A 230,686-nucleotide genomic window follows, 5' to 3' on the forward strand; every position below is an offset into this window, starting at 1 on the left:
TCGACGAGGTTGCCGCGGCCCGCGACCGCTCCCGTACCGTCACCGTCGAGCAGCTGGGAGACCTTGCGGTCGGGCGACAGCCTCCAGTGGTTGTTCTCCGCGACGACCTGGGCGCCGGCCCGGGAGTTGAGGCTGTAGCTGTGCGCGTACCCCGCGCGCTCGGCCGTGTCGTAGAGGTTGTCGTACAGGTGGATCCTGCCCACCCGGGCGAGCGGGGCGCGCTGGACGACGCCGCGGAAGACGTTGTGGTGGAGCGTCACGCGCAGCTTGGTGTCCTTGTCGCTGCTGCCGATGAGCATCGTCTTGTCGTGGTTGTCGAACGTGTTGTACCCGACGGTGACCAGGTCGGAGGCGTTGGTGATGTCGAGGGCGCCGTCGTGGACCTGGTACTTCCGGCCGAAGTGGGACGGGCTAGCGGCGTCGTGGTGCGGGGAGTCGGAGAAGCTGTTGTGGTCGACCCACACGTGGGTGGCGCCGCGCAGGCTGACGGCGTCGTAGGCGGAGTTCCAGTTCCCGGTGGAGCCGTCGGTGGGGTCCCACTGCGGGAAGCAGTCCCGGACGTCGGTGAGGAGAAGGTTGCGGATGATCACGTTGTCGGCGTTCTTCAGCACCAGGCTGCCGCCGGTGATGCCCGCGCCGGTTCCGGGCACCCCGATGACGGTGGTCCGGGCCGGCACGGTGAACACCATGCGGGCGGCCTGCCGCGCCTGCGCCGCCCTGCGGGCGTTCTCCTGCGGGCCGGCCGGCAGCTTCGCCCGCCCCCAGGAGGAGGGGTCATACGCCCGGAGATAGGCGTCGAGGGAGTAGCCGGTGCCCGCGGCGTGGTCGGAGCACGTCAGCGGCGTGCCGCTGTCGTCGGTGTTCGCGTCGATCATCCCCTTGACCCGGATGATCCGCGGGGCCCCGGCCGGCCCGGCGGTCAGGGCCTTCGCCAGAGCGGCGCGCGTGGAGACGGTGAACACGCGGGAGGCGTCGGCGGCCCGTCCGCCGGTCGTGCCCGCGCCGCTCGCGGCCCAGCCGTCCCCGGCGGGCAGTGCGCCGTGGGCGAGGCCTGCGGGGGCGGCGGCGCCGGCGGTCACGATCAGCGGGACGGCGCCGAGACCGGCGGCGACCACCGTGGCCACTCCGGCCAGGGCGAGCCTTCGGCGGGCGGTGGGACGGCGGTGGGGGGAAGGGGACATCCGGGGTTGCTCCTCGGGGTGGGGTGCGCTGTTCCCCCTTCAGTTGCCGCCGGAGCCGGGAAGGTTGCCGCGCCCGAGCCGAAAGATCGAACGCGTCGCACTCCGCCGCGACGGCCGCCCGGCCGGGCGCGTACGGGAGCCGTTGCCCCGTGCAACGGCGGACGCCCGGGCCGCGGCCGGTGGGGCCGGGCCCGGGCGTCGTGATCACGACCCGGCTGACGGGATCAGACGAGGTCGAACCGGTCCAGGTTCATGACCTTGTCCCAGGCGGCGACGAAGTCCTTCACGAACTTCTCCTTCGCGTCGTCGCCCGCGTAGACCTCCGCGACCGCGCGCAGCTCCGAGTTCGACCCGAAGACGAGGTCGGCGCGGGTGCCGGTCCACTTGACCTCGTTCGTGGCCGAGTCGCGTCCCTCGAACGTGTTCGCGTCCTCGGACGTCGCCGTCCACGTCGTGCCCAGGTCGAGCAGGTTGACGAAGAAGTCGTTCGTCAGCGTTCCGGGCGTCTTGGTGAACGCGCCGTGGGCCGCCTGCTGGTGGTTGGCGCCCAGGACGCGCAGACCGCCCACGAGGACCGTCAGCTCGGGGGCGCTCAGCGTCAGCAGGTTCGCCCGGTCGAGCAGCAGGTACTCGGCCGGCAGCCGGTTGCCCTTCCCGAGGTAGTTGCGGAACCCGTCGGCGGTCGGCTCGAGCGCGGCGAAGGACTCCACGTCGGTCTGCTCCTGGGTGGCGTCCACGCGGCCCGCCGCGAACGGGACCCGTACGTCGAACCCGGCCTCCTTGGCGGCCCGCTCGACGGCGGCGCCGCCGGCGAGCACGATCAGGTCGGCGAGCGTGATCCGCTTGCCGCCCGTCTGGGCGCCGTTGAAGGACTCCTGGATCCCCTCCAGCGTGCGCAGCACCGCCGCGAGCTGGTCGGGCTCGTTGACCTCCCAGCCGCTCTGCGGCTGGAGGCGGACACGGGCGCCGTTGGCACCGCCGCGCTTGTCGCTGCCGCGGAAGGACGAGGCCGAGGCCCACGCGGCGGACACGAGCTGGGACACCGACAGGTCCGAGTCGAGGACCCGCTGCTTCAGGGCGGCGACGTCCGCGTCGGTGACGAGCTCGTGCGTCACCGCGGGGAGCGGGTCCTGCCACAGCAGCGTCTCGGCCGGGACCTCGGGGCCGAGGTAGCGGACGACCGGGCCCATGTCGCGGTGGGTCAGCTTGAACCAGGCGCGCGCGAAGGCGTCGGCGAACGCGGCGGGGTTCTCGTGGAAGCGACGCGAGATCTGCTCGTAGGCCGGGTCGATCCGGAGCGACAGGTCGGTCGTCAGCATCGTCGGCGCGTGCGTCTTGGCCGGGTCGTGGGCGTCGGGCACGGTACCCGCTCCGGCGCCGTTCTTCGGCCGCCACTGGTGCGCGCCGGCGGGGCTCTTGAACAGCTCCCACTCGTAGCCGAAGAGGATGTCGAAGAAGCTGTTGTCCCAGGTGATCGGCGTGTTCGTCCAGATGCCCTCGAGACCGCTGGTGATCGCGTCGGCGCCCTTGCCGGTGCCGTACGTGTTCTTCCAGCCGAAGCCCTGCTGCTCGATCGGGGCGGCCTCGGGGTCGTCGCCGACGTGGTCCGCGGGGCCCGCGCCGTGGGTCTTGCCGAAGGTGTGGCCGCCCGCGATCAGGGCGACGGTCTCCTCGTCGTTCATCGCCATCCGGCGGAACGTCTCACGGATGTCGCGGGCCGCGGCGAGCGGGTCCGGGGTGCCGTTGGGGCCCTCGGGGTTGACGTAGATGAGGCCCATCTGGACCGCGCCGAGGGGGCTCTCCAGGTCACGGTCCCCGGTGTAGCGCTCGTCGTCGAGCCAGGTGGTCTCGGGGCCCCAGTAGACGTCCTCGTCGGGCTCCCAGACGTCCGCGCGGCCGCCGGCGAAGCCGAAGGTCTCGAAGCCCATCTGCTCGAGCGCCACGTTGCCGGTGAGGATCATGAGGTCGGCCCACGAGAGGCTCTGGCCGTACTTCTTCTTGACCGGCCACAGCAGGCGCCGGGCCTTGTCGAGGTTGCCGTTGTCCGGCCAGCTGTTGAGGGGCGCGAAGCGCTGCTGCCCGGCTCCGGCGCCACCGCGGCCGTCACTGATGCGGTAGGTGCCCGCGCTGTGCCAAGCCATCCGGATCATGAACGGGCCGTAGTGGCCGAAGTCGGCCGGCCACCAGTCCTGCGAGGTGGTCAGCACCTCGGCTATGTCCTGCTTCACCGCGGGGAGGTCGAGGGTCTTGAACGCCGCGGCGTAGTCGAACTCCTCGCCGAGGGGATTGGCCACGGCGGGGTTCTTGGCGAGGATCTTCAGGTTGAGCCGCTCGGGCCACCACTGGCGGTTGCCGCCGCCCTGCGTCGGGTGCGGGGCGCGCTCGTGCGCGACCGGGCAGCCACCCCCGCCCTCCGTCTTCGCGTCTACGACGATTGCATCATGGTTCTCAGACATGGGAATCCTTCCGGACCAGGCGGATCACGGTGCTCAGGAAGTGCGTGCGGGGGAGTAGCTGGGGCGCCGTTCCGGCGTCGCGCGGCTCCTCGGCGGTGGTCCTTCACGGCTCTGTCTCCTGCCGCTCCGGAATCTTCCTGCCCCTTGGCTATCTACGGAACCGATCCTACGATGGACAGAGTCCAAGTCAAGAAGGACACCAATCCCATATTTCATCGGATCCCGGACGGGCACCGTAAGCTCCGGGATCCAGCCGAACCTGAATGGGTGAGCCGACATGAGTGACCTGCTGGAGCGACTGCGGGGGCGTGGCTGGCGGATGACGGCTCAGCGACGTGTCGTTGCGGAGGTCCTGGAAGGCGACCACGTACACCTCACGGCGGACGAGGTGCACGCGCTCGCGGTGCTGCGGCTGCCGGAGATCTCCCGGGCGACCGTCTACAACGCGCTGGGCGAGCTGGTCTCCCTCGGTGAGGTAGCGGAGGTCTCCACCGACGGCCGCGCGAAGCGCTACGACCCCAACGCCCACCACCCGCACGAACACCTCGTGTGTTCGCGCTGCGGGCTCATCCGCGACGTCCGCCCGACGGGCGACCCGCTGGCCGACCTGCCGGCCGAGGGGCGGTTCGGCTTCGCCGTGTCCGGGGCCGAGGTCACCTACCGCGGGCTGTGCCCGGCCTGCGTGTAGACGCCGCGACGACATCCCCGCGGGCCGGCGCTGCTCCGCGCCGGGCCTTCCCTCCGCGCCCGATCGCTCCTCCGCCGCGGGTCAGGAGACGGTGATGAACCGTGCGGTGCTCGGGACCCCCCGGGCGTCGAGGGCGAAGAGCATGTAGGTCCCCGGCAGGACCACGCCCGGGTCGGCGGGGAGGGACACGGTGTACGCCCCCGGTCCCGTCGCGGCGGACACGAGCGGGACCCGCCGCTGGTCGTTGTCGGTGGAGTGGGTGGCGGCCGCGGCCCGCATGAGGACGAACGACGCCACCGGCGCCTGGGTGCTCACCGCGAGCGACGTTCCCGGAGCGGCCCGGGAGGGCACACCGCCGGTGATCACCGGCCGCGGCTTCGGCGAGCCGTCCGCGTTCAGCAGGTACGGCGGGGTGAAGACGGCCCCGTCCGGGTGGTTGGTCGCGCAGTCGCCGCACAGGCCCCCGCCGCCGGAGAAGATCCGTCCGTCCGGCAGCAGGTTGGCCACGCTGTGGTAGTTGCGCGGTACGGCCATGGTGGCGAGCGGGGTGAAGGCGCCGGTCGACGGGTCCCACAGCTCGGGGGTCAGGACCGAGGTCGCGTCGCTGAACGGCACCGGGAAGGACTGTCCGCCGAAGACGGCCACCTTGCCGTCGGGCAGGACGACGCTGTTGCTGAACCCGCGGGCGTGCTCCATGTCCCCGGTGCGGGCGGACTGGACCTGGCCGCCGCCCGTGACGCTCACGGTGTAGGCGCGCGGGGTGGCGGGGGTCTTCTCGTAGGCGGGGGAGCCGCCCAGGGTGAGCAGCTTGCCGATGTCGTAGGAGACGCCGTTGCCCGTCATCGCGTCCGGGCTGTCGGCGCGCGGACCGGCTCCGGTGATGCTGCCCGCGCCGCTGGTGGAGATCAGGTTCATCTGCTTGCTCGGGCCGAACTGGAGCACCTTGCCCGCCGAAGTGGCGTACAGCCACATGTGGTTGTCGGCGCGGTAGGGCCCGGCCGGGTCGGCCGTCAGCGCCGGGGAGGCCGGGACGCCCGGCAGCGTCCGCCAGGTGCGGGTGTCCGGGGACCAGACCTCGCCGGCCTTGTCGCCCGCGGCGCCGCTCCAGGATCCGCCCAGGACGAAGGCCTCACCCGTGGAGAGGAGCGTCATGGCCTGGTATCCGCGGGCGATGTTCATGCTTGTGGTGGAGGACCACTGGTCGGTGGCCGGGTCGTAGATGCTCGCCTTCTCCGCGTTGCTGCCTCCGGTGACCAGTACGCGGCCGTCGGCCAGCATGGCTATGCCGGGACAGAACATGTCGTGGCCGGTGTTGTCGATGCGGCGCTGGGTGACCTTGCCCGTCTTCAGGTCCAGGATCGCGGTCTGGGTGTAGCCGTTGCTGCCGCCGAAGCGGTCGACCGCGTACGCCGACCAGGCCAGCAGCTTGTCGCCGGGCAGGGCGGCGGTGGCGACGGGAACCAGCGGGAAGCCGGTGATCCGGTCCCAGGCGCCGTGGGCGGCCGGGCTGGCAGGTCCGCTCAGGCGTATCTCCCCGGCGGAGGTCCACGGACCGCGTCCGCCGGCCTCGGTGGTCACCGTCAGGCGGACGAAGCGGGCGGTCTCGGCGCGGGTGAAGGTTGCGGTCTTGACCGTGTCGTCGTCCCGCCAGGTACCGGAGGCGACCGGCGGGCCGAAGGCGGAGCCGTCGGTGCTGGTGCTGACGGCGTACGTGCCGGCCCGGCCGTTGGGCCCGTCCGGCCGGGGGTGGTAGACGAGCGCGGACACGGCGGTCGTGCGGTGCATGTCGATGGTGATGCTGTGGGGCAGGGGGGTCGCGGTGCCGCTCCACCTGCTGTGCCAGATGGTGTTGGCGTCGCCGTCCAGGACGCGGGCCGCGCGGCCGTTCTCGCCCGTGGTCTCCTCGTCACTGGCCGTCGCCGTCCACCCGGTCCGGGCCAGGTCGACGGTGGCGGCCGGGGTGCCGGGGTCACCCAGCAGGTTGATCTCGGCCGCGGACGTCCAGGGCCCGCGGGCGCCCGCCTCGGTGAGGGCCGTCAGCCGGACGAAGCGGGCACCCTGCGGGGCGAACCCGAGCGTCTTGGTGCTGCCGTCGTCGGCGAGGGTGCCGGTGGCCACCGGGTTCCCCCAGCTCTGGCCGTCCGCGCTGACGCTGAGGGCGTACTCGCCGACGCGCCCGTTGGCCCCGTTCGCCCGGGGGCGGTAGACCAGGGCGGAGACGACGGCCGTGCGGTGCAGGTCGACGGTGATGCCGTGGGGCAGGGGGGCGGGGGAGCCGCTCCACTTGCTGTGCCAGATGGTGGCGGCGTCACCGTCGAGGACGTGGGCGGCGCGGCCGTTCTCGCCGGTGGTCTCCTCGTCGCTCGCCGTAGCCGTCCACCCGGTCCGGTCGAGAAGGGGAGCCGTCGGCTCCATGGCGTTCGCCGGGGCGATGCCGTGGTGCGGCGACTGCGACGCCGGCTGCCGCTCGAAGGGGGCGGGCGCGGGGACGGGCCGGGGCGCCGCGGCGGCGCGGCCTGCCGCGGCCTGGCTCGCGACCCCGAGCCACGGTGTCGCCCCGATCAGCAGGGAGCCGAGGCCGAAGGCGACGAGCAGATGGGAGCGCCGTAACGCACGGATGAAGGCAGGGGAGCGCCTGGACTGCAATCTGACCTCCTGGAACGGGCGGGCACGGCCCCGTAGAACATAGGTCAGAACGTCATGAACTCGCCCTAAGTGAACGAGAGTTGGCGTGAAACCGTGAGATCGGCCGATGAGGTCGCGACGGTGGGGTCGCGACGGCGGGGTCCCGCCGCTCCGCGGCCGGCCGGGCCGGCCGGGCCGGTCGCGGGAGGCCGCGGGGAGGATCCGCCGTCCACAGGTTCCGGCGGACGGCGCCGGGGTGTCGGCGGGTGCCGTTAGGCTTCGAGGATGGCCCTTCCGGACGCTTCCCCCGATACCTCCGATGCTCTGCAGGTGCTGCACCGCGTCTTCGGATACAGCTCTTTCCGCGGTGAGCAGCAGGAGATCATCGAGCAGGTCGTCGGCGGCGGCGACGCCCTCGTGCTCATGCCGACCGGCGGCGGGAAGTCGCTCTGCTACCAGATCCCGGCGCTCGTCAGGGACGGCACGGGCATCGTGATCTCACCGCTCATCGCGCTGATGCAGGACCAGGTGAACGCGCTCACCGCCCTCGGGGTGCGGGCCGGCTTCCTCAACTCGACGCAGGACCCGTACGAGCGGCAGGCCGTGGAGCAGGCCTTCCTCGCCGACGAGCTGGACCTGCTCTACCTGGCTCCCGAGCGGCTGCGCACCGAGAGCGCGCAGCGGCTGCTCGACCGGGGCAAGGTGTCGCTCTTCGCGATCGACGAGGCGCACTGCGTCGCCCAGTGGGGCCACGACTTCCGGCCCGACTACCTCGCCCTGTCCATGCTGCACGAGCGCTGGCCGAAGGTGCCGAGGATCGCGCTCACCGCGACGGCCACCGAGGCCACCCACGCGGAGATCGTGACGCGGCTCGGCCTGGAGGACGCCCGGCACTTCGTCGCCAGCTTCGACCGTCCGAACATCCAGTACCGCATCGCCCCGAAGAACAACCCGCTGAAGCAGCTGCTGGAGCTGATCCGCACCGAGCACGACGGGGACGCCGGAGTCGTCTACTGCCTCTCCAGGGCCTCGGTGGAGAAGACCGCGGCCTTCCTGGTGGAGCAGGGCATCGACGCCGTCGCCTACCACGCCGGGATGGACTCCCGCGCGCGAGCGGCGAACCAGGCGCGCTTCCTGCGGGAGGACGGGGTCGTGGTGGTCGCCACGATCGCCTTCGGCATGGGCATCGACAAGCCGGACGTGCGCTTCGTTGCACACCTCGACCTGCCGAAGTCGGTCGAGGGCTACTACCAGGAGACCGGCCGCGCCGGCCGCGACGGCGAGCCGGCCACGGCGTGGCTGGCCTACGGGCTGCAGGACGTGGTCCAGCAGCGCAAGCTCATCGAGGGCTCCGAGGGCGACGACGCCCGCCGCCGTTCGCTCGGCATGCACCTGGACGCCATGCTCGCCCTGTGCGAGACGGTCGACTGCCGCCGGACGCGCCTGCTCGCCTACTTCGGGCAGTCGGGCGAGCCGTGCGGCAACTGCGACACGTGTCTGGCGCCGGCCGAGTCCTGGGACGGGACGGTCGCGGCGCAGAAACTGCTGTCCACGGTGTGGAGGCTCGCGAACGAACGGCGCCAGAAGTTCGGCGCCGGCCAGATCGTCGACATCCTCCAGGGCAAGAAGACGGCCAAGGTCATCCAGTTCGACCACGACGGGCTCTCCGTGTTCGGCATCGGGGCGGACCTGAGCACCGCGGAGTGGCGCGGGGTCGTGCGCCAGCTCCTGGCGCAGCGGCTGCTGGCGGTGGAGGGCGACTACGGGACGCTCGTGCTGACGGAGGACAGCGCAGAGGTGCTGGGAGGCCGCCGCAGTGTCCAGATGCGCAAGGAGAAGGCGCCCGCCGCGCCGTCCCGGAAGGAGTCCGGATCGCGCTCCGGGAAGGCCGCCCGTGTGCCGGTCGACTTGCCCGCCGCGGCCGAGCCGGTCTTCCTGGCCCTCCGCTCCTGGCGGGCCGCGACGGCGCGCGAGCAGGGCGTACCGGCGTACGTCGTCTTCCACGACGCGACGCTGCGGGAGATCGCGACGCGGCTGCCCGCCACGGTGGAGGAACTGGGGACCATCGGCGGGGTCGGCGAGGCCAAGCTCACCAAGTACGCCCAGGGTGTCCTGGACACCCTGGCGCAGTGCGACACCCCCGAGCCCGCGGCCGAGACCACCGCTGAGCCCGCCGCCCTGCCGGCGGCCACCGCCACCGCTGCCCCTGCCGCCGGGTCCGCCCGGCCGGTCCCGGCCGGGCCCGCGACCGCCGCGGCGGCCGGGCCCCTGGCGGAGTCCGGGGCGCCGGACGAGGACGAGCCGCCGTACGACCTGGACGAGATGGCGCCCTGGGACGACTGGCAGTAGCGGCGCCACCGCGGCCGTCCGTCCCGGAACCCGCACCCCCGGACGGCTCCGGGGCTCGGGTGCGGGCGGCGCGGCCCGCGGGTGGCGCGGCCACGGGCCACGGGCCGCGGGTGGCGCGGTCAGACCCGGGTCGGCCGGGAGCCCGGCAGGTCCTCCGGCAGCAGCAGCCGCAGGTCCTCCAGGCCGGGGGCCGCCAACGACCCCAGGCGGCGGGCCTGTTGCGTCATCATCTCCTCCACCAGGCGGCGGCCCGTCCGCGCGTTGCCGAACGTACGGTCGCGCGGCAGCGCCGCCACGTATGCGTGCAGTGCCTCCACGGTGGGCGGCGGGCAGTCGTACCCCGAGTCGGACGCCTGCCCGGTGATGATCCCCACCAGCTCCTCGGCGGTGTAGTCCTCGAACTCGACCGTGCGGGTGAAGCGCGAGGTCAGCCCGGGGTTGGAGTCCAGGAAGCGGCGCATCTCGGCGGTGTACCCGGCGGCGATGACCACGATCTCGTCGCGGTGGTCCTCCATCAGCTTGAGCAGTGTCTCCACCGCCTCCCGGCCGAAGTCCGACGGTGATCCCTCCGGGGTCAGCGTGTACGCCTCGTCGATGAACAGCACACCGCCCAGGGCGCGTTCGAAGACCTCCTTGGTGAGCTGCGCGGTGTGGCCGACGTACCGGCCCACGAGGTCGGCGCGGGCCACCTCCACCAACTGGCCCTTCGGGAGCACACCGAGGGAGTGCAGGATGTCCGCGTACAGCCGGGCGACGGTGGTCTTGCCGGTACCGGGAGGGCCGGAGAACACCAGGTGCTGGCTGATCCTCGGGGCGGGCAGTCCGGCGGCCCGCCGCTGCCGGGCGGTGGCGAGCAGGTGCACCTGGTCGGTCACCGCCCGCTTCACCGCGGAGAGACCGATCATCCCCTCCAGCCGGCCGAGCAGTTCCTCGGAGCTGCCGGCCCCGCGCTCGGCGTCGCCCTGGTCGACGGCCACGTCCTCGGGCAGCAGCAGAGACAGATCGCTCTCGGCCGGGTCCCGCATCGAGCCCAGCCGGAAGGCCTGCCGGTCCACCATCTCCTCGAACACCCGGCGCGCCGCACGGCCGTTGCCGAATGCGGCGCCCCGCTCCATCCGGCCGTAGTGGCCGGCCAGGGCGTCCAGGGTGCTCGGGTCCAGCGTGTAGTGGTGGCCCTCGCACATCCGCTCGGTGATGGTGACCAGCTCCTCCACCGAGTAGTTCGCGAAGTCGATGGTGCGGGTGAACCGGGACGCCAGCCCGGGGTTGGAGTCCAGGAAGGCCGCCATCTCGTCGGTGTATCCGGCCGCGATGACCACCACCTCGTCGCGGTGGTCCTCCATGAGCTTGAGCAGCGTGTCGATGGCCTCCCGGCCGAAGTCGGCGCCGCCGCCCTTGCCGTCGGACAGCAGGGTGTACGCCTCGTCCAGGAACAGCACCCCGCCGAGGGCCTCCTTGAAGGCCTCGGTGGTCTTGATCGCCGTACCGCCGATGACCTGCGCGACCAGATCGGCCCGTGAGACCTCCACCAGATGGCCGGATCGCAGCACTCCCAGCTCGGTGAGGATGCCGCCGTACAGTCGGGCCACGGTGGTCTTGCCGGTGCCGGGCGGCCCGGAGAACACCAGGTGGCGGCTCATCGGCGGCATCGGCATGCCCAGCCGGGCCCGGCGCTGCGCGAGCTGGTTGAGGTTGACCAGGGTCCTTACCTGGTGCTTCACGTCGCCCAGGCCGATCAGCGACTCCAGCTCCTCCAGCGGACCCCGCGGAGCGGCGCGGGCCGGTCCGCGCGTGTCCCCGGGGCCGCCTGCGTCGGCGCCCCACGCGTCGGGCGCGCCGTTGCCCGCGCTGGTGAGGTTCTCGACGGTGAGCCGGTCACCGGCGCGGGTCTGCTTCAGGCCCGCGCCCCGGTTGTCGCGCACCGAGCAGCCGGTCGCGGTGACCGGCTCGGCGCTGTCCACCCGGATGCCGTCGCCGAGGCTGCCGACGGCCAGACAGGCGTCCAGCGCGAGCCGGGCGCCGTCGGAGGCCATCACGCCGTGCGCGCCCGAGTCGGTGATCTCCGTACGCAGGACCGCCAGTTCGCCGCCCTTGTCCACCCCGATGCCGGAAGCGCCGGAGGCGTGCACCCGGCAGTCCCGTACGGTGCCCAGCCCGTCCGCGCCGACCCGGATGCCCGCGTCCGCCGCGGCGCGGACGGCGCTGTCCCGCAGGTGCGGGTTGCCGCCCGCGGCGATCCGCACCCCGCACGCCCCGGCGCCGTCGATCTCGCAGTGCTCCAGCCGTCCGCGGCCGTCGTCCACGACCTCCACGCCGTGGCCGCGGGCCGAGGTGACGCGGACGTGCCGCAGCAGGGGGTTGCCGCCCCCGCGTATCAGGATCCCGGTACCGGCCGCGTCCACGACGTGCAGGCGGTCGAACTCGGCCACCGAATTGTCGTCCAGCACCACGGCGCCCTGCGGGTCGGCGCAGTCGCGCACGGTGGTGTCGGTCAGCGAGGGCGCGCTGGAGCCGATGACCCGGATCGCCGGACCGCCGGCCGTGTCGAACTCGCACTCCCGGTACACGCCGCGGGACCGCTCGGTGACGGCGAGGCCGTTCCCCTTGGTCCGCGAGGTGCGGCAGCGCACCAGTTCCGGGGCGGCGCCGGAGGCCACCACGATGCCCGGGCCGGCGGTGTCGCTGACCGTGACCTCCTCCAGCACCGGGCGGGAGTCGCTGGTCACGTACACGCCCACGGCCGCGCCGTGGATCCGGGTGCGCAGCACGCGGGTGGCGCTGCTGCCCTCGAGGGCCAGGGCGGGCTTCTCGGTACCGGTGATCTCGCAGTCCTCCACCAGCCCCTGCGCCTCGCCGTTGGCGAGCACCCCGTTGCCCCGGGCGTCGCGTATGCGGCAGTCGCGCACGGTGGTGCGGGCCTGCTCGCCGATGACGACGCCGGAGGTGCCGAGGTTCTCGATGACGCACCCGGACACCACCGTCCCGGTCGGCGCGGTGTCCACCACGCCCGCCCCGACCGGGTTGCTGACCCGGCAGTCCCGCATGGCGAGCGACCCGGACTCGCGGGCCAGCAGGGCCGTCCAGCCGGAGCCGACGACCGTGCAGCCTTCCAAGGCGACCTGGCCGCGCACGGCGTCCACCACCGGTACGTCCTCCGAGCCGCCGCGCAGCGTGAGGTCGCTCAGCATCACGGCGTCGGCGACCAGGGAGAGGGCACTGCCGCGGCGGGGGCAGATCTCGACGCTGCCGCGCTCGCCGTCGGCGACGATGGTGACCCGGTTGCGGACCGTCAGGTTCTCCGGGTAGCGGCCCGGGCGTACCCGGATCACCGCTCCGGTGCGGGCCTGTGCCAAGGCCTCACCGATGGTCCGGAACCCCTGCGGCTCCTCCGGGCTGACGGTGAGCAACTGCCGTGACACGCTGGTCCTCCTCGCTCCGGCGCCGTCTCCGCCCCCCACGGGGGCGTCGTATCGCACCGCTTGCAGGCTACGTGAGGGAGAGCGTGATCTACCAGGTGGAGCAGGGCAGTTCACGCCGCGTCATGGCGATGCGGTCCGAATGTCTCCCGCTGGACGCCACGTTGCCACCCGGTACGCACGGCCTAGGATGCGCGTCATGAGACACGCGCCCTTCCGTGGACCGGCGTCGGCGGCCGCACTGGCCGCGCTGCTGCTCTCCGCCGCCTGGCCGGTGCCCGCGCTGGCGGACTCCGATCCGGTCGCGCTGCCCGTGGTCCGCACCGTGCTGGAACCGGGCGAACCCTGCGCGGCGGCTTCGGGTCAGGTCGCCGAGGTGGAGCCCTGGCCGGTACGGGCGCTCGGGCTGGCCCGCGCCCGGCGGGTCTCCGAGGGCGCGGGGGTGACCGTCGCGGTGGTCGGCACCGGCGTGGGAGCCGGGGTTCCGGCGCTGGCCGGCCGGGTCCGCCACATCGGTCCGGCGGGGGCGGACTGCGTGGGCCACGGCAGCTTCGCCGCCGGACTGATCGCCGGGGCGCCGCTCCCCGGGGTGGGCGCGGTGGGCGTGGCGCCCGCGGCGAGCCTCCTGGCGGTACGGGGCACCGACGAGCGGGGCGCCGCCACCCCGGAGTCGCTGGCCGCGGCGATCCGCGCCGCCGCCGACGAGGGCGCCGGGGTGGTGTACGTCGCCTCGGCGCTGCCGGCCGGCGACACGGTGCTCACCGAGGCGGTCGCGTACGCCGCCGGGCGGGACGCCCTGGTCGTCGCCCCCTTCGCGCCCGACGCGCTCACCGACCCGGGCGGCGCGGCCCCGGCGCCCGTGCAGCCCTGGTACTGGCCGGCGGCCGCCCCGGCCGTGCTGTCCGTCATGGACTACGGCCCCGGCGGCGGCCGCCCGGACCGCGCGCCGACCGCCGTCGGCGCCGACCTGGCCGCCCCCGGGGACTCGGTGGTCGGCCCAGGCCCGCAGGGCGCGGGCCACTACCTGGGCTCGGGTTCCTCGCTGGCCGCCGCCCACGTGGCCGGGGCCGCGGCCCTGGTCCGCTCGCGCCACCCGGAGCTGACGGCGGCCGAGGTGCACGACCGGCTGATCGCGTCCGGCTACCCGGAGACACCGCCGCGGCTGGACCCGTACGCCGCCCTGACGGCCGTACTGACCGGCCCCGCCGGACCGGTCCCGCGCCCGGAGCCCGCCCGGGTGCCGGACCCGGCTCCCGCCGCCCCGCGGGAACGGGCCCTGGTCATCGCCGCGGCCGGAGGCGGACTGGTCCTGCTGGTGGCCGCCGCCGCGGTGGTCGTCCCCCGGGGCCGGGCCCGCCGGTGGCGGCCCCCGTCCCGGGACCCCGGGGGCGCGCCCGGCCCGGCCGCGCACTGACGGCGGACGGGCGGCGGACGGGCGGCGGACCGCTCTCAGGACTCCGGGTCCCCCACGAACGCGGTCTGGACCTGCACCGTGCGGCGCCGGGCGATGCGGGTGGCGCGTCCCGGCGGTAGGAGCCGGCCCTTCGTGTTGCCGAGGACGTAGCCCTCGGACGGCGGGCAGGAGAACAGCAGGGACGGGGTGTTGACCTCCTGGAGGCGCCGCATCAGCGCGTCGCTCATGCCGCGCCCGGCGCCGCTGGCGGAACGGGCGACGATCAGGTGCAGGCCGACTTCCCAGCCCAGTGCCAGATGGGCCAGCAGCGGTTCGAACGGCGGGTGCGCGGGGTTGGAGCCGACCATGTCGTAGTCGTCCACGAGGATGAACAGCCGCGGCCCCGACCACCAGTCGGCGAGCCGCATCCGCGCCGGGGCGATGTCGGGCCCCGGCACCCGGGTCCGGACCGCGCGGGCCGCGCCGTCCACCAGGTCCTTCAGCGCGTCGATGGAGACCGCGTGCCCGAGCCGGTAGGCGTCCGGGATCGCCTCGACCAGCTCGCGCCGGTAGTCCACCACCATGATCCGTGCCTCGGCCGGGGTGTACCGCTCCATGATCGCCCGTGCGGCGAGCCGCAGCAGGTTGGTCTTGCCGCTCTCGGTGTCCCCGACCGCGATCATGTGCGGGCTCTCGCTGAAGTCGTGCCACACGGTGGCCAGTTCGTCCTCCTCCAGCCCGAGTGGTATACGGAAATCACCCTCCGGGGCGGGAAGTCCGGCCACGGCCAGCTCGGTCGGCAGCATCCGCACCTGCGGGGCCGGCGGCCCGTTCCAGCTCTCCCGCACCGCCGCGACCAGCCCGGCCACGCCCTCCGCCAGGTCGTCGGTCCGCTCCCCGCCGTCGATGCGGGGCAGGGCCGTCAGATAGTGCAGCTTGCCCTCACGCGTCAGGCCCCGGCCGGGCACCCGGGGCACGGTCGCGGCCCGCCGGATGTCGATCTCGGAGTCCATCGAGTCGCCCATCCGCAGCTCCAGATGGGTACCCGCCTGGTCCCGCACCGCCGACGGCAGCTCCACCCAGCGCGCCGTGGTCACGATGAGGTGGACGCCGTAGCCCAGGCCCCGCGAGGCGATGGCGCTGAAGGTCGCGATGTGGCGGTCGTAGTCCTGCCGCACCGTGGACCAGCCGTCGATGACGAGGAACACGTCGCCGTGCTCCTCGGCCGGGAACTCGCCGGCCGCCCGGCGGCGCCGGTAGGTGGCCATGGAGTCGATGCCGTGCTCCAGGAAGAACTTCTCCCGGGCCGCGAGCAGCGCGGTCACCTCGGCGATGGTCCGGCCCACCCGCTCGCCGTCCATCCGCGCCGCGACACCGCTCATGTGCGGCAGCCCGGCCAGCCCGGACAGGGTGCCGCCGCCGAAGTCGAGGCAGTAGAACTGCACTTCGCGCGGCGTGTGGGTGAGGGCGAGGGAGGCCAGGATGGTCCGCACCATGGTGCTCTTGCCGCTCTGCGGGCCGCCGGCGACGGCGATGTGCCCGCCGACCCCGGACAGGTCGACGGTCAGCAGGTCGCGCAGCTGGTCGAAGGGCCGGTCCACGATGCCGATGGGCACCTTCAGCCGCCCCCGGTCCGGCGCGTCCGTGGTCAGCCCCCGCTCCGGGTCCGGCGTCAGCGGAGGCAGGATCTGGTCGAGCGTCGCCGGCAGGTCCAGCGGCGGCAGCCACACCTCGTGCGCCGGCGGTCCCGCCGCGAGCAGCCGCTCCACCGCCACCGACAGCAGCGAGTCGCCGCTCTCCTCCGCCTCCGGCTCGGGGGCCGGCAGGTCGGGAACCGCCCGCGGCACCACCCACCCGGTGCTCCACGGCACCGTGTGGCCGACGGCCCGGGCCTGACTGGCCCCACCCCGCCGGTGCCGGTAGGGCCCGGAGACGTACGCCGCCCGGAACCGGGTCAGCGCGTCCACCCCGGACTTGAGGAAACCACCGCCGGGCGCGGACGGCAGCTCGTAGGCGTCCGGCACGCCCAGCACCCCGCGGCTCTCCATCGCCGAGAACGTGCGCAGCCCGATCCGGTACGACAGGTGGCTCTCCAGCTGGTGCATCCGGCCCTCGTCCAGACGCTGCGAGGCCAGCAGCAGGTGCACGCCCAGGCTACGCCCCAGCCGGCCGATCATCACGAACAGCTCCATGAACTCACGGTGCGCCGCGAGGAGTTCGCTGAACTCGTCCACGATGACGAACAGGCTCGGCAGCGGCGCCAGCGGCGTCCCGGAGGCGCGGGCCTTCTCGTACTCCAGCGCCGAGGTGTAGTTCCCGGCCGCCCGCAAAAGCTCCTGGCGGCGGATCAGCTCCCCGTGCAGGGCGTCCTGCATGCGGGAGACCAGGGCCGCCTCGTCGGCGAGGTTGGTGATCACCGCCGAGGTGTGCGGCAGCTCGTCCAGGCCCAGGAAGGTGGCACCGCCCTTGAAGTCCACCAGGACGAAGTTCAGCGTCTCGGAGGAGTTGGTCAGCGCCAGCGCCAGCACCAGGGTGCGCAGCAGCTCGCTCTTGCCGGAGCCGGTGGCGCCGATCAGCATGCCGTGCGGGCCCGTGCCGCCCTGCGCGGACTCCTTGATGTCCAGTTCCACCGGCACGCCGTCCGCACCCACCCCGATGGGGACCCGCAGCCGGCTCGGCCCGGTGCCGCGCCGCCACAGCGCGGCGGGTTCGTGCCCGTACAGGTCATTGATGCCCAGCAGGGTCGTCAGCTCGACGTCGGTGGACAGCGGTTCGGAGCTGTCCGTCCCGATGCCCATCCGGTACGGGGCCAGCCGCTTGGCCAGCGCCGTGGCGCCGCGCGTACCGAAGGCGTCGGGGCGGCCCAGCGGCGCGACCTGTTCCTTGCGGTCCCGGTCGGTGCGCACCAGCCGGAAGTCGCCCTCCTCCACCTCGAAGCGCAGCGTCACCCGCCCCGGACGCCAGCTCAGCGCCCCGGACAGGTCCAGCACCACGGTGTTGCGCAGCCCCGGACCGTCCAGCCGGTGGCCGCCGGGGACCGTGCCGCCGTCCACCACGATCACCGTGAACGGCTCCTCCCGGCCGGGCAGCGCATCCGGGTCGAACGGCGGGCGTTCCAGGAACTCCGCGCCCAGCAGGTCCTCCAGCTCGCCGAGCGTGGAGCCGGTCATCCGGGCCGGTCCCGCCCCGTCGGTCTCCTGCGGATGCAGGTGGTGCGGCAGCCACTTGCCCCACTCCCACTCCGCCCGCCGCTCGTCGGACACGCACAGCGCGATCCACAGGTCGTCCGGGGAGTGGAAGGCGGCCAGCTGCGCGACGAGCGCCCGGGCCAGGGCGCGTATCTGCTCCTCGTCGCCGCGGAACAGCACCCGCGCCCAGGCCCGCAGGTAGATCGCGATCGGCTGGTCGGGCACGGTGGCGTACGCCCGGATGAAACTGCGCAGCGCGTGGGCGGCGAGCGGTTCCAGGTCCTCGACCGGACTGGTCGCCATCGGGTTCAGCCGCAGCCCCAGCTTCTGGTCGCCGACCGCCACCCGCACCTCGCCGAAGTCCGTGTCCTGCGGCCGCCGTTCCCACAGGCGCGTGGTGCCGACCACGGACCACAGCGCGGCGGGATCCGGATGCCGCCAGGCCAGCGCCCGCTGTTGGTCGATCACGGCGGCCCGCACCTTGCGCCGCGTCTGCCCGAGATAGCGCAGGTAGTCGCGGCGCTCGCCCTTCAGCCGCTGCTTGCGCTCGCTGTTGCGGCGCATGACCTGCCCCAGCATCATGGCCGCCGAGGCGATCACCATCATCCCCAGCGCCAGGTAGATGAAGCCGCTCCCGCCGGCCGCCCCGGGCCGGATGAACATCAGCATCATCGACACCGACATCAGCGCCATCGGCAGGTACGTCCACACCGCCGACGAGTCCGGGACCACCTCCGGAAGCACCGGCGGCTCCTGCAGGGTCAGTTCCCCGTCGGGCATCTCCGGGCCCCGCCTGCGGGCCGGCCTTCGGAACAGCACCACACTCACCGAACGGACTCCTTGCGCCGGGGGGCCGTGGGCACCACCGCCCTCACAGACCGCGAATACCTCGGACAGGTGAGTGATACTACGATCGTTCGTGCTGACCGCCCAAGGTCAAACGGGGTGCGACCGCGCCCTGTTGGCCTGTCGTTCGCACCCCGGAGAGGCGTGAGCCAGACCGATGAGTGACAACCAGGTGGCCGGGCTGTGCCGCCTGACGGTACGTGCCCCCGCCCGCACCGTCGACCTCGCCGTCCCCGCCGACGTACCGGTGGCCGACCTGCTGCCCGCCGTCCTCGGCTACGCCGGGGACGACCTGGAGGAGGCCGGCATCGACCACGGCGGCTGGGTGCTCCAGCGCCTGGGCGGCGAACCGCTGGACGAGGAGCGCACCCTCGAGTCCCTCGACCTGCGCGACGGCGAGACCCTCTACCTGCGCCCGCGCACCGAGGCCCTGCCCGAGGTGCACCTCGACGACCTGGTGGACGGCATCGCCACGGCGCTCCAGCGCCAGCCGTACGGCTGGACCCCCGCCGCCGCCCGCGCGCTGCTGCGCGCGCTGGCCGTCACCGCGCTCCTCGCCGGGCTGGTGGTCCTCGCCCTGCCGGGCGGCTCGGGCGCCACCCGGGCGGTCTGCGCCGCCGCGGCGGCGGTGCTGCTCCTCGCCGGGGCCGCGGCGGCCGCCCGCGCCGTCGGCGACGGGGGCGCGGGCGCCGCCCTGGGCCTCATGGCCGGCCCCTACCTGGCCCTGGCCGGATGGCTCCTGCCCGGCGGGGCCCTGACCGGCCCGCACGGCCAGGAGGCGCTGGGAGCCCGGCTGCTGGCCGCCTCCGCCGCCGGAGCCGGCGGCACGGTCCTGGCGCTGGCCGCGGTCGCCGCGTACGCCGCGCTGTTCCTGGCCCCCGCCGTCCTCGCGGCGTTCGGCGCGCTGACCGGCGCCGTGATGCTCGTCGCCGGGCTGCCGATCGGGGAGGCGGTCGCCGTGACGGCCCTCCTCGCTGTCCTCCTCGGCGCGTTCGTGCCCTCCCTCTCCTTCCGCATGTCGGGCCTGCGGATGCCGCCGCTGCCGACCAACGCCCAGCAGCTCCAGGAAGGCATCGAACCCCATCCGACGGCCGCGGTCACCGCCCGCTCGCTGCTCGCCGACGGCTGGATGAGCTCGCTGTACGGGGCGGTCGGACTGGTCTGCACCGGCTGCCTCACCGTGCTCGCCCACGAACCCGGACTCGCGCAGACCATCACCTCCGCGGTCCTCGCCCTGCTGCTCCTGCTCCACTCGGCCGGACTCGGCAACGTGTGGCAGCGGCTGTCGCTGGTGGTACCGGGCGTCTGGGGGCCCGTCCTGCTGGTGTGGGCCGCCGCCGGGTCCTACGCGCCGTCCGGCAGGCTGCTGCTCGTGGTGGGGCTGCTCGCCGTCGCCACCGCGACCGCCATCGCCTCGTGGACCGTGCCCGGCCGGCGGCTCGTGCCCTACTGGGGCCGTGCGGCGGAGCTGTTCCACTCGGCGGCGGCCATCGCCCTGCTGCCGCTGGTGCTGTGGGTGCTCGGCGTGTACGGGGCCCTGCGGTCCCTCAACGGCTGATCCGGGGGAGCGCCACAGTGCAGTCGAAACGCGACCAGGTCCAGGCCCACATGTTCGTCATGGGCCGGCTCACCTCCGCCATGCTCCGCGGCGATCCGGACGCCCCGGAGAGCCCGCAGGGCCGCACCAACCGCGGCATCGCCATCGGCGTGGTGATCGCCGTCCTGCTGTCGGCCGGCGCGTTCGTCCTCGGCCTGTTCAAGCCCGGCACCAAGGACTCCTGGCGGCAGCCCGGCACCCTCGTGGTCGCCAAGGAGACCGGCACGCGCTACCTCTTCCTGGAGGGCAGGCTGCGGCCCGTGCGCAACTACGCCTCCGCGCGGCTGCTCGTCGGCGCCGACCTCAAGGTCTCCTCCGTCGGAAGCCGCTCGCTCGCCGACACACCCCGCGGCGCACCCGTCGGCATCGCCGGCGCACCGGAGGCACTGCCCGCCGCCAACCGCCTGGACACCGGCCCCTGGCAGGTCTGCTCGGGAACCCCCGGCGGGCCCGCGACCACCGTCCTGGCGGTCGGCGCACCCGCAGCGGGCCGCGGACTGGGCACCGACGAGGCCCTTTTGGTGACCGGGCCGGACCAGGCCGAGTACGTGGTGTGGCGCGGCAGCAGGCTGCGCCTGGACGCCGGGACCCGGGCCGCGCAGGCACTGGGCTACGACGCCCAGCCCCGCACCCGGGTCTCCGCGGCCTTCCTCAACGCCCTGCCCGAGGGCCCCGACCTCACCCCGCCCGCCGTCCCCGGCCGCGGTGCGCCGGGCCCGCAGCTCGGCGGACGCGAGTCCCGCGTCGGCCAGGTCTTCCGGATCACCGTGCCCGGCGCGGCCGCGCGGTACTACCTGCTGCGCCAGGACGGCCTCGCCCCGCTCACCGCCACCGGCGCCGCCCTGGTACTGGGCGATCCGCAGACCCGTGTCACGGCGTACGGGGGCGCCGCCCCGGCCGCCGCCGACCTGGGCGCCGAAGCCCTCGACGGCCGCAGCGCCCCGCTGCCGGCCACGGGGCCGGCCGCCGATCTCCCCGAGGCGCCGCCCCGGGCGGTGGCGCCGGCGGCCGGCTCGACGGCGTGCGCCCGTATCGAATCGGCGAGCGCGGGCAGCCGGGTCAGCGTCGCGCTCGCCGCGGTGGACGGCCTCGGCCCCGCCGCGCAGCCCGCCCCCGAGGGCCTGACCCCGGCCTGTACGGCCGTCGAGCGGATCACGGTCCGGCCGGGCGGCGGGGCCCTGGTGCGCGCCCTGGGCGCCGGGGGCGGCGAACTAGGCTCCACGCTCTACCTGGTGACCGACAGCGGGATGAAGTACCGGGTCGCCGGCGGGGACGCGCTCACCGCCCTCGGCTACTCCCCGGGCCAGGCGCGGGGACTTCCCTCACCGCTGCTGGCGATGCTCCCGGCCGGACCGGACCTCAGCCCGCAGGCCGCCGCTGCGGGTCGCGGAAACACCACCGCCGCGGCCTGCCCGGCGGGGCCGTGACGGGAACACCGGCGAACCGAACCGGAGGAACGTGCGTGTATCCCGTGTAGGCGACACAAAAAACCGGCCCCGGGGCTTGGGACGCTGGATTCTCGACATGTGATCACTGAGAATGCAGCTGACGGACACGTTACGGATGACCACAACTCGGTTGTCCGACTGTCCGGTTGAGTAGGGTCGGCTGAACGACGGACATCCGCCGGCGCCCTCGGCGTGCGGGCGGACTCGGCGGTGACAACCACCAGGAGGTGCGGCACATGGCAGGCTTCCAGCAGTCACAGGAACAGGCCACCCGGAACGGCATCATGGCACTGGAGCAGGCGTTCACCGGCGTGCAGAACTGCCGGCAGGACGTGGAGAACATGAAGTTCAACCTGTCCTCCGGACTCAAGGGCTCCGACGGCAAGGCGTTCCAGGACCTGCTCAAGCTCTGGGACGACCAGGCGGAGGTCATCTCGCGCAACGTCCGGGACATGGTCGACACCCTCAACGAGACGCTGCGCACGCAGGGCCTCACCCAGGGATCCAACAACGAGAGCATCACGACGGCCTACAGCCAGTCGCAGTCGGTCTTCGACACGCTCAGCGGCTGATCCGTCCCTTCCCGGACCCGCGACTCCCGTCCCCTCCCCATCCAGTTGTGAGACGAGGCCCCACCATGAGCGACTTCACCGACGGTCACATCTACGTCGACTACCGGCACATGTCGAACGCGGCGGACGACATGGTCGCCCAGACAAAGGCGATCGCCGGCGTCCTGGCCAACCTGGAAGCCGAGCTCCAGGAGCTCAAGCAGACCTGGGAGGGTGAGGACCGCCAGGTCTACAACACCAAGCAGCAGGCGTGGGACCACGCCGTCGAAGAGATGAAGAACCTGCTGGCGAACCACTCCCGCCTGCTGACCGACGTCTCCGACAATTACCAGTACAGCGAGAAGTCCCTCACCCAGATGTGGGGAGACGTACGCATCGGCCGCTGACCCGGCCGCGGGAACCGCGACGACGGGCAGGGCCCGGCCCCGGACCCCGCGGGGCGCGCCCCGCGTGCGCCCCGCGGCCCCGCGGCGCGTCGGACGGGCAGCGGCGGCCGCCGGAGCGCGGGCGGGAACAAGAGCAGGTTCAGGATCAGGAGCGGGACATGGCGCAGAAACCCCCGGTCAACCTCGACAAGGCCTGGCTGGAGAACTTCCTCAACCACGACATCGCGGAGTTCATCGCCGAGATCAAGAAGATCATGGGCGACGGAACGGGGTCCGACAACACGGTCATACCGGCCCTCGAGGCCCTGCTGCCCGCGGGCGCCCACGGCGACTGGGCCCTGCCCGGCGCCCAACTGCCCCTCACCATCGGCGGGATGTCCAAGGACAGCGCCACCAACGGCCAGCACATCAACGAGGCGGTGGTCGAGCTCATCGGTGCCGTGACCACCATCCTCGACAACCAGAAGCTCCTCTTCGACGACATCGACGACAACCTGCGCACCAGCATCGAGACCCTCTTCAAGGCGCAGGGCGACAACCTGGCCAAGATCGAAGGGGACAAGTTCCTCGACATCTTCTCCGACGTCGACGAATCCCTCGGCGGCGGCGAAAAGGACGACTAGGGGTGTCGCCGGACTCGCCCCCGCAGTGCCCGTCTTTCGTCCGCCCGATCCTCCCGGAGCCCGACCGTGCGTGATGAGAACATCAAGCCGCTCACCGCGGACAACGACGCCTGGCACCAGGCCGTCAAACTCTTCACCGGCTACGACGCGCCCCTGCGGAACAAGCTCTTCGAGGAGCTCATCGGCAACGCGGGCATCCCCCAGATGAAGGTGGAGATCAGCAAGCAGTCGGCCGTCGACTACGTCGACCCGAACGACTTCAACTGGCGGGTGGAGAACGCCGGCTGGCGGATCGAGAACACCGACTTCGTCATCCCCTTCTACCTCACCGGCGGCGACAACCCCTCCAGCGGCGACCGGGTCTCCATGTACAAGGCCCGGATCACCCTGCTCGGCAACAAGGGCAGCGACGGCCCCCCGGCCGGCGGCGTCGTGGAGGGCGGGGAGTTCAAGAGCCAGTACGACAACCACCTGGGCCTGACGGGCGACGCGGCCGTGTGGACCACCCAGCCGCTCACCCAGTACAGCTACGGGACCGGCCGCGCCCTGGAGGCGCTGCTCAACGACCGCAACGGCACCCACGGCTTCCACTGGAACGGGAAGAACGTCGCCAACGACCAGGCCGTCACCCTCACCTCCTTCGACACGGCGGCGGCGTCCTTCGACCGGGCCGCCCAGTTCTTCGTCGACCGGCGCGACGCCGTGGAGGAGTGGGAGCAGCGGCTCGGTACGGAGCAGGACGACGCCTGGCGCGGCCAGGCCGCCGGCGTCTTCTGGAACCTGGTGCACACGCTCGGCAAGCAGTACGACGGCTACGCCAAGGACATGCGCCCCTCCGGCACCACCGGCTCCAGGCAGGGCGACGAACTGCGGCAGGCGAAGACGGACTTCCGCAACGCCGTCTCGACCCTCCAACGGAGCTGGGCCCGCTGGGAGCTCATGGAGGGCAACCCGCTGCGCTGGCTGCACGACCTGCTCGTGGAGGTCACGGACCACGTGTGGGAACGCAACATCAAGATGATCACGTACAAGGTGAGCAGCAACCGCTACGGAACCACCACCACGTACCACGCCATGTCCGGCTTCGACCAGACCGCCACCCGGTTCGGCAAGGGCGACAACTTCGGGCAGCTCGACGACCTCGACACCTGGAAGAAGGTGGGGGAGCGGGCGATCCAGCACTGGCAGGCCTCCGTCATCGAGAGCCTGGAGGTTCCCGCCAACGAGGCGATCCGGCAGGTCCACAACAGCTGGAGCACCAAGAACTTCGACCTCGGCTCCATCCGCACGCGCAGCAGCACCGACCTCACCAGCTCCTACAACGAGGACAAGAACGAGAAGAAGGAGGACGACGCCGAGAAGGTTGCGGCGGACGCCGCGAAGAAGCAGGAAGAGTTCATGGCCTGGCAGAAGGAACAGGCGGCCAAGGCGGAGGCCGAGGCCAAGCGCCGCGAGGAGGAGGCCAAGAAGGAGCAGGAGCGCCGGGAGAAGGAGGCCGACGAGAAAGAGGCCAAGGCCAAGGAGGAACAGGAGCGCAAGGAGAAGGAAGCGGAGGCCAAGGAGGCCGCGCTCCGGGCCGAGCAGGAGCGCAAGGAACAGGAGGCCAAGGCCGAGCAGGAGCGCAAGGAACAGGAGGCCAAGGCCGAGCAGGAGCGCCGGGAGAAGGAGGCCGGGGCGAAGGAGGAGCAGGCCAGGGCCGAGCAGGAGCGCAAGGAGGCCGAAGCCGAGGCGAAGGCGGGCGAGAAGGAGGCCGAAGCCGAGCAGCGGCAGGCCGAGGCGGAGGCCAAGGCGGAGCAGAAGGAAACCGAGCAGGAGGCCAAGCAGGCCGAGGCCGAGGCCAAGGCCGAGGAGAAGCAGCGGGAGCAGGAGGCCAAGCAGGAGGAGGCCCAGCGCAAGCAGGAAGAGGCCCGGCTGCGCCAGGAGCAGGTCCAGCTCGGCCAGTTCAACCAGTCCCGCACCGACCAGGAGCGCGCCCGCAAGGAGCAGGAGCAGAAGGAGGCCGAGGCCGAGGCGAAGGCCGCCGAGAAGGAGCGGGAGGCCGAGGCCAAGCAGGCGGAGGCGGAGGCCGAAGCCGAGCAGCGGCAGGCCGAGGCGGAGGCCAAGGCGGAGCAGAAGGAAGCCGAGCAGGAGGCCAAGCAGGCCGAGGCGGAGGCGAAGGCCGAGGAGCGGCAGCGCGAGCAGGAGGCCAAGCAGGAAGAGGCCCAGGCGAAGGCCGAGGCCGCCCAGCGGGAGCGGCAGGAGGAGCAGGGCAGGCTCCAGACCGAGCAGGAGCTGCGGCAGGAGCAGCTGCTCACCGAGCAGGAGAAGCGCGAGGCCGAGCAGCGTGCAGAGGTGGAGGCCCGCCAGGCGGAGGCCCAGGCCCGCCAGGAAGCCGCCGTCGAACAGGCCCGGGCGGCGCAGGAGCAAGCCCGCGGCCAACAGCTGCCGGGCGGCCCCGACCGGCCCGGCTCCGTGGAGCTTCCGGGCGGGCAGCTGAACCCGGGCGACCTGTCCTCGCTCATGCCCGGCCCGACGGGCGGGCCCGTCTACTCGGACAACGGCCTCACCCTGCCGGACGGCACCTCGACCACCATCGACGACAACGGCCGGATCGTCACCCACCACCCCGACGGCAGCACCGTCACCATCGACCCAGACCTCCACACCGCCACCGTCACCCGCCCCGACGGCACCACCGCCACCGGCCCGCTGAACATCGGCGACCGGCTTCCGCACCCCGACGGCAGCGTGTCCCACATCGGCGCCGACGGGCGGATCGTCACCGAGTACCCGGACGGCACGACCACCACCATCGACCCCGACACGGGCATCGGCATCACCACCCGCCCCGACGGTACGGTCACCAGCGGCCACCTGGGCGGCGACGGAACGCTGCCCGGAGGCTCCGGCCCCCACTCCTCGCTCCCCTCCGGCCACCGCCCGCCGTCCTACGAAGGCTCCCTGGGCTCGTACGAGGAGGAGCTGTACGACCACACCCCCTACGAGCCCTCGTTCGCGGGCAGTTCCTCCGGTCCCGGGCCGTCCTACGGCGCCCTCGGCGACGTGGGCACACCGCTCAACACCGGCTCGCTGCCCGGATCGGGATCCGGCTCCGGGGCCGGAGCCGGCGGCCCCGCGGGCCCCATGGGCGCGCCGATGGGCGGAATGGGCGGTCCCATGGGCGGGATGGGCGGCGGCGGCGGTGCCGGCGGCGGTTCGGGCACATCCGAACGCGTGCGCAACGTCATCGACGACGGCCGGGTGAACGGCGGTCCGCGCGGCGGACGCCCCCGCCCCGCAAGCCCCAGGGGCGGGCAGGACGAGAACGACGTACGGGTTTCCTCTCCCCGGGCCACGGCCACCGGCGGCGCCCCGTTCGCGCCGATGGGCGGCGGCGGACCCGGCCAGCAGCAGACGCAGAGCGGCGACCGCACCCGGGACGCGTGGGTGCAGGAGGAAGAGGACGTCTGGGGTACGGACGAGGGCGGCGCCCCCGCCGTGATCGGCCGATGACCACCGCCGCCCGGACCGTCCGCCGGAGCACCGGCCGGACCCTCCGCACGACCACCCGCCAGTCCATCCGCCAGTCCACCCGCCCGGGCGCCGGCCCGGCCGACCGGAGGTACCACCGGTGACCGAACCGATCGAGCAGCGCATCGCCAAGGCCATGGCGGAACTGGAGTCCGTCAAGGCCGCCGTGGCGCGCGCCGAGGAGCAACTGGCCGACGCCACGGCGACCGTACGCTCACGGGACCGCGCCGTGGAGGTCACGGTCGGCCCGCAGGGCGAGCTCGCCGGGCTCAAGTTCCTGGACGGCAAGCACCTTTCGATGAACGCCTCCCAGCTGGCCGCGTCGGTGATGGAGGCCGCCGGGCGCGGCCGGGCGCAGATGGCCCGGCAGGTCATGGAACTCTTCGACCCGCTCACCCGCTCCAGCGCCACGGTGCCGGAACTGAGCGGCGTCGACATCGACTGGGACCGCATCTTCGGCTCGGCCCTGCGCGACGAGGACGACGGGGGACGGGTGCGCCGCCCGGGCGACAGGCTGCGGGACGAGATCCTCGAGGACACGGACGACGGACACAGGGGAAGGGACCGGTCATGAGCGGTGTGTACGAGGCGAACCCGGAGGCGTTGCGGAGGGCCGTCGAGCGCATGCGGCGGCTGCCCGAGCTGGCGGAGGCGCTCGGCCGCGACTTCACCGCGGACGAGCGCAACTACACGCCGTGGCCCGGATGGACGGACGACTTCGCCCTCCAGGTCCGCCCGGTCTACGAGCGCAACAACGAGTACTGCCTCGGTACCGGCCGGGTGCTGTACGAAGCCCTCGACGGACTCGTGCAGGCCACGCTGGCGAACCTGACCAACATCGAGCGCACCCGGTCGGACTCCACCGAGCAGATCGCGGAGCACCAGCGCAGGACCCGCGACTCGGTCTTCGACGGCCCGGGATCCGGCGGCCGCCACTGAGGACGGCCGCCACTGAGGACGGCCGCCACTGAGGGCGGGCACCACGGAACGGACCGGTCCACGGGGGTGGGTCCACGGGTGAGCGGAGTGCTGGGTGCAGGAGATCAACTTTCCGGAGGACGTCCGGAAGATGCTCTGGATCCTCATCGGCGAGATGCCGTTGGAGGCTCGGGAGAACCTCGCGTACAACAGCCGTGAGCTTTATCTGAGGTTCGGCCGGGGCATCCGTGATCTCCGGCACGAGATCGAGCTCTCCGTCTCCGAGGCCTCCACCGCCCTTCCCGACGACGTGGCCGACCCGTACGTCCGGGCGCTGTCGCTGCTCACCGACGACGGGGGAGTGAACCACCTCGACTCGATGGTCGAGAAGCTGGACGAGATCGCCCTGGGCCAGATCGACCACTCGATGAGCATCCAGCAGGCGAAGTGGGAGATCATCGCCGAGATCATCGCCCTTCTCATCGAACTGGCGCTGCTGGCCGCGCTGGCCGCCATCACCGGCGGCACGTCCGTCTCCCAGATGATGCTGGCGCGGGCCAGGAGCCGGCTGGCCGTCCTGCTCATCGTGGACCGGCTGCTGCGCATGACCCACCTCGCGCCCACCCTCACCAGCGCCATCGAGGAGGCGCTGCAGGTCCTCGCCGTGCGGCTCGCCCAGATCGCCCTGAACCCGAACGACCGCAGGCCCGACGGGATCGACTGGGAGGACGTGGGGAAGGGGGCGGCCTTCGGCGCCCTCGCCGGAGGGTTCTCCAGCATCCTCAGCGGTGCCTTCGACCACGCGGGCAAGTGGTTCAAGAACACCTTCGACACCTTCGACGACTTCGCCGGGAAGAACCCGTTCACGACGAAGTTCCTCGACGGACTCAACGACCTCGCCGAGGCGTTCGTCGTCGGCGCGGTCAGCGAGTCGGCAGCCGAGGTCCTGGTCCAGGGCGCCTTCGAAGGCGTCTGGGAGTTCAAGTGGGAGACGTTCGTCGGCTCCGGTACCAGCTCCATGTTCGAGGTGATCGCCGACGGGGCCCTCGGCGGCGGCGGTCTGTGGCTGCACAAGTGGCTGATCGATTCGAGCGACTTCAACGACCTCAACGACACCGACCTCCGAGGGGGCCCGGACCCCCGGGGGTCCGGCGACTTCGACGGCCCGCCGCGCACCTCCCCGGTCCCGGTCCCCGCACCGGGCCCGGCCCCGCTCCTGACCTCCGTGCCGCGTGCGGTGCCGTCGGCGACGGCGGGCGACGACGTCCCGTTCAGCGACCTGCCGTCCACCGTGACCAGCCCGCTGCCGGTGCCACCCGCCCCGTTCCCGGTCGCGCCGGTGCCGCCTGCCGCCGGCGGGGTGCCCGCCGCGGTCGACGGCTCCGCCCGCGACGCCCGCTCCGACCCGGCCCGGCGGTCCTTCGACCCCGGCGCGCCGGTGCGGCCCGGCACCCCGGACCTGACGCCCCTCTCCCCGGTCCCGATCCCCGCACCGTTCCCCGCACCGCCCCTCGGTCTGCCGCCCGAGCTGCTGGTGGACCCGTCGTCCCCGTCCTCCCCCTCGTCGCCGTCGTCCCCGTCCTCGCTCCCGTCCCCACCGGCGGCGGCCGGGCGGACCGCCGACCCCGCCGGGCAGCGGGAGTTCTGGGCCGACGACCTGGCGGACCCGGCCGGCCTGCCCGGCGGGATCGGCGCTCTCCCCGACCCGCCCGCCGCCCTCCCCGGGAACACCGGCCAGGGCGCGTCCGGGCCCGCCGCGGGTACCGGCGCGCCCTCGTCCGGTACCGCGGCCCCCGCGGCCGGCGGCCGTCCGGCGGCGGTCGGTGCCGGACACGACGGCTCCCAGGAGGCCCCGGAGCGGGCCGTCTTCTGGGAGGAGGACGCCCAGGCGCCGGCCGAGGAGGCGCAGACCCCGGCCGAGGAGGCCCCGGTACGGACCGCCGGGCGCGAGCAGCCCACCGGTGCGGGCGCCGCCGGGTCCACCGTCGCCGGCCCGCCCGGCGCCGCCGCGCCGCCGCAGGCCGCCCCGGTCCCGGAGGCCGCCGTGCCCCGCCCGACGGCCTCCGCCGACGCCCCCGACGCGACCGGCCGGGTCCGGGGCTCCGCGCAGGAGACGCCCCCCGCGACCGGCGAGGACGCCCCGGAGCGGGAGGAGGCCCGGACGCCGGTCGCGTCCGGGCCCGAGGCCCCGCACACCGTCCCCGCGCCGCTGACCGGCAACCCGGCCTGGGAGGCCGCCCGGGCCGCCGTACCGCCCGTCACCCGTACGCACACCTGGACCGACGCGGCGCCGCCCCCCGTCCCCGCCGATCCGGCGCGGCCCGGGGCGGCGCCCGCGCCCGCCCGGTCGTCGTTCGAGGTCCGCCGCGTCGAGCACGACGGCGCGTGGGTCACCGACCTCACCGTCCGGATCGCGACCGGGCCGGACGGGCTGCCCGAGGACGCCTGGCAGCGCGTGCTCTCCGGCGTCGAGGAGTTCTTCAACGCGCCGGGCCACCGGCTGCCTGGCGGTGACCTGCTCCAGGTCACCGCCCGGCAGGTGGCGACCGCCCCGCACCCGGACGAACTCGTCGTCACCCCGGTCGACCGGGACCGGCCGATGACACGTACCGCGTGGTGGACCGACGCGGAACCCGCCGACTACGCCGCCCGCCTCGCCCTCGAACTCGGCCTGCCCGGCGACCTCCGTCCCGGAGACGACACCGCCCGCCGCACCGGTGGCGCGGACGGCCCGCCCGTGGACCCGGCCCGGCCCGCCGCGCCGGGACGCCCCCAAGCCGGCCTGGACAGAACCTCGTTGGAGGTGCTCGCCGAGCACATCGGCGATCCTGCCGCCGAGCCGCCCGCACCCCCGACGCCGATGACGACCACGTCGAGCGCACCCGCGCCGGACGCCGACGCGTCCGGGACCCCCGCCGTGGACGCCGCGCCCGCGCCCGCGGAGCGGGACGGTGGCGGCCCGCGGGACGCCAGCGGGGCCGCGGTGGTACCCGTACGGCCCGGGCAGTGGCGCCACCGGCGGCCGTCCGCTCCGGCGGCCCCGCTGCACCTGGACTGGTTCGACCCGGCGAGCGACCCCCTCGGCGAGCGGCGCGCTCCGGGCACCCTGCACGGCCTCACCACGCTGGTCCGCGCCCGGATCCGCCGCATCCAGGCCGATGACGGGCGCTGGGTGCGCGACGTCGCCCTGCACCTGCCGGTCCGGTTCGGGCCCGGCTTCGACCCCGCCGAGCTGCCCGCGTTCCAGGAGCGGATGCGCGCGCTGCTCGCCGTCCACGCCAACCACGGCCTGCGGCTGCCGGGTTCGGGCGACCAGCTGCACGTGGAGCTGGTGCTGACCCACGCCCCCGGGCACGCCGAGGCCGTGGAGCTGAGCCGCGGTGACGACCCGGGACGCAGCGATCAGTTGCACATCCGGCTCGGCGGCGGGCCCGAGCGCGACGACGCCGTGGCGCTGCACGAGATCCTGCACTACACGGGCCTGCGGGACCGGGCGCGCGATCCGCAATCGCTGTTCCGCCGGCTGCTCGCCGCCGGTGCCACCGGGGTGATGGCCGACCCCACCGCACTGCCCGCCACGGGGGCGATCACGGAGACGGACCTGCGGACCCTGGAATCGGCCCTGGACTCCGGCCCGGTGGTACGCGACCACCCGCTCACGCTGGGTACCCCCACGGCCCCTCCCGCCGAGCCCGACCCCGGCCCGCTGCCGCCGGACGAGCACGACGGCCGCTGGGATTCCAGCCGGGCCCCGCGCGACTGGAGCGCGCCGCTGTCCGCGTACGTCGCCGGCTACGGCACCGGCTACGACGGCAACGTCGGCCTCGTGCACGTCGAGCCGCTGTCCGACGCCGTCGTGGACGGCCTGCACCGGCAGATCCTCACCCGCCTGGGCATCCCGCTGACCGCACCCCAGGACCATCCCGTACGGGTACAGCTCCGGGAGCGGGCCAACGCCGTCGAGCTGGCCCGGCAGCTGCCCTACCTGCGCAGCAGCGGGCGCCGGTTCACCGTGACCCACGAGGGCCGGGAGCGCATGGTGGACGTGCGGCTCGGTCTGCGCGACCCCGTACGGTCCGGCCGTTACGGCGCGAACAGCGTGGAGGACCCCGAGGGCCGCGTCGAGCGGCGCGGACAGGGCAGCTCCGAGTCCTCGGGCTCCCAGAACTCGGGGAACGTCCGAACCGTCCCGGTGACCTGGTCCGGCTCGTTCGCCATCGACAGGCCCGGCCCGGTCAGCCGGCTGGACGGGGCGTTCGCGCTCACCCTGACCCACAACCAGTTCTCCGCGAGCACCACCGTCACCTCCGCGGTGCAGACGATGACCGCACAGCGCAGCAACGAGTTGTCGCAGCCGGTGGAGTTCGCCTCCGAGTGGCAGGCCGTGACCGACCGGCCGGAGCCCCCCGGCACGGGGAGCGCCGACGCGGACTGGGGGGACGCGCAGGCGCACGGGCCGGTCACCGTCTGGTTCCCGCAGCACCTCGCGGCGGAGCCCGCCGGACCGATGCCGGCCCCCGCCGGACTCGACGACCTCCCGGTGTGGGGCGTCGACACCGTCCACCAGCCCGCCCGGCTGCTGTCCGACGTCCGGCGCACCTTCCACGAGGACCTGTCGGACCTGTCGGACGCCTCCGCCGAGGAACTGGAGGCGTTCCTGTCCGAGCCGGTGCTGCGCGGCACCCTCCCCCTCCAGCGGGGCGGCGGCCTGTACTCACCGATCCTGCTGGACAGCCGGGGCAAGGCGATCGGCGTCTTCCGGCTGACCGCCGTGGTCGAACCCGATCCCGCCCCCACCCACCGCACGGTCGAGGGAAAGATCAACCTGGAGGCGCACGTCTCGCAGACCGTGAAGCTGGACAGCTCCGCCAAGTTCGCCAGCGGCGTCGCGGGTGACGGAAGCCTCGCCCCCGTCTTCACCTCCGACACGGCGCGCGGCCACCCCGACGCCTCCTCCGGCGTCCAGGGCAGCGTCGCCTTCAAGGGCGGCGCCAGGTGGCAGACCAGCTCCGGCCTCTCGTCCGGCGGTTCCGCCACCCTGGCGCACGCCGTCCGGAGCAACCGCAGCCACCTGCTCACCCCGGCGCGGGTCACCTACCGGGTCACCCTGGTCCGCGCCCGCGGCGGCAGTACGACGCACCGCGCCGGTCCCTGGGACGCGGGCCTGCGGATGCGCGTGCTGTCCCAGGCCGACGCGCTGGGCGTGGAACACGCCGTCGGCAAGGGGCCGCGTCAGCTCCCCGAGGACCTGGAGAACCTCGACGCGCTGGGCCTGTCGGCCGCCCCGCTGGCCGTCACCGGCGCCGAGCCGATGTTCCGGCGGGCCGAGGCGTGGCTGCGGGAGGAAGGGTTCCTGCCGCCGACCACGCGACCCCAGGCCCCCTACGTGGAGGACGAGGAGCGGGCGCAGGCCCAGCTCGCCAACCTGCGCCGCTTCGAGCAGGCCCGCTCCGAAGTGGGCCTGCGGGCCTCGGCCGACGCCCTCCTCGACGGCGGGATCCCCCTGTGGCTGGACCTGCCCCGGCGCACGGGAGGCACCCGCCGGGTCCAGCTGCGGCTGAGCGCCACCCGCGACACCGCCGCCGCGACCCGGCACCGGCGCACCCTGCCGGGCATCCAGGTCATGGGCATCTCCTCGTTCGGCGTCCCGGGCAACGAGTCCAGGAGCCAGGCCTACGGCTGGCAGGCCGGCTTCGGCGGCGGCCCCTCCGGCCCGGCCGGCGACCCGGCGTGGACGCTCGGCGGCTCGGGCGACTACACCTACAGCAGGCAGGGCGCCGACACGCTCACGGCCGGCTCCGGGAACAGCCAGGACCAGTTCTTCATCGGCAGCGGGCAGGACACCGAGGTCTTCGAGGTGCCCGCGCGGCTCGCGCTCGACCTGTACGAGGAGGACGCCCAGCCGAAGAAACGATTCGCCGACCCCGGTGACCCCGTCGGCCCGTCCGGTACCCCTCCCCGGCCTCCGGACGAGGAACGGCCGGTCGTCCACACCGTTCCCGGAGGCCTCACCCTCGCCGTCCCGCACCACCGCACCCAGCCCGCCGGCACCGCGCGCCCGCCGCGCGCCGGCCACCGGGTGCGCGCCGTCCGCCCGGCCGACCGGACGCGCCTGGCCATGACCGACGCGGCCGGGAACCCCGTACCGAACGTCGTGCGCCTCCCCGACGACGCGATCATGGACAGCCTCCAGGGTTCGGCCGCCCTCGTCGACGCCTTCGACCGGATCGTCACCGGCACGTACCCGGGGCACCCCCGGAAGGGCGCCCTCCACCAAGCGTGGGACGCCACCACCGGGTTCCTGTCGGACCTGGCGAACAAGGCCGCCGGCCTCTCCGACAACCTGGACGGCGCCGCCCCCACCGGCGAGAGCACCCCCTTCAGGGAGGCGCTGCGCTCAGCGCTCAGCACCGCCAACCTGGCCGCCCGCGCCCACCAGATCTTCAAGGGCGGCTACGTCGTCGAGGGCCTGACACTGCCCGGCCTCGGCGCCGACCACGAGTTCTCCATCGAGCTCCAGGGCTTCCTGCACGACCCGGAGAACCCGAACAGCGCGGCCCAGTACCTGGAGACCGACGTCGGAGCCACCGACACCACCGCGCACCAGACCGCGACCAGTGCCGGCCACCAGGTCGCCGGGGCGTTCAGCGCGGCGCAACGGCCTGCTCCGGCCCCCAACACGGCCGAGGGCGGCACGGGGAAGGCGGCCCGCGCGGTGAAGGACGACGCCCCGGCGCCGGAGGCGACCCCGCTGTTCAACCCGTCGGGCCGCCATGCCCTCACCCGCCGTACGGACCAGAGCAGCACCGTCACCTCCTCCACCGGGGTGACCCGCACCCCGACGGAAGGCGGTACGCAGCACCGCATCCGCGCCGGCGCGACCATCCTCCTCACCGTGCGCCACGGCCGCCGCAACCTGGTGGGCAACACCCTGGGCGTCACCACCGCCGAGACCGTCACCATCGCCGTCGAGATACCCCGGGGCGCCCAGTTCCTGATGAGCGACACGCAACTCAGCCGGGACGCCGAGTGGTTCCGGAGCGTCGGCTCGCTGACGCCGACCCCGCGCCCCGCCGCCGACCTGCCCCTGCCGGACCGGTTCGCCCGTACGCAGGAACTCGGGCTCGCCGGCGTCCTCTCCGTACGACAGCTCGCACCCGCTCCGAGCACGGCGGCCACGGGCACGGCCGCCACGGGCACGGCCGCCACGGGCGCGGCGGCCCCGGGCACGCCCGCCCCGCCCGTCCCTCCCGCGACCGGGCCCGTCGAGCGGCGCGACCGGCTGCGCACCGAACTGACCCGGCTGGTCGAGGCGGAGGCCCCCGGATCCACCACCCCGGGCCACTCGGCCTACCTGTCCGGCGTACGGACCCGGATCGCCGACCTCACCACGTCCACGGCCCTGCGCGCCCTGCCCGCCCGGGGACCCGGCCGCGCACAGCGCTTCCACTTCCTGCACGTCGCCAAGGGCGGCGCCCGGCTCGTCGAGGTGTCCCTCGAGGCCAAACCCCGGCAGGACACCACCGGGCTGCGCACCGTGCGCGGCCGCCGCGCCGGCGCCGGGGCCGGCCAGGAACAGGTGCACGCCCACGCACCGTCGAACACCTCCACCGGCACCACCACGACCCGCCAGAGCGCCACCACCTTCACCCCCAGCGCCCGCTACCCGCGCCCCGCCGACGACACGCGCACCGACCGCACCGGGCCCTCCTTCACGTACACCACCACCAGTTCCGACGCGGCGAAGAACTCCTCGACGGACGAGGACCGCTACTGGATGCGCACCGACAACGCGGCCGACTTCGAGGTGGAGTACGAGTACACGGCCTCGGTCCGCTCCGAACTGGTCACCGAATGGCCGCTCAACATCCCCGGCGGCATCGTCGAAGCCGGTGTGATCGGCTGGTCCGACGAGAACACGGGCTGGATGGAGTGGGCCCGGCGCACCCTGTTCGGCCGCCCCGCCCGCACCGCCACCGTGCCCGCCCTGGTCAGCCTGCGCTTCACCGGCAGCGAGGCCGCCGACCCCCCGGTGCCCGCCGACCCACTGGCGCCGAGCGTGTCGGCCACCGACCCGAGGACCGCGCCCGCCCCCGCCGGCGGCGGCCGCCGCATCGGCGACGGGGAGCGCCTCGAACCGAGCGGACCGGCCCCGGTGTTCCACTTCAACGCCTACCGGGAGCTCTCCCAGGCCCTCACCGACGTCGCCCCGGCCCTCGCGCCGGGCCTCGGCTCGACCGCGGTGTCGGAGTCGGCCGAGGCCGCCGCCGTACGCATCGGGGAACTCATCCAGGCGCGGCGCGTCGACGTGGACCTGCCCCGCGGCACCGGGATCACCTCCTCCATGCCCGGCTCCTACCCGGCCGAGGAGGATGCCGGAGCCCCGCCGGACCTGCGGATCGAGGTGCGCAACCCCCGGCGGATCACCGACGCCGGCGACGTCACCCTGGACCGACTGCGGCTGCCCGGCACCACCGCGTCCACCGCCCTCACGGCCGGCGGCGGCTCGAACACCACCCTGAACACGGCGCACACCGCGGACGCGCTGGGCCCCTCCAACCTGTTCGGCACCGGCATCCCCGTGCTCGCCCGGCAGCCCGTGACCCAGGGCCCCGGTACGGCGGTCACCGCGAGCCGGCGCGAATGGTTCAAGGTGGGCGGCACCGCCCTGCCCGCCGACGGCGGACGCGGCACCCGCAGCTACGAGACCATGGTCGACGTCCTGATCACCGTCAAGGGCCCCGGCGGCACCCGCTACGTCAGCGGCAGCGCCGAGACGAGGCTGTCCGAACGCGACGTGCTCGGCTACGGCGTCACCGACGCCCGTACCGACCCGCAGGTCTACGACCTCCGGTCCATGCTCGCCGGGCAGCCCGCCGCCGACCTGCGCGACTGGACCAGGCATCCCCTCGGCAACCTGCCCGCCGTGCTCGCCCGCGGACTGGCCCTGAACGAGGACGCGGCGCAGATCTGGCTCGCCCCCGGCCCCGACCCGGACGGCTCCCGACTCGCGCGCGCCCTCTACGCCGCCTCCCGCACCGCGGTCCTCGCCGCACGCCCCGTCGAGCTCGTCCTGCGGACGGACGACGGGCTCCAGCACTGGGAGTTCGCCGAGGACGGCTCCCTGGCCAGTACGGACGCGGCCACCGTCACCGCCTGGAACGCCCTGGCCGACACCATCACCGAGCACAGCGACGCCCACCGAGGGCAGTCCGTGGCCCGCCGTCAGGAGGCCGACCAGAGCGGCCCGCGCACCACCGCCGCCAACGACCTCGACGGGGCGCGGAAGGCGCTGGACACCGAACGGAAGGCCCACCTCCTGGCCGGCCGGCAGCTGCGGGACGCGGTCAAGGCCCACACGAAGGCGCGCACGGCGCTGGCCAACGGCAACAGGGCTGTCGTCCGCGAAGACGGCCGGGTGCGGCGGACGGAGCGGGACATCAGCGCCGTGGAACGGCGCCTGGCCGCCGCCGAGCGCGAGGAGCGGGCCCTGTCGGTCGAGGCCCGGGCCGCCGCCGCCGAGCTGCGGCACCTGGCCCGCCAGGTCCGGACACCGCAGCCGCCGCACACCGTGGCAGCCGTCCGGGCGCGGGAACAGGCCGCCCGGCAGGGCATCGTCCGGCTGCGCGGGCAGCAGGCGGGACTGCGTACCCGTCAGGCCCAGCTCGGAACCGCCCTGGCGACCGCCCGCACCGACGCGCGGACCGCCGCCCAGCGCCTGCCCGGCCTGGCCGGGCGCGTCGCGACCGCGCGCACCGACGAGGACAGCCGCCGCGGCGGGCTCGACACGGTCACCAAGCGCCGGGACACCGCCGCGGCGGTGCACGACGAGCGGCGCGACCAGCTGGACGCGGTGGACCTGGTCATCGACACCGCCCGCAAGGCGCAGGCCCGGGAGGCGGGCGTACAGACCGCCGCCGCCAAGCGCCTGCCCGGCCTCGCCCACACCCTCCGGGCGGCCCGCCGCACCGCGGGAGAGGGCCTGGTCGAGGTCCCGCGGTCCTCCGTGGCGTCGACCCCCGCCCGCGGTCCGCGCGCGGCCCTGGCCGCCCGGTCCACGGCGACCCCCGCGCCGAGGGTGGCCACGGCGGCGTCCTCGAAGGCGTCCAAGGGGAAGACCGGGGTGAAGTCCCCGGCGCAGGCCCAGGCCAAGGGCACGGTGGGAGGGAAGGGACCCGGCCTCGGGACGCCTCCGGGCACCGGCCTCGGGACCCCGCCCGGCACGGGCAGCGGCACCGTGGGGGCCCAGGGGCACGCCTCGCGCCGTCCGGCCGCGGGGAGTGCGCTGCGAACCCCCGCGAACGGCGAGTGCCTGCTGTACTCCTTCCTCGCAGGCGCGCCCCAACTGGTCCGCGACCGGCTGCCCGGGCTGGCCGCCACCGCCCCGGGCGTCTTCGCCTGGCTCTCCGACACCGCGGGAGTCCGCGCCGACGTGCACGCCCAGGCCACCGCCCTCTCGTACACCGGCGCACTGCCCCCGCACCCGCCGTCACAGGCGGCCGTCGCCGCCCTGCGCACCTTCATCGCGAACTACCTGCGGCAGACGGCCCACGCGAACCAGCTGCCGGACCAGGTCGTGCTGCAGCTGCGCGCCTCCGTCGCCGACGAGTTCGGCCGCCACCTGCGCCTTCCCACCACCAGCCGGGCCGACCTGCTTGCGCTCGCCCAGCGGTACGGCGTCGCCAACACCGCCGCCCTGACCGACAACGACCTGCGCGACGCACTGGAGACCGTCTACCTCATGAGCACCGCGCCGCCGAGCGCCGCCGAACTGCAAGGGCTGCTGACCGCGGTGGGGAACTGGGAGACCAGCTGGGCCTCCGACCACGGGGACGCCTTCCTTGTGCTGACGGCGCACGCCCTCGGACTCGCCGTCGATGTCGCCCAGCCCGACCAGTTCGGCGGGCCGCCCACCGTCTTCGACTGCTACGGACCCCCGGGCGGCCCCGTCGTCGAGGTTCACTACTCGCCGGCCCACCGGCACTACTGGGGCAGCGACGCGATCCCCGCCCCGGCCCCCGTGCCCGTCCCCCTCCCTGCCCCCGTGCTGAACCCCGCCCCGGTGCCCGCCGAGGCCTCCGTCACGGCTCCGGGCCCCGCCGAGGACGCGGAAGCGGTCGTCCACGTACCGGAGGCGGCAGCGCCGCCCGGCGCGGACGAGCTGGTGGCACGGCTGTCGCCACTGCCCGTACGGGAGTTGCTGGACGGGCTGCCGCTGCTGGACCAGCGGCACCGGCGGTGGCTGGCGGGCCGCGCGGACTTCGTGGCGGGGCTACGGGCGCGCCTCACGGCGGGCGAGTTCGCCGAGACGGCGGCGCGGCTGCTGGTGGTACTGGCGGACGGGACCGCCCGTCCCGCGTCGGTGCGCGCGGAGGTGTACGCGCAGGTGGCGCGGATGCTGCGGGACCCGGACACGGTGGTGCGGCTGCTGGGGTCGGGCGCCACGGTGATGGTGCTGCCGCAGGACCTGCCGCTGGGTTCGGTGAGCGCGTTCGCTCCCGCGCCCGGGACGGTCGACCACCGCCTCGCTCCCACGCGGGGGGCGACGGCGGGCAACGCGCTCGTGGCGGCGCTGCCGGAGGAGAACCTGCTGGGGGAGCGGTCCGGCGTCGGCCGGAACCTGGAGCAGGCCGAGGGGTACTCGTCGGCCACCCACGAGATGGCCCACCTGCTGCACCACGCCGCACTGACCGACGGCGACCGGTCCCTGATCCGCCGGAGGTACCTGCAGCTGCGTGACCGGGGGCCGGACGCCCCCTGGCCGGACGGCCCCCGCCGCCACGCCGACGGCACAGCGGGGGACAACTACGCGGCGACGAACGAGTGGGAGTTCTTCGCCCAGCTCAGCAACGCCCATCTCGGTACGAACCACGGCGACGACCCCCACACGCTGCGGCCGCGGAACAACGGGGCCGCGTGGGTCCGGGCCAACGAGCCCGTACTGCTGCCCCTGCTGGAGCGCTTGTACGGCCCCGACCCGGATGCGGTCCATCCGGCGGCGGCGAACCCGCTGGCGTCGACGGACGCGGAGAACGCCCGGTACGAGGCGTTCCGAGACTTCATGACCGGCGTGGCCGAGCCGCCCGGCCCCACCGCCCCGGAGGCGGTCGGGCCGGTGGGACCGCCGGTGGGGCCGGTTGTGCCAGACGGACCGGCCGGACCGGTCGGGCACCCCTTCGACGAGGCGTTGTTGTCGGCGCTGGGGTCGCGGGACGTGACCCGGCTGCTGGACCGGGACCGACCCGTCCCGGTGGCGGACCTCGCCGGTACGGGCCTGGTCCTCAGTGCCGGGCAGACCGCCCAAGCCGTACTGCTCGGGGGCTCGTTGACCGTCGGGGAGCTGGGCCTGACACCGCTCCAGCACCTGCGCCTGCTGCTGGGCGGTCCCGGCGGCGGCGAAGCGGTCGAGGCGGCGTGGGAGGCCGCCGCGCGGGCCCTGGGGATCGGGATCGCGGTCACCCTGCCCGACGGGCGGACGCGCGCCTTCGGTCCCGTCGGCGCGGCCGGAGGCGTACGACTGAACTTCGACGGCGCGGCGTACGTGGTCACAGGAGGCGCGTCATGACGGTCCCCCACCCCCGACCAGGAGCACCCATGGCGTTCAGATTCCCGACACCACGGTCAACTACCGTGATCATCACAACTGTTGGATCACACTGCCGGCCGAACGCCGTCCGGCCGGTCCGGATCGGAACCATGACGACAGCGATGACGATGACCAGCCACGGCGGCCGCACGGCGGCGACGGGCGGGGATCGCCGGTGATGCTCTGGAACCGGCGGAGGGACGAGCGCGCCGCGCCGGACTCCCCCGAGGAGTCCGCGGCCGGGGGGACGGGCTTCCTGATCGAGGAGTACGACCGCGTCCTGCTGCTCCGCCAGCCGTCCGACGAGCTGCTCGGACCCGGAGAGATCGCCGACCTGGTCCGGTCCGCGGAGGCGGACGCCCCCGGCACCTTCACCGTGGTCGCCGGCGCGGACGAGGAGTCAGCCGCCGCGCTGTGGCCCCGGCTCAGTGACCTGCTCGACGGGGTGGCCGAGGAGGGCGCCACCGCCGTCCGGCTCGTCATGTCCGGCTCCGGCTCCGGCGTCGGCGTCGGCTCCGGTGTCGCTTCCGGTGTCGGTTCCGGCTCCGGCTCCCGCGGCCGGTCGGTGGAGAGTCCCGCGGTGGCCCAGCGCATCGCCGACGCCTGGGAGCTGGAGGTCATCGCCCCGGACGGCACCGTGCTCTGCGTGCCCGGCGGCGGGCTCTTCGTCCACGGCCCGCCCGGGGGTGACCACGGCTGGTGGAGCTTCCGGCCGGGCGCCGCCCCCGTCCCGCTGGGACTCCGGCATCCGGCCCCCGCCTGGCGGCCCGGTCCAGGCCGCCTGCCCTCCCGTACCCGCGGCGGCTGCGTCGTCGAGGAGATACCGGCGGGCGTCCTCATCCGTTCCGGAGACGGCCCCGCGCTCCTGCCCGGCGACCTCTGCTACGCCGTACCGGTGGACAGCCAGGGCCCGTTGCTGGTGCTCGGCGTCCCGGACGGCGAGGACGTCGGCGCCGAGGACGTGTCCGACGTCGTCGCCGCCCTGCCCCAAGAGGCCCGGGCCGCGCTGCGCGTGGCCCCCGGCGGCCGACGGGACGTACTGGGCGCCGGGCAGTCAGCCGCCGACCTCGTGGGCGCCGGCGTCGTCGTCTACAGCGGCTTACCCCTCTTCGCCGAGACCGGCCCCGCGCCCGGTGAGGTCGTACGGTCCATGGTGATCGGCCGGGACGGGGCGCCGCGCTGGCAGCCGTTCGTCGACTCGGTGCTCTGCGCTCCCGGCGCATCGGAGCCGAGCCTGCTGCGGTGGAGCCCGCCGCTGCCCGGCGCGGGCGCGGCCGACCGGGGAGTGGTGCACCTGTCCGACCGCTGGCAGGTCGCGGTGAGCCGGGCGGGCCTGATGGTCGGCGGCCGAGACGACGCGGCGCAGCCCCTGGCGGCGCGCCCGGTGGACGCCGAGGGACCGGCGATCGAGGTGGGACGCCCGGGGGAGGAGCTGGACACCTCGCTCTGGCCGGCCCTGTCCGAGCTACTCGACTGGCTGGAGCCCGACCTGCGCCTCAGGGCCCGGTTGCACGTGCACGGCAAGGCCCTGGACGGGGGCCGGGAACTGCGCCGCCTGGCAGCCCGGCACGGTGTGCGCAGCGTGCGCTTCGCGTCCTTCGGCCGCCACGCCGAAGGTGCCCCCCGCCCCGGCGAGCCACAGGTGACCCCTCCCGGCACCCGGCCCGCACCGCTGCCCGTCGCGGCGCCGACGGCGCCGACGGCGCCGACGACGGTGGGCGCGAGCCCCGCGTCGGCGCCCGTGCCGCACCCGGTGGTCCCGGCCGCGTCCCCGGAGGCGTCCGCATCGGCTGGGGAGACGCCGGGCGCGGCCCTGGTGACGCACCGTCAGGCCGTTCAGCCGCACGGGCCGGACGGCAGCGCCCCCGCCCGCCGGGCAGCCGGACCGGTACCGGCCGCCCGTCCGGATCCCGTCGCGGCGCCTGGGCCGGCTCCGCTTCCGGCGGCCCGGCCGGGCCCTCTCGTCGAGCCGGCGCCGGACGTCCTTGCGGAGTCGGGCTCGGGCCCCGTTCCGGCGGCCGGGCCGGCTCCGCTTCCGGCGGTGGGTTCGGGTTCCCTCGCGGAGACCGGGGCGCATCCGCTTCCGGCCGCCCGGCCGGGCCCCGTTGCGGAGCCGGTGCCGGACGCGCTTGCGGCGTCGGGCTCGGGCCCCGTTGCGGCGGTCGGGCCGAAACCGCTCGCGGAGCCCGGGCCGGACCCGCTGCCCGCCGTACGGCCGGTGTCCCTCGCGGCTGTTGGACCGGAATCGCTCCCGGGCACCGGGACGGGGCGGGGGGCCGGGGCCGAGCCGTTCGCCCCGCCGAGCGCCCCGCGGCCCGTCGTCACCGCCACCTCCACCGTCACCGCTCCGGACCAGCCGGCAACCGGCGCCCCCGGGGGAAGGGCCCGGGTTCCGGCCGGGGCACTCGCCCCGGCCGCCGCTTCGGCGGCGTCCGCGACCGGCGGCCCGGCGGTCTCCGCCCCGGGCCGGGGCCGTTCCGCGGAGGTTCCGGGCCGGGGTGCGCCGGGGCCCGTGCCCTCACCGGTCCCGCCCGCCGCGGCGCCTTCCGTTCCCAGCCCGGAGCCGGAGCCGGAGCCGTACCCGGAGCCGGACCCGGCTCCCGATCCGGCCCCCGCCACGCGTCCGAGCAGCGGTCTGGAGAGCGGACCGCCGCTGACCACGGGGAGCGTGCCGGCCCCGCTTCCGGATCCGCTCCCCGAGCGCGCCGCCCCGGCGCGAAGGCCGGCCATCCCGCCGGCGTCGGCGGGCGAACCGCTGCCGCCGGTGCCCGTGCTGCCGGAGCACCGCAGCACCGAGGCCGAGCGGACGGCGTTCCGTACGCTCGCCGAAACGGTCTGGGAGCGCCATGCGGCAGCCGTGGCGCGCACGTTGACCCGGATGCCCGCACTCCGGGGCGCCGAGCAGGTGGCCGCTCGCGCCGACCTGGTGGCGCTGCTGCTCTACCTCGGCCCGTCGGACGGCCCGTTCGGCCACCGGGAGCTGGAGCGGGCCCTGCGCGCGGGGGGCGGCCGGCTCCTGCCGTACGCGGCCTGCGTCGCGTCGGCGCTCCGGCGCCTGCCGTCCTTCCGGGGACTGGCACTGCGCGGTGCGCTGCCCGACGCGGCGCCCGGCGCCGGAGCGGGCGACGCCGGACTGCCGCGGCCCGGAACCGTCCTGCGCGACCCGGCCGCCGTGAGCGCGCTGCCGTGCGGCGCGGCGGGCCCCGAGCCCGGCAGCGCCCGGTACGCGATCTGGTCGGTCACCGGCCGCCGCGTACGCCAGCTCGGCGCGGCGGGTTCGTCCGCCGCGCACGACGAGGTCGTCTTCGCCCCCGGCACCGCCTTCCGGGTGCTCGACGTGCGGACGGACGGCCCCGGGCCGCTCGTCCTGCTGCGTCAGCTGTCCGTGTCGGCGACCGCGCCGCCACCCGCCCGGTACGCGGAACCGGACGGCGAGGACCACGCGGTGCTCGCGCGTCTCGATGAGGCACTGCGCGGGCGCCCCGAAGCCCCGGCCGGCTTCGCCTGGCCCGAGCGGTGCGCGGGTCCGCTGGAAGGGGCCGGGCCGGAGGCCGGCTGAGCGGCCGCGCGGCCGCGGCCAACGGCTACCGGCTGCCGCGGCCGTCCCGACAGACCACCAAGACGCACCACCAGCCAGCACCCGACTGTTTGACCAAGGCAAGAGGAGTGCCAATGCCCCAGCAAGCAGGCGGCTCGCAGATGTCGAGCCCAGCCGTACGACTCGCGGCGGTCCTGCCCGCGGTACCGGGGGAACCCGGCTCCGCTCTCGGCCCGCGCGGATCCCGCACGGCGCAGCACCAGACGGCACCGCCGAGCCCGGCGGTCCACGAGCCCGAGGCGGCCCCCGCGGGGTCGGGGACCTCGCCGATCCGCGCCACCTCGCCCGTGGCGGAGGTGGCGGCCGTGCCGGCCACCGCGGCGCTGCCGGAGGTACGCGCCACCGCGCGGCCCGCCGCACGCACCGGCGGCGCGGTGGCGCGGGCCGCCGCCACCTGGCGCGGCGGCGGTGCCCCCGCCGCGCGGGGGGCGGTCGCCACGGAGCCGTACGCGCCGCCCACCGGCGCGGTCGCCGCCGCGAGGGCCGACGAGCCGCCCGGCGGGCGGCCCAACCGGCCGCTGCTGGCCGCGGCGGCGATAGCGGGGACCGTGCTCATCGGTACGCCGTTCCTGTTTCTCGGCCTCGGCAGTGACGAGGAGCGCAACCAGGCGGCGTCGGTCCGGGAGGTGCCCGTGGGCGGCACCGTCGTGGAGAACCTCGCGCCCAACGGCGGGCAGTCCGGGAACGACTACGCCACGGCCGCGCCGTCCCGCAAGCCCGTGCCGCAGGTCCGGCCGGTGCCTCAGCAGGACCGGCGGGCGGAGGGCGTCGAGCGTCCGGGGACCGGTCCGAACACGGGACCCGAGGAGGAGAAGAGGACCAGCGGGCGGACCGGCACCGACGCCGGGCCGGCCACCGGAGGGGACGCCGGGGCCGGGGAGGAGCCGCGGGCCACCGAAGAGCAGCCCGTGTCGCCGCGGGACACCGGGGCGGACAAGAAGGCCTTCGAGCAGGACGGGACCCCGGGGCAGGACAAGGCCCGGGAGCAGGCGGCCAAGGGCGTCGCTCCGAAGGAGGGCGCGGCCGCCGTCGCGCTCCAGGAGCAGGCCCCGGGGCAGGGGCACCGCTCCGCACCGGCGCAGGCCCTGACCCCGGCCCTGCTCCCCGCCGCGCCGGGGAAGGACCCGGCACCCGCCGCGCCCGCGGAGAAGAAGGAGGCGGAGCCGGAGAAGGCCGCTCCGGCGAAGGAGGCCGAAGCGCAGAAGCCCGCCCCGAAGGAGGCCAAGGCGGCCCCCGTGGAGGAGAAGGCGCCCGAGGCGGCGAAGCCCGCCCCGGAGAAGGAGACCGCGGCCGCACCCGTCACCAAGCCCGTCACCAAGCCGGTGGCCAAGCCCGCGGCCCGGGCCGGGGGCGCGCTGCCGCAGAGCGCGAACTTCGCCACGGTGCGCAACGTGCCGCTCAAGAACGCCATGACCGGCATGTGCGCCGACGTTCCGAACTACGGCAAGGGCACGGTGGACGGTCCGGTCAACCAGTTCACCTGCAACACGACGGCCGCGGACAACCAGCTGTGGGACCTCGTCGTGAGCCGACCCGGGGCCGGTCCCGGCGCTGCGGACCTGTTCACCATCCGCAACAGCAAGGACGGCCTCTGCCTGGACCTGCCGAACTACGCCGGACAGCCGGCCGGCACCGGTGTGTCCGAGTTCCACTGCCGCCCCACCAGCGCCGACAACCAGCTCTGGTACCTGGACAAGCGGTCGGACGGCAAGTTCTGGATCCGCAGCCACTCCAGCGCCGGCCGGTGCCTGGACGTGTCCGGGTACTACGGCAGCGGCGGCAAGGACGCCCGGCTGACGATCTTCGAGTGCAACAAGCGCGACGACCACGTGTGGTCCTTCTCCTGATGCGACTCCCGCCCCTGAGGGGCGGCTGACGCGAAGACCGTGCCCCGGGCGACCACCGCCCGGGGCACGGTCGCGTCCACGGCCCCGCCGCCCGCCGCCCCACCCCGCATCACCCGTCGCCGCCCCGGGGTCGATCCGGCCGGGTGGGAATCGTCACGGGGTGGGTGGGCTGAAGCCAGGGGAAAGGGGCCCGGAACACTTGCCCCGCCCCTCGCACGGAACCTCGCAAAAGAGAACGTCTCCGGCATTCCGTGTTCGGTGTTCGACCGCGCCCCGTCCTAGCATCGGCCCCGTCGACCCGGCCGGACCGGCCGGACGGGGAACAGGCCGGGCGGTGCGTGAGATGCGGGAGCTCGACTTCCCCGAGGACGTCCGGCGGATGCTGTGGATCCTGATCGGCGAGATGCCGGTCCAGGCCCGCGAGAACCTCGCCTACGAAAGCCGCGAGCTGTACCTGAGGTTCGGCAAGGGCATCAAGGACCTGCGCGACGAGATCCGGCTCTCCGTCGCGGAGGCGTCCACGGCCCTCCCCCAAGAGGTGGCGGACCGCTACGTCCAGGGCCTCTCGCTGCTCACCGACGACGGGGGAGTGGACCACCTGAACGCGATGGCCGACCGGCTCGACGACATCGCCCGGAGCCAGGTCGACCACTCCATGAACATCCAGCAGGCCAAGTGGGAGATCATCGCGGAGATCGTGATGCTCCTCCTCGAACTCGCCCTGCTGGCCGCCCTCGCCGCGATCACCGGCGGCACGTCCGTGTCGCAGATGGCGCTCGCCCGGGCCCGGAGCAGACTCGCCGTCCTGCTCGTGGTGGACCGGCTGCTGCGCATGACACATCTCGCCCCCAGCCTCACCGGGGCCGTCGAGGAGGCCCTGCAGACCCTCGCCGTGCGCCTCGCCCAGATCGCCCTGAACCCGGACGGCCGCCGACCGGACGGAATCGACTGGAGGGACGTCGGCAAGTCCGCCGCGTTCGGGGCGGTCGTCGGTCTGATCGGCGGTGCGCTCGGCGGAGCCGCCGACTACTTCCGGAACTGGTTCAAGCACGCCTTCGACGACTTCGACCGCTTCGCCAAGGACCATCCGAGGTTCACGACCCTGCTCGACGGGGTGAACGACGTGGCGGAGGCGTTCGTCGTCGGAGCGGTCAGCGAGTCCGCCGGCGAGACCCTGATCCAGGGCGCCTTCGAAGGCACCTGGGACTTCTCGTGGAGCACCTTCGTCGGTTCCGGCACCAGCTCGGCGCTCGAGACGGTCGCCGGGGGCGCCGTCGGCGGTGGCGCCCTCTGGCTCCACCACACGTACCTCCCGGACCCCGCCACCGCAGACCCATTCACCGTCAACCAGCTTACGGGGCGCGGCAGTTCGCGCGCTGGTGGCGGACCGGGCGCCTCGGGTCCCGCCGCCCCGCCGGTGCGCGTGCCGCCGCCGCTCCCCGTCGCCCTGCCCGTGCCTTCCGTGCCCCGGGCCACCGCCGGGTCCGACCCGGCGGTCACCGGACCGGCCGCGTCCCCGCCGCCCGCGTGGTCGCGCACCCCTCCGGCACCGGTGCCGGTGCCGATCGGCCCGCCCGCGCGCGTGCTCGCGGCGAGCGTCCCGGCGGTGTACGGGAGTTCCGGCCGCGAGTCCGCCGCAGACCCCGATGCCGATCCGGGCCGGGGCCCCGGTCCCGGCCCTGACCCGTACGCGGCCGGGAACACCCTGTTCGGGGCCACGGCTCCCGCCCCGGGCGCCTCGGTTCCGCCACCGGTCGCGCCGACCGCGGCTCCGGCCGGCGTGCCGGGCCAGCGGGCGCCCGGTCCGGGAACGTACGCCGACGCGACCGGCGACGACCGTCCGGACACGGCCGGGGAACACTCCGACAGCCCCTCCCGCACCGGCCTCCCCGACACCACCGACAGCACGGCACGGAGGCAGGTGCCCGCGGCCCCGGACAGCACGGCGGCGGACAGCACGGCGGCGGACGATAAGGCCCCGCACAGTACGGCCCCGCACAGTACGGCGGACGGCCCCGAGGCCGCCGTACCGACCGGTCCGGCAGCCTCCGGCGGCGCGCCCGACCGGGGCCACACGCCGGCCGGCACACCGCAGGCGCACGGCCGCGGCCTGCCGGAGCACGGATCGGCCGACGCCCCGGACACCGAGGCTCCGCCGGAGGCAGAGGCGGTGGAAGAGGCAGAGGCGGAGGCTGCGGACGGTCGTGTCGGCCCGCAGCACACAGGCGCCGAGTCGGCGCAGCGCAGCGCGGATCCCCGCACGGCGCCGGACCCGGCGAAGGCCGGACGGGACCGCGTCGCGCCCGAGCCCGGACCGGAGGACGGCCCGGGCCGGGACGCGCCGGGGCGGCCGGAGGCCGGGGACGGAGCCCAGGCGCCGGGGACCACCGCCGAACCCGCGCCCGCCACCGCCCCCTTGACCGGGAACGCGGCCTGGGAAGCCGCGCGCGCGGCCGTAGCACCGGTCACCCGCACGCACACCTGGGTCGACCCGGTGTCCGCCCCCGCCGATCCGGCGCGGCCGGGGGAGACGACCCAGTACGCCGTGCGGTCCCTGTTCGACGTCCGGCGGGTCGCCCACGACGGCGACTGGGTCACGGACCTCACCGTCCGGGTCGCCACCGGCCCGGCGGGCCTGCCGCCGCACGTCTGGGACGCGGTGCGCGACGGGGTGGAGGCGTACTTCAACGCACCGGGACACCGCCTGCCGGACGGCGACCGGCTCCATGTCACCGTCGAGCAGACGCCGGAGGACCCGCACCCCAACGGGCTCACCGTCACCCTGGCCGGCCGCGACCAGCCGATGACCCGTACGGTCTGGTGGGCGGACGCGGACCCGGTCGACTACGCCCACGAGATCGCGCACCAGCTCGGCCTTCGGGACGAGGCCCGGGGCGGCGACGAGGCCACCCGGCGGCCCGACATCCCCGGCAGCCTGCTCGGCGACTACACCCGGCCCGCCCCGGCCGGACTCCCGCAGGCAGGGCTGCGCGGCCGCCACCTGAGCCTCCTCGCCGCCCACGTCGGCGATCTCACCGATCCTCCCCCCGGCGCGCGCGGACCCGGTCCCGCCGCCGCGCGGCCGATCCGTACGGTCGGCGGCCCCCGGGGCGCCGAGCCGCGCGCGCCCCGCACGACGGAACCGGCCCAGGTGCCGGTGCCGACCGTGGCCGTTCCCGCCCCCGTTGTGCCGCTCGCCCCGCCCCCGCTCGCCCCGCCCCCGCCCGTACCGGTGGTGACGGCCTCCACTCCCACCGCCGCGGCCGACGGCCGCACCGGCACCGGAAACAGCCTGGACGGCACCCGCCCGCCCCGGCTGGAGCGGGGCGCCGCCGCCCCGGCGGCCCGGGGCGGGCGGCGGACCCGCTACGCGGACGGGAGCGGCATCCCCGCGTACGTCGACGACCTCGCCTCCCTGCTCGCGGAGGCCCCCGCCGACCTGATGGAGGAACTCCTCTCCCAGCCCGCCGCGTTCGGCCAGAGCAGCGTCGTCCTGCGCGGATCCGAACTGATCGCCGCCGAAGCCGAGAGCCTGCTGCGGGGCATCCCGTCCCTGCGGCCGAGGACGCCCGAGCCCGGCTCCCCGCCCGGTACCGGCCCGGTGGCGGACCTGCGCACGGCCCTGCGGCAGCGGCCCCGCGCCCTGATCGGCGGGCTGGCCCTCCCGTACACCAACACCGCCGGGGAGACCCGGGTGCTGCACGTCACCGCCCGCCACTACGGGAACTGGGAGCGGTTCGCCGACACGTACGGCACCCCCACCAAGATCGACACCATGGACCGCGCCACCGTTCAGGCCGGACGGAACAGCAGCGTGCAGTCCGCGACCCAACTGGGCCTGGGCGGACCGTTCCTCGGGCCGTCCTCCGCCGCCGCCTTCGGCGGCTTCGGACGGCTCGCCCTGCGCGGCGGCTTCAGCACCAAGGCGGGCTACGGCCAGATCGACCAGGCCACCGCGCAGGCGGAGACGCGTACCCTGGACGGCTCCCACGTCCACCTCGACGACCTCCACCTCACCCTCCGGGTCACGGACGCCGACGGCCGCCTCGTCACCGAACCGCCGCCGGCCGGGACCGCCGGCCCGGCCCGCGCCGCCCACACCGGTTTCGCCGTACGCGACGGACTGGCCCTGCGCCTGCCGGACAGCGCGGTGAAGCCGTCCCGGCCGGGCCGGATACCCCGCTCGATCGCCATGGACCACGACACCCAGTACCGGCTGGTGCGCACCGAGGGCTTCGGCCCCGTCAGCCGCATCCGGGACTGGGCCGCCGCCGAGATCGGCGCCGCCCCCGGCAGCAGCGCCCACCAGGAGCTGGACGCCTTCTTCTCCAGCGACTCCTTCCAACGCCACGCCCGGATGCTGGCCGCCGGACGGCTGGCCACGGCCCCCTTGTTCGCGGACGACCGCCGGCGCACCCCGCTCGGCGTCTTCGTGGTCGAGCGCGTGGTGCCCGTCCGCGCCACCCTCGTCACGGAGACCCCGGACGCCGAACTGCGCGACATCGCCACCTCCACCGTCCGCAACGACCGGTCCACGACCAAGGCCGTCAACTTCGGCATCGACGGCGTGCTCGGCCCGGCCTTCAACTTCCTCGACCTCGGCGGCGGAGCGCTCAACCTCCGCCTCCAGTTCGGGCCCGCCTTCCGCCACCTCTTCTCCGTCTCGCGCACCACCGCCTTCGGCGGCTTCGGCGGACTCAAGACCTCCGGCCAGGTCAAGGGCACCCCGACCGGCCTCTACCTGGTCCGCAAAACGGTGTACGTACGGCACGCCGGCAGCGGCTCCCCCGCCCGGCGCTTCCCCACCTGGAGCCTGGACCGGATGACCCGTACGGAGGCCCGCAGGCTCGCCGGCTGGGACGACGGGACGACCGTGCCGCTCCGCAACGGCCTGCCCGAGCCGCACGCCCCCGCCTACCTCACCCCCGACCGCCCGCCGACCCTCGGCATGCACCGCGTCGAGGAGTTCGCCCACGCCGACGGCCGCCGCACCCGCGCGACCGACGGACGCCCCAGCACCCTCCTGGACGCGTTCGCCGACACCGTCCTGACCGCCCTCGCCGACGCCCACCCGGGGCTGGTCGCCCCCCTGGACCGGCTCGCCCCGCCGGTCCGGCGCGGCCTGCTCGCCCGCGCCCGGGCCGTCACCCGGACCGCGGGCCCCCTCGACCGGGCGCGGCCCGCCCCCCACTGGGACGACGCCGACGCCTACCAGACCGCCCTGTCGAACACGCTGACGGTCCTCTCCGCCCTCTCCCACCTGAGCCTGGCCGCCGGGCTGGAGGCCCTGACCACCACCGGCATCTCCATCCGGCTCACCGATCCCGGCACCTTCGGCCAGGCCCACCGCTACGTCCGGGTGCACGGCGAACTGACCAATCGGCGCTACGAGGGCCGCCAGGACGACCTGAAACTGCGGCACAGCGCCCCGGGAGGCCAGCGGACGGACGGCCAGGAGAGCCGCAAGCGGGCCACGGGCGGCGGGGCGGACCTCCAACTCGCCTTCCGCGACCCGGATCCGGGAGCCGGCGAGTCGATCGGCGCCCCCGACAACGCCGGAGTGCTCTCCCTGGGCTGGCGTTCCGCGGTCCAGCACGACTCCGAGTCCGGCTACGGCTCCTCCGCCACCAACGAACCGATGTCGGTGAGCACCAAGCCCTCCCACCTCTACCGCTACGACCTCGCGCTCAGCGCGAGCCACGGCGGCTACTGGCGATTCCGCGGGCTGCTGCGTGGCGTCGCCACCCTCGGCCTGCTCGGCACCCAGCCGTTCGTCTTCCAGAGCCCGCGGACCCTGCTGATCGGCACCGCAGCGCACGGCGTGCCCGTCCGAGGCGGCCCGGTCACCGGGCAGGTCCTGATCAGCATTCCCGACCGGCACGCCCCGGCCGTCGACCCGCACCGCCCCGGCGCCCCCAACCCGTACCGGACCCCCGGCGGCCCGCCGGACACCACCGCCATGCCCCTGGCCCGGGCGCACGCCCTCGCCACCGGGAACCTCGCGGTGCCCGCCGGAACCGGTGACGGGGGCCGGGCGCCGCGGCGCGGCGACCGCCTCTTCCGGGACCTCCAGCACCACCCCTTCCTCACCGTCGCCGTCCTCGTCCCGCCCGGACTGACCGACGCCGTCACGGACGTCGTACGCACAGCCTCCGGCGGATCCTGGCAGTTCGCCCACGAGGGAGCCCCGGCCCGGGAGGCCGTCCTGCGCGCCTTCCAACCGCAGTACGCCACCGCCAACTTCGACCAGAGCTCCGGCCCGCTCGGCTTCGCCCTGGCCGGGCTGATGGGCAAACCGCCGTACGGCACCCTGTGGGGCACCTTCCGGCACTACACCGCGGTCCGCGGCGTCCACGCGCTCACCGGACCCGTCGAGATGGACACCGAGATGGTCCTCGGCAGCGCGACGCAGGCGACCGGCAAGACCGGGCGGAGCGTCACGCACTCCTTCGGCAGCCAGCTCACCTACGCCAAACCCCATACCAACGCCGGCGGGCCGCTGGGCACTTACGGGTTCGTCGTCAACCCCTGGTCCGAGAGCGCCCAGCACACCCTGACCCTCACCCGCAGCGTCGTCGCCGACCTCAACCTCAAGAGCTTCGGCCACCAGGTCCTCGTCACCGGCACGGTCGAGCACTGGGCGGTGATGGTCTCCACCATGCTCGGCACCACCGCCGCCCGGCTCCCCGGCGTCCCCGCCTCCTTCGCCGGCGCCGCCGGATCCGTCACCTCCGTGCCCGGCGGCTGGCTCGCCCACGTACCCGAGAAGAGCGCCCACCTGCTGGGGATCCTGGACGACGGCATGGGAGACGTGCCCCGCTACACCGGCACGGCCTGGTCCCCACAGCCCTGGACGCGCGGCAACACCTTCGGCACGTACCCCGTCAACACCCTGGACCCGACCGACGTGCTCAGCGCGTTCCAGACGAAGGTCCGCGCCCTCGGCCTCGACGAGGACGCCCAGGAGGACATCCGCCGGCAGGTGACCTCCCGCGTCCTGCGCGCCCTGCACCGCGAGGCGACCGGAACGGGAACGAGCCTCCCCTCCCGGGCCGGCGGCTGGGGCTGGGGCGCCGTACGGATCGGCAGCCGCCGGGCCCGCGTACGCGTGGAACTCCTCCCGGGCACGCCCGTCCTGCGGATGCTCGACCACGGGACCGAGCGGGAGGAGAACCGGCGGGCCGTCGAAACCCGCCAGGAGGGCGCCGAGTCCACCTCCGGCCGGGACATCGGCGTACTCGTCGGCGAAAGCGTCCACACCGGCGACCCCACCGCCGTCGCCGCCGGACCCTCCTACACCGAGACCGGGACCTCACGGCGCGCCGTCTCGACCGCCCGCTCCGTCTCCACCGGCACCACCTACCGGGCGGCGTCGACCGAACCGCACGCCGAGACCACCACCCCCTACCGGCTGCGCCTCACCCTGGAGTTCGACGACACCCCCGAACCCGCCGCCCCGGGCGCGGACGCCGGATCCGCCGCCCCGGGCACCGCGCTGCGCCGGTTCACCGGCAGACAGCGCATCACCGAGACCGGCGCCGTCGGCGACCTGCGCGAACACGTCCCGCTCAGCCTCATGGCCCCGGACCCCGACCCCGCCGACCCCGCACCCGACCCCCGGCTCGCCCCGCCCGACCTCACCGTCGCCACCCGGCCGCGCTCCGGACCGCGCCCCGGACTCCTCGGCCCCGACACCCTCCACGCGGACGGCACCGCCCGGCCGTTCACCTTCCCCGAGAACGGCTTCCACGTCCGCCGCATCGTCGGTCTGGAACACGTCCAGGAGGCCGGGCGGCGCGCCATCGCCGAGTCCTACGGGATCGACCTCACCGACCTGGACGCCCCCGGCGCCACCCCCGCACGCCGTACGGAACTGCTGCGCCGCGCCGCCGGAACCGCCCTCACCCGACCCGGCGGCGGAGCCGCGCAGACCCTGGAGGACGGCACCACCAACACCGCCCTGTCCACCTTCTACGACCAGGCCCTCGTCCCCGCCGGGTACGAGGTGCCCGGGCTCACCCACCGCGACCCGGCCGGCACCGACTCCGCCCGGCTCTCCCTGCACGCGAAACCCGACTTCTCCCGGGCGGTCCTGCTCACCGTCGCGGACGGCAAAAAGCTGGAAGTCCTGCGCGAGAGCGCCGAGGGCACCGGCACCTCCGTCAGCCACGAGCACACCCAGGACTCCGCGTTCGGCGGCGGCGTCGCGATCCGCACCGAGGACACCGGCCTCAACCAGCTCGCCGCGACCGCCACCGGCCCCTACGCCGCGGACGGCGACGGCGCCCCGGTCGGCGCGGAGCGGCTCTCCTCGCTCAACGTCAAACCCAAGACCGGCCGGGCCTTCCTGTTCGCCGTCCCCACCGACTGGCTGAGCGTCGCCGAAGTGCACCGCGGCATCAAGGACAGCGGCCTCGGCAGGTTCCTCGCCGGAGCCTTCGGCCACCCGCCGCGCGGCCCCAAGGCCGTCTCCTCCCAGACCTACGCGCTGGCCTGGATCCGCGACGACGTCGCCCGGGAACTCGGCCTGATCAACGACACCACCTTCCCCGCCCGGGTCTCCGCCGCCTGGGACGCCGTCGGCAAGGCGGCCAAGACGTGGACCGAGGCGGACCGGGCGTACTGGAAGAAGCGCCGCGCCTCGGCCGGACTGCGCGAAGCCCGGGAAGCCGCGCGCACGGCCCTCGGCCCGGCCCGCACCGCCGTCGAGGACACCACCCGCCGGCTCGCCCCCCTCCTGGACGCCGCCGAAGCCGCCGACACCGGCCTCGCCCGCGCCGAGGCCGACGTCGTACGGGACCGCGCCGCGGCGAGCCGGCTGGACGCCGCCGCCGACGCGCTGGACGCCGCCTCCGCCGCGGTGCGGCAGGCCCGGGCCGAGGTCGCCCGGGCCGAGCGCACCGCCCGGGCCACCGAGGACGCCGCCCGGGACACCGTGGCCGCCCTGCACGGCTGGGCCGCCCTGCCCGGCGACGGGCCCGACCCCGATGCCGTACGCCAGGCCGAGGCCGGCCTCACCACCGCCCGGCGCACCGCCGCAGCGCTCCGCTTCGCCGCGGGCCGGCGGATCGCCGCCGCCCGCGACCCGTACGACGCCGCCACCGTCGAACTCGCCGCCGCCGAACGGGACGCGCCCGCCGCCGCGGCGGGGGATTCCACGGGCTGGGGGACTCCCGCGACCCCCGCGGTGCCGGAGCCCCCGGGGGGCTCCGCCGCCACCGGGACCGCCGAGTACGTCACCGCGCCCTCCGGGACCGCCGAGTACACGGAGACTTCCGATCCCGGTGGGGTGCCCGGGCCGGGTGGGGAGTTCGGGCCGGGTGGGGTGTCCGAGCCGGGCGGGGTGTTCGGGCCGGGTGGGGTGTCCGAGCCGGGCGGGGTGTTCGGGCCGGGTGGGGTGCCCGAGTCCGGTGGGGCTTCCACGGCTGCGACGCCGGGGCTCCCCGTGTCCTCCGGGCCCGGTACCCGGTCCGTCGCGCGCCCCGGTTCCGGAACCGAACGGGCCCGGCGGACGGCCGGTGCCCTGCGTACCGGCGCCGACCGGCGGCTGACCGCCGCCGAGGCCCGGCGGAGCGCTGCCGCCCGCCGCCTCACCGGTCCCACCCGCGCGGATGCCGCCGCCCGCGCCGCCCTCGCCAGGGCGGCCGCCCGATCCACGGCGGCCGACGGCGCCTTCGACGCCCGCCGGGCCGAACTGGACGCCCTCGCCCGGGCGGCGGAGACCGCCGCCGCCGCACTCGGCCGGGTGCGCGCCGCCACCGACCGGCTCACCCGCTGGCACCAGCTCGCCGCCACCGCCGAAGGGCGCCGCCGCCTCGCGGGCCTCGCGGAACCGGCGCCGGTGACGTACACGCCCCCGTCCGGGCCCCCGCGAGCCGCCGAGCCGCCCCTGGCGCCGCGCTACACCCCGTCCGCCGACGGGGCCCGGCTGACCTCGCCCGACGGCGCCGCGTACACCGTGCACGAGGTGCCCCGGGACGGCGACGCCTTCTTCCACGCGCTCGCCGAGGGTCTGGCCAGGACGGCGCCCGAGCTCCTGGCCCGGCACGCGATCGACCCGGGCGACCCGCGGACCCCCCGGGCCCTGCGCCGGCTCATCGCCGCCCGCCTGACCGACCCCGCCGACGCCGACCTCCTCGCCGTCGTCGCCCCGGACGACACCGACGTCTTCACCGCCGCCGAGATCGACGCCACCGGGCCCGCCCCGGACCTCGCCGCCGGTACGCCCGGCCGCCGGGAGTTCGACCAGCTCGGCATCGTCCCGCACGCCGCCGCCCTGGACGACGGCGCCCGCGCCGCCCTCGCGACCGCCCAGCTGGAACGGCCCGGGGACGCCGACGACGAAGCCGGCTGGGACCACGCCGCCGCCGACCTCCTGCCCCTCCTCGCCGCCCGTACCTTCGGCATCGACGTGACCGTGGTGCGCGGCGACGGCACCTTCCAGACGTTCACGTCCCGGGCCTCAACGTCCCGGGCCTCAACGTCCCGGGCCTCAACGTCCCGGGCCTCAACGTCCCGGGCCTCAACGTCCCGGGCCTCAACGTCCCGGGCCTCAACGTCCCGGGCCTCCACGTCCCGGGCCTCCACGTCCCGGGCCTCAACGTCCCGGGCCTCAACGTCCCGGGCCTCCACGTCCCGGGCCTCCACGTCCCGGGCCTCAACGTCCCGGGCCTCAACGTCCCGGGCCTCCACGTCCCCGGCCTCCACGTCCCCGGCCTCCACCTCCCCGGCCTCCACGTCGCAGGCCTCCACACCCCCGGCCTCCACGTCGCAGGCGTCGACGCCCTCGGCATCCACACCCGCGGCCTCCGCCTCCCAGGCCCTCGCTCCCGGCCGCCGCGCGGGATCCCACCGCCTCCGCGGCCTCGTCGACGATCCGGAAGCCCCGGCTCCCCACGTCGTCCTGTTCCTGGACCACCGCCACTACCGTCTCGCCGTGGCGGACCCCGCCCGCCCCCTGCCGGTCCCGGCACCGCCGCTCGCCCCGCTGCCCGCCGCCCCGCTGCCCGCCGCCCCGCTGCCCGCCGTCGGGCCCGGTGCCGCCCCGCCCCTCCTCCCGGGCCCGGTGGACCGGCCCCTGAGCGAGCCGGAGGCCACCGGCACACCACCCGACCGGGGGGAGCCCTTGCCCGTACGGGGAACCGGTCACGGTTCCTTCGCGGAGGCGCTGCTCGCGGCGCTCGGCGACGGGAACGGGAACGGAGTACTGGACCGCCGCCGACAGGTCCCCGTGACCGAACTGGCGGGAACGGACGTGATTCTGACCGCCGGTCAGGCAGCCCACGCGGTGCTGCTCGGCGGCTCGCTGAGCGTCGAGGATCTGGGCCTCACCCCGCTCCAGCACCTCCGCTGGCTGCTGGCGGGCCCGGCCGACGTCGCCGCCGCCGCGGAGGTGCTCGGAATCGCCATCGAGGTCACGGCGCCAGGGCGCCGGCCCCACCGGTACGGATCCGGCCCCCGGGAACCCGTACGGCTGTACTACGACGGCCTGCGCTATTCCACCGCACCCCAACGGGGCTGATCACCACGTCTGTTGAGGGCCGCGAAGCCGGTCCCCGGCCCCCGGCGAAGGGACGCCGGGCGGCAGGGCGGCCTCCCGGAGCACCGCGACCGCGTGCAGGGTGCCACCGGTGCGGCCGGCCAGCAGGCCCCGGGGAGTGCGGACGCTCCACAGCGCGTCGGAGGACGGTTCGGCCCTGCCGGCGGGAAACGGACGCGTGATGTCGGTGATGTCCTGGATGACGACCACCCCGCCGGAGTTCACGGCGCTGTAGCAGCGTCCCACGGTAGCCGCAGCGGATGCGCCGACACCTCCCGCCCGGTAAAGGAAGGGGCTGGAAACCCCATGGCTTTCGCCAGGTCCCGCACGCCCGCGGGTCACGGCGTCGCGCGCCACGGCGAGCCTCGCGTGTCGGACGCGTGCACACCTCGTGAAGACGTTTGGCGGGCTTTTGGGGAAACGATGGCGGTCCTCGCCAGGATGAGCCCGTCCGCATCACCCACTGGTTGAAGGAGGTGTCCTGATGAAGAAGATCCAGGTACGCAAGGCCGGTCCGGTCCGCCTGACCTCGTCGGCTTGCAGCGTCTACACGAACCCCAACTGATCCCAGATCAGTTGAGCCCTGGCCGCTAGCACGTCAGGGCCACGGCGCCGTCGTGCCTGCGGGCAGCCCGAGGCGACTCAGGCTGCCGCCCGGTGCGACGGCGCCTCCCGGGGAGGCGGCCACCCCGCCCGCGCCGGGTCCGGACCGGAAGCCGAGGGAGACCACCCCATGCCGGAGCACGGCATCCGCAGCACGGCCGACACGCCGCTGCCGTTCCACACGCTGGTCTACCTGGAGGACGGCGAGGACGTCACCATCGGGCGGCCCGACACGGACTCCTACGCGATCTTCCCGGCCGACGGGGCCCACCTCGTGCGCCGCCTGGCGGACGGGGCCACACCGGCGCAGGCCTCCGACTGGTACGCCGCCGAGTACGGCGAGCAGGTCGACGTGGAGGACATCATCGGAGCCCTGCGCGAGCTGGGGTTCGTCCGCGAGGACGGCGAGGAGCCCGCGCAAGCGGAGCCCGTTCGCTGGCAGCGGCTCGGCCGCGCGCTGTTCTCGCCGCTCGCCTGGGTCTGCTACGCCCTCGTCGTGGCCTGGGCGCTGCTGCGCGTGATCCTCTCGCCGGACCTCGTACCGACGGCCGAGGACCTGCTGTTCAGCGACTACTACGCGGTGATCAGCCTCGTGCTGCTGGTCGCCGCCGTCCCCCTCATCGCCGTCCACGAGGCGTTCCACGCCCTGGCCGCACGACGTCTCGGAGTCCGCTCACGGACCCGGCTCTCGTACCGCTTCTACTTCCTGGTGGTCGAGACGGCACTGGACGGCCTGGTAGCCGTCGAGCGCAGGAAGCGCTACCTGCCGATCGTGGCCGGAATGGTCGCCGACTGCGTCCTCCTCGGCCTGCTCATCACGGTGGCGGACGTGTCCCGGGGCCCCGGTGGGGCCGAAACGGTCACCAGCCGGGTGTGCCTCGGGCTGGCGTTCGCCGCCCTGCTGCGCCTGCTGTGGCAGTTCTTCCTCTACCTCCGCACCGACGTCTACGTGCTGATCACCACCATGCTCGGCTGCGTGGACCTGCACACCACTTCCGTCCGCCTGCTGCGCAACCGGTTCCTGCGGTGGTGCGGGCGGACCGACCGGCTGGCCGACGAGTCCCAGTGGCACCCGGTGGACCGCCGGGCGGCACGCTGGTACTCCTGGCTCATCGTGGCCGGCTACACCGTCAGCCTCGGCACCTTCGTGCTCGCGCTCGCCCCGGTCTTCGTCCGGATGGTCTCCGGCGCGATCGACCGCTTCGGCGCCGGGGAGGGGTCGAGCTGGACCGAGCTCCTGGACTCCTCGGCCTTCCTCTTCCTGACCTTCGGCCAGATCGCCCTCACCCTCTGGATCGCCGCCAGGGAACGCGTCCGCGCCCGACGGTCCAGGACCCACCACGTCATCGACTGACGTGTGCCCCCCGTCGGCCCCGTGAAAGGTACGTTCATGACCGGCCACTACTGGATATCGGCTCCCCGGCGCCGTGAGCGCGACCGGCTGCGGGCCGGCCTCGGACTGCCTTCCCCGCTGACGGTGGTGGACGCGCACCGGCGCCTCCGGGGGCCCTACACGGCGGCCGGTGAGCTGCTGCGGCAGGTGGCGCCGGACGCGCTGCGCCGACAGCCGGAGCTGGCCGCCCGCCACTACATCGAACTCCAGGAGAGCACACCGGAGCTGGCGTCCCTGGTGCCGCCGAAGGAGAGGGCGCTGGAGCAGAACGCCAAGGCGCCGGGCGAGGCGACCAGGTACCCGGCCCGGCTGCACTCGCTGCGGGTCGCGCACGGCCTCGTGGACTTCCTGCTCGCCGCCCTGCCCGGCACCGGGGACGGTCCGCGCACCCTCGTGGTGGAGAACGTCCACCACGCGGACGTCACCGACCGGGAGTTCCTCGCCGCCGCGCTGCGGCGCATCCCCGCGGAGCTGCTCACCCTCGTCGTCGCCACCGACACGGACACCCTCGCCGACCCTCCCGGCATGCTGTCGGTCTCCCTCCCCTCGGAACTCGCGACGCGGACCACCCGCATCCACGGCCCGGGCACCGCGTCCGGCCCCGGGACCGACGGCGCGGACGACCGTACGCAGACGCCGCTCCAGGCGGCCGCCCGGTACGTCGAGGGGGAGTGCGTCCACGACGACCCCGCGCTGCACGCCGCGTACCGGGCGATCAGCGACGAGGAGCGCGCCGGCCTGCACGACCGCAGGGCCGCGGCACTGGCCTCCCGCGCGGAGGCGGAACCGTCCCTGAAGCTGGGCGCCCTGCCGTACCACCTGCTGCGGGGCAGCGACTCCGACGGCGCCGGCCTCGACGCCCTGAGGTGGGCCCAGGCCCGCTGCAAGTATTTCGGCTTCTACCACGCCGCGGCCGAGATGGGCGAGGAGGGCCGCCACCGGGCGGACCCCGTCACCCGCCCCGACCTCTGGTGGCCCTTCACCCGGGAGACGGGCGTGTGCCTGGCCGCCGCCGGGCGGCCGGAGGAGTCGGCCGCGGTACAGGAGGAGGCCCGGGCGGCGACCGCCATGCCCAAGCACCACATGAGCCTCGCCTACGAGACGGGCATGCTCTACGCCCGCCACTTCCCGCCCGAACTGCGCGACGACCGGCGGGCCAGGGCTTACGTCAACCAGGCCATCGCGATCTCGGACCTGCTGCCCGACCCCAAGGAACGCGCCTTCTACTCGGTGTTCAACCGCAACGGGCTCGCCCTGGTGGAGGTCAGGGCCGGCCGGCCCGACGAGGCGCTGCGGCTGCTCGACGAGGGGATCGAGCGGCTGGACCGCGAACTGGGCATCGGCGAGCGGACCTGGCACCGCGTGGGCCTGCGCTACAACCGGGCCCAGGTGAACGGCATGAGCGGCCGGCTGGAGGAGGCGCTCGCCGACTACGCCTCGATCATCGACGCGGACAGCGACTTCGCCGACCACTACTTCAACCGCGGCAGCATGCTGCGCCGTCTGGGCCGAGTCGAAGAGGCCATCGCGGACTACGAGAGGGCACTGGCCCTGGAGCCGCCCTTCCCCGAGGCGCATTACAACCGGGGCGAGGCCCTGTTGGAACTCGGCGACGCCGAGGGAGCACGGGCCGACTTCGACCGGACCCTGGAACTGGAGCCCGGACACCTGGAGGCGCTGCTCGCGCGCGCGGGCCTGCTGGCCGACCAGGGCGACGACCGGGCCGCACTGGAGGACGTGACGGCCGGACTGCGGCTCGACCCCGAACACCCGCACCTGCTCTGTCTGCGGGGACGCCTGTGGGGCGAGGAAGGCCGGACGGCCGAAGCGCGTGCTTCCCTGTCGGAGGCCCTGCGCCTCGACCCCGAGCTGGCCGAGGCGTGGGCGATCAAGGCCGAACTCGCCTTCCTGGAGGGGGACCTGGCCGGGGCGCTGGCCGACTTCGACCGTGCGGTGGACCTCGAGGGCCGGCCCGACTTCCGGTTCAACCGGGGTGTGGTGCACGAAGCGGCGGGCAGCTTCGAACGGGCCGTGGCCGACTTCGAGGCGGTCTTGGCCGTGACCGACGACTCCGAGGCGCGGAGCCGTCGGGAGACCTGCCTGCGCGCGGCCGAGCGCGCTCACGCGTAGGGGGCCGGGTGGACCTCCGACAGCAGGAGAAGCGGCAGGGCCGGGAACACGAACAGGACCGGGGCCAAGGCCAGGACCGGGACCAAGGCCAGGGCCAGGGCCGGGACCAAGGCCAGGGCCGGGACCTGGGTGGCCGAGGCCGTGGGGCCGGGCCGGCGGACGGGTTCACGGAGGCGATGTCACGGCTGGTGTCAGGGGTGGCGGTCGTCTCCGCCCGGCGGGACGACGGGCGGCCCTGCGGGCTGCTCGTGTCGTCCCTCTGCTCCTACAGCGCGTCCCCGCCCTCGATCCTGGTGGCGCTGGCCCGGAGTTCGCGTACCTGCCGGGAGCTCGCCGCGGGACCGGGCGCGCACTTCGGCGTCCACCTGCTGGCACGCACCCACTCCGCCCTGGCCCAGACCTTCGCGGGCAGCTCCGAGGACAAGTTCGCCGACGTGCTCTGGGAGTGGGACGGGCCGGTTCCCCGGCTGGCCGGCGTCCCGGTCTACGCGAAGTGCCGTACGGGCGTGCTGCTCCCGCACGGTGACCACGTGATCGTGGTGGGCGAGGTGGTCGACTGCGCGGTGGCGGAGGCCGAGCCCCTGGTGTACTTCCGCCGACGCCTCGACTGGAGTCTGGGCCCACCCGCACGCGGTCGTCCTCCCGCCGGCTGACCGGCCGCTGGGGCGGGGGCCGGTCGTGGCCGGGCCGATGGCCCGGGCACGGGCCCGTGCGGAGGCGGCCGTCCCGAGGCGTCAGCCGTCGAGCCCGGCCGGCCGGAGCACCACCGCGGGGCGGCAGCGGTCGTGCCGGGCGTTGTCCGGCCGGGCGCCGCTCAGCAGCGTCTGCTGCGCCGTGCGCAGGCCCGGTCCCGGTTCGATGCCGGTGTTCTCCACCACGGTGCGCCGGGCACGGGCGTAGGCGTTCAGCGCTTCGGCGCGGCGCCCCGCCGTGGCCAGGGCGAGCATCAACTGCTCGTGGAAGTCCTCGCGGAGGGGGTGGCGTGCGCAGAGCTCCTCCAGCTCGCCGACGACCTCGCGCGCCCTGCCCGTGCAGATGTCGGCGCCGATCCGGTCGTGCACCAGAGCCAGTCGTTCTTCCTCGAGCCGCACGGTGTAGTGCGCGGGAAGGCCCGCCTGCCCAAGTTCTCCGGGGGAGGTGCCCCGCCAGAGGGCGAGGGCTTGATGAAACGATTCTGCCGAGGTGGTGCAGTCTCCCGCGGCCCTCTGGTCCCGGCCGAGCCCGGCCAGCGCGCGGAACCGGTCGAGATCCAGGTCGCCCGGTCGTACGCGCAGCAGATAGCCGTTCCCGGCGGTGAGCAGCAGCGGATGCCGCCGGGCGTCGCCGCCGCCGCGGCTGTGCGCGGGGTCCAGGACGCGCCGCAGTCCCGACACGTACATCTGGACGGCGGCCACGGCCGACGGGGGCGGCCGGTCGTCCCAGAGCTCGCCGATCAGCGTGCAGATCGGGAAGCGCCGGTTGGCGTGGAGCAGGAGCAGTGTGAGCAGGGCGCGCCGCTTGAGGGACGTGGGCGTGCAGAGCACCCCCGCCCGATGGACCTCGAGGGGGCCCAGGATCCGGTACGTCGGCCCGTCCGCCGGCGCGGGCTCGCTCTCCGCGTCCCCGGGCCGGGCCGGCAGGCCGGGGACGGTCCCCGTACAGCCGGGTAAGGAAGGGTCTGCCGAGGATCTTTCCGTTCTGGCCAGCACTGATCTGCCACCCCCGCGTCACCGGCGCGCCCTCAGGCGCGCTGTCCTGTCGGTCGGCACGCGGTAGGGCCTACCGGCGCTCACGTCATGGATACGGGATCGAAGGAGAGAGTGTCATGGGCTCGAACAAGCCAAGTTCGGTACGGGCGGGGCGTCACCGGCGCGTCGTCCCCCCTTACCGCTCCCGCTCAAACTCAGCCAAACATCCGGTCACCCGGACCGACTCGGGACTTCGCCTTGGCAGCGGGCCGCCACGGGGTTAGCGTGCCTCGATCTCCTCCCGCTGAGCCCGTTCATCCTGACCGTCGAGCGATCCATCGACCTGCAGTGAGAGGAACTCCATGTCCGCACGTCGCATCGCGGCGGCGACGGCCACCCTGGCCGCCGCGGCACTCGTCTCCCCCCTCCTGTTCGCCGGGCCCGCCACAGCGGAGGCCGACGACCCGGGCCGGGCCGGCCGGGGCGACGCGCTGGCCGCGAAGCTCGTCAGGGAGTCGACGGCCAAGGACGCCTTCCGGCACCTGAAGACCTTCCAGGCGATAGCCGACTACAACGGCGGCACACGGGTGGCGAGTTCCAGGGGCCACGAGCAGTCGGCCGCCTACGTGGAAGGGGTCCTCAGAGCCGCCGGCTACCGGCTCTCCCGCCAGGAGTTCGACTTCGCCTACACCGACGACATCGCCGAGTCCCTGACCGTGCTCTCGCCCACCCCGCGCGACATCACCCTCCAGCTGATGGCCTACACCGCCAAGGGCCCCGAGGGCGGTGTGACCGCGGACGTGGCCGTCGTCCCCGTGGACGCCGACGCCACCCACGGCTGCGAGCCCACCGACTTCGCCGCGGGCGCCTTCACCGGCAGGATCGCACTGATCAAGCGCGGCGGCTGCTCCTTCGCCGTCAAGCAGGCCAACGCCCACGCCGCCGGCGCGCTCGGCGCCGTCGTGTACAACAACACCACGGGCAAGATCAACGGCACCATCGGCGACGCGGCCCTCGCGAAGATCCCCACCGGCGGCATCAGCCAGGAGGACGGCGAGACGCTGGCCGCCGAGGCCACCGCGGGCCCGGTCACGGTCACCCTCGACATCCACGAGCTTCGGGAGAACCGCAGGACCTTCAACGTGGTGGCGGAGACCCGCGGCGGCGACGCGGCCGACACCGTGTTCCTCGGTTCGCACCTGGACTCGCTCCACGACAGCCCGGGCATCAACGACAACGGCTCGGGCTCGGCCGGTCTCCTCCAGGTCGCGGTCAGGCTGGCCAAGTCCCAGGACAAGGTCGGGAACAAGGTCAAGTTCGCCTGGTGGTCGGCCGAGGAGTTCGGGGTGCTGGGCTCGCAGGCGTACCTCGCCTCCCTGCCGGAAGAGCAGCGGAAGCAGATCAGGCTCTACCTGAACTTCGACACGATCGCCTCCCCGAACGCCGCCTACTTCGTCCACGACGGCGACGACTCCGACGGCGTCGGCGCCGGCCCGGGCCCGGAGGGATCCGCCCAGCTGGAGAAGGGCATCACGGACTTCCTCGGCTCGAAGCGGATCCCGTACGAGGGCACCGACTTCACCGGCCTATCGGACTACGCCCCGTTCATCGCGGCGGGGATCCCCTCCGGCGGCACCTTCGCCGGGGCCGACGGCATCAAGACCGAGTCCCAGGCCGCCAGGTTCGGCGGCCTGGCGGGTGTCGCGTACGACGTGAACCACCACACGGCCGGCGACGACCTGACGAACATCGACATGCGGGCGCTCGACGTCAACATCGACGTCATCGCCGACGCGGTCGGCCACTACGCGCACGACCTCGGCCCGCTCACCCGACCCGCGAACACCGCTCGTACGGAGGGTGCCCGTACGGACGCCGCCCGGGACGGCGCCGACGGCGACGCGCCCGTGACGGGGTAGGCAGTCGACTCTCCTGACGTTCCATCCCCGCAGCGGGCCCGCATGGGGTCCGTGACCGGTCCGGCGGTCAAGGGCTGCCCGGCCTTCGTTCCGACAGCGAGGCCGGGGAGAAGAGGCCCGGGGGATGGGCAGGCCTACCTCAGACGACGGAGAGCAGGTCCACCACGAAGACGAGCGTGGATCCCGCCGGGATCAACGGCGAGGGGGACTGGTTGCCGTAGCCGAGGCGCGGGGGGACGATGATCTCGCGCCGGCCGCCGACCTTCATCCCCCTGAGTCCCCGGTCCCAGCCCTTGATGACCCTGCCGCCACCCACGGCGAACTTGAACGGCTGGCCCCGGTCCCAGGAGGCGTCGAACTCCGCTCCGGACTCGAAGGTGACCCCGACGTAGTGAACCCGGACCACCCTGCCCGGCTTCGCCTCGGGCCCGTCCCCGACGACGAGGTCCCGGATCGTCAGCTCCTCGGGAGCGTCACCCCCGGGAAGTTCGATCTCGGGCTTCGTCAGTTCACTCACATCAGCCTCATCACTCTCCGCCGGAAGCCCTCGTGCAGACCATCCGGGCGCATGGTCACTCCATGCGGCAGGTGATCACGCTACCGAGAACGCCGATCGACCGAAGAACATCAAACCCCACGGACCACGGCGCGGCGCCTTCCGAAGACGCTCAGAAGAACCCTAGCTTCTTCGGAGAGTAGGAGACGAGGAGGTTCTTCGTCTGCTGGTAGTGCTCCAGCATCATCTTGTGGGTCTCGCGGCCGATGCCGGACTGCTTGTAGCCGCCGAAGGCCGCGTGGGCCGGGTAGGCGTGGTAGCAGTTCGTCCAGACGCGTCCCGCCTGGATCGCCCGGCCCGCGCGGTAGGCCGTATTGACGTCGCGGGTCCACACTCCCGCGCCCAGGCCGTACGCCGTGTCGTTGGCGATCCGGATGGCGTCGTCGAAGTCCTGGAAGGACGTCACCGAGACCACCGGGCCGAAGATCTCCTCCTGGAAGATCCGCATGCGGTTGTCGCCCTCGAACACCGTCGGCTGGATGTAGTACCCACCCGACAGGTCGCCGCCGTGTGCGATGGGCTCTCCGCCCGTGAGGACCTTCGCGCCCTCCTGCCGGCCTATCTCCACGTACGACAGGATCTTCCGCAGCTGCTCCTGCGACGCCTGCGCGCCGATCATCGTGTCCGTGTCCAACGGGTGCCCCGGCACGATCAGTTCGGTGCGCGCGACGGCCGCGTCGAGGAAGTCCGCGTACCGGCCGCGCTCGATCAGGGCGCGCGAGGGGCTCGTGCACACCTCGCCCTGGTTGAGGGCGAACATGGTGAAGCCCTCGAGCGCCTTGTCGCGCAGTTCGTCGTCCGTCGTCCAGATGTCGTCGAAGAAGAGGTTGGGGCTCTTGCCGCCGAGTTCCAGCGTCACCGGCTTCAGGTGTTCCGCCGCGTACTGCATGATCAGCCGGCCCGTGGACGTCTCCCCGGTGAACGCGATCTTCGCCACGCGCGGGCTGGAGGCGAGCGGCTTGCCGGCCTCCTCGCCGAAGCCGTTGACGATGTTCACCACGCCCGGCGGCAGCAGGTCCGCGACCAGGCTCAGCCAGAAGTGGACGGAGGCCGGCGTCTGTTCGGCCGGTTTCAGCACCACCGTGTTCCCGGCCGCCAGCGCCGGTGCGAGCTTCCACACCGCCATCAGGATCGGGAAGTTCCACGGGATGATCTGGCCGACGACACCCAGCGGCTCGTGGAAGTGGTAAGCCACCGTGTCGTCGTCGATCTGGCTGAGCGCCCCCTCCTGCGCGCGCAGTGCTCCCGCGAAGTAGCGGAACTGGTCCACGGCCAGCGGGATGTCGGCCGCCAGGGTCTCCCGGACCGGCTTGCCGTTCTCCCAGGTCTCGGCGACGGCCAGGGCCTCCAGGTTCTGTTCCATCCGGTCCGCGACGCGCAGCAGGATCGTGGACCGCTCCGCGACGGAGGTGCGCCCCCAGGCAGGGGCGGCCGCGTGCGCCGCGTCCAGTGCCGCCTCGACGTCCTCGGCCGTTCCCCGCGCGACCTCCGTGAACGCCTCGCCGTTCACGGGGGAGGGGTTGGCGAAGTACCGGCCGCGGACCGGTTCGACGTACTCGCCGCCGATGAAGTGGCCGTAGCGGGACGCGTACGACATGAGCGCCCCTTCGGATCCGGGCGCAGCGTAACGGGCCATGGTGGCCTCTCTTGCCGGGCGCCGCCGCCGTCCGGCAGCGCTCGACAGGACGCTAGGGGCCCGCGGGTTGCGACCGGGTTGCACGTCCGCCACGGACCGCCTCCGGGCGTACGGGGCCCTGCCCCGGGCCCAGTTCGAGGTCCAGGGCGCGTACGCGGGCCAGCGCCGCCGCCCGCCGCCCGGGCGGCAGCGCGTACGCCAGGGCCCGCCAGGCCTCCGGGTCGTCCGCGCCCCAGGGGCTGCACACCCAGTCCGTCAGCAGCCCGGCGTCGGCCCGGGCGACGACCGCGGCCCGCGCCTGGTCCTCGATGCGCCGGCGCAGCCGGACGATGCCCGGCGCCGTGGAAGCGGGCAGCAGGGGGCCGGGGTACCGGTGCAGGGCGGCGGAGACGGCTCCGCCGGCCAGGTGCCGGGTCAGGGCGGTGAAGTCCGACGCCAGCGCAGCGGCCGTACGGTAGGGCCGCGACAGCGGTGCGCGGTCGCCCAGGACCCCGCGCAGCCGTGACATCTCGGCTCGCAACGTCACCGGTGACACGGACTCGTCCTCGTAGAGCGCGATCGTCAGTTCCTCGCCCGACAGGCCCTCCGGGTGGTGCGCCAGCAGGGCCATGATCTCGCTGTGCCGCCGGCTCAGCCGCACCGTGCGCCCCCCGGTGCCCAGCAGTGCCTCGTCCCGGCCGAGCGCGGTGAGCGTGTCCGCGGCGGCGGCCGGGTCCGGGGCGAGGAGGGCCAGCTGGGCCTCGGCCGCCCTGGCCACCGCACGCACGAAGGCGAGGGAGTGCGGGTGCGCGAGCCCGTCGCCCCCGGTGATGTCCACCGCACCCAGCACCCCGCCGGTCCGCGGGTCCCGCACCGGGGCCGCCGCACAGGTCCACGGGTGCACGCGACGGCTGAAGTGCTCCGCCCCGAAGACCTGTACGGGTTCGCCGACCGCGACCGCCGTGCCGGGCGCGTTGGTGCCCATCGCCGTCTCCGACCAGCGCGCCCCGGGGACGAAGCCGAGCCGCTCCGCCCGCCGTAGGGTGCCCGGCTCGCCCTCCACCCAGAGCAGGCTGCCCCGCGCGTCGCACACCGCCATCAGATGCGCCCCGTGCGCCGCGAAGGTTCCCACGAGGTCCCGGAACACCGGCATCACCCGCGCCAGCGGATGCTCCGCGCGGTACCGCCGCAGCTCCGCCTCCGCCAGTTCCACCCGGGGCGCGCACTCGGGGCTGACCCGGGCCCGGGCACACCGCCGCCACGACCTCGCGATCACCGCCCGGACCGGCGCCTCGACCCGGCCGTCCCGGGTGAACGCGGCGTGCGCGCGCCGCAGTTCCCGCGTGCGCTCGACGGGGTCGGCCCCGCCCGGCAGCGCCACCAACGGATCGCCCATGTCACCCTCCCCTGGTGTCGCGGTCCCCGGAGCGCCCCCATCGTCGTCCCGCTTTCCGGCCCCGACAAGCGGTACGTCGGCCAGCGCGCCGGCCGTAAGGGGCCGGGCGGTGCGACGGCACCCCTCAGGGGGCTTCCGGGGCCCCCGTCGCTCCCGCACCGGGCCCGGGCCCGGGTTCCGGGTCCGGGCCCGCCCACGCCCACGCCGAGGCCGGGTCGGGGGCCGACGGGCCCGTCGGGACCCAGTGGCCCGCCTCGCGGTGGTACGGCCACCAGCGGCCCTCCCGCCCCAGCCGGAGCTGGAGCCCGGCGTCCGCCGCCGTCCAGCGGGCGCGGACCCGGCGGAGCACCGGCGCTTGCGCGTCCGCCCAGGCCGTGGTGAGCGCCGCCCGGGCCCGGGCCAGCGCCGCCCGGTCCGGCGTCCAGTCGTCCTCCAGCGCCGCGAGGGCGGCTGCCCGGCCGAAGCCCCAGGCCCGTACGGCCAGTTCCATCGCGGCCCGGTCCCTGCCGAGAGCCGCCGCCAGACGGGACCTGACCCGGACGTCGCCGGCCTCGGCCGTGAGCCGTACGGCGTCTTCGACGGTCGTGAGCGGGGCCGTCGGGGCGCGCTCGGCGTGCCCGGGAGCCAGCGCACCCGCCAGCAGCCGGTACGCCTCGGCCGCGGCGGCCTGCGCCAGGAACTCCACCCCGTCCACGTCCAGCCCGGCCGGTTCGGCCTCCGTGTCCAGCGTCGGCGGCTGGCCCGGCGCCTCCGGCAGGGCGGGCGGTGCGGGCAGCGGGGCGGGGCCGCCCCGGGCAGCCCGGGCTTCGTGTGCGGCGTACGCCTCGGCGGCCGCGATGCCCGGCATGCCCCGCATGCCCGGACCGCCCCGGCCGCCGGCCGCGCGGGCGCCGGTGTCGGCGGGCGCCGGCTCGGAGTCCGCCCCGGAGGCCCCCTCGATGTCCGCCCCGGCGGTGCTGCGTTCCTCCAGCTCGTCCAGGAGCCCCCGCTCACCGCGGCCGCGCAGGAGCAGCAGCACGAAGGGGTCCTGGTCCAGCAGCCGGGCCACCTGGTAGCACAGCGCCGCCGTGTGCGGGCAGTGGTCCCATTCCCCGCAGTCACAGCGCGGGTCGAGGTCCCCGATTCCGGGCAGCAGCTCCGCCCCGGCCTCCGCCGCGTCCTCGGCCAGCTCCGGCGGCACGTCCCGGTCCAGGAGCGCCGCGATGTGCCCCGACTCGGCCGCCGCGAGCCCGAGCAGCCGGTCCCACTGCGCCTCCGTGAACTCCTGCACGAGCACGTCGGTGCGGTGCGCCGTCCCGTCCCGGTCGCGCACCACCGCGGTCAGCCCGCCCGGGCGCACCGAGACCGCCCCCACCGCGCCGGTGCGCGCGTACCGTCGGCCCTTCTTGACCTGCTCCCCGTCGAGCGCGCTGTGCTCCAGGGCGCGCAGCCAGGCAAGGCCCCACCAGGTGTGCGCGAAGCCGCGGCCGGGCGGGGTGGGCGGGAGCGCCGCAAAGGTCTTCTCGTACGGGTCCCCGCCGGTCATCCGTCACTCCCCGCGGCCGGGCGCAGGGCCACGAGCTCGGCCAGTTCGGCATCGGTCAGTTCGGTCAGCGCGCCCTCGCCGCCCGCGAGGACGGCGTCGGCGAGCGCGCGCTTGCGCTCCAGCATCTCGGCGATCCGGTCCTCGATCGTGCCCTCGGTGATGATCCGGTGGACTTGTACGGGCTGGGTCTGGCCGATCCGGTAGGCGCGGTCGGTGGCCTGTTCCTCGACGGCCGGGTTCCACCAGCGGTCGTAGTGGATGACGTGTCCGGCGCGGGTCAGGTTCAGGCCGGTGCCCGCCGCCTTGAGGGACAGCAGGAAGACCGGGACCTCGCCGTCCTGGAAGCGGTCGACGAGCTCCTCACGGCGCGGCACCGGCGTCCCGCCGTGCAGCAGCTGGGTGGCGATGCCGCGCGCGGCGAGGTGCTTCTCCAGGATCCGGGCCATGGCCACGTACTGGGTGAACACCAGGACCGAACCGCCCTCGGCGAGGATCGTGTCGAGCAGCTCGTCCAGGAGTTCCAGCTTGCCGGAGCGGCTCCCGGCAGGTGTGCCCGTGGTGCCCGGGGTGCTTGTGGTGCCCGTGGTGCCCGCGCCGGGCCGGTCCAGGAACTGGGAGGGGTGGTTGCAGATCTGCTTGAGGGAGGTGAGCAGCTTGACCACCAGGCCGCGCCGCTCCATCCCGTCCGCCTCCGCGATCGAGGCGAGCGTCTCGCGTACGACGGCCTCGTACAGCACGGTCTGCGCCGGACTCAGGGCAACGGCGTGGTCGGTCTCGGTCTTGGGCGGCAGTTCGGGCGCGATCCCGGGGTCGGACTTCTTGCGGCGCAGCAGGAACGGCCGTACGAGCGCGCCCAGTCGGGCGGCCGCCTGGGGATCGCGCCCGCTTTCGACGGGGTCGGCGTAGCGGGTGCGGAAGGTGCCGAGGCGGCCGAGGAGCCCGGGAGTCGTCCAGTCGAGGACGGCCCACAGTTCGGACAGGTTGTTCTCGACGGGCGTTCCGGTCAGGGCCACGCGGGCCGGAGACGGGATGGTGCGCAGGGCCCTGGCGGTGGAGGAGCGGGGGTTCTTGACGTGTTGCGCCTCGTCGGCGACGACCATGCCCCAGCGGGCGGCGGCGAGCGCGGCCGCGTCGAGGCGCATCGTGCCGTACGTGGTCAGCACGAACCCGCCGGTGACGCCGGCCAGGCTGCGGCCGGGGCCGTGGAAGCGGCGCACCGGGGTGCCCGGCGCGAACTTCTCGATCTCCCGCTGCCAGTTGCCCAGCAGGGAGGCCGGACACACCACCAGGGTCGGCCCGGCGGTGGCGCCGGCGGTGGCGGCCTGGTCTGGGGCGTTGCGGTGCAGATGGAGGGCGATGAGCGTGACGGTCTTGCCGAGGCCCATGTCGTCGGCCAGGCAGGCACCGAGGCCGAGCGAGGTCATCCGGGCCAGCCAGCGCAGGCCGCGCAGCTGGTAGTCCCGCAGGACGGCCCGCAGCTCCGGCGGCGCGTCGGGGCCCTCGGCCCGCGACGGGTCGGCGGTGAGCCGCGCCCGCAGCTGTTCGAGGGCGCCGGTGGCCTCGACCCCGACCCGCTTGCCGTCCAGGTCCGCCGACCCGGTGAGTACGGCCGCCAGCGCGTCCGCGACGGAGACCTTGCCGTCGCGCCGGGCGCGGGCCCGGCGGGCCTCGGCCGGATCGATGAGGACCCACCGGTCGCGCAGCCGGACCAGCGGGCGGCTGGCTTCGGCGAGCCGGTCGAGCTCGGCGGCGGTGAGGTCGCCCTGGCCGTCGAGCGCGTAGCGCCAGCCGAAGGAGAGCAGGGAGCCGGGGGAGAGCAGGCCGGAGGGTGCGGACAGGGGGGAGGCGGAGCCCGTGCGGCCGGTGGGCCCGGAGGGGTCGGCGGAGCCCGCGGGATCGGCGGACCCCGCGGGTTCCTGCGCTCCGAGGACGGCGCGGGCGGTGAGGGTACGGGCGAACCCGCGCGGCCAGTGGACCTGTACCCCGTCGGCGGCCAGGGCGCCGCAAGCCGCACCGAGCAGTTCCGCGACCTCCTCGTCGGCGAGCCCGACGGCGTCCGGCACGGCCGCGCCCAGCAGCGGGTCGAGCGGGGGCCACAGCCGCGCGGCGCGGCGCAGCGCGCGCAGGGCGTCCAACCGCGCGCGGGGCGGGAAGGCGGCCGCGGCGGCTCCCGAGCCGGCCCAGACGTCGGCGGCGTCGGCGACCAGGGCGGTGTCGGCCATGCTGTGCATCTGGAGGACGGCCCGGAAGGCGGCGCCGGCGAAGTCGGCCGGGTCGGAGGGGTCGCCCCCGTCGGAAGGGTCGCCCCCGTCGGAGGGGGCGCCGGAGGCCCCGACGAGTTCGATCCGCAGCGAGATCCGTACGCCCGCGTCGTGCCCGGCGGCCACCTCGGCGGCCCAGTCGCGCAGGCCCGGGTGTAGCCGGGGCTCCCGGGCGGCGTAGGCGGGCCCGCCCGCGGCGGAGGGCGCGGCGGGGGAGCGGGGCAAGGTGTCGGCCACGGCGTCGAGGAAGGCCCGCAGCAGGGTCTCCGGGGCCGGCAGCCGCGGCGGTCCGTCCGCGTTCAGGGGCACGCAGTGGGCCCCGGGGGGCATGGCGGCGGCGAGTTCCCGGACCGCTTCGAGATCCGCGGGCGCCAGCGGCCCGATCCGCCAGGCGTCGTGCCCCCCGGGACTCAGCCCGGGCAGGAGCTGCCCGCGGGCCGCGAAGCCCAGGGCCAGCAGCGCGGCGGCGCCCCAGAAGGCCGCGGCGGAGGGGTCGGAGCCTGACGCGGCGGCCCGCGCGCGGGTGAGCAGCGGCAGGGCCTCGCCGACGGGCAGGAGGAGCGCGGTCACGGAGCCGCGGCGCAGGTCGGGCGTGACGACGGTCAGCCCTTCGAGCCGGCCGAATCCGGCACCGGCGCCGACACCGGCACCGGCAACCGCGCCGACACCGGCACCCCCACCCGCACCCCCATCCGCACCGGCACCGGCACCGGCAACCGCGCCGCCCCCCGCACCCGTACCGGCGCCGACGCCGGCCCCCGCACCGGCTTCGGCCCGGGTGCGCGGAGCCTCACCATCCGGTTGCCAGAACGCGATCCGGCCTGCGCGTGACGGGTCGGCCGGAAGGAACACGGCGGAGCCGCGGAGGAGTTGACCGGGGCCGGAGATCTCAGGAAACACGCATTCTTCAAACTTGACTACTGAATGCAGGGTGGCCGAGAGTACCCCACCCCGGGCCCCTGAAGGCACTGGACGGGCCGTGACCCGGGTCACTTTTCGGCCGGTCTGCGTGTCGGGGAACGAGGGGTCGGGACGGCGCGTTGAGGGGGTAGTGGTCAACGACAGAAGGAGGTGTCCGCAGATGTCCACGAGCGGAAAGGTCGCGGTTGCCGGAGTCGTGGCAGCCATCGTGTTGTTCTGGGCGGTCGGGTTCTGGGCGGGACTGCTGGTCCTGATCGGTGTACCCGCTGCCGCCTACCTCCTGCTGGACTCCTCCCAGCGCCGTCGCCTCCGGGGTATATCCCGGAAGCAGATCGGCCGCTGACAACGGCCTCCACGCGTCTCCCGGCGGCAGGTACGGCGGTCCCGGGAGCCGCGGCGGTCACCCGTGCGGTGCCGCGCGACGCGAGCGCGTCCCGCCGGAGCAGGGGGAAGCGGGCGTGCCCCGGCGGCCGTCCGGCCCGCCGCCAAAGCCGCGGCCCGGTAGCGGTCGACCACCTGATCGGGATGGCCGCCGGCTCAGGCCGGGCGGACCGCGACGCGGTCCAGCGCCGCCAGCAGCTCCGGCAGATCCGGCCGCCCCTCCCGGGGGACCGCGAGCACCTCACCCGGCTCCTCGTCGAGCAGGACGAACGCCGCGCCGCCGGTCCGCGCCACCAGCGACCAGCCGGCCCCGTCCGCGCGCAGCGTCCGGGCCCCCTCGCCCGCGAACGAGGAACGCACGCGGCCGGGCGGCGGCGGGGTGCGGGTGTATCCCGCCGCCTCCTCCAGCGCCCGGGCCAGCCCCGGATGCTCCGCGGCGGCCACACCGCCGTCCGTCGCCACGCGCTCCTGCCAGTCCGGCCACTCCCGGGCGACCTGGTCCGCGCCCATCCGCCGCTGGACCGGCCCCCAGGTCTCGGCCGAGGGCGGCGCCAGCGGCACCCGCCCGGTGCCGTCCGCACCCTGCTCCGGGTCGTGCGGCGCGGGGATCCCTGGGGCCGCCACCGAGAGCTCCAGCGGCCAGCCCGCCAGCGAGACCACGATCGTCCGCTCGTCGGGGGACAGGTCGTACTCCATGCCGCAGTCCCAGGAGGCGATCGCAGCGGCCACCAGCGTGACGTCGTCCACGACGACCGTCCAGCGCGCGCCCTCCTCGTCCTGGCCGAGCACCAGCCCGTACCCGTCCCGGGCCGGCGCCACGCCCAGCAGGGAGCAGGCCTCGGGGAAGTCGTCACCCAGGATGCTCGGGAACTGCGCGGGGGTCATCAGTACGGCGGTCAGCACGTACAGCGAGCCGCCATCCTCGTCGTCGGACACGTGGCCTCCCGTTGGCACTCTCGATGGCGCACCCTAACCAGCGGGTAACCCGCCCGTCGAGAGCCTGCGGGTGACGATTTCCAAGGCCGCTACCTGCACGTAGAGTTGGGAACCCGCCACAGAAAGGGACATCCGGTGCAGCGTTACGACCGGCTGAGGGAAATCCTCCGGCTCGACCCCGATCGGGACTTCCTCGCCATCTACCGGCTCACCACCACCTACGAGTTCCCCTGGGACTTCACCAGAGCCCTCGAGCTCGCCCTCCTGCGCACCTACGCGGTCCCTTCCATCGGCCGTCTGCTGGCCGAGACCGCGGAGTTCACCGACCGGGCCCAGCGCCGCTACGACGACACCGCGCTGCTCCTCGACGCGGTCGTGGAGCACGGCTTCGAGAGCGACACCGCACGCACCGCGATCCGCCGCGTCAACCAGATGCACCGCAGCTACGACATCTCCGGCGACGACATGCGCTACGTCCTCTGCACGTTCGTGGTCGCCCCGGCGCGCTGGCTGGACGCGTACGGATGGCGCCCGCTGACCCACCACGAGCGCAGGGCATCGGCGAACTACTACGCCACCCTCGGCCGCCACATGGGCATCACGGACATCCCGGACTCCTTCGAGGGATTCGAGGCCACGCTGGACGCCTACGAGCGGGCCCACTTCGGCTGGGACGAAGGCGGCCGCAAGGTCGCCGACTCCACCATCGACCTGATGGCCTCCTGGTACCCGGCGCCCCTGGCCCCCGCATTGCGCGGCGCGAGCCTCGCCCTCCTGGACGAGCCGCTGCTGGACGCCTTCCGCTACGGGCGCCCCAACCCGGGCGTCCAGCGGCTGGTCCGCGGCGCCCTGCGACTGCGAGGCCGCGCCGTACGGCTGCTGCCGCCGCGCCGGACCCCGCACTACGCCCGGCAGAACCCGGAGATCAAGAGCTATCCCGGCGGCTACGACGTGGGCGAGCTCGGCACTTTTCCCGTGCCCGGCGCGGGCGGATGCCCCGTACCGCATCCCCGCCGGCCCGCCGGAGCCGAGGCCCAGCCTCCGGCGTGATCCGGGGTACGTCCGCGCGTCCCGGGCGCGGGGCCGACGTACAAGATCGTGCACAGGAGCGTTCGCCGGCCCGTGTCACCGGCTCGTTCCACCGGGCCGTTCCGCCGGCTCGTTCCGTCGGCTCGTTCCACGGGCCGTTCCGCGGCTCGGCTCATGCGCGGCGTACGGCCAGCATCAGGAAGCGGGCGCCCTCGTCGGCGTACGAGGTCATGTCCCAGCCCGAACCGGCCAGTAGCGGACGGAGGTTGGGCTCGGCCCGCATGTCCTGCGGGGTGAGTGCGCGGCCGTGGCGCGCGGCGAGGGCGGCCCGCCCGATCGGGTGGAAGAGCGCGAGCCGGCCGCCGGGGCGGACCACCCGGGCCAGCTCACGCAGGTTCGCCCCCGGATCCGGCAGGTGGGCGATGAGCCCGGCGGCGAACACCCCGTCCAGGGACCCGTCGCGCAGCGGCAGCCGGGCGACGTCCGCGAGCAGCAGCGCGCCCTCGGCCGCCCGGCCCGCGCGCTGCGCGGCGGCCAGCATCTGCGGGGTGAGGTCCGCGCCCAGCACGGTCCCGGCAGGCCCCACGGCCGCGCGCAGGGCGGGCAGGGCCCGACCGGTGCCGCAGCCCGCGTCCAGGACGCGGTCGCCCGGCCGCAGCCCGAATTCGGCCACGGCGGTCGCGAAGGCGGGCCCGTCCCCGGGGAACTTGCGGTCCCAGTCGGCGGCGCGCGCCCCGAAGAACTCCTGCACGTGTGTGTGGTCTTCGCTCATGCGCCCATGATCCCCCACCGGTGCCGACGCCGGGGCGTGCGGACCGTGTGCAAGGTGGCACGTGGCGTGATCGAAGACAAACGTATCTCTGTCATATTCCAGCAGTTCCAGCGGCTTTCGAAATGCGCCCCCTGTTCGCGCCCTCACCCGGACTAGCGTCCGTTGGCCATGGGACACCTGGACCACGCCGCCTACGGCTGGCTGACACCCGCGCTGTCATACGTGATGGCATCGATCGGCGCCGCCCTCGGCCTGCGCTGCACCGTCCGCGCGCTCGCCGCGACCGGCACCTCCCGCCGCAACTGGCTCCTCACCGCGGCCTCCGCCATCGGCACCGGCATCTGGACGATGCACTTCGTCGCGATGCTGGGCTTCGACGTCATCGGCACCGAGATCCACTACAACGTGCCGCTGACCATCCTCAGCCTCCTCGTGGCGATGGCGGTCGTCGGCGCCGGAATCTTCGCCGTCGGCTACGGCAGGAGCCCCCGCCGGGCCCTCGTCCTCGGAGGCCTCACCACCGGCGTCGGCGTCGCCAGCATGCACTACCTCGGCATGGCGGCTCTGCGCCTGCACGGCGAGATCTCCTACGACCCGCTCGCGGTCGGGCTCTCCGTCGCCATCGCCGTGGTCGCCGCCACCGCCGCGCTGTGGGCGGCGCTCCACATCAAGTCGCCGCTGGCCGTGGCCGGCGCCTCGCTCGTCATGGGGGCCGCCGTCAGCAGCATGCACTACACCGGGATGCTGGCCGTAGCCGTCCGGGTCACCCCCTCTGAAGCCGCGCTGCCCGGAGCCACCGCCACGCAGTTCATCTTCCCCCTCGCGGTCGGGCTCGGCTCCTACCTGTTCATCACCGCCGCGTTCGTCGCGCTCTCCCCGACCGCCGACGAACGTGCCGCCTCCGACTCCGCCCAGAACCTGGGCGAACGGGCCGTCGCGCACTGAGCGGGCCGGGGTCCCGTGGCACCGAGCGCCGCGGGACCCGTCCGGCCCGTCCCACCGCGGCACGCCGGCACCGCAACGCCCGACACCGCAGCACGCACCACCGCAGCACGCACCACCGCAGTACGCACCACGGCACCCGTAGGCACCGCAGTACGTACCACCGCACCCGTAGGCACCGCCCCGGAACGAGGAGCCCATGCGCACACCCCGCAGAAGACCGGAAGCAGCGGCGCAGCGGCTGCCCGCGCCCCCGGCCCGCGGCCGCCGGGCGCACGCCGGGCCCCCGGCGGAGGAGGCGGCGCTCCCCGAGGCCGCCCCGCGCAGCGGGCCCGGCCCGGCAACCCCGCACGGCGACCGCCCCCGGCTGCGTCCCCGTACCGTCCGCGCGAAGATCGTCTCGCTGCTGATGGTCCCGGTCGTCTCCCTCCTCGCCCTCTGGGCCTTCGCGACCGTCAGCACCGCCCAGGACATCGCCCGCCTCAGCCGCGTCCAGCGGATCGACGCCGAGATACGCACCCCCGTAGCCGCCGCCGTCACCGAGCTCCAGGCCGAGCGACGCATCGCCGTCCGCCTGCTCGCCGACCCCGCCGCCGACCAGCGGGCCGCCCTCGACCAGCAGGCCCGCCGCACCGACGGCGCCGTCCGGCGGCTGCGGCTCGGCGACCGGCACACCGTCGCCGACTCCGGCGGGCACCGCGCCGACATCGTGGCGCGCCTGGGCGGGTTCGTCACCGCCGCCGAGGCACTGGCGCCGGGCCGCGAGGACATCGCCGGCCGCCGCACCACCCCCGAAACCGCCTACCAGGTGTACACCCGGGCCGTCGACGCGGCCCTGGCCGTGGACGGGGCCCTGGCCGTGGACGGGGCCCTGGCCGTGGACGGGGCCCTCACCGGCGGGGAGGGCGCCGAACTGGGCCCCGACGCACGGGTCCTCCTCGAATTCGACCGGGCCGGGGAACTGCTGTCGCGGGAGGACGCGCTGTTCGCCCTGCCGGGCCAGCGCGACGCCGAAACGCTTCGGCAGCTGACCGGTGCCGTCGAGACCCGCCGTACCCTCACCGACTCCGCCGCCCGCGACCTCCCCGCCGGGCCGCGGGCCTCCTGGCAGGCCGTCGCCGCGAGCGCCGTCTACGCCGACCTCACCCGCGCCGAGGACCGCGCGCTGGCCGCCGGCACGGCCCGCGAGGCCCAGGGCGCGCCCGCCGGATGGGAGGCCGCCCACGCCTCGGTCGGCTCCTTGATGCGGGAGATCGGCGAAGCGGCGCGCGCCGCCGCGGCCGACCGCGCGGACCCGTTCGCCGAAGGAGCGCTCAGCGCGGCCGGGGCCGCCGTACTGCTCGGTCTCGCCGCCGTCGCCGCCTCGCTCGTCATCTCCGTCCGCATCGGGCGCGCGCTGGTCGTGGAACTCGTCTCGCTGCGCAACACGGCCCTGGAGATCGCGCGCCGCAAACTCCCGGACGCGATGGACCGGTTGCGTGCCGGCGAGGAGATCGACGTCGCCGCCGAGACCCCGCCCGGCACACCGGCCGGCGACGAGATCACCCAGGTCGGCGAGGCCCTGGCCACCGTCCACCGGGCCGCGCTCAGCGCCGCCGTAGAGCGGGCCGAACTCGCCAGCGGGGTCTCCGGGGTGTTCGTCAACCTCGCCCGCCGCAGCCAGGTCCTCGTGCACAAGCAGCTGACGCTGCTCGACTCCATGGAACGGCGCGCCGACGACCCCGGCGAGCTCGGCGACCTCTTCCGGCTCGACCACCTCACCACCCGGATGCGCCGGCACGCCGAAAGCCTGATCATCCTGTCGGGAGCCGCCCCGGGACGCGCCTGGCGCATGCCGATCCCCCTCACGAACGTCGTCCGGGCCGCGGTCTCCGAGATCGAGGACTACCCGCGGGTCGAGGTGCGCCAGCTCGCCGAGGCCGCCGTCGCCGGCGGCGCCGTCGCCGACCTCACCCACCTGCTCGCCGAACTCATCGAGAACGCCACCCAGTTCTCCCCGCCCCACACCAAGGTCCGCGTCAGCGGCGAGCCCGTCGGCGCCGGCTACGTCCTGGAGGTCGAGGACCGCGGCCTGGGCATGGGCCGCGGCTCCCTGAACGACGCCAACCGCCGCATCGAGCAGTCCGAGGCGCTCGACCTCTTCGACAGCGACCGGCTCGGACTGTTCGTGGTCAGCCGCCTCTCGGCCCGCCACGGGATCCGGGTCCACCTGCGCACCTCACCCTACGGAGGGACCACTGCCGTGGTGCTCCTGCCGAACTCCCTGCTCCAGGGCGCCCTCACGCCCGGCGCCCCCGCCCCGGAGCCCCAGGCGCCGCCAGCCGCCCGCTCCGCCGCGGAGCAGCCGTCCTCCGCCCCGTCCGTACGGGGGGACGCACGCGCCCCGGCCGTACGGGAGGCTCCGCGTGCCTCGGCCGTACGGGAGGAGCCGCGTGCGGCCGGGCTCCCCGACCGGAACCCCGGAGGGCCGGAGCAGCGCCCCGCCCCGGTGGCGTCGCTGCGGCCGCGCGCCCCCGGCGGCGCGGTCACCCGTACACCCGCGGCCACGGCGGGCGGGCCGCCCGCGGCCCGCGGCGTACCGGACGCCTCGGTGACGGACCTGCCGCGCCGCGTACGCCAGGCCAGCCTGGTCCCGCAGTTGCGCGAGGCCCCCGAGCCCGAGCCCGCGGCCGCCGCCCGCGGCCCCGAGGACCCGCCGGGCCGCAGCCCGGAACAGGCCCGGGACCGGATGGCGGCCTACCGGGACGGCTGGGCCCGGGGGTTCCGGGAGAACGCCTCCCACACAGCCAGTGAAGGAGAAGAACGATGATCGAACACCAGAGAACCGGCCTCGACGGGGCCCGCGGGCCGGGCGGGCTGGACTGGCTCCTGGACGACCTGGTGATGCGAGTCCGAGAGGTCAGGCACGCCGTCGTCCTGTCCAACGACGGGCTGGCGGTCGGCGCCTCGAGCGCGCTGAGCCGCGAGGACGCGGAGCACCTGGCCGCCGTGGCCTCCGGCTTCCACAGCCTCGCCAAGGGCGCGGGGCGGCACTTCCACGCCGGGGGCGTGCGCCAGACGATGGTGGAGATGGACGAGGGGTTCCTCTTCGTGGCGGCGGCGGGCGACGGCTCGTGTCTGGCCGTCCTCAGCGCCGGCGGCGCGGACATCGGCCTCATCGCCTACGAGATGGCCCGGCTGGTCAAGCGGGTCGGCGAGCACCTCCACACCCCGGTCCGGCTCGCGGCGCGCCCGCCGGCCGCCGGCTGAGGGCGGCGGTCCGGGACATGGACGGCCAGTGGTACGACGCCGACGCGGGCCCGCTGGTCCGCCCGTACGCCATGACCGGCGGACGTACGAAGCCGGGACCGCACGGGGTGCGCTTCGACCTGATCGCGCTGGTCGTCGTGGACCCGGAGGGAACCGACTCGGACACCGAGGCGCTCCTCGGCCCCGAACACCGGGCGCTGCTGCGGCTCTGCCGGTCCGAGACCCAGTCGGTGGCGGAGCTCGCGGCCGACGCCGACCTGCCCGTGGGAGTGGTGCGGGTCCTCCTCGGGGACCTGCTGGAGGGCGGGCACGTCAAGGTCAGCAGACCGGTGCCGCCGGCCCAGCTGCCGGACGAGCGGATTCTGCGTGAAGTCATCGAGGGATTGCGAGCGCTGTGATGGGACGACACGACGAGGGGCCCGCCGACCGGGTCCCGGACACGGATGCCGCCGACACCCGGGGCGCCGACACCGGGGCCGGGTACACCGGGGCCGCGGACTCCGGTGTCGCCGACACCGATCCCGGCGACGACGGGGAACTGGCCGCGCTGGCACTGAAGATCCTGGTGGCCGGCGGTTTCGGGGTCGGGAAGACCACGCTGGTGGGCGCCGTGAGCGAGATCCGTCCGCTGCGGACGGAGGAGGCACTGAGCGAGGCGGGCGAACTGGTCGACGACACGGGCGGGGTGGACCAGAAGACGACCACGACCGTGGCCATGGACTTCGGGCGGATCACCATTCGGTCCGGGCTGTCGCTGTACCTGTTCGGGACGCCGGGGCAGGACCGGTTCTGGTTCCTGTGGGACGAGCTGTCCCAGGGGGCCCTCGGCGCCGTGGTGCTCGCCGACACACGGCGGCTGGAGGACTGCTTCCCCGCGGTGGACTACTTCGAGCACCGGCGGATCCCGTTCGTCGTCGCCGTCAACTGCTTCTCGGACGCGCGGCGGTACGGGGCGCACGACGTGTCGCGGGCGCTGGACCTGAACCAGGGCACGCCGGTGCTGCTGTGCGACGCGCGGGACAAGGACTCGGGGAAGGAAGTGCTGATCAGGCTGGTCGAGTACGCGGGGCGGGTGCACACGGCCCGGCTGCTCGACTCGGTGGAGCCGCGGGCCGACTCGGTGTGAGCCGGCCCGCGGGGAGCGGCGGCGCCCACCACTGCGTCGGGCTGTCCGTCAGTCCGCGACCGCGGCGGTGGCGATGACCTTGTCGATCGTGACCCGGACGAGGAGCTCGCCGGGGACGGCGTTGCGCCGGCCGAAGGCCTCGGCGCGCTCCTCGCCCATGTAGCGGGCGCCGATCCTGGTCGCCCAGGTGAGCATCGCGTCCGGGTCGTCGGCGTGCTCGCTGATCTCGGCGCGGCCCTGGAGGATGACGTAGGAGAACGGCGGCCGGTCGTCGTCGACGCAGAGCGCGACCCGGCCGTCACGGGCCAGGTTCCGCCCCTTGACGGTGTCCTTGCCCGTGTTGAACACGAAGGAGTCGCCGTCGAGCACGAACCAGACGGGGGCGATGTGCGGACTGCCGTCCTCGCGGACGGTGGAGAGTTTGCCGGTACGGGTGGAATGAGAGGCGAACGCCCGCCATTCCTCTTGCGTCATCTTCTTCGCCATGGGGACATCCTCCTTGTCGGAAAGGCGCTGGTGGGGAAGGCTTGCGGCACGACTACGCGGGGGTGGGGCGCGGCCACGGCGGCGGCGCCCACGGGAGGGGCTCGAAATGGCACTGGACAAGCAGCTCGACTGGCTGCTGGACGACCTGACGCGCAGGGTCCAGCAGGTGCGGCACGCGGTGGTGCTGTCCAACGACGGCCTGGTGACGGGCGCGAGCGCGGGGCTGGCGCGGGAGGACGCGGAGCACCTGGCGGCCGTGGCGGCCGGTCTGCAGAGCCTGGCCAAGGGCTCGGGGCGGCACTTCCGCGCCGGGGAGGTCCGCCAGACGATGGTGGAGTACGACGAGGGCGTCCTGTTCGTCATGGCGGCGGGCGCGGGCAGCTGCCTGTGCGTGCTGAGCGCCGCCGAGTCCGACATCGGCCAGGTCGCCTACGAGATGACTCTGCTCGTCAACCGGGTGGGCGAGCACCTGGGGGTCGCGGAGCGGCGGTTGACCGGCGGCTGAGCCGCCCCCCCCGCCCCAGGGGGACTGTCGCCTCCGGAAGTTGTCCACAGGCATCGCGGAGTGTCGTCGCGCTGAGTTACGGTCTTCACACAGAGTAATCACCGCTCGTGGGGGAGGATCGTGATGATGCGCATGGGGACCGTACTTCGAAGCGATGTGGCGGAGCGTCCCGGCGTGGACGCCGCCGGGACCGTGGACGCCGCCGGGACCGTGGCCAAAGCCGGGACCGCGGCCAAAACCGTTGCCGTGGCCGCGGCCGTGGACCCGCCGGTGGACGGATGCGCGGGGGCGTCGGTGGGCGGGGTGCAGGCCGCCGGGGAACTGGGCCTGAGCCGGAGCGAGTTCGCCCGCGCCGTCCAGTTGGGGATCGTACGGGCGGGCCCGGCCGCCGGGGGCGCCGCGCGCTACGCCCGGACCGAGCTGGACCGGGTGCGGGCCGCCGAGGGGCCGCCGGCCGCCCTGCGCGGCCGGGTCGAAGCCGTGGCCGGGGCGGAGGCCGCGGCGGCGGTACTGGGAGTCGGCCCGAGCCGGTTCACCCGGCTCGCCCGGTGCGGGCACCTCATCCCGGTCGGCTACCGGATCAACCGCTACCGGGCGGTGGTCTGGCTCTACCTGGCCGGGGAACTGAGGGAGTTCGCGGCCCGAGAGCCGGGGGCGCTGCGCACCGCCGCGCCCCCGGCGGACCGGGAACTGATGGCGGCCAAAGCGGACCTGCGGCCGCGGAAGTGGCGCGGCCGGCACGTGGGGCTGCTGCTGAGAGGTACCGCGGACCCGTGGGAACAGGCAGCCGTGCTGGCCTCCGTACTGCCGGAGGACGTGGTGCGCGACGCCGTTCCCGATCCGGCGGAGCGCATCGTCCTCGCGGCCCTCGGCCCGCCCCCTCCGTACGGGCACCCGCGGACTCCTGTGGCCGCGGCCGTGGCGGAGCGGCTGCTGAGGGCCGAGGCGCCGGAGGAGGTCCACTGGTACCGCACCGGCCTGGACTCGGCCCTGGCCGGGGCCCGCGGTCAGTCGAAGCCGACGGGGGAGAGGGGGCCGACGTAGACCCAGGCACCGTCCTCCCGGGCGAAGGCGCTGTGCTCGTGCAGGGAACCGGCGTGCCGGCCCTCGCGGTAGTGCGCCCGGAACTCCACCGAGCCCTCCGTCTCGAACATTCCGCCGCGCTCGGTGGCCAGGATCTCCAGCCGGTCCCAGCGCTGTTCGGGGTCCAGGTCGAGGCGGCCGGGCCGGGTCGAGGGATGCCAGGAGCGCAGCAGGTACGCGGTGTCGCCGACGGCGAATGCGCTGAACCGGGAGCGCATCAGCCGTTCGGCGGTGGGGGCCTGCCCGGCGCCGGAGTGGAAGCGGCCGCAGCACTCCGGGTAGGCGGCGGACAGCCCGCAGGGGCAGGGGAGGGCCGGGGTGGGCATGGGCGTGCTCAGTTCTCGGGAGAGGCTTCGGAGACGGGGGAGGTCCGGGACGGCCGGGGCGGCCCAGCGGAGTACGGGCGGAAGAGGCCTTCCTGGACCACGGAGACCAGCAGCCGGCCCTCCACGTCGTAGATGCGGCCGCGGGCCAGGCCCCGGCCGCCGTGCGCGATGGGCGACTCCTGGTCGTACAGGAACCACTCGTCCGCCCGGAACGGCCGGTGGAACCACATGGCGTGGTCGAGGCTCGCCATGTCGAAACCGCGCATCCCCCACAGGGGCTCCACCGGGATGCGCACGGCGTCGAGGAGGGTCATGTCACTGGCGTAGGTGAGGGCGCAGGTGTGCACCAGCGGGTCGTCGCCCAGCGGGCCGACGGCGCGCATCCACACCGCGCTGCGCGGATCGGCGTCCTTGAGCTCCTCCGGAGTCCAGCGGAGCCGGTCCACGTACCGGATGTCGAAGGGCTGGCGGCGGGCCATCCGCTCCAGCGCCTCGGGCAGCGCACCCAGGTGCTCGCGGATCTCGTCCGCGACCTTCGGGAGCGTGTCCGGATGGGGGAAGTCGAGGCGGGGCGGCAGCTGGTGCTCGATGCCGCCCTCCTCCGGACGGTGGAAGGAGGCGGTGAGATTGAAGATCGTCTTGCCCTGCTGGACCGCGGTGACCCGGCGCGTGGTGAAGGACCGCCCGTCGCGCACCCGCTCCACCTGGTACACGATCGGCACCCCGGGAATGCCGGGGCGCAGGAAGTACGCGTGCAGCGAGTGGACCGGGCGGTCGCCCTCGGTGGTGCGCCCCGCGGCGACCAGCGCCTGGCCGGCGACCTGGCCGCCGAAGACCCGCTGGAGGGACTCCTGCGGGCTGGCGCCGCGGAAGATGTTGACCTCGATCTGCTCCAGGTCGAGCAGGTCGACGAGTCTCTCGGCGGGGTTCGTCATCAGGGGATCTCCACTGTCTGGTCCGGCGGGTCCGGCGGGGCTGAGGGGGCTGGCGGGAGGCTGTGGGCGGTCAGAGCTGGCCGAGTTCGCCCACCGAGGTGACGCGCAGGACCGCACGGCCCTCCTCGTCGGAGGCGGCGAGGTCGACCTCGGCGCTGATGCCCCAGCCGTGGTCCCCGTTGGGGTCCGCGAAGGTCTGGCGGACGCGCCACAGGCCGTGCGCCGCGTCCTCCTCGATCTGCAGGAGCTTGGGACCGCGCGCGTCCGGGCCGGTGCCCAGGTCGTCGTACTCGTCCCAGTACCCGTCCATGGCCTCGCCCCAGGCGTCGGCGTCCCAGCCGGACTCGGCGTCCAGCTCGCCCAGCACGTTGACGTGGTCCAGGGCGGCGAGCTCCACCCGGCGGAACATGGCGTTGCGGACCAGGACGCGGAAGGCGCGCGCGTTGGCGGTGACCGGCTTGACCTGGTCCGCCTTCTCCTGGGCCTGCTCCGCCGTCTCCACCTCCGGGTTCGCCAGCTGCTCCCATTCGTCCAGCAGGCTGGAGTCGACCTGGCGGACCAGCTCGCCGAGCCAGGCGATCAGGTCCTGGAGGTCCTCGGACTTCAGGTCGTCGGGGATGGTGTGGTCCAGCGCCTTGAACGCGCCGGCCAGGTAGCGCAGCACGATGCCCTCGGTGCGGGCCAGCTCGTAGAAGGACGTGAACTCGGTGAAGGTCATCGCGCGCTCGTACATGTCGCGGATGATCGACTTCGGGGAGACGGGGTGGTCGCGGACCCACGGGTGGCTCTTGGCGTACACGTCGTAGGCGTGGAAGAGGAGCTCTTCGAGCGGCTTGGGATAGGTGATGTCCTGGAGCCGCTCCATCCGCTCCTCGTACTCGACCCCGTCGGCCTTCATCTGGCCGATGGCCGTGCCGCGCTCCTTGTTCTGCTGCGCGGCGAGGATCTGGCGCGGGTCGTCGAGCGTGGACTCGACGACGGACACCATGTCCAGCGCGTAGGAAGGGGATTCCGGGTCCAGCAGGTCGAACGAGGCCAGCGCGAAGGTCGACAGCGGCTGGTTGAGCGCGAAGTCCTGCTGGAGGTCGACGGTGAGCCGGATGGTGCGGCCCTCCGCGTCGGGGGTGTCCAGCTTCTCGACGACCCCGCCGTCCAGCAGCGAGCGGTAGATCGCGATGGCCCTGCGGATGTGCCGCAGCTGGGCCTTGCGCGGTTCGTGGTTGTCCTCGAGGAGGTGGCGCATCGCCTTGAAGGCGTCGCCGGGCCGGGCGATGACCGACAGCAACATGATGTTGGTGACCTTGAAGCGCGAGGTCAGCGCCTCCGGGTCGGCGGCGATGAGCTTCTCGAAGGTGGTGTCCGACCAGGCGACGAAGCCCTCGGGGGCCTTCTTGCGCACCACCTTGCGGCGCTTCTTCGGGTCGTCGCCCGCCTTCGCGAGGGCCTTCTCGTTCTCGATGACGTGCTCGGGCGCCTGGGCGACCACGTAGCCCGCCGTGTCGAAGCCGGCCCGGCCGGCGCGGCCGGCGATCTGGTGGAACTCGCGGGCGCGCAGCGTCCGGACCCGGTTGCCGTCGTACTTGGTGAGGGCGGTGAAGAGCACGGTGCGGATGGGCACGTTGACGCCGACGCCGAGGGTGTCGGTACCGCAGATGACCTTCAGCAGACCGGCCTGGGCGAGCTTCTCCACCAGGCGCCGGTACTTGGGCAGCATGCCGGCGTGGTGCACGCCGATGCCGTGCCGGACGTAGCGGGAGAGGTTCTGGCCGAACTTGGTCGTGAAGCGGAAGTTGCCGATGAGCTCGGCAATCTTGTCCTTCTCCTCGCGGGTGCACATGTTGATGCTCATGAGCGACTGCGCCCGCTCGACCGCCTGGGCCTGGGTGAAGTGCACGATGTAGACCGGCGCCTGCCGGGTCTCCAACAGCTCGGTGATCGTGTCGGTGATCGGCGTGGTGACGTACTCGTACGACAGGGGGACCGGCCGGGTGGCGGAGCGGACCATCGAGGTCGGCCGCCCGGTGCGCCGGGTCAGGTCCTCCTCGAACCGCTTCATGTCGCCGAGGGTCGCCGACATCAGGATGAACTGCGCCTGCGGCAGCTCCAGCAGCGGGATCTGCCACGCCCAGCCGCGGTCCGGCTCGGCATAGAAGTGGAACTCGTCCATGACGACCTGGCCGATGTCGGCGTGCTTGCCGTCGCGCAGGGCGATGGAGGCGAGGACCTCGGCGGTACAGCAGATCACCGGGGCGTCCGAGTTCACGGAGGCGTCGCCGGTCAGCATGCCGACGTTCTCGGTGCCGAAGAGCTTGCACAGGTCGAAGAACTTCTCCGACACGAGCGCCTTGATGGGGGCCGTGTAGAAGGTCACCTTGTCCTGGGCCAGCGCCGTGAAGTGCGCGCCCGCCGCCACCAGGCTCTTGCCGGAGCCGGTCGGGGTGGAGAGGATCACGTTCGCGCCGGAGACGACCTCGATCAGCGCTTCCTCCTGTGCCGGGTACAGGGTGATGCCCTGGCCCTCCGCCCACGAGGAGAAAGCCTCGAAGAGGGCGTCGGGGTCGGCGTTCGGCGGGAGCTGATCAATGAGGGTCACACCCCCCATCTTGCCTGGCTTCACCCCGGATGCGGGAACCGGCGGACGGAAGGAAGATCGTCAACGGTACGCTGTGCCGTCGATGCGGGCCGATCGACACCGTCGACGGGGCCCGGCCACCACACCACCGGGGCGGGGAACGACCATGATGGGTCCGGCGCACTCACTGTCCGGCGCGGCCGCCTGGCTGGGGGTGGGAGCGGCGACAGCGGCCGCCGGACGTCCCATGCCGTGGCCGGTCCTCGTCGTCGGCGCGCTGATCTGCGCCGGAGCGGCGCTGGCCCCCGACCTCGACCACAAGTCCGCGACGATCTCGCGTGCCTTCGGCCCGCTCTCCCGGGGGCTGTGCGAGGTGGTCGACAAGATCTCCTACGGCGTCTACAAGGCCACCCGCTCCCCGAGGGACGCCCGCCGCACCGGCGGCCACCGCACCCTGACGCACACCTGGCTCTGGGCGGTCCTGATCGGCGCCGGCGGCTCCACGCTGGCCGTCACCACCGACCGCTGGGGGGTGCTGGCGCTCCTCTTCGTCCACCTGGTGCTGGCCGTCGAAGGCCTGCTCTGGCGGGCCGCGCGGATGTCCAGCGACATCCTCGTCTGGCTGCTCGGCGCCACCAGCGCGTGGATCCTGGCCGGCGTGCTCGACCAGCCCGGCAACGGCGCGGGCTGGCTGTTCGAAGCCCCGGGCCAGGAGTACCTGTGGCTCGGCCTGCCGATCATGCTCGGGGCGCTGGTCCACGACATCGGCGACGCCCTGACCGTGTCCGGCTGCCCCGTCCTGTGGCCGCTCCCGATCGCCGGCAAGCGCTGGTACCCGATCGGCCCGCCGAAGATGATGCGCTTCCGCGCGGGCAGCTGGGTGGAGCTCAAGGTCCTGATGCCGGTGTTCCTGCTGCTCGGCGGTTTCGGCGGCGCCTCCGCCCTCGGCTTCATCTGATCCGCCGCACCTGGCATCCCCGCACCACGTACCGGGCTCCGGCCCCCGCGGCCGCGGGGGCCGGAGCCCCGTACGCGCCGGCGCCCCCGCCCGGCCGCCGGTCCGGTCAGCCGTGCCAGGAGCGCCACAGCGACGCGTACGCGCCGTCGGCCGCCACCAGCTCGTCGTGGGAACCGAGTTCGCTGATCCGGCCGTCCTCGACCACCGCGATCACGTCCGCGTCGTGCGCGGTGTGCAACCGGTGCGCGATCGCGATGACCGTACGGCCCTCCAGCACCCGGGCCAGCGAGCGCTCCAGGTGCCGGGCCGCGCGCGGGTCCAGCAGCGAGGTGGCCTCGTCCAGGACCAGCGTGTGCGGATCGGCCAGCACCAGCCGGGCCAGCGCGACCTGCTGCGCCTGCGCCGGGGTCAGCGCCGTACCGCCGGAACCGACCTCGGTGTCCAGACCGGCCTCCAGGGCCCGTGCCCAGCCCTCCGCGTCCACCGCCTCCAGCGCCGACCAGAGCTCCGCGTCACCGGCGCCCGTACGCGCGAGGCGCAGGTTGTCCCGCAGCGAGCCCACGAACACGTGGTGCTCCTGGTTGACCAGCGCCACGTGCTCGCGCACCCGCTCCGCCGGCATCCGCGACAACCGGGCCCCTCCGAGGGTGACCTCGCCGGTCCGGGGCGCGTAGATCCCCGCCAGCAGCCGCCCCAGCGTGGACTTGCCCGCGCCCGAGGGGCCGACCAGCGCCATCCGGGTCCCCGGCGGCACGGCCATCGAGACCTGGTGCAGCACGTCCACGCCCTCCCGGTAGCCGAAGTGCACCTCGTCCGCGCGGACGGCGCGGCCCTCCGGGGCGACGGCCGCGTCACCCGCGTCCGGCTCGATCTCCCGCACGCCCACCAGCCGGGCCAGGGACACCTGCGCGATCTGCAGTTCGTCGTACCAGCGCAGGATCAGCCCGATCGGGTCGACCATCATCTGCGCCAGCAGCGCCCCCGTGGTCATCTGCCCCACCGAGATCCAGCCCCGCAGCACGCAGTAGCCGCCGACCAGCAGCACCGAGCCGAGGATCGTCATATAGGTGACGTTGACGACGGGGAAGAGGACCGTCCGCAGGAACAGCGTGTACCGCTCCCAGGCCGTCCACTCCTTGATCCGCCGCTCGGACAGCGAGATCCGGCCCTGTCCCAGGCGGTGCGCCTCGACCGTCCGGCCCGCGTCCACCGTCTCGGAGAGCACGGCCGCGACCGCCGCGTAGCCGGCGGACTCCGACCGGTACGCCGAAGGCGCCCGCCGGAAGTACCAGCGGCAGCCGATCACCAGGACCGGCAGCGCCACCAGCGCGGCCAGCGCCAGCGGCGGCGCCGTCACCGCCAGCGCCCCGAAGAGGAGCCCCGCCCACACCACGCCGATCGCCAGCTGTGGAACCGCCTCGCGCATCGCGTTGGCCAGCCGGTCGATGTCGGTGGTGATCCGCGACAGCAGGTCACCGGTACCGGCCCGCTCCAGGACGCCCGGAGGCAGCCCCACCGACCGCACCAGGAAGTCCTCGCGCAGATCGGCCAGCATCTCCTCGCCGAGCACCGCCCCGCGCAGCCGGACCAGCCGGACGAAGCAGGTCTGCACGCCGACCGCCACCGCGAACAGCAGCGCCACCTGCCCCAGGTGGAGCTCGCGCACCCCCGCCGTGAGGTCGTCCACGACCCGGCCCAGCAGGTACGGGCCGGCCATGGAGGCGATCACCGCGACCGCGTTGACCGCCACCAGCAGCACGAAGGCCTTCCGGTGCCGCCGGAACAGCCCGCGCACATAGCCCCGTACGGTCGCCGACGTGCCCACGGGCAGGGTCGCGGCCGATTCGGGGGCCGCCGGATCGTAATCCGGCGGCGCCACGCCGATCATGCGGACTCCTCGATCTCTGTGAGTGCTTCTTCCAGCCCTGTCAGTTCAAGCCGAGCGAGCCGCTGCTCCTCCTCCATCTCACGGGTGACGACCGCGCGGTACAGCGGTTCGCCGTGCAGCAGCTCGCGGTGCGTACCGGTCGCCGCCACCAGGCCCCCGTGGATCAGGACGACCCGGTCGGCACGGTCCAGCAGCAGCGGCGAGGACGCCAGTACCACCGTGGTGCGCCCGGCCCGCAGGGCCGCGATGCCGTCCGCGATCCGCGCCTCCGTGTGCGAGTCGACCGCCGAGGTCGGCTCGTCCAGCACCAGCACCTCCGGGTCGGTCACCAGCGACCGGGCCAGCGCGAGACGCTGGCGCTGCCCGCCGGACAGGGACCGGCCGCGCTCGGTGATCCGCGCGTCCATCGGGTCGTCGACCCCGTCCGGGGCCGACTGCGCCAGCGCGTCCAGCACGTCCGCGCACCGGGCGGCCTCCAGCGCGGCCGCCGGTTCGACCGCCCCGGAGGCCGGTACGTCGAACAGCTCGCGCAGGGTGCCCGACAGCAGCACCGGGTCCTTGTCCTGTACGAGGACCAGCGTGCGCGCGGTGTCCAGCGCGAGCTCGTCCAGCGCGACCCCGCCCAGCAGGACCGAGGGGCCGCCGGCGCCGTCCATCGGATGGCCGCCCAGCCGCTCGGCGAGCCGCCCCGCCAGATCCGGGTCCCCGCACACCACGGCGGTGAACCGGCCCGTCGGCGCCAGCAGCCCGGTCTGCGGGTCGTACAGGTCGGCGCCCGGCGCGGGCGCGTCCGGAACCACCCGCGCGCCCGGCCCGCCGGGTCCCGGCTTCCCGGTCTCCGGTTCCGAGCGCGTCAGCGACAGCACCCGGGCCGCCCGTTCGGCGGACGGACGGGAGAAGGAGTACGCCATGGCGATCTCCTCGAAGTGCCGCAGCGGGTAGAGCAGCGTGGCCACCGCGCTGAAGGCCGCGACGAGTTCACCCACCGCGATGCGCCCGTCCACGACCAGCGTGGCCCCGTACCAGACGACCGTGATCAGCAGCGCGCCCGGCAGGAGCACCTGGATCGCGGAGATCAGCGCCCACATCCGGGCACTGCGCACGGCGGCCTTGCGGACCTCCTGCGAGGCCTCGCGGTAACGGCCGAGGAACAGCTCCTCGCCGCCGATCCCGCGCAGCACCCGCAGGCCCGCGACCGTGTCCGAGGCCAGCTCGGTCGCCCGGCCCGCCTTCTCCCGCTGGAAGTCGGCGCGCCGGGTGGCGCGCGGCAGCAGTGGCAGCGCGGCCAGGGCGACCACGGGGACGCCGATCGCCACGACCACGCCGAGGGCGGGGGCGTAGAAGAGCAGGCCGACGCAGACGAGGACGACGGCGAAGGCGGCGGCGAGGAACCGGGAGACGGCCTCGACGAACCAGCCGATCTTCTCCACGTCGCCGGTGGACACCGCGATCACCTCACCGGCGGCGACCCGTCGGCTCAGCGCGGAGCCCAGTTCGGCCGTCTTGCGGGCGAGCAGCTGCTGCACGCGGGCGGCGGCGGTGATCCAGTTGGTGACGGCGGTCCGGTGGAGCATGGCGTCCCCGACGGTGATGGCCGCGCCGAGCAGGACGAGCAGGCCGCCGACGAGCAGCAGCCGGTGCGCGTCGCGGTCGACGACGGCGTCGACGCCCAGCCCCAGCGCGTACGGCAGTCCGGCGATGCCGGAGAAGTGCACCAGACCCCAGCACAGGCTCTTGGCCTGTCCACCGAGTTGGCCGCGGCCCAGCCACACGAGGAAACGGGGGCCGGAGCGAGCGTCGGGTACCCCGGGGTCCGGATACGGAAGATCGCTGATCTGCATGACGCCCCATGACGGTCGAGTGGTTCAAACCGTGCAAGGTTCGCCTTCCGGACCCGCTCCGGGCAATCGGTTTTCCACCTGCGGAGGGCCTCGGCGACGCATCCGTCCCGTTCAGGGACGCGTGGCGTGCTCCAGTTCGAGGAGGGCCGAGTGGTAACTACGCCCGGTCGCCCGGTCCATGCCCACCTCGCACATGCGGTTCGCCGAGAGGTGCGCGTCGAAGGACCGCGCGGTCACCTCGGCGGCCTCGCGGGCCGTCGCCGAGGCCGCCAGCTCCGGGTGCAGCATGCCCCGGTCGCCCGCGAAGGCGCAGCAGCCGGCGTCGTCCGGCACGACCACCTCGTCGGCACACGCCGCGGCCACCGCGAGCAGCTGCGCCTCGTCGCCCAAGTGCCGCATCGAGCAGGTGGGATGGAGCACGGCGGACCCGGCGGTGCGCCGGATCTCCAGGTGCGGCAGCAGCTCGTCCGCCGCCCAGACGACCGAGTCGACGACGCTGAGCTCCGCGTGCAGCGCCCGGTTGTCGTCGGTCAGGTACGGGACCACCTCGTGCGCGATGCCCAGCGTGCAGGAGGACGCGTCGACCACCAGCGGCAGCCGCCCGCCGGCCGTCCAGCCCCAGGCCGCCTCGACGATCCGGTTGGCCATCAGCCGGTTCCCGGCGTCGTACCCCTTGGAGTGCCAGATCGTCGCGCAGCAGGTGCCGCGTACGTCGCGGGGGATCCACACCGGCTTCCCGGCCCGCTCCGACACGGCCACCACGGCCTCCGGCAGCGAGGGGCCGGGGCGGCCGCCCGGGCCGCCGAAGATCCTGTTGACGCAGGCCGGGTAGTAGACGGCCGCGGCGCCCGCCCGCCGGGTGGCGGGCAGCCGCCGCGCGGCGGCGCCGGGCATCCGCGGCAGCCACCGCGGTACGAGGTCGGGGCGCACGGCCCTGCGCGCGGCCCCCGTGACGGCTTCGAGCAGCCCGTCCCCGACCCGGTCGGTGATCTTCCCGGCGGCGGCCACGGCCAGCCGGGCGGCCGATTCCACGGCCGCGAACCGCCGCGCGGCGAGTGCGGCGGCCCGCTCCTCGCGGGCACTGTGCCGACGGTGGCGGAAGTCCTTCATCAGCGCGCCGGTGTCGATGCCGACCGGGCAGGCGAGCTTGCAGGTGGAGTCGCCGGCGCAGGTGTCGACCGCGTCGTAGCCGTAGGCGTCGAGCAGGCCGTCCAGCACGGGGGAGCCCGGCTGCTGGCGGGTCATCTCGCGGCGCAGCACGATCCGCTGGCGCGGTGTGGTCGTCAGGTCCCCGCTGGGGCAGGTCGGTTCGCAGAAACCGCACTCGATGCACGGGTCCGCCACCGCCTCCACCCGCGGGATCGTCTTCAGTCCGCGCAGGTGGGCCCGCGGGTCGCGGTCGAGGAGGATGCGCGGGGCGAGCACCCCGTCCGGGTCTACGATCCGCTTGGTGCGCCACATCAGCCCGGTGGCCCTGGGGCCCCATTCCAGTTCCAGGAAGGGGGCCATGTTGCGTCCGGTGGAGTGCTCGGCCTTCAGGGAGCCGTCGAAGCGTTCCACGGTGAGCCGGCAGAAGGCGTCCATGAAGGCCGCGTACCGATCGACGTCGGAGGGGTCGGCGGCGTCGAAGGCGAGCAGGAAGTGCAGGTTGCCGTGGGCCGCGTGGCCGGCGACGGCGGCGTCGAAGCCGTGCCGCGCCTGGAGGTCGAGGAGGGCCTCGCAGGCCTCCGCCAGCCGTGAGGTCGGTACGGCGAAGTCCTCGGTGATCAGGGTGGTGCCCGGGGCGCGGGCTCCGCCGACGGCGGTGACGAAGGCCTTGCGGGCCGTCCAGTAGCCGCTGATGGTCTTCGCGTCCCGGGTGAAGGCGTTGGTCACGGAGGCCGCCGGCGCGACCAGGTCCAGTCCGGCGAGGACCTCGGCGGCACGGCGTTCGCAGGCGATCCGGCCCGCCTCGTCCGGCGCCCGGAACTCCACCAGCAGCGCCGCCGTCTCCCGCGGCAGGTCCGCCCAGTCGGCGGGGACGCCGGCGACGCTGACCGAGGCGCGCAGGGTGTTGCCGTCCATCAGCTCGACGGCGAGGGCGCCCGCCTCGTTGAAGAGCGGGACGGCGGCGGCCGCGGCCGGCAGGGAGGGGAAGAACAGCAGGCCGGTGCAGAGCTCGCGGTCCAGCGGGAGCGTGTCGAAGACGACCTCGGAGATGAAGCCGAGGGTCCCCTCCGACCCGACCGCGAGCCCGCGAAGGATCTCGACGGGGGTGGCGCCGTCGAGATAGGCGTCCAGGCGGTAGCCGGTGGTGTTCTTGATCTCGTACTTGGCGCGGATGCGGGCCGTCAGCTCCGGGTCGGCCTCGATCTCCCGCTTGATCTCCATCAGCCCGCGGCACAGGGCCGGTTCCGCGCGCGCCAGCTCCTCGTCGGCCAGCGGGTCGGCCGTGTCCACCACGGTCCCGGTCGGCAGGACGAGGGTGAGGGAGGAGAGGGTGCGGTACGAGTTCCGCGTGGTCCCCGCCGTCATGCCGGAGGCGTTGTTGGCGACGACCCCGCCGAGGGTGCAGGCGATGGCGCTGGCCGGGTCGGGGCCGAGGATCCGCCCGTGCCGGGCGAGCGCGGCGTTGGCCCGCAGGACGGTGGTCCCGGGGAGGATACGGGCGCGCCGGCCCTCGTCCAGCACCTCGACGCCGGCCCAGTGGCGGCGTACGTCCACGAGGATGTCCTCGCCCTGCGCCTGGCCGTTGAGCGAGGTCCCGGCGGCGCGGAAGACCACCTCGCGCTGCCTGCCGTGCGCGTAGGAGAGGACCGCGGAGATGTCGTCGATGTCCTCGGCGACCACCACGACCTGGGGCACGAACCGGTAGGGGGAGGCGTCCGAGGCGTAGCGGACGAGGTCGGACACCTTCCACAGGACCTTCTCGGCGCCCAGCAGCTCGGTCAGCTCGGTGCGCAGCGGCTCCGGGGTGCCGCCGGCCCGGTGCTCGGGCAGCCGGTCGGGGGCGGGGCCCCCGATGCCTCGGGGGCGCAGGGTTCCCGGCTTCGGTTCCAGCATCGGCATGTCCGACCCCTCGCCTCTTCGCGGCCCGCGCGTGGCCTTATCGGCAGGCGCCCTCGGGCGGTACGTCCGCCAGGGCGTTCAGCAGGCCTCCGAGCATCTCGCGCTGATCGGCGGTCAATGGAGCCAGGATCTCCTCCGCGGCGTCGGTTCGCGCGTTGCGCAGGCGGCGCAGCGTGGCGCGGCCGGTTTCGGTGAGCTCGATCCTTATGACCCGCCGGTTCGCGGGGTCCGGCGCGCGGCGCACGCACTCGGCGGCCTCCAGGCCGTCCACGAGGGTGGTGACGGCGCGGGGGACGACCTCCAGCCGGGCGGCGAGGTCCGCCATCCGGGGCGGCTGGGCGCCCTCGTAGTGCGAGACCAGGCGCAGCAGGCGGCCCTGGGCGGGCGTGATGCCGAGCGGCTCCATGTGGCGCTTCTGGATGCGGTGGAGCCGACGGGTCAGGCGCAGCAGCTGCTCGGCGAGAACGCCGTCTGTGGTGTCGGTCTCGGAAGGTGTCCTCATACTGGGAGACAGTATCAGGACCGGATTCATTGTGAGTATAGGTAACAATGAGCTATGCTCATTCGAGTCCCGTCAGAAGGAGGCACATGCGCCCCGAAGAACCGAAGTGGACCCCATCGAACGAATCCCTCGACCCCAGCCGCCCCGCGCCGGCGGAACAGCCCCGCGAGCTGCGCCGCATCGTGTCCCTCTTCCGGCCCTACCGGGGCAGGCTCGCCGTCGTCGGCCTGCTGGTCGGAGCCTCCTCGCTGGTCGGGGTCGCCTCGCCGTTCCTGCTGAGGGAGATCCTCGACGTCGCGATCCCGCAGGGCCGCACCGGTCTGCTCAGCCTCCTCGCGCTCGGCATGATCCTCACCGCCGTGGTCACGAGCGTCTTCGGTGTGCTCCAGACCTACATATCCACCACGGTCGGCCAGCGCGTCATGCACGACCTGCGCACCGCCGTCTACGCCCAGCTCCAGCGGATGCCGCTGGCCTTCTTCACCCGGACCCGCACCGGTGAGGTCCAGTCCCGCATCGCCAACGACATCGGCGGCATGCAGGCCACCGTCACCTCGACCGCGACCTCGCTCGTCTCCAACCTGACGGCCGTCATCGCCTCGGTCGTCGCGATGCTTGCGCTCGACTGGCGGCTCACCCTCGTCTCGCTGCTGCTGCTTCCCGTGTTCGTCTGGATCAGCCGGCGGGTCGGCCGCGAGCGCAAGAAGATCACCACGCAGCGCCAGAAGCAGATGGCCGCGATGGCCGCGACCGTCACCGAGTCGCTGTCGGTCAGCGGCATCCTCCTCGGCCGCACCATGGGCCGCTCCGACTCGCTGACCTCTTCCTTCTCCGACGAATCCGAGAAGCTCGTCAGCCTCGAGGTGCGCTCCAGCATGGCCGGGCGCTGGCGGATGTCGACCATCGGCATCGTCATGGCCGCCATGCCCGCCCTCATCTACTGGGCGGCCGGCATAGCGCTCCAGACCGGCGCCCCCTCGCTTTCCGTCGGCACCCTCGTCGCCTTCGTCACCCTCCAGCAGGGCCTGTTCCGGCCCGCCGTGAGCCTGCTGTCGACCGGCGTGCAGATCCAGACCTCGCTGGCCCTGTTCGCCCGCATCTTCGAGTACCTCGACCTGCCGGTGGACATCACCGAGCGGGAGGACGCGGTGCGCCTGGAGCGGGCCGCGGGCGAGGTCCGGCTGGAGGGCGTGGACTTCGCGTACGACGCGGAGAACGGGCCCGCCCTGAAGGGGATCGACATCACCGTCCCGGCCGGCGGCTCCCTCGCGGTGGTCGGCGCGACGGGGTCCGGGAAGAGCACGCTGAGCTACCTCGTGCCCCGGCTCTACGACGTCACCGGAGGACGGGTGGCCCTGGACGGGGTCGACGTCCGCGACCTCGACTTCGACTCGCTGGCCCGTTCCATAGGCGTGGTCTCCCAGGAGACCTACCTCTTCCACGCCTCGGTGGCCGACAACCTGCGCTTCGCCAAGCCGGACGCGACCGACGAGGAGATCGCCGACGCGGCCCGGGCGGCCCAGATCCACGACCACATCGCGTCCCTGCCCGACGGGTACGACACCCTCGTCGGCGAGCGCGGCTACCGGTTCTCCGGCGGTGAGAAGCAGCGGCTCGCCATCGCCCGCACCATCCTGCGGGACCCGCCGGTGCTCATCCTCGACGAGGCCACCAGCGCCCTGGACACCCGCACCGAACACGCCGTCCAGCAGGCCATCGACAACCTCTCCGCGGGCCGCACCACCATCACCATCGCCCACCGGCTGTCCACCGTCCGCGACGCCGACCAGATCGTGGTCCTCGACGCGGGCCGCATAGCCGAGCGCGGTACGCACGAGGAGCTGCTGCAGGCGGAAGGCCGGTACGCGGCCCTGGTCCGCCGGGACCGGGACGCCGCCCTGGCGCCGGTGACGGCACCGGACGCCGCCCGGAAGACGCAGGCGGCGCAGGGAGCCGAGCTGGCCCCCGTGAATGTGTGATCGTATGACCGGCGCACGGGTGGGATGCCAGGAATGCGGCGCTTCGCGGGTTAGCGTTCCCGTATGCGTCATGAGTACCTGCCGCCACCACAGCGCCGCTCCCGGCTCACCCGCCGGGGCCGGTTGGCGCTCTTCCTCGGTACGCTCCTCGCGATCGGGGTGGTGGCCCTGATACCGCTGCTGCGCGGGGCGGACGCCCCCGAAAAGCCCCGGATGCTGGTGATTCCCGAGGGCTGGCGGGCCTCGCAGGTGTACGCCGCGGTCGACCGCGAGCTGAAACTCCCCGCCGGCTCGGCCAAGGCCGCGGTGGCGACCGCCGGACTGGCACTGCCCGCGGAGGCGAAGGGCAACCCGGAGGGCTACCTCTTCCCGGCGACGTATCCGGTGACCTCGAAGTCCACGCCGGCCGCCCTCCTCGCGTACATGGTGCAGACGGCGAACCGGAAACTCGCCACCCCGGCCGTCGCGAACGGCGGCAAGGCGCACGGGATGACCCCGTACCAAACAGCCACCCTGGCCAGCGTCCTGGAGGCGGAGGCCGACAGCCGCGCCGACATGGGCAAGGTCGCCCGGGTGGTGCACAACCGGCTGGCGAAGTCGATGCCGCTCCAGATGGACTCCACGATCAACTATGCGCTGAACCGCAGCACCGTCGACACCACGCTGAGCGAGACGCGCATCGACAGCCCCTTCAACTCCTACGAACGCCAGGGCCTGCCGCCCACGCCGATCGACAGCCCGGGGCTGGAGGCCATGGCGGCCGCCGTTGCTCCGACGCCCGGCGACTGGCTGTTCTTCGTGACGGTCAAGCCGGGGGACACCCGCTTCTCGGCGACGTACGAGGAGCACAAGAAGCACGTGGCGGAGTTCAACCGCCTACGGGCCGCCGCGGGCGCCCGCGCCCAGGCCGGACCTCCCGCCACCTGACGTGCCCGGACGGGGAGCGCCGCCGCGAAACGAGAGGCGCCGCCCCCGGGAGGCTCCGCGCGGATCAGCCCGCAGGTGCTTCGGCCACCCGGAGCGACGCCGCTGCCCCCGTTGCCGCTGCCCCCGTTGCCGCGTCCGCCGTCGTCGGGGCCGCCGTCGCCGTGGCCCGCTCGCGGCCCAGAAGGCGGCGGATCTCGCGGGCGGCGGCGCCACCCGCGCGGTTCGCGCCGATCGTGGACGCCGACGGGCCGTAGCCCACCAGGTGGATCCGTTCGTCCCGGACGGCCCGGGTGCCCTCTACGCGGATGCCGCCGCCCGGCTCGCGCAGGTGCAGCGGGGCCAGGTGGTCGACCGCCGCGCGGAAGCCGGTGGCCCACAGGATCACGTCCGCCTCCACCCGGCCGCCGTCCGGCCAGAGGGCCCCGGTGGGGGTGATGCGGTCGAACACGGGCCTGCGGTCGAGGACCCCCGAGGCCAGACCGGCCCGGACCGCCTCGTTCAGCGGGAGCCCGGTCACGCTGACCACGCTCTGCGGCGCGAGCCCCCGCCGTACCCGCTCGTCGACCAGGGCCACCGCCGCCCGGCCCTCCGCCTCGCCGAAGCCCCCGTCGCGGAACACCGGCGCCCGGCGCGTCACCCAGACGGTCTCCGCCGCCACCTCGGATATCTCCAGCAGGTGCTGCACCGCGGAGGTGCCGCCGCCCACCACGATCACGCGGGCCCCGGCGAACTCCCGAGGCCCGGGGTAGTTCGCGGTGTGCAGCTGGCGGCCGCGGAAGGTCTCCTGCCCCGCGTACCGCGGCCAGAACGGGCGGTCCCAGGTGCCGGTGGCGTTGATCAGGGCCCGCGCCGACCAAGTGCCGGCGGAGGTTTCCACCCGCAGCCGGCCGTCGGGGCAGCCGCGTACCGCCGAGACGTCCACGGGACGCCGCACGCGCAGGCCGAAGCGGTTCTCGTACGCGGCGAAGTACTCGCCGATCACCTCCGACGAGGGCCGCAGCGGGTCGGCCCCGGTCAGCTCCATGCCGGGCAGGGAGTGCATCCCGTGCACCCTGCCGTAGGTGAGCGAGGGCCAGCGGAACTGCCAGGCCCCGCCCGGGCGGGGCGAGTGGTCCAGGACCACGTGGTCCAGCCCCGCCCGGGTGAGGTGGTAGGCGCTGGACAGGCCCGCCTGCCCGGCGCCGACCACCACCACGTCGACGTCCGTGTCCACGTTCACGCCCGCGCCGCCCCGCATCACATCGTTCACGGTTCTACCAACCCGCGGGGGTGCGGGGATCTTCCCGGCTACGGGGCGAGCAGCCCGCGGGAGGCCAGCTCCGGGGTCACCCCCTCGCCGAACCAGTACGCCTCCTCCAGGTGCGGGTAGCCCGACAGGACGAAGTTCTCGACCCCGAGCGCGTGGTACTCCTCGATCCGGTCCGCCACGTCGCCGTGGCTGCCCACCAGCGCCGTGCCGGCGCCGCCGCGGACCAGGCCGACGCCCGCCCACAGGTTCGGCGAGATCTCCAGCTTGTCCCGCGAACCGCCGTGCAGGGCGAGCATCCGCTGCTGGCCCACCGACTCGCTCGCCCCCAGCAGGGTCTGCGCCCGCGTGATGTCCGCGTCGTCCAGGTCCGCCAGCAGCCGGTCCGCCGCGCCCCAGGCCTCCTTCGCCGAGTCGCGCGAGATGGTGTGCAGCCGGATCCCGAACCGGACCGTCCGCCCCCGCTCCTCGGCCAGCGCGCGGATCCAGTCGATCTTCTCCTTCACCTGCTGCGGCGGCTCGCCCCAGGTCAGGTAGACGTCCGCATGCTCGGCCGCGACCGGCCCCGCGGCCGCCGAGGACCCGCCGAAGAAGATCTCCGGCAGTGGATCCGGCGGGAGCGCGGTCAGCCCGCCGTCGATCCGGTAGTGCTCCCCGTGGAAGTCGTACGGCTCCCCGCGCCAGACGCCCCGTACGACCGACAGGAACTCCGCGGTCCGCTCGTAGCGGCGGTCGTGGTCCAGGTGGTCCCCGAAACGCCGCTGCTCCGCGGAGTCACCGCCCGTCACCACATTCAGCAACAGCCGCCCGCGGGTGATGCGCTGGTAGGTGGCGGCCATCTGGGCCGCCAGCGTCGGCGAGATCACCCCGGGCCGGAACGCCACCAAAAACTTCAGCCGTTCGGTGTGCTGGGAGAGGGCGAGCGTGGTCAGCCAGGCGTCCTCGCACCACGTCCCGGTCGGGGTCAGCACCGCCTCGAAGCCGAGGCGTTCGGCGGCCTTCGCGATCTGCGCGAGGTACGCGATGTCCGGTTCGCGCACTCCCGGCGCGGCCGTGTTGTGGGCGTAGGCGTGCCGGTCGACCAGGGTGCGGCCGTCGCCGCCGGTGGGCAGGAACCAGTGCAGGCGGACGGTCATCAGGAGTCCTTCCCGTACGTGCGGGGGACGGTTGTGGACGGCGGCAGGGTGCCGTTGAAGCGGGGGTCGACGAAGTCCTTGAAGACGACCTTGCCGGGGATCAGCTTCAGCTCGGTGAAGGTGTCGGCGATCTTCTGCTCGGAGGCCACGGCCGCGTCGTCCACGGCGACCGGCACCCGGGTGCCGTTGCTGCGCTTGACCGCGTCGAAGGCGACCTCGTACGGCAGCCCGGTCTCCTTCGCCCAGACCTTCGCCCATTCCTCCGGGTGCTTGAACACCCAGTCCTGGGCGCGCTGGAGCCGTGTCAGGTAGTCGCCGATGGCCTTGCTCTTGCCCGCGTCCTCCAGGGCGGAGGGCGCCGCGACCTGGAAGCCGAGGCCGTTGACGACCCCCTCGCCGGAGGTGAGGATGCGGGCGCCGGTGCGCAGCACCTGGGAGGTGTACGGGTCCCAGACCGCCCAGGCTTCGACCGAGCCGCTGTTGAACGCGGCCAGGGCGTCGGCCGGCTGGAGGAAGTTGACCGTCACGTCGCTGGGCTTCAGGCCGGCCTGCTCCAGGGACGCGATCAGCTGGAAGTGCGCCGAACTGCCCTGTGCCACCGCGATCTTCTTGCCGCGCAGCTCCGCGGGGGACTGGAGGGCGGAGCCCTTCGGAACGAGGATCGCCTCGCCCGCCGAGGAACCGTGCGTGGCGGCCACCACGGTGATCTTCGACTTGGCGCCGGCGGCGAACACGGGCGGGGTGTTGCCCACGCCGCCGATGTCGACGGCCTTGGCGTTGACGGCCTCCAGCAGCGGCGGGCCGGAGGTGAAGGTGGACCACTTGACGGAATAGTCGAGGCCCTCCAGCTCGCCGGCGGCCCGCAGGAGCGACTCGTTGCCTCCCTTCTGGTCCCCGATGTTGAGGGTGACCTTGGCGCCGCTCTTGCCGCCGTCCGCGGCGGGCGCCGAGCCGGTGTCCGCGGCGGTGTCGCCACCGCAAGCCGTCAGGGCCAGGGACAGCGGGATCAGGGTGGCCAGCAGGGGCAGGGAAAGGGAGTGGCGTCTCATGTCGCTTCTCTTCGATCTCTCGTACGGGGCGGGGGAGCGTGGGGAAGGCGGTGATGGGTGGGGAAGGCGAGGGCGGCGCGTCCGGAGCGGGTTGGGTCAGACCACGCCGAGCTCGGCGAGGAGCCGGGTGCGCAGCGCGGCGAACCCCGGGTCGCCGACCTCGCGCGGGCGGTCCAGCGGGATGTGGGTGTCGTAGGAGATCCGGCCCTCGTCCATGACCAGGACGCGGTCGGCCAGCAGGACGGCCTCGTCGACGTCGTGCGTGACCAGCAGCACCGCGCAGCCGCGCCGCTGCCACAGCTGGGCCACCAGCTGCTGGGCCTTGATCCGGGTCAGTGCGTCGAGGGCGCCGAACGGCTCGTCCAGGAGCAGCAGATCGGGCTCGCGGACCAGCGCCCGGGCCAGCGAAGCGCGTTGGGCCTCGCCGCCGGAGAGGGTCTTGGGCCAGGCGTCCGTACGGTGCTCCAGTCCGACCTCGGCCAGGGCCTGTTCGGCGCGCTCGCGGTCGGGGCGTCCCGGGAGCCCCAGGAGCACGTTGCGCCAGACCCGCTTCCACGGCATCAGCCGCGGCGCCTGGAAGGCCACCGCGCGGCGCTCCGGCACCAGGACCTCGCCCTCGATCTCGCGGTCCAGGCCGGCGAGGATGCGCAGCAGGGTCGACTTCCCGCATCCGCTGCGGCCCAGCAGGACGGTGAACTCCCCTGCCCGCAGGGTTAGGTCGAGGGAGTCGATGACGGCACGGCCGCCGAAGGACCGGGTCAGCCCGGCCACCCGTACGGCGGTGGTGGCGGCTACTGCCCCGTGAAGGTCGGTCGCCATTGCAGCAGCAGCCTTTCGAGAGTGCGGACGACGAGGTCGGCGGTGAGGCCGAGGAAGGCGTACACGACGAGGCAGACGACGATCACGTCGGTGCGGAAGAACTCGCGGGCCTGGTTCATCAGGAAGCCGATGCCGGCGTCGGCGTTGATGGACTCGCCGAAGACGAGGGCCAGCCAGGCGGTGGCGAGCGAATACCGCAGGCCGGTCATGAACCCGGGCAGCGCGCCCGGCAGTACCACGTGCCGTACCAGACTCCATCGGCCGAGGCCCAACGCCCCGCCCGCCTTCATCAGTTGCTCGTCCACCCCGCGGATCCCGGCGTACACGTTCAGGTAGAGGTGGAAGGCGGTGCCGAGTGCGATGAGGGCGACCTTCGGTGCCTCGCCGATGCCCATCCAGATGATGAACAGCGGGATGAGGCCGACCCACGGCACCGTGCGCAGCATCTGCACGCTGGCGTCGATCAGGTCCTCGCCGAGCCGCGACAGCCCGGACAGCAGGGCGAGCGCGGTGCCGGCCGTCCCGCCGATCACCAGGCCGATCGCGACGCGCTGCAGGGACACGGCCATCGCCCCGGGCAGCGTTCCGTCCTCGATCAGGTCCGCCGCGGCGGACGCGATGGTCGACGGCGGCGCGAGCGTGTCGACGGGCAGCCACCCCAGGCTGCTGGCCAGCTGCCACAGGCCGAGGAGCAGCAGGGGGCCGGCGGTCCGGCGGGTCCAGCGGGGGACGGAGCGCCGTCGTGCCGATGCCGGTACGACGGCCACGAGGGCCGGGGAGGGAGACGGAGCGGACGCTGTTTTAGCGGATATGTCGGGCGGCGCGTGGTCGAGGTCGATGCTCATGGCGGCTCCACGGAAGGGTGAGGCGGGGAGGCGGGGAACGCGCGCCTGGCCGGCCCCGTACCGGTGCGGCGGAACGGGTGCGGGTCCACAGGACCGGGCCACCGGGCCGGATCACCGGGCAGGATCAGCGGGCCGGGCAGCTCAGGGCGCGCGGAAGCCGAGCGCGGAGCGCTCGTGACACGTCAGGGAACGAGGGCGTCAGCAGCCGCGGCGACACGCGGCGGAGGCCACCCGCAGCAGGTCGATGTGACCGCGCGTGATGAGCATGGCTGAACGCAACATGCGGCGAAACCTAGCCAGATGGCCGGGGGCGGGTCAATGATGTCTCGCCCTCTGGACGTCGCGTCTCCGATATTGGGACACGTGGCGGCGGATGCCGCCCTTCGGGCCCCGCCGACGGGCCGTACGAAGCCCCGGCGGACCCCGCGCCGGTGGCCCCGCCCGCGCCTGACCCGCCCGCGCCTGACCCGCCCGCGCCGGACACGCCGACGGCCCGGCAGCACCTCGACCGCGCCGGAGCGTTCCGGGCGGGAGCGTGCTGCCGGGCCGGGGCCCCTGCCCGGCAGGGGCCTGACGGGCAGGGGCCTGACGGGCGTCGGCGCGCCGGTCAGGCGGAGGCGGCGATCCAGGAGGCGAGTTGCTCCGGGGTGGTGGACGGGTCGGCGACCAGGGTGGCCAGCTCGTCCTCCTGGAAGGTGGCCGTGGTGACGGCCGGGCAGCGGTGGCAGGCGTCGACGCCCGTCTGCTGCCACCACTGGCAGCGGGAGCGCAGGTGGCACCGTGGGACCGCGCGGGCGTCGGCCGCCGCCGGAGGCGGCAGGGTCAGCACCCGTTCCACCAGGGTGCAGTCGTTCCCCCGCCGGTTCGCGCAGCCGGTGACGCAGTGCGAGGCGAACCGCAGGACGCGGGTCGGCTCGATCCCCTCCGGCACGGCGCCGAGCACCTCGGACGCCGGGACCGGGTCGGCGAGGTACGTCACCCGTCCGTCGGCGCCCGAGCGGACGCCGAGGACGACCGACTCGGGGGCCCGGGCGTCGCCGCTCGGACACCAGGTCGCCGGAGCGGCTGCTGACTGGTCGGTTCCCACGGTGCTCACCCGTCCCGTCAGCCGTCGATCGCGGCGGTCGACTCGTCCAGCGCACGGCCGACGGGCCCGCCGATGGTGCCCTGGAGGCCGAGCGCCTGCTCCTGCTCCACCGCCTGCGCGAGGTTCTCGTGCAGCTGCTGTACGGAGGTGATGCGGGTGGACTGGCTCGGGGCCGTGTCGGCCGCGTTCGCCGCGCCCACCGCCGTGATCGCGATGCCCGCCGCGATCACGGCCGCGGCGCCGCCGGCCTTGAGCTTGTTCTTCTTCATGGGGCTTCTCCCGGTGTGGGCGGCGGAGGGTCCGCCGCGGTCCTGTAGCGGAACGAACGTAGGCCGGGGAAACGGCCCGGAGCGGCAGTTCCCGGCGGCAGTTGGGGAGGCGCGGTGCGGGACGGGAGCGAGTTCGACGGCACTCCCTAAGGCCGGGCGGCGCGCAGGATGGCCGGGACCGGACCCGCCGGCTGGAGGGTGAGGCCGGGGAACACCCCGGTCCGCCGGGCCCCGGTGTCCAGGTGGAACCGCTGCCCGAGCACGGCCAGCACGAGCGCCGCCTCCACCAGCGCGAACCGCGCCCCCAGGCAGGCCCGGGGGCCGCCGCCGAACGGGAACCAGGCGTGCTCCGGCACCGGATCGGGGGCGTCCGCGTCCCACCGCTCGGGGCGGAAGGCCTCCGGCCGCGGGAACCACCGCTCGTCCCGGTGCACCGACCAGGGGCTGGTCCACACCGAGGTGCCGACGGGCACCGCCCGCCCGCCGATGGAGGCCCCCTCCGCGGCCACCGCCGAGATCAGCCAGATCGGCGGGTAGATCCGCAGGGCCTCCTTGACCACCTGTTGGGTCCACGTCAGCCGCGGGTAGTCCTCGTACGTCGGCAGCCGCCCGCCGAGCACCCGGTCCAGCTCCTCGGTCAGCCTGGCCCGCGCCCCGGGCGCCCCGGACAGCAGCTGCCAGGCCCAGGTCAGGGTGGTCGACGTGGTTTCGTGGCCGCCGATGTAGAGCGTGATGGACTCGTCCCGCAGTTCCTGGCGGGACAGCGGGCCGCCCTGTTCGTCGCGGGCCGCGAGCAGCCGGCTCAGCAGGTCGTCCCGCTCGGCCCCCGCCGCGGACGCGTTCTCGTGCTCCCGTATGACGTGCTCGATCTCCCGGTCGAGGACCGCCACCGCGGCCCGCATCCGGCGCCGCCCCGGGGTTCGCACCCACGGCGGCAGGAACAGCGTGATCCCGCGGAACTCGGTCCCCAGCTCCCGCTGCGCCGTGGCCATGGCCGCGCTGATGGGCGCCTCGCGGCCGGCGGCGTCGCTCCCGAACAGGGTGCGGACCGCGATGCGCTGGGTGAGACCGGCCATCTCCCGGTGCACGTCGATGCGGTCGCCCTCGCGCCAGCCGCCGGCCAGTGCGTCCGCGCACTCCACCATGGCGGTGGCGTACGAGCGGACCTGGCGCGGCCGTACGGCGGGCTGGACCAGCGCCCGCTTGCGCCGCCAGTCGTCGCCGGTGGCGACGACCACGCCGTTGCCGAGCAAGTGCCGGAAGGCCCAGCCCAGTTCGGTCGGCTTGAAGGTGGACTCGACGGCGCCGAGCAGCTCACCGGCGTGCTCGGGCCGGGAGACCAGCACGTTGCGGTGGGGGCCGAGCGACCACGGCACCCAGTCGCCGTAGTCGTCGCGGAGGGACTCGAAGAAGGCCAGCGGGTCGCGGGCGAAGGCGGGGAGATTGCCGAGGAGGGGCCACCGGCGCGGTCCGCGCTCGGTGCCCGGGGGTGGCAGCAGGGTGGCGGTCACCGGGGCATGGTGGCAGCGGACCGCGCGGGACACCAGGGAAAGCGCGGCGCCGTTGCGGCGCCGGGCACGCTAACGGCCGCGGCCCCGGGCATTGCGTCGCCCGGCGGGCCGAACGGCCGTCGCTCCGGCCGCCGCCCCGGCCGCCGTTCAGGCGGTCCGGTGTGCCGTCAGCCAGTCGTGCGCGGCCTCCGCGCTGAACTCCCGCTGCCCGCCGGGGAAGAGCAGGCCCGCGCCGGCGAACGCCGGGTCGTGCGCGGTCTGCGCCACGTACGGGACGGCCACGCACGCCATACCGGCCGCCCGCGCGGCCAGCGCGCCCGGCGCCGCGTCCTCGACGACCACGCAGTCGGCCGGTTCGGCGCCGAGCCGGCGGGCCGCCTCCAGGAACACGTCCGGCGCCGGCTTGCCGTGCGCCACCTCCTCCGCGGAGACCACCGTGGTCAGCAGTGCGTCCAGGCCGGTGCCGGCCAGCACGGCGTCGATCGCCTCCAGGGAGGAGCCGGAGGCCACCGCCATCGGCACGCCGGCGGCGTGCAGCCGCTCCACGAACGCGCGCATCTCGGGGAAGGCCTCGGTCTCGGTGCGGGCCAGCTCCAGGTAGAGGGCGTTCTGCTCGGCGAGCAGTTCCTCCACCGGCGCCTCGATCGCGTACCGGTCCCTGAGGATCTCCAGCGTCTCCAGGGTTCCGATGCCGATGAAGCGGGCGTGCTGCTCCCACGTGAAGTCGGGGACCCCGTGCCGGGCCAGCGTGCGGCGCCCGGACTCGTAGTAGTTCGGCTCACTGTCCACGAGGGTGCCGTCGAGATCGAATATGACGGAAATCATCCGCTGCGCCCGTCCTGCCGGTCGTGTCCTGTCTAGACCATTCTGTCAGGTCTTGCGTGCGGCCCGTCCCACGGACTCGACCAGCGGCAGCAGCCGGTGCGCGACCCGCTCGCGCAGGGCCACCTCGGTCCGGGTGCGCACCACGCCGGGCAGCTGGATCAGCCGCTGGATCACGTCCTCCAGGTGCGCGTTGTCCCGGGCCGCGACGCGCGTCAGCAGGTCCCCGCCGCCGGTGATGGAGAAGGCCTCGATGATCTCCGGGACGGCGGAGAGGGCGTCGCCCACGTCGTCCAGGTGTCCCTGGGTGACCTCGATGTGCACGAAGGCCAGCACCGGGTGCCCGAGCGCGGCGGGGGACAGTGAGGGGCCGGTCCCGGTGATCACCCCGGTCCGCTCCAGCCGGTCCAGCCGGGCCTGGAGGGTGCCGCGCGCCACCCCGAGGAGCCGGGCGTACTCGCGGACGCTGGTGCGCGGCTGCTCGATCAGCAGGCGCAGGATTCTGGTGTCGAGCTCGTCCACCGCCATGCCGTGACTGTACCAATGGCCCACTCCGCCGCGCTCCGGGCCGCGGTCCGGCCCGTCCCGGCGGCGGAGTGCCCCGCCCCGTCCCCCCAAGGCCCCGCCCCGTCAGTCGGAGCGTGTCCGGCCGCCGCGCGGCGGCCGCGGGAAGAAGCCGCTCGTCCGCTCCCGGTACGCGGCGTACCCGGGGCGGTCCGCCATGTGCCGCTCCAGCAGCCGCTTCCCGCTGCCCGCGGTCAGCAGGTACGACATGACCAGCGGAGCCACTACCGAGACCGCCGCCGCCCCCACCGAACCGGCGGCGACCAGGTAGATGCCCCACCACACGCAGAAGTCGCCGAAGTAGTTCGGGTGCCGGGTCCAGGACCACAGGCCCCGGTCCATGATCCGCCCCCGGTGCGCGGGATCGGCCTTGAACCGGGCCAGCTGGTGGTCGCCCACCGCCTCGAAGACGAGCCCGGTCAGCCACAGCAGGGCGCCCGCGAGCGCGAGCCAGCCGAGCCGGCCGGTCGCGTACGACCCCGCCTGCACCGGCAGCGACACCAGCCACACCAGGGCGGCCTGGAGGAGGTAGACCATGCGCAGCGCGTACAGGTTCCGGCTGCCCGGAGCCTTCGAGAGCATCCGCTCGTACCGCGGGTCCTCGCCGTGCCCGCGGCCGCGCCACGCGATGTGGCCCGCCAGTCGCAGCCCCCACACCGCCGTGAGCACGGCCAGCAGCAGCGCCCGCGCGCCGCCGTCGGACATCCCGTACGTCGCCGCGGCCACCGCGGCGAAGGCGAGGCCCCACGCCACGTCCACGACGCGGTGCATCCGCTTGCGCACGCCGACCGCGAAGGCGGCGAGCAGGACGGCGAGGGCGACCGCCGCCGAGACCGCCAGGTTGACAGTGAAACCGGACCAGTTCACGGCCGGTCACCGTCCCCGTTCCCGGCCGTCAGCAGGATCTGGTGCACGTCCAGGTAGCCCGAGGCGAACCCGGCCTCGCAGTACGCCAGGTAGAAGGTCCACATCCGCCGGAAGGTCTCGTCGAAACCCAGCTCCGCGACGCGGTCGGCCCGCTCGGCGAACCGTTCCCGCCACAGCTTCAGGGTCTGCGCGTAATGCGCCCCGTACCCCTCGCAGCGGGTCACCCGCAGTCCGGTGTGACGGCGTGCCATCTCCTCCACCACCTGGACCGACGGCAGCATCCCGCCCGGGAAGATGTACTTGTGGATCCAGGTGTACGTGTCCTTGGTGGCCAGCATCCGCTCGTGCGGCATGGTGATCGCCTGGATCGCCACCCGCCCGCCCGGGGCCAGCAGCCGGTCGAGCGTGGCGAAGTAGACCGGCCAGTACTCGGCGCCGACCGCCTCGATCATCTCCACGCTGACCACGGCGTCGTAACTGCCCCGCGCCTCCCGGTAGTCGCAGAGCCGGACCTCCACCCGGTCCTCGACCCCGGCGGCCTTGATCCGGCGCTCCGCGAGGTCCTTCTGCTCCCGCGACAGGGTCAGGGTGACCACGTCGGCGCCTCGCCGGGCGGCCCGGATCGCCAGCTCGCCCCAGCCGGTACCGATCTCCAGCAGCCGGGTGTGCGGGCCGACGGCGGCCAGGTCCAGCAGCATGTCGATCTTCCGGTGCTGCCCCGCGGCGAGGTCCTCGTGACGGGCGGGCAGGGCGCGGAACACCGCCGACGAGTACGTCATCGTCGGGTCGAGGAACTCGGCGAACAGCTCGTTGGACAGGTCGTAGTGGCGCTCGATGTTGCTCCGGGAGCCGTCCGGGGTGTTGCGGTCGGTCACCGGGTGCCGGGCCGCCCACAGCCCGCGCAGTCGCTGGAGCGGCGCCGGAACCAGGGCCGCGACGTGCCCGGCCAGCACCGTCAGCACCGCCACCGGGTCCCGGGCGTCCCACTCGCCGGCCACGTAGGACTCGCCGAAGCCGATCAGGCCCTCGGCCGCGATCCGCCGCTCGAAGGCGATGGGGTCGTGCACGGCCATGGCGGGACCGCCCCGGCCGAGCGTTCCGTCGGGCCCCATCCGGACCTGGAGCGGAAGCCGGTCCAGGGCCCGGCGGATGATCAGCCGGCCGACCGCCGCCCGGGTCCGGGAGCACGGCGGCACCAAGGGAAGAGTCGTCGTCGCGGTCACTTCACACCCTCCTGGGGTACGGGTCGGGGGCGCGGCCGCACCGGCACGCCGCGCAGCCACAGCCGGATGCCGTGGAAACGGATGCCCACCGCCACGGCGGCGGTGGACCAGGGATGGCGCAGGACGGCCCGCAGGACGCCCCGGGCGCCGGCGGGGCGGCGCACCCCGCGCACGGTGGCCGTCAGCCGGGCGCCGCCCGCCCCGCCGGCGAGCTGGACGCTCAGGGCGAGGCGGCCGTCCGGCGCGGGCAGCCGCATCCGGTAGGCGCCGTCCACGTCGAGGAAGGGGGAGACGTAGAACTCCTTGGGCACGCTGCCCTCGGCCTCCGCGGCTTCCGGGCCGAGCAGGTAACAGTGGCGCCCGCCGTACGTGTTGTGCACCTCGGCCACCACCTGGCGCAGGGCCCCGTCCGGGCCGTGGCACCAGTACACGGTGAGCGGGTTGAAGACGTACCCGAAGACCCGGGCGTGCGCGAGCATCCGCACCCGGCTCCCGGGCGGCAGCGGCACGCCGCGGGAGGCGAGGAAAACGTCCAGGCCCGCCCGGATCGTGGGCCGGCCGCCGCCGAAGTGGTCCCGCGGGTCGAAACGGGCCAGGGTCCGCAACGGCCCCGGCAGCCGCGGCAGTTCGTCGAGGTCCACCAGCCACAGGTAGGTGCGGTGGCGCAGTGCGTACGCGGGCCCGCCGGCGCGGACGTGCCGGATGTCGGCCTCGTACAGGGCGGGCTTCACCACACCACCCCGAGCGCGGCCGCGGCTTCCACGCCGGAGCGGCAGCCGTCCTCGTGGAACCCCCACCCGTGGTAGGCCCCGGCGAAGGCCGTCACCGGCCCGGACAGGGCGGGCAGCAGCCGCTGGGCGGCCACCGACTCCGGTGTGTACACGGGGTGTTCGTACTCCATCTCGGCCAGGACCCGGTCGGGCCGCACCGCGCCGGCGCCCGCGCCCGTCTCCGCGTTCAGCGTGACCACGTACGGCTCCGGCGAGTCCAGCCCCTGGAGGCGGTTCATGTCGTAGCTCACCCGGACCCGCGCCTCGTCCGGCCCGCAGCCCGACAGCCGGTAGTTCCAGCAGGCCCGCGCCCCGCCCGCGCGCGGCAGCACCGAATCGTCGGTGTGCAGGAGGGTCCGGTTGCGGGAGTAGCGGAACGCGCCGAGCGCGGCCCGCTCGGCGTCCGTCGGGTCGGTCAGCAGCGCCAGCGCCTGGTCGGCGTGGACGGCGACGACCACCGAGTCGTACAGCGCCTCGGCGCCGCCGGCGGTGGTGACCCGTACGCCCTCCGGGGTGCGCGCCAGCGCCCGTACGGGGGTCGCGGAGTACACCGTGTCCAGGCGCTCCCGGAGCCGCTCCACGTACCGCTGCGAGCCGCCGGTGACCGTACGCCAGCTCGGCGAGCCGCCCACCGCCAGCATTCCGTGGTGGTCGAGGAAGCGGAACAGGTACCGGGCGGGGTAGCGCAGTGCGGTGTCCGCCGGGCAGGACCACACCGAGGCCACCAGCGGGATCGCGAAGTGCGCCGTGAAGTAGGGCCCGAAGCCGCACCGCTCCAGGAACGCGCCGAGGGTGATCTCACGGGTGGTCTCCGGCGCGGCCAGCAGCCGCCGCGCCTGCCGGTGGAACGCGGGGACCTGCGTCAGCATCCGCAGGTACGCGGGCCGCAGGGCGCTGCGCGGCCGGGCGAACAGGCCCCGGGGCCCGCGGGCGCCCGCGTACTCCAGCCCGCAGCCCTCGCAGTGCACCGACAGGCTCATCGTCGTCGGCCGGGTGGCCACGCCCAGTTCGCCGAAGAGCCGCAGCAGCTGCGGGTACGTGCGGTCGTTGTGGACGATGAAGCCGGAGTCCACCGCCCGTATCCGCCCGTCCGGGCCCTTCAGGTCGTGGGTGTGGGCGTGTCCGCCCAGCCGGTCGTCGGCCTCGTACAGGGTGACCTCGTGGCCGCGGGCCAGCACGTATGCCGCCGTGAGCCCCGAAACGCCCCCGCCGACCACGGCCGTGCGCGGCCGCGGTCCTTCTCGTTCGGTCATCGCGTTCCCTTCTTCAGCGGTACTTCGGAGCCGGAGGGGGTCGCGGATGTGTCGCCGGGCGAACCGATCGGCGGGAACGGAATCACCAGGAGGGTGATCCGTGGGAACGGGCGCATGGCACTCCGGGTTCCGAGGGGCGTCTGTGGTCTGGTGGTGCTCGTGGTGGTGCGGCTTCCGGCGGCGCGGTGCTTTCGGGGGTGGGTGCTTCCGGTGGTGGTGCGGCGCGGCGTGCCGCGGCGCGCGGGCGTGTCGGTCACGTCCGCACCGTCTTTCGACCGGGACACGTCATCCGGATGCGCCGATCGGGGGAACGGCGCATCCGGACGGGCCGGACCACCGGAAACCCGTACGGGACAACAAGGAGCGGAGACAGTCATGACGGGCCTGAACTGCCTGGTCACCGGAGCCACCGGCTACATCGGCGGCCGACTGGTGCCCGAACTCCTCGATGCCGGGCACCGGGTCCGCTGCCTGGCCCGCACCCCGGCGAAACTGCGCGACCACCCCTGGGCCGACCGCGCCGAGGTGGTGGCCGGCGACGCCACGAACGCGGAATCGGTCGCGGCGGCCCTGGACGGCATCGACGTGGCCTACTACCTGGTCCACGCCCTCGGCGGCGGCTCCGGCTTCGAGGACCGCGACCGGGACGCCGCCCGGATCTTCGCCGAGCAGGCGGCCGCGGCCGGGGTCCGCCGCATCGTCTACCTCGGCGGTCTGACCCCCGCCGGCATCCCGGTCCGGGAACTCTCCCCGCACCTGCGCTCCCGCTCGGAGGTCGGCGAGATCCTCCTCGCCGGAGCCGTGCCGGCCACCGTCCTGCGCGCCGCCGTCATCATCGGCTCCGGCTCGGCCTCCTTCGAGATGCTGCGCTACCTCACCGAGCGGCTGCCGGTCATGGTCACCCCCAGCTGGGTCGGCACCCGCTGCCAGCCCATCGCCGTCCGGGACGTCCTGCGCTACCTCGTCGGCAGCGCCGCCATGCCGCCCGAGGTCGACCGGGCCTTCGACGTCGGCGGCCCGGACGTCCTCACGTACGAGGAGATGATGCGCCGCTACGCGGTCGAGGCGGAGCTGCCCAAACGGCTCATCCTGCGCGTCCCGATGCTCACCCCGCGGCTCTCCAGCCACTGGATCGGCCTGGTCACCCCGGTACCGCGGGCCCTGGCCCGGCCGCTTGCCGAATCCCTGCGCCACGAGGTGGTCTGCTCCGAACACGACATCGCGCGGTACGTGCCCGATCCGCCGGGCGCCCCCATCGGCTTCGACCAGGCGCTCGTGCTCGCCCTGCGCCAGGTGCGGGAGGCCAAGGTGGACACCCGCTGGTCCTCCGCCTCCGTCCCGGGCGCGCCGAGCGACCCGCTGCCGACCGACCCCGACTGGGCGGGCGGCAGCCTCTACAAGGACGAGCGGGAGCGGGACGTCGGGGCCTCGCCCGAGGCGCTGTGGCGGGTGGTGGAGGGCATCGGCGGGGAGAACGGCTGGTACTCCTTCCCGCTGGCCTGGTCCGTGCGGGGCTGGCTGGACCGGCTCGCGGGCGGGGTCGGCATCCGCCGGGGCCGGCGGGACGCGGTCCACCTGCGGGTGGGGGACTCCCTGGACTTCTGGCGGGTGGAGGAGATCGAGCCGGGCCGCCTGCTGCGGCTGCGCGCCGAGATGCGGCTCCCGGGCCTCGCCTGGCTGGAGATGTACGCGGACCCCTGCGAGTCCGCCTCCGACGGGAAGCCCGGACCGGACCCGGCCGCCACCACCGGCCCGGCCCGTGGCACCGGCGCGGCCCGTGCCACCGGTCCGGCCCGTGCCACCGGTCCGGCCCGCGCCGACGGGGGAGCCCCCGGCGCCGGGGTGGTCCGGACGCGGTATCGGCAGCGGGCGCTGTTCCACCCCCACGGGCTGCTCGGGCACCTGTACTGGTGGAGCGTCTCGCCCTTCCACGCCGTCGTCTTCGGCGGCATGGCCCGCAACATCGCCCGCGCCGCCGAACGCCTCGACGGCGCCGAAGGCGACGGCGCATCCAAGGGGGGTCCCGTCACCGAAGTACCGGGCGACGGCCGTCCCCCAAGGTCCTGACAATCCCGGCAGCCCTGGCAGTCCTGACGCGGAGCGAGAGCCCATGAACATCGCGGTGGTCCTGTACACCTCAGACCTGCGCCTGCACGACCATCCGCCGCTGCGCGCGGCCCTCTCCTCCTGCGACCGGATCGTCCCGTTCTTCGTCCGCGACCGCGCGGTCGAGTCCGCCCCCGGCTTCGCCTCGCCGAACCGGCGGGCCTTCCTCGCGGACTGCCTCGCCGACCTCGACTCCGGCCTGCGCGAGCGCGGCGGCCGCCTCGTCGTCCGCTCCGGGGACGTCGTCGCCGAGACCACCGCCCTGGTCCGGGAGGCCGACGCCGACGAGGTCCACATGTCCGCCGGGGTCAGCGCCTACGCCCAGGCCCGCGAGGAACGGCTGCGCGCCGCCCTCGAAGCCGAGGGCCGACGGCTGTACGTACACGACATGGTGGTCAACGCCGTCGCCCCCGGAGCCGTCACCCCCGCCGGATCCGACCACTTCGCCGTCTTCACCCCGTACTTCCGCCGCTGGGCCGACGTGCCGCTGCGGCCCGTCGGCAACGCCCCGCGCGGCCTGCACGTCCCCGACGGCATCGGCTCCGAACCGCTGCCCGGGCGCACCGCCGTCACCGGCGCCTCCCCGAGCCTCGCCCGCGGCGGCGAGACCGAGGCCCGCCGGCTGCTGACGACCTGGCTGCGCTCCGGCATCACCCGCTACGAGGACGTCCACGACGACCTGGCCGGCGACGCCACCTCCCGCCTCTCCCCGCACCTCCACTTCGGCAGCCTCTCGCCGACCGAGGCGGTCCACCGGGCCCGCGCCGCGGGCGGCCCCGGCGGCGAGGCCTTCGTACGGCAGCTGTGCTGGCGCGACTTCCACCACCAGGTCCTCGCCGCCCGCCCCGCGGCCGCCGCCGAGGACTACCGGCCCCGCCAGGACCGCTGGCGGACCGGTCCCGCCGCCGAGGAGGAGACCGAGGCCTGGAAGGAAGGCCGCACCGGCTACCCCGTGGTCGACGCGGCGATGCGCCAGCTGCGCCACGAGGGCTGGATGCACAACCGCGGCCGGCTGCTGGCCGCGAGCTTCCTGGCCAAGACCCTGTACGTCGACTGGCGGGTCGGCGCCCGCCACTTCCTGGACCTGCTCGTGGACGGGGACCTCGCCAACAACCAGCTCAACTGGCAGTGGGTGGCCGGGACGGGCACCGACACCCGGCCCAACCGCGTCCTCAACCCCGTCCGCCAGGGCCTGCGCTACGACCCCGAGGGCCGCTACGTGCACCGCTGGGTCCCGGAACTCGCCGGCCTCCCCGCGCCGCGCGTCCACGAGCCCTGGCGGCTGTCCGGCCCGGAACGCGCGCGGTACGACTACCCGGACCCGGTGGTCGAGCTCGCCGACGGCCTCGACCGCTTCCGGCACGGACGGGGCACCGAGTGAGCGCCCCCGCGCCGTACGTGCCCGGCCCGTGCGCCCCGCACCGGCCCGGCCCGCGCCGCGCCCGCGTCCGGACGGCGCGCGGAACCCGTACCCGGCCGTCCGGCACCGCGCCGGACGTATCGTGAGCGGGTGCAGCCCGTGCCGCCCACCACACCGCCGCCGGGCCTCCCCGCCGCCGCGCTGAGCACCGGAGCCGTCGCCCGGCGCCTGGGGGTGTCGCCCACCACGCTGCGCTCCTGGGAGCGCCGGTACGCGATCGGCCCGGCCCGCCGCGAGGACGGCCGGCACCGCCGCTGGACCGCGCAGGACATCGCCCGCCTCGAGCTGATGTGCCGGCTCACCGCGCAGGGCGTGCCCCCGGCCGAGGCGGCGCGGGCCGCCCAGGGCACCGCTCCCGCGGCACCCGCCGTACGGGAGGAGGCGGGCCGGGCCCCCGGCGGGCCCAACTCCCTCCCCCTCGGCGAGGTCCGCCCGGAGTGCCGGGGGCTCGCGCGGGCCGCCGTACGCCTGGACGCGCCGGCCGTGGAGGAACTGCTGGACGCCGCCCTCGCGGAGCACGGCCTCGTCACCGCCTGGGAGGAGGTGATCGCGCCGACCCTGCACGCGGTGGGCCGCAAGTGGGCCTCGGCCGGGGAGCGCTACGTGGAGGTCGAGCACCTGCTGTCCTGGTACGTCTCCTCGGCGCTGCGCCGGATCCGGACCGCGCCGGGCCATCCGCACACCCCGCCGGTGCTCCTCGCGTGCGTGCCGGGCGAACTGCACAGCCTGCCGATGGAGGCGCTGGCCGCGGCGCTGGGCGAGCGCGGCCTGCCGGTGCGGATGTTCGGGCCCGCGCTGCCCGCCGACGCGCTGCACGAGGCCGTACGGCGCACCGGCCCGCGGGCCGTCGTGCTGTGGTCCCAGTCCCGTACGACCGCGGACCGGCCCCTGGTGCGGTCCGTGGCCGGCATCGAGTGGGGCCTGCGCGGCGCCCGCGGGCACTCGGCCGTGCTGCTCGCCGGACCGGGCTGGGCCTCGGGGCCCCAGGACCCGCGCACCGAGCGGCTGTTCGGGCTGCGCTCGGGGGTCGACGTCATCGCGGCACTGGCAGCGGGGACGACGCCTCCAGCGACCGGCGCAGTACGTGCAGCGCCCGCCGCATATGGCTCTTGACGGTGCCCAGCGGAAGCCCGGTGCGGGCGGCGATCTGCGTCTGGGTGAGGTCGCCGTAGAAGGCGAGGCGCAGCACCCGCTGCTGTGCCGAGGGCAGCCGGGACAGTTCCCCCAGGACGAGCACCCGGTCGACCACGCGCTCCGGCTCGGGCTCCGGCCAGGCGTGCCCGCCGGGGCGCGGGACGAGGGCGGGGAAGGCGCGGGAGGCGGCCGCGGCCGCGCGGGCGCGCCGGGTCCGCGCCCCCAGGGCGTCGGCGATCTTGTGCCGGGTGATGCCGGTGAGCCAGGCGCCGAGCCCGCCGGGTCCGGGCCGGTAGCCGTGCCGGCCGCGCCAGGCGGCCAGGAACACCTGCTGGGTGACGTCCTCGGCCTCCCGCTCGTCGCCCAGTGAACGGCGTGCCATGGAGTGCACCAGCGGCCGCCAGCGCCGGTAGACCGTCTCCATGCAGCCCTCGTCGCCCGCCGCGAATCCGGCGGTGACGCGCTCCTCGCGCTCCTCGTCGTCCATGGCTCGAGCCTCGCGAGCACGGCCCGCCCGGCAAACTCGCAGCGTTTTCGCATCGAATTGACGCGGCCGCGGTGTGGCGGCCGAACCGGGCCCGGCGGCGCGGTGGCGGCCCGGCGGTGGCGGCCCGGAGGTGACCCGGTGGCGGGTCCCGGCAGTGACCCGGCGCCGGGTCCCGGCCGCCCGGAGCCCGGTCCGCGCCGCTGCCCCCGAAGACGCCGCTACGCGGTGTGCGGCCGCGGCAGCTTCCGGGCAGGTCCGGCGGGGACTCCTCCGAGCCGCTCCGGCACCGGCTGGGAGTGGCGGTGCCGTACGTGCTGGTGGCCGCGTGGGAGCGGCGCCCGAGGTGGCCGGCGAGGTGGCCGGCGGAGTCGACCTGATCTGCGGCTGGTCCGTACCGCCCACCTGGGCGAACAGGCTGGCCCATGCCCATCAGGGCGGGCAGCGGGAACGAGAGGCAGATCCCCCCCCGACGACCCGGCGCGCTGCGGGGGCGCGCATCCGGTCCGGACGGCCCCGCACCACGTTCCACCACAGGCCGACGAGCGTGGAACAGGTCGCGGAGAAGAGGGCGTGGAACGCGCTCACCTCCATGACGCCCGACAGTGACACGCCCGCCGGGACCATCCCGCGCCGACATGCCGGGTGGGCCGCGGGGCACCGCGCCGGCCGCAGGGCGTAGGGTCCGGAGGATGAGCGACCTGCTGCTGGTGAGACACGGCGAGACGGCGTGGAGCGCCACCGGGCGGCACACCGGGCGCACCGACGTGCCGCTGACCGCGCGCGGCGTCGAGGAGGCCATCTCACTGGCCCCCTACTTCCGCGACAGGCAGCCGGCGCTGGTGCTGACCAGCCCGCTGCGCCGGGCGGTGGCCACCGCACAGCTCGCGGGCCTCACCGGCGGGGTCACCGACCCCGACCTGTACGAGTGGGACTACGGCGGCTACGAGGGCGTCACCACCGCCGAGATCCGGCGGACGGTCGCCGACTGGTCGCTGTGGACCGACGGGGTGCCGCCCGGTGACGCCGAGCACCCGGGGGAGAGCGCCGCCCAGGTGGGAGCCCGGGCGGACCGCGCCCTGGCCCGGCTGGCCCCGGTGCTGCGCGCGGACGGCGGGAACGCCGTCGTGGTGGCCCACGGCCACTTCCTGCGCGTCCTCACCGCCCGCTACCTGGGGCTCGGGCCCGAGGAGGGCCGGCTGTTCCTGCTCCGCACCGGCACGGTCAGCGTGCTCTCCACGGAGCACGGCCTCCCGGTGATCGCGGGCTGGAACACGCACCCCTGACCCCTTTCCCGGCGCCGGTTGCCCGGTGCCGGGACACCCCGCCCCGACCCGGCCGGCCCTGTTCCCGGCCGCTCGCCTCGCGCGGACGCGGGCCCGGGGCGACGATGCGTACATGGCCCACGACGACGGTGCGGGCGGTGGCGGCGGACCGGAGACCGGGATCCCGGAAGCGGGGCTGAAGGCCAACGCGATCGGGTTCCTCGACGCGCTCGTCATCGGCCTCAACTCCACTTCGCCCGCGTACTCCCTGGCAGCGGTGATCGGCCCGATCGTGGCCCTGGTCGGGATCTACGCCCCCGGGGTGATGCTGGCGTCCTTCGTCCCGATGCTGCTGATCGCCGCCGCCTTCTACTACCTCAACAAGGTCGACCAGGACTGCGGGACCACGTTCTCGTGGGTCACCCGGGCCATGGGGCCCTGGGCGGGGTGGCTCGGCGGCTGGGCCATCGCGATGACCGGAGTCCTCGTCATCGGCTCGCTCGCCGACGTGGCCGTCCACTTCGGCCTGCTCGCCGCGGGGCTCGACGGCTGGGCCGCCAACGCGCTCGTCCGCCAGGGCCTCACCGTCCTGGTGATCCTGGTGATGACCGCCATCTGCGTCATCGGCACCGAGATGTCCGCCAAGCTGCAGAACGTGCTGATCCTCGCCCAGGTCTTCTTCCTCCTGGTCTTCGCCGTCGTGGCCCTCTACCGGGTCTACGCCGACACCAGCACCCTCGACTCGATCAAGCCGTCCGCGTCCTGGCTCAACCCGTTCGGGGCAGGCGGCGCCGCGCTCACCGGCGGACTGCTGCTCGGCGTGTTCATCTACTGGGGCTGGGAATCCGCGGTCAACCTCACCGAAGAGGTCGAGAACTCCGCCACCGCCCCCGGCAAGGCCGGAATCTGGTCGACCGTGGTGCTGCTGGTGACCTACCTGTCGGTGGGCTTCGCCGTCGTCGCGTACGCCGGCACCGTCTTCCTCGCCGAGAACGCCTCCGAGGAGGAGGCCGTCTTCGCGGTCCTCGCCCACGAGGTCATGGGCGGCTGGGACTGGGTGGTGCTCCTCGCCGTCTGCACCTCCGCGCTCGCCTCGACCCAGACCACGATCATCCCGGCCTCCCGCACGGCCCTGTCGATGGCCCGCAGGCACGCGCTGCCGCAGGGGCTCGCGCACATCCACCCGCGGTTCCGGACCCCCGACGTCAGCACGTGGTGGGTGGCCGGAATCGCGATCGGCTGGTACCTCGTCGTCAACCAGATCAGCGAGAACGCGCTGCTGGACTCGCTGACCGCGCTCTCCCTGCTCATCGCGTTCTACTACGCGCTCACCGGGCTGGCCTGCGCCATCTACTACCGCCGCCACCTGCTGGAGAACGTGCACAACTTCGTGCTCATCGGGCTCGGTCCGGTGGCCGGGGCCGGACTGCTGGCGTGGCTGCTCGTGGAGTCGATCGGCGACATGGCGAACCCGGAGAACTCGGCCGGCGGCATCTCCTGGTTCGGGCTCGGGCCGCCCCTGGTCATCGGCATCGCGATCGCCGTCGTCGGCGTGCTCGTCATGTGCTTCTGGCGGGTACGGGACGGCAGGTTCTGGCAGGAGCGGCGCAGTGTGGCCGATCCGGAACTCGTCCACGCGAAGAAGTCCTGAGGAGGCCCGATGTCCGTCGTCCTGGGATACGACGAGTCGCCCGGCGCGGAACGGGCCCTGCGGGTCGCGCTGGAGGTCGCGGCGGCCTTCGGCGAGCCGCTCGTCCTGGTCTACGGCGCCGCCGCCCCCGGCTCCACCGGCGAGGAGTACCGCGCCCACCGGGAGGCCGTCCGGCAGGCGGGCCGCAGCGCCCTGGCGCACGCCGTCGACGCGGCCGACGCGGCCGGCGTGCCGTCGGCGGTCGAAGTGGTCGACGAGAAGCCGGCCCAGGCCCTGCTCGACGCCGCCGCGCGGCACGACGCCCGGGTGATCATCGTCGGCAGCTGGGGCGACAGCCCGATCCGGGGCGCGCTGCTCGGCTCCACCCCGCACAAGCTGCTGCACCTCTCGCCGGTCCCGGTGCTGTGCGTGCCGATCGACAACGGGCCCTGACGCCGTACGGTCCCGGCGCCGCACCGCCCCCGCGGTGACGACGCCGTCCGCGGTGCGGCCTGTACGGGGACGGACCGCACCGCGGCGGCGTGCCGGGCCCGGCCGCCCGTCAGGGGCCGGAGAGCGCGTTCTCGGGCACGGGCTTGACCGGGGCGGCCGGACGGGGCGCCTTCCCGGAGCGGAGCAGGGTCAGGGCCGGACTGGTGACGGCCGTCGTCACCAGAGCCATCAGCACGAGCATGGTGAACAGCTCCGGGCCGATGACGCCGAGTTCGAGGCCGACGTTGAGGACGACCAGCTCGGTCAGCCCCCGGCAGTTCATCAGCGCCCCGATCGACATCGACTCCCGCCACGGTCTGCCGCAGGCGCGGGCCGCCGCCGTCGCACCGCCCCATTTGCCGAGGACGGCGACCACGAGGATCGCCCCCGCCCACAGCCACAGCTCGGGCGTGGCCGTCAGGCCCCCGATGTCCGTGCGCAGCCCCGTGTGGACGAAGAACAGCGGCAGCAGCACGGGCACGGTGAAGGCCCGCAGCCGCGCCGCGGACGCCTCGATGCGGTGGCCCGTGCGCGGGGTGACGACCCCGAACAGGAACGCGCCGAACAGGGCGTGCACGCCGATCCGGTCCGTGGCCAGCGCCGACAGGCTCAGCCCGCTGAACAGCGCGACGAGCACGATCCCGTCCTGGTACCGCTCGGCACGGGCCGCCCAGCGGGCCAGCAGCGGCCTCACCAGGTAGAACATGACGAGGGTGAAGGCCACGGCGAGCGCCGCGGTGGTCGCCGCCTCCATCGGGGAGCCGGCCGAGGACAGGGCCACCACCAGGGCGAGCAGGCACCACGCGACGACGTCGTCCACGGCCGCGCAGGCCATGGCGAGCGCGCCGAGCGGGGTCCCGTACAGCCCCCGGTCGATGAGGATCCGGGCCAGTACGGGGAACGCGGTGATGCTCATGGCCACCGCGATGAACAGGGTGAACGGCACCTGGCCCACCCCGTCCGGCGCGAAGTCGCCGTACATCGCGACCGCGAGGAGCGCACCGAGGACCAGCGGCAGCAGCATCCCGGCCTGGCTGACGGCCACCGCGACGCGGGTGTGCCCGCGCAGGCTCTTCAGGTCGAGTTCCAGCCCGACCAGGAACATGAAGGCGAGCAGTCCGAGCTGGCCGAGCACGGACGTGTACGGCAGCACGGCCGGCGGGAAGAGCCAGTGCTGCGCGTCCGGCCAGAGCCAGCCCAGCAGCGAGGGGCCCAGCAGGATGCCGGTGGCGATCTCGCCGACCACCGGCGGCTGGCCGAACCGGCGGAAGAGGGCGGCCCCCGCCTGGCAGGCGAGGATCACCACGGGGACGGCGACGAGGAGCGCGGGCATCGGGTCAGCGGATGACACGGGTACCTCCTTCTGCGGTGGCGGCGGGCCGGACGAGCGGGACGGCGGGCAGGGCGGCGGCCGGCGGCGGAGCCGAGGCCGCCTCGGACCAGAGCGCGTAACGGCGCAGCCCGTAGAGCAGCGGCTGCGGATCGTCCCGTACGGTCACCCGGCCGACCTCGGCGAACACGGCGGTGTGGTCCCCGAAGGCGACGGTACGCACCACGGCGCAGTCCGCGACGGCGTGGGCGTCCTCCGTCAGGTGCGGCCCGCCCGCGCCCAGCGGTAGCCGCCACTCGGTGCGGTCGAAGCGGTCGGGTGCCCCGGAGGCGAACAGGTCGGAGGTGCCGCGGGCCCGCTCGTGGAGCAGGTTGAGGGCGAAGTGGCCCTGGGCCAGGAGCACGGAGAGCGTCGGGCTCGCGGCCCGTATGCACACCACGAGGGTGGGCGGTTCCAGCGCGACGCTCGCGACGGAGCTGCACGTCAGCCCGTGGGGCGTGGCGCCGGAGTCCAGGGTGGTGACGATGGACACCCCGGTGGGGAAGGCGGCCATGAAGGGCCGCAGGTCGGGCCGCCGGATCCCGGCGGCCGCGGAATCGTCCGGGGCGTCCGGCGCCGCGGACGGCGGCTGCTGTGGTGCGGCGGGATGGGGCGCGGAGTGGTGGGGCATGTCTGACTCCTGAGGTGGCTGAAACACTGCGGCCCGGCAGCCGGCGGAGAGCCGTGCTGCCGGGCCGTGGGAGCGGGGGCCGACCAGCGCGCCCGAGGGGCGGGCGCGGTGGTCGGGAGGCCTTACGCGCCGTGCAGTTGGCGCAGGTAGTCGTATGCGCTGGGCAGGGTCTCCAGCAGGTTCTGCTGCTGGCGCTTGACGGTGTCGAAGAGCGGCTCGGCGCCGGCGACCGACTCCGGCCGGTGGGCGAGGGAGGGCAGCGGGGCGTCCGGTTCGAGGCCGAGGCCCGCGAAGATGCAGTAGTAGCTGCCGTTCGTCCAGAAGTTGCGGAACTCCGCCTCGAAGTTGCCGTAGTACGTGGACTCGTCGGTGATCGGCGAGTTGATGGGCAGGCCGGCCTTGTAGGCGGAGATCTTCTGCTGGATGTTGTCCGGGAGCGTCAGCGTCTTCTGCGCCTGCCAGAACGGGGTGTCGTTGCGCGGCGCGTAGAAGAAGTGCGCCTGGATGAAGTCGCGGGTGTCGTCGAACATCACCTCGATCTCGTTGTTGAAGCTGTCGATCAGACCCTTGTTGAAGGTCTTGTCCGGGAAGTGCTTGGCCAGCTGGTAGATCGCCGCGGTGATGAAGTAGATGCCGGTCGACTCCAGCGGCTCCAGGAAGCAGGACGACAGGCCGATGCTGACGACGTTCTTCACCCACGCGCGACGGTTGCGGCCGACGCGGAAGCGGATGTGGTTGAACTTCGTCTCCTCCACGTCCAGGCCCCACATGTCCGCGAACTCGCGGGTGGCGGTGTCCTGGTCGGTGAACTTGCTGGAGTACACGTAGCCGGTGCCGAAGCGCCCCAGCATGGGGATCTTCCAGGCCCAGCCGGAGGACATCGCGATGGACGAGGTGTACGGCTCCACGCCGTTCGCCGCGTCGTCGTGCGCGACGGCGGTGGCCACCGCGCTGTCGCACAGCAGGTGGTCGCTCATGTCGACGAACGGCTCGCCCAGTGCCTGGTTGATCAGCAGGCCGCGGAAGCCCGAGCAGTCCACGAACAGGTCGGCCTCCAGAGCCAGTCCGCCCTTGGTGTGCAGCCGGGTCACGTAGCCGCGGTCGTCCTGCTCGACGCGCGTCATCTCGTCCTGCACGTGCTTGACGCCCTGCTTCTCCGTGGCGAAGCGGCGCAGGAAGTCGGCCACGAGCTGGGCGTCGAAGTGCCACGCGTACCGGGTGGCCGGGCGGCCGTCCAGCCAGCGCGGCGCCTTCATCGCGTCCATCACGGGGGGCTCGCGGAAGCAGGCGTAGTCGAACGGCTCGGTGGTGCGGCCCTCGTACTTGCGCTTGAACCAGTAGTGCGACAGCGGGGTGTGGTCGTAGTCGGGGAGCAGGCCGAACGGGTGGTAGAAGTGGTCCGGGCCGCCGTCCGGGAGCTCGCGCGCCGTCGCCTCGCCCTGCCCGCCCGTACGCCAGTTGACGAAGCGCACGGCCATCTTGAAACTGGCGTTGCACTCCCGCATCCATTCGTCCTCGGCGATGCCCAGGTAGTCGAAGAACGACCGCTGGAGGTTGGGCACCGTGGCCTCGCCGACGCCGATGCGCGGAATGGAGGGCGCCTCCAGGACGGTGATGTCGACCGTGCCCTGGAGCGCCTTCCCGAGATACGCGGCGGTCATCCAGCCGGCCGTGCCGCCGCCCAGGATGACGACCTTCTGAAGCCGGGTGTCGGTGCTGGTCATGAAACAGCCCTCATTTCGGAGTCGGCGGTTCGGGTGGTCGTGCTCATCAGGGTGGAGAACCGGCCTATCACCGCTCTACACAGTGCCGTTCCGGCCGTTGTAGAGAGCTTGTAGAGCCCCCGAACACACTCGTCGCAGGCAGAGCGGCAGGCGCAGACCACGGGGAGGGCTCCATGAGCACCGCAGCGATCGAGACAGCGGAGCCGAGGGTACGGGTCCGGTTCCTCGGCGACTTCGAACTGACCGTCAACGGCGCCCCTGTGGAGCGCTGGAGGGCCGGCAAGGCCCGTGGCCTGTTCCAGTACCTCGTGGTCCACCGCGGCCAGATGCTCACCCGCGACCGGCTCTACGAGTCCCTGTGGCCCGGCACCGACAGCACCGTCGGCAGCTCCCTGAAGGTCGCGGCCCACGCCCTGCGCCGGGTGCTCGACGCCCACCCCGACCACCCCGGCGACTCCGGGATCCGGCTGGTCTACCGGGACTTCGGCTACGTCCTGCACGTCAACGGCCTGTGGTCCGACCTCGACCGCTTCCAGGAGCTGGTGCACACCGGCCTGCGGGCCTCCGTGGCCCGGGACGCCCCGCTCGCCCGGACCCTGCTGCGGGCGGCGCTCGACCTGTACGGCGGCGAGTTCCTGCGCGGCGAGAGCGCCGACTGGGTCGTCGAACAGCGCGAGTACCTCAGGGCGCTCGCGCTGCGGGCCCTCGGGGTGCTGCGCACCGACGCCGAGGCCCGCGAGGACTCCGTCGAACTGATAGAGCTCTGCATGCGCACGCTGGAGATCGACCGCCACCACGAGGAGACCTACCGCGCGCTGATGTCCGCGCACGGCCGCCGCGGCGAACTCGCCTGCGTGCGGCGCTGGTACGAGCTGTGCGCCCGCCGGATGCGCGACGAACTGGCCGTGGCGCCCGGCCACGAGACCCAACTGCTCCTGCGCACCCTGATCCCGGCCGCCGGCCGGCCCGCCGCCCCCGAGGCCGCCCCCTCCGGCGCCCCCGCCACCGTCCGCGCGCTGCGCTCCCCGGCGCGCCGGCCCGCCGCCGCCACGGCGTGGGGCGCGGATCCCCGTACGACCCCCCTCGCCCGCCCGGTGCGGCGGGCCCGGCCCGACAACAGGGCCCCGGCCGCCCTGGCCCGCGCCGCCGACTGAGCCGCCGTCCGGGCGCCCGCGTGATTCCGCGACGCAGCGATCCCCGAGATCCCCGCGCTTTCCGTGACCGAGTGAGGACTCCACCGTGACCGTGCTGACCGTGCCCCCCGTGCCGCAGGACTCCGGCCCGCGCAGAACCGACCCGGGCGGGACCCCCCTGCCCCCCCGCTACGAAGACCAGTGGATCGGCGGCGCCTGGACCGCGTCCGACGCCGAAGGCCGCCTCGTCGTGACCGACCCCAGTACCGAACGGGCCCTGGCCACCGTCCCCGCGGGCAGCGTCCGCGACGCCGACCTCGCGGCGCGCGCCGCCGCCGGCGCCTTCGAGCGCTGGGCCGCCACCCCGCCCCGCGAACGGGCCGCCCTGCTGCGCCGGGTCGTCGAGGCCATGGAGGTGCGGGCCGACCGCTTCGCCGACGTGATCACCGCGGAAGTCGGGGCGCCCGCCCGGATGGCTCGCCAGACCCACGTCGGGCTCTCGCTGGGCATGGCCGCGCACTGCGTGGAGACCGCGGCCTCGTACGCCTTCGAGCAGCGCGTGGGCCACTCCCTGGTGGTGCGCGAGGCGGCCGGAGTGGCCGCCTGCATCACCCCGTGGAACACCCCGCTGCTCCTGACGGTGCAGAAGATCCTCCCCGCGCTGGCGGCCGGCTGCACCGTGGTGCACAAGCCCAGCGAGATCACCCCGCTGCACGCCCGGCTCCTCGCCGAGGCGATCGCCGAGGCCGATCTGCCGCCCGGCGTCTTCAACATGGTCGTCGGCACGGGACCCACCGTCGGCACGGCGCTGGTGACGCACCCGCTGGTCGACGTGGTCTCCCTGACGGGCTCCACCCGGGCCGGCCGCGAGGTCTCCGCGCTGGGCGCCGACCGGATCAAGCGCGTCCACCTCGAACTCGGCGGAAAGAACGCCAGCCTCGTCCTCGACGACGCGGACCTGGCGGCGTCGGTCGCCGCGACCGTCGACCAGATGCTCTTCAACACCGGCCAGACCTGCCTGCAGTGGAGCCGGCTGCTGGTGCCCCGCGACCGCCAGGACGAGGCCGTACGGCTCGCCGGACAGGCCATGGACGGCTATGTGACCGGCGATCCGCGCGATCCCGCGACCGACCTCGGCCCGCTGGTGTCCGCCGACGCGCACGCCCGCGTCACCGAGTACATCCGCCGCGGCACCGAGGAGGGCGGCGCCCGCCTGGTCCGCGGCGGCGCCGGCCGGCCCGCCGGGCTCACCACCGGGTACTACGTCCAGCCGACGATCTTCGCGGACGTGGACCCGCTCACCACGATCGGCCAGGAGGAGATCTTCGGCCCCGTGCTGTCGGTCATCCCGTACGACGACGAGGACGAGGCGGTCCGGATCGTCAACGGCACCCGCTACGGGCTGCACGGAGCGGTCTGGTCCGGCGACGGCGCCCGCGCCGAGCGGGTCGCACGCCGCTTCCGCTCCGGCCTGGTCGACGTGAACGGCGGCCAGTTCAACCCGGCCGCCCCGTTCGGCGGCTTCAAGCAGTCCGGGATCGGCCGCGAGTGCGGCACGGCCGGCCTGGAGGCCTTCCTGGAGACCAAGTCGATGCAACTGCCCCAGGGCGGCGGCCAGGTGGTGGGTCCGCGGCTGCGGTCCACCGCGGCCGCCCGCCCCGCGGACACGGAGAGGAACGACGGATGACCGAGCGGACCGCCGAGCACCCCGGGGGCGCCACCGCCCCCGGCGTACCGGCAGACGACACACCGACCTCCGGGGGCCCGGGCCGGGACGACCTGGCACCGGCCGGGTGGGCGGAGGCCGGCCCGGCCGCGGGCACCGCGACCGCGGGCACCCCGGCCGCCACCGCTGCGAACGCCGCCGCCGACGCGGGCGGGCGACCCGTCGCCGACGCGCTCCCGCCGCTGTTCGCGCGGCTGGAGCGGTGGACCCGCGAGCAGCCCGACGAGTACGCCGTCAAGGCCTCGGACGGCACCCTCACCTACGCGGCGCTCACCACCCGCACCGCCCGCTACGCCACCGCGCTGGCCGCCGCCGGCGTCGGCCCGGAAACCTCGGTCGGACTGCTCCTCGGCCGCTCCCGGGAGAGCGTGCCCGCCCTCCTCGCCGTCTGGAGCCTCGGCGCCACCGCCGTCCCGCTGGACCCCGGCCACCCGGTCGAGCGCCTCGGCCACGTCCTGCGCGACGCCGACGCCGCCGTGCTGGTCGCCCCCGCGGCGCCCGACGGGCTGGAGCCCGGCGCGGCCCGCCTGCTGACGCCCGCCGACGTCCGCCGCACCGCGCCCGGCCCGCTCGCCGTGGCCGTACCCGCCGCCGACGGCTGCGCGTACCTCATCTACACCTCCGGAACCACCGGCCGCCCCAAGGGCGTCGAGGTCACCTACCGGGGCCTGGACACCTTCGTCGAGGCCCTCGTCGGACTCGGGCTGCCGCCCGGCGGGCTCGGGCTCAACGCCGTCTCGCCCGCCTTCGACGGCTGGCTCTGGTGCACCCTGCTCTACCTCACCCACGGCCAGGGCGTGGCCCTCGTCGACCTCTCCCTCGACGGACTGCGCGCCGCCGCCGCGGAGGGCCGCGAGGCCCTGCCCGCCGGTCTGCGCACCGTCTCCCTCACGCCCTCGCTGCTGGCCGCGCACGGCGCCGGACTCGACACGGCGGAGGTGGTCTTCGTCGCCGGCGAGGCCTGCCCGGCCGCGCTGGCCGAGCGGTACGCCCGCGGCCGCCGCCTGCTGAACGTGTACGGGCCGACGGAGGTGACCATCGCCGCGACCTGGGCCGACAGCAAACGGGGTGACGACGTGAGCACCATCGGACGCCCGCTGCCCGGCTACCGGGCGTACGTCCTGGACGAGGACCTGCTCCCGGTGCCCGCCGGCACCGAGGGCGAGCTCTACCTCGGAGGACCCGCCGTCGCGCGCGGCTACCGCAAGCGCCCCGGACTCACCGCGAGCCGGTTCCTCCCCGACCCCTTCCAGGGCGGCGGCACCCGGATGTACCGCACCGGAGACGTGGTGGTCCGCCGCGTCGGCGGCGAACTGGAGTACCGGGGACGCCGCGACGACCAGGTCAAGATCCGCGGCCACCGCATCGAACTGGGCGAGGTGGAACGCGTCGCCGCCGAACTCCCCGAGGTCGTCGCAGCGGCCTGCTGCCCGCTGGCCTCGGGGGAGGCCCTCGGCCTCGCCGTGGTCGCCGCACCCGGCGCCGACCCGGCCGGGCTGTCCGCCCGCGTCGTGGAGCGCTGCCGCAAGCAGCTGCCCGCGGCCGCCGTGCCGGGCACCGTACGGGTCCTCGACCGGATCCCGACCCTGACCACCGGCAAGGCCGACCGCGAGGCGCTCGCCCTGGCCCTGGCCGCCCCCGAGTCCGGAGCGGACCCGCGCGAGGAGTTCCCGGCCGCCGCCGCCACCCCGACCGAGCGCCTGGTCACGGGCGTCTGGGCCGAGGTGCTCGCCATCGAGGTGCCGGACCGGCGGGCCGACTTCTTCGAGCTGGGCGGCCACTCCCTGGCGGCGGCCCGGGCGGTCTCCGAACTGCGCCGGATCACCGGCCTGCGCGTCGGCCTGGACACGCTGCTGGACCGGCCGACGGCCTCGGACTTCGCCGCCGAAATCGACCGGCTCCTCGCCGCGCGGGAAGCACCGGCCGCCGTCGACACCGCCGAGGGGGCCTGAGCCGTGGGCACCTGGATCTCCACCTGGAGCACCGACCCGGCGGACGCCGCCCTTCCCGCGCTGCTCTGCCTGCCCCCGGCCGGGGCCGGCTGCCAGCAGTTCCGCTCCTGGCAGCCCGCGCTGGCCGGCATCGCCCAGGTGTACGGCGTACAGCTGCCGGGCCGGGAGAACCGCTGGCGAGAGCCCATGCCGGACACCTTCGGGGAGGCCGTCGCGGCCACCGCCGAGGAGCTGGCGGCCACCGTCGCCGCCGACCGGCCGCTGATCGTCTTCGGCCACAGCTTCGGCGGGCTCCTCGGCTACGAACTCTCCCGCCTCGTGCGGCCGCGGGCCCTGGTGGTCAGCGGCTGCCGGGCCCCCGGGTTCTGGGACGGGGCGGGCCGCGGCATCGTCGACGACGCCGAAGAGCTGGACAAGCTCTTCGACACGGCGGGCGTCGACCCCGCGCTCCTCGACGAGGCCACCCGCGACCTGATGGTCGCGATGCTCCGCAAGGACGCCCGGCTGTCGCTGAGTTACGTCCACCGCCCCGGCGACCGCCTCGACGTGCCCGTGCACGCCTGGGGCGCCGACGGCGACGAGACCGTCAGCTCCGAGGAGCTCGACGGCTGGGCCGCCGTCACCACCGCCGGATTCGCCCGGCACCGCACCACCGGCGGCCACCACGCCGTACTGCGCCGCCCCGAACCCGTACTGGAACACCTGGCCGGGCTGCTGCGGGGCGAGGGCGCCCCGCTCACCCCCGCCCCCTGACGCACGGCGCCCCCGCACCATCCCCCGCGCCCGCTCCGCCCGCACGATCCGCCCGTACCCGTATCCGTACCCGTACCTTCCGCCAGCCCGCTTCCGCCCGCCCCAGCCCGGAGGACACCGTGCCCACCACCCACCAGGTCCTCGTGAACCACGAGGGGCAGTACGCGCTGTACCCCGCCGCGCGCGAGACGCCCGACGGCTGGACCCCGGCCGGTTTCGACGGCACCGAGGACGCGTGCGCCGCCTTCGTGGACGCGCACTGGCCCGACACCCGCCCGCTCAGCCTGCGAGGAGCCTGAGATGAAGATCGACCTGCTCGACCCGGGCCCCTTCGCCCGCAACGACTTCTGGCCAACCTTCACCTGGCTGCGGGCCAACGCACCGGTCCACTGGCATCCCGAACCCGGTGGTGACGACGGCTTCTGGGTGCTCAGCAAGCACCGCGACATGGTGAAGGTCTACGCGGACAGCGACACCTTCAGCTCGGCGAGCGGCATGCGGCTGGGCAGCGACCCGGCCGCCGTCGCCGCCGTCGCCCAGCGCATGCTGATCGTCTCCGACGTCCCGCACCACACCCGGCTCAAGCGCGCGCTCTACCAGGCCTTCGGCCCCCAGCAGATGCCCCGCCTGGAAGCCCTCGTGGAGAAGGTCGTCGGCGAGCTGGTGTCCGAAGCCGCCGAACGCGACGAGCTGGACTTCATCGACCTCGCCAAGCAGCTCCCCAACCGGGTCGTCTGCGCCATGATGGGCATTCCGCGCGCCGACTGGGCGTGGATCGGAGCCCTCACCACCGGCGCCTTCGACTCACCGGACGAAGCGGTCCGCACCAGCGCGCACTCGGAGATCTTCCTCTACTTCATCGAGCTGCTGGCCGAGCGGCGGGTCCGCCCCGGCGACGACCTGGTCAGCCAGATCGCCCACGACACCCTGGTCGACGAGGGCGACGGCACCGAACGGCCGCTCAGCGACGAGGAGATCGTCTTCAACCTCAACGGCGTCCTCTCCGGCGCCAACGAGACCACCCGCTACTCGGCGGCCGGCGCGGTGCACATGTTCGCCGAGCACCCCGACCAGTGGCGGCTGCTGCGGGGCCTGGGCCCCGCCGGCATCGCCCCGGCCGTCGAGGAGATCCTGCGCTGGACCACCCCCGGAGTGCACGCCCTGCGCACCGCCGTACGCGACACCGAGATCAACGGGACCCGCGTCGCCGCGGGCGACCGGGTGACCCTCTGGAACGTCTCCGCCAACCGTGACGAGGACGTCTTCGCCGACCCGCACGCCTTCCGCGTCGACCGCCGCCCCAACCGGCACGTCGCCTTCGGCCACGGCCGCCACCTGTGCCTCGGCGCGCGCCTGGCCCGCTTCGAACTCGGGGCGCTGCTCACCGAGATGCTCACCGCCCTGGACGGCTTCGAGCTGACCGGACCCGTCACCTTCAACTCGTCCAACTTCACCTGGGGGATCAACAGTCTCCCCGTGCGGCTGCTGCGCAGCCGAGCCTTCGCCAAGTAAGAAAGGGCCCGCACTGTGACCACCGCACTCGTCGACTTCAACCGTTCCGACACGGCGTTCCCCGCCACCGGATACCCCGAGCTGCTCGCCGGGCAGGCCGCCCGTACCCCCCGGGCCACGGCTCTCGCGCAAGGCGACCGCTCCTGGACGTACGCCGAACTGGAGGCCGTCACCAACCGGCTGGCGCACGCCCTGATCGCCCGCGGCGCCGCCGCCGGCGAACGGGTCGGTCTCTGCTACCCGCGCGGCGCCGAGTACGTCATCGGCTCCCTCGCCGTCCTCAAGACGGGCGCCGCGGTCGTCGCCCTCGACCCGGTCAACCCCGACGACCGGCTCGCCGCGATGATCGCGGACGCCGCCCCGCTGCTGGTCCTCACCCCGGCCGAGCTCGGCCGCCGGATACCGCAGGAGGTGCCCCAGGCCGAGGTGTCCACCGCCGGCCAGGGCCTGCCCGACACCGCCCCGGGGGTCGTGACCGGGCCGGACACCGTCAGCCACCTCATCTACACCTCCGGCTCCACCGGCACCCCCAAGGCCGTCCTGGAGCGCCACGGCGCGCTCACCAACCTCGTGCACTGGACCCGGCGGGCGTACGGGGTCCAGGAGGGCGACCGTGCCTCCTGGATGTCCACGCCCGGCTTCGCCGTCCAGATCATGGAGTGGCTGGCCTACCTGCCGGCCGGCGCCGCGATCCACATCCCGGAGGCCGGCCAGGCGCAGACCCCGGAGCAGATCCGCGACTGGCTGGTGGGCGAGGGAATCACCCACACCATGCTGGTGGCTGCCCTCGCCGAGCCCGCCTGGGGCCTGGAGTGGCCCGCGGGAACGGCGCTGCGGATCCTGGTGACCACGGCCGAGCGGGTGCACAGCTGGCCGCCGGTCGACACCCCCTTCCGGGTCGTCATGACGTACGGCACGACCGAGACCACCAACGTGCTGTCCTGTCTCGACCTCGGGGCCGGCACCGACTTCACCAGCCAGGCCACCCCCGACGAGGTACGGGCCACCCGGCAGGTCCCGGTCGGCGTGCCCATCGCCAACCTCCGCGTCCACCTCCTGGACGAGGACGGCGTCCCGGTGCCCGAGGGCGAGGTCGGCCGCCTGCACGTCTCCGGCGCCGGCGTCGCGGCCGGCTACCACGGGCGCCCCGAGCTGACCGCCGCCAAGTTCCACCCCAACTTCCTCGGCGACGACCCGCACCCCGTGCTCTACGACACCGGCGACCTCGCACGGCGCCGCGAGGACGGGGCCGTGGAACTGCTCGGCCGCTCCGACTCCCAGGTGAAGATCCGCGGCTTCCGCGTCGAACTCGGCGAGGTGGAGACGCACATCGCCCGCCTCGACGGCATCGCCGAGGCCGTCGTCGTCACCCAGGAGCGCGGCCCCGGCGACAAGCGCCTCATCGCCTACGTGTCGGCGGACGGCGCGACCGCGCCCGACCCGGCCGCGGTGCGCGCCGACGTCGCCCGCACCCTGCCCTACTACATGGTCCCGGCCTCCGTCGTCGTCCTGCCGGCCCTCCCGCGCCTGCCCAACGGCAAGGTCGACCGGCGCAGCCTGCCCGAGCCCCCGGAGGGCCGCGACGGTGTCGGCGCCGGGTACGAGGCCCCCCGCAACGAGGTCGAGGACGGCCTCACCCGCCTGTGGGCCGAGGCCTTCCGCACCGACGGCGTCGGCATCCACGACAACTTCTTCGAACTGGGCGGACATTCGCTGCTCGCCTTCCAGCTCATCGACGAGATCCGCCGCCGCTACAGCGTCGAGCTGAGCCTCTCCGACCTGTCCACCTACCCGACCGTCGCCGAGCTCGCCACCCTCGTCACCACCGAACGCTCCGGCGCACGCGGCTCGTTCGGCGGACTCCCGGCAATCGTCCCCGACCCGGCCGGCCGCTTCGAGCCGTTCCCGCTCACCGAGAGCCAGCAGGCGCTGTGGATCGGCCGCGGCGGGCTCGTCGAGCTCGGCAACGTCGGCTGCCACGGCTACTTCGAGTGGGAGAGCGAGCAGCTCGACGTCCCCCGCTTCGAGGGCGCCTGGCGCCGGCTCGTCGAACGCCACGACGCGCTGCGCACCCGGGTCCTGCCCGACGGCACCCAGCAGGTGTTCGAGGAGATCCCGGCCTACGAGATCCCCGTCACCGACTTCGGCGGCCTCGACGAGGAGTCCCGCAACGACGAACTGACTGCCCTGCGCGAGCGGTTGTCCCACCAGGTGCTGGACGCCGACAGCTGGCCGCTGTTCGACGTACGGATCAGCCTGCTCGGCGGCGGCCGGGCCCGGATCCACCTCTCGCTGGACTTCCTGGTCGCCGACGCCTGGAGCTACTTCCAGGTCCTCATCCCGGACCTGGTCACCTACTACGTGGAGCCCGGCGCCGAACTGGCCCCGCTGGAGCTGACCTTCCGCGACTACGTCCTCGCGGTCGGGAACTCGCTGCGGGACAGCGAGCTCTACCGCCGCTCCGAGTGGTACTGGCGCGACCGCCTCGCGACCCTGCCGCCCGCCCCGGCCCTGCCCGAGCGCCCGGCCGACGCCCCCGAGCTGCCCGTCCGCTTCGAACGGCGCAGCCACGTCGTCGCCCCCGCCCTGTGGACCCGGATCCAGGAGCGGGCGCACGCCCGCGAGGTGACCCCCTCCGGGGTGCTGGCCGCCGCGTACGCCGAGATCCTGGGCACCGCGTCCGGTCAGGCCCGCTTCACCATCAACTTCCCCCTCTTCAACCGGCTTCCGCTGCACCCGCAGGTCAACGCACTGCTCGCGGACACCACCACCACGCTGCTGCTCGCCGTCGAGCAGCAGGACAGCACCTTCGCCGGGCGGGCCCAGGCCGTCCAGCGCAGGCTCTGGGCCGACCTGGAGCACCGCTACTTCAGCGGCGTGCAGGTCCTGCGCGAGCTGACCAAGCTGCGCGGCTCCCTCGCCCCCGCCATGCCCGTGGTGATGACCAGCCTGGCCGGCCACCCGCCGCAGTACGAGGAGACCGAACTGGGCGCGCCCGTCTACGGGATCTCCCAGACCCCGCAGGTCTCCCTGGACTTCCAGGTCTTCGAGAAGCCCGACGGCCTCACCTTCAACTGGGACTTCCTGCCGGCCGTCTACCCCGACGGGCTCATCGACTCCCTGTTCGAGGAGTTCACCACGCTGCTGGAGGCGCTCGCCGAGGACGAGGCGTGGGAGCGCCACTCGCCGCCGCCCGGCGACGAGACCGCCGCCCCCGGCAAGGCCGAGGAGCGCGACACGGGCGACGCCTGGGAGCGCTACTGGGCGGGCATCCAGCGCACCGGCCGGGGCGGCGACGTCATCTGGGACGCCGACAGCGGCGAGGAGTTCCACTGGCTGCTCGGCCAGGCGCAGAACCACTTCCGGGCCGGACTGCCGGTCATCGACCTCGGCTGCGGCAACGGCCGCTACAGCCGCGAACTCGCCCCGCACTACCCCTCTGTCGTCGGCGTCGACGTCTCCGCCAGTGCCATCGACCACGCGAAGCGCGAGGCGAAGGGCGTCGACAACGTCGACTACCTGGCGATCGACATGACCGACGCCGAGCAGGCCGCCGTCCTGGGGGAGGGGCCGTACAACATCTTCGTCCGCGGCGTCTTCCACGTCCTGGACGGCGAGGCCCGGGCCCGCCTCGCCGACATCGCGGGCCGCCTGCTGGGCAGCGAGGGGACGCTGATCGTCCACGAGCCCGACTACTCCAGCAACTCCTTCGGCTACCTCGGGTTCGTCGGCGGCAAGCGCGGCCGCGCCGAGGATCTCGTCGGCCCGCTGGAGGCGGCCGGCGTACGGCACTCGCACCGCTTCACCCGGCCCGAGCTCGCCGAGGCGTTCGGCGCCGACGCGTGGGAGATCGTCGAGGACGAGGCGATAGAACTGCACGCCATCGACCCGCAGTCGGACTCGGACGCGCTGCGCCTGCCCGGCTACTACGCGGTGCTGCGCCGCCGGCGCTGATGGCCGGTCTGGCACTGGCGGGGCCGACCGCAGCGGTGCTGGCCGCGGCCGGGGACGTACGGGAGCTGCTGACCCGTACCGAACTGGACCGGGCCGGCGCCCTGCGGTCGGCGGGCGACCGGGACGACTTCCTGGCCGCCCACGCCCTGGTCCGGCTGTGCGCCGGGCGGCTCCTGGGCCGTCCGGCGCACAGCCTCACCGTCGTCCAGAGCTGCGGGAGGTGCACGCGGCCGCACGGCAGGCCGAGCCTGGCCGAGGCCCCCGGCACCGGCGTCAGCCTCGCGCACACCCGGGGCTGGGTCGCGGCCGCGGCGGCGCCCGGCCCGGTCGGCGTGGACCTGGAGGCCGTCGACGGCCGCCCGCTGGACTGGCGGGCGGCCGCGCAGGCCTGTACGGAGAAGGAACTGGCCGCCCTGCGGGCGGCCGTGGACCCGCGGCGCGCCTTCCTGCGCCAGTGGGTGCGAAAGGAGTCCCTGGTCAAGGTCGGGGCGGGCACGCTGGACGAGGCGGCCCGCCTCGACCTTCCCGTGTACGGGCGGGAGCCGCCCCGCTGGCGGGGCTGGGAGCTGGTGGACTGGGGCGGTGACGGAGTCGTCGGATGCGTGGCGGCCCGCGAAGAGACGCGGCTGCGGCTGCTCGGCTGAAAGACTGGACACGTGGAACGACGTACGACCGACCGGCTGCTCAGGGCTCGCGCACAGGCGATCGGGGGCGGGGTCCGGGAGGACTCCGTCGCCGCCGTCCTCGACCGGGTGCTGGCCGTACAGGCCCAGGACCTGCCCGCGGCGGAGCTCGGGCTGCGGGTCCGCGCCCGCGGACTGACCCTCGACGCGGTGCGGCGGGCCACCGACACCGAACGCACCGCCGTGCGTGGCTGGTTCATGCGCGGCACCCTCCAACTGGTGCCCGCCGCCGACGCCCGCTGGCTGCTCGCCCTGTTCGGCCCCGTGTACCTCGCCCTCGCGGCGCGGCGGCTGCGCGAACTCGGCCTGGACCAGAGCCTGTGCGAGCGCTCCGAACGGCTCATCGCGGACGCGGTCGGCGGCGAGGGGCCGCTGACCCGCGCCCAGCTCACCGACCGGCTCACCACCCTGGGGGTCGAGCCCAAGGGCCAGTCCGCCTTCCACCTGATCCGCCGTGCGGCGCTGGCCGGGCGGATCTGCCACGGGCCGCAGCGCGGCGGCGAGGCCACCTTCGTCCTCCTCGACGACTGGCTGCCCGCCGGCGGGCCCCCGCCCTTCACCGGAGCGGCCGCGGAGCGCGAGCTCGCCCGCCGCTACCGCCTCGCCCACGGGCCCAGTGACGCACTGGACTTCATCCACTGGTCCGGGCTGCGGACCACGGCGGGCAAGGAGGCCTGGGCCGCCGTACGGGAGAGCGGGGACACCGACACCGCCACACCGCCCGACCCCGCCGCACCGGACGTGCGGCTGCTGCCGGCCTACGACAACTACCTCGTCGGCTACCGCAGCCGGGACCTGTCCGTACCCGCGCGGGACGAGCGCCGGGTCTGGCCCGGAGGCGGACAGATCCGTGCCACCGTCCTGGTCGACGGCCTGGCCGTCGGCACCTGGTCGCGGGGCCGGGGAGGGGCCGGCGTGAACGTCGAGCCGTTCCCCTCGGCCGCGCCCCCGACCGCCGCCGTCACCGCCGCGCTCGCCCGCGAGAGCGCCGACATCGCCCGCTTCTCCAGCGGAACTCACAGCCTCTCTACAAAAGGCCTATAGTCCGCGGATTCATAACCGCCCGCTAACTCGCGGTCCATAGCGTCAGTGCCGTCCGACAATTCCGTACCCAATCAGAAAAGGGCGTCGACATGGCACTCGGTCGGCATTCCGATTTCAATCGCCTGTGGTTCGGGCAGACCGTCAGTAATTTCGGCGACAAGATCTCCCTCCTCGCGCTCCCGACCCTCGCGGTCGTGATCCTCGACGGGGGAGCCTTCGAGGTCGGCGTGCTGGGCGCGCTGCGCTTTCTCCCCTTCCTGCTGCTCGCCCCGGTCGCCGGGCTGGTGGCCGACCGGGTGTCGAGGCGCACCGTCATGATCTTCGCCGACCTGGGCCGCTTCCTGGCCCTGGGCACGATCCCACTGGCGTTCGCCCTCGACTCCGTCAGCATGGTCCACATCTACATCGTGGCGGCGGTCACCGGCTGCCTCACCACCTTCTTCGAAGTCTCGTACCAGTCCTGGCTCCCCCAGCTCATCGGTACCGAGAACCTCATCGAGGGCAATACCAAACTCCAGATCAGCCGCAGCGTCGCCGAAGCGGTCGGCGCGGGCGCCGGCGGTGCGCTCATCCAGGTGCTCGGCGCCGCGCGCGCCATCACCGCCGACGCGTTCACCTTCCTGATCTCGCTGATCGCCCTGCTCGTCATCCGCCACCGCGACGTCCGCGAGCGGACCGTGGAGCGGAAGGCCTCCGCCAAGGCGGAGATGAAGGAGGGCATGCGGACCCTGTTCGGGAACCCGGTGCTGCGCGGCCTGTTCACCGCCAACGTCGTGGTCAACCTCGGCGCCGCCATGGGTGACGCCCTGCTGATCGTCTACGCGTACAAGGTGCTCGACCTGAGCCCCGGCCAGGTCGGCATCGCCTTCGCCGTCATGTCGGTCTTCGTCATCGTCGGCGCGGTCCTGTCCGAGCAGGTCGCCAAGGTCCTGACCGTCGGCCGGGTCCTGGTGCTCACCGCGGTCGTGCTGGGCCTCGGCTACATCGTGGTCCCGACGGGCGGCGCCATCGGCGGCTTCATCGGACTGATCGTGGTCCAGGCCGTCATCGGCTTCGTCTCGCCGATGTTCGACATCCACGTCCTCAGCCTCGTGCAGGGGGTCACCCCGAACGAGCAGATGGGCCGCGTCAGCGGCACCGCCCTCTCGGCGGTGTACGGCGCCCTGTCGCTGGGTTACTTCGCCGGCGGCGCCCTCGGCGAGGCGGTGGGCCTGACGGCCGGCCTCGCGGTGGCCGGAGCCGTCACCATCATCGGCGGACTGACCCTGCTGGGCGGTCCGGTCTCCAAGATCAAGGAGATGCCCGGCGGCGACGACGCCGGGGAAACCAGTCCGGCCGCGGCCGAACCGAAGATCACTGCCTGAGCGGCACCCAGGGGGTGCGGGAGTGGGTGCCGGCCGAACGGCACCCGCTCCGCACTGCTCCGCGCACCCCTCCCGCGGTTAGCGGCCGCCCTTCACGGCCACCGCTCGGACCGCACCCGTACCGGGCGCATCCGTACCGCGCGCATCCGTACCGCCCTGCCGCGGCAGGCCGTACGCCGTACGCCCCGCACACCGCTGCACCCGTACCGCTGCACCCGTACCGCCGCGCCGCGATCCGCGGCGCCCTCGCCGTATCCCTCTCCCGACTCCCGAAGACGCACGGAGGCTCAAGGTGAGCGAGTCCCTCGCCGAACGCATAGCCGCACTGCCGAAGTCCCGCCGGGCACTGTTCCAGGCCCTCTCGGGCCGCAACGGCGGGCGCGCCGCCGTACGCGAGGACCCCGAGCCGGCCCCCCGTGACCCCGCCGAACCGCCGGTGCTCTCCTTCGCCCAGCGCCGGCTGTGGTTCATCGACCAGCTCCAGCCCGGCAGTCCCGCGTACAACGTGCCGGTCGCCACCCGCATCCGCGGCCCCCTGGACCTGCCCGCCCTGCACGCGGCGCTCCAGGAGATCGTGGACCGCCACGAGGTGCTGCGCACCGTCTACACCTACCGGGAGGGCGCCTCCGAGGCCGTGCCCCGGGTGATCGACGGGTTCCGGCTGCCCCTGCCGGTGATCGAACTGCCCGGCGAGGAGGACGTCCGGCCGTTCTACGACGCCGACGCCGGCGCCCCCTTCGACCTGGCCGGCGCCGTCCCGCTGCGCGCCCGGCTGGGCCGGCTCGCCGACGACGACCACGTCCTCGTCCTCAACCTCCACCACATCGTCACCGACGGCTGGTCGATGCGGCTGCTGTACACCGAACTGGAGCGCGCCTACGCGGCCCGCACCGGCGCCCCCGCCGAGCGGCTCGCCCCGCTCGCCCTCCAGTACGCGGACTTCGCCGCCTGGCAGCGCCGCCGGATCAGCGGCGACCGGCTGGAGCGGCTCACGTCCTTCTGGAAGGAGGAGCTCGGCGGCGCCGCGCCCGTCGACCTGCCCACCGACCGGCCCCGGCCGCCCGTCTTCGGACACGCCGGAGCCTCCCGCTACATCGACCTGCCGCCCCAGCTCATCTCCAGACTGCGGGAGTTCGGCAAGTCCGAGGGCGCCACCCTCTACATGACGATGCTGGCCGGCTTCGCCGCCACCCTGCGCCGCTGGACCGGCCAGGAGGACATCGTCGTTGGCACGTCCGTCTCCGGACGCGACCACCCGGCCTTCGGCGACCTCGTCGGCTTCTTCGTCAACACCCTGCCGCTGCGCATCAGAACCGGCGGCGACCCCGGATTCGCCGAGCTGGTCCGGGTCACCCGCCACACCACCCTCCAGGCGTACGCGCACCAAGAGCTCCCCTTCGACCTCATCGTCGACGCGCTCGCACTGCCCCGGGACCCCAGCCGGCCGCCGCTCACCTCCGTGATGTTCCTCCTCGACGAGACCCCGGACACGGCCCCGGGCCTCGCGGGCCTCGGCACCGAGCCCATCGACTTCTCCTCGCACGCCACCAAGTACGACCTCATGATCAGCGTGCACGACACCGGCACCGCCGTCCGCGCCCTCGTCGAGTACCCCACCGACCTGTTCGACGCCCCGACCGTGGACCGGCTGCTCGGCCACTTCCTCACCACCCTCGACGGCGCCGTCTCCCGCCCCGAACTCCCGCTGTCCGCCCTGCCGCTGCTCACCGACGGCGAGCGCCGCGCCGCCCTGGACGACTGGAACGCCACGCGCGCGCCCTTCCCCCAGGACGCCTGCCTGCACCAGCTCTTCGAGCAGCACGCCGACCGGCGGCCCGACGCGCCCGCCGTGGTCCTCGGCGGCCTCGGCGGCTGGAGCGTCACCTACCGGGAGCTGGAGGAGCGCGCCAACCGGCTCGCGCACCGCCTCGTGGAGGCCGGCGCGGGACCCGACCGGACCGTGGCCCTGTGCCTGCGCCGTGGCCCCGCGCTGGTCACCGCGATCCTCGCCGTCCTCAAGGCCGGCGGCGCCTACGTACCGCTGGACCCGGACTACCCGGCCGAGCGCCTGGCGCTGCTGCTGCGCGACGCCGCCCCGCCGCTGGTCGTCTCCGACTCCGAGCTGATCGGCCGGCTGCCCGTGCCCGACGGCACCGCACAGGTGCTCCTGGACACCGACCGGGCGGCCCTCGCCGAACTGCCCGCGACCCGGCCGGCCGTGCCCGTGACCTCCCGCGACCTCGCGTACGTCATCTTCACCTCGGGCTCCACGGGCACCCCCAAGGGCATCGCCCTGGAACACCGCGGCGTGGTCAACAACCTGCTCGACCTGAACCGCTCCCACGGCATCGGCCCCGGCGACTCCGTCCTCGCCCTGTCCTCGCCGAGCTTCGACATGAGCGTCTACGAGACCCTCGGCATTCTCGCGGCCGGCGGCACGCTCGTCCTGCCCGACCCGGCCGCCGCCAAGGACCCGGCCCACTGGGCCGACCTCGTCGACCGCCACGGGGTCACCGTCTGGAACTCCGCCCCCGCGCTCCTCGGCCTCCTCGCCGACCAGCTGGAACACGCGAACGGCCCCCGGCTGCCGCGGCTGCGCACCGCGTTCCTCGGCGGCGACTGGATCCCCGTCACCCAGCCGGACCGGATCCGCGCCTTCGCGCCGGAGCTGACGTTCGTGGCCCTGGGCGGGGCGACCGAGGCGTCCATCCACTCGGTGGAGTTCCCCGTCGGCCGCGTCGACCCCGCGTGGACGAAGCTCCCGTACGGGCGGCCCATGGCCAACCAGCTCGCCTTCATCCTCGACCCGCACGACCGCCTCGTCCCCGTCGGCGTCCCCGGCGAACTCCACCTCGGCGGCGTCGGACTGGCCCGCGGCTACCTGGGCCGGCCCGACCTGACCCGGGAGAAGTTCGTCCAGGTCGAACTGGAGCCCGGCCGCACCGAGCGGCTCTACCGCACCGGCGACCTGGCCCGCTACGGCCCCGACGGCACGATCGAACTCCTCGGCCGCACCGACTTCCGGATCAAGCTGAACGGGCTCCGCATCGAGCCCGGCGAGGTGGAGAGCGCCCTGCGCGACCTCCCCGGAGTCCGCGAGGCCGTCGTCGCCGCCCGCCAGTCGGCCGGTTCCGCCCGGCTCACCGGCTACGTCGTCCCCGAGGACGGCGCCGCCCCCGACCCGGCGGCCCTGCGCACCGCGCTCGCCGCCGTCCTGCCCCCGCACTGCGTCCCGTCCGACCTGGTGCTCCTGGAGCGGCTGCCGCTCAGCCCCAACGGCAAGGTGGACCGCGGCGCCCTGCCCGACCCCCGGGCCGCCGGACCGCGGCCCGTCCGCGACCCGGCCGCCCTGCCGGACACGGACGCCGACCCGGCCGCGCTGCGGATCGCCGCCGTCTGGGCCGAGGTGCTCGGCGTCGCCGAGGTCGCCCCCGGCGACGACTTCTTCGCCCTCGGCGGGGACTCCTTCGCCGCCGTCCGCGCCGTCCGCGCCGTCCGCGCCGTCGCCACCGCCCTGCCGGACGGCGGAGCCGCCGCCCTGCGCGTCGTCGACCTGTTCAGCAACCCCACCCCGGCCGGGCTCGCAGCCCGGGCCGCCGAACTCGAGGGCGCCGGCACGGGCGCCGCACAGCACCGGCTGCTGCACCGGCTCACCCCGGAGCGGCCCGCCGGCACCACCACCCTGACCCTGGTGTGCTTCCCCCACGGCGGCGGCGACGCCATCGCCTACCAGCCGCTGGCCACCCAGCTCCCGCCGCACATCGAGCTCCTCGCCGTCTCCCCGCCGGGGCACGACCCGCTGCGCCCCGGCCTGATGCTGCCGGTCCCCGACTTCGCGGAACTCGCCGCCGCGGAGATCGCCCGCACCGTCCGCGGCCCGTACGCCGTCTACGGCCACTGCGCCGGAGTCGTCACCGCCCTGGAGACCACCCACGTACTGGAGCGCATCGGGCAGCGGCCGGTGGCCCTGGACCTCGCCGCGGCCCTCCCCGAGGAGGACCCCGAGTACGCCCTGGAGATGGAGCGCGTCTCCGGCGACGACGACCTCGTCGCCTACCTGACCACCATGGACGGCTTCGACGGCGTCCTCGACGACAGCGACCTCACCGCCGTCCTGCGCATGGTCCGGCACGACATGACCGAGGCCGCCCGCTTCTTCGCCCGCACCCCCGACGGCTACGACCAGCCCCTGACCACCCCGCTCACCTGCATCATCGGCGACGCCGACGACGCGACCGAGGGGTACGAGGACGGCTACCGCGCCTGGGGCCGGTACGCGTCCGACCTGCGGCTCGCCGTGATCCCCGGCGGCCGCCACTACTTCGCCAAGCACCTGCCCGACCGGCTGGCCGCCCTGCTGGCCGATCTGCACCGCAACGGAGGAACCCATGTCTGATCTCGCCGAACGGCTCGGCCGGCTGCCCCAGGGGCAGCGGTCCCGACTGCTGGGCCGGATGCGCAACCAGATGACGGCCGGTGTCGGCCGCCGCGTCGAACTCCAGCGCTCCGACCACGGACCGCGGTCCCGCTCCTCCTTCCAGCAGGAGCAGATGTGGTTCGTCGACAAGCTCGGAGCGGGCAAGGCCCGCAACAACATAGCCCTGGCGATACAGCTGGGCGGACCGCTCGACCGCGCCGCCCTGCACGAGGCGCTCAACGCCGTCGTCGCCCGCCACCAGGTCCTGCACAGCAAGCTCGTCGAGATCGACGGCGTTCCCTGGCAGGAGCCCGTCCCCTCCTTCGTCCTCGGCGTCCAGAGCACCGACCTGGCGGGCAGCGAGGACGCGGACCGCGAACTCGCCGAACTCACCGCCTCCTGCGCCGCCGCCCCCTTCGACCTGGCCGCCGCCCCGCCCGTCCGCGCCCACCTGGTACGGCTCGCCGAGGACCGGCACGTCCTGCTCTGGGTCGTCCACCACATCGCCTGGGACCCGGGCTCGACCCGGATCTTCACCGAGGAGCTCACCGCCAGCTACGCCGCGGCGGCCGCCGGACAGCGCCCCGAGGCCCCGCCGCTCGCCGTCGAGTACGCCGACTTCGCGGCCTGGCAGCGCGCCAAGCTCGAGAACGACGAGCACGGCCGGGCGCTCGCCGGCAAGTGGCGCCAGATCCTGGCCGGCGCCGTGGCCACCGAGGTCATGCCCGACCACGCCCGCGGCCCGGAGACCCGCGGCGACGGCCGCGGCCTGAAGCTGAACCTGGACCAGAAGCTGCTGGACCGGCTCACCGAACTCGCCGAGTCGAGCAACACCACCGTCTTCACGACCCTGCTGGCCGGCTTCAACGCGCTGATGCGGCACTGGACCCGCGCCGAGGACGTCGTCGTCGGCACGGCCAGCGCCTCCCGCCCGCACCCCGACCTCGAGCAGGTCATCGGCTGCTTCGTCCAGATGATCACCCTGCGGACGGAGGTCACCGACCAGCTCACCTTCCGCGAGCTCGTCACCCGCACCGCGGCTTCGGTGATGGACTCCTTCACCAACAGCGAACTGCCCTTCGAGCAGGTCGTGGAGACCGTCCGGCCGGTCCGCGACCCGCTGCGCCACCCGCTCTTCCAGATCGAGTTCACCTCGCTGGGCCGGTGGGGCACCCACCGCGCGCAGGCCGCCGAGGTCGAGTTCACCATGGACCAACTGCACGACGGCGCAGCCAAGTTCGACATGAGCTTCCTCGTCGGCGAGAACGACGGGCTGGAACTCTCCCTCGAGTACAACACCAGCCTCTACCGGCACGGCACCGCCAGCGCCCTCCTCGCCGCCTTCCAGCAGGTACTGGAACAGGTCGCCGAGAACCCCGACCTCCGTGTCGGCGACATCAGCCTGGTCGAGGAGCCCGCCGCCTCCCGCCACGCCCGCGAGCTGTCCCGCGGCGGCCCCCTCGACGAAGCCGCCTGGACCACCACCCTGGACCGCGCGTTCCGCGAGCGCGCCACCATCCACCCCGACGCCGAAGCCGTCCGCTTCGGCTCCGTCCGGCTGGACTACGCGGCCCTCGACCGCTGGTCCGAGGCCATCGCCCACCGGCTGCGCGACCGCGGGGTCCGCCGCGGCGACCCGGTCGCCGTCTGCGTCGCCCGCGGCCCGGCCGCCGTCGCCGGCGTGCTCGGCGTGCTCAAGGCGGGCGCCCACTACGTCCCGGTGGACCCGTCCGCGCCGGTCGAGCGAACCCGTACGGTCCTGGCCGACGCCAAGGTCCGGCACGCCCTCGTCGACGGCTCCGCGGAGCTGCCCGTACCGCTGGAGCTCGTGAACACCGGAACGTCCGCGCCCGTCCGCGAGGTCCCCTCCCTCGCGCCCAGCGCCACCCCCGGCGACCTCGCCTACGTCCTCTACACCTCGGGCAGCAGCGGCACCCCCAAGGGGGTGATGATCGAGCACCGCTCGGTCACCCACTTCTCCCGCACCATCGCCAAGGCCTACGAGATCCGGGCCGAGGACCGGGTCCTTCAGTTCGCGCCGCTCACCTTCGACGTCTCGGTCTTCGAGCTCTTCACCACCCTCCTCGCCGGCGGCTCGCTCGTCATCGCCACCGACGACGAGCGCCGCGACCCGGCCCTGCTCCAGGCCCGGATGCGCGAGGACGCGGTGACCGTCGCCGAACTCCCGCCCGCCCTGCTGCCGCTGCTCGACCAGGCCGCCCTGCCCGCCCTGCGCCTGGTCTCCGTCGGCGGCGAGGCCTTCCCCGGCCGCCTGGTCGCCGAGTGGACCGCCGGCGAACGCCGGTTCGTCAACGGTTACGGCCCCACCGAGGCCACCGTCGCCGTCACCCTCATGGACTGCACCGGGAGCTACGACCGCAACCCGCCGATCGGCCGCCCCATGCCGGGCCACCAGGCCTTCGTACTCGACGAGCGGCTGCGCCCCGTCCCGCCCGGCGTGCCCGGCGAACTGTGCGTGGCCGGGCCAGGCGTCGCCCGCGGCTACCTGGGCCGCCCCGACCTGACCGCCGACCGCTTCGCCGACAACCCGTACGCCGACGGACCCGAGACCGCCCGGCTCTACCGGACCGGCGACCTGGTCCGCTGGCTGCCCGGCGGGAACCTGGACTTCCTCGGCCGCACCGACCGCCAGCTCAAGGTCCGCGGCCACCGCATCGAGCCGGGCGAGGTCGAGTCCGTCCTCACCGGGCACCCCTCCGTCCAGCAGGCCGTCGTCGTGGCCCAGCCCGCGGCGGGCGGCGAGCGCATGCTGACCGCCTACGTCACCGTCGAACAGGTGGGCTCCTACGCCTCCGAGGTCGCCGACGCCGAGGGCCTGCGCGCCTACACGGCCGTACGGCTGCCGGGCTACATGGTGCCGGTCGTCGTCGTCCTGGACGAACTGCCCCTCACCCCGCACGGCAAGGTCGACACGGCCGCCCTGCCCCTGCCGGCCGACCAGAGCGGAACCGGCGGGACCGCGCCGCGCGACGCCATCGAGGAGCAGATCTGCCGGGACATCCTCACCCCGCTGCTGGAATGGCAGAACCCCGACGTGGAGGGCGACTTCTTCGCCCTGGGCGGCAGCTCCCTCCAGGCGACCATCGTGGTCTCCCGGGTCCGCGCCCTCTTCGGCATCGACATCGCCCTCGCCGACTTCTTCGGCCACCCGACCGTCGCCGCGCTGGCCGAACTCGTCCGCGGCGCGAAGGCCGAGGCGGCCGGCGAACAGGACCGGCTGCTCGCGGTCTTCGAGCAGATCGAGAACATGAGCGACGAGGAAGCCGCCGCCCTCCTCGGGTCCATGCAGCACCCGGACGGTCCCTGATGGCCACCGCGGCAGGGTTCGAAGGAACGCTCGCCGCGCTCCCCGAGGCGAAGCGCGAACTCGCCCGGCTGATGCTGGCCGCCCGGCAGCCCGTCCCCGCCCACCCGGCCCCGCGCTCCGGCGCGGGGCCGGTCCCCCCGACCGCGCTCCAGGCCCGGCTGTGGCGGCGCGAACGCACCCACCCCGCCGTCGCGACGGGCTCGCACGCGCTCCGGCTGACGGGGCCGCTCGACACCCGGCGGCTGCGGGACGCCCTCACCGGGGTGCTCCGCCGCCACGAGGCGCTGCGGACCCGGCTGACCGGATCCACCGCGGGCCGGCCGCTGCTGGAGGTGGACGAGGAGCCGGTCCTGCGGTTCACCGAGGCCGACCTCAGCGGCTTCACCCCGCAGGCCGCGGCCGCCCGTACCGCCCTGCAGATCACCGAGAGCGCCTCCACCGTCCTGGACCTGGAGAGCGGCCGCACCAGCGCGTTCCGGCTGCTGCGGACCGCCCCCGACGAGCACGTCCTGATCCTCGCCTCGCACCTCGCCGTCTTCGACGGCTGGTCCTCCGGGGTCTTCCTCGCGGACCTGGCCGCCGGATACCGCGAGGGCACCGGCCACCTTCCCCCGCCCGAACTCCAGTTCCCCGACTACGCGGCCTGGCAGCACCGCTGGCTCGACGGTCCCGACGGCTCCGCCGAACTGGCGCGCCGCCGCGCGGTGTTCGCGTCCGACCCGCGCGCCCGCCGGGCCGCCGGCGGGTTCGAGCGCGGGCACCTGCCCGTACGCCTGGCCCGCGGGCCGGTCGCCCGCGGGCTGGAGCTCGGCGCGGCCGAGGGCGCCACCCCGTTCATGACCCTGCTCGCCGCGCTGGGCGTCGTACTGGCCCGCCGGCAGGGCCGTACCGCGGTGGTGATCGGCACCCCGGCCGCGGGGAGGTTCGCCGGCGCGCTCGAAGGCGCCGTCGGGCAGTTCACCACCGTCGTGCCGATCCGGCTCGACCTGGCGGGCGGGCCCACCTTCCGGGAGCTGCTGCACCGCACCCGGGCCGCCGTCGCCGACGCCCTCGGCCACCAGCGCCTGCCCGTGGACGTCCTGTTCTCGGACGGCACGCCGCCGCCCTACGACGTGCTGTTCGCCCTCCACAACTATCCGGCCGTCCCCCTGGACCTGCCGGGCATCGAGGTGGGCCAGCTGCCCGGGCCGCCCGCCCGCCACCTGGAGCTCTACAGTCCCGACCCGGCCGCCGCCCTCGCCTGCGTCGGCCTCGTCGAACGGGACGGCGAGATCGGCGGCACCGCCGAGTACAACCGGCACGCGGCCGCGCCCGAGGACGTGCGGGGCCTGCTCACCGGAATCGAGGAGGTGCTGGACCGGGCCCACACCGCCCCCGCATCCCCGCTCACCCCCCGGCACTAGGGAGTTGCCCGTGCTCACCACCGAGTTCTACCGTGCGCCCGCGGACTGCGGGCTCGTACGGAGCGGAGCCGACGTGCCCCGCACCCCCATGCGGGCCCTGCGCGAGGACGTCCACGACATCCTGGTCTCCGCGCCCGTGGCCGAGGCCCGCCGCACCCGCGACCCGAGACCCGTCCACCGGGCCCTGGGGGAGCGGGGTCTGCTGGCACCCCAGTGGCCGCAGGAGTACGGGGGCCGCGGCGTCAGCCAGGTCGCGGCCGCCGTCCTGGTCGAGGAACTGGCCATGCACGACGTCCCCGACCTGCTCCACACCCTCACCGTGCAGATCGTCGGCTCCACCCTGCTCAACGTCGCCAGCCCGGCGATGAAGGCCCGCCACCTGCCGGGCTTCGCCGCCGGCACCGCCTTCGGCTGCGTGCTGTTCAGCGAACCCCAGGCCGGCTCCGACCTCAACATCCTCTCCACCCGCGCCGTCTCCGACGGGAAGGGCGGCTACAAGCTGTACGGCACCAAGGTCCACTCGCTCTTCGCCCGGATGGCCGACTACGGGCTGTGCCTGGCCCGCGGCGAGGACGACGCCTTCAGCCTGTTCCTCGTCCCGCTGGCCCAGCGGGGCGTCACCATCCGGCAGATCCCCGGCATCATGGACGACGCCTTCCACGAGGTCACCCTGGACGGCGTGGCCGTGACCGCCGACGACGTCGTCGGCGAGACCGGCCAGGGCTGGGCGATCGTCGTCAAGACGCTCGCCTTCGAGCGCACCGGCCTCGACTACTACGTCAAGGCGCTGCGCTGGTACCGGGCCGCCGTGGAACGCCTGGAGGCCCACACCGACCGGCTGGAGGCCGGCCAGCACGACCAGATCGGCCTGGCCAAGCTCAACGCCCGGCTGCTCGCGGCGGGCACCCTGGTCCGCCGCGTCCTCACCCGCCTCGACCGGGGGGAACTCAACGAGGACGAGGCCGCCGCCGCCAAGTGGTACACCACCGAACTCGCCGCGGAGGTGGCCTGGTGGGCCGCCGAACTCGACGGCGACCGCAGCATGACCCTCGACGACCCCCAGGTCGACGGGGTGGCACACCCACTCGATTCGGCGATGCGCGAAGCCCCGGGAATGCGCATATCCGGCGGCACCGCCGAAATGATGCTGGAGACGCTGGCCCGGCTGCGTCTCGACTCAGGGGCGGAGGTACGGCCGTGACACCACAGGCGGTCAACGGGAACGGGACGGGCGGCGGAGCGCCGGCGGCGCCCGAACGCTGGCGCGAGCGGGAGGACGAGGACTCCCTCTTCCGGCAGCTCCGGCTCACCGTGCGCCAGGGCCTGGAGGTCGACGGGGACACACCCGGCGGCGCCTGGGACGCCCTGACGCAGGTCGGCGCGTGGGAGTTCGCGCTGCCCATCGAGAAGGACGGGCTCGACCTCGGCCAGGCGGTTCTCGCCATGGTCTGCGAGGAGGCGGGCAACTCCATGCAGCCCGTCCCGCTGCCCGACACCCTGCTCGCCCTGGACCTGGTCTCCGGCCTCGGACCGCTCGCGCCCGAGTCGGCCGACGCCCTGCTCGACCGGGTCCGGACCGGGGAGCTGCCCCTCGCCGTCCCCGGGCGGCTGCCCGACCCGCGCGGCGCCGTACCGCCGGGCATCACGTGGAAGCCCGACGGGGACACCGGCGGCGTCGTGCTCACCGGCGCGGGCGGCCCCTTCGCCGCGGGCGTCGGGGCGGGCGCCCTGCTGGTCCTGGCGAGCGGCCCCGACGGCCCGTGCGTGGCGCTCGTCGAGCTGCCCGCGGCGGGCGTCCAGGTACGCCCGCTGCGCGACCACGGCGGCGGCGCCGTCTCCAGCGCAGTCTTCGACGAGAGCCGGATACCGGCGGAATCGGTGCTGCTGCGCGGCCTCGCCGCCGAGCACGCGCTCGCCCGCGTGGGGCTGCGGGCGGCGGTGCACCAGGCGTCCCTGCTGGCCGGGATCACGGCGGCCGCGCTCACCGCGGTCGTCTCCCGGATCCGGGGCCGGCAGCAGTTCGGCCAGGCCCTCGTCAAACACCAGGGGCCGCGGCTGCGCGTCGCCGGACTGCTGGCCCGGCTGGACGCCGTCCGCTGGGCCGTGGGCGACGCCGCCCGCGACCTCGACGAGGGGCGGCTCACGCCGGGGGAAGCCGCCGGACTGATCGCGCTCACGGCGGAGACCACCCTCGACGTGACGCGCGAAGCGGTCCACCTGCACGGCGCCTCCGGCCTGGTCCGGGACGGCCTGGTGGCCGGCTGCTACCGGCGCGCGGCATGGGAGGCCATGCGCTGCGGGCGCCCGGCCCAGCTGTGGGACACCGCGGCGCACACCCCCTGAGGGCCGGCCCCGCACGGGATGCCGTGCGGCGGTACGGGAAAGGGGCCCCCGCCCAGCGGGAACCCCTGCCCCTCCCGGTCGGGGCCGGATCTCCCGGCCCCGACCGGGACACCTCACTCCAGGTCGCGGCGCATGACCCAGCGGTGCCGCTTGTCGCTCTTGGCCTCGGTCCGCGTGACCCGGCGGAAGCCGGCCCGCTCGAACATGTCCATCGTCCCGACGTAGGCGAGCGTGGGATTGACCCGGCCGCCCTCCGGGTCGACCGGATACCCCTCCACGGCCGGCGCACCGTGGGAGCGCGCGTGTTCGACGGCCCCCTCCAGCAGGCCGGAGGCGACCCCCTTCCCCCGGAACTCCTTGCGCACGACGAAGCAGGTCACCGACCACACGGGCAGGTCGTCCACCGGTGTGATGGTCTTGGAGGCGGTGAGCCGGTCGAGCTGCCGGCGCGGCGCCACGTTGCACCAGCCGGCCACCTCGCCGTCCACGAAGCCGAGGACCCCGGGCGGGGGATCGGCCTTCTCGGCGAGGGTGCGCAGGTGTTCACCCCGCTCGTCCGCCGTCATCCGGCCGTAGTCGCCGGTGGACAGCCGCCACGCCATGCACCAGCACGTGTGCGCGCTCTTCTTCGGCTGGAGCACCTTGCGGACGTCGTCCCACAGATCCGCCGTGGCGGGCCGTACTTCTAAACTCATGGCGCTACTTCACTCTCTTCCGCTCTTACAAGTGCCCCGCGGGTGCGAAGTTCCGCACCCCGGGGACGACTTCGATCCTGACCGCGGCCAGGACCTCCAGGGCACGCTGACACGCTTCCCGTCCTACATCCAGATGGGTGACCAGCCGGATCACGTCCGGTCCGGGCGCGGTCACCAGCACTCCCTTCCGTGCGGCGCGTGCGACGACCGCCTCGGCGCCGGGCGCCTCGACGAGGACGATGTTGGTCTCCGGCGGGCGCCGCACCGCGAATCCCGCGTCCCGCAGCCCCGCCGCCAGCAGGCTCGCGTGGGCGTGGTCCTCGGCGATCCGCTCCACGTGGTGGTCCAGGGCGTACAGTCCGGCGGCCGCCAGGATGCCCGACTGCCGCATGCCGCCGCCCAGGCCGTGCCGCAGCCTGCGCGCCCGCGGCAGGTGCTCGGCCGCCAGCAGCAGTACGGAGCCGACCGGTGCGCCCAGCCCCTTCGACAGGCAGACGGCGAGCGAGTCGGCCGTCGCGCCGTACGCCGCCGCCGCCGTCCCGCTCGCGACCATGGCGTTCCAGATCCGGGCGCCGTCCATGTGGACCGACACCCCGGCCCGCGCCGTCAGCTCCCGCACCGCGCGCAGCGTCTCCAGCGGATGGACCGTACCGCCGGCCCGGGTGTGGGTCTGCTCGACCTCCACCGCGCGGGTGCCCAGGGTGTACGGGTTCCCGCGCCGGACCACCCCGGCCAGCGCGGCCGCCGTGATCACGCCGCGGTCCGCCGCGACCGTCCGCGTCTGGATCCCGCCGTAGCGGGCCGGGGAGGCCTCCTCGTGCGCCAGGATGTGCGCCTCGGCGTCGCACACCAGCTCCTCGCCCGGGCCGACGAGCAGCTGGAGCCCGATCTGGTTGGCCATCACCCCCGACGGCACGAACAGGGCGGCGGAGAAGCCGAAGAGCCCGGCGAGCCGGTCCTCCAGGGCGCGCACCGTCGGGTCCTCGCCGAACAGGTCGTCGCCGACCTCGGCGGCCGCCATCGCGGCCCGCATCCGGGGGCCCGGCCGGGTCACGGTGTCGCTGCGCAGGTCGACCGCCGGGAGGGCGCCTGCCCCGGTTCCGGGGTGGGGCCCGGGGTGGGGCCCGGGGTGGTTCGGGTTCGTCATGACGGCTGGTCAGCTCCTTGTTCGCGTGGGCGTGGGGTCAGATCGCGGGCCGCCACCCAGTCCAGCAGGGGGCGCACCAGCAGCCAGGTCTCCCGCACCAGGTCCGCGGCGCGGGCCGTGTGCAGGCCGGCGTCCGGCCCGAAGCGGCGGCCCGCGTCGATCTTGCGGTGGCGCAGCAGGTCCAGCCGCGGGTGGTCCGCCGGGACCCCCCGGGGGCGGGACTTGAGCCGGTCGCCGCCGATGGTGAACCCGTGGGCCTCCAGCCGGGCCACGACGGCCGCCAGCTCCGCACCGCCGTCCTCCTCCTCGACGGCGGCGCGGTAGCGGGCGACCTCGGCGCCGGCGTACGGGTAGTAGCGCCCGGAGGCGTACAGCCCGTGCCGGTCCAGGTGCACCCACAGGCCCAGACAGGGCAGCAGGTCCAGGTAGGCGCCCTGATAGGTCTTGTACGGGGACTTGTCGTGCGACATCCGGGTGTCGCGGACCGGGCCGAGCACCCGCACGCCGCCCGGCCCGGACGACTCCCCGAAGGTCCCGTTCAGTTCGGCGGCCAGCTCGTCCATCGGCCCGCGCACGTCGCGCTCGTACCGTTCGCGGTGGCGCAGCCGCCAGGAGTCCCTGTCGTTGTCGTCCGCGAGGTCCTCGTACAGGCGCAGTGCCGAGGGCGGGAAGCCGCCGAAGGTCACGGAAGGTACCCCGGCAGGGGGTGGCGGGCGCACAGCTCGGAGACCTTGGCGCGCACCCGGTCCCGCACCGCGTCCGGCAGGACGCCGGCCGGCCCGCGCAGTTCCTCCAGGACGTCGGCGACCAGGTCGGCGCATTCGGCGGCCACGGTACGGTCCATCCCCCGGGCGGCGAGGGTGTTGGTGCCGAGCCGCAGCCCGCCGGTCACCCGTACGGGGGTGGTGTCACCGGGCACCCGGTTGCGGTTGACGACGATCCCGCAGGACTCCAGGGCCTGTTCGGCCACGTCACCGGTGACCCCGGTGCCCCGCAGGTCGAGCAGGACCATGTGGGTGTCGGTGCCGCCGGTGACCAGGCGCAGACCACGGTCGGTCAGCCGCTCGGCGATGGCCTGCGCCCCGTCGGCGAGCCGCTTGGCCAGCTCGGCGAAGTCGGGGCTGGCCACGAAGTCCAGCGCCCGCGCCTTCGCCGCCACCGACGCCAGGTCGGGCGTGCCCTGGGTGAAGGGGAACACGGCGCGCCGCAGCGTCGCGGCCAGGGTGCCGCGCTCCGGACCGGAGGTGCGGGCGTCGCGGCCCAGCAGGATCAGCCCGCCGCGCGGGCCGTACAGCTGCTTGTAGGTGCTGGTCGTCGTCACGTGGGCGTGGTCGACGGGGCTCTGGTGCAGCCCGGCCGCCACCAGCCCGGCGATGTGCGAGATGTCGGCCAGGAGGTAGGCGTTGGCCTCGTCGGCGATCTCCCGGAAGCGGGCGAAGTCGATGCTGCGGGGGTAGGCGCTCGCCCCGCACACGATCAGCTTCGGCCGGTGCTCCAGGGCCAGTTCGCGGATCTGGTCGTAGTCGAGCAGCCCGTCCGGCGTCACCCGGTAGCCGTGGGCCCGGTAGTAGCGGCCGGTCACCGAGGCCGGCGAGCCGTGGGTGAGGTGGCCGCCGCAGTCCAGGTCGAGGCCGAGGAGGCTGTCACCGGGGCTGAGCAGCGCCGTGATCACGGCCAGGTTCGCGGAGGAACCGGAGTGCGGCTGCACGATCGCGTCCTGCGCTCCGAAGGCCGCGCACGCCCGCTCGATCGCCAGGCGCTCGATGTCGTCGGCGACCCCGCACCCGGCGTGGTAGCGGTTCCCCGGGAATCCCTCGGCGGTCAGGTTGCCGAGGGCGCTGCCCTCGCAGGCCAGGACGGAGGGGTCGGCGACGCTGGACGCCGCGACCATCATCAGGGTGTCGCGCTGGCGGGCCGACTCCCTGGCCAGCAGGGAGTACAGGACGGAATCGCGCTCTCTCAGTCTGCGCGTGGCGTGGCCGGCGAAGTCGACCAGGTCGGGATCGGCTCCGGGCGCGGGCGCCGCCGCGGCGGGCGGCGCCTCCTCGTCCACGGGACCGGTGACGGGCGCGGGCAGGGTGAGACTCATGACTGTCCCCTCTCGGATGGGTCGTGATGACCGTGCGTGCTGTGCTCTACGGGGCGACGGCGGCGCCCCCCGCGGCCTCGTCCGCCCCGTCCGCCTCCAGTTCGCCGAAGGCCTCGGCGGCCGCGACGGCCTCCGCACCGTGCTGCTCGTCCGCGGCGATCTTCCCGGCCAGCTCGGAGATCAGCGGGTTCTGGAACACTGTCTTGACGGGCACCGGAACCCCGAGGAGCTCCTTGAGGAGGCCCGCCAGCCGGGTGCCGCTGAGCGAATCGCCGCCCAGGCTGAAGAAGTTGTCGCCGGGCGCCACCCGGTCCAGGCCGAGGATGTCGGCGACCGCCGCGCAGAGCACGAGCTCCAGGGCGCTGCCCGTCCCGGCCGGCGCCTCGCCGGCGGCCGAGTCCGAGGCGGACTGCTGCCGTCCGGCGGACTCCGCCAGCCGCAGCCGGTCGACCTTGCCGTTGCGGGTCAGGGGCAGCTCCGCCAGCACGGTGAGCGCGGACGGCACCATGTACGCGGGGAGCTGCGCGGCGAGCCGCTCCAGCACCCGCGCGGCCGCCTCGGGGCCGGCGGCCGACACGACGAACGCGTGCAGCCGGCGCACCCCGTGGGCGCTGGCCGGGGCCACGACCACGGCCGCCTCGACCTCGGCGTCCTGGCGCAGCACGGCCTCGATCTCGCCGAGCTCGATCCGGTGCCCCTGGATCTTCACCTGGAAGTCGTCGCGGCCCAGGATCTCGATGGCGCCGTCCGGCAGGTAGCGGCCCAGGTCGCCCGTCAGATAGGCCCGTTCCCCGGTCTCGGGGAGGCTCACGAAGCGGCTGCCGGTGCGCTCCGGGTCGTTCCAGTAGCCGAGCGCGAGCCCCACGTCGCTGGCCACAGCCATCTCGCCGACCACCCCGAGCGGCCGCTCGTACGCCGTGGCGTCGACGACGTAGTACCGCTGGTTCGTGATGGGCCTGCCGTACGGGATGCTCGTCCAGGACGGGTCGACCTCGCCGATCGGCTGGAACAGCGACCAGCAGATCGTCTCGGTCGGACCGCCCGAGCCCACCACCTCGATCCGGGGGCTCTGCGCCCGCAGCCGGTCGGGCAGGGTGAGCGGGATCCAGTCGCCGGACAGCACCGACAGCCGCAGGGACTCCAGGGGCCGGCCGCCGTCGCGCCGCTCGCGCACCTCGGCCTCCCCGACGAGCAGCTCCATGAGGACCGGCACCGAGTTCCACAGCGTGACCTTCTCCGCCCGCACCAGGTCGGCCCAGACATCGGGCTCCGCGTGCTCGAACGGCGGCGGGACCACCACGGTCCCGCCCTGGGTGAGGACCCCGAACACGTCGTAGACCGACGCGTCGAAGTGCAGCCCCGAGATGGCCAGCAGCCGGTCCCGCTCCCCGACCCCGAAGCGGGTGGCGACGTCCTGGACCAGGTTGACCACGCCGATGTGGTCGACCATCACGCCCTTGGGCTCGCCGGTGGAGCCCGAGGTGAAGATCGTGTACGCGAGGTCCGCCGGCGTCTGCGCGGTGTCGGGGCGGGTGGCGTCGCCGGCCTCGAAGTCGCGGTCCACGCGGTAGCGGCGCGCCGTGGGCGGCCAGCTGACCCGGGACTCCAGGGACGACTGCGTGAGGATCCGGTCGACGCCGGCCTCGGCGAGCAGCCGTCGCAGCCGCTCCGGCGGCACCGACGGGTCCAGCGGCAGGTAGGCGGCGCCGGAGGCGAGGACGCCGTAGACGGCGGCGTACTGCTCCCAGCCCTTCTCCATCACCACGGCCACCAGCTCGCCGGGGGCCGCCCCGTGCTCGCGCAGCGTGCGCCCGATCCGCCAGGCGTACGCGGCCAGTTCGGCGTAGCTCAGGCGCCGGTCGCCGTCGACGACGGCCTCGGCGTCGGGCGTGCGCTCGGCCTGCGCGGCGAACAGCTCGTGCAGGGTGGTGTACGGGATCCGCCCGGCGGTGTCGTTGACCTCGCGGCGCAGGGTGCGCTCGGCCGGCGGGATCAGGTCGAAGCGCTTGGTGTGCAGGCTGTCCGGGTCCTCGGTGAGCCGCCCGACGAGGTCCACGTACACGCCGAAGGCCGCGTCGACGAAGCCGGGGGAGAAGGCCCCGTCGACGAAGTCCCAGATGATGCGCAGTTCGCCGTCGAGTTCGCGCAGCTGCACGTCGAGCGAGACCTGCGGGGTCTGCGAGATCGAGTACACCTCCCGGCCCAGGTCGGTGACGGGCCTGCGCACCGGGTAGTCGAGCAGGCTCGTGACGACGACCGGCATCCCGGCCTGCGCGCCCATGCCGTGCAGCCGGGTCAGTTCCCGCAGGACCCGGACGCCGTTGAAGGAGCCGTGCTCCACGTCGCGGGCGAGCTGGTCGCGCAGGGCGTGCGCCCGGTCCAGGAAGGTCGCGCCCGAGCCGTCGGCGGCGAGCATCACCGCGTTGGTGAAGTCGCCGAGCACGCCGGTGATGTCCGGGTGTACGGCGGGGCGCTGGAAGACGGGGTAGTTGAGGGTGAACTCCGTCTCCTCCGCCCAGCAGCGGACGACCTCGGCGAACGCGGCGGTGAGCAGGACCGACGGCGTCAGGCCCGCCCCGTGCGCCCGCTCGGCGAACCGCTGCCAGTCGGCGGGGGAGAGGCGGTGCTCGCGCCGGTCGAAGCGGACCTCGTGGCCGTCCCCGCTCTCCGCGGCGCCGGCGGTGGGCAGCGAGGGGGCGGGCGGCAGGGTGGGGATCCGCTCGACCCAGTACTCACGGGCGGCGCGGAAGGCCTCGGTGTGCGGGAGGGCGTCGGCGCGCCAGCGGGCGTACTCGGGGAAGGAGATCCCGGACTCCGGGAGCACGGCGTCCGGGTTCTCGTACAGGTCGACCAGTTCGGGGAAGAGCACCTGGAAGGCGCTGGAGGCGTCCAGTACCTGGAGGTCGATGCCGAGGTGGATCCGGCCCGGCCCCTCCGGGCCGCCCAGCCGGATGATCCGCAGGTCGAACAGCGGCCAGCTGCCGACGGGGAAGACGACGTGGCTCATCTCGTCGCGCAGCTCGGCCAGCCGCTTGTGCGCCTCGTCCTCGGACAGGTCGCGCAGGTCGATGACCGGTATGTCGAAGGGGAGCGGGTCGGAGGGGACCCACGAGGTGCCGTCCGGCCCTCCGATGGCGCGCAGCATGTCGTGGCGGGCGACCACCGTGCGCCAGGCGTGCGCGAAGCGCTCCGGATCGAGGTCCGGGCGCTCCCACTCGAAGTACCCGTAGCAGCCGATACCGCCCAGGTCGACGGCCTCGCTCCGCCCGATCATCAGCGCCTGCTGCGTCTCGGTCATCGGGAAGGACACGGCACTGTCCGCGCGAGCGGGCAGGAGCTCGGTCATGGTCCAACTCCATTCGGTGTTACGGGTACGGATACGGGCCGGCGGCCCCGGGTGCGGTGCGGCCCGGGGTGTCGTGCTGCGGGGCAGGGCGAGGCTAGGGGCGGTGAGTTAGCCGCCGGTTATGCTCCGTGCGGCCGGCGGGCTCGGCGGGGGCCGCCGCGTCCTCGCCGAGGGAGAGCGCGAAGAGCCGTACGAGCGGGTGGAACAGGTAGCAGGGCTGGCCCCGCTCGTCCGCGCCGCTGACCTCGAGCAGCGCGGCGTCGGCGAGCGCCTCGAGCAGCCGCTCCGCCTCGCCCTCCGGCCGGTTCAGCGCGAGCGCGGCGTCCGCGGCGGGGAACGGCTGCGGCCCCAGGCCGGCCAGGACCGGGAACACCTCCCGCACCTCGGGGACCAGCGCCCGCCAGGACGGCAGCAGCGAGGTGTGCACGTCCAGGTCGCCGGAGTGCAGCTCCCGCAGCCGGGTCGCCGGATCGGCGAGCCGGCCCGCCAGCCGGTCGGGACTGCACCGCGGCCGGGCGGCGATCCGCGTCCCGACGATCCGCAGGGCCAGCGGGAGCCCGGCGCAGTGTTCGACGATCGCCGAGGCCGCGCGGGGTGCGGCGGCCAGCCGGTCGGGTCCGGCCGCGGCGGCGAGCAGCGCCATCGAATCCCGCGCCTCCAGGGGCGCGAGGGCCACGGTGTGCGCCCCGGCCACGGTGGGCAGCGCCGTACGCCCGGTGACCAGCACGGCCGGCTCAGGGGTGTTGGGCAGCAGCGGGCCCAGCTGGGCGGCTCCGGAGGCGTTGTCCAGCACGATCAGCAGCTGCCTGCCCCTGGTCCGCTCGCGGTAGAGGCGTACGAGGTGGTCCTGGTCCGCGGTGACCGGTACGTCGTCCACCGGGCCCAGCGCGCGCAGCAGGTGCAGCAGGACCCGGGTGGGGTGCCGCGGCGTGCCGTCGGGGGAGCGGAGGTCGGCGTACAGCTGCCCGTCGGGGAAGTCCCGCTGGCAGCGGTGTGCCGCGTGGACGGCCAGGGCCGTCTTCCCGAGCCCGGCCATACCGGTCACCAGGACCCGCCGGGGCCGCCCGGCGCTCTGTCTCTCGGGGGCCAGCGCCCGGCACAGCAGACCCAGTTCGCGCTCCCGGCCGGTGAAGTCGACGGTGTCCGGGGGCAGCATCGCGGGCGCGGGATGGCCGGAACCGTCCGGCCCGCTCGGCCGGGCGGGCGAGAGCAGGGCCGGAGCGGGGCGCGGACGCCGGTCCAGCGTGCCGTCGAGCAGGGCCCGGTAGGTCGACTGGAGCCCTTCGCCGGGGTTCACGCCCAGTTCCTCGGAGAGCACCGCGCGGCCGTGGTGGTAGAGGTGGATGGCGTCCGCCTGGCGCCCGGACCTGTACAGAGCCGTCATCAGCTGGCATCGGATGCGCTCGCGCAGGGGGAACTCAGCCACCAGGCCGGTGAGTTCGCCCGTGATCTGCTCGTGCCGGCCGAGGGCCAGGTCCGCGGTGATGCGGAGTTCCAGGGCCACGGTCCGGGCTTCTATCAGACGCGGTGCCTCCGCGTCGGCGAGATATTCCGTCGCGTTGGCGAAAGGCAGGCCGTTCCACTTGGCGAGGGCGTCGCGCAGCAGGTCTCCGGCCTTTTCGAAGTCCTCGCGGAGCAGTGCTTCCCGGCCATCGTGGGCCAGGTCCTCGAATTCCCGCAGATCCAGCGTGGAATTTCCAATGCTCATGGCATATCCAGGCGGCCTGCGGTCGATGAGTGCGTCGGCGCCCAGGATCTTGCGCAAGCGCGAAATGTAGGTGTAGAGCTGTGCGCTGACGGTGGCCGGGGGAGCCCAGCCCCACAGCAGGCGGCACAGCCGCTCGTCGGAGACCACCTCTTCGCGGGCCACGAGGAGCGCCGCGAGCACGGTGTGAAGCTTCGCCCCGGAGAACGGCGCCCGCCGGCCGTCCCGCCGTACCTCGACTGGCCCGAGCACTCGGAATTCCATCTACCGCCCCATCCGTGATTCATGGGAAGAATCTCTGAACGAAGCTAGAGGAGTCCGTTGTTCCCTCGATATCGTGGCGATTTCGTGGGCGGCGCGCGTCATGAAATCGACGGAACATTGAACGAAAAGGAGGCGTCCCTACTGTTCCATTCATGCCGCAGCGAGCGGCGCAGATGCTCCACCGAGAGGGGATTCCCGATGCGTAGCACCCACGCGGCGAAGACGGCGAAGACGACCAAGACGGCGGCGGCCTGCCTGGTGGTACTCGCAGGAGTGTTCGTGGGATCGGGGGGCGCGCTGGCCGCCACGGCTGGTACGGGCACCACCGTCCTGGCGGACGACATGCCCTGGGGCGTCGTCAAGCCGCTGGACCCGCCGCGCCACGGCGGCCACGGCGACCGCACCCAGGACATGCCCTGGGGCTGACCCCGCCCGGCAGATCCCCCCGGGTCGACCGGACCGCGACCGCCGCGGAACGCCGCGGACCTCAGTTCGCGGGGTCGACCAGCAGCCGGGTCAGCTCCTCCGGAGTGAAGGAACGATGCGCCCGCCCTTCCAGGGCCTGGCTCCCCGCATCGCCCCGGCCCCCCGCGCCACTGGCGCCACCTGGGCCACCGGCACCACCGGTACTACCCGGGCCACCGGCACCGTCCCGGCTCCCGGCGCCGTCCCGGCCCTCCGCGCCGCCCGTCCCCGAACCGCCACCCGGTTCCCCGCCCACGCCTCGCACCGCCGCCAGCAGCCGGCCCGCCTGGGCCCGCCAGGGCTGGGCTCCGACCTCGCCGAACGCGGCACACGCACGCCGGAACCGCTCCGCCGCCTCCGCGGTACGGCCGCCGATCGCCTCGACGCACCCGAGATCCGTCTCCACCCGTGCGTAAAGGAAACGGTCCGCCAGCTCATCGGTGATCTCCAGGGCCTGTTGCAGCGTCACCCCCGCCGCTGACAGCAGGCCCTGGCTCCACTGGGCCTGGCCGATCCCGCGCAGCGCGTGCGCCTCCCCGACCCGGTCGCCCTCGCCCCGGGTCAGCCGCAGCACCGCGCGGAACGACTCCGAGGCCTCGTCGAAGTCCCCGCCGCGCAGCCGCACCTCGGCCAGCCGGTACAGGGACTGCGCTTCCGCCCGTACCGACCCGGTGCGCCGGCTCAGCGCCAACGCCCGCTCCGCCAGCGGCAGCGCGGCTCCGGCGTTGCCCCGGTCCAGCTCGATCTGGGCCTGGAAACCGAGCAGGTGCGCCTCGTTGCCCGTGTCACCCGACGCGTGGAAGCCGCCGAGGGCCGCCTCGCAGAACTCCAGGGCCCGCTCCCAGTCCCCCTGGAACCGGGCGCACATCGCCAGGTTCCGCTGCGCGAGCGCCGCGCCGCCCGTGTCCCCGGTGCTGCGCAGCAGCCGCAGGGCGGCCATGTTCCAGCCCTCCGCCTGCTCGTAACGCCGCTGGTAGATCGCCAGGGACCCCAGCAGCCGCAGCATCGTCGCCTCGCCGGGCACGTCACCGGTGCGCCGCGCCGACGCCAGGGCCTGCTCGGCGCACCGCTGCCAGTCCTCCAGGTAGTTCTTCGTCTCGAAGTGCGGTACGGCGCTCTCGGTCAGCGTCCACGCGTACTGCACCCGGTCCGTCTCCGCCGCGTGCGCCACCAGGTCCGTCACGGCGGTGCGCTCCGACTCGAACCAGTCCATCGGCGAGGCCAGCAGCTCGTCGGCGAGCTCGGGGAGGTTTCGGGGGGCGGGCGCCGCCGCCCGCCCGACCGGGAACTCCCTCCCGTCCATCCGCCGGTGCGCCTCCTCGGCCAGCCACAGCCAGGCCGCGAACGCCCGCTCCAGGGCGGCGTCGATCTCGCCCGGGGGCTCGTCCGACTCCGCCCGCTCCCGGGCGAACAGCTTCAGCAGGTCCTGGAACCGGTAGCGTGCGGCCCGCCCGGGCTCCGTCTCGGCGACCTCGAGCAGCTGCGCGTCGACCAGCTGGTCGATCAGTTCCTCCGCGTGCCACACGTCGGTGTCCAGTACGGCCGCCCCCGCCCAGGAGGCGAAGTCCGCCGTCCGCAGCAGCCCGAGCCGCCGGTACATCCGGGCCGCCTCCGGCGGCAGGTCCCGGTAGGTGAGCCGGAACCCGGCCCGGACCCCGCCCTGGCCCGGGCTCAGCACGTCGAGCCGGCGGCGCTGGTCGCGCAGCCGGTCCACGAGGTTCCGTACGCTCAGGCCGGGTTTGGCCGCCAGCCGGGCTCCGGCGATCCGCAGCGCCAGCGGAAGGCAGTCGCACAGCGCGCCCAGCTGCTCCACCGCCACCGGGTCGCTGCCGAACCGCTCGGCGCCCGCGAGCTTGGTGAGCAGGGCCGTCGCCTCGGCCGGCTCCAGCATCGGCAGCCGGATGCGCAGCGCCGTGTAGTCCCCGGTCAGGTCGCCCAGGCTCTCCCGGCTGGTCGCCAGCACCACGCTGCGGCCGCCGCCGGGGAGCAGGGGTCTGAGCTGGGGGAAGGAGCGGACGTTGTCCAGGACGATCAGCGTCTTGCGGGTGCTGAGGAGGCTGCGGAGCAGGGAGGCGCGCTCGTCGGAGTCCGCCGGGATCTGCGGAGCGCCGATCCCGAGGGCGCGCAGGAACCGGTCGAGCACGGCGGCGGGGGAGACCGGGGCGTTCTCCTCGTCGTAGCCGCGCAGGTCCGCGAAGAGCTGGCCGTCGGGGAACCGGTCGGCGACCTGGCTGGCCCAGTGGACGGCCAGCGCGGTCTTGCCCACCCCGCCGACGCCGACGATGGTCGCCAGCGCCGGAGTGTGCGGGGTGTACGGCTCGCGCAACAGCCGGTCCAGAGCGGCCATTTCCCGCTGCCGTCCGGTGAAAGCCATCACGTCCGGGGGTAATTGGGCCGGAATGGTGTGAAGGGCGGTCGGCGCGGCGGGCTCGGCGGTCGTGGGCCGGGTCAGCTCCGGGGAGTCCCGCAGGATCAGATCGTGCAACTGCCGCAGCCCCGGACCGGGTTCGATCCCGAGTTCCTCGATCAGCAGCCGCCGGCCGTGCAGGAACGCGTCGAGCGCCTCGGCGCGCTGCCCCGAACGGTACAAGGCCAGCATGAGGTGCTCGCGGGACTGCTCGCGCAGCGGGTGCCGTGCCACCAGCTCGGAGAGTTCGCCGGTGAGGGCCCGGTGCCGGCCCAGCTGGAGCATCAGCCCGGCCCGTTCCTCGATCAGCGCGAGCCGCATCTGTTCGAGCCGGGTCGCCTCCGCCTCGAGCCGGGAGCCCGCGGGTTCGTCCAGCGCGGCCCCCCGCCAGATGCTCAGCGCTTCCTCGAAGAGCGCGCAGGCCTCCTCGGCCCGTCCGTGCCGGGCGGCGTCGCGCCCCTGCTCGGACCGCTCCGCGAACTCCTGCACATCGACCCGGTGTTCGCCCTTGGCCAGCAGGTAGCCGGGGGGAGAGGTGATCAGCAGGTCGGACACCCCGGCCTGCTTGAACGACTTGCGCAGGGTCGCGACGCAGATGGCGATCTGGTTGCGGGCCGTCGCGGGGGGTGTTTCGGGCCAGACGGCATCCACAAGGGTGTCCACCGACACGACGCGGTCGGCGTTCAGTACGAGCATGGCGAGGACGGTGGCCTGGCGCCGTCCATTGATCCGCAACGGTCCCTCATCGGTCTGGACGACCAGCGGTCCCAGCACTCTGAAGACAAACCGATTCAAAACGTCCCCCGGCAGTGAAGCCCCCGCTTCAGGCCGGAACGCTACCGCAAGGAGGAATCCCCAGTGCAGTCAACAGTTGGGAAAAACAGGGGTGTTTTCCGGTCGACTCTTCCGGCGCCCGGACCTCGCCTCCGGACGGGGTGCCTCCGCGGCGGGGAGCGAGGACAGCGTGTCCGACAGGCCCCGCAGCACCTCGGAGAAACGGCGCGTCTCCTCCGCGCCGCCGAGCCGCTCGGACAGCTGCCGGGTCAGTTCGGCGAGGCAGGAATCGACCTCCCGCATCGCCGCCAGGCCCTGTTCGGTGGCGGCGAGCAGCTTGGCGCGCCGGTGGGCCGGATTGTCCGAGTAGGCCGCCAGACCCTGTGCCACCAGCAGGTCCGCTATGCGCTGGACGCTCTGCCGGGACGTCCCCACCCGCCGGGCCACATCCGACACCGAGAGCTGTTCGGCCGCGACCGAGCTGAGTATCTGCCAGCGCGCGGCGCTGAGTCCGCTGGGGAGCGCGAGCCGGTCGAGCGCCGCGGTGAAGCGTCCGTTCAGCCGGAACACCGCCACCGCGGCACGGCTGAACGCCTCCGCCGCTCCTGATTCCCCCGAGCGCGTCACCTTTGGTCCCCCTCCGTAGGTCTTGCGGGCGCTGCACGATAACAGCGCGTGGTCAGGCGGACGAGAGCCGTGCCGCGGCTTCGTCCGGCACGGCGAGGCGGCGTCATGATGGCTCGAAATGAGCGCGTCGAGGGGCATGAGCGCGCCATTTGCGCGCAGGTGTGCCCCCGATGGGAAGGGGCGCGCCCGCGCCGGGGTGATCGTGGAGCACCGCGTGGGCACGGCGGCGCACGGCTGCATTCGAGGGGCGCCCCATTCCGGCCACGCGCCCCCGCACGCCCCCCGCGGCCACGTTCCGTCCGCCCGGTACCGGGGCAGCCGGTTGATGCCGCTCAGGAGTCAGTCCCCAAGGAGAGTCAGTGATGACGAAAGTGCTCGTCCTGCACAGTGTCAGTCTCGTCGGGTCCGCCCTCGCCGCCCTGCTGAGATCCGAAGGGGACTTCGACGTCACGTCGACGGGGTGGCATACGGCGGCACGGCGCGCGGAGACCTTATGTCCGGACGTGACGGTCGTCGACGTCGACTGTCCGGGGGCGACGGCCGTCCTGGCGGGTGACGGCCGCTCCCGTCGCCGCGTACTGGCCCCGCCCACCCCGCTCCTCGTGCTGGCCACGGCCGGTACCCCGGGCACGCTCGGCCGGGCCTTCCAGGCCGAGGCCCGCGGATACGTGGACAAGGACGGCTCCCCCGGCCGGCTCGTCCGCGCCGTGCGCAAGCTCGCCGCGGGCGAGCGCTTCATCGACGCGTCCCTGGCCTCCGCGTTCATGGAGGCCGACCCCGTGCCGCTCAGTGCCCGCGAGCTGAGCGTGCTGGCCCGCGCCGCCGAGGGCGACTCGGTCGCCGAGATCGCCCGCGCCCTGCACCTGGCCAGCGGAACGGTGCGCAACTACATGGCCGCCGTGACCCGCAAGACCGGCGCCCGCAACCGCATAGACGCCATACGGATATCCCGCAGGAAGGGCTGGGTGTAGACCCCGCGCCCGGCGCACGCGGGCGGTCCGGCCCCACGAGACCCGACAGACCCCGCCCCGGCGCACGCCACCCGCTCCGTGCCGGCGTGATCCGGCCGTCTTCAGCCCGGCGCGACCCCGCCGTCCGCGCCCCACATCCCGACGAGATCCCGGTACAGGGGCGACCTGGCCGGGAGTTCCGCATGCGTGCCGCACACCGCCCGGGTCCCGTCGAGTACGAGGACCCGGTCGGCCCGTACCGCCGACGAGATCCGGTGGGCCACCACGACCAGGGTGCCGGGGCGGGCCGCGAGCGCCCGCTCGGCCCGTTCCTCGGTCCGCGGGTCGAGGTGGCACGTGGCCTCGTCGAGCAGGAGCAGCGGGGCGGGGGAGAGGTGGGCGGCGGTCAGGGCCAGCAGCTGCCGCTCGCCCTGGGAGAGCGCGCCGGGGTCGACGACCGCGTCGGGGCCGCCGAGCCGCTCCAGCAGTTCCGCCGTCCCCAGCGCGTCCGCGGCCCGCCGCAGCCGGGCCTGCGGCACGGCGTCCGGCTCGGGACACAGGTGGGTCAGGTTCTCGCGGACCGTGCCGGTGAACACGTACGCCTGCTGCGGCAGGAGCGTCCGCCGCGGGTCCGGGGGGCCGCCCGGCCGCCGCCGCGCGGGTGCACCGGCCACCAGCACCGTGCCCCGGTCGGGGGTGAGCATCCCGGCGAGCAGGGCGGTCAGCGTGGACTTGCCGATGCCGCTCGGCCCGACTACCGCGAGGTGCTCGCCGGGACGCAGGGTCAGGTCGAGCGCGTCCAGTACGGGATGCGCGTGCGGCCCGTACGCGAAGGTCACCCCCCGCAGTTCCGCGGCCGGCACGCCCGGCCGCACGGGACCGGGGGTGGGGCCGGCGGCGGGGCCGCGGGCGTGGGCGTTGCCCGTGCCGGGGGCCGCCTTCGCCGACGCGGGCCGGGATGCCGTCGGTGGCGGCGTCGGTTGCGGTTGCGGTGGCGTCGGCAGGGGGGCGGCAGGCGGCGGGCAGAACCGCTCCAGCACCACCACCAGCCGGGTCCCGGCGGAACCGAGCGCGGCCATCAGGGTGTTGAGCGCGGGCAGCAGCGACTGCACCAGATAGGTCAGCGCGCCGGCGAGGGTCCCGGCGGTGACGCCCCGGCCGAGCAGCCAGGGCGTGGCCGCCAGCAGGGCGACGACGGGCGCCCGCCCCGCGCAGCCGAGGGCCAGCGTGCGGACGGCCCCCCAGCGGGCGAGCCGACCGGTGAGCTTCGCCTGGGCGGCGATCAGCGGCTCCACCCCGGCGGCCGCCGCCCGGCCGGCTCCGCAGGCCACCACGTCGCGCAGTCCCGCGGCCAGTTCGCCCACCCGCGCGGCGAGGGCCTCGTCGGTGTCCAGGGCCGCGCGCTGCACGGCCGCCATGGGACGCAGCGTGGCGAGGAACGCCGCAAGCCCCAGCAGCAGCGGGGGGATCACGACCAGCAGCAGGACGGGCGCGAGCGCGGCCATGCCGGCCAGTGCGCCCGCGGTGGTGAACAGGAACGAACGGGCCGTCAGCACCAGCCCGGCGAAGGAGTCGCGCGCCATCTCGGTCTGCTGTGTCAGCCGGGACACCGCGCTCGCGTCGGCGGCGCGGGCCGGATCGCCCACCGCCCGGTCCAGGGCGTGGCGCACGGCCCGGCGCACCAGCCCGTCCCGCAGCGGTTCGACGAGGTCCGCGAGCCCGGCGAACACCCCGCGCAGCGCGAGCCCGCCGAGGAGCGCGCCCGCCCCGGCGACGCCGAGCCAGGCGAGCCCGGTTCCGGTCCGCCCCGCCAGGAAGCCGTCGTCGAGCGCACGGGCCACGCCGTATCCGCCGAGGAAGGTGTGCGCGGACTCCAGCAGCGACCAGAGCGCGAGCGTGCCGAGCGTGCGGGTGCGGCCGCGCAGGAACCGGCGGGCCTCCGGGGCCACCCGTCCCCAGGATCCCTCGCCGCCGCTCATACGGCGGGCTCCCCGACGGCGGGCTCTCCGACGGCGGGCTCTCCGACGGCGGGCCGCGGCCCGGTCCCCGGCCCGGCTCCCGGAGCACCCTCCGTCTTCCGTACGGACGGCCCGGCCGAAGCCGACGGTTCACCCGCCGCGCCGGTTTCGGCTCCGGCCTCCGGGCCCGCCGCCGTCTCCGTGCCGGCCGGGGCGGCGAACACCGCCCGGTACGCCGGGTCCCGCCACAGCGCGGCGTGGCCGCCCGTGCCCCTGACCCGGCCGTCCTCCAGCCAGACCACCAGATCGGCCCGGGCCGCCGAGGAGATCCGGTGGGCCACCACGATCCGGGTGCCCGGCCGGACCGCGTGCGCCAGCGCCCGCTCGACCTCGCGCGCGGTGACGGTGTCGAGGCCGGACGTGGCGTCGTCGAGCACGAGCAGCCGGCCCGCGTTCAGGAACGCCCGTGCCAGACCGAGGCGTTGGAACTCGCCGCCCGACAGCGGGGCGTCTGCCAGCGGGGTGTCGTAGCCGTCGGGCAGGCGCCTGACGAACGGCTCGGCTCCGGCCGCCCGGACCGCGGCCCCGACCGCGCCGGGCGCCGGCGGCGGCTCCGCGCCGAAGGACACCGCGCCGGTGACGGTCCCGCCCAGCAGGGCCGGCCGGTCGAAGGCGTGGCCCACCGCCGCCCGCAGCGCCCGCGCCGACAGCAGCGCCAGCGGGACCCCGTCGAGGAGCACCTCGCCGGCGTCGGGGTCGGTGAGGCGCCCGGCCACGGCGGCGAGCAGGGTCTTGCCCGCTCCGGACCGGCCCACGACGGCGACGGTGGCGCCGCCGGGAACCAGCAGGCTGACGTCGTCCAGGACCGCCTTCCCGGCGCGCACCACCCGTACGCCGCGCAGCTCCAGGGTGCCCGGCCCGTCCTCGGGCAACTCGGCCGTACCGTAGGTCAGTTCGGGGAGGACGAAGAGGGCGGCGGTACGCCGGGCCGCGGCCCGGCCGCGCACCACGGCCGCCAGCCGCCCGGTGACGGCGCCGACCCCGGCCGCCAGGCCCGCGTACCGTACGGCGGCGAGCAGCGCGCCGACTCCCAGGGCTCCGGCCGCCAGGCGCATGCCGCCCACGGCGAGGACCGCGTACAGCAGCAGCGGCATCAGGGCCGAGGTCCGGGCGGTCGTGCCGCCGTAGACCCGCCACATCTGCCGCCCCTCGACGCCGAGTTCGGGCAGTCCTGCCAGGATCCGGGCGCGTTCCCGGCCCACGGTCCCGGCGGCGGCGATGGTCCGGGCCCCGGCGAGTGCCTCGACGAGCCGGCCCGCCATGACGAGCTGCACCCGCTGGTAGCGGGAGACGCTGGCGGCCGAGTCCCGGGCGAAGGCGCGCAGCAGGACGACCAGCAGCGGGATGCCGACGACGAAGGCGAGCGCCGTCCACACGTCGATGAGGAAGAGGGCCACGAGCCCGCCGACCGGCGGCAGGAGCGAGGCGACCGCGCCGGCCGCGGCGGCCGGCGCGGTGCCCGCCTCGGTGGCGTGGGCGGTCAGCCGCGCGGCGAGCTCCCCGGGCGCGTACCGCTGCGCGTGGTGCGGGGAGGTCCCCAGCAGCCGGGCCAGCCCGAGTCGCCGCAGCCAGGCAGTGGAACGGCCGTCCACCTGCCCGGTCAGCAGGGTCGTCAGGGCGTCCAGCAGGACTTCGGCGAGGACGATCGCGGCGCACCACAGGGTCCACGTGGGGCCGGCCGGGTCACGCCGCAGCAGCAGGTCGAGGGTGTGGCCGAGGACGGCCGGTTCGGCGAGGGCCGCCAAGGCGGCGGCGACCGAGCACGCGCCGACGGCCGCGGTCCGCCCCGCGGTGTGCCGGGCGGCGGCCACCAGGGCCCGGTCACCGCTGTGCGCGAGCGCCGCCTCGCCGGTGGGATCGGGCGGGGTCATCGGCGGATGCTCCAGACGTGTGGTGCGGACATCGGGCGCGGACGGGAGGGGCGGACACCGGCACCGGACGGCGGGCGCCCGACACAGGTGCGGAACGTGCTGCGGGACGGAGCGTGCGGAGGTGATGCGCGATGTGCTGTGCGGGATGTGCTGTGCGGAATGTGGTGTGCGGAATGTGGTGCGGGCCCGGGCGGCGAACCGCCCGGGCCCGGGTAGGACCTGTGTCAGTTACAGGTCGTGACGCTCAGGCTGCTGTCTCCGCAGAGGAGCAGGCTGGCGCGGCTGCCACCGCCGGTCGCGGCCTCGGTGGTCTCTTCCTTGGGGGTTTCCATCGACTGCAGGTCGAGAAGGGTCATGTCGTTTTCCTCTTCTTCGAAGGAGTGTTCCGATGGGTCACGGCCCCGGGGTTCGGGACCGGCTCTGGGGCCGCCGCGGCGCGCCGCGGCGGCGGGAGGAACGGCAGCTGCGCGCGCCCGCCGGGCGCGGCGCCGCCGAGGGCGAGCAGGGCGCCCGCGGTGCCCGTGGACAGGTCCATGGACAGGCGCATCAACTGCTCGCCGGGAAAGGCCAGACGGCCCCGGTACGGCACCGCGTGCCGGGCCAGCGCGTCGATCTGGCGGGCGATGTCGGCATCCCGGGTGCCGGGCCCCGGCGTGGTGGTCCGGGCCAGGTGGAGGATCATTCCGGCGGCGCCGCGGAAGAGCCCGGGCTGCGCGTAGAAGGTCGCCTGGGCGGCCCGTACGATCTCCAGCCGGGCCTGCTCGAACCGCGGGTCCGCGGCGTGCCCCAGCCAGTCGTCGAGCACCATGCCGATGCCCACGCTGCCCGCGCCCAGGTAGGGCATCGTGCGCCGGCCCTCGTCCACCTGGAGCGTGCCGAACACGCTGGTCACGCAGTGGTCGAGGTCGCGGTGCAGGGCGTCGCCGGCGCGCAGCAGGTAGTCCCGGTCGCCGGTGCGCTCGTACAGCCGCAGGAAGAGCAGCGCGGGCCCGGATGCGCCGTGCAGCAGGCCCGCGCGGGTCAGCTCCGGGACCGAGCGGGCGGCCAGTTCGGCGCAGCGCACCGCCGCGTCGTGCAGGGCGTCCTCCCCGGTGGACGTGCCGAGCGCGTCCAGGGCCAGTCCGATGCCGGCGAGTCCGCCGTGCAGGTCCGGTCCGACGTGCTGCCAGGGCTGACGCAGCAGCTGCTCCGCGAGGGCGAGCGCCCGGTCCCGGTGGCCGAGCCGCTCCAGGGTCCACGCGGTTCCGGCGAGCCCGTCGTAGAAGCCGAGCGGGGTTCCCGAGCCGGGTTCCTTGGTTCGGGCCAGCAGCCACTCCTCGGCCTCGGGCCACGGCGCCGCTCCGGTCTCGGCCAGGGCGTACAGCACCCCGGCCGCGCCGTACCCGAAGCCGATGCCGCCGCCCTCCGCCGCGAACTGGGCGATGTCGCCCGGGAAGAGCCGGTCCTCGCGGTCGGGCGTGGCCGAGGCCCGGATCGCCGCCGTCATCGAGTCCCTGGCCGCCGCCCAGTCGCCGGGCTCCACGGGGAGGTAGGGCCCGTCCGGGGCGGGTATCCGCCCGCCCCGGCTCCCGCCCCCGCTCCCGGCGGTGGCCCCGTCCGGCCCGGCGAGGATCTCCTCGACGGCCTCGTCGAGGAACCGGCGCGGTACGGGGAACTGCCCGGCGGCGATGTCGGCCAGGTGCACGGCCTTCGCCCGGTCCAGTACGAGCAGGCTCGTCAGCGGCAGGAACAGGGCGAGCCGCAGGCAGGCGAGGGCGTAGCGGTCCACGGCGAAGCCGCGGCGCCCGGGCGGCGCGACGAACGCCGGATTGGCGACCGTCTGCCGCAGCCCCTCGTCGATGTGCGCGGCGGCCTCGAAGTCCAGGAGCGCGACGGACGGTTCGCCCGCCTCGTCCTCCGCGACCATGATGTTGAAGAGGTGCAGGTCGTTGAAGACCACCCCCCGGGCGTGCACGGCGTCGACGGCCTCGGTCACCAGGCGGTGGATCTTCAGCGCCCAGTCCGTGTAGGCGGCGAGCTCCGCGGGGTCCGGGTCTGCCTCGATGAGCGGGTGCCGGTGGGCGAAGTAGGTGTTGAGCGGCTTGCCCTCCAGGTACTGCATGACCAGGAAGTGGTGCTCGCCGACCGTGAAGGTGCCGCGTACCTCCGGTACGCGGTCCAGCCCGGCCAGCCGTTCGAGGGCCGTCCGCTCCCGGTGCAGCCGCTTCACGGCGTCGGCGCCGTCGGCGGCGAGACCCGCGTACGGCCGTGCCTCCTTGAGCACCACCGGCTCACCGGTGCGGGTGTCGCGGCCGGCGTACACCCCGCCGCCGTTGGAGAAGTGCAGGGCCCGCTCGACCGTGTAGGGAACCCCGGCGAGGGTGACGGCGGACCGGGCGTCGAGGTGCGGCTTCAGGAAGCCGGGCAGCTCGAGCCACGCCGGCGGCTGGAACACCGGCCCGCGCGGGTCCGGCACCAGCACGCCGGCCGGGTCCTCGATCGCGGGGACCAGTTCGCCGTGCTCGTCGTAGCAGTGCCGCAGGGTGAAGCTGCCGTACCGCAGGTGTACGGGGCCCGCGCCCCAGCGCAGGTCGCTCAGGATGTACGGGCCGGGTTCGCCGCCGAGCAGGGCGTCGAGGTCCTCGGCGATCCGCCGGCACTGCTCGTCGTCCGCCGGGTAGACGGTCAGGAACTTCCCGCTGGCAGCGCGGTCGGCGTACTTGGCATTGCGCAGGTGCAGCAGGTAGCGGCTCGGCACGAACTTGAAGGCGATGTGCCGCGCCGTGCAGTAGTCGTACACCCGCTCCAGCACGGACTCGGCGTTGTCCAGGCAGGCCGAGACGTGGATCTTCCAGCCCTGGGAGGGCAGTTCGCATCCGAGGGGCCGCAACGCGTACCAGTCCCCGCTGCGGTGCGACTGCCACCCCTGCGGTACGGGGGCGAGCGCGGCCCGGTAGTTCTCCTCGGCCCGCCGGTACGGCGCGTCGTAGAACCACTGGTCGGCGTCGCAGAAGGCGGCGTACCCCTTGTTCACTCCTGCTCCCTCGGTCGGCTGCGGACTTACCGTGTCACCCGCGGCGGGCACCGCGACAGTCACGGCTGTCACCGATGGGGCGTGCAGTACGCATGCGTCACTTGGAACGGAAACGCTCAGGAAGCGGTCCGGGAGGGAAACTTTCCGATCATCGGCAGGCGTGCGGGCCCATCGGGCCCGCCGGGGGCGCGGTGCCTCAGTGCTCGACCAGCCCCGTGACCGGGACCGGAGCGACGTGGCCGGTCGCCGGGAGGCTCCGCGCCAGGGCGAGGCCGACGTCGACCAGGGAGGACCGGCGCAGGGAGGCGACCTCGGGGAACGGGGTCCAGGCCGACCCGACGATCTCGCCGTTCGGCTCGGGCCGGAGCACGCCGCCGGTGATGCGGACCCGGTAGAAGACGCCCACGTTCTGGTGAGAGACGCCCGCGTGCGCCTCGGACGCGGGGATCACCCGCGAGTCCACGCCCAGCAGGAGGTCGACCACCGCGTCGCAGCCGGTCTCCTCGGCGAACTCCCGGACCACCGCGTCGAACGGATCCTCCGCGTGCTCGACCCTGCCGCCCGGAAGGGTCCAGCACCCCGACGCGTGATGGGCGAGCAGGACCCGCCCGTCCTCGACGCACACGGCGTACGCCGCCAGCCGGAAGCCGCCCCGCTGCGGCTCGTCCGCGATCGTCCCGGCCCCACGGCCCGTCTCCTGGTTCATCCGGTCATCTTCACCCACGTGGGCCGGCCTCCCGCACCCCGCTCCCGTCCGGCGCACCGGATCTCCTTCGCGGCCTCCCGCGATCCGGCGGCGCTCCCCGCCACCCGGCCGACGCCGAGGCGCGGGCATGCCGCCGAGCCGGTCCGTTGGTCCGCTCGTGGCCGGTGATCGCGGCTTCAGGCTGTGCCATTGGCCCAGTTTCAGGGAGTCCATTTGAGCCAATGCCCTCGCAGGTGGTTATCTGTGGCGTATCCATGTACTTACGGCGCTGCGCGGCGCCGGACGGCAACGAAGCCGATCCGGAGCGCGGCGCCTTCGCCGTGCCCGTACGCCGCCCACCACCCCCGGGCGGACCGCGCGCCGGCGTGCGCCATCGCGAGGGGGGCGGCACACCGCCGTGAAGAGGATGTTCGTGGCTCCGGATCCGGGGCGCCTGAGGCTGAGGACCTCGTCCCGCGCCGTCGTCGGCGTCGCGCTCGCCGTGCTGACGGCCGAGCTCGCCGGGCTCTCCCTGACCGCCTCCATCACCGGGGGACTGGCGGCCCTGCTCGGCCTCTTCACCGTGCTCGACCCCACCGTGCGCGCCCAGCGGATCACCACCGCCCTGCTCCCGGCCGCCGGGTTCCCGGTGCTGGCGCTGGCCACCACGCTGCACGGCGTACCGCTCGCCCGCGACGGCGCGTTCCTCGCCGTCGTCTTCGCCGGGGTCTACGCCCGCCGCTTCGGCCCGCGCGGACACGCCCTCGGGATCTTCGGCTTCATGATGTTCTTCGTGACGCAGTTCCTGCACGCCGTACCGGCCCAGCTCCCCGAGCTGTTCGCCGCCGTCGGGCTGGCGCTGCTGGCGTCCGCCGCCGTGCGCTTCGTCCTGTGGCCCATCGAGCGCCGCACCCCGCCCGCCGCCGCCCCGCCCGGGCTGCCGGGCAAGGGGATCGCCCGGCCCACCACCCGGCAGGCCTTCCAGGCCACCCTGGCCTGCTCCTTCGCCCTCGGCATCGGGCAGGCGCTCTCCGAGGACCGCTGGTACTGGGCCGTCGGCACCGCCTGGTGGATCTTCGTGAACACCGCCTCCCGGGGCGAGACCCTGGTCCGCGGCTTCCGCCGCGTCGTCGGCACCGTCGCCGGCATCGCCGCGGGGCTGCTGATCGCCGTACCGCTGCACGGGGCGCCCGCCCCGACCGCCGCACTGGTCGCCGTGTGCGTCTTCGGGATCTTCTACACCGCGGCCCCCTCGTACTCCTGGATGATGTTCTTCGTCACCGTCATGGCAGGACTGCTCTACGGGCTCCTCGGGGTCCTGCACCCCGGCCTCCTGCTCCTGCGTTTCCAGGAGACCGCCATCGGCGCCGTCGGAGCCGCCCTCGCCGTGGTCCTCGTGCTCCCGGTCACCACCCACGCCACCAACCACGCCTGGATCCAGCGCGCCCTGCGCTGCGTGCACGCGGCCACCGGCGAAGCGGCGGCCCGCCTCGCCGACACGGCCGGGGCCGACCCCGCCCCGCACGCCGCCGAGCTGGAGCTGCTGCTCGCGCGGGTACGGATGGCCCTCGCCCCGCTGGTGCACCCGCTCAGCCCGTTCCGCGCCCGCAAGGCCCGGGCCCGGCAGGTCATCGCCCTGCTGGACGAATGCGCGCGCGAGGTGCGCGGCCTGGCCGCGGTCGCCGCCGACCCGGCGGCCTCGCACGACGCCCGCCTGGCGGCCGCCTGCTGGCGCGTCGAGGCCGCGGTGGAGGCGCTCACCGCCGGCGAACGGGAGCTGGAGCGGCCCACGCAGGTCCGCCCCGCCGCCACCGAACCGGCCGCCCTGGTCCACCTGCACGGCCTGGAGCGGGCCCTCGCCGAGCTGGCGGCGCCCCTGCGCAGCGACCCCCGGAGCCCCCTGGTCCGAGCCTGAGCCACCCCGGCGCCCGCGGGGCCCGGCCGTGACGGGCGCCCCAGGCTGTGACGGGTACCCCGGGCTGTGACGGGCGCCCCACCCCGGGCTGTGACCGGCACCCCGGCCGTGACCGGCACCCCCGGCCGTGACCGGCCCCCCGGCCGGGCGCGTTCCCCCGTACGACGGCCGCCCCGGCCCGGTACGGGGCAGCCCTCGCCGGGCGGGCGGTCGCCCTCGGCAGCGCCTCAGGAGCGCCTCAGCAGCTCCGCCGGCGCCCCTTCCAGCCCCGCCGGCAGCCGGCCCGCCGTGTGCACGATGCCGAGCGACTGCGTCGCGCGGGTCAGCGCCACGTACAGGTCGCTCGGCCGCAGGGCGCCCGGCTCCACCACGACCACCGTGTCGAACTCCAGCCCCTTCGCCTGCCGGGGGCCGAGGAGGACCACCTCCCGCGTCAGGTCCGGCTCGGCGTCCGCCCGGACCCCGGGCAGCACCGCGGCCAGCCCGGCGTGCAGCGCGTGCGGCGCGATCACCGCGAGCCGCCCCCGCTCCGGCCGCCCCCGCTCCGGCCGGTCGCGCTCCCGCAGCTCCCGCTCCACGGCCTCCGCGACGGCTCCCGCCAGGTCGGCGCCGGCGGCGCGCGCCCACGGCCGCACCCCGGTCGACCGTACCGAGCGCGGCGGCTCGAACGCGGGGTCGCGCGCCCGCAGCACCGCCGCCGCCACCTCCATCACCTCGGCGGGCGTGCGGTAGTTCACGTCCAGCCGGACCAGCTCCCAGCGGTCGCCCACGTACGGGTCGAGGGCGCGCCCCCACGAACCGCAGCCCGCCTCCTCCGCCGTCTGCGCCGGGTCGCCGACCAGGGTCATCGACCGGGTCGGGCAGCGTCGCATCAGCAACCGCCAGGCCATCTCCGACAGCTCCTGCGCCTCGTCCACGATGACGTGGCCGAAGGCCCAGGTCCGGTCCGCCGCGGCCCGCTCCGCGGTGCTCCGGTGGTCGGCCTCCTCGTACCGCTCGGCCATCCGCTCGGCGTCGATGATGTCGTGCGCCGCGAGGAACTCGTTCTCCTCGTCCTCGAACTCGTACGAGTCCGAGCCCTGCGACAGGTCCAGCACCCCCTGCGCGTACGCGACGCGCCGCGCCCGCTCCCGCTCCTCGGCGGCCCGCCGGGCGCCGTCGTCCTCCCCGAGCAGCTCGGCCGCCTCGTCCAGCAGCGGTACGTCCGCCGGCGTCCAGTCCGGGGTGCCGGTGTCCTCGCGCCGGATCAGGGCCGCCTCGTGCGCGGGCAGGTGGGTGGGACCGGCCAGGAAGTCGCGGACCAGCCGCTCGGGGGTGAGGCAGGGCCACAGGGCGTCGATCGCCGCGTGCACGGCGGCGCTCATGGCGATCTCCTTGCCGATCTGGGCGACGTCGTCCGGGCCCAGCAGGTTCGGTCCGCCGTACGGATCGGCGCCCAGCCGGTCCACGAGCTGTGCCGTGAGGGCGTCGACGACCCGGAAGGCGAACGCGGGCCGCGCCCGGTTGTGCGGCAGCCCGGTGGCGCGGGCGTGGTCCCGCGCGGCGTGCGCGATCGTGCGGTCCAGCAGCAGGACCCCGTAGTCGTCGTGGTCGATCTCCAGGGCGGGCTCGGGGACGGTGTCGTACTCCTCGCCGCTGTCCGCCGGCAGGGTCTCCGGCAGGCACTGCCGGTCGGCGACCACCCGGGCCAGCACCTCCGCCATCGCGGCCCGGCCCTTGACCGCGGCGGCGCCGGGACCGTCGGTTCCGGTGGCACGGACCCCGGGGAAGAGCTCGCCCGGCGTCGCGAGCAGCACGCCCGTCTCGCCGAGCGCCGGGAGGACCCCGCCGATGTAGCCGAGGAAGGCGGGGCCGGGGCCGACGATCAGCACCCCGCGCTTGGCCAGCAGCTCGCGGTGGGCGTACAGCAGGTAGGCGGCGCGGTGCAGCGCGACGGCGGTCTTCCCGGTGCCGGGACCGCCCTCGACGACCAGCACCCCGCGGTGGGTGGAGCGGATCACCCGGTCCTGCTCGGCCTGGATGGTGCGCACGATGTCGTGCATGCGGCCCGTCCGGGCGGCGTCGAGCGCGGCGAGCAGCACGGCGTCCGCGTCGGCGGCCTCGTGGCCCGTGCGCTCCGCGTCGGCGAGGTCGAGGATCTCGTCGTGGAGCGCGGTGACCTCCCGCCCCCGGCTGCTGATGTGCCGGCGGCGGCGCAGCCCCATCGGGGTGTGGCCGGTGGCCAGGTAGAACGGGCGCGCCACCTCGGCCCGCCAGTCGAGGACCAGCGGGGTGCGGTCCGCGTCGTCCGCGCGGATTCCGATCCGGCCGATGTGCGGGTCGCGACCGTCGGAGAACTCCAGGCGGCCGAAACAGAGACCGTTCTCCCCGGCATTCAGAGCGGAAAGGAGCCCCGACTGTTCGGCGACCAGGACGTCCCGTTCCAGGCGGGCCTGGAACCCGGTGCCGACCTCGCGCAATGCCCCTTCGACCGCACGTTCGGCCTGGCCACGAAGATCGTCGAGGCGCCGATAGAGATCGGTGACGAATTGCTGCTCTTTCCGGAATTCCTCGGTTGACAATTGCACTCCTGCCGCGTTACAGTGTCCTCGTAAGCTTCATCACGTCTTCGTTTTTGACGACGTGGTGAACCAGTGAATATACGCTCACTGATCCCTCGGCAGTCAATTGGCCCAGCCAATTCGACCGGGGGATTTTTTGCGTACCGTGGTGCCCATGACCACCGCACCCGGCTCCGCCGACGGCATCGTCTACCGGCCCGCCCGCCCCGAGGACGCCGGCGCCATCGAGGCCTTGGACAGCTCCTTCACCACCGCCACCGTCTTCGAGGTGACGGCGTCCGACGCCGGCTTCGCCCTCCGCGAGGTGCCCGTGGACCCGCCGGTGCGCAAGGTGTTCCCGCCCGAGGAACACGACGAGCAGGCACTCGGCGCCGTCGGGACGGACAGCGCGGGGGACGCGCGGACCTACGTCGCCCTCGACGGCGGCCGGGTCCGCGGGTTCGCCGCCGTCGGCTACGCCGCCTGGAACCGGCGGCTGACGGTCGAGGACATCGAGGTGGCACCCGACGACCGGGGGCGGGGCATCGGCCGCGGGCTCATGGAGTGCGCGGCGGGCTTCGCCCGTGAACGGGGCGCCGACCACCTGTGGCTGGAGGTCAGCACCGTCAACGCACCCGCCGTGCACGCCTACCGGCGCATGGGATTCGTCTTCTGCGGCCTCGACACGAGCCTGTACGGCGGCACGCCCGCCGCCGGTGAGCAGGCGCTCTACATGAGCCGGCCCTGCCGCTGACCACCCGCACGGCCAACTGCCGGACTGGGGCGGATGATACGCCCCGTTCCGCCCTGCCGCAGTCCGTCGGCCGGGGAACACTCGAAGGTGTGTTCCGTACGCACTTGCGGCACGGCGCTGACCTGCGACACGTACAATGGGTCCGGGTTCATTGCACGTTCATCCGGCACGTCAGGGTGGATCCGGTCGGACAGGGGGGGATCGCCCGAAATGGAAATACCTCCACAACGTTTCACCGCCGCGCAGGTGTGGGAGGCGGCCGAGGAGTTCATCCGGCTCTTCCACCGGGAGAACCCGGAGGCCGGCGCTCCGTGTGCCCGGCTCGCCGCCGTGCGGGAGGAGCTCGCGGAGACGGGAACCTACCGGCACACCCCGGAGGAGCTGGTCCACGGGGCGCGCGTGGCCTGGCGCAACAGCAACCGCTGCATAGGCAGGCTCTACTGGAACTCCCTGCGGGTCCGCGACCGCCGGGAGCTCGTCGCGTCGGACGAGATCGCCGACGAGTGCTTCGCGCACCTGCGGGAGGCGACCAACCGCGGCCGCGTCCGGCCCACCGTCACGGTCTTCGCCCCGGACGCCCCGGACCGCCCCGGTCCGCTGATCTGGAGCGAGCAGCTGGTCCGCTACGCCGGCTACGGCGACCACCCCTCCGTGACCGTCGGGGACGCCCGCAACGCCCCGCTCACCGAGGCCCTGCTCCGGCTCGGCTGGGCCGGCGGCGCCGGCACCCCCTTCGACCTGCTCCCGCTGGTCGTGCAAGGGGTGAACGACAAGCCCCGCTGGTTCGACACCCCCGCGGACGCCGTCCTCGAAGTCCCGATCCGCCACCCCGACGACCCCGGCTGGGGGGCGTGGGGGCTGCGCTGGCACGCCGTACCGGCCATCTCCAACATGTGCCTCGAGATCGGCGGCGTCCACTACCCGGCCGCCCCGTTCAACGGCTGGTACATGGGCACCGAGATCGGCGCCCGCAACCTCGCCGACACCGACCGATACAACCTCCTCCCGGCCGTCGCCCGCAGGCTGGGCCTGGACACCTCCAGCGACCGCTCGCTCTGGAAGGACCGCGCGCTCGTCGAGCTGAACCTGGCGGTCCTGGACTCCTTCGACCGGGCCGGCGTGACCATCGCCGACCACCACGCCGAGTCCCGCCGGTTCCTGACCCACGTCGAGCGCGAGGAGCGCAAGGGCCGCGAGGTGGGCGCGGACTGGTCCTGGATCGTGCCGCCGATCTCCGGCTCGGCCACCCCGGTCTTCCACCGCACGTACGAGGACCGGCCGAGCAGCACGGCGTACGTGCACCACCCCGGCGCGCAGGAACGGGCGCAGGGACGGGATTTGGTCTAGACCTTCTGTTACCGTCGGCTCCGAACGGATCCGACAGCGGCGGAGAGGGCGAACCCCGTGGACAGCGGCGACATCGTTGACGGCGTGGACGGTACGGACCGGGGCGGCGGACACCGGGCCCACATCGGCTCGTTCACCTCGGGGGGCGGCCGCGGTGTCACCACCGCGGCGGTCGATCCGGCGACCGGGGCCCTCACCGTGCTCTCGGCCGACTGGGCCGTCGAGGACCCCTCGTACCTCGCCTTCGCGCGGGACACCGGAGTGCTCTACGCGGTGAGCGAGGCGGAGCAGGGCGCGGTGGCCGCCTTCCGGCCCACGGCCGGGGGCCTGGAGCCGCTCGGCCCGGCCGTCCGCGTCGGCGGCTCCGGCCCCACGCACCTGAGCGTCGCCGGGCGGCGGCTGTTCACCGCGAACTACACCTCCGGAAGCGTCAGCAGCCTGCCGCTCGCCGCCGACGGCCGTCCGGGCGGCCCCGCCTCGGTCCTCGCGCACCGGGGCTCCGGCCCCGACGCCGGCCGTCAGGAGCGCCCCCACGCCCACCAGGTGCTGCCCGACCCGACGGGCCGCTGGGTGCTCAGCGTGGACCTCGGCACCGACTCCGTACGGGTCTGCGCGCTCGACCCGGCCACCGGCGCGCTGCGGGTGCACGCCGAGACCGTGCTCCGGGCCGGCACCGGGCCGCGCCACCTCGCGTTCCACCCGGACGGCGCGGTGGTCTACGTACTGCACGAGCTGGAGCCGCAGCTGACCGTCTGCCGCTGGGACCCGGCGTCCGGGCGGCTGGACCCGGTCGCGGAGGTCCCGGTCGCCTCCGGGGCCGGTGGAGGGGCCGTAGGGCCCTACCCCTCGGCGGTCGTCGTCTCGCCCGACGGGCGCTTCGTCTGGATCGCCGTCCGGGGCGCCGACACGATCGTCACCCTCTCGCTCGCCGGAGGGGCCGAGAAACCGCAGCTCACGGACACCGTCGACTGCGGCGGCAGCTGGCCGCGCGACCTCGTCGCCGACCCCGCGGGGCGCAGGCTGTACGCGGCCAACGAGCACTCGGGGGACGTCACCTGGTTCGACGTGGACCCGCTGACCGGCCGGCCGCGCCGCGCCGGATCGGTGGCCGTGCCCGCGGCCACCTGCGTGGTCTTCGCCTGACACACGCCGAAGGGCCCGTACCCGGCGCGGGTACGGGCCCTTCGGCGTGCGGGTCAGCGGGCGGCGGCGCCCTGCGTGATCCCGAGGGCCGCGGAATACTGCGCGACGGCCAGCTTGCCCAGTGCCGGGTAGGAGCCGAGGACCTCGGCGGTGGCGCAGTCCGCCTCCTTGCACGCGGTGTCCAGGAGGCCCTCGGCCGCCTCCGGGCCGATCAGGTACGGGGCGAGGGCCAGCAGCGTCGACCCCTCGCGGCGCAGCTGCTCGGCGACCGCGGCCACCGAGCCCTCCTCGTCGAGCGCGGCGGCCTTCACCGGCACGGCGAGACGGGCGGCGAGCAGCATGCCGGTGATCCCGGCGGCCTGCACGGCCTCCTCGCCACCGGTGGTGGCCAGCACGATGCCGTCGGCGGCGGTGGTCACGGTGAAGAGCCGGGCGCGGTCGGCGCGGGCCAGGCCCGCCTCGGACAGGCGCACGTGCAGACCCTCGGCGAGGAGCGGGTGCGGGCCGAGCACGTCGGCCAGCTCGGCGGCGGCCGAGGACTCCATCAGGGCCTGGCGGATCCGGCGCAGCAGGCCGCCGTCGGGACCGGCCAGCAGGGGCACGACCACGGCGTCCGGGCCGGTCGGCGCGGGCACCTCGTGATCGGCGGCGCGGGCGAACTCCGCCCGCGCCGCGCGCTCGGACGCGACGGTGTCCAGCGCACCGGACAGGGACGGGAACTCGGAGGCGTCGTCACCCTCGATGAAGCCGATCCGGGCGTCGAGACCCGGCAGCTCGGAGCGGCCGATGCTGATGATCTCTTCCGCGAGACTCCGCGAGGAGGCCGAGGGAGCACCGGGCACGGCGAGCACCAGCGCGGGCGCGCCCTCGGGCGCCGCCGCGGGCTCGGGCCGGCGGTGCCGTCCGGTCTGGCGGGGTCGCGGCATTCGTACGGGCAGGCCATTTGCGGGCCCAGTGGGGGAGCTCATGGCGCCGCATGCTACTGGCTTATCGGAACCGGGTGTTCGGGCAGGGCCTTCTCGGGTGGCATCTGTCCGTATTTATCCGGTGAATGTCAGATACGATCAACTGACGGACGGCAAGCGCCAGTCGACAGGCTGTGAACCCAGGCCCGTGAGCAGGTCGTTCGTCCTGCTGAACGGCCTGGAGCCGAAGAAACCGTAGTCCGCCGACCTGGGGGAGGGGTGCGAGGACTCCACCACCGGCAGTTCGCCGAGCAGCGGCCGCAGGTTGCGCGCCGCACGGCCCCACAGGATGGACACCAGGGGCTTGCCGCGCGCGGCGAGCGCGCGGATGGCCTGGTCGGTGACGGCTTCCCAGCCCTTGTCCTGGTGGGCGTTGGGGCGGCGGGGCGCGGTCGTCAGGGCGCGGTTGAGCAGCAGGACGCCCTGCCGGGTCCACGGGGTGAGGTCGCCGTTGGCGGGGCGGCCGGTGCCGAGGTCGCGGTGGAGCTCCAGGAAGATGTTGTCCAGACTCGGCGGTACGGGGCGCACTTCGGGCGCCACCGAGAAGGACAGTCCCACGGCGTGCCCCGGGGTGGGGTAGGGGTCCTGGCCGACGATGAGGACCTTGACCTCGTCGAAGGGCTGCTGGAAGGCGCGCAGCACATGGGGCCCGGCGGGTAGATAGCTCCTCCCCGCCGCGATCTCGGCGCGCAGGAAGTCGCCCATGGCGGTGATCTGCCCCGCCACGGGCTCCAGAGCACGGGCCCAGCCCGGCTCGACGATCTCGTTCAACGGTCGTGCTGCCACGGTCGATCACTCTACTGGCCCAACGTGGCCGCCCGTACACACAGGACGTCGGGAAGGTGCCCGGCCAGCAGCTGCCAGCTGTCGCCGTCGTCGTGGCTCGCGTACAGCTCGCCGTTGCGGTTGCCGAAGTAGACGCCCGCCGGGTCCGCGTCGTCCGTGCACAGCGCGTCGCGGAGCACGGTGCCGTAGTGGTCCCCGTCGGGCAGTCCCTTCGAGAGCGGCTCCCAGGTGGCGCCCGCGTCCTGGGTGCGGAAGACCCGGCACCGGTGCCCGGCCGGCACCCGGTCGGAGTCGGCGTTGAGCGGGAAGAGGTACGCGGTGTCCGGCCGGTGCGGGTGCGCGGCGACCGCGAAGCCGAAGTCGGAGGGAAGGCCGCCGCCGATGTCGGTCCACCGGGCCCCCGCGTCGTCGCTGCGGTAGACGCCCCAGTGGTTCTGCAGGTACAGCCGGTCGGTGTCCGCGGCGTCCTGGGCGATCTTGTGCACGCACTGGCCGAACTCGGGGTGCGGGTCGGGCAGGAAGACCGCGGAGACCCCGTCGTTCGACGGCGACCAGCTGGCGCCGCCGTCCGCGCTGCGGAACACCCCGGCGGTGGAGACGGCCACCGTCAGCGCCTCCGGGTCCCGTGGGTCGGTGATCACCGTGTGCAGGCCCTCGCCGCCGCCCCCGGGCTCCCATTTCGACCGGCTCGGGTGCTCCCAGAGCGGCCGGACCAGCTCGAAGGAGTCGCCGCGGTCCGTGGAGCGGAACAGGGCGGCCGGCTCGGTCCCCGCGTAGACCACGCCGGGGGCCTCGGGGCCGGCGGGGTGCAGCTGCCAGACCCGCTCCAGGGAGGCACCGGTGTCCTTGGGGAACTTCACGGCGGCCGCGGCCGGCTCCCGCCAGGTCGCCCCGAGGTCGTCGGAGCTGAAGACGGACGGCCCCCAGTGCAGGCTGTCCGCGCCGACCAGCAGCCGCGGCGCGGGCCCCCGCCGGTCGACGGCGACCGCGTAGACGGCCTGGGCGTTGAAGTGGGGGCCGTCGAACTCCCACGCGCCGCCGCCGTGCCGACGGCCGACGAAGAGTCCTTTGCGGGTTCCCACGAGCAGTAGTACGTCGGCCATGGCCGGCACCTCCGGGCGTCGTTCACTGGGTCGTTCACTGGGTCGTTCCTGGCGTGCTTTCCTGCGGGCGCCGCCCGGGAGCGCGTGCGGCGGCGCCCGTGCGGGTCGTTCCGGCCAGTCTGCACCCGCCCACCGACAGTGGCCCGGCGGGCGACGCGGGGGTTTGCACGACTGATCGGCGCAGATCATTTACCCGATCATTTACCCGACAGAAATGACTGCTGCTTGCATGTAGGTGTTCGGAATGGATTGACTTCAGGCCACTGCCGCCGCACGCGAGGGGACCCACGTGGCCACCGAGCATCTTTCGCCGCTCGACCTCGCCTTCTGGCGGATCGAATCCACCGCCCACCCCATGCACCTGGGCGCCCTCGTGGTCCTCCGGGCCGCCGGCCCCGGCGCCGGCGAGCGTGCCGCGGAGCTGCTCGCCGCCCGCTGCGCCGCCGTACCGGGCCTGCGCCGCCGGATCCACGACGTACTCCTGCCGGTCGGAGCGGCCGCCTGGTCGCCGGACCCGGAGTTCGACGCGGCCCGGCACGTGTTCCTCGTACGGACCGGGCACGCCACCGCGCACGAGGCCGCGGGCCCGCTCATGGCCCGGCCGCTCGACCGGGGCCTGCCGCCCTGGGAGGCGCACGTGATCGCCGGGCCTGATCCGGACGCCTTCGCGGTGCTGTTCAAGTTCCACCACGCGCTCGCCGACGGCCTCGGCGCGCTCGCGCTGGCGGCCTCGCTCTTCGACGAGGGCCCCGCCCCGCGCGCCCCCGCCGCCCGACCGGTCCCCGCCCAGCGGGACGCCGGCTCCGCCCTGCGCAGACTGCCCGGCGCCCTGGCCGCCCGGGTCCAGGACGTCGGCCAGGCCCTGGAGATCGGGGCCGCCGTGGCCCGCTCCGGGCTCCCGCTCGGCGTGCCCGGGGCGCTGGTCGCCGACCCGGACGGGCCCGGGACCCGCGCGGTCGCCGGTCTCGCCCTCGACCTGGACGAGGTCAACCTCGTGCGCAAGGCCGCCGGCGGCACCGTCAACGACGTGCTGATCGCGATGGTCGCGGGCGCGCTGCGGCGCTGGCTGGAAGAGCGCGGCGACCCCGCGCCCCGCGGACCGGGCCCCCGCGCCCTGATCCCCGTCTCCCGCCGCGGCAGGGTCGGGGCGGGCGGCGGGAACCGGCTTTCCGGCTACCTGCTGCGGCTCCCGCTCGCCGAGCGGGACCCGCTGCTGCGCCTGGACCGGGTGCGCGCCGCGATGGACCGCAACAAGGACGCCGGGCCCGCCCGGGGCGCCGGGGCCGTCGCCCTGCTCGCCGACCACGTCCACCCGCTCGGCCACCGCCTCGGCGGCCCGCTCGTCGCCCAGGCCGCCCGGCTGCTCTTCGACATCCTGGTCACCAGCGTTCCGCTGCCCGGTCTGACCTTCTCGCTCGGCGGGAGCACGGTCCGCGAGGTCTACCCCCTCGCCCCGCTGGCGCGCGGCCAGTCACTGGCCGTCGCCGTCTCCACGTACAAGGGGACGGTCCACTACGGGCTGGTCGCCGACGCGACCGCCGTACCCGACCTGGCCGCCCTGACCGGGGCGCTGCGCGCCGAGCTGGACGCGCTTGTACGAGAGGTCTCGTAGTACGAGAGGATTCGTAGTACGGTGGTCCTCGTACTTAGCCGCCGATCCCCGGCGCGCCCGGTGACGTCTGGAGAGTCCTGATGAGTGCTGCCCCCACCGCCTTCGCCGCCCTGTTCGCGCCGTACACCCTGCGGTCGGTCACCATCCCGAACCGCGTATGGATGGCGGCGATGTGCCAGTACAGCGCCGAGGCCTCCGGCCCGAACGCCGGCGTGGCCGGCGACTGGCACTTCGCGCACTACGCGGCCCGCGCCGTCGGAGGCGCCGGCCTCATCGTCCAGGAGGCCACCGCCGTCTCCCCGGAAGGCCGGATCTCCCCCTACGACCTCGGCATCTGGAACGACACCCAGGTCGAGGCGCTCCGCCGGATCACCGCCTTCGTGAAGTCCCAGGGCGCGGTCCCCGCGATCCAGATCGCCCACGCGGGCCGCAAGGCCTCCACCGACCGGACCTGGAAGGGCGGCGCCCCCGTCGGCCCCGAGGCCCACGGCTGGCAGCCGGTCGCCCCCAGCGCGGTGCCGTTCCACGAGGGCCACCCGGTGCCCCACGAGCTGACCGTCGATCAGATCCACGAGATCACCGCCCAGTTCGCGGCCGCCGCCGAACGGTCGCTGGCCGCGGGCTACGAGGTCGTGGAGGTACACGGCGCCCACGGCTACCTGATCGGGGAGTTCCTCTCCCCGCACAGCAACCGGCGCACCGACGCGTACGGCGGCTCCTTCGAGAACCGCGCCCGTTTCGCGCTCGAAGTGGTCGACGCCGTAAGGGCGGCGTGGCCCGCGGACCTCCCGCTGTTCTTCCGGATCTCGGCCACCGACTGGCTGGAGGAGAACGGCTGGACCGCCGAGGAGACGGTCCGGCTGGCCGCCCTGCTCCAAGAGCACGGGGTGGACCTCCTCGACGTCTCCACCGGCGGGCTGGCCCCCGGGGTGACGATCCCGGTCGGCCCCGGCTACCAGGTGCCGTTCGCGGCCCGGGTCAAGGCCGGGACCTCGCTCCCGGTGGCGGCCGTCGGCCTGATCACCGAACCGGAGCAGGCCGAGAAGATCCTCGCCAACGGCGAGGCGGACGCCGTGCTCCTCGGCCGCGAACTGCTGCGCGACCCCTACTGGGCCCGCCGCGCGGCCGTCGAACTCGGCGCGGAGCTCCGCACCCCGGAGCAGTACCACCGCTCCTGGTGAACCGGGTTGCGGCGCGGGCTCTTCTCTCCCGCGCCCCAACCCACCGCTCCTACGACGGCTCTCGTACGATGGTGCCGGGCGCGACGGGCCCCGGGCGCGTGGTGGTTCGAGCGAGCCGGGCGGGCCGGGCGGGCCGGGCGGGCCGAGCGAGTCGGGCCGAGCGAGTCGGGCCGAGCGAGTCGAGCGAGTGGAGCAGGGACATGACGGAACACGACACGGCCCGCACCCTCGCCCACCCCGAGGCCGCCGAGATCCGGCTGGAGGACGTGCTCCACGCGCTCTCCGACCCGGTCCGCCTCTCCATCACCCGGGACCTCGCCGTCTCCGCCGCCGACCTGGCCTGCTCGCACTTCGACCTGCCGGTCACCAAGTCGACCACCACGCACCACTTCCGCGTGCTGCGGGAGAGCGGCGTCGTGCGCCAGACCTACCGCGGCACCACCAAGCTCAACGCCCTGCGCCGCGAGGAGCTGGAGGCCCTCTTCCCGGGCCTCCTCGACTCCGTCCTCACGGCCGCGGCGGCCGAGGAAGCCCGCCTGGCGTAGCCGCGCGGCCGCCGCGACCCGGCAGCCCGCTCCAGGACCGTCCGGCGGCGCCCGGCAGCCCGCTCCAGGACCGTCCGGCCGTGCCCGGCAGGCCGCTCTACGTCCGTCCGGCCGTGCCCGGCAGCCCGTCCTGCGTCCGTCCGGCAGTGCCCCGCAGCCCGTCCTACGCCTGTCCGGCCGCGACCCGGCAGCGCGTCCTACGTCCGTCCGGCCGCGTCCAGCAGGCCGTCCCAGTCCGGGATCTTCACCGAGCGGCGGCCCAGCGAGCGGCCCAGTTCCGCCTCGGCCGCCTCGACGGCCAGCCACCCGGGCCACTCCACCGGACGCAGGCCCGCCGCCCGCATCGCGTCCACCGGGTCGCCGGGCAGCTCGCGCCGGGCCAGCCGCCCCGCGTCCTGGAGGAGCGAGGACGCCGTCTCCTTCGCGCAGGGGCGGTTGGTGCCGATCACCCCGGTCGGGCCGCGCTTGATCCACCCCGCCACGTACTCGCCCACCGAGGCCCGGCCCGCACGCAGCACCCGGCCCGCCGCGTGCGGGACCGTGCCCCGCACCGGGTCGAAAGGCAGACCGGCCAGGGGGACGCCCCGGTACCCCACCGAGCGCAGCACCAGCTGCGCCGGAACGTCCTCGTACGTCCCCGTCCCCGTCACTCCGCCGAGCCCGTCCGGGGCGGTCCGCTCGAAGCGCACCCCGGTGACCCGGCCGTCCGGGCCGCCCAGCACCTCCGACGGGCGCAGGTAGAACCGCAGCGTGATCGCGCGCGGCGCGCCGGTCGCGCCGCCCTCAGCCCAGCCGCGCAGCGCCTCCACGTTCCGCCGCGCCACCGCGGGCAGCGCGGCGGCCGCGCCCGGATCGGCGTACGCGGGGTCCAGGGCCAGCTCGGCGGGCTCCACTCGGGCGTCCACACCCGGCAGCGTGCCCAGCTCCCGCAGTTCCTTGGTGGTGAACTTCGCCTGCGAGGGGCCGCGCCGGGCGACCATCGCCACCGCGCGCACCCCGCTCTCCGCGAGCGCGCCGAGCGCCGGCTGCGGCATGTCCGTCGGGGCCAGCTCGGCGGCGCCCCGGGCCAGGATTCGCGTCACGTCCACGGCGACGTTGCCCGCCCCGACGACCACGGCCGACTCCACCCCGGCCAGGTCGAAGGCGGCCGCGGCGGCGTCCGGGTGCCCGCTGTACCAGGCCACGAAGTCCGTCGCGGAGTGCACCCCCGCCAGGTCCTCGCCGGGGATGCCGAGCAGTCGGTCCCGCGCCGCCCCCACGCAGTACACGACCGCGTGGTACAGCTCCAGCAGCCGCGCCGAGGGCAGGGCCTCCCCGCCGACCTCGACGTTCCCGAGGAAGCGGATCCGCTCGTCCTCCAGCACGGCGCGCAGGCTGCCCTGCAGCGATTTGATCTTCTCGTGGTCGGGGGCGACCCCGTAGCGCACCAGTCCGTAAGGGGCCGGCAGCCGGTCCAGGACGTCGACCCGGACGCCGGGCACCTCGCGCTGCTGAACCAGGGTCTGCGCGGCGTAGACCCCGCTGGGGCCCGATCCGACGACGGCGATACGAAGCACGGTGGAGCTCCTCACGCGGGTGGTCCCCAGCATGACACCGGGTTCCGGGGCCGTCAGCCCATGGCGCGCATCCGGTGGATCTCGGCGCTCTGCGTGGCCACGACCTCGTTGGCCATCTCCTCGACCGCCACGTTGTTGCCGCCGGCCAGCGCCTCCCCGGCCATCTTCACGGCGCCCTCGTGGTGGGCGGTCATCAGCTTCAGGAAGAGCCGGTCGAAGTCGGCCCCCGAGGCCGCGGCCAGGTCCGCCAGCTGCCGCTCGGTGGCCATGCCCGGCATCGTGCCGTGGTCGTGCGGGTGCGCGCCGGAGTCCGCCTGCGGCGCGGGATGCAGGGCCGACCACTTCTCCATCGCCCCGATCTCGGGCCGCTGGGCGGCCTCGATCCGTTCCGCCAGGCGTTTGACGCCGTCCGCCGCGGCCCGCGCCGGCGCCAGCGCGCTCATCGTCAGGGCCTGCCGGTGGTGCTCGACCATGTTCCGCACGTAGGCCCGGTCGGCGGCGTTGGCGCTGTCGTCGGGCTTCTCCCGCGCGGCCTGCTCGGGGGTGAGCGTGCGCGCCTTCTCGCCGGGTCTGCCGGGTGCGACGATCACGGCCCGGCCGTCGTCGGCGCGGTCCCGCGGCTCGTCCGCCTGGCAGCCGGCGAGCGCCGACAGGAGGCCGGCGGCCACAACCGCTCCGGAGATTCGGCCGAGTAACCCTTTTGCCATGTCCATGGAAAGGAAGATACTGCCGGGGTCCTGGTTCCGCGCCCACCCGGCAAGGAACCGATCGGACTCCCAAGGGAGGCACAGTGACCTCGTTGCACACCATCAGAGTGCGGAAAAGGAGTCTGGGAGCGGTCGTCGCGGCGGCCGGCCTCGCCACGCTCCTGGCCGCCGGCCCGGCGGCCGCCACCCCCGATCCGGGTGACCTGACGCCGGGCGCCGGCGGACAGCAGGGTTCCAGCCTCGTCGAGGGCCGGGAGCTCGCCCCGGGTGAGATCCCCGGCCGGGACGAGATCGTGCACAGCGCCAACATCAAGCCGCTGGCCAACGTCCCGAGCGCGGACCCGACCGTGATCAACTCTGACCTGGCGTTCCAGGGCAGGTACGCGTACGCGGGCAACTACAACGGCTTCACGATCTACGACATCGGGAACCCGAAGGCGCCGAAGACGGTCACCCAGGTGCTCTGCCCGGGCGGACAGAACGACATCTCCGTCCACGGCGACCTGCTCTTCCTCTCCACCGACTCCTCGCGCAGCGACGACTCGTGCAACAGCGTCTCGCAGCCCGCCACGGAGAAGTCCTCGTGGGAGGGCATCAAGATCTTCGACATCAAGGACAAGAAGAACCCCAAGTACATCAAGTCCGTCGAAACCGCCTGCGGTTCCCACACCCACACGCTGGTGCCGGGCAGCCGCGACCTCTACCTCTACGTCGCCTCCTACTCGCCGAACGAGGCCTTCCCCGACTGCAAGCCGCCGCACGACGGCATCTCCGTGGTGAAGGTCCCGAAGAAGGCGCCGACGAAGGCCGCCGTCGTCGCCTTCCCGATCCTCTTCCCGGACGGCGGCAACCCGGGCGGGCCCGTCAACCCGGGCGTCTCCAAGACCACCGGCTGCCACGACATCACCGTGCTGCCCTCGAAGAACCTCGCCGCCGGAGCCTGCATGGGCGACGGCATCCTCTTCGACATCAGCATGCCCGAGCAGCCACGGGTCATCGACCGGGTCCAGGACAACGTGAACTTCGCGTTCTGGCACTCGGCGACCTTCAACGAGCGCGCGAACAAGGTGGTGTTCACCGACGAGCTCGGCGGCGGCGGCGGCGCCACCTGCAACGAGGCCACCGGCCCCAACCGGGGCGCCGACGGGATCTACGACATCACCGGCCGCGGGGACCAGCGAAAGCTCGCCTTCCGCAGCTACTTCAAGATCCCGCGCCACCAGGCCGACACCGAGAACTGCGTGGCCCACAACGGCTCGCTGGTCCCGGTCGGCGGCGGCCGCGACATCATGGTCCAGGCCTGGTACCAGGGCGGCGTCTCGGTCTGGGACTTCACCGACTCCTCCAAGCCGAAGGAGATCGGCTACTTCGAGCGCGGCCCGCTCACCACGGACGCCCTCGGGCTCGGCGGGTCCTGGTCGGCGTACTACTACAACGGTCACATCTACTCGAACGACATCACCAAGGGCCTCGACGTGCTCAGGCTCGACGACTGGCGGACCGTGAGCGCCACGTGGGTGCGGATGGACCGGCTCAACGTCCAGACCCAGCCCGAGTACCACTAGCGGCCGGCCGACGGCCCGCGTGCCGTCGCCCCTAGCGGGGAAACGTTCCGCCGGGCGGTCCTCCGTCCGGCGGGACGCCGAGCCCCCAGTCCAGCCCGTACCGCTGGAACAGCTCCGCCCGCAGCCGGGACGCCGGCATCGGCGCCCCCGGCAGCAGCACCGCCACCACCGCGCCCATCAGCAGCGCCCGCAGCAGCGGATAGTCGGCGTCCACGTCCGCCGAGCCGTACCGGGCCATGGTGTCCCGCAGCAGTTCGGCGAGCCGCTGCTGCTCCTGGCACCGGATGAAGCCCTCCGCCTGCAGGATGCCCGCCATGTGCGTCCGCATCAGCCGCGGATGGTCCAGCGCCAGTCCCAGCGTCGCGTCGATGGCGCGGGCGAGGCGCTCGCGGCCCTCGTCCTCCCCGGAGGGGCGCGGCTCGCGCTCCAGCGCGGCGTACAGGGTCAGGTGCATCAGCCGGTGCACCGCCGACTGCAGCAGCTGCCGCTTGCCCGGGAAGTAGTACGAGACCAGACCCCGTGCCGCGCCCGCCCGGTCGGCGATGTCGCCGAGTCGCGTGGCCTCGTAGCCGCGCTCGGCGACGAGGTCGACCGTGGCCTGCAGCAGCCGTTCCCTGGAACGTCTGCGCAATTCTTCATTGACCGATGCGCTGCGCGGGACCATGCTTGCTCCTGCTGCGTTGACTGGCTCCGAGCCAATATACTCAGCGCACGGGGTCGCCTGCTCTGGGTGACACGGGGGATCGCCCAGAGCAGGTACGCCCGTGACAGCCGTACGCGGACGTCGCGACAGCCACCAGGGCCACACCCAGGAGCCAGCCCGCGAGGACGTCCGAGGTCCAGTGCACCCCGAGGTAGAGCCGGGTGAAGCCGACCCCGAGCACCGAGACGACGGCCACCGCCCAGGCGGCGGCGACCGCCCATCGCGGTGTCGCGCCGGGCAGCAGCCACAGCAGCATCCCGCACACCACCGTCGCGGTCATGGCGTGGCCGGACGGGTAGGCCGCGTAGTGCGCCGAGTCGACCGGGTCCGGCCACTGAGGACGCTCCCGCCCCACCAGGGCCTTGAGTCCTTGCTGCACCACAGACGCCACCACCGCGGCCAGGGCCACCCGCAGCGCCCGCCGGCGCTCGCCCCGCCACCACAGCGCGACGCAGGCCGCGGCGGCCAGGATTCGCATCGTCCACGGGTCCCACACCCAGTCGGAGAGCACGCGCATCACGTGGGTGGTGCCCGGGTCGGCGACCGCGCGGGCGTGCAGGTCGCTGGCGATCCGGCCGTCGAGGGAGAGCAGCGGCTCCCAGCGCGCCACCACCAGTACGGTCAGGGCGACCGCCAGCAGCGCGCAGCCGATGCCGGTCCAGCGCACGTGTCGGTCGTCGTTCCGCATGCACCCGATCCTCGCACCGGCGGTCGCCGCACGGCCTCGGGCGCGCCCGGGGCCGCTGTCCGGCGACGGGCGCCCGGGCCGGCTACGACAGCGCGCTCAGGCCCGGTACGAACGCCACCAGCAGCGGCACCGCCGGCACCAGCGCGGCCAGCGCCGTCAGCCGCAGCCGCCGGCCGGCCGACAACCGGGGCGCGGCGTCCAGCAGCCGCCGTACCCGGTGCGGCACGTGGGCCTGCGGGGCCGGGGACGGCCCGAACACCCCGCGGTCCTCGTTGAGCCCGACCAGGGCCAGCGCCGTCGTCAGCCGCCCGAAGCGGCGCGAGGCCACGTCGTCGGCGGCCAGCTCGACCAGGCGGTGCATCTGCGCCTCGAACGCCGCGAAGACCGGCACCTGCGGGAACCCCCGGGACAGGGCGCGCGAGCAGTGCAGCAGCCAGTCGTGCCGGGCCGCCGCGTGGCCCTGCTCGTGAGCCAGTACGGCGTCCAGCTGGCTCCCCTTCAGCCGCGCCAGGGCCGCCGTCGTCACCACCAGCTGCGGGGCCGCGCCGGGCAGCCACCAGGCGTCCGGCCGCGGGCCCTCCAGTACCACGAGCCGTGCGCCCGCCGGGTCCTCACCGGGCAACAGCGGTGCGCGCAGGCGCAGTTCGGTGTCCTGTGCCCGGCGCCGGGTGCGCGCCCGGAGCACCTCGCGGCCCAGCATCGCCCCGGTCCACAGTGCTCCGGCACCCAGCGCGAGCGCGGTACCGGTGGCCCAGGGGCCTCCGGAGGCGCCGAGGGCGTAGGCGTCGACCACACCGTGCGGGGCGGCGGCGAAGAGCCGGCCGCGGACCACCTGCCAGGCGGCCGCCGCGCTCAGCAGCATCGACAGGCCGAAGCACAGGAGCACCGCGGCCACCACGCACTGCCACACCCACAGGGCGACCACGGGTTCGCGCTCCGGCCACCGGGCCCGTCGCAGCAGGCGGGGGGCGAGCACCGCGGTCAGGGCGCCGAGCAGCAGGAGAGCGGCGGGGACCATCATGTCCGCCAGCCTATGAGCGCGGGCCCACCTGCGGGTACGGCCCCGGGGCTTTGGTGACGCAGGACACGTTTCCGGCGGATGTCACATCGAGAGCAGCATGGCCAACATGCCGATCCCCATGGCGAGTCGGCAGGCCCGGACCAGCTCGGCCGACCTCGGCGGGGCCGTCGCCGCCCACGCCGCCCCTCCCCTTCCGGCGCCGCCCGCGACGCCCCCGTCCCCGCCCGCGCCGTCCCCGCCCGCCACCAGCCGGGCCCCGCCGAGCAGGACGTACCCGGCGAAGTAGAGGAGCAGCGCCCCGGTGACGAGCGGCAGACCCGTACCGTCCCCGTGCCCGCCGCCGTGACCCGGGCCGGGGCCGCCGGCCGTCATGGCCAGCGCCATGTAGGCCATGGCCAGCGAGCCCACCAGGTGGTGCGCGTGGTGGGCGCCGCCCCGCAGCAGCCACAGGGCGTGCGCCGCGGCCGCGCAGAAGACCGCCAGCAGCAGCGGCGGACCCCACGCCCCGGTCCCCACGGGTACGGCCATCAGTGCCATGCCGAGGCCCATCACCGCCTCGCCCGCCGCCGCGCCGCGCGCGGGCCGGGCCGCTCTTCCCGCGCGCACCAGGCAGTACGCACCGCTCGCCGCGCACAGCAGTACCAGCAGCCAGGAGGAGACGGCGGGGGACATGGCGGAACCGTGCACGGCGGAACCTCCCGGTTCGTCGGCGTCACGGGAAGAGATGCCCGCCCCGGACGGCCCGCACGCAGCCGCGCGTTAGGCTCCTCGCCGTACCCGGCATGTCATATGCCACGCGCAGAACGGAGCCCCCGATGTCGATCGCCGACCCCGCAGCCCTGAGTTTCCGTACCGCGGTGGAGGCTGACGCCGACGAGCTGGTGGTGCTCGTCGAGTCGGCCTACCGGGGTGACGCCAGCCGTGCCGGCTGGACCACGGAGGCCGACTACCTGGACGGGCAGCGCACCGACGTCCAGGGGGTCCGCCAGATCATCGACGGCTCCGACGGCATCCTGATCGTCGTCGAGCGGGCCGGCGGGCTCGTCGCCTGCTGCCACCTCGAACACCGCGGCGACCACGCCTACTTCGGGATGTTCGCGGTCCGCCCCGGCCTGCAGGGCGCCGGTCTCGGCAAGGAGATCCTGGCCGAGGCCGAGCGACGCGCGCGGGAGGAGTGGGACGCCAAGGAGATGCGCATGACGGTGGTGAACGTGCGGGAGGAGCTCATCGCCTACTACGTGCGCCGCGGCTACCGGCGCACGGGCGAGCTGAGCCCCTTCCCCTACGGCGACGAGCGCTTCGGGGTCCCGCTCCGCGACGACCTGGCCTTCGAGCTGCTGGTCAAGCCGCTCTGAACCACGGGATGGCGGGCCGCCTCACGCGGTGAAGCGGCCCGTGCTGCGGATCTCCGGGAAGTCCGTGGCGGCCCCGTCCAGCCCCAGCGCCCGGGCGAGGCGCAGCAGGTCCAGGGTGTCGACCGACCGGCCCGTCACCCGCAGCCCGGCCGTGTGCGCCGCCTCCACGGTCTCCAGGCTGATGCGGCGGATGTCCAGGGCCAGCGTCCCGGCGCCGACCGCCAGCGCCCGGGCGACGAGCGCTCCGGTGTCCCCGCCGACGGGGTCCGCGTGCAGGGACGTCCGTACGCCAGGCACCACCCGGGCCGCCCCGGCGAGCAGCGCGTCCTCGGAGGAGGCCACCTCCACCCGCGCCGTCAGGTCGCGGCGCAGCACCAGGTCCGCGAGCGCCCCGGCGGCGGCCCGGTCGCGGACCGTCACCTGGAGCGGGGTCCCGACCGCCTCCAGCACCTCGTCGAGGACCGGTACGCGCTCTCCCCGGCCGGCGTCCAGCGCGCGCAGCTCGGCCAGGGTCAGGTCGGCGACGGCCCCCGAGCCGTCGGTGGTCCGGTCGACCTCGGGGTCGTGGAGGACGACGAGGGCGCCGTCCTTGCTCAGCCGGACGTCCAGGGCGATGACGTCCATCCCGGAACGCTCCGCGTGGACGAAGGAGCGCAGGGTGTTCTCCGGTTCGACACCCATGACCCCGCGGTGACCGATGGTGAGGAAAGTCAAGGTTCTCTCGCTTCCGTCGACGGCGGCTCCCCGCGCGGCGGCGGTGTCCCGGCCGGCCGCGCGCGATGAGGTCGCATGCTAGTGCGCCCGCCGTGCGATGGGACCGTCCGTGCGGTGACCGGCGGGGCCCTCGTGGCCGCTTCCCGCCCGGGTCGTTCCGCCCGGGGCACCCGGCGCCGGGGGCGCCGCGTCACCCGGCCGTGGGCGCGTCCCCGCCGGCTTGACGCGCAGGCGCCGCAGGGTCGGTGCAGCGCCACAGAACTGGGCGGAGCCGCCGCTTCCACCCTGAATCGCCGGAAGAATTTCGGCGAAAGAGGGGGTGATGCAGGATATTTTCCCGAGATACCTCTTGAGTGGAAGAGCCTCACATGCCTACCCTGTGCCGACGTGAGGTTCTCCTGTGGAGGAAGTGACATGACGGAAACTCTTGTGCCGGGTGCCGGCGGTGCCGCGATAACCGCCGGGGCGCGGGTGGTCGACCACCCCGCGTGGCCCGAGCTCAAGGCCGCCGTGGAGGAGATCCGCCCCTGGCAGGGCACGGACGGCTCCATCGACTTCGAGGCCGAGGGCGCCCACGGGCGGGCCACGGTCCTGGCCGCCGTCGAGCGCGCGATCGGAGCCGTCGAGGCGCTCTCGCCGCTGCTCCCGCACGCCGCCGCCTACCACCGGGCGCTCGTGGCCGACCTGCGCAAGTGGGCCGCCGACGACTTCCGGGTGCCGGACTTCCTCGACTCCCTGCTGGCCTTCCACCCGGCCGCCCAGCGTGCCGACGGGCTCCAGCACCTCGTCGTCTTCCCGATGTACACCCAGAACGGCAACCCGGACCGCAACCTCGAGGCCGTCGTGCTCAAGATGGTGTGGCCCGAGTGGCTCTCCGAGCTGGAGCGCACCCGGTACGACAACCCGCTCTTCCTCGGCATCACGCTGGAGGGCTTCACCCCGGGCTACGACACCCACTCCGCGGTGCTCTTCCCGGAGACCATCGCCGTGCGCCAGGCCCCCGAGCGCTTCACCTGGGGCGGCATCTTCTGCGACCGCGAGGCCGCCCGCTACCGCAAGGTGACCGAGGCCGCCGTCGACATCCTGGGCATCGAGCTGCCCGAGGACATCGCCGCCATGGTCGGCGACCAGGAGCGCTGCGAGAAGGCCTTCGTCCTGTGGGACATGGTTCACGACCGCACCCACAGCCACGGCGACCTGCCGTTCGACCCCTTCATGATCAAGCAGCGCCAGCCGTTCTGGATGTACGGCCTGGAGGAGCTGCGCTGCGACCTCACCGCCTTCAAGGAGGCGGTGAAGCTGGAGTCGGAGGGCAACGAGCACGGCCGTGACGTGCAGTACGCCGTCCTCTTCGACCGGATGTTCCGCTTCCCGGTCTCCGGCGACCGCGACCGGAACTACGACGGCCTCGGCGGCCAGCTGCTCTTCGCGTACCTCCACAAGCACGACGTCGTGCGCTGGACGGACAACAAGCTGAAGATCGACTGGATGCGCGCCCCGCAGGTCACCAACCAGCTCTGCGCCGAGATCGAGGACCTCTACCGGGCTGGCATCGACCGTCCGAAGCTGGTCCACTGGTTCAAGGCCTACGACCTGGTCTCGACGTACCTGTCCCCGCACCCGGGCTCCAAGTGGGCCAAGGGCGCTGACGCCCTCGACACCACGCAGCCGCCCCGCAAGCTCGTCGACGACGTGCTTCCGGACGAGTTTCCGCTCAGCATGTTCTACGAGGCCCTCGCCAAGAAGCTCAAGGGCGTGATCGCCTCCACCAAGGGCATCACCGCCCTGAACGCCGACGAGGCCGAGCGGGTCGCCGCGTGAGCGACCGCCCACAGGAGGCTGCACAGATGAACCGCTCCGGGAACGGCAACGGAAACCTGCAAGGCGCGGTGGTGGCGGTGGCCGGGGCCGGCGGCCCCGCGGGCCGCGCCACCCTGCTCCGTCTCGCCGAGGCGGGCGCCGTGGTCGTGGCGTCCGACGCCGACGCGGCGCGGCTCGCGGACGCCGTGGACGCCGCCCGCTACGCCCACGGCGGCGCCACCATCACCGGTGACACCGTGGACCTGCTGGACCTGGCCGCCACCAAGGCCTGGGCCGAGCAGACGGAGAAGGAGTTCGGCCACGTCGACGGGGTCGTCCACCTCGTCGGCGGCTGGCGCGGAAGCTCCTCCTTCACCGAGACCGACCTCGCGGACTGGGACTTCCTGGAGAAGCTCCTGATCCGCACCGTCCAGCACACCTCGCTCGCCTTCCACGACGGCCTGCTGCGCAGCGAGCGCGGCCGGTACGTGCTGGTCAGCCAGTCCGGCGCGCACAAGCCGGTCGCCAACAACGCCGCGTACAACGCGGGCAAGGCGGCCGCCGAGGCCTGGACGCTGGCCATGGCCGACTCCTTCCGCAAGGCGGGGGGCGAGGACGGGCCGGGCGCGGCGGCTGCGATCCTGGTCATCAAGGCACTGGTGCACGACGCGATGCGCGCCGAGCGACCGAATGCGAAGTTCGCGGGCTTCACGGACGTCAAGGAGCTGGCCGAGGCCATCGCCGGCGTCTGGGACCGGCCCGCACCCGATGTGAACGGACAGCGTCTGTGGCTCACCCCGCAACCGTGAGAACCGCGACCACGCGAACCGACGCCCGCCGGCACCACGACCCGGCGGTGCGCGGTTTCGCGAGCGACAACTACGCGGGGGTGCATCCGGAGATCCTGGAGGCCATCGCGCTGGCCAACGGCGGCCACCAGGTCGCCTACGGCGAGGACGAGTACACCGAGCACCTGCAGAAGATCTTCCGCAGCCACTTCGGCCCGTACGCGCAGGCCTACCCGGTCTTCAACGGCACCGGCGCCAACGTCACGGCCCTCCAGGCCCTGACCGACCGCTGGGGCGCCGTGGTGTGCGCCGAGAGCGCCCACATCAACGTGGACGAGGGCGGCGCACCGGAGCGGATGGCCGGCCTCAAGCTGCTCACCGTCCCGACCCCGGACGGCAAGCTGACCCCCGAGCTGATCGACCGGCAGGCCTGGGGCTGGGAGGACGAGCACCGGGCGATGCCGCAGGTCGTGTCGATCACCCAGAACACCGAGCTGGGCACGGTCTACACCGCGGACGAGATCCGGGCGATCTGCGAGCACGCGCACGGCATGGGCATGAAGGTCCACCTGGACGGGGCGCGGATAGCCAACGCCGCGGCCTCCCTCGACGTTCCGATGCGCACCTTCACGAACACCGTCGGCGTGGACGTGCTGTCCTACGGCGGCACCAAGAACGGCATGATGTTCGGCGAGGCCGTGGTGGTGCTCAACCCGGACGCTGTCCGGCAGATGAAGCACATCCGCAAGATGTCGATGCAGCTCGCGTCCAAGATGCGGTTCGTGTCGGTGCAGCTGGAGGCGCTCCTCGCCAAGGACCTGTGGCTGCGCAACGCCCGGCACGCCAACGCGATGGCGCGGCGGCTCGCCGCCGGCGTACGCGAGACGGACGGCGTGGAGATCCTCTACCCGGTGGAGGCGAACGCGGTGTTCGCACGGCTGCCGCACGAGGTCTCGCTGCGGCTGCAGAAGCGTTACCGCTTCTACTTCTGGGACGAGACCGCCGGTGACGTCCGCTGGATGTGCGGCTTCGACACGCAGGAGGAGGACGTGGACGGCTTCCTCCAGGCCCTGAAGGAAGAGCTGGCGCGCTGAGCGGCTTCGAATAACTCGATAGTCATGCGGATTTCTGCATAGGTATGCTCCTGGATCATGGAACTGATCCAGGAGCATTCCGATCTCTCGGCCTATCTGGCGGCCGATGACGCCGTCGACCACGGCCACCCCCTCGTGCGCGAGACCGCCGACGCCCTCTGGGAGGCCACCGGCGGTGACGCCCACGCGTACGCGGCCGCCGCCTTCGAGTTCGTCCGCGACGTCATCCCGCACTCGGCGGACTCGGGCGACCCGCGCGTCGCCTGGCGCGCCTCCGACGTCCTCGCCACGCGCAACGGCATCTGCTACGCCAAGTCCCACGCCCTGGCCGCCCTGCTGCGCGCGCGGGGCATCCCGACGGCCCTGTGCTACCAGCGCCTCGGCGACGAGGACGGCACACGCCACGTGGTCCACGGCCTGATCGCCCTCCGGCTGCCCGGCAGCGCGCACTGGGCGCGCCAGGACCCGCGCGGCAACAAGCCCGGCGTGGACGCGCGCTTCAGCCTCGACGGGGAACGGCTGGCCTTCCCCGTTCACCCGGAACTCGGCGACGTCGACTACCCCGAGCTGTACGCCGCCCCGCACCCGGCGGCCCTCACGGCCCTCCGGGAGTCCGCCGACCGGCAGGAGCTGTGGCGGAACCTGCCGACGGCTCTGTAGCCGCGTCCGGCGGCGCGGGCCGCCTCGCCGACGCCAGCACGTGCAGCAGGGCCGCCGCGAGCTGGAAACCGGCGATCCCGGTCATCAGCGTCCACGCGGGGGCGTCGGCCGCGAACCCCACCAGGGCCGCCCCGGCCGACGCGGCCGTCAGCTTGAGGCCGGCGCCCAGGGTGAACACCTGCGTCCGCGCGCCGTCGGGGGCGTACTCCGAGCGGATCCGGAGCGTGGCCGTCAGGACCGGCCCGTCGCACACCCCGGCCACAGCGAACAGCGCCGCCGTGACGGCGACGGACGGCGTGAACGCCGCCGCGGCGAGGGCCGCCCCGGTCGCGGCCAGCGACCACCGCACCAGGCGGCCCGGCTCCACGGACGTGAGGCGCCCCAGGGTCAGCGAGCCGCCCAGCGCGCCCAGCGCGAAGGCCGTCATCAGCACGCCCCCGGCGCCCGGGCTGCCGAGATCGGTGGCCAGCAGGACCGAGGTCGTGGTCAGTGAGCCGATGCCGACGAAGGCCAGCGTCGTCGCCGAGGTGACGGCCCGCAGCTCGCGGACCCGCCACAGGGCCGCGAGCCCCGCGCCCAGCCCGGCCCGGGTCGGCCCGGGGAGCGCGCCCGCGCCCGGGTCCCCGTACGGGAGGGTCGCGGCCAGAGCGGCAGCCAGCGCGCCCGACGCCGCCAGGAGGGCCATCGCCGGTCCGGCCGAGCCGAGGGCGGAGACCAGGCCGACGACCGCCGGGGCCGTGACCGCGGCCGCGTTGTACGTGGAGGCGTCCCAGGAGTACGCCCGGTCGCGGGCCGCTCCCGCCGGAACCAGTCCCGAGACCAGGCTCGACAGCCCGCCGGTGACCATCGGGCCGCAGGTGCCGCCGAGCACGGCCACCGCGAGCACCACCGGCATCGGGACCCGCCCCAGCAGCACGGCCAGGGCGGCCACGGCCGCCGTGAACCCTGCCAGCGCGCCGGGGTAGAACAGCCGCGGCCGGCCGGTCCGGGCCGCGAGCGCCCCGGCGAGCGGGGCGGCCAGCACGTGCGGGGCCAGCCAGGCCGTCAGGACGAACGCCCCGTACGAGGCGCTCCCGGTGCGCTCCAGGGCGAGCAGGACCACGGCCATGCCCATGCCCTCCGAGGCGAACCGCGCCGCCAGCGCCGCCGCCAGGTACCGCCCGAACCCGCCCATTCCGGACCCCCTGCAGGATGTAACGTGATGGCCGAGCAAGACGTTACGTCATACAGGTGTACGGGGAAAGGATGCGGCCATGACGGAGTCCAGAGGGGGGTTCCCGGCGGCCCGGCGGCTGATCGACATCGCCGACGCGGTCCGGGCCGCCCCGGAGCTGCCGCGCGCGGAACTCGCCCGGCTGCTCGCCGCCCACGGGGAGCGCCCGGCCGATCTGACCGGGGAGGCGTTCCCGGAGGCGGCCGCCGCCGAACTGCGCGCGGCGGCCCGGCGGATGGCTGCGGTCCTCGCGGAGACGGACGAGGACCGTGTCGCGGGGGCGCTGAACGCGCTCTTCGAGGAGTGCGGTGCCCGGCCGCGGCTCATCCGGCACGACGGCCACCCCTGGCACCTGCACGTCGACCGGGGGGAGGAGGCGGGCTGGGGCGACTGGTTCCTGGCGTCGGGAGCCCTGGTCCTGGCGCAGCTGCTGGGCGAGTACGGCCGCGTCACCTGGGGCGCGTGCGCGGCCGGGGGGTGCGGGCGGTTCTTCCTGGGCCCGGGGCCGGGCAGCGTCCGCCGGTACTGCTCGACGACGTGCGCGACCCGGGTCCGCGTCGCGGCGCACCGCCGCCGCAGGCGTGAGGGTTCCGCCGAGGCGGGACGGCCCGCAGGCCGGGCCGGGGCGGGCGGCCGGACCGCTGCGGGCGGCTGAAGCGGGGAGCCGGGCACGCCGTGTCCCGGGAGCCCGGGCGGTAGGTGGCCCGGGCTCCCGGCGCGGCGGGACGCGCGGGGGAGCCCCGCGCGGTGGGCCCGCGGGCCCGCGGATTCGCGGTACCGCGGGGGCCTCCGGGGCGGCCGGGACCGCGTACTGCCCCGCGGCCCGGCCCCGCAGCGGCCGTTCCCGCGTGCGGGAGGGTCCGTACGGGAGAAGCCCGCGTGCGGGAGAGCCCGCCTCACGCACCGCCGGGCGGGCGGGTCAGCCCGCCTCGCGCACCTGCGCCGCCGTCGGCGCGGTGCCGCCGAGGTGGGCCGGGAGCCACCAGGAGTCCGAGGCGTCCTTCGGCTGGGCCGGATAGGTGCGCTGCGCGGCCTCGAGCAGCTCCTGCACGCGGTCGCGCACCCGGCGCGTGATCGCCCCGGCGTACTGGTCGGCGGGAGCGTCCATCGGCTCGCCCACCCGCATCGTCACCGGGATGTGGCTGCGCTTGAAGTTCTTCGCCCGGCCCTTGGTCCACAGCCGCTGGGTGCCCCACAGCGCCACCGGGATCAGCGGGACGCCGGCCTCCTGTGCCATGCGCGCCGCACCCGACTTGAAGCTCTTGAGGGTGAAGGACTCGGAGATCGTGGCCTCCGGGAAGACCCCGATGATCTCGCCGGAGCGCAGCGAGTCCAGGGCGTGCGCGTACGCCGTCTCGCCCTGCTTGCGGTCCACCGGGATGTGCTTCATCGCGCGCATCAGTGGTCCGGACACCTTGTGCCGGAACACGGACTCCTTCGCCATGAAACGGACCAGGCGCTTCTGCGGCCGTGCCGTCAGGCCGGCGAAGATGAAGTCGAGGTAGCCGATGTGGTTCGACACGAGGACCGCCCCGCCCGTGCGCGGGATGTTCTCGGTGCCCTGCATGTCGATGCGGATGTCGAGCGCGCGGAACAGGCCGTGCGCCGCGCCGATCACCGGAGGGTAGACGAACTCAGCCATGGTGCGGAGACCCCGCTTTCTGCCTGGGGAGGTGCTCCCGGCCGGAAGTTACGGCAGCGTAGGTACGCGGCCATGGGGATCGTGCCCCAAACGCGAGCTGCTGACCAGCCCAGAGCCCCGTACCCGGGGAGATTCTCGTCACGCCGGGAATGTCCTGGCTCCGCCGGGCGCTGCGATCATCGGACGAGCGTACGGCGACGGCGACGGCGTACGCGGACACGGACGGCGACGGGAGCGCGGGGTGCTCGCACACGAGGACGGCGGGGCGGTCGCGCCCCAGGACGCCGGGGTGCTCGCGGACCGGGACGCCGGGGCGGTCGCGCACCACGGCGGGCGGGCCCGGCTGGGCGCGGCGGAACTGGGCGCCGGGCCGGGGGAGCGGGCCAGCCTGGTGCAGTTCTCCAGCGCCTTCTGCCAGCCCTGCCGAGCCACCCGCAGGATCCTCGCGGAGGTCGCGGAGATGGTCCCGGGGGTGGTCCACATCGAGATCGACGCGGAGGAGCGGCTCGACCTCGTCCGGGCCCTGGGCATCGAGAAGACCCCGACCGTACTGGTCCTGGACGCGGCCGGACTGATCGTCCGCCGCGCCTCCGGGATGCCCCGCAAGGCCGACGTGATCGCCGCGCTCGGCGCCGCGGTCGCGTGACGGACGCGCCGGTGCACGCGCCCGCACGCAGCGTGACGCGCCCGACATCTGACCGATCTCGCTTGACTGTGTACACGGGAGATCGCCAGGCTGGTGGGATGCGGTATGAACTCCTGCTCTTCGGACGGGTCCACGTGGACCTCGTCCGGCACGCGAGCGCGCGCTGTCCGGGCCGCTGAACGACCCCGGCCCCGACTCCAGACCAGCGCCCGCTTCTCCCGTGGCAGAAGGAAGAGACCCGATGACCGCTCCCAGCGCCCCGACCGTCCCGTCGCCCCGATCGGGAGCGGGCCTTCCCGGCTCGCCCGACCTCCTGCGCTCCGTGTTCCGGCAGCACGCGGCCGGAGTCGCCGTGATCACCGCCCAGGACGGGGGGCGGCCCACCGGGTTCACCGCCACCTCCCTCAACTCCGTGTCGGCCGACCCGCCGCTGCTCTCGTTCACGATCGGGACGGGGGCCTCCAGCTGGCCGGCCGTCCGCGACAGCGAGTACCTCGGCGTCCACATACTGGGCGAACACCAGAAGGACCTGGCCGGTCTGTTCGCCCGTAGCGGAGCGGACCGCTTCGGTCCGGAGACGGGCTGGGCGCAGGGGCCGCACGGTGTTCCGGTGCTGGGCGGGGTACTGGCGTGGCTGGTGTGCCGGGTGGTGGCGCGGGTGCCCGCGGGGGCGCACCGGGTGATCATCGCGGAGGCGGTCGCCGGGGATCCGGCCGGGGAAGGGCGCCCCCTGCTCTACCACCAGGGGCGCTTCAACGCGTTGCGCGACTGAATCGTCCCTGTTGGGGCGGTGCGGGCGGCGTTGGCCAGATCACAGTTCAGCGGCCTTGCGACTTGCGGGGACCCACGGTGTACTGACGAGTAACATTCCCTTCGGAGCGCGGGCCGCCCCGACCGGGATCCGCCCGACGAGGCGCCTATGCTGCCTGCACAAGGCGGTACCAGAAAAGACGATGCGGTAGGAGAGCCGGCGTGAGCCTGAGGATCGTTGTCTGTGTGAAGTACGTGCCCGACGCCACCGGCGACCGGCAGTTCACCGAGGACTTGACCGTCAACCGTGACGACGTCGACGGTCTGCTGTCGGAGCTCGACGAGTACGCCGTCGAGCAGGCGCTGCAGATCGCCGATGAGGCCGACGATGCCGAGATCACCGTGCTGACGGTGGGCCCCGAGGACGCCAAGGACGCGCTGCGCAAGGCGCTGTCCATGGGTGCCGACAAGGCCATTCACGTCGAGGACGACGACCTGCACGGCACCGACGTCATGGGCACCTCGCTGGTGCTCGCCAAGGCGATCGAGAAGGCCGGCTACGACCTGGTCATCACGGGCATGGCGTCGACCGACGGCGCCATGGGCGTCCTCCCGGCGATCCTGGCCGAGCGCCTGGGCGTCCCGCAGGTCACCCTGCTCTCCGAGGTCAAGGTCGAGGGCGGCACCGTGACCGGCCGCCGCGACGGCGACACCGCGAGCGAGACGCTGGAGGCCTCCCTCCCCGCGCTCGTCTCGGTGACGGACCAGTCGGGCGAGGCCCGCTACCCGTCCTTCAAGGGCATCATGGCCGCCAAGAAGAAGCCGGTCGAGTCCTGGGACCTGGAGGAGCTGGAGATCGAGGCCGACGAGGTCGGCCTGGAGGGCTCCTGGACCGCGGTCGACTCCGCGGCGCAGCGCCCGGCCCGTACCGCCGGCACGATCGTCAAGGACGAGGGCGAGGGCGGCAAGCAGCTGGCCGGCTTCCTTGCGGAGCAGAAGTTCATCTAAGGCCCGGCCCGGCCGGCCGGAAGCCCTTCCCGGAGCTCCGGCCAACCCCTCTTAGCCCCCAGACACTTCGCAATCGCAGGAGAGCAGTCCCATGGCTGAAGTTCTCGTCTACGTCGACCACGTGGACGGCGCCGTCCGCAAGCCCACCCTCGAACTGCTGACGCTGGCCCGCCGCCTCGGCGAGCCCGTCGCCGTCGCCCTGGGCGCCGGCGCGGACGCCACCGCCGCGGTGCTCGCCGAGCACGGCGCGGTCAAGGTCCTCACCGCCGACGCCCCCGAGTTCACCGAGTACCTCGTCGTACCGAAGGTGGACGCGCTGCAGGCCGCGTACGACGCCGTCTCCCCGGTCGCCGTGCTCGTCCCGTCCTCCGCCGAGGGCAAGGAGATCGCCGCCCGCCTCGCCGTGCGCATCGGCTCCGGCATCATCACCGACGCCGTGGACCTGGAGGCCGACGACAAGGGCCCCGTCGCCACGCAGGCCGCCTTCGCCGCGTCGTTCACCACCAAGTCCCGCGTGTCCAAGGGCACCCCGGTCATCACCGTGAAGCCGAACTCGGCCCCGGTCGAGGCCGCCCCGGCCGCCGGCACCGTCGAGGCGCTCGCCGTCACCTTCGGCGCCCTGGCCACCGGCACCAAGGTCACCGGCCGCACCCCGCGCGAGTCCACCGGCCGCCCCGAGCTGACCGAGGCCGCGATCGTGGTCTCCGGCGGCCGCGGCGTCAACGGTGCCGAGAACTTCGGCATCATCGAGGCGCTCGCCGACTCCCTCGGTGCCGCGGTCGGCGCCTCGCGCGCCGCCGTCGACGCCGGCTGGTACCCGCACTCCAACCAGGTCGGCCAGACCGGCAAGTCGGTCGCCCCGCAGCTGTACATCGCCTCCGGCATCTCGGGCGCGATCCAGCACCGGGCCGGCATGCAGACCTCGAAGACCATCGTGGCCGTCAACAAGGACGCCGAGGCCCCGATCTTCGACCTGGTCGACTACGGCGTGGTCGGCGACCTCTTCGCGGTCGTCCCGCAGCTGACCGAAGAGATCCAGGCCCGCAAGGGCTGACCTGCGCGTCTCTTCTCCGCTCCACTTCTACGGGGCCGTGTGGTGATTCTCACCGCGCGGCCCCGAGTCGTTTGTCCAGGACGGCCGGGGGACCATTGACGGAGCGGAACGGCGTGACTAAATTCTGCTATGCGGATCTAAGATTCCGTGAAGCGGAAAAGAGGAGAGTGCACGATGGGTCAGCAGGAGAAGGTGGCGACGAGCCTCGCAGGCGCGGTCAGCGAGGGCATCAGTGCTTCCCTCGCGCCGGTGGACGCGGAACTCGCGCGGCACTACCCGGGCGACCCCGGCACCCGCCAGCCCATCCACACGGTCTACGTCCCCGGTGACGTCTTCACCGCCGGCACCATCCGCTCCTGGGGCGACCAGGCCCTCGCGGCCCTGGACGAGCACGCGCCGGACGCCGCCACCTTCGCCAAGGTGCTCGGCATCCCGGACGAGCTGGCCGTACCGGTCTACGACCGCGTCCGCGCCAAGCTCCTGCGCGAGCCGGTCGAGGACCTCCGCGTCGACTTCGAGGACGGCTTCGGCGTCCGCTCCGACGAGGAGGAGGACCAGGCCGCGGCCCGCGCCGCCCGCCTCGTCTCCGAGGCCTTCTCCAACGGCACCAACGCCCCGTACATGGGCGTCCGCATGAAGTGCATGGAGTCCAACGTCCGCGACCGCGGCATCCGGACCACCGACATCTTCCTCTCCGGCCTCCTCGCGAACGGCGGCCTGCCCGACGGCCTCGTCCTGACCCTGCCCAAGGTCACGTACGCCGAGCAGGTCAGCGCCTTCGTCAAGCTGCTGGAGGCCTTCGAGAGCGCCCGCGGCCTGCGCCCGGGCCGGATCGGCTTCGAGATCCAGATCGAGACCAGCCAGTCGATCGTCGCCTCCGACGGCACCGCCACCGTCGCCCGCATGATCGAGGCCGCCAAGGGCCGGGCCACCGGCCTGCACTACGGCACCTTCGACTACAGCGCCTGCGTCGGCGTCTCCGCCGCCTACCAGTCGAGCGACCACCCCGCCGCCGACCACGCGAAGGCGGTCATGCAGGTCGCGGCCGCCGGCACCGGCGTACGCGTCTCCGACGGTTCGACGAACGTCCTGCCGATCGGCACCACCGAGCACGTCCACGAGGCGTGGAAGCTGCACTACGGCCTCACCCGGCGGGCCCTGGCCCGCGCGTACTACCAGGGCTGGGACATGCACCCGGCGCACCTGCCGACCCGCTACGCGGCCGTCTTCACCTTCTACCGCGAGGGCCTCGCCACCGCCGCCGCGCGCCTGAAGGCGTACGTCGCCAAGATCGAGGGCGACGTGATGGACGAGCCCGCCACCGCCAAGGCCCTGGCCGGCTACCTGGTACGCGGCCTCGACTGCGGCGCCGTCGGAGCCGAGGAGGTCGCCGCCCTGACCGGCCTCACCCGCGCGGAGCTCGACGCCTTCGCGATCCCGCGCCGCTCGGCCACACTGACCGCCAGCAGCTGACGCCCGCGTGCGAGGCCCGGCCGGACGACCCCGACGCCTCTGGCCGGTGGAGCCCGGCCGGGCCTCGCGTCCGTTCACCCCGGCCTGAGATCAGCCCGCGGGCGGGATCTCGCCCGAGCCGCGGGCCACGAGGCGGGTCGGGAGCTCCAGCCGGACCGGGGGCAGGTCCGCGCCCGCCAGGCGCTGGAAGAGGCGGTCCGTGGCGACCCGGCCCAGGGCCGCCGCGTCCTGCGCGACCACCGTGATGCCGGGGCGCAGCAGGTCGGCGAGCTCGAAGTCGTCGAAGCCGACCAGCGCCACCGGGCGGGCCTCGGCGGCCAGTACCCGTACCAGCGTGACCGTCACCCGGTTGTTCCCGGCGAAGAAGGCGGTCACCGGACCGGGCCCGGCCAGCATCCCGGCGGCGGTGGCCGACACCCGGGCGGGGGCGGTGGAGCCGAGCGACACCCACGATTCGGCCACCGGCAGCCCCGCGGCCTCCATGGCGGTGCGGTAGCCGCGCAGCCGCTCGGTGGCGGTGTGGATGTGCGGGTGGTCGCCGACGAAGCCGATCCGGCGGTGTCCCGCGGCGATCAGGTGGGCGACCCCGTCCCGGGCGCCGCCGAAGTTGTCGGAGAGGACGACGTCCGCGTCGATCCGCCCCGCGGGGCGGTCCACGAACACCGTGGCCACCCCGGCGCGCATCTCCGGTTCCAGGTAGCGGTGGTCGTCCCCGGCCGGGATCACGATCAGCCCGTCCACCCGCCGGGCGCACAGCGCGAGCGCCAACTCCCGCTCGCGGTCCGGGTCCTCGGCGCTGGAACCGTTGATCAGCAGCGCGCCGTGCGCGCGGGCCACCTCCTCCACCGCCCGGTTCAGGGGACCGTAGAACGGGTCGGCGAGGTCCTCCAGGACCAGTCCCACGGTCGCGGTCCGGCCCTTGCGCAGGACGCGCGCGCTGTCGTTCCGGCGGAACCCGAGCGCCTCGATGGCCTCGTGGACCCGCTTCTCCGTGTCCGGAGTGACCCCCGGCTCGCCGTTGACCACGCGGGACACCGTCTTCAGGCCCACCCCGGCCCGGGCCGCCACGTCCTTCATGGTCGGCCGGTTGCCGTAGCGGTGCTCGGTAGCGCGGCGGCTGTGGGGCACGGTGGGGAAACCTCCGGAGGTATCGGACGGGGCTCTGACCTTGAGGATAAGCACTCGGCCGAGAGTGAGGTTTCCGTGGCAGGGTGGTGCGGGCAAGCCACTGGGGGCTCCGGACGAGCCATGGGGAGAGGGGTAGACGTGATTGTCTGGATCAACGGCACCTTCGGCGCCGGAAAGACCAGCACGGCCCGCGAACTGACCGGAATCCTGCCGGACGGCACCCTGTTCGACCCGGAGTTCATCGGGGACGCCCTGCGCGTGCTCCTGCCCCGCAAGCGGCTGGCGGAGGTGTCCGACTACCAGGACCTGCCCAGTTGGCGCCGGCTGGTGGTGGACACCGCCGCGGCGCTGCTCGCCGAGCTGGGCGGGGTGCTCGTCGTCCCGATGACGCTGCTGAGGCAGGACTACCGGGACGAGATCTTCGGAGGGCTGGCGGCGCGCCGGATACCGGTGAGACACGTGCTGCTCGCCCCTGCGGAAACGATCCTGCGACAGCGGATCGCGACACGGGAGGAGCCGGGAGCCCCCCAGGACGTGGACCTGCGGGTCCGCCAGTGGGCGTACGACCACATCCCGGCCTACCGTCATGCGCTGGGCTGGCTCACCGCCGACGCCCACGTCGTCGACAACGGCGCCCTGAGCGTGCGTGAGACCGCCGAGCGGATCGCCGAGGCCGTCCGCACCGAAGCCGCCCCCGTCTGCGACATCGTCCAGACCCCCGAGCCCACCCGCGAGACGGTGGCCGCCGGGGTGCTGCTCTTCGACGAGCAGGACCGGGTGCTGCTGGTGGACCCGACGTACAAGGCCGGCTGGGAGTTCCCCGGCGGAGTGGTCGAGCCGGGCGAGGCTCCGGCCCGCGCGGGCGTGCGCGAGGTCGCCGAGGAACTCGGCCTCGTACTCGACCGGTTGCCCGGGCTGCTCGTCGTCGACTGGGAGTCCCCGCGACCGCCGGGCTACGGCGGGCTGCGGCTGCTCTTCGACGGCGGCCGCCTCGACGCGGCGGCCGCGGCCCGGCTCCGGCTGCCCGGACCCGAACTGCGCGCCTGGCGCTTCGTCACGGAGGACGAGGCCGCGGACATGCTCCCGCCGTACCGCCACGCACGGCTGCGCGGGGCTCTGCGCGCCCGGGAGCGGGGCAGTCCCCTCTACCTGGAGGCGGGCGTCCCGGTGGGCTGAGGCGGCCCCGCCCGGCCGGGCCCCGGGCGCGGGCCCCCGGCCCCGGGCGGTCAGCCCGCCGGGGTGTCGGCCGCGGCCTTGGCGAGCGCCGCCGCGGTGTCCGCCGTGAGGGGGTCCCCGTGGCCGAAGCAGGCCGTCGACGGGGCGAGCGCGGCGAGCCGGCGGAAGGAGTCGACGGCCCGGGCCCGGTCCACGTTGAACACCCCCAGCATCACCGGGCCGACGGCGGCGACGCAGTCCCCGGTGAACAGCACGCCGTGGCGCGGCAGGTGCACGCCGATGCTGCCGTCGGTGTGGCCGGGGGCGTGCACGACGTACGCCCCGTCCCCGAAGCCCGGTTCGTCGCCGTCCTCCAACTCCCAGTCCACCGGGGTGGGCGGGGCCTCGGGAACGGTCAGCCCGTGCGCGTACAGGGGGATCTCCCATTCCAGCAGCACCGGTTCGGGCACGGGCAGCTCGCCGCGGATCACCGGCGCGTCCAGGCGGTGCGCGAGCACCCGGGCGCCCCAGCGGGCGGCGAGTTCACCGGCTGCCCCGACGTGGTCGCGGTGGCAGTGGGTGAGGACGATGCGCTCCAGCCGTTCGGGCGAGAGCCCCAGGGAGCGTACGGCCGCCTCGATCGGAGCGGCCGACCGGCGGTTGCCCGCGTCGATCAGGGTGAGGGCCTCGCCGTCCTGCCAGAGGTACGCCTGGCCGATCGGGAAGCGGAACATGTGGAGCCGGTTCGGGAGTACCTCGACGAGATCCATATCCATGCGTCGAACGTACGAGCCCTGCCCGTCCGGGGCCACGGGACTTCGCCGGGAGCGGAGTCCGCCCGTGGCGAAGGTACGGGCCGGACTGAGCCGGACTCAGCCCGGTTCAGCCCGCGTGCCCGGCGCGCTGAACCGGGGCCGCCGGGCCCGGCCGGCTCGCCGGGTCCGGCGCGTCGCGGGGGTCACGCGCGCTTGGACTCCGCGTAGTTGACGAGGAACAGGGCCTCCGCCACCGACAGGCGCTCCAGCTCCTGTGGCGACACGCTCTCGTTGACGGCGTGGATCTGCGCCTCGGGCTCGCTCAGCCCGATCAGCAGCATCTCGGCCTCCGGGTACAGCGACGTCAGCGTGTTGCACAGCGGGATCGATCCGCCCATGCCGCTGACCTGCATCTCCTGGTCGGGGTACGCGACCCGCATGGCCGCCGCCATCGACGCGTACGCCGGGCTGGTGGTGTCCGCCCGGAACGGCTGTCCCTGACCGACGACCTCGAGCTCCAGCCGCGCCTGCCACGGGGTGTGCGCCACGAGGTGCGCCTCCAGCAGCTTGATCGCCTCCGGGGTGTCCACGCCCGGCGGCACGCGCAGGCTGATCAGCGCGCCCGCGCTCGCGTGCACCGACGGCGTCGCACCCACCACCGGCGGGCAGTCGATGCCCAGCACGGTGACCGCCGGACGCGCCCACAGCCGGTCCGCGACCGTGCCCTCGCCGATGAGCCCGACCCCGTCCAGCACCCGCGCGTCGGCGCGGAAGTCCTCCTCCGGGTACTGCAGGCCCTCCCACACCGCGTCCGAGGCCAGCCCGTCCACCGTGGTCGAACCGTCGGCGGCGCGCAGCGAGTCGAGCAGCCGGATCAGGGCGGCCAGCGCGTCGGGGGCGGCGCCGCCGAACATGCCGGAGTGCAGGTTGCCGCCCAGCGTGTCGATCTTCACCTTGAGCAGGGTCATCCCGCGCAGGGTGGCCGTCACGGTCGGCAGGCCGAGCCGGAAGTTGCCCGCGTCGCCGATGACGATCGTGTCGGCGGTCAGCAGCTCCGGGTGCGCCTCGGCGTACTGCTGGAGGCCGCCCGTGCCCTGCTCCTCCGAGCCCTCGACGATGACCTTCACGGCCACCGGCACGCCGCCGTTGGCCTTCAGGGCGCGCAGCGCGAGCAGGTGCATGATGAACCCGCCCTTGCAGTCGGCCGAGCCGCGCCCGTACCAGCGGCCGTCGCGCTCGGTCAGCTCGAAGGCCGGGGAGATCCATGCGGCGTCGTCCAGCGGCGGCTGCACGTCGTAGTGCGCGTACAGCAGGACGGTGGGCGCGCCCTCGGGGCCGGGCAGGTAGCCGTACACCGACTGGGTGCCGTCGGGGGTGTCGAGCAGTGCCACGTCCTGGAAGCCCTCGACGCGCAGCGCGTCGGCCACCCAGTTCGCGGCGGCCTCGCTCTCGCTCTTGGGGAACTGTGCCCAGTCCGCCACCGACTGGAAGGCCACCAGCTCGGTCAGCTCCCGCTTGGCGCGGGGCATCAGCGAGGCGATGGTCTCGGCGATCGGATTCTGGGACATGGGCACGCTCCTCGTGGGTGCGACGTTGTTCGTGTGTGCGCCGCCCGCATCCGCGTGGTGTGCGTATGCCGGGTACGGCGAAAGACAGTCCCGATCCTCGCACAGCAGGGCGAGGCCGACTCTCGCCGTAGGATTTCCCCGGCATCGGAGCAACCGGGTGATCAGGAGCAGCAGCACATCGTGAGCAGCGACGACGTACGCGACGCAGACGCAGGCGCAGGCGCAGGAGAGGTCGCGCCGGGGGCGGGCGACGAGGTGGCCGGGGACAGTGGGGAGACCGGCGAGGTGTGGGACGTGGTCGTGGTCGGCGCGGGACCGGCCGGTTCGTCGGCCGCGTACGCGGCGGCGACGGCGGGGCGGCGCGTCCTGTTGCTGGAGAAGGCCGAACTGCCCCGCTACAAGACGTGCGGCGGCGGCATCATCGGACCGTCCCGCGACGCACTGCCGCCGGGCTTCGTCCTTCCGCTCAAGGACCGCATCCACGCGGTCACCTTCTCGATGAACGGGAAGCTGACCCGGACGCGCCGCTCGAAGCAGATGCTCTTCGGTCTCATCAACCGGCCGGAGTTCGACGCCGGCCTGGTCGCAGAGGCGGAGAAGGCGGGCGCGACCGTTCGTACGGGGACCGCCGTGTCCCGGGTCGAACAGCACGGGACGGCCGTACCCGACCGGCGCACCGTCGCCGTGGTGCTCGCAGACGGCGAGACCGTCCTGGCCCGGGCGGTGGTCGGCGCGGACGGCAGCGCGAGCCGGATCGGCGCGCACGTCGGGGTCGAGATGGGCCAGGTGGACCTCGGCCTGGAGGCGGAGATCCCGGTCCCGGACTCGGTCGCGGAGGACTGGAAGGGCCGCGTCCTGATCGACTGGGGTCCGCTGCCGGGAAGTTACGGCTGGGTCTTCCCCAAGGGCGACACCCTGACCGTCGGAGTCATCTCGGCGAAGGGCGAGGGCGCGGCGACCAAGCGGTACCTGGACGACTTCATCGCGCGGCTCGGCCTGGCCGGCTTCGAACCGGCCGTCTCCTCCGGGCACCTCACCCGCTGCCGCACCCCCGAGTCGCCGCTGTCGCGCGGCCGGGTCCTGGTGGCGGGTGATGCGGCCGGTCTGCTGGAGCCGTGGACGCGCGAGGGCATCTCCTTCGCACTGCGGTCGGGGCGGCTGGCGGGGGAGTGGGCAGTCAAGATCTCCGAGTCGCAGGACGCCGTGGACGCGCGCCGCCAGGCGCTGAACTACGCCTTCGCGGTGAAGGCCGGGCTGGGCGTGGAGATGGAGATCGGCAAGCGGATGCTGACCCTCTTCGAATCCCGGCCGGGGCTGCTGCACGCGGCGATCACCGGTCTGCGCCCGGCCTGGCGGGCGTTCGCCCGGATCACCCGGGGTTCGACGACCCTGGCCGACCTCGTACGGACGTCCCCGCTGGCCCGCAAGGGCCTCCATGCCCTGGACGCGCGGCAGGCGGCCCGGAGGACCGGCGGGGGGCGCAGCTAGTGCTGTGAGCGGCGGGGTTGACCGTGTCGCGCCGCCCGGCACGGCACCTCGCCGCGTTGTCGGACTACACCGGTACCTCCGGTACGAAGCGTGGCCCTCCGCCTTGCGGCGCACCGCACCTGACACCACGACCCGGGAAACCCTTCCGGCCCCGGCGCTGGGGAGCGCAACGCCGCCGAATCGGCGTCGGCCGGCGGCCGCCCGGAGGGCCGACGGGACTTCGACGACACGGTCCAGGGGCCCCTGTGCGGGGGCGGGTCCGGGAGTGAGGCTTGGTCCGGGCCCCGGTTCCCGGTTCCGGCGCCCGCGCCGGCATCTTGGTCCGGGCCCGGGGGTGAGGCTTCCGCCGGGCCCGGCGCCGGCGCCGGGCTGGCGCGACGGCGTCGGGGGCCGGGGTCCGGGGGTGAGGCTTGCGCCGGGTCGGGCCGGGCCGGGTCAGGCCGGGCCGGGTCAGGCCGGGCCGGGTCAGGTCGGGCCGGGCGGGGTCGGGCCGGGCCGAGTCAGGCCGGGCCGGGTCAGGTCAGGCGCCGGCGGGGCGGACCTGTCGGACCCGGCGGCACGGTCGGGCTGAACCTGGCGGGGCGGACCGGCGTGGTCTTCGCCGCCTCGCACGCGGCGAGCCGCGCGTCGGGGTGGCTGAGACAGCGCCTGCGCTCAATCACCCTTACCTCGCGCCGGTGCTGCGCGCGGTCGCCGGGGCGCTCGCAGCACCGCAACCGGAGCCGTGCCATCAAGGAGCCCTCGCCCTCGCCCTCGCGCACGTCGCGCGGCTATCGCCCGCTCAGCGTGGCCACCCCACTCACCCGACTCACCCCGCTCATCCCGGTCACCCCGGTCAGTGGGACACCGTGATGCGGAACACCGGGTGGTCGCCCGAGGTCGCCTGGAGCTCCGCGTCGGTGGACCTGGCCGTGACGCCCTGGAAGAACCGGCCCACCTCCCAGCCCCACTTCTCCAGGTAGGCGCGCAGTACGGCGGCCTGCTGCACGGGGTCGGTGATCTCGGTGACCGTGAAACTCCGCACCTTGCGCCCCACCCGCAGCTCACCGCCGCCCGCCGCCCGCATGTTGCGGACCCACTGGGAGTGGCCGCGGGCCGAAACCAGGTACTGGGCACCCTCGTACGTGTGCGGATTGACCGGGATCCGCTGCATCCGGCCGGACTTGCGGCCGCGGACGGACAGTTCGGCGGTGCCGGCCAGGCTGATGCCGAACCGGGCGAGCTTCCCGAAGAGCGCGTTGAAGCGGGTGGCGAGCGGGCCGGCCTGGACGTAGTACGGGGTGGGCACGTTCACGATGACCTCCGGGGCCGATTCGGCGCTGCGAGAGCAGTGCTCTCGCTTGAGGCCAGTGTGCACGGATCGGTGAACCAAAGCAAGAGCACCGCTCTCGAATCAGAGCGCTGATCTCCTACTGGACTGGCGATCCGCTTCTTGAGCGCCGCTCTGCCCACCTGGCACACTGACCGTATGAACACCGTGCGCGGGGCCAGGGAGAGGGCCCGTATCGAGGTCACAGCCGCCATCAAGGACGAGGCGCGCCGCATGCTTGAGGCGGAGGGCGCCGCCAAGCTCTCGCTGCGCGCCGTCGCCCGCGAGCTGGGCATGGTCTCCTCCGCCCTCTACCGCTACTTCCCCAGCCGGGACGAGCTGCTCACCGCGCTGATCATCGACGCGTACGACAGCCTCGGCGCCGCCGCCGAGGAGGCGGACGCCCGCGCCCTCGCCGCCGGCTCCCCGCCCCGCGCCCGGTGGGTCGCCGTCTGCGGGGCCGTCCGTGTCTGGGCCCTGGCGCACCCGCACGAGTACGCCCTCATCTACGGTTCCCCGGTCCCCGGCTACAGCGCCCCCGTGGACACCGTCGGTCCCGCCTCCCGGGTGGCCAACACCTTCATCGGGATCCTTCACGCCGCCCACGGGAGCCGGGGCCTCGCCCTGCCGCCGCTGCCGGACGCCCTGCGCCCCGAAGCCGACCGGATGACCGCGGACTTCGCCGAAGGCCTGCCCCCCGAGGTCACGGCCGCGCTGGTCGTCGCCTGGGCGCAGTTGGTCGGCCTCGTCTCCTTCGAGCTGTTCGGCCAGTTCAACCGCGTCGTCGAGGACCGCGCGGCCTTCTTCTCGTACGCCGCGGGCCGCCTGGCGCACGAGGTCGGGCTGACCGCCGTGTGACGGGAGGGCGAGCGCGGGCCCGGTTCCGAGCGGGTCCGTCCTCGACCGACCCGATGGAGATTCACATGATGAGGTGACAGGTCGCTCTTCTGTTCCTCATACCAATGCCGCCGGTTCAGCCTTGAACGAAGGATCGTCCGTCTAGTGTTCCTCGGGTCGCCCCCTGGGGCGCCCCTCTCGGATCTTGTCGGGCCGTGTTGTTCCGGCGCCGCACCTCGCCGCGTCGTCGGGTCGACCGCGTACGTCCAGGACTCGGTCGACCCGACGCCTTGCGATGCGCGGCACCGGACGACGCGGACTCGGCCGACAGGATCCGAAAGGGCGCCCCGGACCTCGCCGCCGGAGGAACAGCAGCCATGCCCCGCGCCGTGAAGGCCCTTTCCACCGTGCTGGCCGCCCTCGTGTTCGCCGTGGCGGCGCCCGCCGCCACCGGGTGCGCCCGGACGGCGGGCCCGGACCGCCCGGCGACGGCGGCTGCGGCGGACGCGGACGCGGGGCCCCCGGCCGTGCGGCCGGCCCCGGCCCCCACGGCACCGCCGGCCCCCCGGGTGCCCGGCGTGCGGGGCTTGGAGATCGCGGTCCCCGCCTACGTCTGGGCCAACGACCCCATGCTGGCCGACCTGACGGCCACCAGCCCGGCCGCCTCCGTGGTGGTCCTCAACCCCGGCAACGGCGACGTCCCGTTCGACGCTCCCTGGCGGGCCCGCGCCGACGCCCTGCGCGGCGGTACCACCACGACCGGCGACCGGACCAAGGTGCTCGGCTACGTGCACACGGACCACGGCAACCGCGACATCGCCGCCGTCAAGGCCTCCGTCGACAACTACCTGAAGACCCCCGACGGCCGGCTCCACGTCGACGGCATCTTCTTCGACGTCGTCAGCCGCGAGTGCGGCCCGGACAACATCACCCGTGACCACTACGCGGAGCTCCGCCGCTACGTCCAGGACACCATGCACGCCGTCGACCCGGCCGCCCCCGACCTCGTGGTCAACAACCCCGGCACGGCCATCGCCGACTGCTACCTGGAGCCGGACCGCCGCACCGCGGACGTCTTCGTGACGTACGAGGACACGTACGCGGCGTACAACAGCGCCGGCTGGCTCGGCGGCAACGTCTACAACCATCTCAGCGGCTACCGCGCCGGCACCGAACTCGACCCGAGCGGAACGGCGTTCTGGCACCTGGTCCACGGGGTTCCGGACGCCGGGGCGATGGAGTCGGCGCTGCGCACCGCCTTCGACCGCGGCGCGGGCTACGCGTACGCGACCGGCGCCGGGATGCCCAACCCGTGGAACGCGGGCCCGGAGTGGAAGTACCAGGCGCAGACCACGTACGCGGCGACCCTCGGCTAGGGCGGTCCTCCCCTTCCGTCAGCGGTAGTCGTCGGGGTGGCCCTGCATCCACACGTTGATCTTGTCGCGGGTGCCGATCAGCGACTTCTCGTGCTTCTTCAGGTTCTCGAAGGTGCGGTCGTCGCCGAGTTCCGCGTCGAGCTTCGCGATGAGGGCGATCGGCTCGGGGAAGTGCCCGGGCCCCTTCGGGTCGGACTTCATCGCGCGGTCCAGGCGGGCGAGTTCCTTGTCGACCCGCCCGAGGAAGTAGGCGCATTCACCCGGGGTGCACGAGTCGTTCAGCGTCGCCTGGAGCCCGGCGAAGGCGTTGCGGACCTCCTCGGGCGCAACGGCGGCGCCGTCCGTGGCGGCGCCGGTCGCGGAGGACTCCCCACCCGGACTCGCGGACCGCTGGTCCGAGGGTTGGGCGGACGCGGACGCGGACGCGGACGCGCCGGCGACGCGCGACGGCGGCGCCGGGTCCGCCCCGCAGGAGACGGACAGGGCCGCCAGCGCGATGACGAGCACGGCAGCACCGCGCGCGGTGGAAAGGAACATCGGCTTACCCCCGTGATCATTTGAGGCGGCCGACCCTACACAACGCTCCCCCGCCGTGTCCGGGGAGGGCAGCCGGGACTTCGCCCGCCCGCTCCGGACTCGGATCAGCCGAGGACGAAGCGGGCGGTCAGAGTCCCGGCAGGAGCGCGTGCGACGGCACCCCCTTGTGCTGTGGCCGGAAGGGTGTGCCGGCGTGGAATGTCCGGTGCGGTGCGGTGCGGTGCGTCACAAGGCGGAGGGCCACGCCTCGTACTGGACGTACCGGTGTGGTCCGACAACGCGGCGAGGTGCCGTGCCGGGCGCCGCGACACGGTCAACCCTTCCGGTCACAGCGCTGGCTGCCGTCGTTCTCCTGGCGGCGAGCGAAGCGCCACAGGACGTGCGCGACCTGGAGCGTGAAGACCGTCACCGCCACGATCGTGCCCGCCAGCGCCAGGGCGCGGTGGGCCGCGGGGGAGAGGGAGAACGCGGGGGCGGCGCCGTACACCGCGCCGAAGGACACGGCAGCGGCGAAGCAGGCGCTGACGAAGGCGTAGCCGATCTCGATCGTGATCGCGTCCCGGTCCGCCTGCGTACGTCGCCCCATCCGTGCAGTGTCACAGCGTGACCCAGCCGTCACAAGAGCGCCTCGGCCACCCCGTCCTCCGCGAACTCCGGCTCCACCGCCGAGAACGCGAGCCCGAGCGCCGACTCCGCGTCCATCCGGTGCACGGTGGTCTCATGGGCCTGGCGCCGCGCCCAGAACGCCAGCGGGGACGGCGCGGCCGTCGGCAGGAACGTCCAGCACTGCACGTCGGCCGGGGCCCCGGTGAGCGTCCGCACCAGCGCCGCGTGCCCGTCGCGGAACCAGCCGATCAGCTCCGCCCCGGCCAGCTCCGGCGCGTCCGGCAGCGGAACCGGCTCCAGGCGCGCCTCCCCGACGTAGCCGGCCGCCCAGCGGTGGACGGCGCCGGTGTGCCGCAGCAGGTCGGCGACCCGCCACCCGGGGCAGGTGGCCACCGCCGCGTCCGTACCGGCCCGTTCCGCCAGGTCGGCCAGAAGGCCGCCCTCCCGCTCGAGGGTCTTCAGATATGTGGTGATCTCCATGCGGGCGAGTCTCCCAGCCGGTTCGCGACAATGGGGGTATGGACGGCGAACTCTTCCCGCGCGAGCGGACCGTGATCGCCCCCGGCGCCGTGCACGTCCCCGACTGGCTCGGTGCCGCGCGCCAGCGGGAGCTGATCGAAGCCTGCCGGGGCTGGGCCAGGCCGCCGGCCGGACTGCGCACCGTACGCACCCCCGGAGGCGGGACGATGACCGCCCGGCAGGTGTGCCTGGGGCTGCACTGGTACCCGTACGGATACGCCGAGACCGCCGTGGACGGCGACGGGGCACCGGTGAAGCCGATGCCGGACTGGCTCGCCGCACTCGCACGGGAGGCGGTGGCCGCGGCGTACGGCGAACCCCTCGCCGGCGGGGAGACGTACGACATCGCGCTGATCAACTTCTACGACGGCGACTCCCGCATGGGCATGCACCGGGACGCCGAGGAGCGGTCCCCGGCCCCGGTGGTCTCCCTCAGCCTCGGCGACACCTGCGTGTTCCGCTTCGGGAACACCGCCTCGCGGGGGCGCCCGTACCGGGACGTCGAGCTGCGCAGCGGCGATCTGTTCGTCTTCGGCGATTCGAGCCGACGGGCCTACCACGGGGTGCCGAAGGTCCTGCCGGGTACGGGCCCGCAAGGGCTCGGGCTCACCGGGCGGCTCAACATCACCCTCCGGGTCGGCGGCCTCGCGTGATCGCCGGGCGTCCGGGGCCCTCCGATCATGCGAGGATCGCTGTCATGAACGGCAACGGGGCCCCGCCGCGGGTGGGGGATGTGACCACGGTGTCCACGCGGACCAGGCTGGAGCGGGGCCGCGGCGCGCTCGGCCCGGCGCTGGAGCTCGTCCACACCGGGCGCGCCCCGACCCGGGCGGTCCTGACCGCGGAGCTGGGCGTCACCCGGGCCACCGCCGGAGCCGTCGCGGCGGAGCTGGAGGCGCTCGGGCTGATCCGCGTCGACTCCCGGCCCGGCGGGGCGGGAGGCACCCAGGGGCGTCCCTCGCACCGGCTGTCCGTGGCCGAGGACGGCCCGGTGGCACTCGCCGCGCAGGTGCACTCGGACGGCTTCCGGGCCGCCCTGGTGGGCCTCGGCGGGCGGATCGTCGCCACCGCCCCCGGCAAGGTGGTCGTCTCCGCGGATCCGGCGCAGGTGCTCGGCGCGGTGGTGGAGGCCGGGGCCGCGCTGCTCGCGGAGAGCGGCCGCCGGTGCGTGGGCGCCGGGCTCGCGGTCCCCTCGGCGGTGGCGGAGCCCGAGGGCACGGCGCTGAACCCGCTGCACCTGGCCTGGCCGGCCGGGTCTCCCGTACGGGCCATCTTCGCGCGGTGCGTGAAGGCAGCCGGGATCGACGGCCCGGCCCTGACCGGCAACGACGTCAACCTCGCGGCCCTGGCCGAGCACCGCCACGGCGCGGGCCGCAGCGCGCAGCACTTGCTGTGTGTGGCCACCGGGCACCGTGGGGTCGGCGGGGCGCTGGTCCTGGACGGCCGCCTGCACAGCGGGAGTTCGGGCCTGGCCCTGGAGGTCGGACACCTCACCGTGAACCCGGAGGGGCGCGCCTGCCACTGCGGCGGCCGCGGCTGCCTGGACGTGGAGGCGGACCCGCTGGCCTTCCTGACGGCGGCGGGCCGCACCCCGGGCCCCGAGGTGTCGCTGCTGGCGCAGGCCCGCGACCTGCTGCGGGAGGAGTACGCGGAGCCGGCCGTACGCGCCGCCGCCGAGGAACTCATCGACCGCCTGGGCCTGGGCCTCGCGGGCCTGGTGAACATCCTGAACCCGGACCGGATCATCCTGGGAGGCCTCCACCGGGAGCTGCTCCACGCCGACCCGGAGCGGCTGCGCGCGGTGGTCGCTGACCGCAGCCTGTGGGGGCGCAGCGGGGGCGTACCGATCCTGCCGTGCACCCTGGACCACAACAGCCTGGTGGGCGCGGCGGAGCTGGCGTGGCAACCGGTCCTGGACGACCCGCTGGGCGCCCTGGGCGCGGCGGCCTGAGGGGCCCGCGGCCCCCTCGGCCCGGCCCGGCTCGGCCCCGCTCCCGCCCGCCGGAGGTCATCCCGGCCGGATGCCGACCGACGCCGAGACGGGTGCCGACGCCGACGCGGGGGCAGTTGCCGACGCCGCCGCAGGGGCAGATGCCGACGCCGACAGAGACGCCGACAGGGACGCCGACGCCGCCACCGGCAGTGGCTCCGGAACGGCTGCGGGTTCCACGGCGACGATCGCCGTCCGGGCGGGTTCTCGTACCGGCTTGGCTGAAATGCGCACCGGCCGGGCCGGCGGCGCCGACGCGGGGGCGGCCCGTAGCGAGAACCACACCACCTTGCCGGAGCCGTCGGACCGGTTCCGTGCCCCCCAGGCCTCGCTGACCGCCTCCACGAGCGCGAGCCCGCGCCCGCAGGTCTCCAGCGCCTCAGCCCGGACCTCCCGGAGCACCGGGAGGCGCGGATCGCTGTCGATGACCGAGACCGTGAGGCGCCCCAGACGGAGCTCGATCTCGACCGTGCAGGTCTTGTCGGGCTGCGCGTGGCGGTGGACGTTGCTGAGCAGTTCCGTCACGCCGAGCGCGGCCCGGTCGATGAGCGGATCGAGCTGCCAGTGGCGCAGTTGCGCAGAAACGATTCTGCGGATCTGGCCGATCCGGCACGGCAAGGCCTGCAGTTCGACGACGCAGTGCCTGCGGGAATGACTGATCACGGCTGCGACTCCCCGACATGAGTGTTACGGGTTTTGCACCCTCGGTAATGCTCCACCAGGGTCACCCACGGTGCGCCACAGTGCAACCGAACGCGACCGAAAGGGATCCGCATGGAAACCCAAAGTGACTGTTTGTGCAGGTGAGAGGGGTACATTGCGAAAGCAGGGGGTGAAATAGCCCGCGCGTACGCACGAAGGAGCACGGCGCATGAGCACCACCGGCAGGACCGTCACGACCGTCGACGTCGACCGCAGCGACGCGGAGTACCGGGCGTGGCTGAAGGAGGCCGTCCGCAAGGTCCAGGCGGACGCAAACCGCTCGGCCGACACCCACCTGTTGCGCTTCCCGCTCCCCGAGGAATGGGGCATCGACCTGTACCTCAAGGACGAGTCGACGCACCCGACGGGCTCCCTCAAGCACCGCCTCGCCCGCTCGCTCTTCCTCTACGCCCTCTGCAACGGCTGGGTCCGCCCCGGCCGCCCGGTCATCGAGGCCTCGTCCGGCTCCACCGCCGTCTCCGAGGCGTACTTCGCGAAGCTGATCGGTGTTCCCTTCATCGCCGTCATGCCGCGCACGACCAGCCCGGAGAAGTGCCGCCTCATCGAATTCCACGGTGGTGAGTGCCACTTCGTGGACGACCCGATGAAGATGTACGAGGAGTCCGCCGAGCTGGCAGCCCGCACCGGCGGGCACTACATGGACCAGTTCACGTACGCGGAGCGGGCCACCGACTGGCGCGGCAACAACAACATCGCCGAATCGATGTTCCAGCAGCTTCGGCTGGAACGTTTCCCCGAGCCCGCGTGGATCGTCGCCACCGCCGGCACCGGCGGCACCTCCGCGACCATCGCCCGCTACGTGCACTACATGCAGCACGACACCCGCATCTGCGTCCCAGACCCGGAGAACTCCTGCTTCTTCGACGGGTGGACCAACCATGACCCCCACGCGAGCAGCGACTGCGGCTCGCGCATCGAGGGCATCGGACGGCCCCGGATGGAGCCGAGCTTCGTGCCGGGTGCCATCGACCGGATGATGAAGGTGCCGGACGCGGCGAGCGTCGCCGCCTGCCGCGCCCTGGAGACGGCCATAGGGCGCAAGGCGGGCGGCTCGACCGGCACCGGTCTGTGGAGCGCGCTGAAGATCATCTCGGAGATGGTGGCGGAGGGCCGCACGGGCAGCGTGCTCACCCTGCTCTGCGACCCCGGGGACCGTTACCTCGACAAGTACTACTCCGACAACTGGCTGGCGGCGCAGGGCCTCGACATCGCCCCGTACTCGAACACCCTCGACACCCTGTTCGCGACGGGCGTCTGGCGCGAGCCCGCCGCCTGACCGGTGCCGTACGGGACCGGCGGCGGGGGGCGAGACAACCCTGGCCCGGGGAACTCGGCCGACTGCGCCGGGCGGCCTCGAACACCCGTGATCCGCGGAGCCCCGGGGGTGCCATGGCGGCGATCGACGACCGCGGCCGGGCGGACCGGGTCCTGGGGGGACCGCGCCTGGTCCACCGGGTGGTACTTGCGGGCGCCGGCGGCTCGGTCCCCCTCTCGTTCGGCCCACCGCTCAGCCCCCACGAGTTCCGTACGCGGGTGTGGACGGCCGCCGGGTACGGGGACCTGGTCGCCAAGCACCCGGTGATCTGACGGGCAGGGGCCCGGGCGGCACGGGCGTGGGCAGGGGTACGGGCAGCCGCCCCCGCGGCGGCCTGCCCAGCGTCCCGCTACCGCTGCCCCCGGGTCCCGCTACTGCTGCTGCGGGCCCGCCGCGCGGCGGGCGTCGGCGAGGCGCCCGTCCAGCGCGCGCACGGCCGAACGGAACGAGCGCCCCAGCCCGGGCCGGGCAGCGGCGAGGCCGAGCCGGAACGCGGCCGTGCCGTCCGCGGCGAAGGTCCAGCGGATCCGGGTGCCGGAGCCCGCGGGGGACAGCCGCCACTCCTCCAGCAGGGCCCGCATTCCGGGGACGTTGGTCTCGTCGACCCGGTAGGCGTACCGCTGCTCGGGATCGGCGGCCATGACCGTCTCCTGGAACCGGACCCCGCCCATCAGCCCGATCTCCCGCCCGGCGCCGCCGTGCGTGGGCCGGGCCAGGGTGACGGCCCTGAACCAGGCGGGCCAGCCCGTGACGTCCTCCGCGAGCGCCCGGTACACCGCGGCGGGAGCCGCCGCGGCCTCGGCCGTGAACCTCAGCCGTATCGGGGCGTCCTCGGTGAAGTCCGTCCCCACCGGACGGAGTCGGTGAGCCATGTCGGTACCCCCAGGGTCGGGAACGCGTGTGCGTACGGCGTGCCCGACACCCTAGCTGGCGGCCCGTCAGATGTCCGCCCCCGGAAGAGCGCTGCCGGAGGCGGAGCGGGCACCGGGCCGCGACGGCCCGCCTCCCCGCGTCCGCCCGCAGCCGCCCGGAGGCTCAGTGGGAGGCCGGCAGGGCCGGAAGCGCCGGGAGGTCCGCGGGGAAGAGCAGGGTGAGGTCGTCCGTACTCGGTTCCGCGAGCTGCGCCACCCGGCCCGCGTGCCGCTCGACCATCGACTCGAAGGTCTGGCGCGCGGTACGGCCGTTGCCGAACGCGGCGCCCTTCGGGAGCTCCGTGAAGTACGTCAGCAGCGCCCCGGACGTGCCCTCGCCGAGCCGGTACTCGTGCTCCTCGGCCTGCTGCTCCACGATCCGCAGCAACTCCTGCGGCCCGTAGTCGCCGAACGTGATGGTCCGGGAGAACCGCGAGGCCACCCCCGGGTTCACGGTCAGGAAACGGTCCATCTCCGCCGTGTACCCGGCGACGATCACCACCACCGCGTCCCGGTGGTCCTCCATCAGCTTCACCAGGGTGTCGATGGCCTCGCGCCCGAAGTCGCGACCCGAGTCCTCCGGCGCCAGCGCGTACGCCTCGTCGATGAACAGCACGCCGCCGCGCGCCCGGTCGAAGGCCTCCTGCGTACGGATCGCGGTGGACCCGATGTGCTCGCCGACCAGGTCCACCCGGGACACCTCGACGAGGTGCCCGCGCTCGAGCACCCCGAGCGAGGCGAGGATCTCCCCGTACAGCCGGGCGACGGTGGTCTTGCCGGTGCCGGGGGAGCCGGTGAAGACCAGGTGCCGGCGCACCGAAGCGGCCTTGAGGCCGGCCAGCTGCCGGCGCCGGCCCACCTCGATCATGTCCGTGAGCGCCCGCACCTCGCGCTTGACGCTGTCCAGGCCGACCAGCCCGTCGAGCTGTCCCAGCACCTCGCCGGAACCCCGGGCGGCCGCCCGGGCGCTCTCCGCGCCGTCCGGCAGGTCCGCGGGCCGCGGCGGGGGCACCTCCGCGGCCGACGGCGCCTGCCCCGCGGCCGCGACACCGCCGGCCGCGCCCGTACGGATCCCCGTCCGCGCCCCGGCCGCGCCGCCGCCCGGGACCGACTGGGCCGCCAGGCGCGGGCCGGGCTCGTCGCTGGTGCAGTCCTCGGCCTCCGGACCGTCCTCGGCGAACTCGTAGCCCCCGCGCGCGCAGCGCTCGGTGTGGCAGCCCTTCAGGGTCGTGCGGCAGCCGTCGATGACGTGGAAGCCGAAACCGGAGCTGCCCGTCACCCGGCAGGCCGTGAAGGTGCCGCGGCCGCCCGCCGACACGTAGAACCCCGCCTCGGCGGGGGAGGAGACCGTGCACCGCTCCAGGGACGGATCGGCCCCCTTGGTCACGATCACGCCCGTCTGCACGGCGTCGATGGTGCAGTTGGCGAGGGTGCCGCCACTGCCGTGGTCACGGAACCAGGCCCCGGTCGCCGCCTCCCGGATCCGGCAGTCGTCGAGCTGCGCGGTGGCGCCGTCGCTCACCGAGACGGCCGTGTTGCGCACCTGCGACAGGTCGCTGTCGACGACGTCCACGCGCGAGCCCCGGTCCAGCACGAACAGCGCGTCCGGCACGTCGTGCACCCGGCAGGCATCGAGGGAGACCGATGCCCCGTCGCTGATCCACACCGCCGGGTAGTCGCCCGTGCTGTCGTGGATCTCGCAGGACTCGGCGTCGACGCGCGTCCCTGGGTCCCACACCGACAGGCCGTTGCGGCCGAACCGCCGCACCGTGGTGCGGCTGAGGGTCAGGACCGACCGGGAGCGCAGGTCCACCGCGTTCTCCGGGATGTCGTGGATGTCGCAGCCGGCGAGGGTGAGCACCGCGTCCGTGTCGAGGGTGACCCCGTCGGTCGAGGTGCGGTGCACCGCGCAGTCCGTGAGCCTGGCCGTGGCGCGGGCGGCGATCTGCACGCCGGTGCCCTTGATCTCGTACACCTCGCAGCCGAGCGCCTCCAGGCCCGAGCCCTCGCCGGTGACCGCGATCCCCGCGCCGGTGGCGTGGTGGATCCGGCAGCGCTCCAGCCGGGGGCGGCCGCCGCCGCGGACCGAGACGCCGTTCTGCCCGGCGGCCACGACCTCGCACTCCTCGAAGACCCCGCCGCCGCCGTCCAGGACGGCGATGCCGACGCCGGTCGGGTTCTCCACCGTGCAGCGGCGCACCAGGGGACGGGCCCCGCCGCCGCGGACCTCGATGCCGGCCGCCGAGCGGGTGCTCACGCGCAGGTCGGTCAGCTCGGGGGCGCCGTCCTCGACGAGCAGCGCCGGAGCCGCGCGGTCCTGGCCCTCCAGGTGCAGGTCCTGGATGACGGCGGAGGCGCGCACGGTCAGCGCGACCCCGTCGGGAGGCGCGATCCGCACCGAGCCCAGACCCCCTTCGGGGCCGCGCAGGGTGACCGCGTGGAGCACCACCAGGTTCTCCCGGTAGGTGCCGGGGGCGATGGACAGCACGTCCCCGTCGCCCGCGACGGCCAGCGCGGCGGTCAGTGTCGGATACTCACCGGATCGGCGCCGCCAGCGCGAAGCCCCGCCGCCGTGCGTCACCTGGACCGTGCCCTGAGCCATGGTGCTGTCGTGCCCCCGCCCTCGTACTCGCGCTGTCGACGCGGCCGTAGCCGCTGAAACCGTCGAAAGCCACCGCGGTCACTGAGACCGCGGTCATTGAAACCGTCGAACCTGTCGTACCCGTCGAACATTCCCCGCTCGCCCGTTCCCTGCTCGCCCGTTCCCTGCTCGCCGGGGCCGGTCGGGGCGCTGGGAGCGGCCCACCGGGGTGGAGCGGCCGAGGCGCCCGGTCCGGCCGCTCCACCGTAGCGCGCGCGGGGCCGGTGAGGTGACAGGTCAACTTCCCGCGCCCGCCCGCCCCCAGTCCGGCCAGGCCGCCGCCCACGCCCGGTCCAGACGTATGTACCGCCGATGCGTGAGCCTTCGTACGATCATCCGCCGGACGGTCTCCACCAGCGCGGCCGCGCCGACGGCGGCGGCCAGGCCCGCGGTACCCGCGTGGAACGCGGCGGCGGAGGGGTCGAGCGGCTGTCCCACCGCCCGGCCGCGCTCGTCGGTCCACATCCGGAACCGGTCGCCCTCGTGCGGCGGTTCCTCCGCGGCCGGCACCGTGCCCTCGTGACTGCTGCCGTCGGGCCCCGTCCACGCGGCCACGATCAGCGTCCGCCGCGGGACCGTCCGCTGCGCCGACGGGTCGGCCGAGGCGTCTCCGGCCGGTTCCGGGGCCGGCCTGACCACCACCGCCGGTACGAGGTGACGCGCTTGCTGCTGCTCGGTCGCGGCCCGCTGGAGGACGCCGTCCACCCGCACGCCGACGGCCCAGCCGACGGCCGGCGCCACCAGCAGGAAACACATCGCCGCGCCGAAGGCCACCCACGCCTCCACGAGGTCGGTCGGCCGGCGCAGCGGATTGCGCCGCCAACGCCACACACCCATCGCTGTCCGCACGGTCCGGCTCCCCCTGCTTGCGCCTGCCTGCGCGTCCAAGCCTCCCGCATGCTCCCGGGACGCGCATTCCGGGACGCGCGAGACATGTGTCACCCGATCCGGTGTCGGAGTCCCCACGAGTGCCCACCTGTCCTGACTGATCCAACGGCACGGCGTGGCGGGTTGGTTCCAGCACGGGCCCAGAGCCCCCCGAAGGTGTCATTTTGGCGGTGGGCCTCCCGGGTGCCGCGGCCGTGCCGCGCCGGATCACTCCAGGACGCGCACCTCGTCGCCGACCCGCACCGTGCCCGGCCGCACCGGGACCAGGTGCCGGCCGAAGGCCAGGGACCTGCCGATCCGCCGGTACCTGGCCAGCGTCTTCAGCGGTTCCTTGCCGCGCTCCGCCGTCGCCTGGTCGGTGGTCGTGACGACGCACCGCCCGCACTCGCGGACCCCGCGGAACTCGGCGTCGCCGATCGCGATGCGCCGCCAGCCGTCCTCCGCCCACGCCCCGGCTCCGGACACCACCACGTTCGGGCGGAACCGGTTCATCGGCAGCGGTCCCTCCGCGGGATGGTCCCCCCGCGCGATCAGCGAGTTGAGCGCGTCGAGCGAGGCGACGGTGGCGATCAGCACCGGATAGGCGTCGGCCAGGCTCACCGTCTCGCCCGGCAGCGCGTAGTCCGGGTCCACGGGCCGGCGCACGGCCGGATCGTCCAGGTGCACCAAGCGCGCCGGCACGCCGAGGTACGCGCTGAACCAGGCCGCGGCGTCCCCCGCGGCGACCACGGTCTCGACCTTCTTCCCGAACACCAGGACCGGCTCCAGCGGACCCGGCCCGGGCACCTCCACGACCAGGTCCGGCAGGCCCGGGGCCGACACCCCGATGCGGCCGCCGTCCAGCGGACGGGCCGAGGCCAGGGCCAGCCGCGGCTGCTGGCGCTGCGTGATGACCGCGCCCCCGGTGTCGACCAGCGCCCAGCGCCGGTCCCCGGACAGGCCCCAGGGCTCCACGGCCACCGCGTCGGGAGCGGTCCCCGCTACCGACTTGACGGGGTGGACGTGGAGCGACTGGACGCGCGTGTTCGCCATGGGGGCATCCTGCCAGCCCCGGCCTCCCGCGCCCCAGCGGGTTTCGGCGGTCCCGTCAGTAGCCCCGTCCCTGGTACGGGCGGCCGTACGGGTCCTCGTACGTGGCCGCGGGCGCCGGAGCCTGCATCGGGCGCGGTGCGGCCGGGCGCATGGCCTCGTAGCCGCTGGACGCGGCGACCGGGCGGGGCTGCTGCGGCTGCGGCTGGGGCACGTACCCGCCGCGGGCCGCCATCGGCTGCTGCTGCGGGATGTACGGGGCGGGCGCCTGCTGGAGGGGCATCGGCTGCGGTGCGGCCTGCTGCTGGTACGGGTAGCCGTACGCCGGGGCGTTCTGCTGCGGCGCGGGCGGCAGCGCGGGCAGGGCCGACGCGAGGGCCGGCAGGTACCCGCCGGTGGAGTACCCGCCGTTCGCGTACCCGCCGGTGGAGTACCCGCCGCTCGAGTACCCGGAGCTGGGGGACTCGTAGGCCGCCGGGACGCGGATCGGGGCGATCTGCGGAGTGCCGCGTTCGGCGACGAGGGAGTCGTAGATGGGGGTGTCCGGGAAGGAAGGCGCGGAGTAGTAACCGCCGCCATAAGTGGAGCGGGGGGAGGTCATGGGACCTAAGTTAAGCCCACGACTTCACGTGGTCCATAGCGAGGTGTGACGAACACCGCCCTGCCCTGCATATTCGCAGGTCAGGGCCACGGCTGTCACTTGGCGTTCGCGTGCACGATTCACCACTTCCGTCCCTTCTTGCGGCAACTCGTACCTGCTGGTTGTGTGCTGCACCCATTTCGCGCTGACGCAGCGTCACAATGCGGTGACCTCGGACGATGTTGGTCCGGCTGGCAGTCCGCCGTTTCAGGCGTCACTGGGGCGGGCATAGGTACGGCCCTTCCAGGCGGCCCCGCGGCCCCGGTAGTGCTGTACGGCCGAATCGACGGTCATCAGCAGGTACAGCAGCGCCGTGAACGGAAGCAGGGGCGCGAGCAGGACCGGCTGGCGGTAGTGGCGCAGCATCGGCAGGTACGTGCCGGCCATCAGCAGCCAGGCCAGCCCGCCGGCCCAGGCGACGGCGGGGCGCCCGGCCGCGAGACCCCCGAGGAGGGCGGCCGGCGGCACGAGGTACACGAGCACCAGCCCGGCGACCGTCCCGGCCAGCAGGAGGGGCTGGTGGCGCAGTTGGGCGTACGCGCTGCGCGAGACCATCCGCCACAGGTCCGCGAGCGCGGGGTACGGGCGCACGCTGTCCACCCGCTCCGCCAGCCCCAGCCAGATACGGCCGCCGGAGCTCTGGACGGCGCGCGCGAGGGAGACGTCGTCGATCACGGCCTGCCGGATGGAGTCGGGCACCCCGGCCCGGACGGCGGCTTCGGTACGCAGGAGCACGCAGCCGCCGGCCGCGGCCGCGGTGCGGGCACCGGGGCGGTTGACCCACCGGAAGGGGTACAGCTGGGCGAAGAAGTACACGAACGCCGGCACGACGAGCCGTTCCCACGGGCTCACGACCCGCAGCCGGGCCATCTGGGAGACGAGGTCGAGGCCGGCGGAGGTCGCGGCGGCGACGAGTTCGCGGAGGCTGTCGGGCTCGTGCGCGATGTCCGCGTCGGTGAGGAGCAGGTAGTCGGGGGCGGGAGCGGTACCGGCGATGGCCATGCCGTGGCGCAGCGCCCAGAGCTTCCCGGTCCACCCGGGGGCCGGGTCGCCGGGGGAGGCCACCGTGAGGGGCAGTCCGGGCTGTTCGGCGGCCAGACGGCGGGCGAGGTCGGCGGTGCCGTCCGTACTGCCGTCGTCGACCAGGATGACCTCGGCCTCGCCGGGATAGTCCTGCGCGAGGAGCGAGGGCAGGCTGCGCGGCAGCACCCCCGCCTCGTCCCGGGCCGGGACCACGATCGCGACGGACGGCCAGCGGGCGGGCGCGGTGCGCGGGGGGAGGCGGACGTCGGTACGCCAGAACATGCCCTGGGCGAGGGTGAGCCAGACCCAGACGGCGAGGGAGGCGTAGGCCGCGCAGGCGGCGGTGAGGAGGCCCATCCCGGCAGTGTGCCGCTCCCCGGCGGCCGTGTCCCGCACCCGGCCGACACCCCCGCCCGGCGAGTCCCCGGGCCGGGCGCCGCCCGCCGGCTCCCGGCCCCGCCCGGCCGGGGCGGACCGGCCGGGGCCCCGGCGGTGTGGCGTCGCCGGCGCGGGCGGAGGCCGGTCCTGCGGGGGGTTCGACTAAGGTGACGGAGTGAAGATCGCGCTCATGGACTCCGGAATCGGCCTCCTCGCGGCGGCCGCGGCGGTACGGCGGCTGCGGCCGGACGCGGATCTCGTGCTGTCCTCCGACCCCGACGGGATGCCCTGGGGCCCGCGGACCCCCGAGGACCTCACCGGGCGGGCCCTCGACGTGGCGCGGGCCGCCGCCGCACACCGGCCCGCCGCGCTCATCGTCGCCTGCAACACCGCCTCCGTACACGCCCTCCCCGCCCTGCGGGCCGCGCTGGAACCGGCGATCCCGGTCATCGGGACCGTCCCCGCGATCAAGCCCGCCGCGGCCGCCGGCCGGGGACGCGTGGCGATCTGGGCCACCCCCGCCACCACCGGCAGCCCGTACCAGCGCGAGCTGATCCGCGCGTTCGCCGCCGGGGCTCGGGTCACCGAGGTGCCCTGTCCCGGCCTCGCCGACGCCGTGGAGGCGGCCGACGGCGCCGCCGTGACCGCCGCCGTCGCCGCGGCGGCCGCGCTCACCCCCGCCGACGTCACCGACGTGGTGCTCGGCTGCACCCACTACGAGCTGGTCGAGACCGACATCCGGGCCGCCCTCGCCGTCCGTACCGCGGGCGCCGACCTCGTCTTCCACGGATCCGCCGAGCCGGTGGCCGTCCAGGCGCTGCGCCGCATCGGCGCCGGTCCCGAGCCCGCGCTGCCCGCGACCGGAGGCCTGACCGTGCTGCGCAGCGGGCGCCCCGGATCGCTGCCCGCCGCCGCCCTCGGGTACGCGGAGGGGCGGCTCCTCGCGGGCCGGGGAGCACGCGGCGCCGCCGCCGTCCGCTGACGTCCTTCCGCTCGGGGGCCGTTGCCCCGCGGGGGCCGGGCGGGCCCGCTCCTGACGTGAGCGGCGGGTGCGGCCCGGGGAGCGGCGTTTCACTGCCCGTCGGGGTCGGCGCCCGTGGCTAGGCTCAGGGCGTGGGACAGCCCGAGCAGCGCGCCGAAGGCGCAGGACCGTTCACTACCCGTCGCCTCTGGCACCGCCCCGAAGGGGGAACGGTGGTGTGGGAGTCCCGGCCCGCGCGCAGGCGGGGGGTGCTTTCGGTCCGCGGCCCAGGGGACACGGTCGCCGGGTCCGCGCGCGCCGATGACGAGGCCCTCGGCCGCCTCCGGAGACTGAACGCCGTCGCATCGGCCGCGTTCGTCGTCGGAGGGGGGCTCTTCGCACTCGGCGCCGCCGTGGCCCAGTTCGGGTCGGGCGAAGCGGTCGTGAGCGCCTCGGTCTACTTCGCCGGCGGCCTCTTCTTCAACCTGGGGGGCTACACCTCGCTCCTGCAGGTCTTGAACGCGCCTCGCCATTCCCCGGGCGGCGCCCGGCTGGTGACGGCCGGCTGGAGGTGGTGGGCGTACGAGCCGATGCGTCTGGACTGGCTGAGCGCGTTCGTCCTGTTCGCCGGGACGCTCGTGTTCGGCGTCAACCTGCTGGACTCCTTCCTCCAGGGGCTCACTACCCAGCAGCTCAACCGGCTCGTCTGGACCCCCGACGTGGTCGGATGCGTCCTGTTCCTGGTGTCGGGGCACCTCGCCTTCGCCGAGGTCTGCCACCGGCCCAGGCCCTGCTTGCGCTCGCGGAGCCTGGGCTGGTGGGTCGTCGCCGTCAACCAGCTGGGATCGGTGCTCTTCATGGTGTCGGCACTGGCCGCGTTCACGCGGCCGGCCACCGGGAGCCTGATCAACTCCGGCATCGCCAACTGGGGCACGCTGTGCGGAGCCCTGTGCTTCTCGG

General features: G+C 74.4%; 163 protein-coding genes and 1 pseudogene (2 of these 164 only partly in view). 83 read left to right on the plus strand and 81 right to left on the minus strand.

Annotated elements, in window-relative coordinates; translation table 11 throughout:
- Positions 1–1,181, minus strand: the 5' portion of a protein-coding gene (locus tag OTB16_RS06785; protein ID WP_267718991.1) for a pectate lyase family protein. Its footprint begins 232 nt before the window's first position; only the first 1,181 of its 1,413 coding nucleotides appear in the window; it begins with the start codon at positions 1,179–1,181; its stop codon lies off the left edge, out of view.
- 224 nt (positions 1,182–1,405) lie between these two features.
- A complete protein-coding gene (katG, locus tag OTB16_RS06790) occupies positions 1,406–3,637 on the minus strand; it encodes a catalase/peroxidase HPI (RefSeq protein ID WP_267718992.1) in 2,232 nt (743 codons plus the stop codon).
- 277 nt (positions 3,638–3,914) lie between these two features.
- Between katG and OTB16_RS06795 the strand changes: the two genes are divergently transcribed.
- Positions 3,915–4,325 (plus strand): Fur family transcriptional regulator, encoded by a 411-nt coding sequence (locus OTB16_RS06795; RefSeq protein ID WP_267718993.1) that lies wholly within the window; start codon positions 3,915–3,917, stop codon positions 4,323–4,325.
- Positions 4,326–4,406: 81 nt separating this feature from the next.
- Here the strand turns inward: OTB16_RS06795 and OTB16_RS06800 are convergent, their stop codons facing one another.
- Positions 4,407–6,971, minus strand: coding sequence for a galactose oxidase family protein (locus OTB16_RS06800; protein ID WP_267718994.1), 2,565 nt, complete (start codon positions 6,969–6,971; stop codon positions 4,407–4,409).
- A 264-nt stretch (positions 6,972–7,235) separates the two neighbouring features.
- On the opposite strand from OTB16_RS06800, the gene recQ reads away from it, so the two are divergent.
- Complete coding sequence (gene recQ, locus OTB16_RS06805; protein ID WP_267718995.1) at positions 7,236–9,299, plus strand: DNA helicase RecQ; 2,064 nt, start codon at positions 7,236–7,238, stop codon at positions 9,297–9,299.
- A 119-nt stretch (positions 9,300–9,418) separates the two neighbouring features.
- Here recQ and OTB16_RS06810 read toward each other — a convergent pair whose 3' ends face one another.
- Positions 9,419–12,718 carry a right-handed parallel beta-helix repeat-containing protein gene (locus OTB16_RS06810; RefSeq protein ID WP_267718996.1) on the minus strand — a complete coding sequence of 1,100 codons (3,300 nt, stop codon included), beginning with the start codon at positions 12,716–12,718 and terminating at the stop codon, positions 9,419–9,421.
- Positions 12,719–12,914: 196 nt separating this feature from the next.
- Between OTB16_RS06810 and OTB16_RS06815 the strand changes: the two genes are divergently transcribed.
- Positions 12,915–14,129, plus strand: a complete 1,215-nt coding sequence (locus OTB16_RS06815) for a S8 family serine peptidase (protein WP_267718997.1) — start codon at positions 12,915–12,917, stop codon at positions 14,127–14,129.
- Positions 14,130–14,164: 35 nt separating this feature from the next.
- On the opposite strand, the gene eccCa is transcribed toward OTB16_RS06815, so the two are convergent.
- Complete coding sequence (gene eccCa, locus OTB16_RS06820; RefSeq protein WP_267719234.1) at positions 14,165–18,118, minus strand: type VII secretion protein EccCa; 3,954 nt, start codon at positions 18,116–18,118, stop codon at positions 14,165–14,167.
- A gap of 181 nt (positions 18,119–18,299) precedes the next feature.
- Between eccCa and eccD the strand changes: the two genes are divergently transcribed.
- The 12 genes from eccD (at position 18,300) to OTB16_RS06880 (ending at position 56,748) form a co-directional block, all read left to right on the plus strand.
- Complete coding sequence (eccD, locus tag OTB16_RS06825) at positions 18,300–19,700, plus strand: type VII secretion integral membrane protein EccD (protein WP_267718999.1); 1,401 nt, start codon at positions 18,300–18,302, stop codon at positions 19,698–19,700.
- 17 nt (positions 19,701–19,717) lie between these two features.
- Positions 19,718–21,166 carry a type VII secretion protein EccB gene (gene eccB / locus OTB16_RS06830; RefSeq protein WP_267719000.1) on the plus strand — a complete coding sequence of 483 codons (1,449 nt, stop codon included), beginning with the start codon at positions 19,718–19,720 and terminating at the stop codon, positions 21,164–21,166.
- A 257-nt stretch (positions 21,167–21,423) separates the two neighbouring features.
- Positions 21,424–21,759: a hypothetical protein gene (locus OTB16_RS06835; RefSeq protein ID WP_267719001.1), complete on the plus strand. Its 336-nt coding sequence runs from the start codon at positions 21,424–21,426 to the stop codon at positions 21,757–21,759.
- Positions 21,760–21,824: 65 nt separating this feature from the next.
- Entirely contained in the window at positions 21,825–22,145 is a 321-nt protein-coding gene (locus OTB16_RS06840; RefSeq protein WP_267719002.1) for a WXG100 family type VII secretion target, read from the plus strand.
- A 158-nt stretch (positions 22,146–22,303) separates the two neighbouring features.
- Positions 22,304–22,768 carry a type VII secretion system-associated protein gene (locus OTB16_RS06845; protein WP_267719003.1) on the plus strand — a complete coding sequence of 155 codons (465 nt, stop codon included), beginning with the start codon at positions 22,304–22,306 and terminating at the stop codon, positions 22,766–22,768.
- 66 nt (positions 22,769–22,834) lie between these two features.
- The gene (locus OTB16_RS06850; protein ID WP_267719004.1) at positions 22,835–26,260 is read left to right on the plus strand and encodes an AAWKG family protein; all 3,426 of its coding nucleotides are present in this window, start codon (positions 22,835–22,837) and stop codon (positions 26,258–26,260) included.
- 118 nt (positions 26,261–26,378) lie between these two features.
- Positions 26,379–26,852 carry a YbaB/EbfC family nucleoid-associated protein gene (locus tag OTB16_RS06855; protein ID WP_267719005.1) on the plus strand — a complete coding sequence of 158 codons (474 nt, stop codon included), beginning with the start codon at positions 26,379–26,381 and terminating at the stop codon, positions 26,850–26,852.
- On the plus strand, positions 26,849–27,217 hold the full coding sequence (locus tag OTB16_RS06860) for a hypothetical protein (protein WP_267719006.1): 369 nt from the start codon (positions 26,849–26,851) through the stop codon (positions 27,215–27,217). The genes OTB16_RS06855 and OTB16_RS06860 overlap by 4 nt, the downstream gene beginning before the upstream one ends.
- A 94-nt stretch (positions 27,218–27,311) precedes the next feature.
- Positions 27,312–39,761: a hypothetical protein gene (locus OTB16_RS06865; protein WP_267719007.1), complete on the plus strand. Its 12,450-nt coding sequence runs from the start codon at positions 27,312–27,314 to the stop codon at positions 39,759–39,761.
- A gap of 199 nt (positions 39,762–39,960) precedes the next feature.
- Positions 39,961–43,341, plus strand: a complete 3,381-nt coding sequence (locus OTB16_RS06870) for a hypothetical protein (RefSeq protein WP_267719008.1) — start codon at positions 39,961–39,963, stop codon at positions 43,339–43,341.
- A 113-nt stretch (positions 43,342–43,454) separates the two neighbouring features.
- Positions 43,455–45,227, plus strand: coding sequence for an RICIN domain-containing protein (locus OTB16_RS06875; protein WP_267719009.1), 1,773 nt, complete (start codon positions 43,455–43,457; stop codon positions 45,225–45,227).
- A gap of 343 nt (positions 45,228–45,570) precedes the next feature.
- Positions 45,571–56,748: a WXG100-like domain-containing protein gene (locus tag OTB16_RS06880; protein WP_476470161.1), complete on the plus strand. Its 11,178-nt coding sequence runs from the start codon at positions 45,571–45,573 to the stop codon at positions 56,746–56,748.
- Here the strand turns inward: OTB16_RS06880 and OTB16_RS06885 are convergent, their stop codons facing one another.
- Positions 56,749–57,012: a hypothetical protein gene (locus tag OTB16_RS06885; RefSeq protein ID WP_267719011.1), complete on the minus strand. Its 264-nt coding sequence runs from the start codon at positions 57,010–57,012 to the stop codon at positions 56,749–56,751. It lies immediately after the preceding gene.
- Positions 57,013–57,499: 487 nt separating this feature from the next.
- On the opposite strand from OTB16_RS06885, the gene OTB16_RS06890 reads away from it, so the two are divergent.
- From OTB16_RS06890 to OTB16_RS06900, 3 genes are read left to right on the plus strand one after another with little or no spacing between them, the layout of a single operon-like run.
- A complete protein-coding gene (locus OTB16_RS06890; protein ID WP_267719012.1) occupies positions 57,500–58,723 on the plus strand; it encodes a zinc metalloprotease in 1,224 nt (407 codons plus the stop codon).
- A 36-nt stretch (positions 58,724–58,759) separates the two neighbouring features.
- Complete coding sequence (locus tag OTB16_RS06895) at positions 58,760–60,892, plus strand: tetratricopeptide repeat protein (RefSeq protein ID WP_267719013.1); 2,133 nt, start codon at positions 58,760–58,762, stop codon at positions 60,890–60,892.
- Positions 60,893–60,900: 8 nt separating this feature from the next.
- On the plus strand, positions 60,901–61,545 hold the full coding sequence (locus tag OTB16_RS06900) for a flavin reductase family protein (RefSeq protein ID WP_267719014.1): 645 nt from the start codon (positions 60,901–60,903) through the stop codon (positions 61,543–61,545).
- Positions 61,546–61,626: 81 nt separating this feature from the next.
- Here the strand turns inward: OTB16_RS06900 and OTB16_RS06905 are convergent, their stop codons facing one another.
- Positions 61,627–62,415 carry an AfsR/SARP family transcriptional regulator gene (locus OTB16_RS06905; RefSeq protein ID WP_267719016.1) on the minus strand — a complete coding sequence of 263 codons (789 nt, stop codon included), beginning with the start codon at positions 62,413–62,415 and terminating at the stop codon, positions 61,627–61,629.
- A gap of 506 nt (positions 62,416–62,921) precedes the next feature.
- On the opposite strand from OTB16_RS06905, the gene OTB16_RS06910 reads away from it, so the two are divergent.
- Positions 62,922–64,478: a M28 family peptidase gene (locus OTB16_RS06910; protein WP_267719017.1), complete on the plus strand. Its 1,557-nt coding sequence runs from the start codon at positions 62,922–62,924 to the stop codon at positions 64,476–64,478.
- A 139-nt stretch (positions 64,479–64,617) separates the two neighbouring features.
- Here OTB16_RS06910 and OTB16_RS06915 read toward each other — a convergent pair whose 3' ends face one another.
- From OTB16_RS06915 to OTB16_RS06935, 5 genes are all read right to left on the minus strand, one after another.
- The gene (locus tag OTB16_RS06915) at positions 64,618–64,995 is read right to left on the minus strand and encodes an FKBP-type peptidyl-prolyl cis-trans isomerase (protein ID WP_269286301.1); all 378 of its coding nucleotides are present in this window, start codon (positions 64,993–64,995) and stop codon (positions 64,618–64,620) included.
- Positions 64,996–65,146: 151 nt separating this feature from the next.
- Positions 65,147–66,670 carry an acetaldehyde dehydrogenase ExaC gene (gene exaC / locus OTB16_RS06920; protein WP_267719018.1) on the minus strand — a complete coding sequence of 508 codons (1,524 nt, stop codon included), beginning with the start codon at positions 66,668–66,670 and terminating at the stop codon, positions 65,147–65,149.
- Positions 66,671–66,722: 52 nt separating this feature from the next.
- On the minus strand, positions 66,723–68,045 hold the full coding sequence (locus OTB16_RS06925; RefSeq protein WP_267719019.1) for a helix-turn-helix domain-containing protein: 1,323 nt from the start codon (positions 68,043–68,045) through the stop codon (positions 66,723–66,725).
- A 124-nt stretch (positions 68,046–68,169) separates the two neighbouring features.
- Positions 68,170–69,570, minus strand: a complete 1,401-nt coding sequence (locus OTB16_RS06930; protein WP_267719020.1) for an SWIM zinc finger family protein — start codon at positions 69,568–69,570, stop codon at positions 68,170–68,172.
- On the minus strand, positions 69,567–72,731 hold the full coding sequence (locus OTB16_RS06935; protein WP_420717636.1) for a DEAD/DEAH box helicase: 3,165 nt from the start codon (positions 72,729–72,731) through the stop codon (positions 69,567–69,569). Before OTB16_RS06935 ends, OTB16_RS06930 begins: the two co-directional genes overlap by 4 nt.
- Before the next feature lie 181 nt (positions 72,732–72,912).
- On the opposite strand from OTB16_RS06935, the gene OTB16_RS06940 reads away from it, so the two are divergent.
- A complete protein-coding gene (locus OTB16_RS06940) occupies positions 72,913–73,095 on the plus strand; it encodes a hypothetical protein (protein WP_215150480.1) in 183 nt (60 codons plus the stop codon).
- Between the two features lie 194 nt (positions 73,096–73,289).
- Here OTB16_RS06940 and OTB16_RS06945 read toward each other — a convergent pair whose 3' ends face one another.
- Positions 73,290–74,069: a hypothetical protein gene (locus tag OTB16_RS06945; RefSeq protein ID WP_267719021.1), complete on the minus strand. Its 780-nt coding sequence runs from the start codon at positions 74,067–74,069 to the stop codon at positions 73,290–73,292.
- A gap of 135 nt (positions 74,070–74,204) precedes the next feature.
- Here OTB16_RS06945 and OTB16_RS06950 point away from each other — a divergent pair, with 135 nt between their 5' ends.
- On the plus strand, positions 74,205–75,119 hold the full coding sequence (locus OTB16_RS06950; RefSeq protein WP_267719022.1) for an oxygenase MpaB family protein: 915 nt from the start codon (positions 74,205–74,207) through the stop codon (positions 75,117–75,119).
- A 151-nt stretch (positions 75,120–75,270) separates the two neighbouring features.
- Here the strand turns inward: OTB16_RS06950 and OTB16_RS06955 are convergent, their stop codons facing one another.
- The gene (locus OTB16_RS06955) at positions 75,271–75,870 is read right to left on the minus strand and encodes a class I SAM-dependent methyltransferase (protein ID WP_267719023.1); all 600 of its coding nucleotides are present in this window, start codon (positions 75,868–75,870) and stop codon (positions 75,271–75,273) included.
- 168 nt (positions 75,871–76,038) lie between these two features.
- Here OTB16_RS06955 and OTB16_RS06960 point away from each other — a divergent pair, with 168 nt between their 5' ends.
- The 5 genes from OTB16_RS06960 (at position 76,039) to OTB16_RS06980 (ending at position 81,187) form a co-directional block, all read left to right on the plus strand.
- On the plus strand, positions 76,039–76,815 hold the full coding sequence (locus OTB16_RS06960; RefSeq protein ID WP_267719024.1) for an MHYT domain-containing protein: 777 nt from the start codon (positions 76,039–76,041) through the stop codon (positions 76,813–76,815).
- A gap of 196 nt (positions 76,816–77,011) precedes the next feature.
- A complete protein-coding gene (locus OTB16_RS06965) occupies positions 77,012–79,621 on the plus strand; it encodes a sensor histidine kinase (protein ID WP_267719025.1) in 2,610 nt (869 codons plus the stop codon).
- Positions 79,618–80,061 carry a roadblock/LC7 domain-containing protein gene (locus OTB16_RS06970; protein ID WP_267719026.1) on the plus strand — a complete coding sequence of 148 codons (444 nt, stop codon included), beginning with the start codon at positions 79,618–79,620 and terminating at the stop codon, positions 80,059–80,061. The genes OTB16_RS06965 and OTB16_RS06970 overlap by 4 nt, the downstream gene beginning before the upstream one ends.
- 17 nt (positions 80,062–80,078) lie before the next feature.
- Complete coding sequence (locus OTB16_RS06975; protein WP_267719027.1) at positions 80,079–80,459, plus strand: DUF742 domain-containing protein; 381 nt, start codon at positions 80,079–80,081, stop codon at positions 80,457–80,459.
- Positions 80,459–81,187: a GTP-binding protein gene (locus OTB16_RS06980; protein WP_267719028.1), complete on the plus strand. Its 729-nt coding sequence runs from the start codon at positions 80,459–80,461 to the stop codon at positions 81,185–81,187. Before OTB16_RS06975 ends, OTB16_RS06980 begins: the two co-directional genes overlap by 1 nt.
- Before the next feature lie 48 nt (positions 81,188–81,235).
- Here the strand turns inward: OTB16_RS06980 and OTB16_RS06985 are convergent, their stop codons facing one another.
- Positions 81,236–81,673: a PPOX class F420-dependent oxidoreductase gene (locus OTB16_RS06985; protein WP_267719029.1), complete on the minus strand. Its 438-nt coding sequence runs from the start codon at positions 81,671–81,673 to the stop codon at positions 81,236–81,238.
- Positions 81,674–81,779: 106 nt separating this feature from the next.
- Between OTB16_RS06985 and OTB16_RS06990 the strand changes: the two genes are divergently transcribed.
- Together OTB16_RS06990 and OTB16_RS06995 are read left to right on the plus strand one after the other, a co-directional pair.
- Entirely contained in the window at positions 81,780–82,178 is a 399-nt protein-coding gene (locus tag OTB16_RS06990; RefSeq protein ID WP_267719030.1) for a roadblock/LC7 domain-containing protein, read from the plus strand.
- Positions 82,179–82,310: 132 nt separating this feature from the next.
- On the plus strand, positions 82,311–83,222 hold the full coding sequence (locus OTB16_RS06995; RefSeq protein ID WP_267719031.1) for a DUF6397 family protein: 912 nt from the start codon (positions 82,311–82,313) through the stop codon (positions 83,220–83,222).
- Here OTB16_RS06995 and OTB16_RS07000 read toward each other — a convergent pair.
- The 3 genes from OTB16_RS07000 to OTB16_RS07010 form a co-directional block, all read right to left on the minus strand.
- A complete protein-coding gene (locus tag OTB16_RS07000; RefSeq protein WP_267719032.1) occupies positions 83,186–83,587 on the minus strand; it encodes a YchJ family protein in 402 nt (133 codons plus the stop codon). The genes OTB16_RS06995 and OTB16_RS07000 overlap by 37 nt on opposite strands.
- 8 nt (positions 83,588–83,595) lie before the next feature.
- A complete protein-coding gene (locus tag OTB16_RS07005; RefSeq protein ID WP_267719033.1) occupies positions 83,596–84,522 on the minus strand; it encodes an acyl-CoA thioesterase in 927 nt (308 codons plus the stop codon).
- Positions 84,523–84,592: 70 nt separating this feature from the next.
- Complete coding sequence (locus tag OTB16_RS07010; RefSeq protein WP_267719034.1) at positions 84,593–87,115, minus strand: DEAD/DEAH box helicase; 2,523 nt, start codon at positions 87,113–87,115, stop codon at positions 84,593–84,595.
- 145 nt (positions 87,116–87,260) lie between these two features.
- Between OTB16_RS07010 and OTB16_RS07015 the strand changes: the two genes are divergently transcribed.
- Positions 87,261–88,052, plus strand: coding sequence for a metal-dependent hydrolase (locus OTB16_RS07015; protein WP_267719035.1), 792 nt, complete (start codon positions 87,261–87,263; stop codon positions 88,050–88,052).
- 106 nt (positions 88,053–88,158) lie between these two features.
- Here the strand turns inward: OTB16_RS07015 and OTB16_RS07020 are convergent, their stop codons facing one another.
- From OTB16_RS07020 to OTB16_RS07035, 4 genes are all read right to left on the minus strand, one after another.
- Positions 88,159–89,940, minus strand: coding sequence for an ABC transporter ATP-binding protein (locus OTB16_RS07020; RefSeq protein WP_267719036.1), 1,782 nt, complete (start codon positions 89,938–89,940; stop codon positions 88,159–88,161).
- Positions 89,937–91,781 (minus strand): ABC transporter transmembrane domain-containing protein, encoded by a 1,845-nt coding sequence (locus tag OTB16_RS07025; RefSeq protein WP_267719037.1) that lies wholly within the window; start codon positions 91,779–91,781, stop codon positions 89,937–89,939. The genes OTB16_RS07020 and OTB16_RS07025 overlap by 4 nt, the downstream gene beginning before the upstream one ends.
- 111 nt (positions 91,782–91,892) lie before the next feature.
- Complete coding sequence (locus OTB16_RS07030; protein ID WP_267719038.1) at positions 91,893–94,829, minus strand: FAD-binding and (Fe-S)-binding domain-containing protein; 2,937 nt, start codon at positions 94,827–94,829, stop codon at positions 91,893–91,895.
- A gap of 37 nt (positions 94,830–94,866) precedes the next feature.
- Positions 94,867–95,331, minus strand: a complete 465-nt coding sequence (locus OTB16_RS07035; protein ID WP_267719039.1) for a MarR family winged helix-turn-helix transcriptional regulator — start codon at positions 95,329–95,331, stop codon at positions 94,867–94,869.
- A gap of 86 nt (positions 95,332–95,417) precedes the next feature.
- Between OTB16_RS07035 and OTB16_RS07040 the strand changes: the two genes are divergently transcribed.
- Both OTB16_RS07040 and mltG read left to right on the plus strand, forming a co-directional pair.
- A complete protein-coding gene (locus tag OTB16_RS07040; protein ID WP_267719041.1) occupies positions 95,418–97,310 on the plus strand; it encodes an ABC transporter ATP-binding protein in 1,893 nt (630 codons plus the stop codon).
- Between the two features lie 63 nt (positions 97,311–97,373).
- Entirely contained in the window at positions 97,374–98,237 is an 864-nt protein-coding gene (gene mltG, locus OTB16_RS07045) for an endolytic transglycosylase MltG (RefSeq protein ID WP_267719042.1), read from the plus strand.
- A 64-nt stretch (positions 98,238–98,301) separates the two neighbouring features.
- On the opposite strand, the gene OTB16_RS07050 is transcribed toward mltG, so the two are convergent.
- From OTB16_RS07050 to OTB16_RS07115, 15 genes are all read right to left on the minus strand, one after another.
- Positions 98,302–99,474 (minus strand): FAD-dependent oxidoreductase, encoded by a 1,173-nt coding sequence (locus OTB16_RS07050; protein WP_267719236.1) that lies wholly within the window; start codon positions 99,472–99,474, stop codon positions 98,302–98,304.
- Between the two features lie 50 nt (positions 99,475–99,524).
- Complete coding sequence (locus tag OTB16_RS07055; RefSeq protein WP_267719043.1) at positions 99,525–100,619, minus strand: LLM class flavin-dependent oxidoreductase; 1,095 nt, start codon at positions 100,617–100,619, stop codon at positions 99,525–99,527.
- Entirely contained in the window at positions 100,619–101,668 is a 1,050-nt protein-coding gene (locus tag OTB16_RS07060; protein ID WP_267719044.1) for an ABC transporter substrate-binding protein, read from the minus strand. Before OTB16_RS07060 ends, OTB16_RS07055 begins: the two co-directional genes overlap by 1 nt.
- 96 nt (positions 101,669–101,764) lie before the next feature.
- Complete coding sequence (locus OTB16_RS07065) at positions 101,765–102,487, minus strand: ABC transporter ATP-binding protein (RefSeq protein WP_267719045.1); 723 nt, start codon at positions 102,485–102,487, stop codon at positions 101,765–101,767.
- Positions 102,460–103,326, minus strand: coding sequence for an ABC transporter permease (locus OTB16_RS07070; protein WP_267719237.1), 867 nt, complete (start codon positions 103,324–103,326; stop codon positions 102,460–102,462). The genes OTB16_RS07065 and OTB16_RS07070 overlap by 28 nt, the downstream gene beginning before the upstream one ends.
- Positions 103,327–103,530: 204 nt before the next feature.
- On the minus strand, positions 103,531–103,614 hold the full coding sequence (locus OTB16_RS39460) for a putative leader peptide (RefSeq protein WP_420717641.1): 84 nt from the start codon (positions 103,612–103,614) through the stop codon (positions 103,531–103,533).
- Positions 103,615–103,939: 325 nt separating this feature from the next.
- Entirely contained in the window at positions 103,940–104,419 is a 480-nt protein-coding gene (locus tag OTB16_RS07075; protein WP_267719046.1) for a hypothetical protein, read from the minus strand.
- A gap of 17 nt (positions 104,420–104,436) precedes the next feature.
- Entirely contained in the window at positions 104,437–104,688 is a 252-nt protein-coding gene (locus OTB16_RS07080; protein WP_267719047.1) for a hypothetical protein, read from the minus strand.
- Between the two features lie 146 nt (positions 104,689–104,834).
- Positions 104,835–106,199 (minus strand): cytochrome P450, encoded by a 1,365-nt coding sequence (locus OTB16_RS07085; RefSeq protein ID WP_267719048.1) that lies wholly within the window; start codon positions 106,197–106,199, stop codon positions 104,835–104,837.
- Between the two features lie 147 nt (positions 106,200–106,346).
- Positions 106,347–107,024 (minus strand): HAD family hydrolase, encoded by a 678-nt coding sequence (locus OTB16_RS07090; RefSeq protein WP_267719049.1) that lies wholly within the window; start codon positions 107,022–107,024, stop codon positions 106,347–106,349.
- 45 nt (positions 107,025–107,069) lie between these two features.
- A complete protein-coding gene (locus tag OTB16_RS07095; RefSeq protein ID WP_267719050.1) occupies positions 107,070–107,549 on the minus strand; it encodes an Lrp/AsnC family transcriptional regulator in 480 nt (159 codons plus the stop codon).
- 102 nt (positions 107,550–107,651) lie between these two features.
- Positions 107,652–108,452 carry a DUF1295 domain-containing protein gene (locus OTB16_RS07100; protein WP_267719051.1) on the minus strand — a complete coding sequence of 267 codons (801 nt, stop codon included), beginning with the start codon at positions 108,450–108,452 and terminating at the stop codon, positions 107,652–107,654.
- On the minus strand, positions 108,449–109,735 hold the full coding sequence (locus OTB16_RS07105; protein ID WP_420717637.1) for a class I SAM-dependent methyltransferase: 1,287 nt from the start codon (positions 109,733–109,735) through the stop codon (positions 108,449–108,451). Before OTB16_RS07105 ends, OTB16_RS07100 begins: the two co-directional genes overlap by 4 nt.
- Complete coding sequence (locus tag OTB16_RS07110; RefSeq protein ID WP_267719053.1) at positions 109,672–110,406, minus strand: DUF1365 domain-containing protein; 735 nt, start codon at positions 110,404–110,406, stop codon at positions 109,672–109,674. Before OTB16_RS07110 ends, OTB16_RS07105 begins: the two co-directional genes overlap by 64 nt.
- Entirely contained in the window at positions 110,403–111,698 is a 1,296-nt protein-coding gene (locus tag OTB16_RS07115) for an NAD(P)/FAD-dependent oxidoreductase (RefSeq protein WP_267719054.1), read from the minus strand. Before OTB16_RS07115 ends, OTB16_RS07110 begins: the two co-directional genes overlap by 4 nt.
- A 375-nt stretch (positions 111,699–112,073) precedes the next feature.
- On the opposite strand from OTB16_RS07115, the gene OTB16_RS07120 reads away from it, so the two are divergent.
- From OTB16_RS07120 to OTB16_RS07130, 3 genes are all read left to right on the plus strand, one after another.
- Positions 112,074–113,765, plus strand: a complete 1,692-nt coding sequence (locus OTB16_RS07120) for an SDR family oxidoreductase (RefSeq protein ID WP_267719055.1) — start codon at positions 112,074–112,076, stop codon at positions 113,763–113,765.
- Positions 113,766–113,808: 43 nt separating this feature from the next.
- The gene (locus tag OTB16_RS07125; RefSeq protein WP_267719057.1) at positions 113,809–115,185 is read left to right on the plus strand and encodes a cryptochrome/photolyase family protein; all 1,377 of its coding nucleotides are present in this window, start codon (positions 113,809–113,811) and stop codon (positions 115,183–115,185) included.
- Between the two features lie 129 nt (positions 115,186–115,314).
- Entirely contained in the window at positions 115,315–116,337 is a 1,023-nt protein-coding gene (locus tag OTB16_RS07130; protein ID WP_267719058.1) for a MerR family transcriptional regulator, read from the plus strand.
- On the opposite strand, the gene OTB16_RS07135 is transcribed toward OTB16_RS07130, so the two are convergent.
- Entirely contained in the window at positions 116,258–116,845 is a 588-nt protein-coding gene (locus OTB16_RS07135; protein ID WP_267719059.1) for an RNA polymerase sigma factor, read from the minus strand. The two genes, OTB16_RS07130 and OTB16_RS07135, sit on opposite strands and share 80 nt — an antisense overlap.
- 689 nt (positions 116,846–117,534) lie before the next feature.
- Between OTB16_RS07135 and OTB16_RS07140 the strand changes: the two genes are divergently transcribed.
- From OTB16_RS07140 to OTB16_RS07150, 3 genes are all read left to right on the plus strand, one after another.
- A complete protein-coding gene (locus OTB16_RS07140; protein ID WP_267719060.1) occupies positions 117,535–118,128 on the plus strand; it encodes a histidine phosphatase family protein in 594 nt (197 codons plus the stop codon).
- 112 nt (positions 118,129–118,240) lie between these two features.
- Positions 118,241–119,758, plus strand: coding sequence for an APC family permease (locus OTB16_RS07145; protein ID WP_267719061.1), 1,518 nt, complete (start codon positions 118,241–118,243; stop codon positions 119,756–119,758).
- Between the two features lie 9 nt (positions 119,759–119,767).
- Complete coding sequence (locus OTB16_RS07150; protein WP_267719062.1) at positions 119,768–120,190, plus strand: universal stress protein; 423 nt, start codon at positions 119,768–119,770, stop codon at positions 120,188–120,190.
- A 109-nt stretch (positions 120,191–120,299) separates the two neighbouring features.
- On the opposite strand, the gene OTB16_RS07155 is transcribed toward OTB16_RS07150, so the two are convergent.
- From OTB16_RS07155 to OTB16_RS07165, 3 genes are all read right to left on the minus strand, one after another.
- Positions 120,300–121,580: a cation:proton antiporter gene (locus tag OTB16_RS07155; RefSeq protein ID WP_267719063.1), complete on the minus strand. Its 1,281-nt coding sequence runs from the start codon at positions 121,578–121,580 to the stop codon at positions 120,300–120,302.
- On the minus strand, positions 121,567–122,229 hold the full coding sequence (locus tag OTB16_RS07160) for a flavin reductase family protein (RefSeq protein ID WP_267719064.1): 663 nt from the start codon (positions 122,227–122,229) through the stop codon (positions 121,567–121,569). Before OTB16_RS07160 ends, OTB16_RS07155 begins: the two co-directional genes overlap by 14 nt.
- A 122-nt stretch (positions 122,230–122,351) precedes the next feature.
- A complete protein-coding gene (locus tag OTB16_RS07165) occupies positions 122,352–123,953 on the minus strand; it encodes a tryptophan halogenase family protein (RefSeq protein WP_267719065.1) in 1,602 nt (533 codons plus the stop codon).
- A 173-nt stretch (positions 123,954–124,126) separates the two neighbouring features.
- Between OTB16_RS07165 and OTB16_RS07170 the strand changes: the two genes are divergently transcribed.
- From OTB16_RS07170 to OTB16_RS07240, 15 genes are all read left to right on the plus strand, one after another.
- Entirely contained in the window at positions 124,127–125,107 is a 981-nt protein-coding gene (locus OTB16_RS07170) for an AfsR/SARP family transcriptional regulator (protein ID WP_267719066.1), read from the plus strand.
- Between the two features lie 157 nt (positions 125,108–125,264).
- Complete coding sequence (locus OTB16_RS07175; RefSeq protein ID WP_267719239.1) at positions 125,265–126,773, plus strand: aldehyde dehydrogenase family protein; 1,509 nt, start codon at positions 125,265–125,267, stop codon at positions 126,771–126,773.
- Positions 126,770–128,764 carry a non-ribosomal peptide synthetase gene (locus OTB16_RS07180; protein WP_267719068.1) on the plus strand — a complete coding sequence of 665 codons (1,995 nt, stop codon included), beginning with the start codon at positions 126,770–126,772 and terminating at the stop codon, positions 128,762–128,764. The genes OTB16_RS07175 and OTB16_RS07180 overlap by 4 nt, the downstream gene beginning before the upstream one ends.
- Before the next feature lie 3 nt (positions 128,765–128,767).
- Entirely contained in the window at positions 128,768–129,517 is a 750-nt protein-coding gene (locus tag OTB16_RS07185) for a thioesterase II family protein (protein ID WP_267719069.1), read from the plus strand.
- A 62-nt stretch (positions 129,518–129,579) separates the two neighbouring features.
- The gene (locus OTB16_RS07190; protein ID WP_267719240.1) at positions 129,580–129,816 is read left to right on the plus strand and encodes an MbtH family protein; all 237 of its coding nucleotides are present in this window, start codon (positions 129,580–129,582) and stop codon (positions 129,814–129,816) included.
- 1 nt (position 129,817) lies between these two features.
- Entirely contained in the window at positions 129,818–131,029 is a 1,212-nt protein-coding gene (locus tag OTB16_RS07195; protein WP_267719070.1) for a cytochrome P450, read from the plus strand.
- 15 nt (positions 131,030–131,044) lie between these two features.
- A complete protein-coding gene (locus OTB16_RS07200) occupies positions 131,045–134,983 on the plus strand; it encodes an amino acid adenylation domain-containing protein (RefSeq protein WP_267719071.1) in 3,939 nt (1,312 codons plus the stop codon).
- A complete protein-coding gene (locus OTB16_RS07205; RefSeq protein WP_267719072.1) occupies positions 134,983–135,627 on the plus strand; it encodes a 4'-phosphopantetheinyl transferase family protein in 645 nt (214 codons plus the stop codon). The genes OTB16_RS07200 and OTB16_RS07205 overlap by 1 nt, the downstream gene beginning before the upstream one ends.
- 12 nt (positions 135,628–135,639) lie before the next feature.
- Positions 135,640–136,710 (plus strand): winged helix DNA-binding domain-containing protein, encoded by a 1,071-nt coding sequence (locus tag OTB16_RS07210; RefSeq protein ID WP_267719073.1) that lies wholly within the window; start codon positions 135,640–135,642, stop codon positions 136,708–136,710.
- Positions 136,711–136,799: 89 nt separating this feature from the next.
- On the plus strand, positions 136,800–138,074 hold the full coding sequence (locus tag OTB16_RS07215) for an MFS transporter (protein WP_267719074.1): 1,275 nt from the start codon (positions 136,800–136,802) through the stop codon (positions 138,072–138,074).
- A 292-nt stretch (positions 138,075–138,366) separates the two neighbouring features.
- A complete protein-coding gene (locus OTB16_RS07220; protein WP_267719075.1) occupies positions 138,367–142,470 on the plus strand; it encodes a non-ribosomal peptide synthetase in 4,104 nt (1,367 codons plus the stop codon).
- A complete protein-coding gene (locus tag OTB16_RS07225) occupies positions 142,463–145,819 on the plus strand; it encodes a non-ribosomal peptide synthetase (protein WP_267719076.1) in 3,357 nt (1,118 codons plus the stop codon). Before OTB16_RS07220 ends, OTB16_RS07225 begins: the two co-directional genes overlap by 8 nt.
- Positions 145,819–147,222, plus strand: coding sequence for a condensation domain-containing protein (locus OTB16_RS07230; RefSeq protein ID WP_267719077.1), 1,404 nt, complete (start codon positions 145,819–145,821; stop codon positions 147,220–147,222). Before OTB16_RS07225 ends, OTB16_RS07230 begins: the two co-directional genes overlap by 1 nt.
- Positions 147,223–147,232: 10 nt before the next feature.
- A complete protein-coding gene (locus tag OTB16_RS07235; protein WP_267719078.1) occupies positions 147,233–148,423 on the plus strand; it encodes an acyl-CoA dehydrogenase family protein in 1,191 nt (396 codons plus the stop codon).
- A complete protein-coding gene (locus OTB16_RS07240) occupies positions 148,420–149,565 on the plus strand; it encodes an acyl-CoA dehydrogenase family protein (RefSeq protein ID WP_267719079.1) in 1,146 nt (381 codons plus the stop codon). Before OTB16_RS07235 ends, OTB16_RS07240 begins: the two co-directional genes overlap by 4 nt.
- 113 nt (positions 149,566–149,678) lie before the next feature.
- Here OTB16_RS07240 and OTB16_RS07245 read toward each other — a convergent pair whose 3' ends face one another.
- The 6 genes from OTB16_RS07245 to OTB16_RS07270 all read right to left on the minus strand — a co-directional run bounded on the left by OTB16_RS07245 (position 149,679) and on the right by OTB16_RS07270 (position 158,811).
- Positions 149,679–150,260 (minus strand): GNAT family N-acetyltransferase, encoded by a 582-nt coding sequence (locus tag OTB16_RS07245; protein ID WP_267719080.1) that lies wholly within the window; start codon positions 150,258–150,260, stop codon positions 149,679–149,681.
- A gap of 25 nt (positions 150,261–150,285) precedes the next feature.
- The gene (locus tag OTB16_RS07250) at positions 150,286–151,407 is read right to left on the minus strand and encodes a threonine aldolase family protein (protein ID WP_267719081.1); all 1,122 of its coding nucleotides are present in this window, start codon (positions 151,405–151,407) and stop codon (positions 150,286–150,288) included.
- On the minus strand, positions 151,404–152,093 hold the full coding sequence (locus tag OTB16_RS07255) for a DUF2461 domain-containing protein (RefSeq protein ID WP_267719082.1): 690 nt from the start codon (positions 152,091–152,093) through the stop codon (positions 151,404–151,406). The genes OTB16_RS07250 and OTB16_RS07255 overlap by 4 nt, the downstream gene beginning before the upstream one ends.
- Complete coding sequence (locus OTB16_RS07260; protein WP_267719084.1) at positions 152,090–153,496, minus strand: serine hydroxymethyltransferase; 1,407 nt, start codon at positions 153,494–153,496, stop codon at positions 152,090–152,092. Before OTB16_RS07260 ends, OTB16_RS07255 begins: the two co-directional genes overlap by 4 nt.
- A 46-nt stretch (positions 153,497–153,542) precedes the next feature.
- Positions 153,543–156,842, minus strand: coding sequence for a non-ribosomal peptide synthetase (locus OTB16_RS07265; RefSeq protein WP_267719085.1), 3,300 nt, complete (start codon positions 156,840–156,842; stop codon positions 153,543–153,545).
- A 94-nt stretch (positions 156,843–156,936) separates the two neighbouring features.
- Positions 156,937–158,811 carry an AfsR/SARP family transcriptional regulator gene (locus OTB16_RS07270; protein WP_267719086.1) on the minus strand — a complete coding sequence of 625 codons (1,875 nt, stop codon included), beginning with the start codon at positions 158,809–158,811 and terminating at the stop codon, positions 156,937–156,939.
- Positions 158,812–159,009: 198 nt separating this feature from the next.
- Here OTB16_RS07270 and OTB16_RS07275 point away from each other — a divergent pair, with 198 nt between their 5' ends.
- Positions 159,010–159,237, plus strand: coding sequence for a hypothetical protein (locus OTB16_RS07275; protein WP_267719087.1), 228 nt, complete (start codon positions 159,010–159,012; stop codon positions 159,235–159,237).
- 61 nt (positions 159,238–159,298) lie between these two features.
- Here OTB16_RS07275 and OTB16_RS07280 read toward each other — a convergent pair whose 3' ends face one another.
- Together OTB16_RS07280 and OTB16_RS07285 are read right to left on the minus strand one after the other, a co-directional pair.
- Entirely contained in the window at positions 159,299–162,418 is a 3,120-nt protein-coding gene (locus OTB16_RS07280) for an AfsR/SARP family transcriptional regulator (protein WP_267719088.1), read from the minus strand.
- Between the two features lie 129 nt (positions 162,419–162,547).
- The gene (locus OTB16_RS07285; protein ID WP_324290777.1) at positions 162,548–163,222 is read right to left on the minus strand and encodes a MarR family winged helix-turn-helix transcriptional regulator; all 675 of its coding nucleotides are present in this window, start codon (positions 163,220–163,222) and stop codon (positions 162,548–162,550) included.
- 224 nt (positions 163,223–163,446) lie between these two features.
- Here OTB16_RS07285 and OTB16_RS07290 point away from each other — a divergent pair, with 224 nt between their 5' ends.
- Positions 163,447–164,055: a response regulator transcription factor gene (locus OTB16_RS07290; protein WP_267719090.1), complete on the plus strand. Its 609-nt coding sequence runs from the start codon at positions 163,447–163,449 to the stop codon at positions 164,053–164,055.
- A 101-nt stretch (positions 164,056–164,156) separates the two neighbouring features.
- On the opposite strand, the gene OTB16_RS07295 is transcribed toward OTB16_RS07290, so the two are convergent.
- The 5 genes from OTB16_RS07295 to OTB16_RS07315 form a co-directional block, all read right to left on the minus strand.
- The gene (locus OTB16_RS07295) at positions 164,157–166,013 is read right to left on the minus strand and encodes an ATP-binding cassette domain-containing protein (protein WP_267719091.1); all 1,857 of its coding nucleotides are present in this window, start codon (positions 166,011–166,013) and stop codon (positions 164,157–164,159) included.
- Entirely contained in the window at positions 166,010–167,923 is a 1,914-nt protein-coding gene (locus tag OTB16_RS07300) for an ATP-binding cassette domain-containing protein (RefSeq protein WP_267719092.1), read from the minus strand. The genes OTB16_RS07295 and OTB16_RS07300 overlap by 4 nt, the downstream gene beginning before the upstream one ends.
- Before the next feature lie 224 nt (positions 167,924–168,147).
- Positions 168,148–168,279, minus strand: a complete 132-nt coding sequence (locus OTB16_RS07305) for a SapB/AmfS family lanthipeptide (RefSeq protein ID WP_267719093.1) — start codon at positions 168,277–168,279, stop codon at positions 168,148–168,150.
- Entirely contained in the window at positions 168,276–170,936 is a 2,661-nt protein-coding gene (gene lanKC / locus OTB16_RS07310) for a class III lanthionine synthetase LanKC (RefSeq protein ID WP_267719094.1), read from the minus strand. The genes OTB16_RS07305 and lanKC overlap by 4 nt, the downstream gene beginning before the upstream one ends.
- Before the next feature lie 196 nt (positions 170,937–171,132).
- Complete coding sequence (locus tag OTB16_RS07315) at positions 171,133–171,642, minus strand: NUDIX hydrolase (RefSeq protein WP_267719095.1); 510 nt, start codon at positions 171,640–171,642, stop codon at positions 171,133–171,135.
- A gap of 406 nt (positions 171,643–172,048) precedes the next feature.
- On the opposite strand from OTB16_RS07315, the gene OTB16_RS07320 reads away from it, so the two are divergent.
- A complete protein-coding gene (locus OTB16_RS07320) occupies positions 172,049–173,536 on the plus strand; it encodes an FUSC family protein (RefSeq protein WP_267719242.1) in 1,488 nt (495 codons plus the stop codon).
- A gap of 227 nt (positions 173,537–173,763) precedes the next feature.
- Here the strand turns inward: OTB16_RS07320 and OTB16_RS07325 are convergent, their stop codons facing one another.
- On the minus strand, positions 173,764–176,097 hold the full coding sequence (locus OTB16_RS07325; RefSeq protein WP_267719096.1) for a HelD family protein: 2,334 nt from the start codon (positions 176,095–176,097) through the stop codon (positions 173,764–173,766).
- A 154-nt stretch (positions 176,098–176,251) separates the two neighbouring features.
- On the opposite strand from OTB16_RS07325, the gene OTB16_RS07330 reads away from it, so the two are divergent.
- The 3 genes from OTB16_RS07330 (at position 176,252) to OTB16_RS07340 (ending at position 179,320) form a co-directional block, all read left to right on the plus strand.
- The gene (locus tag OTB16_RS07330) at positions 176,252–176,830 is read left to right on the plus strand and encodes a GNAT family N-acetyltransferase (RefSeq protein WP_267719098.1); all 579 of its coding nucleotides are present in this window, start codon (positions 176,252–176,254) and stop codon (positions 176,828–176,830) included.
- A gap of 210 nt (positions 176,831–177,040) precedes the next feature.
- Entirely contained in the window at positions 177,041–178,177 is a 1,137-nt protein-coding gene (locus tag OTB16_RS07335) for a nitric oxide synthase oxygenase (RefSeq protein WP_267719099.1), read from the plus strand.
- A 57-nt stretch (positions 178,178–178,234) separates the two neighbouring features.
- Positions 178,235–179,320 (plus strand): lactonase family protein, encoded by a 1,086-nt coding sequence (locus OTB16_RS07340; RefSeq protein ID WP_267719100.1) that lies wholly within the window; start codon positions 178,235–178,237, stop codon positions 179,318–179,320.
- A gap of 53 nt (positions 179,321–179,373) precedes the next feature.
- Here the strand turns inward: OTB16_RS07340 and OTB16_RS07345 are convergent, their stop codons facing one another.
- From OTB16_RS07345 to OTB16_RS07355, 3 genes are all read right to left on the minus strand, one after another.
- A complete protein-coding gene (locus OTB16_RS07345; RefSeq protein ID WP_267719101.1) occupies positions 179,374–180,288 on the minus strand; it encodes a sirohydrochlorin chelatase in 915 nt (304 codons plus the stop codon).
- 96 nt (positions 180,289–180,384) lie between these two features.
- Positions 180,385–181,071 carry a uracil-DNA glycosylase gene (locus tag OTB16_RS07350; protein WP_267719102.1) on the minus strand — a complete coding sequence of 229 codons (687 nt, stop codon included), beginning with the start codon at positions 181,069–181,071 and terminating at the stop codon, positions 180,385–180,387.
- An 11-nt stretch (positions 181,072–181,082) separates the two neighbouring features.
- Positions 181,083–182,174 (minus strand): WD40/YVTN/BNR-like repeat-containing protein, encoded by a 1,092-nt coding sequence (locus OTB16_RS07355; RefSeq protein ID WP_267719103.1) that lies wholly within the window; start codon positions 182,172–182,174, stop codon positions 181,083–181,085.
- A gap of 289 nt (positions 182,175–182,463) precedes the next feature.
- Here OTB16_RS07355 and OTB16_RS07360 point away from each other — a divergent pair, with 289 nt between their 5' ends.
- The 3 genes from OTB16_RS07360 to OTB16_RS07370 all read left to right on the plus strand — a co-directional run bounded on the left by OTB16_RS07360 (position 182,464) and on the right by OTB16_RS07370 (position 185,512).
- Positions 182,464–183,786: a wax ester/triacylglycerol synthase family O-acyltransferase gene (locus tag OTB16_RS07360; protein ID WP_267719104.1), complete on the plus strand. Its 1,323-nt coding sequence runs from the start codon at positions 182,464–182,466 to the stop codon at positions 183,784–183,786.
- 80 nt (positions 183,787–183,866) lie between these two features.
- Complete coding sequence (locus tag OTB16_RS07365; RefSeq protein ID WP_267719105.1) at positions 183,867–184,967, plus strand: NADH:flavin oxidoreductase/NADH oxidase; 1,101 nt, start codon at positions 183,867–183,869, stop codon at positions 184,965–184,967.
- A gap of 200 nt (positions 184,968–185,167) precedes the next feature.
- The gene (locus tag OTB16_RS07370; protein ID WP_267719106.1) at positions 185,168–185,512 is read left to right on the plus strand and encodes an ArsR/SmtB family transcription factor; all 345 of its coding nucleotides are present in this window, start codon (positions 185,168–185,170) and stop codon (positions 185,510–185,512) included.
- A gap of 197 nt (positions 185,513–185,709) precedes the next feature.
- On the opposite strand, the gene OTB16_RS07375 is transcribed toward OTB16_RS07370, so the two are convergent.
- Both OTB16_RS07375 and OTB16_RS07380 read right to left on the minus strand, forming a co-directional pair.
- Positions 185,710–187,068: an FAD-dependent oxidoreductase gene (locus OTB16_RS07375; protein WP_267719107.1), complete on the minus strand. Its 1,359-nt coding sequence runs from the start codon at positions 187,066–187,068 to the stop codon at positions 185,710–185,712.
- Between the two features lie 53 nt (positions 187,069–187,121).
- Positions 187,122–187,781 carry a DUF305 domain-containing protein gene (locus OTB16_RS07380; RefSeq protein ID WP_267719108.1) on the minus strand — a complete coding sequence of 220 codons (660 nt, stop codon included), beginning with the start codon at positions 187,779–187,781 and terminating at the stop codon, positions 187,122–187,124.
- A gap of 77 nt (positions 187,782–187,858) precedes the next feature.
- On the opposite strand from OTB16_RS07380, the gene OTB16_RS07385 reads away from it, so the two are divergent.
- Entirely contained in the window at positions 187,859–189,340 is a 1,482-nt protein-coding gene (locus tag OTB16_RS07385) for an LVIVD repeat-containing protein (protein ID WP_267719109.1), read from the plus strand.
- Positions 189,341–189,371: 31 nt separating this feature from the next.
- Here OTB16_RS07385 and OTB16_RS07390 read toward each other — a convergent pair whose 3' ends face one another.
- The 4 genes from OTB16_RS07390 to OTB16_RS07405 all read right to left on the minus strand — a co-directional run bounded on the left by OTB16_RS07390 (position 189,372) and on the right by OTB16_RS07405 (position 192,424).
- Positions 189,372–190,004, minus strand: a complete 633-nt coding sequence (locus OTB16_RS07390) for a TetR/AcrR family transcriptional regulator (protein ID WP_267719110.1) — start codon at positions 190,002–190,004, stop codon at positions 189,372–189,374.
- A gap of 40 nt (positions 190,005–190,044) precedes the next feature.
- Positions 190,045–190,731: a phosphatase PAP2 family protein gene (locus OTB16_RS07395; protein ID WP_267719111.1), complete on the minus strand. Its 687-nt coding sequence runs from the start codon at positions 190,729–190,731 to the stop codon at positions 190,045–190,047.
- An 82-nt stretch (positions 190,732–190,813) separates the two neighbouring features.
- The gene (locus tag OTB16_RS07400; RefSeq protein ID WP_267719112.1) at positions 190,814–191,752 is read right to left on the minus strand and encodes a M56 family metallopeptidase; all 939 of its coding nucleotides are present in this window, start codon (positions 191,750–191,752) and stop codon (positions 190,814–190,816) included.
- A gap of 81 nt (positions 191,753–191,833) precedes the next feature.
- Positions 191,834–192,424 (minus strand): DUF5134 domain-containing protein, encoded by a 591-nt coding sequence (locus OTB16_RS07405; protein ID WP_267719113.1) that lies wholly within the window; start codon positions 192,422–192,424, stop codon positions 191,834–191,836.
- Positions 192,425–192,567: 143 nt separating this feature from the next.
- On the opposite strand from OTB16_RS07405, the gene OTB16_RS07410 reads away from it, so the two are divergent.
- Positions 192,568–193,107, plus strand: a complete 540-nt coding sequence (locus OTB16_RS07410; protein ID WP_267719114.1) for a GNAT family N-acetyltransferase — start codon at positions 192,568–192,570, stop codon at positions 193,105–193,107.
- Positions 193,108–193,128: 21 nt separating this feature from the next.
- Here OTB16_RS07410 and OTB16_RS07415 read toward each other — a convergent pair whose 3' ends face one another.
- The gene (locus OTB16_RS07415) at positions 193,129–193,821 is read right to left on the minus strand and encodes a glycerophosphodiester phosphodiesterase (RefSeq protein WP_267719115.1); all 693 of its coding nucleotides are present in this window, start codon (positions 193,819–193,821) and stop codon (positions 193,129–193,131) included.
- A gap of 414 nt (positions 193,822–194,235) precedes the next feature.
- Here OTB16_RS07415 and OTB16_RS07420 point away from each other — a divergent pair, with 414 nt between their 5' ends.
- Genes OTB16_RS07420 through OTB16_RS07435 form a run of 4 tightly spaced genes read left to right on the plus strand, consistent with a single transcriptional unit; the run spans position 194,236 to position 198,163 of the window.
- A complete protein-coding gene (locus OTB16_RS07420) occupies positions 194,236–195,642 on the plus strand; it encodes a DUF6421 family protein (protein ID WP_267719116.1) in 1,407 nt (468 codons plus the stop codon).
- A gap of 26 nt (positions 195,643–195,668) precedes the next feature.
- Complete coding sequence (locus OTB16_RS07425) at positions 195,669–196,430, plus strand: SDR family NAD(P)-dependent oxidoreductase (RefSeq protein ID WP_267719117.1); 762 nt, start codon at positions 195,669–195,671, stop codon at positions 196,428–196,430.
- The gene (locus OTB16_RS07430) at positions 196,409–197,503 is read left to right on the plus strand and encodes a threonine aldolase family protein (protein ID WP_267719118.1); all 1,095 of its coding nucleotides are present in this window, start codon (positions 196,409–196,411) and stop codon (positions 197,501–197,503) included. The genes OTB16_RS07425 and OTB16_RS07430 overlap by 22 nt, the downstream gene beginning before the upstream one ends.
- A 57-nt stretch (positions 197,504–197,560) precedes the next feature.
- Positions 197,561–198,163, plus strand: coding sequence for a transglutaminase-like domain-containing protein (locus tag OTB16_RS07435; RefSeq protein WP_267719119.1), 603 nt, complete (start codon positions 197,561–197,563; stop codon positions 198,161–198,163).
- Here OTB16_RS07435 and OTB16_RS07440 read toward each other — a convergent pair.
- Positions 198,099–199,337 carry an MFS transporter gene (locus OTB16_RS07440; RefSeq protein ID WP_267719120.1) on the minus strand — a complete coding sequence of 413 codons (1,239 nt, stop codon included), beginning with the start codon at positions 199,335–199,337 and terminating at the stop codon, positions 198,099–198,101. The two genes, OTB16_RS07435 and OTB16_RS07440, sit on opposite strands and share 65 nt — an antisense overlap.
- A 79-nt stretch (positions 199,338–199,416) precedes the next feature.
- Between OTB16_RS07440 and OTB16_RS07445 the strand changes: the two genes are divergently transcribed.
- Complete coding sequence (locus OTB16_RS07445; protein ID WP_267719121.1) at positions 199,417–200,031, plus strand: CGNR zinc finger domain-containing protein; 615 nt, start codon at positions 199,417–199,419, stop codon at positions 200,029–200,031.
- Positions 200,032–200,295: 264 nt separating this feature from the next.
- Here the strand turns inward: OTB16_RS07445 and OTB16_RS07450 are convergent, their stop codons facing one another.
- Complete coding sequence (locus OTB16_RS07450; RefSeq protein ID WP_267719122.1) at positions 200,296–201,018, minus strand: lysophospholipid acyltransferase family protein; 723 nt, start codon at positions 201,016–201,018, stop codon at positions 200,296–200,298.
- 289 nt (positions 201,019–201,307) lie between these two features.
- On the opposite strand from OTB16_RS07450, the gene OTB16_RS07455 reads away from it, so the two are divergent.
- The 5 genes from OTB16_RS07455 to OTB16_RS07475 all read left to right on the plus strand — a co-directional run bounded on the left by OTB16_RS07455 (position 201,308) and on the right by OTB16_RS07475 (position 205,949).
- A complete protein-coding gene (locus OTB16_RS07455; RefSeq protein ID WP_267719243.1) occupies positions 201,308–201,664 on the plus strand; it encodes a thioredoxin family protein in 357 nt (118 codons plus the stop codon).
- 241 nt (positions 201,665–201,905) lie between these two features.
- Complete coding sequence (locus OTB16_RS07460; protein ID WP_267719123.1) at positions 201,906–202,436, plus strand: flavin reductase family protein; 531 nt, start codon at positions 201,906–201,908, stop codon at positions 202,434–202,436.
- Positions 202,437–202,636: 200 nt separating this feature from the next.
- The gene (locus tag OTB16_RS07465) at positions 202,637–203,422 is read left to right on the plus strand and encodes an electron transfer flavoprotein subunit beta/FixA family protein (RefSeq protein ID WP_267719124.1); all 786 of its coding nucleotides are present in this window, start codon (positions 202,637–202,639) and stop codon (positions 203,420–203,422) included.
- A gap of 91 nt (positions 203,423–203,513) precedes the next feature.
- Positions 203,514–204,476 carry an electron transfer flavoprotein subunit alpha/FixB family protein gene (locus OTB16_RS07470; protein ID WP_267719125.1) on the plus strand — a complete coding sequence of 321 codons (963 nt, stop codon included), beginning with the start codon at positions 203,514–203,516 and terminating at the stop codon, positions 204,474–204,476.
- A gap of 174 nt (positions 204,477–204,650) precedes the next feature.
- Complete coding sequence (locus OTB16_RS07475) at positions 204,651–205,949, plus strand: DUF6986 family protein (RefSeq protein WP_267719126.1); 1,299 nt, start codon at positions 204,651–204,653, stop codon at positions 205,947–205,949.
- A gap of 90 nt (positions 205,950–206,039) precedes the next feature.
- Here OTB16_RS07475 and OTB16_RS07480 read toward each other — a convergent pair whose 3' ends face one another.
- Positions 206,040–207,026: a LacI family DNA-binding transcriptional regulator gene (locus tag OTB16_RS07480; protein ID WP_267719244.1), complete on the minus strand. Its 987-nt coding sequence runs from the start codon at positions 207,024–207,026 to the stop codon at positions 206,040–206,042.
- A 171-nt stretch (positions 207,027–207,197) separates the two neighbouring features.
- On the opposite strand from OTB16_RS07480, the gene OTB16_RS07485 reads away from it, so the two are divergent.
- A complete protein-coding gene (locus tag OTB16_RS07485) occupies positions 207,198–208,253 on the plus strand; it encodes an NUDIX hydrolase (RefSeq protein ID WP_267719127.1) in 1,056 nt (351 codons plus the stop codon).
- A gap of 50 nt (positions 208,254–208,303) precedes the next feature.
- Here the strand turns inward: OTB16_RS07485 and OTB16_RS07490 are convergent, their stop codons facing one another.
- Positions 208,304–209,002: an MBL fold metallo-hydrolase gene (locus tag OTB16_RS07490; protein ID WP_267719245.1), complete on the minus strand. Its 699-nt coding sequence runs from the start codon at positions 209,000–209,002 to the stop codon at positions 208,304–208,306.
- Positions 209,003–209,190: 188 nt separating this feature from the next.
- On the minus strand, positions 209,191–210,555 hold the full coding sequence (locus tag OTB16_RS07495; RefSeq protein ID WP_267719129.1) for a dipeptidase: 1,365 nt from the start codon (positions 210,553–210,555) through the stop codon (positions 209,191–209,193).
- A 180-nt stretch (positions 210,556–210,735) separates the two neighbouring features.
- Here OTB16_RS07495 and OTB16_RS07500 point away from each other — a divergent pair, with 180 nt between their 5' ends.
- Positions 210,736–212,043, plus strand: a complete 1,308-nt coding sequence (locus OTB16_RS07500; RefSeq protein ID WP_324290281.1) for a geranylgeranyl reductase family protein — start codon at positions 210,736–210,738, stop codon at positions 212,041–212,043.
- Positions 212,044–212,878: 835 nt separating this feature from the next.
- Here the strand turns inward: OTB16_RS07500 and OTB16_RS07505 are convergent.
- Positions 212,879–213,331, minus strand: coding sequence for a nitroreductase/quinone reductase family protein (locus OTB16_RS07505; RefSeq protein ID WP_420717642.1), 453 nt, complete (start codon positions 213,329–213,331; stop codon positions 212,879–212,881).
- A gap of 180 nt (positions 213,332–213,511) precedes the next feature.
- Between OTB16_RS07505 and OTB16_RS07510 the strand changes: the two genes are divergently transcribed.
- Both OTB16_RS07510 and OTB16_RS07515 read left to right on the plus strand, forming a co-directional pair.
- Positions 213,512–214,210 carry a TetR/AcrR family transcriptional regulator gene (locus tag OTB16_RS07510; protein WP_267719131.1) on the plus strand — a complete coding sequence of 233 codons (699 nt, stop codon included), beginning with the start codon at positions 213,512–213,514 and terminating at the stop codon, positions 214,208–214,210.
- Between the two features lie 356 nt (positions 214,211–214,566).
- Positions 214,567–215,565: a spherulation-specific family 4 protein gene (locus OTB16_RS07515; protein WP_267719132.1), complete on the plus strand. Its 999-nt coding sequence runs from the start codon at positions 214,567–214,569 to the stop codon at positions 215,563–215,565.
- Positions 215,566–215,583: 18 nt separating this feature from the next.
- Here OTB16_RS07515 and OTB16_RS07520 read toward each other — a convergent pair whose 3' ends face one another.
- The 3 genes and pseudogenes from OTB16_RS07520 to OTB16_RS07530 form a co-directional block, all read right to left on the minus strand.
- A complete protein-coding gene (locus OTB16_RS07520; RefSeq protein WP_267719133.1) occupies positions 215,584–216,102 on the minus strand; it encodes a hypothetical protein in 519 nt (172 codons plus the stop codon).
- Positions 216,103–216,415: 313 nt separating this feature from the next.
- A complete protein-coding gene (locus OTB16_RS07525) occupies positions 216,416–216,688 on the minus strand; it encodes a DUF6332 family protein (protein WP_267719134.1) in 273 nt (90 codons plus the stop codon).
- Positions 216,689–216,723: 35 nt separating this feature from the next.
- A pseudogene (locus OTB16_RS07530) lies at positions 216,724–217,188 on the minus strand (maleylpyruvate isomerase family mycothiol-dependent enzyme); the annotation flags it as partial.
- Between the two features lie 38 nt (positions 217,189–217,226).
- On the opposite strand from OTB16_RS07530, the gene OTB16_RS07535 reads away from it, so the two are divergent.
- Both OTB16_RS07535 and OTB16_RS07540 read left to right on the plus strand, forming a co-directional pair.
- Positions 217,227–217,880, plus strand: coding sequence for an alpha-ketoglutarate-dependent dioxygenase AlkB family protein (locus OTB16_RS07535; protein WP_267719135.1), 654 nt, complete (start codon positions 217,227–217,229; stop codon positions 217,878–217,880).
- Between the two features lie 44 nt (positions 217,881–217,924).
- Positions 217,925–219,178 (plus strand): ROK family protein, encoded by a 1,254-nt coding sequence (locus tag OTB16_RS07540; protein WP_267719136.1) that lies wholly within the window; start codon positions 217,925–217,927, stop codon positions 219,176–219,178.
- Positions 219,179–219,235: 57 nt separating this feature from the next.
- Here OTB16_RS07540 and OTB16_RS07545 read toward each other — a convergent pair whose 3' ends face one another.
- A complete protein-coding gene (locus OTB16_RS07545; RefSeq protein WP_267719137.1) occupies positions 219,236–219,880 on the minus strand; it encodes an ATP-binding protein in 645 nt (214 codons plus the stop codon).
- A gap of 208 nt (positions 219,881–220,088) precedes the next feature.
- Here OTB16_RS07545 and OTB16_RS07550 point away from each other — a divergent pair, with 208 nt between their 5' ends.
- On the plus strand, positions 220,089–221,216 hold the full coding sequence (locus OTB16_RS07550; protein ID WP_267719138.1) for a PLP-dependent cysteine synthase family protein: 1,128 nt from the start codon (positions 220,089–220,091) through the stop codon (positions 221,214–221,216).
- A 113-nt stretch (positions 221,217–221,329) separates the two neighbouring features.
- On the plus strand, positions 221,330–221,527 hold the full coding sequence (locus OTB16_RS07555; protein ID WP_267719139.1) for a hypothetical protein: 198 nt from the start codon (positions 221,330–221,332) through the stop codon (positions 221,525–221,527).
- 99 nt (positions 221,528–221,626) lie between these two features.
- On the opposite strand, the gene OTB16_RS07560 is transcribed toward OTB16_RS07555, so the two are convergent.
- The 6 genes from OTB16_RS07560 to OTB16_RS07585 form a co-directional block, all read right to left on the minus strand.
- Positions 221,627–222,127, minus strand: coding sequence for an SRPBCC family protein (locus tag OTB16_RS07560; RefSeq protein ID WP_267719140.1), 501 nt, complete (start codon positions 222,125–222,127; stop codon positions 221,627–221,629).
- A gap of 163 nt (positions 222,128–222,290) precedes the next feature.
- Entirely contained in the window at positions 222,291–224,768 is a 2,478-nt protein-coding gene (locus tag OTB16_RS07565) for a right-handed parallel beta-helix repeat-containing protein (protein ID WP_267719141.1), read from the minus strand.
- Between the two features lie 276 nt (positions 224,769–225,044).
- Positions 225,045–225,656: an Rv1733c family protein gene (locus OTB16_RS07570; RefSeq protein ID WP_267719142.1), complete on the minus strand. Its 612-nt coding sequence runs from the start codon at positions 225,654–225,656 to the stop codon at positions 225,045–225,047.
- Between the two features lie 246 nt (positions 225,657–225,902).
- Positions 225,903–226,727 carry an MOSC domain-containing protein gene (locus tag OTB16_RS07575; RefSeq protein ID WP_267719144.1) on the minus strand — a complete coding sequence of 275 codons (825 nt, stop codon included), beginning with the start codon at positions 226,725–226,727 and terminating at the stop codon, positions 225,903–225,905.
- Positions 226,728–226,782: 55 nt separating this feature from the next.
- Positions 226,783–227,325: a DUF6643 family protein gene (locus tag OTB16_RS07580; RefSeq protein ID WP_267719145.1), complete on the minus strand. Its 543-nt coding sequence runs from the start codon at positions 227,323–227,325 to the stop codon at positions 226,783–226,785.
- A 246-nt stretch (positions 227,326–227,571) separates the two neighbouring features.
- The gene (locus OTB16_RS07585) at positions 227,572–228,744 is read right to left on the minus strand and encodes a glycosyltransferase (RefSeq protein WP_267719146.1); all 1,173 of its coding nucleotides are present in this window, start codon (positions 228,742–228,744) and stop codon (positions 227,572–227,574) included.
- Between the two features lie 196 nt (positions 228,745–228,940).
- Between OTB16_RS07585 and OTB16_RS07590 the strand changes: the two genes are divergently transcribed.
- Together OTB16_RS07590 and OTB16_RS07595 are read left to right on the plus strand one after the other, a co-directional pair.
- Positions 228,941–229,747: a glutamate racemase gene (locus OTB16_RS07590; RefSeq protein WP_267719147.1), complete on the plus strand. Its 807-nt coding sequence runs from the start codon at positions 228,941–228,943 to the stop codon at positions 229,745–229,747.
- Between the two features lie 131 nt (positions 229,748–229,878).
- A protein-coding gene (locus OTB16_RS07595) for a hypothetical protein (RefSeq protein WP_267719148.1) crosses the window boundary here: on the plus strand, positions 229,879–230,686 show its 5' portion. The gene runs 35 nt beyond the window's last position; only the first 808 of its 843 coding nucleotides appear in the window; the start codon lies at positions 229,879–229,881; the stop codon falls past the right edge of the window.

Origin of the sequence: Streptomyces antarcticus (assembly GCF_026627255.1) — a bacterium.
GTDB classification, from domain to species: domain Bacteria; phylum Actinomycetota; class Actinomycetes; order Streptomycetales; family Streptomycetaceae; genus Streptomyces; species Streptomyces antarcticus.

Coding starts and splice junctions, on each gene's coding strand:
- OTB16_RS07140 (WP_267719060.1), top strand. CDS start 117,535: ATGAGCGACCTGCTGCTGGTGAGACACGGCGAGACGGCGTGGAGCGCC.
- OTB16_RS07165 (WP_267719065.1), bottom strand. CDS start 123,953: ATGACCAGCACCGACACCCGGCTTCAGAAGGTCGTCATCCTGGGCGGC.
- OTB16_RS07300 (WP_267719092.1), bottom strand. CDS start 167,923: ATGACCCCGCCCGATCCCACCGGCGAGGCGGCGCTCGCGCACAGCGGT.
- OTB16_RS06930 (WP_267719020.1), bottom strand. CDS start 69,570: ATGACCGGCGGGGACCCGTACGAGAAGACCTTTGCGGCGCTCCCGCCC.
- OTB16_RS07305 (WP_267719093.1), bottom strand. CDS start 168,279: ATGACCCTTCTCGACCTGCAGTCGATGGAAACCCCCAAGGAAGAGACC.
- OTB16_RS07015 (WP_267719035.1), top strand. CDS start 87,261: ATGATGGGTCCGGCGCACTCACTGTCCGGCGCGGCCGCCTGGCTGGGG.
- OTB16_RS06840 (WP_267719002.1), top strand. CDS start 21,825: ATGAGCGACTTCACCGACGGTCACATCTACGTCGACTACCGGCACATG.
- OTB16_RS07145 (WP_267719061.1), top strand. CDS start 118,241: ATGGCCCACGACGACGGTGCGGGCGGTGGCGGCGGACCGGAGACCGGG.
- OTB16_RS07420 (WP_267719116.1), top strand. CDS start 194,236: ATGACGGAAACTCTTGTGCCGGGTGCCGGCGGTGCCGCGATAACCGCC.
- OTB16_RS07065 (WP_267719045.1), bottom strand. CDS start 102,487: ATGGCGACCGACCTTCACGGGGCAGTAGCCGCCACCACCGCCGTACGG.
- OTB16_RS07550 (WP_267719138.1), top strand. CDS start 220,089: ATGAGCACCACCGGCAGGACCGTCACGACCGTCGACGTCGACCGCAGC.
- OTB16_RS06985 (WP_267719029.1), bottom strand. CDS start 81,673: ATGGCGAAGAAGATGACGCAAGAGGAATGGCGGGCGTTCGCCTCTCAT.
- OTB16_RS07265 (WP_267719085.1), bottom strand. CDS start 156,842: ATGACCGAGCTCCTGCCCGCTCGCGCGGACAGTGCCGTGTCCTTCCCG.
- OTB16_RS07335 (WP_267719099.1), top strand. CDS start 177,041: ATGGAAATACCTCCACAACGTTTCACCGCCGCGCAGGTGTGGGAGGCG.
- eccD (WP_267718999.1), top strand. CDS start 18,300: ATGAGTGACAACCAGGTGGCCGGGCTGTGCCGCCTGACGGTACGTGCC.
- OTB16_RS07395 (WP_267719111.1), bottom strand. CDS start 190,731: ATGCGGAACGACGACCGACACGTGCGCTGGACCGGCATCGGCTGCGCG.
- OTB16_RS07475 (WP_267719126.1), top strand. CDS start 204,651: ATGGGTCAGCAGGAGAAGGTGGCGACGAGCCTCGCAGGCGCGGTCAGC.
- OTB16_RS06970 (WP_267719026.1), top strand. CDS start 79,618: ATGATCGAACACCAGAGAACCGGCCTCGACGGGGCCCGCGGGCCGGGC.
- OTB16_RS07365 (WP_267719105.1), top strand. CDS start 183,867: ATGAGTGCTGCCCCCACCGCCTTCGCCGCCCTGTTCGCGCCGTACACC.
- OTB16_RS07400 (WP_267719112.1), bottom strand. CDS start 191,752: ATGATGGTCCCCGCCGCTCTCCTGCTGCTCGGCGCCCTGACCGCGGTG.
- OTB16_RS06995 (WP_267719031.1), top strand. CDS start 82,311: ATGGGGACCGTACTTCGAAGCGATGTGGCGGAGCGTCCCGGCGTGGAC.
- OTB16_RS07540 (WP_267719136.1), top strand. CDS start 217,925: ATGAACGGCAACGGGGCCCCGCCGCGGGTGGGGGATGTGACCACGGTG.
- OTB16_RS07460 (WP_267719123.1), top strand. CDS start 201,906: ATGACCGCTCCCAGCGCCCCGACCGTCCCGTCGCCCCGATCGGGAGCG.
- OTB16_RS06890 (WP_267719012.1), top strand. CDS start 57,500: ATGCCGGAGCACGGCATCCGCAGCACGGCCGACACGCCGCTGCCGTTC.
- OTB16_RS07425 (WP_267719117.1), top strand. CDS start 195,669: ATGAACCGCTCCGGGAACGGCAACGGAAACCTGCAAGGCGCGGTGGTG.
- OTB16_RS07560 (WP_267719140.1), bottom strand. CDS start 222,127: ATGGCTCACCGACTCCGTCCGGTGGGGACGGACTTCACCGAGGACGCC.
- OTB16_RS06910 (WP_267719017.1), top strand. CDS start 62,922: ATGTCCGCACGTCGCATCGCGGCGGCGACGGCCACCCTGGCCGCCGCG.
- OTB16_RS06845 (WP_267719003.1), top strand. CDS start 22,304: ATGGCGCAGAAACCCCCGGTCAACCTCGACAAGGCCTGGCTGGAGAAC.
- OTB16_RS07315 (WP_267719095.1), bottom strand. CDS start 171,642: ATGAACCAGGAGACGGGCCGTGGGGCCGGGACGATCGCGGACGAGCCG.
- OTB16_RS07270 (WP_267719086.1), bottom strand. CDS start 158,811: ATGGAATTCCGAGTGCTCGGGCCAGTCGAGGTACGGCGGGACGGCCGG.
- OTB16_RS07005 (WP_267719033.1), bottom strand. CDS start 84,522: ATGACGAACCCCGCCGAGAGACTCGTCGACCTGCTCGACCTGGAGCAG.
- OTB16_RS07470 (WP_267719125.1), top strand. CDS start 203,514: ATGGCTGAAGTTCTCGTCTACGTCGACCACGTGGACGGCGCCGTCCGC.
- OTB16_RS07230 (WP_267719077.1), top strand. CDS start 145,819: ATGGCCACCGCGGCAGGGTTCGAAGGAACGCTCGCCGCGCTCCCCGAG.
- OTB16_RS07380 (WP_267719108.1), bottom strand. CDS start 187,781: ATGGACATGGCAAAAGGGTTACTCGGCCGAATCTCCGGAGCGGTTGTG.
- OTB16_RS07160 (WP_267719064.1), bottom strand. CDS start 122,229: ATGCCCCACCACTCCGCGCCCCATCCCGCCGCACCACAGCAGCCGCCG.
- OTB16_RS07555 (WP_267719139.1), top strand. CDS start 221,330: ATGGCGGCGATCGACGACCGCGGCCGGGCGGACCGGGTCCTGGGGGGA.
- OTB16_RS07495 (WP_267719129.1), bottom strand. CDS start 210,555: ATGTCCCAGAATCCGATCGCCGAGACCATCGCCTCGCTGATGCCCCGC.
- OTB16_RS06960 (WP_267719024.1), top strand. CDS start 76,039: ATGGGACACCTGGACCACGCCGCCTACGGCTGGCTGACACCCGCGCTG.
- OTB16_RS07090 (WP_267719049.1), bottom strand. CDS start 107,024: ATGATTTCCGTCATATTCGATCTCGACGGCACCCTCGTGGACAGTGAG.
- OTB16_RS06925 (WP_267719019.1), bottom strand. CDS start 68,045: ATGGGCGATCCGTTGGTGGCGCTGCCGGGCGGGGCCGACCCCGTCGAG.
- OTB16_RS06990 (WP_267719030.1), top strand. CDS start 81,780: ATGGCACTGGACAAGCAGCTCGACTGGCTGCTGGACGACCTGACGCGC.
- OTB16_RS06965 (WP_267719025.1), top strand. CDS start 77,012: ATGCGCACACCCCGCAGAAGACCGGAAGCAGCGGCGCAGCGGCTGCCC.
- OTB16_RS07320 (WP_267719242.1), top strand. CDS start 172,049: ATGTTCGTGGCTCCGGATCCGGGGCGCCTGAGGCTGAGGACCTCGTCC.
- OTB16_RS07435 (WP_267719119.1), top strand. CDS start 197,561: ATGGAACTGATCCAGGAGCATTCCGATCTCTCGGCCTATCTGGCGGCC.
- OTB16_RS07575 (WP_267719144.1), bottom strand. CDS start 226,727: ATGGCGAACACGCGCGTCCAGTCGCTCCACGTCCACCCCGTCAAGTCG.
- OTB16_RS07345 (WP_267719101.1), bottom strand. CDS start 180,288: ATGAGCTCCCCCACTGGGCCCGCAAATGGCCTGCCCGTACGAATGCCG.
- OTB16_RS07170 (WP_267719066.1), top strand. CDS start 124,127: ATGAGCACCGCAGCGATCGAGACAGCGGAGCCGAGGGTACGGGTCCGG.
- OTB16_RS06980 (WP_267719028.1), top strand. CDS start 80,459: ATGGGACGACACGACGAGGGGCCCGCCGACCGGGTCCCGGACACGGAT.
- OTB16_RS07515 (WP_267719132.1), top strand. CDS start 214,567: ATGCCCCGCGCCGTGAAGGCCCTTTCCACCGTGCTGGCCGCCCTCGTG.
- OTB16_RS07000 (WP_267719032.1), bottom strand. CDS start 83,587: ATGCCCACCCCGGCCCTCCCCTGCCCCTGCGGGCTGTCCGCCGCCTAC.
- recQ (WP_267718995.1), top strand. CDS start 7,236: ATGGCCCTTCCGGACGCTTCCCCCGATACCTCCGATGCTCTGCAGGTG.
- OTB16_RS07585 (WP_267719146.1), bottom strand. CDS start 228,744: ATGGGCCTCCTCACCGCCGCCTGCGCGGCCTACGCCTCCCTCGCCGTC.
- OTB16_RS07180 (WP_267719068.1), top strand. CDS start 126,770: ATGACCGAGCGGACCGCCGAGCACCCCGGGGGCGCCACCGCCCCCGGC.
- OTB16_RS07480 (WP_267719244.1), bottom strand. CDS start 207,026: ATGAAGGACGTGGCGGCCCGGGCCGGGGTGGGCCTGAAGACGGTGTCC.
- OTB16_RS07450 (WP_267719122.1), bottom strand. CDS start 201,018: ATGGCTGAGTTCGTCTACCCTCCGGTGATCGGCGCGGCGCACGGCCTG.
- OTB16_RS06975 (WP_267719027.1), top strand. CDS start 80,079: ATGGACGGCCAGTGGTACGACGCCGACGCGGGCCCGCTGGTCCGCCCG.
- OTB16_RS07055 (WP_267719043.1), bottom strand. CDS start 100,619: ATGACCGTCCGCCTGCACTGGTTCCTGCCCACCGGCGGCGACGGCCGC.
- OTB16_RS06815 (WP_267718997.1), top strand. CDS start 12,915: ATGAGACACGCGCCCTTCCGTGGACCGGCGTCGGCGGCCGCACTGGCC.
- OTB16_RS07245 (WP_267719080.1), bottom strand. CDS start 150,260: ATGAGTTTAGAAGTACGGCCCGCCACGGCGGATCTGTGGGACGACGTC.
- katG (WP_267718992.1), bottom strand. CDS start 3,637: ATGTCTGAGAACCATGATGCAATCGTCGTAGACGCGAAGACGGAGGGC.
- OTB16_RS06860 (WP_267719006.1), top strand. CDS start 26,849: ATGAGCGGTGTGTACGAGGCGAACCCGGAGGCGTTGCGGAGGGCCGTC.
- OTB16_RS07405 (WP_267719113.1), bottom strand. CDS start 192,424: ATGTCCCCCGCCGTCTCCTCCTGGCTGCTGGTACTGCTGTGCGCGGCG.
- OTB16_RS07285 (WP_324290777.1), bottom strand. CDS start 163,222: ATGCCCCTCGACGCGCTCATTTCGAGCCATCATGACGCCGCCTCGCCG.
- OTB16_RS07510 (WP_267719131.1), top strand. CDS start 213,512: ATGAACACCGTGCGCGGGGCCAGGGAGAGGGCCCGTATCGAGGTCACA.
- OTB16_RS06955 (WP_267719023.1), bottom strand. CDS start 75,870: ATGAGCGAAGACCACACACACGTGCAGGAGTTCTTCGGGGCGCGCGCC.
- OTB16_RS06870 (WP_267719008.1), top strand. CDS start 39,961: ATGCTCTGGAACCGGCGGAGGGACGAGCGCGCCGCGCCGGACTCCCCC.
- OTB16_RS07040 (WP_267719041.1), top strand. CDS start 95,418: ATGCGCCCCGAAGAACCGAAGTGGACCCCATCGAACGAATCCCTCGAC.
- OTB16_RS07060 (WP_267719044.1), bottom strand. CDS start 101,668: ATGAGACGCCACTCCCTTTCCCTGCCCCTGCTGGCCACCCTGATCCCG.
- OTB16_RS07250 (WP_267719081.1), bottom strand. CDS start 151,407: ATGACGAACCCGAACCACCCCGGGCCCCACCCCGGGCCCCACCCCGGA.
- OTB16_RS07205 (WP_267719072.1), top strand. CDS start 134,983: ATGGCCGGTCTGGCACTGGCGGGGCCGACCGCAGCGGTGCTGGCCGCG.
- OTB16_RS07195 (WP_267719070.1), top strand. CDS start 129,818: ATGAAGATCGACCTGCTCGACCCGGGCCCCTTCGCCCGCAACGACTTC.
- OTB16_RS07440 (WP_267719120.1), bottom strand. CDS start 199,337: ATGGGCGGGTTCGGGCGGTACCTGGCGGCGGCGCTGGCGGCGCGGTTC.
- OTB16_RS07215 (WP_267719074.1), top strand. CDS start 136,800: ATGGCACTCGGTCGGCATTCCGATTTCAATCGCCTGTGGTTCGGGCAG.
- OTB16_RS07355 (WP_267719103.1), bottom strand. CDS start 182,174: ATGGCCGACGTACTACTGCTCGTGGGAACCCGCAAAGGACTCTTCGTC.
- OTB16_RS07125 (WP_267719057.1), top strand. CDS start 113,809: ATGAACATCGCGGTGGTCCTGTACACCTCAGACCTGCGCCTGCACGAC.
- OTB16_RS07535 (WP_267719135.1), top strand. CDS start 217,227: ATGGACGGCGAACTCTTCCCGCGCGAGCGGACCGTGATCGCCCCCGGC.
- OTB16_RS07565 (WP_267719141.1), bottom strand. CDS start 224,768: ATGGCTCAGGGCACGGTCCAGGTGACGCACGGCGGCGGGGCTTCGCGC.
- OTB16_RS07020 (WP_267719036.1), bottom strand. CDS start 89,940: ATGATCGGCGTGGCGCCGCCGGATTACGATCCGGCGGCCCCCGAATCG.
- OTB16_RS07485 (WP_267719127.1), top strand. CDS start 207,198: ATGGGGAGAGGGGTAGACGTGATTGTCTGGATCAACGGCACCTTCGGC.
- OTB16_RS07580 (WP_267719145.1), bottom strand. CDS start 227,325: ATGACCTCCCCCCGCTCCACTTATGGCGGCGGTTACTACTCCGCGCCT.
- OTB16_RS07080 (WP_267719047.1), bottom strand. CDS start 104,688: ATGAAGAAGAACAAGCTCAAGGCCGGCGGCGCCGCGGCCGTGATCGCG.
- OTB16_RS07330 (WP_267719098.1), top strand. CDS start 176,252: ATGACCACCGCACCCGGCTCCGCCGACGGCATCGTCTACCGGCCCGCC.
- OTB16_RS06875 (WP_267719009.1), top strand. CDS start 43,455: ATGCCCCAGCAAGCAGGCGGCTCGCAGATGTCGAGCCCAGCCGTACGA.
- OTB16_RS07290 (WP_267719090.1), top strand. CDS start 163,447: ATGACGAAAGTGCTCGTCCTGCACAGTGTCAGTCTCGTCGGGTCCGCC.
- exaC (WP_267719018.1), bottom strand. CDS start 66,670: ATGGCCCGTTACGCTGCGCCCGGATCCGAAGGGGCGCTCATGTCGTAC.
- OTB16_RS07295 (WP_267719091.1), bottom strand. CDS start 166,013: ATGAGCGGCGGCGAGGGATCCTGGGGACGGGTGGCCCCGGAGGCCCGC.
- OTB16_RS07390 (WP_267719110.1), bottom strand. CDS start 190,004: ATGGTCCCGCGCAGCGCATCGGTCAATGAAGAATTGCGCAGACGTTCC.
- OTB16_RS07025 (WP_267719037.1), bottom strand. CDS start 91,781: ATGCAGATCAGCGATCTTCCGTATCCGGACCCCGGGGTACCCGACGCT.
- OTB16_RS07115 (WP_267719054.1), bottom strand. CDS start 111,698: ATGACCGAACGAGAAGGACCGCGGCCGCGCACGGCCGTGGTCGGCGGG.
- OTB16_RS06895 (WP_267719013.1), top strand. CDS start 58,760: ATGACCGGCCACTACTGGATATCGGCTCCCCGGCGCCGTGAGCGCGAC.
- mltG (WP_267719042.1), top strand. CDS start 97,374: ATGCGTCATGAGTACCTGCCGCCACCACAGCGCCGCTCCCGGCTCACC.
- OTB16_RS07520 (WP_267719133.1), bottom strand. CDS start 216,102: ATGTTCCTTTCCACCGCGCGCGGTGCTGCCGTGCTCGTCATCGCGCTG.
- OTB16_RS07370 (WP_267719106.1), top strand. CDS start 185,168: ATGACGGAACACGACACGGCCCGCACCCTCGCCCACCCCGAGGCCGCC.
- OTB16_RS39460 (WP_420717641.1), bottom strand. CDS start 103,614: ATGTTGCGTTCAGCCATGCTCATCACGCGCGGTCACATCGACCTGCTG.
- OTB16_RS06880 (WP_476470161.1), top strand. CDS start 45,571: ATGCGGGAGCTCGACTTCCCCGAGGACGTCCGGCGGATGCTGTGGATC.
- OTB16_RS06835 (WP_267719001.1), top strand. CDS start 21,424: ATGGCAGGCTTCCAGCAGTCACAGGAACAGGCCACCCGGAACGGCATC.
- OTB16_RS07525 (WP_267719134.1), bottom strand. CDS start 216,688: ATGGGGCGACGTACGCAGGCGGACCGGGACGCGATCACGATCGAGATC.
- OTB16_RS07120 (WP_267719055.1), top strand. CDS start 112,074: ATGACGGGCCTGAACTGCCTGGTCACCGGAGCCACCGGCTACATCGGC.
- OTB16_RS07275 (WP_267719087.1), top strand. CDS start 159,010: ATGCGTAGCACCCACGCGGCGAAGACGGCGAAGACGACCAAGACGGCG.
- OTB16_RS07490 (WP_267719245.1), bottom strand. CDS start 209,002: ATGGATCTCGTCGAGGTACTCCCGAACCGGCTCCACATGTTCCGCTTC.
- OTB16_RS06795 (WP_267718993.1), top strand. CDS start 3,915: ATGAGTGACCTGCTGGAGCGACTGCGGGGGCGTGGCTGGCGGATGACG.
- OTB16_RS07050 (WP_267719236.1), bottom strand. CDS start 99,474: ATGCGGGGCGGCGCGGGCGTGAACGTGGACACGGACGTCGACGTGGTG.
- OTB16_RS07030 (WP_267719038.1), bottom strand. CDS start 94,829: ATGCCGATGCTGGAACCGAAGCCGGGAACCCTGCGCCCCCGAGGCATC.
- OTB16_RS07410 (WP_267719114.1), top strand. CDS start 192,568: ATGTCGATCGCCGACCCCGCAGCCCTGAGTTTCCGTACCGCGGTGGAG.
- OTB16_RS06940 (WP_215150480.1), top strand. CDS start 72,913: ATGTCCACGAGCGGAAAGGTCGCGGTTGCCGGAGTCGTGGCAGCCATC.
- OTB16_RS07135 (WP_267719059.1), bottom strand. CDS start 116,845: ATGGACGACGAGGAGCGCGAGGAGCGCGTCACCGCCGGATTCGCGGCG.
- OTB16_RS07150 (WP_267719062.1), top strand. CDS start 119,768: ATGTCCGTCGTCCTGGGATACGACGAGTCGCCCGGCGCGGAACGGGCC.
- OTB16_RS07095 (WP_267719050.1), bottom strand. CDS start 107,549: ATGGCGGTGGACGAGCTCGACACCAGAATCCTGCGCCTGCTGATCGAG.
- OTB16_RS07445 (WP_267719121.1), top strand. CDS start 199,417: ATGACGGAGTCCAGAGGGGGGTTCCCGGCGGCCCGGCGGCTGATCGAC.
- OTB16_RS07225 (WP_267719076.1), top strand. CDS start 142,463: ATGTCTGATCTCGCCGAACGGCTCGGCCGGCTGCCCCAGGGGCAGCGG.
- OTB16_RS07035 (WP_267719039.1), bottom strand. CDS start 95,331: ATGAGGACACCTTCCGAGACCGACACCACAGACGGCGTTCTCGCCGAG.
- OTB16_RS07260 (WP_267719084.1), bottom strand. CDS start 153,496: ATGAGTCTCACCCTGCCCGCGCCCGTCACCGGTCCCGTGGACGAGGAG.